This window comes from Streptomyces sp. NPDC107500 (genome assembly GCF_055582785.1).
Genome location: NZ_JBVJPF010000003.1, coordinates 620040 through 848739, shown reverse-complemented (window position 1 = coordinate 848739; position 228700 = coordinate 620040). Strand labels below are relative to the sequence as shown.

212 protein-coding genes, 4 tRNA genes, 1 pseudogene and 2 riboswitches (1 of these 219 running past the window's edge) are annotated in these 228700 nt (G+C 71.7%); of the genes and pseudogenes, 160 read left to right on the top strand and 57 right to left on the bottom strand.

Translation table 11 applies throughout. The annotated features are described in order from the left end of the window. Positions 1 to 139: 139 nt before the first annotated feature. Complete coding sequence (gene fahA / locus ACZ67M_RS15525; RefSeq protein ID WP_392234341.1) at positions 140 to 1366, bottom strand: fumarylacetoacetase; 1227 nt, start codon at positions 1364 to 1366, stop codon at positions 140 to 142. Between the two features lie 496 nt (positions 1367 to 1862). Here fahA and ACZ67M_RS15520 point away from each other — a divergent pair, with 496 nt between their 5' ends. From ACZ67M_RS15520 to ACZ67M_RS15500, 5 genes are all read left to right on the top strand, one after another. After that, positions 1863 to 3047, top strand: coding sequence for a DegT/DnrJ/EryC1/StrS family aminotransferase (locus ACZ67M_RS15520; protein ID WP_469851176.1), 1185 nt, complete (start codon positions 1863 to 1865; stop codon positions 3045 to 3047). Then, the gene (locus ACZ67M_RS15515; RefSeq protein WP_469851174.1) at positions 3040 to 5481 is read left to right on the top strand and encodes a lipopolysaccharide biosynthesis protein; all 2442 of its coding nucleotides are present in this window, start codon (positions 3040 to 3042) and stop codon (positions 5479 to 5481) included. Before ACZ67M_RS15520 ends, ACZ67M_RS15515 begins: the two co-directional genes overlap by 8 nt. A gap of 81 nt (positions 5482 to 5562) precedes the next feature. Further along, the gene (locus ACZ67M_RS15510) at positions 5563 to 7488 is read left to right on the top strand and encodes a glycosyltransferase (protein ID WP_469851172.1); all 1926 of its coding nucleotides are present in this window, start codon (positions 5563 to 5565) and stop codon (positions 7486 to 7488) included. Positions 7489 to 7502: 14 nt separating this feature from the next. Beyond that, positions 7503 to 7955, top strand: a complete 453-nt coding sequence (locus tag ACZ67M_RS15505; RefSeq protein ID WP_469851170.1) for a hypothetical protein — start codon at positions 7503 to 7505, stop codon at positions 7953 to 7955. Beyond that, positions 7952 to 9067 (top strand): glycosyl hydrolase, encoded by a 1116-nt coding sequence (locus ACZ67M_RS15500; RefSeq protein WP_469851168.1) that lies wholly within the window; start codon positions 7952 to 7954, stop codon positions 9065 to 9067. Before ACZ67M_RS15505 ends, ACZ67M_RS15500 begins: the two co-directional genes overlap by 4 nt. A gap of 22 nt (positions 9068 to 9089) precedes the next feature. Here ACZ67M_RS15500 and ACZ67M_RS15495 read toward each other — a convergent pair whose 3' ends face one another. The 3 genes from ACZ67M_RS15495 to ACZ67M_RS15485 all read right to left on the bottom strand — a co-directional run bounded on the left by ACZ67M_RS15495 (position 9090) and on the right by ACZ67M_RS15485 (position 12376). Next, a complete protein-coding gene (locus tag ACZ67M_RS15495) occupies positions 9090 to 9845 on the bottom strand; it encodes a polysaccharide deacetylase family protein (protein WP_392234877.1) in 756 nt (251 codons plus the stop codon). A 92-nt stretch (positions 9846 to 9937) separates the two neighbouring features. Continuing rightward, positions 9938 to 11284, bottom strand: coding sequence for a glycosyltransferase family 2 protein (locus ACZ67M_RS15490; RefSeq protein WP_469851166.1), 1347 nt, complete (start codon positions 11282 to 11284; stop codon positions 9938 to 9940). Positions 11285 to 11311: 27 nt separating this feature from the next. Next, complete coding sequence (locus ACZ67M_RS15485; protein ID WP_469851164.1) at positions 11312 to 12376, bottom strand: GNAT family N-acetyltransferase; 1065 nt, start codon at positions 12374 to 12376, stop codon at positions 11312 to 11314. A gap of 266 nt (positions 12377 to 12642) precedes the next feature. On the opposite strand from ACZ67M_RS15485, the gene ACZ67M_RS15480 reads away from it, so the two are divergent. Beyond that, the gene (locus ACZ67M_RS15480; RefSeq protein WP_125495152.1) at positions 12643 to 13443 is read left to right on the top strand and encodes an HAD family hydrolase; all 801 of its coding nucleotides are present in this window, start codon (positions 12643 to 12645) and stop codon (positions 13441 to 13443) included. 15 nt (positions 13444 to 13458) lie between these two features. Here the strand turns inward: ACZ67M_RS15480 and ACZ67M_RS15475 are convergent, their stop codons facing one another. Further along, positions 13459 to 13950: a transglycosylase SLT domain-containing protein gene (locus tag ACZ67M_RS15475; RefSeq protein WP_122615695.1), complete on the bottom strand. Its 492-nt coding sequence runs from the start codon at positions 13948 to 13950 to the stop codon at positions 13459 to 13461. Positions 13951 to 13953: 3 nt separating this feature from the next. Then, a riboswitch (cyclic di-AMP (ydaO/yuaA leader) is annotated at positions 13954 to 14109 on the bottom strand. Between the two features lie 567 nt (positions 14110 to 14676). On the opposite strand from ACZ67M_RS15475, the gene ACZ67M_RS15470 reads away from it, so the two are divergent. The 4 genes from ACZ67M_RS15470 (at position 14677) to ACZ67M_RS15455 (ending at position 19113) form a co-directional block, all read left to right on the top strand. Next, on the top strand, positions 14677 to 15687 hold the full coding sequence (locus ACZ67M_RS15470) for a polyprenyl synthetase family protein (protein ID WP_469851162.1): 1011 nt from the start codon (positions 14677 to 14679) through the stop codon (positions 15685 to 15687). A gap of 278 nt (positions 15688 to 15965) precedes the next feature. Beyond that, the gene (locus ACZ67M_RS15465) at positions 15966 to 17180 is read left to right on the top strand and encodes a LolA family protein (protein ID WP_469851160.1); all 1215 of its coding nucleotides are present in this window, start codon (positions 15966 to 15968) and stop codon (positions 17178 to 17180) included. A gap of 45 nt (positions 17181 to 17225) precedes the next feature. Next, the gene (locus tag ACZ67M_RS15460) at positions 17226 to 18194 is read left to right on the top strand and encodes an ABC transporter ATP-binding protein (protein ID WP_361353058.1); all 969 of its coding nucleotides are present in this window, start codon (positions 17226 to 17228) and stop codon (positions 18192 to 18194) included. Then, the gene (locus ACZ67M_RS15455) at positions 18181 to 19113 is read left to right on the top strand and encodes an ABC transporter permease (protein WP_385794414.1); all 933 of its coding nucleotides are present in this window, start codon (positions 18181 to 18183) and stop codon (positions 19111 to 19113) included. The genes ACZ67M_RS15460 and ACZ67M_RS15455 overlap by 14 nt, the downstream gene beginning before the upstream one ends. Here ACZ67M_RS15455 and ACZ67M_RS15450 read toward each other — a convergent pair. Together ACZ67M_RS15450 and ACZ67M_RS15445 are read right to left on the bottom strand one after the other, a co-directional pair. Further along, on the bottom strand, positions 19103 to 19711 hold the full coding sequence (locus ACZ67M_RS15450) for a flavodoxin family protein (protein ID WP_361353053.1): 609 nt from the start codon (positions 19709 to 19711) through the stop codon (positions 19103 to 19105). The two genes, ACZ67M_RS15455 and ACZ67M_RS15450, sit on opposite strands and share 11 nt — an antisense overlap. A gap of 117 nt (positions 19712 to 19828) precedes the next feature. Then, positions 19829 to 20344: a hypothetical protein gene (locus tag ACZ67M_RS15445; protein WP_361353050.1), complete on the bottom strand. Its 516-nt coding sequence runs from the start codon at positions 20342 to 20344 to the stop codon at positions 19829 to 19831. A 229-nt stretch (positions 20345 to 20573) separates the two neighbouring features. On the opposite strand from ACZ67M_RS15445, the gene ACZ67M_RS15440 reads away from it, so the two are divergent. Further along, positions 20574 to 22046, top strand: a complete 1473-nt coding sequence (locus tag ACZ67M_RS15440; protein WP_469851157.1) for a tetratricopeptide repeat protein — start codon at positions 20574 to 20576, stop codon at positions 22044 to 22046. 28 nt (positions 22047 to 22074) lie between these two features. Here ACZ67M_RS15440 and ACZ67M_RS15435 read toward each other — a convergent pair whose 3' ends face one another. The 9 genes from ACZ67M_RS15435 to ACZ67M_RS15395 form a co-directional block, all read right to left on the bottom strand. Continuing rightward, the gene (locus tag ACZ67M_RS15435; protein WP_469851155.1) at positions 22075 to 23049 is read right to left on the bottom strand and encodes a M28 family metallopeptidase; all 975 of its coding nucleotides are present in this window, start codon (positions 23047 to 23049) and stop codon (positions 22075 to 22077) included. A gap of 193 nt (positions 23050 to 23242) precedes the next feature. Further along, the gene (locus tag ACZ67M_RS15430) at positions 23243 to 23713 is read right to left on the bottom strand and encodes a VOC family protein (protein WP_385794424.1); all 471 of its coding nucleotides are present in this window, start codon (positions 23711 to 23713) and stop codon (positions 23243 to 23245) included. Positions 23714 to 23729: 16 nt separating this feature from the next. Further along, entirely contained in the window at positions 23730 to 24731 is a 1002-nt protein-coding gene (gene rarD / locus ACZ67M_RS15425; RefSeq protein ID WP_469851153.1) for an EamA family transporter RarD, read from the bottom strand. A gap of 184 nt (positions 24732 to 24915) precedes the next feature. Beyond that, entirely contained in the window at positions 24916 to 25770 is an 855-nt protein-coding gene (locus tag ACZ67M_RS15420; protein WP_361353036.1) for an SDR family oxidoreductase, read from the bottom strand. A 169-nt stretch (positions 25771 to 25939) separates the two neighbouring features. Then, complete coding sequence (locus tag ACZ67M_RS15415) at positions 25940 to 26998, bottom strand: 2-oxoacid:ferredoxin oxidoreductase subunit beta (protein ID WP_361353033.1); 1059 nt, start codon at positions 26996 to 26998, stop codon at positions 25940 to 25942. Then, positions 26991 to 28928, bottom strand: a complete 1938-nt coding sequence (locus ACZ67M_RS15410) for a 2-oxoacid:acceptor oxidoreductase subunit alpha (RefSeq protein ID WP_361353030.1) — start codon at positions 28926 to 28928, stop codon at positions 26991 to 26993. Before ACZ67M_RS15410 ends, ACZ67M_RS15415 begins: the two co-directional genes overlap by 8 nt. Before the next feature lie 282 nt (positions 28929 to 29210). Continuing rightward, positions 29211 to 29870, bottom strand: a complete 660-nt coding sequence (locus ACZ67M_RS15405; protein WP_277343293.1) for a response regulator transcription factor — start codon at positions 29868 to 29870, stop codon at positions 29211 to 29213. A 300-nt stretch (positions 29871 to 30170) separates the two neighbouring features. Continuing rightward, positions 30171 to 31538, bottom strand: a complete 1368-nt coding sequence (locus ACZ67M_RS15400; protein ID WP_392234368.1) for a sensor histidine kinase — start codon at positions 31536 to 31538, stop codon at positions 30171 to 30173. Between the two features lie 200 nt (positions 31539 to 31738). After that, the gene (locus ACZ67M_RS15395) at positions 31739 to 32995 is read right to left on the bottom strand and encodes a sensor histidine kinase (RefSeq protein WP_392099062.1); all 1257 of its coding nucleotides are present in this window, start codon (positions 32993 to 32995) and stop codon (positions 31739 to 31741) included. Between the two features lie 197 nt (positions 32996 to 33192). Here ACZ67M_RS15395 and ACZ67M_RS15390 point away from each other — a divergent pair, with 197 nt between their 5' ends. From ACZ67M_RS15390 to ACZ67M_RS15330, 13 genes are all read left to right on the top strand, one after another. Next, a complete protein-coding gene (locus ACZ67M_RS15390; protein ID WP_206328601.1) occupies positions 33193 to 33588 on the top strand; it encodes an NADH-quinone oxidoreductase subunit A in 396 nt (131 codons plus the stop codon). Next, a complete protein-coding gene (locus ACZ67M_RS15385) occupies positions 33579 to 34208 on the top strand; it encodes an NADH-quinone oxidoreductase subunit B (RefSeq protein ID WP_361353021.1) in 630 nt (209 codons plus the stop codon). Before ACZ67M_RS15390 ends, ACZ67M_RS15385 begins: the two co-directional genes overlap by 10 nt. Further along, complete coding sequence (locus tag ACZ67M_RS15380; RefSeq protein ID WP_469851151.1) at positions 34205 to 35389, top strand: NADH-quinone oxidoreductase subunit C; 1185 nt, start codon at positions 34205 to 34207, stop codon at positions 35387 to 35389. Before ACZ67M_RS15385 ends, ACZ67M_RS15380 begins: the two co-directional genes overlap by 4 nt. Continuing rightward, a complete protein-coding gene (locus tag ACZ67M_RS15375) occupies positions 35386 to 36354 on the top strand; it encodes a complex I subunit 1/NuoH family protein (protein ID WP_361353015.1) in 969 nt (322 codons plus the stop codon). The genes ACZ67M_RS15380 and ACZ67M_RS15375 overlap by 4 nt, the downstream gene beginning before the upstream one ends. 2 nt (positions 36355 to 36356) lie before the next feature. Continuing rightward, a complete protein-coding gene (locus tag ACZ67M_RS15370; protein ID WP_361353012.1) occupies positions 36357 to 36980 on the top strand; it encodes a NuoI/complex I 23 kDa subunit family protein in 624 nt (207 codons plus the stop codon). Next, positions 36977 to 37708: an NADH-quinone oxidoreductase subunit J family protein gene (locus ACZ67M_RS15365; RefSeq protein ID WP_469851149.1), complete on the top strand. Its 732-nt coding sequence runs from the start codon at positions 36977 to 36979 to the stop codon at positions 37706 to 37708. The genes ACZ67M_RS15370 and ACZ67M_RS15365 overlap by 4 nt, the downstream gene beginning before the upstream one ends. Next, positions 37708 to 38100, top strand: a complete 393-nt coding sequence (gene nuoK / locus ACZ67M_RS15360) for an NADH-quinone oxidoreductase subunit NuoK (protein ID WP_392234378.1) — start codon at positions 37708 to 37710, stop codon at positions 38098 to 38100. Before ACZ67M_RS15365 ends, nuoK begins: the two co-directional genes overlap by 1 nt. Then, positions 38097 to 40091, top strand: coding sequence for an NADH-quinone oxidoreductase subunit 5 family protein (locus ACZ67M_RS15355; protein WP_469851147.1), 1995 nt, complete (start codon positions 38097 to 38099; stop codon positions 40089 to 40091). Before nuoK ends, ACZ67M_RS15355 begins: the two co-directional genes overlap by 4 nt. Positions 40092 to 40097: 6 nt before the next feature. After that, entirely contained in the window at positions 40098 to 41699 is a 1602-nt protein-coding gene (locus ACZ67M_RS15350) for a complex I subunit 4 family protein (RefSeq protein ID WP_385794446.1), read from the top strand. Beyond that, a complete protein-coding gene (locus tag ACZ67M_RS15345) occupies positions 41696 to 43243 on the top strand; it encodes an NADH-quinone oxidoreductase subunit N (RefSeq protein ID WP_469851146.1) in 1548 nt (515 codons plus the stop codon). The genes ACZ67M_RS15350 and ACZ67M_RS15345 overlap by 4 nt, the downstream gene beginning before the upstream one ends. Positions 43244 to 43503: 260 nt before the next feature. Beyond that, positions 43504 to 44367: a zinc metalloprotease HtpX gene (gene htpX, locus ACZ67M_RS15340; protein WP_361352996.1), complete on the top strand. Its 864-nt coding sequence runs from the start codon at positions 43504 to 43506 to the stop codon at positions 44365 to 44367. Continuing rightward, positions 44364 to 44780 (top strand): YccF domain-containing protein, encoded by a 417-nt coding sequence (locus tag ACZ67M_RS15335; protein ID WP_392099075.1) that lies wholly within the window; start codon positions 44364 to 44366, stop codon positions 44778 to 44780. Before htpX ends, ACZ67M_RS15335 begins: the two co-directional genes overlap by 4 nt. Before the next feature lie 86 nt (positions 44781 to 44866). Further along, positions 44867 to 45457, top strand: a complete 591-nt coding sequence (locus ACZ67M_RS15330) for an SMI1/KNR4 family protein (protein WP_469851144.1) — start codon at positions 44867 to 44869, stop codon at positions 45455 to 45457. Between the two features lie 64 nt (positions 45458 to 45521). Here the strand turns inward: ACZ67M_RS15330 and ACZ67M_RS15325 are convergent. Continuing rightward, a pseudogene (locus ACZ67M_RS15325) lies at positions 45522 to 46765 on the bottom strand (APC family permease). 145 nt (positions 46766 to 46910) lie between these two features. Between ACZ67M_RS15325 and ACZ67M_RS15320 the strand changes: the two are divergent. After that, entirely contained in the window at positions 46911 to 47177 is a 267-nt protein-coding gene (locus ACZ67M_RS15320; RefSeq protein ID WP_125495721.1) for a GlsB/YeaQ/YmgE family stress response membrane protein, read from the top strand. 77 nt (positions 47178 to 47254) lie between these two features. On the opposite strand, the gene ACZ67M_RS15315 is transcribed toward ACZ67M_RS15320, so the two are convergent. Continuing rightward, on the bottom strand, positions 47255 to 47743 hold the full coding sequence (locus ACZ67M_RS15315) for a YajQ family cyclic di-GMP-binding protein (RefSeq protein ID WP_125495720.1): 489 nt from the start codon (positions 47741 to 47743) through the stop codon (positions 47255 to 47257). Positions 47744 to 47978: 235 nt separating this feature from the next. Here ACZ67M_RS15315 and ACZ67M_RS15310 point away from each other — a divergent pair. Together ACZ67M_RS15310 and ACZ67M_RS15305 are read left to right on the top strand one after the other, a co-directional pair. Then, positions 47979 to 48060 (top strand) — tRNA-Tyr (locus ACZ67M_RS15310). A gap of 120 nt (positions 48061 to 48180) precedes the next feature. Beyond that, positions 48181 to 48399 carry a hypothetical protein gene (locus ACZ67M_RS15305; protein ID WP_411092961.1) on the top strand — a complete coding sequence of 73 codons (219 nt, stop codon included), beginning with the start codon at positions 48181 to 48183 and terminating at the stop codon, positions 48397 to 48399. A 74-nt stretch (positions 48400 to 48473) separates the two neighbouring features. Here the strand turns inward: ACZ67M_RS15305 and ACZ67M_RS15300 are convergent, their stop codons facing one another. Together ACZ67M_RS15300 and ACZ67M_RS15295 are read right to left on the bottom strand one after the other, a co-directional pair. Continuing rightward, entirely contained in the window at positions 48474 to 49130 is a 657-nt protein-coding gene (locus tag ACZ67M_RS15300; protein ID WP_125495717.1) for an SDR family oxidoreductase, read from the bottom strand. Positions 49131 to 49299: 169 nt separating this feature from the next. Then, positions 49300 to 50574, bottom strand: a complete 1275-nt coding sequence (locus ACZ67M_RS15295) for an amidohydrolase family protein (protein ID WP_392234424.1) — start codon at positions 50572 to 50574, stop codon at positions 49300 to 49302. Positions 50575 to 50786: 212 nt separating this feature from the next. Here ACZ67M_RS15295 and ACZ67M_RS15290 point away from each other — a divergent pair. The 9 genes from ACZ67M_RS15290 (at position 50787) to ACZ67M_RS15250 (ending at position 56106) form a co-directional block, all read left to right on the top strand. Further along, positions 50787 to 50859, top strand: a tRNA-Thr gene (locus ACZ67M_RS15290). Positions 50860 to 50905: 46 nt separating this feature from the next. Continuing rightward, positions 50906 to 50978, top strand: a tRNA-Met gene (locus ACZ67M_RS15285). Between the two features lie 89 nt (positions 50979 to 51067). Then, positions 51068 to 51232: a 50S ribosomal protein L33 gene (gene rpmG / locus ACZ67M_RS15280; protein WP_003948671.1), complete on the top strand. Its 165-nt coding sequence runs from the start codon at positions 51068 to 51070 to the stop codon at positions 51230 to 51232. Between the two features lie 124 nt (positions 51233 to 51356). Next, positions 51357 to 51809 (top strand): MaoC family dehydratase N-terminal domain-containing protein, encoded by a 453-nt coding sequence (locus tag ACZ67M_RS15275; RefSeq protein ID WP_122615726.1) that lies wholly within the window; start codon positions 51357 to 51359, stop codon positions 51807 to 51809. A gap of 20 nt (positions 51810 to 51829) precedes the next feature. Continuing rightward, positions 51830 to 52276 (top strand): MaoC family dehydratase, encoded by a 447-nt coding sequence (locus tag ACZ67M_RS15270; protein WP_361353637.1) that lies wholly within the window; start codon positions 51830 to 51832, stop codon positions 52274 to 52276. A 93-nt stretch (positions 52277 to 52369) separates the two neighbouring features. Next, positions 52370 to 52942: a TetR/AcrR family transcriptional regulator gene (locus tag ACZ67M_RS15265; protein WP_469851142.1), complete on the top strand. Its 573-nt coding sequence runs from the start codon at positions 52370 to 52372 to the stop codon at positions 52940 to 52942. A gap of 114 nt (positions 52943 to 53056) precedes the next feature. Next, positions 53057 to 54541 (top strand): MFS transporter, encoded by a 1485-nt coding sequence (locus ACZ67M_RS15260; protein WP_469851140.1) that lies wholly within the window; start codon positions 53057 to 53059, stop codon positions 54539 to 54541. A 33-nt stretch (positions 54542 to 54574) separates the two neighbouring features. Further along, positions 54575 to 54955, top strand: coding sequence for a DUF3291 domain-containing protein (locus ACZ67M_RS15255; RefSeq protein ID WP_382811728.1), 381 nt, complete (start codon positions 54575 to 54577; stop codon positions 54953 to 54955). Between the two features lie 95 nt (positions 54956 to 55050). Then, positions 55051 to 56106, top strand: a complete 1056-nt coding sequence (locus tag ACZ67M_RS15250) for a UDP-N-acetylmuramate dehydrogenase (protein ID WP_385794475.1) — start codon at positions 55051 to 55053, stop codon at positions 56104 to 56106. A 45-nt stretch (positions 56107 to 56151) separates the two neighbouring features. Here the strand turns inward: ACZ67M_RS15250 and ACZ67M_RS15245 are convergent, their stop codons facing one another. Beyond that, positions 56152 to 57183 carry an adenosine deaminase gene (locus tag ACZ67M_RS15245; RefSeq protein ID WP_385794478.1) on the bottom strand — a complete coding sequence of 344 codons (1032 nt, stop codon included), beginning with the start codon at positions 57181 to 57183 and terminating at the stop codon, positions 56152 to 56154. Positions 57184 to 57304: 121 nt separating this feature from the next. After that, positions 57305 to 58531: a pyridoxal phosphate-dependent aminotransferase gene (locus tag ACZ67M_RS15240; protein ID WP_122615731.1), complete on the bottom strand. Its 1227-nt coding sequence runs from the start codon at positions 58529 to 58531 to the stop codon at positions 57305 to 57307. A 271-nt stretch (positions 58532 to 58802) separates the two neighbouring features. Here ACZ67M_RS15240 and ACZ67M_RS15235 point away from each other — a divergent pair. From ACZ67M_RS15235 to ACZ67M_RS15185, 11 genes are all read left to right on the top strand, one after another. Continuing rightward, positions 58803 to 58875: transfer RNA gene (locus ACZ67M_RS15235), tRNA-Trp, on the top strand. 108 nt (positions 58876 to 58983) lie between these two features. Beyond that, a complete protein-coding gene (gene secE / locus ACZ67M_RS15230; RefSeq protein WP_064729324.1) occupies positions 58984 to 59265 on the top strand; it encodes a preprotein translocase subunit SecE in 282 nt (93 codons plus the stop codon). Between the two features lie 80 nt (positions 59266 to 59345). Continuing rightward, positions 59346 to 60200 carry a transcription termination/antitermination protein NusG gene (gene nusG, locus ACZ67M_RS15225; protein ID WP_361352966.1) on the top strand — a complete coding sequence of 285 codons (855 nt, stop codon included), beginning with the start codon at positions 59346 to 59348 and terminating at the stop codon, positions 60198 to 60200. A gap of 179 nt (positions 60201 to 60379) precedes the next feature. Beyond that, positions 60380 to 60814, top strand: a complete 435-nt coding sequence (rplK, locus tag ACZ67M_RS15220) for a 50S ribosomal protein L11 (RefSeq protein ID WP_003974315.1) — start codon at positions 60380 to 60382, stop codon at positions 60812 to 60814. A gap of 84 nt (positions 60815 to 60898) precedes the next feature. Then, positions 60899 to 61624: a 50S ribosomal protein L1 gene (rplA, locus tag ACZ67M_RS15215; protein ID WP_064729326.1), complete on the top strand. Its 726-nt coding sequence runs from the start codon at positions 60899 to 60901 to the stop codon at positions 61622 to 61624. 145 nt (positions 61625 to 61769) lie between these two features. Continuing rightward, positions 61770 to 62606 carry an SCO4651 family lipoprotein gene (locus ACZ67M_RS15210; protein WP_469851138.1) on the top strand — a complete coding sequence of 279 codons (837 nt, stop codon included), beginning with the start codon at positions 61770 to 61772 and terminating at the stop codon, positions 62604 to 62606. Positions 62607 to 62734: 128 nt separating this feature from the next. Further along, entirely contained in the window at positions 62735 to 63577 is an 843-nt protein-coding gene (locus ACZ67M_RS15205) for an SCO4651 family lipoprotein (RefSeq protein ID WP_469851137.1), read from the top strand. Between the two features lie 309 nt (positions 63578 to 63886). After that, positions 63887 to 64417, top strand: coding sequence for a 50S ribosomal protein L10 (gene rplJ, locus ACZ67M_RS15200; protein ID WP_064729329.1), 531 nt, complete (start codon positions 63887 to 63889; stop codon positions 64415 to 64417). A gap of 117 nt (positions 64418 to 64534) precedes the next feature. Further along, positions 64535 to 64924, top strand: a complete 390-nt coding sequence (rplL, locus tag ACZ67M_RS15195) for a 50S ribosomal protein L7/L12 (RefSeq protein WP_064729330.1) — start codon at positions 64535 to 64537, stop codon at positions 64922 to 64924. Positions 64925 to 65512: 588 nt separating this feature from the next. Beyond that, positions 65513 to 68998 carry a DNA-directed RNA polymerase subunit beta gene (rpoB, locus tag ACZ67M_RS15190; protein ID WP_122615735.1) on the top strand — a complete coding sequence of 1162 codons (3486 nt, stop codon included), beginning with the start codon at positions 65513 to 65515 and terminating at the stop codon, positions 68996 to 68998. A 97-nt stretch (positions 68999 to 69095) separates the two neighbouring features. Beyond that, positions 69096 to 72995, top strand: coding sequence for a DNA-directed RNA polymerase subunit beta' (locus ACZ67M_RS15185; RefSeq protein WP_064729332.1), 3900 nt, complete (start codon positions 69096 to 69098; stop codon positions 72993 to 72995). 76 nt (positions 72996 to 73071) lie between these two features. On the opposite strand, the gene ACZ67M_RS15180 is transcribed toward ACZ67M_RS15185, so the two are convergent. Next, on the bottom strand, positions 73072 to 74364 hold the full coding sequence (locus tag ACZ67M_RS15180) for a hypothetical protein (protein ID WP_392009854.1): 1293 nt from the start codon (positions 74362 to 74364) through the stop codon (positions 73072 to 73074). Between the two features lie 101 nt (positions 74365 to 74465). On the opposite strand from ACZ67M_RS15180, the gene ACZ67M_RS15175 reads away from it, so the two are divergent. From ACZ67M_RS15175 to tuf, 5 genes are all read left to right on the top strand, one after another. Further along, positions 74466 to 75524: a glycosyltransferase family 2 protein gene (locus ACZ67M_RS15175; RefSeq protein WP_469851134.1), complete on the top strand. Its 1059-nt coding sequence runs from the start codon at positions 74466 to 74468 to the stop codon at positions 75522 to 75524. Positions 75525 to 75742: 218 nt separating this feature from the next. Continuing rightward, a complete protein-coding gene (gene rpsL / locus ACZ67M_RS15170) occupies positions 75743 to 76114 on the top strand; it encodes a 30S ribosomal protein S12 (RefSeq protein ID WP_003948652.1) in 372 nt (123 codons plus the stop codon). Positions 76115 to 76116: 2 nt separating this feature from the next. Continuing rightward, positions 76117 to 76587, top strand: coding sequence for a 30S ribosomal protein S7 (gene rpsG / locus ACZ67M_RS15165; protein ID WP_003974303.1), 471 nt, complete (start codon positions 76117 to 76119; stop codon positions 76585 to 76587). Between the two features lie 39 nt (positions 76588 to 76626). Beyond that, positions 76627 to 78753, top strand: coding sequence for an elongation factor G (gene fusA, locus ACZ67M_RS15160; RefSeq protein ID WP_064729335.1), 2127 nt, complete (start codon positions 76627 to 76629; stop codon positions 78751 to 78753). A 168-nt stretch (positions 78754 to 78921) separates the two neighbouring features. Further along, positions 78922 to 80115, top strand: coding sequence for an elongation factor Tu (tuf, locus tag ACZ67M_RS15155; RefSeq protein WP_064729336.1), 1194 nt, complete (start codon positions 78922 to 78924; stop codon positions 80113 to 80115). A gap of 106 nt (positions 80116 to 80221) precedes the next feature. Here the strand turns inward: tuf and ACZ67M_RS15150 are convergent, their stop codons facing one another. The 3 genes from ACZ67M_RS15150 to ACZ67M_RS15140 all read right to left on the bottom strand — a co-directional run bounded on the left by ACZ67M_RS15150 (position 80222) and on the right by ACZ67M_RS15140 (position 83611). After that, the gene (locus ACZ67M_RS15150) at positions 80222 to 82681 is read right to left on the bottom strand and encodes an FtsX-like permease family protein (protein ID WP_469851133.1); all 2460 of its coding nucleotides are present in this window, start codon (positions 82679 to 82681) and stop codon (positions 80222 to 80224) included. Then, a complete protein-coding gene (locus ACZ67M_RS15145) occupies positions 82675 to 82797 on the bottom strand; it encodes a hypothetical protein (protein WP_467319826.1) in 123 nt (40 codons plus the stop codon). Before ACZ67M_RS15145 ends, ACZ67M_RS15150 begins: the two co-directional genes overlap by 7 nt. A 67-nt stretch (positions 82798 to 82864) precedes the next feature. Beyond that, complete coding sequence (locus tag ACZ67M_RS15140) at positions 82865 to 83611, bottom strand: ABC transporter ATP-binding protein (RefSeq protein ID WP_469851131.1); 747 nt, start codon at positions 83609 to 83611, stop codon at positions 82865 to 82867. Positions 83612 to 83782: 171 nt separating this feature from the next. Here ACZ67M_RS15140 and ACZ67M_RS15135 point away from each other — a divergent pair, with 171 nt between their 5' ends. The 3 genes from ACZ67M_RS15135 to ACZ67M_RS15125 all read left to right on the top strand — a co-directional run bounded on the left by ACZ67M_RS15135 (position 83783) and on the right by ACZ67M_RS15125 (position 87013). Then, on the top strand, positions 83783 to 85072 hold the full coding sequence (locus ACZ67M_RS15135) for a sensor histidine kinase (protein WP_392009867.1): 1290 nt from the start codon (positions 83783 to 83785) through the stop codon (positions 85070 to 85072). After that, entirely contained in the window at positions 85072 to 85704 is a 633-nt protein-coding gene (locus ACZ67M_RS15130; RefSeq protein ID WP_361352941.1) for a response regulator transcription factor, read from the top strand. Before ACZ67M_RS15135 ends, ACZ67M_RS15130 begins: the two co-directional genes overlap by 1 nt. 139 nt (positions 85705 to 85843) lie before the next feature. Then, positions 85844 to 87013: a hypothetical protein gene (locus ACZ67M_RS15125; protein ID WP_361352938.1), complete on the top strand. Its 1170-nt coding sequence runs from the start codon at positions 85844 to 85846 to the stop codon at positions 87011 to 87013. Positions 87014 to 87095: 82 nt separating this feature from the next. On the opposite strand, the gene ACZ67M_RS15120 is transcribed toward ACZ67M_RS15125, so the two are convergent. The 4 genes from ACZ67M_RS15120 to ACZ67M_RS15105 all read right to left on the bottom strand — a co-directional run bounded on the left by ACZ67M_RS15120 (position 87096) and on the right by ACZ67M_RS15105 (position 91854). Beyond that, positions 87096 to 88469, bottom strand: coding sequence for a carbohydrate-binding protein (locus ACZ67M_RS15120; RefSeq protein WP_469851129.1), 1374 nt, complete (start codon positions 88467 to 88469; stop codon positions 87096 to 87098). A 145-nt stretch (positions 88470 to 88614) separates the two neighbouring features. Further along, positions 88615 to 89562, bottom strand: a complete 948-nt coding sequence (locus tag ACZ67M_RS15115; protein ID WP_361352933.1) for a LysR family transcriptional regulator — start codon at positions 89560 to 89562, stop codon at positions 88615 to 88617. A 90-nt stretch (positions 89563 to 89652) separates the two neighbouring features. Further along, positions 89653 to 91407: an NlpC/P60 family protein gene (locus ACZ67M_RS15110; protein WP_469851127.1), complete on the bottom strand. Its 1755-nt coding sequence runs from the start codon at positions 91405 to 91407 to the stop codon at positions 89653 to 89655. Between the two features lie 15 nt (positions 91408 to 91422). Further along, on the bottom strand, positions 91423 to 91854 hold the full coding sequence (locus ACZ67M_RS15105) for an ATP-binding protein (protein WP_469851126.1): 432 nt from the start codon (positions 91852 to 91854) through the stop codon (positions 91423 to 91425). A 158-nt stretch (positions 91855 to 92012) separates the two neighbouring features. Here ACZ67M_RS15105 and ACZ67M_RS15100 point away from each other — a divergent pair, with 158 nt between their 5' ends. The 7 genes from ACZ67M_RS15100 (at position 92013) to ACZ67M_RS15070 (ending at position 98769) form a co-directional block, all read left to right on the top strand. Continuing rightward, a complete protein-coding gene (locus ACZ67M_RS15100; protein WP_361352927.1) occupies positions 92013 to 92870 on the top strand; it encodes a helix-turn-helix domain-containing protein in 858 nt (285 codons plus the stop codon). Beyond that, positions 92867 to 93058 (top strand): DUF397 domain-containing protein, encoded by a 192-nt coding sequence (locus tag ACZ67M_RS15095; protein ID WP_385860935.1) that lies wholly within the window; start codon positions 92867 to 92869, stop codon positions 93056 to 93058. Before ACZ67M_RS15100 ends, ACZ67M_RS15095 begins: the two co-directional genes overlap by 4 nt. A gap of 80 nt (positions 93059 to 93138) precedes the next feature. After that, positions 93139 to 93849 carry a Crp/Fnr family transcriptional regulator gene (locus tag ACZ67M_RS15090; RefSeq protein WP_469851123.1) on the top strand — a complete coding sequence of 237 codons (711 nt, stop codon included), beginning with the start codon at positions 93139 to 93141 and terminating at the stop codon, positions 93847 to 93849. Positions 93850 to 93991: 142 nt separating this feature from the next. After that, positions 93992 to 94756 (top strand): hypothetical protein, encoded by a 765-nt coding sequence (locus ACZ67M_RS15085; protein ID WP_392009887.1) that lies wholly within the window; start codon positions 93992 to 93994, stop codon positions 94754 to 94756. Continuing rightward, entirely contained in the window at positions 94753 to 96990 is a 2238-nt protein-coding gene (locus ACZ67M_RS15080) for a hypothetical protein (protein ID WP_469851122.1), read from the top strand. Before ACZ67M_RS15085 ends, ACZ67M_RS15080 begins: the two co-directional genes overlap by 4 nt. Next, positions 96987 to 98267 (top strand): hypothetical protein, encoded by a 1281-nt coding sequence (locus ACZ67M_RS15075; RefSeq protein ID WP_469851120.1) that lies wholly within the window; start codon positions 96987 to 96989, stop codon positions 98265 to 98267. The genes ACZ67M_RS15080 and ACZ67M_RS15075 overlap by 4 nt, the downstream gene beginning before the upstream one ends. Further along, complete coding sequence (locus ACZ67M_RS15070; RefSeq protein ID WP_392009894.1) at positions 98260 to 98769, top strand: Pycsar system effector family protein; 510 nt, start codon at positions 98260 to 98262, stop codon at positions 98767 to 98769. Before ACZ67M_RS15075 ends, ACZ67M_RS15070 begins: the two co-directional genes overlap by 8 nt. A gap of 4 nt (positions 98770 to 98773) precedes the next feature. Here ACZ67M_RS15070 and ACZ67M_RS15065 read toward each other — a convergent pair whose 3' ends face one another. Next, positions 98774 to 99646: a helix-turn-helix transcriptional regulator gene (locus ACZ67M_RS15065; RefSeq protein WP_469851356.1), complete on the bottom strand. Its 873-nt coding sequence runs from the start codon at positions 99644 to 99646 to the stop codon at positions 98774 to 98776. A gap of 77 nt (positions 99647 to 99723) precedes the next feature. On the opposite strand from ACZ67M_RS15065, the gene ACZ67M_RS15060 reads away from it, so the two are divergent. From ACZ67M_RS15060 to gdhA, 3 genes are all read left to right on the top strand, one after another. Continuing rightward, positions 99724 to 100506: an SDR family oxidoreductase gene (locus tag ACZ67M_RS15060; RefSeq protein ID WP_469851118.1), complete on the top strand. Its 783-nt coding sequence runs from the start codon at positions 99724 to 99726 to the stop codon at positions 100504 to 100506. A gap of 1 nt (position 100507) precedes the next feature. Further along, positions 100508 to 100741 (top strand): 4-oxalocrotonate tautomerase family protein, encoded by a 234-nt coding sequence (locus ACZ67M_RS15055; protein WP_385794517.1) that lies wholly within the window; start codon positions 100508 to 100510, stop codon positions 100739 to 100741. A 106-nt stretch (positions 100742 to 100847) separates the two neighbouring features. Further along, positions 100848 to 102209, top strand: a complete 1362-nt coding sequence (gene gdhA, locus ACZ67M_RS15050) for an NADP-specific glutamate dehydrogenase (RefSeq protein WP_469851116.1) — start codon at positions 100848 to 100850, stop codon at positions 102207 to 102209. A gap of 30 nt (positions 102210 to 102239) precedes the next feature. Here the strand turns inward: gdhA and ACZ67M_RS15045 are convergent, their stop codons facing one another. After that, positions 102240 to 102599, bottom strand: coding sequence for a hypothetical protein (locus ACZ67M_RS15045; RefSeq protein WP_064731926.1), 360 nt, complete (start codon positions 102597 to 102599; stop codon positions 102240 to 102242). Between the two features lie 50 nt (positions 102600 to 102649). Continuing rightward, positions 102650 to 103006, bottom strand: coding sequence for a MerR family transcriptional regulator (locus ACZ67M_RS15040; protein WP_361352912.1), 357 nt, complete (start codon positions 103004 to 103006; stop codon positions 102650 to 102652). Between the two features lie 464 nt (positions 103007 to 103470). Between ACZ67M_RS15040 and ACZ67M_RS15035 the strand changes: the two genes are divergently transcribed. The 36 genes from ACZ67M_RS15035 (at position 103471) to truA (ending at position 128835) form a co-directional block, all read left to right on the top strand. Beyond that, on the top strand, positions 103471 to 104118 hold the full coding sequence (locus ACZ67M_RS15035) for a hypothetical protein (protein ID WP_469851114.1): 648 nt from the start codon (positions 103471 to 103473) through the stop codon (positions 104116 to 104118). An 11-nt stretch (positions 104119 to 104129) separates the two neighbouring features. Beyond that, positions 104130 to 105095 carry an SUKH-3 domain-containing protein gene (locus ACZ67M_RS15030; RefSeq protein ID WP_469851113.1) on the top strand — a complete coding sequence of 322 codons (966 nt, stop codon included), beginning with the start codon at positions 104130 to 104132 and terminating at the stop codon, positions 105093 to 105095. A 16-nt stretch (positions 105096 to 105111) separates the two neighbouring features. Further along, positions 105112 to 105591, top strand: coding sequence for a hypothetical protein (locus ACZ67M_RS15025; protein WP_469851111.1), 480 nt, complete (start codon positions 105112 to 105114; stop codon positions 105589 to 105591). A gap of 91 nt (positions 105592 to 105682) precedes the next feature. Next, positions 105683 to 110290 carry an RHS repeat-associated core domain-containing protein gene (locus ACZ67M_RS15020; protein WP_469851355.1) on the top strand — a complete coding sequence of 1536 codons (4608 nt, stop codon included), beginning with the start codon at positions 105683 to 105685 and terminating at the stop codon, positions 110288 to 110290. Positions 110291 to 110303: 13 nt separating this feature from the next. Further along, the gene (locus tag ACZ67M_RS15015) at positions 110304 to 110849 is read left to right on the top strand and encodes a hypothetical protein (RefSeq protein ID WP_469851110.1); all 546 of its coding nucleotides are present in this window, start codon (positions 110304 to 110306) and stop codon (positions 110847 to 110849) included. Positions 110850 to 111440: 591 nt separating this feature from the next. Continuing rightward, positions 111441 to 111749 (top strand): 30S ribosomal protein S10, encoded by a 309-nt coding sequence (gene rpsJ / locus ACZ67M_RS15010; protein WP_003948644.1) that lies wholly within the window; start codon positions 111441 to 111443, stop codon positions 111747 to 111749. Between the two features lie 16 nt (positions 111750 to 111765). After that, a complete protein-coding gene (gene rplC, locus ACZ67M_RS15005; protein ID WP_064729355.1) occupies positions 111766 to 112410 on the top strand; it encodes a 50S ribosomal protein L3 in 645 nt (214 codons plus the stop codon). Positions 112411 to 112418: 8 nt separating this feature from the next. Beyond that, positions 112419 to 113075 (top strand): 50S ribosomal protein L4, encoded by a 657-nt coding sequence (gene rplD, locus ACZ67M_RS15000; RefSeq protein ID WP_122615757.1) that lies wholly within the window; start codon positions 112419 to 112421, stop codon positions 113073 to 113075. After that, positions 113075 to 113494 (top strand): 50S ribosomal protein L23, encoded by a 420-nt coding sequence (gene rplW, locus ACZ67M_RS14995; protein WP_122615758.1) that lies wholly within the window; start codon positions 113075 to 113077, stop codon positions 113492 to 113494. The genes rplD and rplW overlap by 1 nt, the downstream gene beginning before the upstream one ends. A gap of 38 nt (positions 113495 to 113532) precedes the next feature. Beyond that, positions 113533 to 114369, top strand: coding sequence for a 50S ribosomal protein L2 (rplB, locus tag ACZ67M_RS14990; protein ID WP_019329639.1), 837 nt, complete (start codon positions 113533 to 113535; stop codon positions 114367 to 114369). Positions 114370 to 114381: 12 nt separating this feature from the next. Next, positions 114382 to 114663, top strand: coding sequence for a 30S ribosomal protein S19 (gene rpsS / locus ACZ67M_RS14985; RefSeq protein WP_055418366.1), 282 nt, complete (start codon positions 114382 to 114384; stop codon positions 114661 to 114663). 42 nt (positions 114664 to 114705) lie between these two features. Continuing rightward, positions 114706 to 115053: a 50S ribosomal protein L22 gene (gene rplV, locus ACZ67M_RS14980; RefSeq protein WP_003974262.1), complete on the top strand. Its 348-nt coding sequence runs from the start codon at positions 114706 to 114708 to the stop codon at positions 115051 to 115053. Further along, positions 115053 to 115883, top strand: coding sequence for a 30S ribosomal protein S3 (gene rpsC / locus ACZ67M_RS14975; RefSeq protein WP_122615759.1), 831 nt, complete (start codon positions 115053 to 115055; stop codon positions 115881 to 115883). Before rplV ends, rpsC begins: the two co-directional genes overlap by 1 nt. 5 nt (positions 115884 to 115888) lie before the next feature. Then, positions 115889 to 116308, top strand: a complete 420-nt coding sequence (gene rplP / locus ACZ67M_RS14970; RefSeq protein WP_003974260.1) for a 50S ribosomal protein L16 — start codon at positions 115889 to 115891, stop codon at positions 116306 to 116308. Beyond that, positions 116308 to 116532 carry a 50S ribosomal protein L29 gene (gene rpmC, locus ACZ67M_RS14965; protein ID WP_003974259.1) on the top strand — a complete coding sequence of 75 codons (225 nt, stop codon included), beginning with the start codon at positions 116308 to 116310 and terminating at the stop codon, positions 116530 to 116532. The genes rplP and rpmC overlap by 1 nt, the downstream gene beginning before the upstream one ends. Next, complete coding sequence (rpsQ, locus tag ACZ67M_RS14960) at positions 116532 to 116819, top strand: 30S ribosomal protein S17 (RefSeq protein ID WP_122615760.1); 288 nt, start codon at positions 116532 to 116534, stop codon at positions 116817 to 116819. The genes rpmC and rpsQ overlap by 1 nt, the downstream gene beginning before the upstream one ends. Before the next feature lie 106 nt (positions 116820 to 116925). Beyond that, positions 116926 to 117294 (top strand): 50S ribosomal protein L14, encoded by a 369-nt coding sequence (gene rplN / locus ACZ67M_RS14955; RefSeq protein ID WP_003992364.1) that lies wholly within the window; start codon positions 116926 to 116928, stop codon positions 117292 to 117294. A 2-nt stretch (positions 117295 to 117296) separates the two neighbouring features. Further along, on the top strand, positions 117297 to 117620 hold the full coding sequence (gene rplX / locus ACZ67M_RS14950; protein WP_122615761.1) for a 50S ribosomal protein L24: 324 nt from the start codon (positions 117297 to 117299) through the stop codon (positions 117618 to 117620). Next, positions 117620 to 118177, top strand: coding sequence for a 50S ribosomal protein L5 (gene rplE, locus ACZ67M_RS14945; RefSeq protein WP_122615762.1), 558 nt, complete (start codon positions 117620 to 117622; stop codon positions 118175 to 118177). The genes rplX and rplE overlap by 1 nt, the downstream gene beginning before the upstream one ends. A gap of 5 nt (positions 118178 to 118182) precedes the next feature. Further along, complete coding sequence (locus ACZ67M_RS14940; protein WP_003948630.1) at positions 118183 to 118368, top strand: type Z 30S ribosomal protein S14; 186 nt, start codon at positions 118183 to 118185, stop codon at positions 118366 to 118368. A gap of 211 nt (positions 118369 to 118579) precedes the next feature. Then, entirely contained in the window at positions 118580 to 118978 is a 399-nt protein-coding gene (gene rpsH / locus ACZ67M_RS14935) for a 30S ribosomal protein S8 (protein ID WP_064729359.1), read from the top strand. Positions 118979 to 119002: 24 nt separating this feature from the next. After that, entirely contained in the window at positions 119003 to 119542 is a 540-nt protein-coding gene (rplF, locus tag ACZ67M_RS14930) for a 50S ribosomal protein L6 (RefSeq protein WP_055418362.1), read from the top strand. 3 nt (positions 119543 to 119545) lie between these two features. After that, entirely contained in the window at positions 119546 to 119929 is a 384-nt protein-coding gene (gene rplR, locus ACZ67M_RS14925; RefSeq protein ID WP_064729360.1) for a 50S ribosomal protein L18, read from the top strand. Positions 119930 to 119972: 43 nt separating this feature from the next. After that, positions 119973 to 120578 carry a 30S ribosomal protein S5 gene (rpsE, locus tag ACZ67M_RS14920; RefSeq protein WP_004927232.1) on the top strand — a complete coding sequence of 202 codons (606 nt, stop codon included), beginning with the start codon at positions 119973 to 119975 and terminating at the stop codon, positions 120576 to 120578. Positions 120579 to 120580: 2 nt separating this feature from the next. Continuing rightward, entirely contained in the window at positions 120581 to 120763 is a 183-nt protein-coding gene (gene rpmD, locus ACZ67M_RS14915; protein ID WP_006140898.1) for a 50S ribosomal protein L30, read from the top strand. A gap of 2 nt (positions 120764 to 120765) precedes the next feature. Further along, positions 120766 to 121221 (top strand): 50S ribosomal protein L15, encoded by a 456-nt coding sequence (gene rplO, locus ACZ67M_RS14910; RefSeq protein ID WP_023547373.1) that lies wholly within the window; start codon positions 120766 to 120768, stop codon positions 121219 to 121221. 240 nt (positions 121222 to 121461) lie between these two features. Further along, positions 121462 to 122775, top strand: coding sequence for a preprotein translocase subunit SecY (gene secY / locus ACZ67M_RS14905; RefSeq protein WP_122615763.1), 1314 nt, complete (start codon positions 121462 to 121464; stop codon positions 122773 to 122775). Further along, positions 122775 to 123428 carry an adenylate kinase gene (locus ACZ67M_RS14900; RefSeq protein ID WP_125492624.1) on the top strand — a complete coding sequence of 218 codons (654 nt, stop codon included), beginning with the start codon at positions 122775 to 122777 and terminating at the stop codon, positions 123426 to 123428. The genes secY and ACZ67M_RS14900 overlap by 1 nt, the downstream gene beginning before the upstream one ends. Before the next feature lie 134 nt (positions 123429 to 123562). Then, positions 123563 to 124399: a type I methionyl aminopeptidase gene (gene map / locus ACZ67M_RS14895; protein ID WP_392009929.1), complete on the top strand. Its 837-nt coding sequence runs from the start codon at positions 123563 to 123565 to the stop codon at positions 124397 to 124399. A gap of 151 nt (positions 124400 to 124550) precedes the next feature. Next, on the top strand, positions 124551 to 124772 hold the full coding sequence (gene infA / locus ACZ67M_RS14890) for a translation initiation factor IF-1 (protein WP_003948620.1): 222 nt from the start codon (positions 124551 to 124553) through the stop codon (positions 124770 to 124772). Positions 124773 to 124840: 68 nt separating this feature from the next. Then, positions 124841 to 124954, top strand: a complete 114-nt coding sequence (gene rpmJ, locus ACZ67M_RS14885; protein WP_003974245.1) for a 50S ribosomal protein L36 — start codon at positions 124841 to 124843, stop codon at positions 124952 to 124954. A 187-nt stretch (positions 124955 to 125141) separates the two neighbouring features. After that, positions 125142 to 125522: a 30S ribosomal protein S13 gene (rpsM, locus tag ACZ67M_RS14880; RefSeq protein WP_003974244.1), complete on the top strand. Its 381-nt coding sequence runs from the start codon at positions 125142 to 125144 to the stop codon at positions 125520 to 125522. Positions 125523 to 125589: 67 nt separating this feature from the next. Further along, the gene (gene rpsK / locus ACZ67M_RS14875; RefSeq protein ID WP_007443997.1) at positions 125590 to 125994 is read left to right on the top strand and encodes a 30S ribosomal protein S11; all 405 of its coding nucleotides are present in this window, start codon (positions 125590 to 125592) and stop codon (positions 125992 to 125994) included. 139 nt (positions 125995 to 126133) lie between these two features. Next, positions 126134 to 127156 carry a DNA-directed RNA polymerase subunit alpha gene (locus ACZ67M_RS14870; protein WP_003966937.1) on the top strand — a complete coding sequence of 341 codons (1023 nt, stop codon included), beginning with the start codon at positions 126134 to 126136 and terminating at the stop codon, positions 127154 to 127156. A gap of 183 nt (positions 127157 to 127339) precedes the next feature. Further along, positions 127340 to 127840: a 50S ribosomal protein L17 gene (rplQ, locus tag ACZ67M_RS14865; protein WP_161327693.1), complete on the top strand. Its 501-nt coding sequence runs from the start codon at positions 127340 to 127342 to the stop codon at positions 127838 to 127840. Between the two features lie 140 nt (positions 127841 to 127980). Then, a complete protein-coding gene (gene truA, locus ACZ67M_RS14860) occupies positions 127981 to 128835 on the top strand; it encodes a tRNA pseudouridine(38-40) synthase TruA (protein ID WP_392009935.1) in 855 nt (284 codons plus the stop codon). Here truA and ACZ67M_RS14855 read toward each other — a convergent pair whose 3' ends face one another. Next, positions 128836 to 129729 carry a hypothetical protein gene (locus ACZ67M_RS14855; protein WP_392099140.1) on the bottom strand — a complete coding sequence of 298 codons (894 nt, stop codon included), beginning with the start codon at positions 129727 to 129729 and terminating at the stop codon, positions 128836 to 128838. Positions 129730 to 129803: 74 nt separating this feature from the next. Here ACZ67M_RS14855 and ACZ67M_RS14850 point away from each other — a divergent pair, with 74 nt between their 5' ends. The 4 genes from ACZ67M_RS14850 to glmM all read left to right on the top strand — a co-directional run bounded on the left by ACZ67M_RS14850 (position 129804) and on the right by glmM (position 133731). Then, positions 129804 to 131009: a glycosyltransferase 87 family protein gene (locus ACZ67M_RS14850; protein WP_469851106.1), complete on the top strand. Its 1206-nt coding sequence runs from the start codon at positions 129804 to 129806 to the stop codon at positions 131007 to 131009. Between the two features lie 207 nt (positions 131010 to 131216). After that, positions 131217 to 131660, top strand: a complete 444-nt coding sequence (rplM, locus tag ACZ67M_RS14845) for a 50S ribosomal protein L13 (protein ID WP_064729367.1) — start codon at positions 131217 to 131219, stop codon at positions 131658 to 131660. Between the two features lie 42 nt (positions 131661 to 131702). Then, positions 131703 to 132215, top strand: coding sequence for a 30S ribosomal protein S9 (gene rpsI / locus ACZ67M_RS14840; RefSeq protein ID WP_043380984.1), 513 nt, complete (start codon positions 131703 to 131705; stop codon positions 132213 to 132215). Between the two features lie 157 nt (positions 132216 to 132372). After that, on the top strand, positions 132373 to 133731 hold the full coding sequence (gene glmM, locus ACZ67M_RS14835; RefSeq protein WP_361352878.1) for a phosphoglucosamine mutase: 1359 nt from the start codon (positions 132373 to 132375) through the stop codon (positions 133729 to 133731). 84 nt (positions 133732 to 133815) lie between these two features. Here the strand turns inward: glmM and ACZ67M_RS14830 are convergent, their stop codons facing one another. After that, positions 133816 to 134757 (bottom strand): DUF389 domain-containing protein, encoded by a 942-nt coding sequence (locus ACZ67M_RS14830; protein WP_392099143.1) that lies wholly within the window; start codon positions 134755 to 134757, stop codon positions 133816 to 133818. A gap of 31 nt (positions 134758 to 134788) precedes the next feature. Then, entirely contained in the window at positions 134789 to 135778 is a 990-nt protein-coding gene (coaA, locus tag ACZ67M_RS14825) for a type I pantothenate kinase (RefSeq protein ID WP_122615773.1), read from the bottom strand. Between the two features lie 228 nt (positions 135779 to 136006). Between coaA and ACZ67M_RS14820 the strand changes: the two genes are divergently transcribed. Both ACZ67M_RS14820 and glmS read left to right on the top strand, forming a co-directional pair. Continuing rightward, complete coding sequence (locus ACZ67M_RS14820; RefSeq protein ID WP_392099145.1) at positions 136007 to 136798, top strand: hypothetical protein; 792 nt, start codon at positions 136007 to 136009, stop codon at positions 136796 to 136798. Between the two features lie 96 nt (positions 136799 to 136894). Further along, positions 136895 to 138742, top strand: coding sequence for a glutamine--fructose-6-phosphate transaminase (isomerizing) (gene glmS / locus ACZ67M_RS14815; RefSeq protein WP_125495600.1), 1848 nt, complete (start codon positions 136895 to 136897; stop codon positions 138740 to 138742). A 12-nt stretch (positions 138743 to 138754) separates the two neighbouring features. Here the strand turns inward: glmS and ACZ67M_RS14810 are convergent, their stop codons facing one another. Together ACZ67M_RS14810 and ACZ67M_RS14805 are read right to left on the bottom strand one after the other, a co-directional pair. Then, complete coding sequence (locus ACZ67M_RS14810) at positions 138755 to 139216, bottom strand: ASCH domain-containing protein (protein ID WP_469851102.1); 462 nt, start codon at positions 139214 to 139216, stop codon at positions 138755 to 138757. A gap of 79 nt (positions 139217 to 139295) precedes the next feature. Then, on the bottom strand, positions 139296 to 140753 hold the full coding sequence (locus ACZ67M_RS14805; protein ID WP_385794555.1) for an NAD(P)H-hydrate dehydratase: 1458 nt from the start codon (positions 140751 to 140753) through the stop codon (positions 139296 to 139298). Positions 140754 to 140825: 72 nt separating this feature from the next. Between ACZ67M_RS14805 and ACZ67M_RS14800 the strand changes: the two genes are divergently transcribed. After that, complete coding sequence (locus ACZ67M_RS14800; RefSeq protein ID WP_469851101.1) at positions 140826 to 141443, top strand: helix-turn-helix domain-containing protein; 618 nt, start codon at positions 140826 to 140828, stop codon at positions 141441 to 141443. Positions 141444 to 141471: 28 nt separating this feature from the next. Here ACZ67M_RS14800 and ACZ67M_RS14795 read toward each other — a convergent pair whose 3' ends face one another. Continuing rightward, complete coding sequence (locus ACZ67M_RS14795) at positions 141472 to 141843, bottom strand: holo-ACP synthase (protein ID WP_161327681.1); 372 nt, start codon at positions 141841 to 141843, stop codon at positions 141472 to 141474. Between the two features lie 89 nt (positions 141844 to 141932). Here ACZ67M_RS14795 and alr point away from each other — a divergent pair, with 89 nt between their 5' ends. The 4 genes from alr (at position 141933) to ACZ67M_RS14775 (ending at position 145275) form a co-directional block, all read left to right on the top strand. Continuing rightward, the gene (alr, locus tag ACZ67M_RS14790) at positions 141933 to 143099 is read left to right on the top strand and encodes an alanine racemase (protein ID WP_385794558.1); all 1167 of its coding nucleotides are present in this window, start codon (positions 141933 to 141935) and stop codon (positions 143097 to 143099) included. 97 nt (positions 143100 to 143196) lie between these two features. Beyond that, entirely contained in the window at positions 143197 to 144456 is a 1260-nt protein-coding gene (locus tag ACZ67M_RS14785; protein WP_361352857.1) for an alpha/beta fold hydrolase, read from the top strand. Further along, positions 144422 to 144955 (top strand): tRNA (adenosine(37)-N6)-threonylcarbamoyltransferase complex ATPase subunit type 1 TsaE, encoded by a 534-nt coding sequence (tsaE, locus tag ACZ67M_RS14780; RefSeq protein WP_382810343.1) that lies wholly within the window; start codon positions 144422 to 144424, stop codon positions 144953 to 144955. The genes ACZ67M_RS14785 and tsaE overlap by 35 nt, the downstream gene beginning before the upstream one ends. 146 nt (positions 144956 to 145101) lie before the next feature. Next, the gene (locus ACZ67M_RS14775; protein ID WP_392009965.1) at positions 145102 to 145275 is read left to right on the top strand and encodes a hypothetical protein; all 174 of its coding nucleotides are present in this window, start codon (positions 145102 to 145104) and stop codon (positions 145273 to 145275) included. 19 nt (positions 145276 to 145294) lie between these two features. On the opposite strand, the gene ACZ67M_RS14770 is transcribed toward ACZ67M_RS14775, so the two are convergent. Further along, positions 145295 to 145849: a hypothetical protein gene (locus tag ACZ67M_RS14770; RefSeq protein ID WP_469851099.1), complete on the bottom strand. Its 555-nt coding sequence runs from the start codon at positions 145847 to 145849 to the stop codon at positions 145295 to 145297. 151 nt (positions 145850 to 146000) lie between these two features. On the opposite strand from ACZ67M_RS14770, the gene tsaB reads away from it, so the two are divergent. From tsaB to ACZ67M_RS14710, 12 genes are all read left to right on the top strand, one after another. Then, positions 146001 to 146654, top strand: a complete 654-nt coding sequence (gene tsaB, locus ACZ67M_RS14765) for a tRNA (adenosine(37)-N6)-threonylcarbamoyltransferase complex dimerization subunit type 1 TsaB (protein ID WP_361352848.1) — start codon at positions 146001 to 146003, stop codon at positions 146652 to 146654. Positions 146655 to 146704: 50 nt separating this feature from the next. Next, positions 146705 to 147190 (top strand): ribosomal protein S18-alanine N-acetyltransferase, encoded by a 486-nt coding sequence (gene rimI / locus ACZ67M_RS14760; protein ID WP_125492856.1) that lies wholly within the window; start codon positions 146705 to 146707, stop codon positions 147188 to 147190. Further along, positions 147183 to 148295: a tRNA (adenosine(37)-N6)-threonylcarbamoyltransferase complex transferase subunit TsaD gene (gene tsaD / locus ACZ67M_RS14755; RefSeq protein ID WP_469851097.1), complete on the top strand. Its 1113-nt coding sequence runs from the start codon at positions 147183 to 147185 to the stop codon at positions 148293 to 148295. Before rimI ends, tsaD begins: the two co-directional genes overlap by 8 nt. Further along, positions 148292 to 148546: a hypothetical protein gene (locus tag ACZ67M_RS14750; protein WP_161327674.1), complete on the top strand. Its 255-nt coding sequence runs from the start codon at positions 148292 to 148294 to the stop codon at positions 148544 to 148546. Before tsaD ends, ACZ67M_RS14750 begins: the two co-directional genes overlap by 4 nt. A gap of 81 nt (positions 148547 to 148627) precedes the next feature. Further along, positions 148628 to 149023: a CU044_2847 family protein gene (locus ACZ67M_RS14745; RefSeq protein ID WP_361352842.1), complete on the top strand. Its 396-nt coding sequence runs from the start codon at positions 148628 to 148630 to the stop codon at positions 149021 to 149023. Between the two features lie 3 nt (positions 149024 to 149026). Continuing rightward, entirely contained in the window at positions 149027 to 151171 is a 2145-nt protein-coding gene (locus ACZ67M_RS14740; RefSeq protein WP_469851095.1) for a VMAP-C domain-containing protein, read from the top strand. Further along, entirely contained in the window at positions 151168 to 152118 is a 951-nt protein-coding gene (locus ACZ67M_RS14735) for an AAA family ATPase (RefSeq protein ID WP_122615788.1), read from the top strand. Before ACZ67M_RS14740 ends, ACZ67M_RS14735 begins: the two co-directional genes overlap by 4 nt. Continuing rightward, positions 152115 to 155453 carry an SAV_2336 N-terminal domain-related protein gene (locus tag ACZ67M_RS14730; RefSeq protein WP_469851094.1) on the top strand — a complete coding sequence of 1113 codons (3339 nt, stop codon included), beginning with the start codon at positions 152115 to 152117 and terminating at the stop codon, positions 155451 to 155453. Before ACZ67M_RS14735 ends, ACZ67M_RS14730 begins: the two co-directional genes overlap by 4 nt. Positions 155454 to 155589: 136 nt before the next feature. Then, on the top strand, positions 155590 to 156678 hold the full coding sequence (locus ACZ67M_RS14725) for a LacI family DNA-binding transcriptional regulator (protein ID WP_469851092.1): 1089 nt from the start codon (positions 155590 to 155592) through the stop codon (positions 156676 to 156678). Between the two features lie 179 nt (positions 156679 to 156857). After that, on the top strand, positions 156858 to 157895 hold the full coding sequence (locus ACZ67M_RS14720) for an LCP family protein (RefSeq protein WP_467319765.1): 1038 nt from the start codon (positions 156858 to 156860) through the stop codon (positions 157893 to 157895). Between the two features lie 141 nt (positions 157896 to 158036). Continuing rightward, a complete protein-coding gene (locus ACZ67M_RS14715; RefSeq protein ID WP_359899476.1) occupies positions 158037 to 158393 on the top strand; it encodes a YciI family protein in 357 nt (118 codons plus the stop codon). 58 nt (positions 158394 to 158451) lie between these two features. Continuing rightward, a complete protein-coding gene (locus tag ACZ67M_RS14710; RefSeq protein WP_469851090.1) occupies positions 158452 to 159702 on the top strand; it encodes an RNA polymerase sigma factor in 1251 nt (416 codons plus the stop codon). Positions 159703 to 159723: 21 nt separating this feature from the next. Here ACZ67M_RS14710 and ACZ67M_RS14705 read toward each other — a convergent pair whose 3' ends face one another. Continuing rightward, positions 159724 to 160905, bottom strand: a complete 1182-nt coding sequence (locus tag ACZ67M_RS14705; RefSeq protein WP_453436757.1) for a class I SAM-dependent methyltransferase — start codon at positions 160903 to 160905, stop codon at positions 159724 to 159726. 90 nt (positions 160906 to 160995) lie between these two features. On the opposite strand from ACZ67M_RS14705, the gene ACZ67M_RS14700 reads away from it, so the two are divergent. The 7 genes from ACZ67M_RS14700 (at position 160996) to ACZ67M_RS14670 (ending at position 168607) form a co-directional block, all read left to right on the top strand. Beyond that, positions 160996 to 161961, top strand: a complete 966-nt coding sequence (locus tag ACZ67M_RS14700) for a polysaccharide deacetylase family protein (protein ID WP_469851088.1) — start codon at positions 160996 to 160998, stop codon at positions 161959 to 161961. After that, entirely contained in the window at positions 161958 to 162686 is a 729-nt protein-coding gene (locus ACZ67M_RS14695; RefSeq protein ID WP_392009991.1) for a polysaccharide deacetylase family protein, read from the top strand. Before ACZ67M_RS14700 ends, ACZ67M_RS14695 begins: the two co-directional genes overlap by 4 nt. A 297-nt stretch (positions 162687 to 162983) precedes the next feature. Beyond that, positions 162984 to 163292 (top strand): co-chaperone GroES, encoded by a 309-nt coding sequence (gene groES / locus ACZ67M_RS14690; RefSeq protein ID WP_003974211.1) that lies wholly within the window; start codon positions 162984 to 162986, stop codon positions 163290 to 163292. 132 nt (positions 163293 to 163424) lie between these two features. Continuing rightward, positions 163425 to 165047: a chaperonin GroEL gene (gene groL / locus ACZ67M_RS14685; RefSeq protein ID WP_385794579.1), complete on the top strand. Its 1623-nt coding sequence runs from the start codon at positions 163425 to 163427 to the stop codon at positions 165045 to 165047. Positions 165048 to 165428: 381 nt separating this feature from the next. Continuing rightward, on the top strand, positions 165429 to 165569 hold the full coding sequence (locus ACZ67M_RS14680) for a hypothetical protein (RefSeq protein ID WP_469851086.1): 141 nt from the start codon (positions 165429 to 165431) through the stop codon (positions 165567 to 165569). A 362-nt stretch (positions 165570 to 165931) separates the two neighbouring features. Then, on the top strand, positions 165932 to 167929 hold the full coding sequence (locus tag ACZ67M_RS14675) for an RNase A-like domain-containing protein (RefSeq protein WP_469851084.1): 1998 nt from the start codon (positions 165932 to 165934) through the stop codon (positions 167927 to 167929). Positions 167930 to 167950: 21 nt separating this feature from the next. Then, on the top strand, positions 167951 to 168607 hold the full coding sequence (locus ACZ67M_RS14670; RefSeq protein WP_469851082.1) for a contact-dependent growth inhibition system immunity protein: 657 nt from the start codon (positions 167951 to 167953) through the stop codon (positions 168605 to 168607). A gap of 391 nt (positions 168608 to 168998) precedes the next feature. Here ACZ67M_RS14670 and ACZ67M_RS14665 read toward each other — a convergent pair whose 3' ends face one another. Next, on the bottom strand, positions 168999 to 169772 hold the full coding sequence (locus ACZ67M_RS14665; RefSeq protein ID WP_361352799.1) for an SDR family NAD(P)-dependent oxidoreductase: 774 nt from the start codon (positions 169770 to 169772) through the stop codon (positions 168999 to 169001). Positions 169773 to 169867: 95 nt separating this feature from the next. Further along, complete coding sequence (locus tag ACZ67M_RS14660) at positions 169868 to 170536, bottom strand: MOSC domain-containing protein (RefSeq protein ID WP_469851080.1); 669 nt, start codon at positions 170534 to 170536, stop codon at positions 169868 to 169870. 81 nt (positions 170537 to 170617) lie between these two features. On the opposite strand from ACZ67M_RS14660, the gene ACZ67M_RS14655 reads away from it, so the two are divergent. Next, positions 170618 to 171553, top strand: coding sequence for a LysR family transcriptional regulator (locus tag ACZ67M_RS14655; RefSeq protein ID WP_469851079.1), 936 nt, complete (start codon positions 170618 to 170620; stop codon positions 171551 to 171553). A gap of 70 nt (positions 171554 to 171623) precedes the next feature. On the opposite strand, the gene ACZ67M_RS14650 is transcribed toward ACZ67M_RS14655, so the two are convergent. After that, positions 171624 to 171962, bottom strand: coding sequence for a WhiB family transcriptional regulator (locus tag ACZ67M_RS14650; RefSeq protein WP_361352790.1), 339 nt, complete (start codon positions 171960 to 171962; stop codon positions 171624 to 171626). A gap of 422 nt (positions 171963 to 172384) precedes the next feature. Here ACZ67M_RS14650 and ACZ67M_RS14645 point away from each other — a divergent pair, with 422 nt between their 5' ends. The 4 genes from ACZ67M_RS14645 (at position 172385) to ACZ67M_RS14630 (ending at position 176962) form a co-directional block, all read left to right on the top strand. After that, a complete protein-coding gene (locus ACZ67M_RS14645) occupies positions 172385 to 172996 on the top strand; it encodes a response regulator transcription factor (RefSeq protein ID WP_003948568.1) in 612 nt (203 codons plus the stop codon). Positions 172997 to 173479: 483 nt separating this feature from the next. After that, positions 173480 to 174067, top strand: coding sequence for a sigma-70 family RNA polymerase sigma factor (locus ACZ67M_RS14640; RefSeq protein WP_114530047.1), 588 nt, complete (start codon positions 173480 to 173482; stop codon positions 174065 to 174067). A 149-nt stretch (positions 174068 to 174216) separates the two neighbouring features. Continuing rightward, positions 174217 to 175722 carry an IMP dehydrogenase gene (gene guaB / locus ACZ67M_RS14635; protein WP_352152674.1) on the top strand — a complete coding sequence of 502 codons (1506 nt, stop codon included), beginning with the start codon at positions 174217 to 174219 and terminating at the stop codon, positions 175720 to 175722. A 115-nt stretch (positions 175723 to 175837) separates the two neighbouring features. Then, positions 175838 to 176962, top strand: a complete 1125-nt coding sequence (locus ACZ67M_RS14630) for a GuaB3 family IMP dehydrogenase-related protein (RefSeq protein ID WP_125492853.1) — start codon at positions 175838 to 175840, stop codon at positions 176960 to 176962. A 70-nt stretch (positions 176963 to 177032) separates the two neighbouring features. Here ACZ67M_RS14630 and ACZ67M_RS14625 read toward each other — a convergent pair whose 3' ends face one another. Next, positions 177033 to 178241 (bottom strand): nucleotide sugar dehydrogenase, encoded by a 1209-nt coding sequence (locus ACZ67M_RS14625; RefSeq protein ID WP_361352786.1) that lies wholly within the window; start codon positions 178239 to 178241, stop codon positions 177033 to 177035. A 285-nt stretch (positions 178242 to 178526) separates the two neighbouring features. Between ACZ67M_RS14625 and ACZ67M_RS14620 the strand changes: the two genes are divergently transcribed. The 8 genes from ACZ67M_RS14620 (at position 178527) to ACZ67M_RS14585 (ending at position 193896) form a co-directional block, all read left to right on the top strand. Further along, entirely contained in the window at positions 178527 to 180233 is a 1707-nt protein-coding gene (locus tag ACZ67M_RS14620) for a glycerol-3-phosphate dehydrogenase/oxidase (protein WP_361352784.1), read from the top strand. A 147-nt stretch (positions 180234 to 180380) separates the two neighbouring features. Next, positions 180381 to 182426 carry a serine/threonine-protein kinase gene (locus tag ACZ67M_RS14615; RefSeq protein WP_469851352.1) on the top strand — a complete coding sequence of 682 codons (2046 nt, stop codon included), beginning with the start codon at positions 180381 to 180383 and terminating at the stop codon, positions 182424 to 182426. Positions 182427 to 182578: 152 nt separating this feature from the next. Next, a complete protein-coding gene (locus tag ACZ67M_RS14610; protein WP_469851076.1) occupies positions 182579 to 185401 on the top strand; it encodes a protein kinase in 2823 nt (940 codons plus the stop codon). 145 nt (positions 185402 to 185546) lie between these two features. Further along, positions 185547 to 187262: a serine/threonine-protein kinase gene (locus ACZ67M_RS14605; RefSeq protein ID WP_392099180.1), complete on the top strand. Its 1716-nt coding sequence runs from the start codon at positions 185547 to 185549 to the stop codon at positions 187260 to 187262. Positions 187263 to 187390: 128 nt separating this feature from the next. Then, entirely contained in the window at positions 187391 to 188479 is a 1089-nt protein-coding gene (locus ACZ67M_RS14600; protein WP_392010012.1) for a serine/threonine-protein kinase, read from the top strand. Between the two features lie 81 nt (positions 188480 to 188560). Beyond that, positions 188561 to 190285, top strand: a complete 1725-nt coding sequence (locus tag ACZ67M_RS14595; protein ID WP_469851074.1) for a serine/threonine-protein kinase — start codon at positions 188561 to 188563, stop codon at positions 190283 to 190285. 103 nt (positions 190286 to 190388) lie between these two features. Then, positions 190389 to 192002, top strand: coding sequence for a succinic semialdehyde dehydrogenase (locus ACZ67M_RS14590; RefSeq protein WP_469851073.1), 1614 nt, complete (start codon positions 190389 to 190391; stop codon positions 192000 to 192002). A 100-nt stretch (positions 192003 to 192102) separates the two neighbouring features. Beyond that, positions 192103 to 193896 carry a GMC oxidoreductase gene (locus tag ACZ67M_RS14585; protein ID WP_469851071.1) on the top strand — a complete coding sequence of 598 codons (1794 nt, stop codon included), beginning with the start codon at positions 192103 to 192105 and terminating at the stop codon, positions 193894 to 193896. 575 nt (positions 193897 to 194471) lie between these two features. Here the strand turns inward: ACZ67M_RS14585 and ACZ67M_RS14580 are convergent. Beyond that, positions 194472 to 194780, bottom strand: a complete 309-nt coding sequence (locus ACZ67M_RS14580) for a chorismate mutase (RefSeq protein ID WP_361352760.1) — start codon at positions 194778 to 194780, stop codon at positions 194472 to 194474. A gap of 325 nt (positions 194781 to 195105) precedes the next feature. On the opposite strand from ACZ67M_RS14580, the gene guaA reads away from it, so the two are divergent. Continuing rightward, positions 195106 to 196686 (top strand): glutamine-hydrolyzing GMP synthase, encoded by a 1581-nt coding sequence (guaA, locus tag ACZ67M_RS14575; RefSeq protein WP_122615810.1) that lies wholly within the window; start codon positions 195106 to 195108, stop codon positions 196684 to 196686. 15 nt (positions 196687 to 196701) lie between these two features. Here guaA and ACZ67M_RS14570 read toward each other — a convergent pair whose 3' ends face one another. Continuing rightward, positions 196702 to 197211, bottom strand: a complete 510-nt coding sequence (locus ACZ67M_RS14570; protein WP_385794598.1) for a pyridoxamine 5'-phosphate oxidase family protein — start codon at positions 197209 to 197211, stop codon at positions 196702 to 196704. 126 nt (positions 197212 to 197337) lie between these two features. On the opposite strand from ACZ67M_RS14570, the gene ACZ67M_RS14565 reads away from it, so the two are divergent. From ACZ67M_RS14565 to ACZ67M_RS14555, 3 genes are all read left to right on the top strand, one after another. Continuing rightward, the gene (locus ACZ67M_RS14565) at positions 197338 to 198141 is read left to right on the top strand and encodes a class II aldolase/adducin family protein (protein ID WP_361352757.1); all 804 of its coding nucleotides are present in this window, start codon (positions 197338 to 197340) and stop codon (positions 198139 to 198141) included. Positions 198142 to 198342: 201 nt separating this feature from the next. Next, positions 198343 to 199638 (top strand): hypothetical protein, encoded by a 1296-nt coding sequence (locus ACZ67M_RS14560; protein WP_469851351.1) that lies wholly within the window; start codon positions 198343 to 198345, stop codon positions 199636 to 199638. A 174-nt stretch (positions 199639 to 199812) separates the two neighbouring features. After that, entirely contained in the window at positions 199813 to 200343 is a 531-nt protein-coding gene (locus ACZ67M_RS14555; protein WP_361353625.1) for a DoxX family protein, read from the top strand. A 58-nt stretch (positions 200344 to 200401) separates the two neighbouring features. Here the strand turns inward: ACZ67M_RS14555 and ACZ67M_RS14550 are convergent, their stop codons facing one another. Then, positions 200402 to 200617, bottom strand: coding sequence for a hypothetical protein (locus ACZ67M_RS14550; protein ID WP_361352754.1), 216 nt, complete (start codon positions 200615 to 200617; stop codon positions 200402 to 200404). Continuing rightward, positions 200604 to 202025 carry a PspC domain-containing protein gene (locus ACZ67M_RS14545; protein WP_469851069.1) on the bottom strand — a complete coding sequence of 474 codons (1422 nt, stop codon included), beginning with the start codon at positions 202023 to 202025 and terminating at the stop codon, positions 200604 to 200606. Before ACZ67M_RS14545 ends, ACZ67M_RS14550 begins: the two co-directional genes overlap by 14 nt. Before the next feature lie 180 nt (positions 202026 to 202205). Between ACZ67M_RS14545 and ACZ67M_RS14540 the strand changes: the two genes are divergently transcribed. Together ACZ67M_RS14540 and ACZ67M_RS14535 are read left to right on the top strand one after the other, a co-directional pair. Then, the gene (locus tag ACZ67M_RS14540) at positions 202206 to 203498 is read left to right on the top strand and encodes a PspC domain-containing protein (protein WP_361352748.1); all 1293 of its coding nucleotides are present in this window, start codon (positions 202206 to 202208) and stop codon (positions 203496 to 203498) included. Beyond that, entirely contained in the window at positions 203495 to 204241 is a 747-nt protein-coding gene (locus ACZ67M_RS14535) for a LuxR C-terminal-related transcriptional regulator (protein WP_122615817.1), read from the top strand. Before ACZ67M_RS14540 ends, ACZ67M_RS14535 begins: the two co-directional genes overlap by 4 nt. A gap of 69 nt (positions 204242 to 204310) precedes the next feature. On the opposite strand, the gene ACZ67M_RS14530 is transcribed toward ACZ67M_RS14535, so the two are convergent. Further along, positions 204311 to 205366 (bottom strand): C40 family peptidase, encoded by a 1056-nt coding sequence (locus tag ACZ67M_RS14530; RefSeq protein ID WP_469851068.1) that lies wholly within the window; start codon positions 205364 to 205366, stop codon positions 204311 to 204313. 344 nt (positions 205367 to 205710) lie between these two features. Here ACZ67M_RS14530 and ACZ67M_RS14525 point away from each other — a divergent pair, with 344 nt between their 5' ends. Then, a complete protein-coding gene (locus ACZ67M_RS14525; RefSeq protein WP_361352741.1) occupies positions 205711 to 206064 on the top strand; it encodes a hypothetical protein in 354 nt (117 codons plus the stop codon). Here ACZ67M_RS14525 and ACZ67M_RS14520 read toward each other — a convergent pair. Together ACZ67M_RS14520 and ACZ67M_RS14515 are read right to left on the bottom strand one after the other, a co-directional pair. Beyond that, positions 206042 to 207067, bottom strand: coding sequence for a tellurite resistance/C4-dicarboxylate transporter family protein (locus ACZ67M_RS14520; RefSeq protein WP_361352738.1), 1026 nt, complete (start codon positions 207065 to 207067; stop codon positions 206042 to 206044). The genes ACZ67M_RS14525 and ACZ67M_RS14520 overlap by 23 nt on opposite strands. Before the next feature lie 27 nt (positions 207068 to 207094). Continuing rightward, positions 207095 to 208282: a C40 family peptidase gene (locus tag ACZ67M_RS14515; protein ID WP_361352735.1), complete on the bottom strand. Its 1188-nt coding sequence runs from the start codon at positions 208280 to 208282 to the stop codon at positions 207095 to 207097. An 8-nt stretch (positions 208283 to 208290) separates the two neighbouring features. Next, positions 208291 to 208465: riboswitch (cyclic di-AMP (ydaO/yuaA leader) on the bottom strand. Positions 208466 to 208696: 231 nt separating this feature from the next. Here ACZ67M_RS14515 and pcrA point away from each other — a divergent pair. Then, positions 208697 to 211183, top strand: a complete 2487-nt coding sequence (gene pcrA / locus ACZ67M_RS14510) for a DNA helicase PcrA (RefSeq protein ID WP_392010036.1) — start codon at positions 208697 to 208699, stop codon at positions 211181 to 211183. 98 nt (positions 211184 to 211281) lie between these two features. On the opposite strand, the gene ACZ67M_RS14505 is transcribed toward pcrA, so the two are convergent. Beyond that, positions 211282 to 212967 carry a M23 family metallopeptidase gene (locus tag ACZ67M_RS14505; RefSeq protein ID WP_469851066.1) on the bottom strand — a complete coding sequence of 562 codons (1686 nt, stop codon included), beginning with the start codon at positions 212965 to 212967 and terminating at the stop codon, positions 211282 to 211284. A 196-nt stretch (positions 212968 to 213163) separates the two neighbouring features. Beyond that, entirely contained in the window at positions 213164 to 214147 is a 984-nt protein-coding gene (locus tag ACZ67M_RS14500; protein WP_467319730.1) for an esterase/lipase family protein, read from the bottom strand. Positions 214148 to 214691: 544 nt separating this feature from the next. Here ACZ67M_RS14500 and ACZ67M_RS14495 point away from each other — a divergent pair. Then, positions 214692 to 215108 carry a cobalamin B12-binding domain-containing protein gene (locus tag ACZ67M_RS14495; RefSeq protein ID WP_125492772.1) on the top strand — a complete coding sequence of 139 codons (417 nt, stop codon included), beginning with the start codon at positions 214692 to 214694 and terminating at the stop codon, positions 215106 to 215108. 56 nt (positions 215109 to 215164) lie between these two features. On the opposite strand, the gene ACZ67M_RS14490 is transcribed toward ACZ67M_RS14495, so the two are convergent. Beyond that, positions 215165 to 216793, bottom strand: a complete 1629-nt coding sequence (locus ACZ67M_RS14490; RefSeq protein ID WP_469851064.1) for a DUF5691 domain-containing protein — start codon at positions 216791 to 216793, stop codon at positions 215165 to 215167. A gap of 188 nt (positions 216794 to 216981) precedes the next feature. After that, entirely contained in the window at positions 216982 to 218349 is a 1368-nt protein-coding gene (locus ACZ67M_RS14485; RefSeq protein ID WP_469851062.1) for an SWIM zinc finger family protein, read from the bottom strand. Between the two features lie 131 nt (positions 218350 to 218480). On the opposite strand from ACZ67M_RS14485, the gene ACZ67M_RS14480 reads away from it, so the two are divergent. The 6 genes from ACZ67M_RS14480 to sucD all read left to right on the top strand — a co-directional run bounded on the left by ACZ67M_RS14480 (position 218481) and on the right by sucD (position 227135). After that, entirely contained in the window at positions 218481 to 219590 is a 1110-nt protein-coding gene (locus ACZ67M_RS14480) for an ATP-binding protein (protein ID WP_469851061.1), read from the top strand. 138 nt (positions 219591 to 219728) lie between these two features. Further along, on the top strand, positions 219729 to 222176 hold the full coding sequence (locus ACZ67M_RS14475; protein WP_469851059.1) for a DUF5682 family protein: 2448 nt from the start codon (positions 219729 to 219731) through the stop codon (positions 222174 to 222176). After that, positions 222173 to 223342: a VWA domain-containing protein gene (locus ACZ67M_RS14470; RefSeq protein ID WP_392099200.1), complete on the top strand. Its 1170-nt coding sequence runs from the start codon at positions 222173 to 222175 to the stop codon at positions 223340 to 223342. The genes ACZ67M_RS14475 and ACZ67M_RS14470 overlap by 4 nt, the downstream gene beginning before the upstream one ends. A 171-nt stretch (positions 223343 to 223513) precedes the next feature. After that, positions 223514 to 224452 carry a hypothetical protein gene (locus ACZ67M_RS14465; RefSeq protein WP_469851057.1) on the top strand — a complete coding sequence of 313 codons (939 nt, stop codon included), beginning with the start codon at positions 223514 to 223516 and terminating at the stop codon, positions 224450 to 224452. 589 nt (positions 224453 to 225041) lie between these two features. Further along, positions 225042 to 226223, top strand: a complete 1182-nt coding sequence (gene sucC / locus ACZ67M_RS14460) for an ADP-forming succinate--CoA ligase subunit beta (RefSeq protein ID WP_122615830.1) — start codon at positions 225042 to 225044, stop codon at positions 226221 to 226223. A gap of 27 nt (positions 226224 to 226250) precedes the next feature. Continuing rightward, positions 226251 to 227135: a succinate--CoA ligase subunit alpha gene (gene sucD, locus ACZ67M_RS14455; RefSeq protein ID WP_361352709.1), complete on the top strand. Its 885-nt coding sequence runs from the start codon at positions 226251 to 226253 to the stop codon at positions 227133 to 227135. Between the two features lie 69 nt (positions 227136 to 227204). On the opposite strand, the gene ACZ67M_RS14450 is transcribed toward sucD, so the two are convergent. Beyond that, entirely contained in the window at positions 227205 to 228383 is a 1179-nt protein-coding gene (locus tag ACZ67M_RS14450) for a helix-turn-helix domain-containing protein (protein WP_392010061.1), read from the bottom strand. A gap of 96 nt (positions 228384 to 228479) precedes the next feature. Here ACZ67M_RS14450 and ACZ67M_RS14445 point away from each other — a divergent pair, with 96 nt between their 5' ends. After that, positions 228480 to 228700, top strand: the beginning of a protein-coding gene (locus ACZ67M_RS14445) for a cell division protein PerM (protein ID WP_469851054.1). The gene runs 1426 nt beyond the window's last position; 221 of the gene's 1647 nt are visible here — the first part of the coding sequence; its start codon is at positions 228480 to 228482; the stop codon falls past the right edge of the window.

Below are 228700 nucleotides of genomic sequence, written 5' to 3'. Positions count from 1 at the left end.
TCGAGAGGACGGGCGGCTCTGGCAGTGCGGACGGAGTGCCCGCGCACACCGTCCGACGCCAGTATGCCGCCGTCGGACGGTGTGGGTCAGGTGCCGGCGGGCACCGGTTCCGAAAGCTCCGCCGCCGCCCGGTCCCGCCTCATTCCCCCCGTCCGGTCACCCGCCCCGTCACCTCGCCCAGACCCACCCGGATCCCGTCCGGACCCGGTGCCCACGCCGACAGGGTCACCACGTCCCCGTCCTCCAGGAACGTCCGCTTGCCGTCGGGGAGTTCCAGCGCGTCGCGGCCGTTCCAGGTCAGCTCCAGCAGTGACCCGCGTTCCCGCTCGCCGGGTCCGCTCACCGTGCCTGAGCCGTAGAGGTCGCCGGTGCGCAGTGAGGCGCCGTTGACGGTCATGTGGGCCAACTGCTGGGCGGCCGTCCAGTACATGGTGGAGAACGGCGGCTCGGAGATGACGTGACCGTTGACCGTGACGGTGATCCGCAGGTCGTAGCCGCCGGGCTCGGCGTGGTCGTCCGCCGTGTCGTCCAGGTAGGGCAGCAGCTCGTGCGTGCGCGCGGGGGGCGCCACCCGCGCCTCCTCCAGGGCGTCCAGCGGCGTGATCCACGCCGACACCGAGGTGGCGAAGGACTTGCCGAGGAACGGGCCGAGGGGGACGTACTCCCAGGCCTGGACGTCCCGCGCGGACCAGTCGTTGAGCAGGCAGAGCCCGAAGACGTGCTCGCGGAAGTCGCCGAGCGCGACCGTGCTGCCCGGTTCGGACGGCACCCCCACCACGAACCCGACCTCGGCCTCGATGTCGAGGCGGACGGACGGGCCGAAGACGGGCGCGGCGTCGGCCGGTGCCTTGCGCTGCCCGGACGGGCGCACGACGTCCGTGCCCGAGACGAACACCGTGCCGGAGCGGCCGTGGTAGCCGATCGGGAGGTGCTTCCAGTTCGGGGTGAGGGAGTCGGCGGCGTCGGGGCGGAAGATCTGGCCGACGTTGCGGGCGTGGTTCTCGGACGCGTAGAAGTCGACGTAGTCCGCGACCTCGAACGGCAGGTGCAGGGTCACCGACGACAGCGGGTGGAAGAGGGGTTCCAGCGTCTCGCGGTGGGAGGGCACCGTCACCCACGCCGTCAGCGCGCGCCGCACGTCGGACCAGGCCGTGCGGCCGGCGGCCAGCAGCGGGTTGAGGGTGGGCCGCGCGAGCAGGGAGGCGTACGGCGATCCGAGCGCGTGGGCCGCCGCGCCGGCGTCGAGGACGTGGTCGCCGAGGCGGACGCCCACCGTCCGCTCCCGCGTGCCGGGGATCGAGAACACGCCGTACGGAAGGTTGTGCGGGCCGAAGGGGTCGCCCTCGGGGACATCGAAGGGGGGCATCGGGTGCTGCCTCGCTTTCGTGCTCGCCATGTGCGCCGTGCGCGCCGTGTGCGCCACGTGGCCGGTGTGCGCCGCGTGGTGCGTGGACTGGCCACACGTTACGGGTGACACGGCCGTCTTGGGCAGTGCGGCGGGAGGTGGCTCCATGTGGGGGAAGAGGGCGTGCGCAGGCGGGCCGACGTGCGCGGACCCGTCCGCGCGCCGGTGCCCGAGAGGCAGGAAGTGACCGTGGGACGGGAGCTCCGCCGACGGCGCACGCCCGCGCGCACGGTTGTGGATGTGGCGCTCCGCGTCCGTTCGTGTGCGGGAAGTTGTCCACAGGCCGACACGCAATCTTGACGGAGCGGTGCGAACAGGGAGACTCTGGGCGGGTGCCGGGAGGTCTCGGGGAGGGGGCCTCCGACGGCACATCTGGGGGGAACGGATGGCCATTGGGGAGGCCGGTCCGGGTTCGGAGCGGGATGGTTCACGGCCGGGCAGACGGCTGGAAGAGACCATGCGCGGCCGGCTCGACCGGGAATGCGTGTATGTACCGTCATGCCGATTCGGGCTGTACGCGGCACTGCGTCACTGGTGCCCGCCCGGCGGCCGGGTCCTGATGTCGCCGGTCAACGACGACGTCATCTTCTTCGTCGTGCTCGCGGCCGGTCTGCGCCCCGTTCAGGCGCCGCTGGACCCGTCGGACGCGTCCATCGACGTCGACGCCGTGCCCGACGGCGTCTGGGGCTCGCTGTCCGCCGTACTGACGACCAACCTGTACGGCAACCCGGACCAGGCGCCCCGGCTGCGCGCCCGCTGCGACGCCCTGGGCATCCCGCTGTTCGAGGACGCGGCGCACGCCATCGGCAGCGAGGTGGGCGGCCGGCCGGTCGGCGCCTGGGGCGACGCCTCCGTCTTCAGCCTGTCCAAGCACGTCGGCGCCAAGGCCGGGGGGATCCTCGCGGTCGCCGACCCGGGACTGCGGGAGACGCTGGCGAAGACCTGCGAAGACCTGCTGCTGCCGCGCCGTACGCGGGCCGAAGTCGCCTACGCCGCACGGCCGTACGCGGAGGCCGCCGTGCGCGGGCTGGGGCTGCGCCGGGCCGCCTGGGCCACGCTGCGGATGCTGGGGCGGATGGAGCGCGAGGAGATCCGGATGCCGCTGCGTCCGCAGGAGCTGGCCCGCGCCGCCGCCTCGGCACCCGGCCTCGACGCCCACGACCCCTGGGTCCGCGTCGACATGCACGACTACCGGCTGCGCGGCGGCCGGTTCCGGCTCGGCCGGATCGGGCGCGGGCTCGACCGGCTGGACCGGGTCCTGGCGGACTGCCGGGCGGGGACGGAACTGCTGCTGTCGACGCCCTGGGCGGGACCTGCCGGGTGGGAGGGAACGCGCAGCCGGACTCCCGGCAGCACCCAGCCCCTGTTCCGCGTGCCGCTGCTCGTGGCCGACCGGGACGCGGCGGTCCGGGCGCTGGCCCGGCGCGGCATCATCGTCGGCTACCTGTACGACCCGCCGCTCGACGACTACGCGGGCGCCGCCTTCACCGACCCGTCGCCCGCGCCCGAGGGGGCCCGCTGGTTCGCGCGGCACGCGCTGCCCGTCGAACCGCTGCGGGCCCGCGCCGTGATCGCGGCGCTGGAGGAGTCCGGCGTACGACCGGCCAAGGCACCGGAGGGGTTGATTCCGTCCGGTGGCTGAGACCCGGGTGCACGAGACGGCCGTCGAACCGGCGGACGGCGGCACCGCGCTGCCCGAGAGCGGGCACGGGGGCGACTCGCTCTTCAAGAACGCCTACTTCCTGATGCTCAGCACCGGCGTCTCGGCCGTGCTCGGCCTGGGCTTCTGGCTCGTGGCCGCCCGCTACTACTCGGAGGAGGCCGTCGGACAGGGCTCCGCCGCCATCGCCGCCATGCGGCTGCTCGCCAGCATCACGGCGACGACGATGATCGGCGCCGTGGTCCGCTTCGTGCCGCGCGCCGGCCGCGCCACCGGACCGCTGGTGTGGCGTGCGTACGCGGCGAGTTCGGTGGTCGTCGCCGTGGCCGCCGTGGTCTTCCTGCTCACCCTCGACCTGTGGGGTGCCTCGTACGCCCCGCTGGGCACCGCCGCGATGGGGACCCTGTTCGTCCTGGCGTGCGTGGCGTGGGCGCTGCTCACCCTCCAGGACGGCGTGCTGACCGGCTTGCGCAAGGCGGAGTGGGTGCCCGCGGGGAACGCGGTGTTCTCGGTCGGGAAGCTGGTCCTGCTCGCCGTCTTCGCCGCCTCGCTGCCGGTGCTCGGCATCTTCGTGTCCTGGGCCGTGGCCATCGCCTTCTCCACCGTGCCGCTTGGCTGGCTGATCTTCCGCAGGCTGATCCCGCGCCAGGCCGAGGCCGACCGCGACGTGGAGCCGCCGGAGCCCCGCGAGATGGGCCGCTTCCTGGCCGGGGACTCGCTGGGGGCGCTGTTCAGCCTGGCGATGATCAACCTGCTGCCGGTGATGGTCGCGGTCAACTTCAGCGCCGCGCAGAACGGCTACTTCTACGTGGCCTACACCGTCGGCGGCACGATGGAGTTCATGGCCATCAACATGGCCTCCTCGCTCACCGCGCACGCCTCGCACGACCCGCGCCGCCTCGCCGACGGCATCCGGGGAGCGCTGCGCCGCATGACGGTGCTGCTGGTGCCGGTGGTGCTCTTCCTGGTCGTCTTCGCCCCGCAGATCCTCGCCCCCTTCGACGAGGACTACGCCGAGCACGGCTCCACGGTGCTGCGGCTGCTCGCCCTCGGTGCGCTGCCGAGGATCGTGGTCGAGCTGTACATCGGCGTACTCCGCGTCCAGGGGCGCACCGGTGTGCTCGCCGCGGTGCAGGGCGCCATGTGCGTCCTCGTCCTGGGCAGCGCGGCGATGCTGTTCACGCCGGCCGGGATCTCCGGTGCCGGCTGGGCCGTGTTGGTGAGCATGACGGTCGTCGCCCTGGGCTGCGCACCCGGCCTGCGCTCCGCCCTGCGGGGCATCGACGGGGCCGGTCGTTCCGGCGACCCGGGTGCCACCGTGGACACCGGCCCGCTCCGGCCGAGGCCACGGCCCGGGACCTCCCACGGCCACGGCCCGGCCCGGCTGAACCCCACCGCCGGGTACGGCACGACCTGGGCCCGGCGGGCGGCGTCCGAGGGCGGACGGTCCGAGGACGCGTCCGGGGAGGACACCGTCGCCCTGTTCATAGGGCGCCCCGGGTACGAACGGGAGGCCCTGGAGGCGGACACCCTCGCGGTGATCCGCCGGCCACGCCAACCCGACCCGGACGCCCAGGTCCCCGACCCGGACCCGCACGTCCACGACCCAAACCCACGCGTCCCCGACCCGGACCCGCACGTCCACGAACCGGACGCCCGCGCCCACGCCGCGAATGCCGGCGCCCCCGGCCCCCACGACGCCGACCCGGGCCCGATCCCGGAGCGCTACCTCAGGCCCGCCCTGTGGCTGCTGTGCGCCGCCGCCGCCGTCGTCTTCTGGGTGGCGTCGCGCGGACTGCCCTGGCTGGACGGCACGCCCGGGACCGGCGCCGAACTCACCGGCCGCGAGCTGCTGCGCGGGCTGCCCCTCCCGGCGCTGCTCGCGGGCGCCGTGCTGCTCGTGGTGTTCGTCGCGGCGGTGACCCTGTCCGTACGCCCCGACCCGTGGCTCCCCGGCGCCGCGCTGGGCTCCGCCGTACTCGCGCTGCACGCGGCGCCCGTCGCCCTCGGCCGGGAACCGGAGGCGGTGGACGGGGAGTTGTACGCGAGGGCCGCCGCATTCCTCGCGGAGGCGCTGGGCCTCGACGGACCGGACCCGGTGCTGCGCTGGGCACCGCTCGCCCTCCAGCTGCTGTGCCTCGTACCGCTGTGGACGCTGCTCACCAAGGCGGGCGGCCGGCTGCCCTGGCAGGGGCGCTGGGGTGTCCTCTACCTCGCCGCGGTCGGGAGCTGGCTCTGGCGGCAGGAACTCGCGCCGGTGGCGCCGCCGCTCCTCCTGCTGCTCGTCCTCGCGGCCCTGCTCCTGTCGGTGCGCCGCCCGGCCGAGACACCGCACCACACAAGACACACCGAACACACCACCAGCCACATCAGCCACACCAGCCACACCAGACCGACAGACACGTTCCGGGACTGATCAAGCACAGAGCCGATTCGCCAGGGGGGAACCGTCGTGCGTCCGCCAGCAACTCCACGGGAGAGATCCGCACCAGAGCCCGTGCCCGAGACCGGGGAGACCCCCGCACACCCGGAGCAGCCAGAGCACGACTCCCGCACCTCGCAGGAGGCGGCCACCACGCGTTCGCACGAGGCCTCCGCCCGGCCGGGCCCGTCCGCTCCCACCCCCGCCGTCCGGCGGGCGCGCGTGGCGGCCGCCTGGCCCGCCGTGCCGCTGCTCGCCGCGCTCGCGCTGTGGGTCTACGCGGTGCGGCACACCGACGTGTCCGCCCTGGACGACTACGGCCTCGTCAGCGCGCTGCACCCCACCTTCTGGGCCGGCCTCGCCGTGCTCACCGCGGGCTTCTGGTTCACGGTCCGCGACCCGCGCCGCCGGGCCGGCTGGCCGGCGGCCTACGTCCTCGGCCTGCTGGTGATCGAGCGGGCCACCCAGGCCGTGCTCTACCCGACCCCGCTGTACGCGTGGGCGTGGAAGCACGACGCGGTCATCGACCACCTGCTGACGTCCGGCGGACTCCAGAGCGCGGACCGGCTCGGCGACATGGCGGTGTACGACCAGTGGCCCGGCTTCTTCGCGGCGCAGGCAGCGCTGGTGCGGCTCCTCGGCGTGGACAACGCGGCGATGTACATGGCGTGGTGGCCGCTGGTCTCCAGCGTGCTGCTGCTCCTGCCGCTGCTGCTGATCTACCGGACCTTCACCGAGGACCGGCGCCTGATCTGGACCGCCATGTGGCTGTTCTGCGTCGGCAACTGGGTGGGCCAGGACTACTTCTCGCCGCAGTCCGTCGCCTTCGCCCTGCACCTGGGCGTCCTCGCGGTCGTCCTGCGCCGCTACGGCCGTCCCGGCGGCCGGCAGCGGCAGGCGGTGTGGACCGTGCTGCTCAGCGTGCTGGTCATCGCCATCGTCGTCTCGCACCAGCTGACGCCCGGCATGCTCGTCGTCACGCTCCTCGCGCTGGCTTTCACCCGGCGCCATCGCGACTGGGTCCCGCTGGTCACCACGGTCGTGATCTTCCTGGCCTGGTGCCTCACCGCCGCGCTGCCCTTCCTGTCCGCGGCCATGCCGGACATGATCCGTTCCGTCGGCGACATCGGGGCCAACGTCGAGACCGGGTACGGGTCCACCCCCACCGGCACCGGCGCGGTCGCCACCTCCTGGGCGGCCCGGCTGCTCTCGGGTTCCGTACTGCTGCTGGCGCTGGCAGGCGTACTGCGCCAAAGGGCCCTGCGGCAGCGGGCGCTGCCGCTGCTGCTGGTCGCGGCGGCCCCGCTGCCGATGTTCGTGGCGTCCAGTTACGGCAGCGAGATGATCTTCCGGGTGCTGATGTTCATGCTGCCCGGCGCGGCCTTCTTCGCCGCCGCCGCGCTGCTGCCCAGGGTCCCCGCGCCGATCACCGACGCGCGGGAGACGGAGCGCGGGAAACCGCCCGCCCCCGCCGGCGCCCAACGCCGCCGGTCCCCCCTGCCCTCGCTGCCGCCCCTGCGGTACGCGGCCTGGCTCTCACCGCTCGTGCTGCTCGCCGGGACCCTCGCCTTCGTACCGAGCTACTCGGGCAAGGACCGCGTCAACTACTTCCCGCCCGGCGAGGTGGCGCTCGTGCGGCAGCTCTTCGACCAGGCACCCGACGACTCCCTCGTCGTCGCCGCCAACCGCAACTACCCGCTCGCCTACGAGCAGTACTGGCGGGTCGACCACTACTGGTTCCTCGAGGACACCCGGGCCCACGTCGACGACATCGTGCGCGACCCCGCGGCCGTCCTCGCCCGCGACATGGCCGGCGTGGAAGCACCGGCCCGCGCCTACTTCCTGCTCACCCAGGGGCAGGTGGCCAACTCCGAGATGAACGGCCAGCTGAACACGGCCCAGTTGAGACGCGTGAGGGAGTCCGTCGCGGACTCGCCGCGCTTCGAGCGCGTGGCGCGGAACAGCGCGGGCGTGCTCTACGTCCTGAAACCGGCGAGCTGAGGAGGGCACCCGCCATGACACCGCAGGACCTCGTGATCCGCATGCTGCCCCCCTTCGCGGGCTGGCTGGCGCTCGCCGCGCTCGCCCTGCCCGGCGGCTCCCCGCTGCGCGGCGCGGCCGTCGCCGTCTTCCTGGCCGTCGGTCCCGGCGCCGCCCTGGTCAGAATCTGCGGGCCCGCGCTCCGGGTCCGCCGTGCCGAGGCCCCGGCCGAGCACCGCGACGACGCCTTCGAGCGCCACTCCGACCTGCTGGAACAGCTGGTGCTGGCCGTCCTGCTGAGCGTCAGCGCCGCGATCCTCGTCGCCACGGCGCTGATCGCCACGCACACCCTCAGCGGCGACCGCGTCCTGCTGGCGCTCACCCTGCTGACCACCCTCGCCGCCTTCTGCCCGAGCCTGCGTGCCCTGCCGGCGCCCAGGACGGCGCCGGGCGCCGCACCACCGACACGGAAGGGTTCCACTCTGTGAGGTTCGCCCGTCCCGCTCGCCGCACCACCGCGGACTCGACGACCGGACAGCACCACCGACCAACGCACCCCGCGCGCCCCGGCAGGCGCCGCCTGCTGATCACCTCCGTCACCGCCACCTGCGCGGTCCTGGTCGCGGTGCTCGCCCTGCGCGACGCCTCGGGACCCGCCGACCCGGGATGCCGCCCCACCGCCCTCCTCGAACCGCCCTGCGGCGCCTGGTTCGGCGCGTTCGTGCCGCACGACAAGTCCGACCTGGCCGCGAAGGTACGGGAGTACGAGAAGAACGTCGGCCGTGGGCTCGACATCGTGTACACGTACCACGACATGTCCGCGGTCACGGATACCCGGCTGGAGGGCCAGCTCCTCACCGAGCAGGAACAGCGCGTCGGCGAGGACCGCATGCTGCTGCTGTCCTGGGAGAGCAAGTGGTGGGGTGGCACCAAGGACCAGCAGCCCACCTGGAAGCAGATCGCCGCCGGCGACCTGGACGAGTCCGTGATCGACGTACAGGCGCGGCGCGTCAAGGAGTACGGGCAGCGCACGGGCAAGAAGGTGTTCCTCTCCTTCGACCTGGAGATGGACACCCGCACACCGGACAACGGCACCCCCGCCGACTACGTCCGCGCCTACCGCCACATCCACGACCGCTTCCGCGAACTGGGCGTCGACAACGTGGTGTGGACCTGGATCATCACCGGATACCTGAACCACGGCGACCTGTTCGAGCGGATGTACCCCGGCGACGACTACGTCGACTGGATCGGCTACAACCAGTACAACTACTACCTCTGCCACAAGACCGGCTGGCTCAGTTTCGCGCAGACGCAGTACGCCACCCACGACTGGATCCGCGCCCACATCTCCGACGACAAGCCCCTGATGCTCTCGGAGTTCGGCAGCGCCTCCGACCCGAAGCGCCCGGACCGGCAGGCGGAGTGGTACGCGCAGGTGCCCCGGGTGCTCAAGGACCTGGAGGGCGTCAAGGCTGCCCTCCAGTGGAACTACCGCGACCCGGGACCGCACTGCGACCTGGCCGTGGCGAACGACCAGGCGTGGGACAGCCTGCGGGAGGTGGCCGCCGACCCGCACCTCAACCAGCCGCACGGCTGACCGCCGCCCCGCCGGACGGGCCCTACCCCGCGAACTCGGGGCCCCGCACCATCGCCCGCCCCCGCCGGTACCAGCGCCACGCGACGGTCTTCGGGCCGTCGCGGTAGGGGGCGACGCGGGCGCCGCCGCCCGCCAGCCAGGACTCGACATCGGCGACCGTGTGGCTCCGCCGCACGATCAGCCGGGCGATGCGGTACCGCTCGTCGCGGTCCGAGCTGAGCGCGTGCCGCACGGCCGTCGCCGTCTCGTACCCGGCCCGGGCCGACGACGCCCGCACCTTCGCGCTGTTGTAGCCGTGCGGGTAGGCGAGGTGGCGGACCGGATGCCCGAGGGCGTCCTCAAGGACCGCCTTGGACTCGCGGAGTTCGTGCGCCAGGGCCGTGCCCGACAGGGTGTCGAGCTGCGCGTGCGTGACGGTGTGGCTGCCGATCTCCATGCCGGAACGTTCCAGCCCGGCCACCGCGTCCAGCGTCATCATCGGGGCGGGCGGCAGCAGACTGCGGCCGCCCGGCACGATGGCCCCGGTGGTCAGGTACGCGGTGGCGGGCAGCGCCCGCTGGGCCAGCGCCTCGGCGGTGGGTCCGGGCAGGTCGGCGAAGCCGTCGTCGAAGGTCAGCAGCACCGGCCGGGGCGGCAGGGGCGCCCGCCCGGCGAGATGGTCGGCGAGCGCACTGATCGTGACGGGCGTCCTGCCGCTGTCGACGACGGCGTCCAGCTGTGCGGCGAACTCCTTCGGCGTGACGGTGAACTCGGCGATCCACGACGGCGGGTCCTCCATCACCGCGTGGTACAGGAACACGGGTATGTGCCCGCCGCCCGCTGCCCGGACGCCCTCGCGCGCCCCGTCCGCTCCCGGTGCCCCGGCCCCGCTCACCGCGCCTCGACCCCCGTCGCACGCAGCGCGCGCCGGGCGCGCAGATAGCCGACGGGGCCGTACAGCATGCCCCGGCGCTGCAACCGCGCCAGGCGCCGCGGCCAGGGATGCGTACGGGAGTCGTGCCCGCCCGGCGCCCCCACCGCCTCCGCGCCCTCGCCGGTGGCGCGTACGGCGGTCAGGCGCCGGGCGTGCGCGAGTCCGCCCGGCACCCGGGCGAGGAGGGCCGGCAGCAGCGCCGGCCGGTTCACCAGGATCGCCGTGAGGTACGCGGTGAGGCCGGCGCCGTAGCCGTACGCCTGGGTCTCCAGGTCGTGCCAGGTCTCCCGGTGGTGGTGCCAGACCAGTGCCCGGGGCGTGTAGCGCAGCCGCTGCCCCTGGGCGAGGACGCGGACGAACCCGTAGAGGTCGTCGCCGCCCCGCGCGCGGGTGCCCGCGCCGGTCGCCGGGTCGAAGCCGCCGACCGTCCGCAGCACCGCCGTACGGAAGGCCATGCTGGCGCCCGAGCCGAACCGGCCCGCGGTGAACGGGAACAGCGGCTCGTCGGCGGGCGGGTGCTCCGGGTCGTACGTGCGCGGGACGAAGCCCTTCGCGAAGCCGCCGTGGCTCTCCAAGAGCACCTGGGCGGGGGTGCGCAGCCGCGCGGGCAGGATCAGGCCGGTGGTACAGCCCAGGCGCGGGTCGGCGGCGAACGGCGCGGTCAGTTCGGTGAGCCAGCGCGGGTCGGCGACCACGTCGTCGTCGGTGAAGGCGACCACCTCGCCCCGGACCACCGCGAGGCCCCGGTTGTGCGCGACGGCGAGTCCGGGGACCGGCTCGCACACGTACCGCACCCGCTCGCCGTACTTCCGCTCGACCAGCTCCCGGGTCTCACCGGTCACGGGCGCGTTGTCGACCACGACGATCTCGAAGTCCGGGTGGTCCTGGGCGAGCAGCGAGTCGAGGGCGCGGGCCAGCTGGTCCGCGCGTTCCCGGGTGGCGACCACGACACTGGCGGGCGGCGGCGCGGGCCACGGCTCGGGCGGCGCGCCCCGGGGCAGCTCCCGCGCGAGCCCCGCCAGCACCCGTGTGGGGTCCGCGCCCTCGGGGACCTGCCCGAGCAGCGTGCCCACGGGCACGCCCGCCCGTCTGACCAGCACGAACACCGCGCCGGACGTCACCGGCGGGCTCCCCGGGCCCGGCCGCAGTACCGCCGCCTCCGCCTCCGTCTCCTTCTCCGCCGCGCCGTTGCCGTCGCCGAGATCCAGCTCGGCGACCTGCACCGCCCCGATGCGCAGGAAGTCGTCGATCTCCCGCCGTGTCTCCCGCAATGTCTCCTGCCGCGCACGCCGCACACCGGCCATGCGCCCACCCCCTCGTGGTTGACCTCGTCAGGACCTGCGCAGCCGGGCCGCGCCCCTCAACGTCCGTACCGCGAGCGACGCCAGCCGCGGCCGGTCGCGCACGAAGCCGTGCGCGCGGCGGGCCGGTTCGCGGCCGAGCCAGTGCAGGGCGGTGCCCGCCCCCGGGCGCGTCGCCGCCCCCTCGTACACCGGCAGTTCCCCGGTCTTCAGCGAGTCCTTGTACTCCGCCGGGCCCCGCCCCATGTCCAGCAGTCCGATGCCCTCGGCGGCCGCGGCCTCCGCCATCCGCAGGTGCAGGACGAGACCGGGCGAGTACTTGGCGAAGTCCGGGTCGTACGCCGGGAACCAGCACGCCAGGACCGTCGCCGAACGCAGCCCGAAGTGGGCGGCGACCGGCCGGCCGCCCGCGTAGAGCACGGACAGGGTGCCCGTGCACTCCGGCGCGCGCGTCCGGGCGAGCCTGCCGACGAGCCGGCTGATCCACTCCTGCGCGAACCGGTCCCGGCGTCCCGTCCTGCGGTACTGCGCCGACTTCCACTCCATGAGCGTGCGCAGCGCGGCCGGCTCGCGCTCGTCGAAGACGAAGCGCACGTCGCCGGCCTGGCGGCCCAGCCTGCGCTCCTTGGCGAGCGTGGTCTTCAGGAACTTCGGCGCCTGGGCGCGCAGGACGTTCTCGTACGCCTCGTAGCCCTTCTCCACGTCGATGACGTAGGTGGTGTGCTCCTCGGCGGCGTACCGCACGAACAGCCCCTGCTCGGCCTCCAGGTTGTCGAAGGCGAGGCTCGACAGGGAGCAGGCCCGCAGCAGTCCGCGGGGGTCCGGGGCGAGGCCCTGGCGCAGCACCGCGCCCTGGCAGTCCGACACCCCCAGCCCGATCGCCCGGCCCTGGCCCAGCGGGCCGCGTTCGTGCGGCAGGAATCCGGCCGCCTCGCCGCCGTCGTACAGCACCGCCACCCGCGCCCGCGGCCGGACCCGGCCCACGGCTTCGGTGAACTCCGGTTCCATGAACGGGTTGCGCGGCGCCGTCGACTTGGCGCGTATGTCCCGCCAGTGCTGCCGTTCCCCCTCGCCCAGCTCCTGTGGCCTGAGCACGCGTACGCGTCCGCTGTTCAACCCGACCCCCCGATCAAGTCCCCCCTGGACAACAGGAAGGTACCCCGGGGGCCGACCCGGGGGGTAGGTAGCAGACCATGTTGTTGCCAACCGGTGCACAGGCCTTTAACCGGCTTTAGCCGATGATGTGCCAGGTTTCGGACATGTTCGTGCGTCGTCGTGCGCGTTCGAACGTACTCGCCGCGTCCTCGTTCGGAACCGGTCGCGGGTGAGTCGGACGGGTGTCGCGTCCGTATTCTCTGATCATGGACCGCACCGCATACTCACTCGTCGCCACCGATCTCGACGGCACGCTGCTCCGCGGCGACGACACCGTCTCCGAACGGTCGCTGGCCGCGCTGGCGCGGGTGGCCCGGGCGGGTGCGCGGCACCTGGTGGTGACGGGGCGCCCGGCACCCCGGGTGCGGCCCCTGCTCGACCGCCTCGGGTGCACGGGGCTCGCGGTGTGCGGGCAGGGCGCGCAGGTGTACGACGCCGGCGCGCACCGGATGCTGTGGTCGGTCACCCTGGACCGGGAGCTGGCGGAGACCGCGCTCGGCAAGATCGAGGCCGAGGTGGGCCAGGTGTACGCCGCGGTCGACCAGGACGGCGTCGACGGCCTGACCCTCATCGAGCCCGGGTACCTGATGCCCCACCCCACGCTGCCCGCGGTGCGGGTGGAGCGGCGCGACCAGCTGTGGCGCACCCCGATCAGCAAGGTGCTGCTGCGCCACCCCGACCTGAGCGACGACGAGTTGGCGTCGACCGCGCGGGCGGTGGTCGGCTCCCTCGCGACGGTCACCATGTCGGGGCCCGGCACGGTGGAGCTGCAACCGTGCGGCATCACCAAGGCGACCGGCCTGGCGCTGGCCGCCGAGCACCTGGGGGTGGGCCGGCGGCACACGATCGCCTTCGGCGACATGCCCAACGACATCCCCATGTTCGACTGGGCGGCGCACGGCGTCGCCATGGCCGGTGCCCACCCCGAACTCAAGGCGGTGGCCGACGAGGTCACGACGACGAACGAGGACGACGGCGTGGCCGTCGTCCTCGAACGGGTCTTCTGAACGTCCCGGTGCGGCTCAGTAGGCGCCGAAGACGTTGTCCATCGAGCCGTACCGGTCGGCCGCGTAGTTGCAGGCGGCGGTGATGTTGGCGACCGGGTCGTACGGGTCCCAGGAAGTGCCCTCGACGTGGTACGCCTGGAAGGTCGGGTCGATCACCTGGAGCAGACCCTTGGACGGGGTGCCGTTGATGGCGTTGATGTCCCAGTTGTTGATGGCGAGCGGGTTGCCGGACGACTCCCGCATGATGTTGCGGTGAATGCCCTCGTACGAGCCGGGGATGCCGTGCTGCGCCATGACGTCGAGCGACTCGCGGATCCAGCCGTCGAGGTTGTCCGGGTACGTGGTCGCCGCCGTGGCGGCCGTCTTGGTGGCGGCCGGGGTGGCCGCGGACGCGCCGGTGGCGCCGATGAGCGGCAGGGCGAGCACCGCGACACCGGTGCCGGCCACGGCGAGCCTGCGGGCGATGCGGGTGGTCCGGGCGTGACGGTTCTGACCGTTGGCAGACATCTGTGTCCCTCTCCTGACGCCTGCGAGGTGAGCTGTCGGGTTCGGGCGGGGAGGTGCCCGGCCGCGCCCTGACGGGTACGGCTTCACCCCGAGCCGCTCCGGTGGTGACCGGTGCGGCGACTTACCTGGGTCCCCCGCTCCTGCCGGCGAGTGAGTTGAGTGGATGACTGTGTGTGCGGGCGATGGCAGGATTCGGCGTCCGCCCGACAGGCCGGGAACGTATGCGAGAGCACATGTCCGAAACAAGTGCAGGAATCACCCAACGTCCTGTTGACCTTGGTCTGAGGCGTTTGGGGCTCTTGATCCTTTGCGGTTGCCAAGCCTCAACTGGCTTGCGGCGCAAAGGGAGGGCACAGGTTGCGGCGAGGTTGCCCGAGGGGGCTCCCAAGTGAGCCAACTCACGGGCCTCAACAAGCGCGGCAAAACGGGCATTAGTCCCAACTATGTCCCAACCGGCCCTCGATGCGGTGCGCTTCGCCCGTCCGGTGTTTTCGGCTGCCGGGCGGGCATCCGTTCGGGGCCGGGGAGGCGATATTGGTATCGGGCAATATGTGGTCATATCGACCGATCAAAAACATACCGCTCATGATCCGATACCGCCCGGCCTGTAACGGTGGGCGCTAGCGGTGATCGAAAGGTGACCGGATACGCTGACTCGAGTGGTGGCAGCGACCTATCGACAAACCAGGTAATCGCCAGTGGGCACCAGCAGACAGGAGACCCCTCGTGACCGTCGTCGGGCCGTTCGGGCTGAGCGTGCGGGACCAGGCTCTGGAAGCCGATGTCCAGGCCGGATTGGTCGCGGTCGAGGAAGGGTTGCTTGAGGCAACCAAAAGCGAGGTGCCCTTCATCACGGAGGCCGCCCAGCACCTGGTACGGGCCGGCGGCAAGCGGTTCCGCCCGCTCCTCGTGATGCTCTCGGCCCAGTTCGGCGACCCCTATGCCCCCGGGATCGTGCCCTCGGCCGTGGTGGTGGAGCTGACCCACCTGGCCACGCTGTACCACGACGACGTGATGGACGAGGCCGCCGTGCGGCGCGGGGTCGCCAGCGCCAATGTCCGCTGGGACAACTCGGTCGCGGTCCTGACCGGCGACTTCCTGTTCGCCCGCGCCTCCCAGATCCTCGCCGACCTCGGGCCCGAGGCGGTCCGCGTGCAGGCCCTCGCGTTCGAGCGGCTGGTCACCGGCCAGATCCTGGAGACGGCCGGCCCGCAGGACGGCCGGGACCCCGTCGACCACTACCTCGACGTGCTGGGCGGCAAGACCGGCTCGCTGGTGGCCGTCTCCTGCCGGTTCGGCGCGATGATGTCCGGCGCCGACGAGACGGTGGTGGACGTACTGACCCAGTACGGCGAGCGGCTCGGCGTCGCCTTCCAGCTCGCGGACGACGTCCTGGACATCGCCTCCGACTCCCACGAGTCGGGCAAGACGCCCGGCACGGACCTGCGCGAGGGCATTCCCACCCTGCCGGTGCTCCGGCTGCGCGAGCGCGCGGCCAGGCTGGGCCTCGCCGAGGACGTCGCGCTGAGCGAGCTGCTCGACTCCGACCTGAGCGACGACGCCCGGCACGCCGAGGCGCTGCGCCTGCTGCGCGCCCACCCCGCGCTGGAGCACGCCCGGCGGGACACCGTCTGCTACGCCAGGGAAGCCCGCGCGGCCCTGGCTCCGCTGCGGGAGTGCGAGGCGAAGGCCGCGCTGGTGGAACTGTGCGACGCCGTGGTGCACCGGGCCGGCTGAACCCCGCCCCGCCCGTGCGCGGCGCCACGGGCGGGTGCCCTCCGCCGGCGGGCGGCGTACCCGTCCCCTACGGGGCGGGGGAGGAACCGCCCGTTGGTGTCATCCCGCAGGAGTACGTGGAGTTGAGCCCGCGGTCTGACGATTGCGCTCCGGTGATTTGGTCAGATGGACACCACGGAAACACCAATCCTCACCGATTCGGGTGAGAATGGCGGCTCACGGGTGAACGAGTGCGAGGTCGCGAGACAGCCGCCGCCGACGACGGAGGTAGGGCACAGATGGCACCGATCGATTCCGACGACAACACGACCCCCGGGGCGGGCGAGGAGCTGAGCACCCGACGGCGCAAGGCCGCGCGGTACGTCGTCCCGGTCGCGGTGGTGGGAGTGGCGGCCGCGACGATCGGGCTGGTCCCCGCTCTCGCCGACTCCGGGGACCCCGACCTGCCGAAGGTCACGGCGGAGGAGCTCGTCCAGAAGATCGCCGAGTCGGACGTCCAGCAGCTCTCCGGCACCGTCCGGATCAGCACCGACCTGGGCCTGCCGGACCTCGGCGGCCTGGAGAGCGGCCTGATGTCCGGAATGTCCGGCGATCCGGGCGGGGACGGCAAGGACGGCGGCTCGTCCGCCGACCCCTCGGCCAAGCTCACCCAGCTGGTCTCCGGCTCCCACACCCTGCGCGTCGCGGCCGACGGCCCCGACCGGCAGAAGGTGTCCCTGCTGGAGGACGCCGCCGAGTACAGCCTCATCCACGACGGCAAGGACGTCTGGGGCTACGACAGCAAGTCCAACGAGGTCTACCACTCCACGTCCGACGGCGCGGAGCGGCCGGAGAAGGACGTGCCGGCCACCCCGAAGGACTTCGCCGACCAGGCGCTCAAGGCGATCGACGACACCACGTCCGTGAAGGTCGGCGGCACCGCCCAGGTGGCCGGCCGCGACGCGTACCGGCTCGTCGTCGAGCCCAGGCAGAAGGGTTCCACGGTCGGTGCGATCACCGTCGCCGTGGACGCCGAGACCGGTACCCCGCTGAAGTTCACGCTGACCCCGGCGAGCGGCGGCGCCGCCGTCGTGGACGCGGGCTTCACCAAGGTCAGCTTCGCGAAGCCGGACGCGTCGACGTTCGACTTCACCCCGCCCAGGGGCGCGAAGGTGACCGAGGCCGACGAGAAGGCCGCCAAGGCCCCGGAGCACGGGCGCAAGGCCGAGGGCGACCTCGCCAAGGAGCTGGACGGCCTGAAGGTCATCGGCGAGGGCTGGAACTCGATCGCCGCGTTCGACACCGGCGGCCAGGGCCTGCCCACGGGCGCCGCGGGCGGCGGCGACCTCGGCGGCTTCCTAGGCTCCCTCGGCGACCAGGTCAAGGGCGACTTCGGCTCGGGCACGGTCTTCAAGACCCGCCTGGTCAACGCCCTGATCACCGAGGACGGCAAGGTCTACGCCGGTGCGGTCACCAAGGACGCGCTGGTGAAGGCCGCCGACGCCGCGAAGTAACGGAGCGGCCTTTCCGTACGACAAGAGGCACAGGAGAGGAAGCCGATGGCCGAACCGTCCGTCACGGAGCCGGAGCGGGCGGACGACGCCGTCATCTCCACCCGCGGGCTCACCAAGCGCTACCGCGGCGGACAGCTCGCCGTCGACGGTCTCGACCTGACCGTCCCGGCGGGCAGCGTCTTCGGCTTCCTCGGCCCCAACGGTTCCGGCAAGACCACCACCATCCGCATGCTGATGGGCCTGATCGAACCGACCTCGGGCAGCGCCCGGGTCCTCGGCCGGCCCATGCCGCGCGCGGCCCGCACCGTACTGCCCAGGGTCGGCGCCCTCATCGAGGGCCCGGCCCTGTACGGCTTCCTCTCCGGCCGCGACAACCTCCTGCGCTACGACGCCGCCGACCCGACCGCCGACCCCCGCACCCGGCGCGAGCGCGTCGCGGCGGCGCTGGACCGGGTGGGCCTCGCGGCCGCGTCCGGCAAGAAGGCGAAGGCGTACTCGCTCGGCATGAAGCAGCGGCTCGGCCTCGCCGCCGCACTGCTCCAGCCGCGCCGCCTGCTGGTCCTGGACGAGCCGACCAACGGGCTCGACCCCCAGGGCATGCGCGAGATCCGCGCGCTGGTCCGCGAACTCGCCTCCGACGGCACCACCGTCTTCCTCTCCTCCCACCTGCTGGACGAGATCGAGCAGGTCTGCACGCACGCCGCCGTGATGGCCCAGGGACGCCTGATCACCCAGGGCGCGGTGGCCGACCTGTCGGCCGGGGCGCGCGGCCGGCTGGTGGTGACCACGCCGGACGCGGGCGACGCGGCCCGGGTGCTGAAGGAGCAGGGCGCCGGGGACGTGGTCGTCGCCGAGGACCGGGTGACGGCCGAGCCCCCGGACCGCGACCTGGCCGAGGTCAACGCGGCCCTGGTCGCGGCCCACGTCCGGGTCCGCGGCTTCGCACTGGAACGGGCCTCCCTGGAGGACGCGTTCGTGGCCCTGACCGGAGAGGGATTCGATGTCGCGGGCTGAGACGGGGAACGTGCCGGCGGCGCGGGCGGAGACGCCGGGCGCGGGCGTGGGCGCGGTGCGCACCCCGAATCCGCTGTGGTCCCTCGGACTGCTGCGCAGCGAACTGCTGATCACCTTCCGGCGCTGGCGCACCCTCGCCCTGCTGGGCGTGCTGGCCGCCGTGCCGGTCCTGGTGGGCATCGCGGTGAAGATCGAGACGAGCGACGGGTCGTCGTCGCTCGGTGGCGGCGGAGGGGGTGGCGGCGAGGGCCCGGCCTTCATCTCGCAGATCAGCAACAACGGCCTGTTCCTGGTCTTCACCGCGCTCGCCGCGACCCTGCCGTTCTTCCTGCCGATGGCCGTCGGCGTCGTCGCGGGCGACGCGATCGCCGGCGAGAGCAGTGCGGGCACGCTGCGCTACCTCCTGGTCGCCCCGGCCGGGCGCACCCGGCTGCTGCTCACCAAGTACGCGACGGTGATCGCCTTCTGCCTCGCCGCCACCCTGGTGGTCGCGGTCTCGGCGCTCGCGGTCGGAGCGCTGCTCTTCCCGCTGGGCGACCTGGTCACCATCTCCGGCACCAGGATCGGCTACGCCGAGGGCCTGGGGCGCGCCCTGCTGATCGCCCTGGTGGTGGCCGCCTCACTGGTCGGCGTCGCGGCCCTCGGCCTGTTCGTCTCGACGCTGACGGGCAGTGGCATCGCGGCGATGGCGACCACCGTCGGGCTGCTGATCACGGTCCAGATCCTCGACCAGATCCCCCAGCTGCACGCGCTCCAGCCGTACTTCTTCTCGCACTACTGGCTGTCCTTCGCCGACCTGATGCGCGAACCGGTCTACTGGGACGACCTGGTGAAGAACCTGGGCCTCCAGGCCCTCTACGCGGCGGTCTTCGGGTCGGCGGCGTGGGCGCGGTTCACGTCGAAGGACATCACGGCGTAGGCGCGGGCACGGCCACCTGCTCCTCGTACGGGAACCGGGCGAGCGGCGCCTGGCGCGCGAAGAACGTCTTGGCGCGGGACAGCGCGTCCGTGTCCCGCAGCACGTCACCGGGCCGGCTGCCGTTGCCGAGCAGTACTCCGCCGAAGCGCATGCCCATGTAGGCCGCGGAGTTGCCGAGGGTGCCGACCAGCGGGTCGGCCACCTCCTGCTCCTGGTGCGCCAGCGCGGTGACCCCCCACAGGGTGCGCCCGGCCAGCGTCGCCTTGAAGTCGAGGCCGGGCGTGCGCAGCCAGCCCGACCAGTGGTCGAGGTAGCGCTTGACCGGCGTGGACACCGAGTACCAGTACAGCGGCGACGCGATCACGAGGTCGGTCGCGGCGAGCGTGGCGTCGAGCAGCAGACCGGCGTTGCCCTCGGTGGGGCGCGTGTGGTCGCTGTCGTGCCGCAGGTCCTCGAACTCGGGCAACGGGTGCCGGGCCAGGTCGATCCAGCGCTGCTCGACGTCCGCGGGGAGCTGTTCGGCGGCCCGGCGGGCGAGCAGCTCGGTGTTGCCCTCGGGGCGGCTGCTGCCCAGCAGGAAGAGAAAGCGGCGCGTCATGGCGTCCCCTGGAGTGATCGGCGATGAGTGGATACCAGCACATGCATTATATGCGTACGCATTCACTTGTCCATGCGTGCGCATCTATTTATCGGTATCCAGGGGTGCCGACCGGGTTCAGCGCACCCGCCGCGTGCGGCGGACCAGCGACTCCGTTCCGCGGGGCGGGCCCTCGTGCGTCCCGTCCAGGCGCCAGGCGGGGACCCACGGGACGCGGTGGACGTCCACGGCCGACTCGAGCAGCCGCACCCGCTGGGCGAGCGGCCGGGGAAGCCGCCCGGGCGCGTCCGCGACGAGGACGACGGAGTCGAGCCCGACCCCCGCCGGCACCCGTCCGAGCCGGAACTCCTCCACGGCCCGGCCGACGGCCGTGAGTCCGGCCGCGTGCGTGCGCGCCACCAGCAGCACCGACGACGGGTCGCCGGGGCCGGGCCACCCCCGTCCGCAGTCGTGCCCGCCGAACACCCCGGCGAGCGTCGTCACCCCGGCACCGCCGTGGACGCCGGTCCAGGAGAAGCCCGGCGCTTCGGCGGGTGCGGGGCCGCGCGGCGTTTCGGGGGCGGCCGGCCCCCGGTCGGGCGGCTCGGGCGCCGCCACCGGTCCGCGGATCCATATCTCCGGTCCCTGTCGCATGCCTGACCGCCTGCCCGCTCTCCCCTCGGCTCACGCACCCCGCCCACCGGCCCCGCGCCGACCCGCCGATACACGCGTGACCTCCTGGAACGAGCCTGTGACACCCCGGTGACGTGAGAATCGCGAGCGAGCGGAGAGACTCGACAGCAGGTGCAGGACTGGCATGACAGGCTCTGGACGGCAGGGAACACGGGACCGCCGACGGAAGCCGCCGATGAGTGGGGGAACGATGTCTCGACTCGGTCGCGACAAGCAGCGGGAACACGAGCGCGCCGAGCGCCCGCCGAACCCCGCGGCGACGCCGATCGACGTGTGCGTGCCGGAGGCCGGTTCCGGCACGCCGACCGCCACGATCGACGGTTCGACGGTCGTCGCGGCGCCCGGCGAGGAGATCCAGAACGCCGTCCTGAACCGCCTCCACCGCCTCGCCATCGCCATCGGCCACCCCGTCCTCGCCACGATCCACGACCGGCGCATCGGCTACTCCGTCCCGCTCCGGGTCGACCCGGACGGCTCCAGCCACCTCGCCGCCGACCCGGTGCCGACGGCTCCCGAGGAGGAGGCGGCGACCGGCTGGGACCGGCCCACACACGTCCTCCGGTCGCTGGAGGCCGTACGGGACAGCGCCCCGACGTTCCCGCTCCCGGCGGTGCCCGACGCCGAGCCGACGTCGTCCGGCGACTCCCCGGGCGCCCTGCCCGGGGCGTTCGGCGGTACGGCGCCGGGCACGGTGGCGCCGCCGACGGGGGAGTTCGGACCGCCGCCGCGGATGGAGGGTGCCGGGGGTGCGACGGGGACGGCTCCGTCGGAGGCCGCGGGGCCGTTCGCCGGCGCCGGGTACGCGTCAGGGGGCGCGCCGTCGGGGGCCGCGCCGGTGCCCGGGGCCGCGTCGGAGGCCGAGGCGCCCGTGAGCGGGGTGCCCGTGAGCGAGCCGGACGTGTCCGAGCCGGACGTGTCCGAGCCCGGGGCCCGCCCCGCCGGCGGCCCCCGCCCGTTCGCCGGGCACGAGCCGGTCGCCGACGCGCAGCCGCTCGCCGTGGCCGCGCCGATCGCCGACGCCAAGTCCCTCGCCGAAGCCAAGCCGATCGCCGACGCCAAGCCGATCGCCGATGCCAAGCCGTTCGCCGACCCGGGCTCGTTCTTCGACCCCGACCCCAAGCCGACCCCGGCCCGCGGATTCGACGCCGTGGCCGAGGCCGTGCTCGGGGACGGACCGCTCACCGCGCCCGGCGACTCGACCGTCCCCGCGCTGCTCGCGCAGCCGACCGCGCGGGTCAACGAGGCCGTCAAGGAGGGGCGTACGCAGGAGGCGGCGCTGCTGGCGGAGCAGGCCGTGGCGGAGGCCTCGCAGACGCTGGGGCCGGAGCACCCCGAGGTGCTCCGGCTCCGTGAACTCACCGCATACATCGCCTACTTGTCCGGCGACCCCGACCGTGCCCTCCGCCTCTCCCTGGACCTGGCCCGGATACACCGCCGCGCGGGCGACGCCGAGGCCGCGTACGGCAACGTCCAGAGCGCGGCCACCGCCTGGCGTGCCGTACGCGACCCCGAACGGGGCATGGAGCTGGGGCAGGACCTGGTCGCCCTGTGGGGCGAACTCGCCGCCGAGGGGGGCCCGGCCGCCGAGGACGCCGAGCAACTGGAGTCCGCCCGCACCCGCATGGGCCGCCTCGCCGATCGCGCCCGGGCCCAGGCGGGCTGACTGGGCGGCCCCGCCTCGGAGGGCTGTCCTACTGCGACAGTTCCCAGATCGCGTACGCGATGGCGTCGCCGTTGCGGTTCAGGGCCGTGTCGTTGATGTTGGCGGTCGTGTCGCAGGACGAGTGGTAGCAGCGGTCGAAGGGCTGGCCCGCGGTGCCGCCCCACTTGGCCGCCTGGGCGGACGTCTTGCGGTAGTCGGCGCCGCTGAAGAGGCCGCCGACGGGGACGCCCACGTTCTTGAAGGGCGCGTGGTCGGAGCGGCCGTCGCCCTCGGTCTCGATCTCGGTGGAGACGCCGATCCCCGCGAAGTAGTCCTTGAAGGTCTTCTCGATGGTGGGGTCGTCGTCGTAGACGAAGTAGCCGGGGTTGGGCGAGCCGATCATGTCGAAGTTCAGGTAGCCGCTGATCTTCGCGCGGTCGGCGGAGGAGAGGCGGTTGACGTAGTAGCGGGACCCGACCAGCCCCAGCTCCTCCGCTCCCCACCAGGCGAAGCGCAGGTGCTTGGTGGGCTGGTAGCCGGACCGGGCCACGGTGAGCGCGGTCTCCAGGACGGCCGCGGAGCCGGAGGCGTTGTCGTTGATGCCGGGACCCGAGGTGACGCTGTCCAAGTGTGACCCGGCCATGACAACCTGATTGGCGTCACCGCCGGGCCAGTCGGCTATCAGGTTGTAGCCGGTGCGGCCGGAGGAGGTGAACTGCTGGATGCTGGTGGTGAATCCGGCGGCGTCCAGCTTGGCCTTCACGTAGTCGAGCGAGGCCTTGTAGCCGGGGCGGCCGTGGGCGCGGTTGCCGCCGTTCGCCGTGGCTATCGACTGGAGCTGGGTGAGGTGGGCCTTGACGTTGGCTATCGGCAGGTCGGGCGCGGCGGCGACGGCCGCCGATCCAGAGGCGGGGCCGGACCGCTCGGCGGCGGAGGCCGCGCCGGCCACGGTACCGCCGGCCGCCAGTGTGACGACGGCGACGGCACCGGCCGTCAGCGCACGCCCGGAGAAGGGGAGCTTCATGTGGGGGGCTCCGAATTCCTAGGGAGTCCCTGGGGAGGGAACTCCACAGTGGATGGGGTGCCTGGATGGTGTGGCCGGGACTGACCGCCCGTCAAGACCGCTATTCGGCCATGGCGTCGCGGATATCGGAAGTTCCACCCCCGCCGGTACGCGGCCCCTCGTCCATCCGGGCGGCGCGCACTCGGACAGGCCCCTAGTGAACGCAGAACTCGTTCCCCTCGGGGTCCGCCATCACCACCCACTCCCCGCCCTGCTCCCTCACCCGCCGCAGCACGCTCGCCCCCAGCGCCTCCAGCCGGCCGGTCTCCGCCTCGCGTTCCCCTTCCCGGGAGTGCACGTCGAGGTGGACGCGGTTCTTGCCGGTCTTGGCCTCCGGCACGCGCTGGAACAGCAGCCGCCGCCCCAGTCCCGTCCCGCTCTCCTCGTCGTAGGGGTCGTCGGGGTGCCGTACGGCCACCAGGTCCCGCCAGGCGCGGCGCCCGTGGGATTCCAGGGTCAGCTCCTCCGGTACGGCCCCGAGGCCCAGCAGTTTCCCGATGAGCGCGCTGTTGTCCTCCACCTCGTAGTGCAGGGCGGCGGCCCAGAAGTCCGCCTGCGCGTGCGGGGCGGCGGCGTCGATGACGATCTTGAAATGCAGGGGGGCGGGTCGTGGTGTCGAGGTCATGGACCAGTCATATGGGTTACGTGACCGAGCGGGCAACGGAATCGCCGGAGTCCCGCGCCGCTTCGCTCTCCTTGACCGGCGGTACGCCCGCGCCCGTCCGGGCCAGCTGCTCCCTGAGTGCCCGCGCGGTCCGGCGGGCCGTGCGCAGCGCGTCCCAGGTGAGCAGCGTCAGGGCCAGCCAGACCAGGGCGAAACCGGCCCAGCGTTCGGGCGGCATGGCCTCGTGGAAGTAGAGGACCCCGAGGGCGAACTGGAAGACCGGCGCCAGGTACTGCAACAGCCCAAGCGTGGACAGCGGCACGCGGATCGCGGCCGCGCCGAAGCAGACCAGCGGGATCGCGGTGACCAGGCCGGTCGCGGCCAGCAGCGCCGAGTGCCCGAAGCCCTCGGTGGTGAAGGTCGACTCGCCCTGCGCCGACAGCCACACCACGTAGCCGAGCGCGGGCAGGAACTGGATCGCCGTCTCGGCGGCCAGCGACTCCACGCCCCCGAGGTTGACCTTCTTCTTCACCAGGCCGTACGTGGCGAAGGAGAGGGCGAGGCAGAGGGAGATCCACGGCGGCTGTCCGTAGCCGACGGCGAGGACCAGGACGGCGGCGAAGCCGGTGCCGACCGCCGCCCACTGCGCGGGCCGCAGCCGCTCCTTGAGCAGCAGCACGCCCATCGCGATGGTGACCAGCGGGTTGATGAAGTACCCGAGCGAGGCCTCGACGACATGGCCGCTGTTCACGGCCCAGATGTAGACGCCCCAGTTGACGGTGATGACCGCGGCGGCCACGGTGACCAGGCCGAGCCTGCGCGGCTGCCGCAGCAGCTCACCGGCCCAGGCCCAGCGCCGTACGAAGAACAGTGCGACGGCGACGAAGACGAGGGACCACACCATGCGGTGGGCGAGGATCTCCCCGGCCCCGGCGGGCTTGAGCAACGGCCAGAACAGCGGGACGAGCCCCCACAGCCCGTAAGCCGCGAAGCCGTTCAGCAGACCTATGCGCTGCTCACTCCTGGACGACTCGGCCACGGGCACCTCCTTCTCGCAATCGGCATGCCGGGACGGATGCATGCCACGACGAAAGGTAGCGCCGCACCCGGCCGCCTGTCATGCCCGTATCGCCATACGGTCATGACAGGCGGGGTGTGTGCCGTGGAGGAGGCGGCGGGGGCGGGCCCGCGCGGGCTTCAGCGGGGGAGGGCTCGCGAGGGCGTCAGCTCTTGACCGCGGCGGCGACCGCCTCGGCGAGCGGGGTGGTGGGCCGGCCGGCGAGCCGGGACAGGTCGCCGCTGGTGACGACCAGCTCACCCTTCTCGATGGAGTCCTCCACGCCCGCGAGGATGGCGGCCAGCGGCGCGGGCAGCCCGGCGCCGGTCAGGATGCCGGTGTAGGCCTCGGCGGAGACGGGGGTGTAGGCGATCTCCTTCCCGGTCTGCCGGCTCAGCTCGGCGGCGTACTCGGCGTAGCCCCACGCCTCGTCGCCGCCCAGCTCGTACGCCTTGTTCTCGTGGCCCTCGCCGGTCAGTACGGCGACGGCGGCGGCCGCGTAGTCGGCGCGGGAGGCGGAGGAGATCCGGCCCTCGCCGGCCGCCTGCACGACGGCGCCGTGCTCCAGGACCGGGGCGAGCTGCTCGGTGTAGTTCTCGTGGTACCAGCCGTTGCGCAGCAGCACGTAGGGCACGCCCGAGCCGACGAGGACGTCCTCGGTGGCGCGGTGGTCGTCCGCGAGCGCGGCCTTGAGGCTGCTGGGCGCGCTGGTGTAGGCGAGCAGGGCGACGCCGGCCTTCTTCGCCGCGTCGATCACCACCGTGTGCTGCTGGACGCGGCCCTTGTCGAACTCGTTGCCGGAGATCAGCAGCACCCGGTCGCCGGCCGCGAAGAGGCCGTCGAAGGTCTCGGGCGCGTTGTAGTCGGCGACCGCGAGCCGTACGCCGTCGGCGGCGAGGTCGGCGGCCTTGTCGCGGTCCCGGACGACGGCGGTGACCTGGTCGGCCGGCACCTTCTCCAGTAGCTGCCGCACGACGTGGCGGCCGAGGTGTCCGGTGGCTCCGGTGACGACGATGCTCATGGGTTCAGTACTCCTTGTGGGGTGCGATGTCACCAACCATAGGAGCTGCGCTAACTTCTGGACAGTGCCCACTTCAAAGTAAGGTACTTACGTTCAGGTAAGCGCAGGGGGCCCGGGCGTTCCCCGCCCGGGCCCCTCGGTTCTCGTCGGTCCTCGCCAGTGGTCGCTCTCAGCCGACGACCGTCCAGGTGTCGTTGCCCGCGAGCAGCGCGGCGAGGTCGCCCTTGCCGTCCCGCGTGACGGCGGCGTCGAGCTGGTCGGACATGAGCGTGTCGTAGACCGGCCGCTCCACCGAGCGCAGCACACCGATGGGCGTGTGGTGCAGGGTGTCCGGGTCGGCCAGCCGGGAGAGGGCGAAGGCCGTGGTCGGCGAGGTGGCGTGGGCGTCGTGGACCAGGACGTCCGCCTCGTTGTCCGCGGTGACGGTGACGACCTCCAGGTCGCCGGTCCGCGGATCGCGCACCACGCCCTTGGCGCCCCCGGCGCCGAACCTGATCGGCTGCCCGTGCTCCAGCCGGATCACCGCCTCCTCGGCCCGCTCCCGGTCCTTGAGCACCTCGAAGGCGCCGTCGTTGAAGATGTTGCAGTTCTGGTAGATCTCGACCAGCGCCGTGCCCGGGTGATCGGCGGCCTGGCGCAGCACCTCGGTGAGGTGCTTGCGGTCCGAGTCGACGGTCCGGGCGACGAAGGACGCCTCCGCGCCGATGGCCAGCGAGACCGGGTTGAAGGGCGCGTCCAGCGAACCCATCGGGGTCGACTTGGTGATCTTCCCGACTTCGGAGGTGGGGGAGTACTGGCCCTTGGTCAGCCCGTAGATCCGGTTGTTGAACAGCAGGATCTTGAGATTGACGTTGCGCCGCAGCGCGTGGATGAGGTGGTTGCCGCCGATGGAGAGCGCGTCGCCGTCACCGGTGACGACCCAGACGGACAGGTCGCGGCGGGAGGCGGCGAGCCCGGTCGCGATGGCGGGGGCACGGCCGTGGATGGAGTGCATCCCGTACGTGTTCATGTAGTACGGGAACCGGGAGGAGCAGCCGATGCCGGAGACGAAGACGATGTTCTCCTTCGCCAGACCGAGCTGGGGCATGAAGCCCTGCACGGCGGCGAGGATGGCGTAGTCGCCGCAGCCGGGGCACCAGCGCACTTCCTGGTCGGACTTGAAGTCCTTCATGGACTGCTTGCCCTCGGCCTTGGGCACGAGCTGGAGCAGCGCGTTGGCGTCAGTCATCGATGGCCTCCTTCAGCACCGCGGCGAGCTGCTCCGCCTTGAACGGCATGCCGTTGACCTGGTTGTACGACTGGGCGTCGACCAGGTACTTCGCCCGGATGAGGGCGGCGAGCTGACCGAGGTTCATCTCGGGGACCACCACCTTGTCGTACCGCTTCAGCACCTCGCCCAGGTTGGGCGGGAAGGGGTTGAGGTGGCGGAGGTGGGCCTGCGCGACCGGCACCCCGGCCGTGCGCAGCCGGCGCACGGCGGCGGTGATGGGGCCGTACGTCGAGCCCCAGCCCAGCACCAGGGTCCGCGCCCCGCCCGGGTCGTCGACCGCCAGTTCGGGGACGTCGACGCCGTCGATCTTGGCCTGCCGGGTGCGGACCATGAAGTCGTGGTTGGCCGGGTCGTACGAGATGTTCCCGGAACCGTCCTGCTTCTCGATGCCGCCGATCCGGTGCTCCAACCCCGGGGTACCGGGCACCGCCCAGGGCCGGGCCAGGGTCTGCGGATCCCGCTTGTACGGCCAGAAGACCTCGGTGCCGTCGTCCAGCGTGTGGTTGGGACCCTGTGCGAACTGCACCGCCAGGTCCGGCAGTTCGTCCGGATCAGGGACCCGCCAGGGCTCGCTGCCGTTGGCCAGGTAGCCGTCGGACAGCAGGAAGACCGGGGTGCGGTACGCCAATGCGATCCGCGCCGCCTCCAGCGCCGCGTTGAAACAGTCCGCCGGGGTGCGCGGTGCGACGATCGGGACCGGCGCCTCGCCGTTGCGCCCGTACATCGCCTGCAACAGGTCGGCCTGCTCCGTCTTGGTCGGCAGACCGGTGGACGGCCCGCCGCGCTGGATGTCCACGACCAGCAGCGGCAGTTCGAGGGAGACGGCGAGTCCGATCGTCTCGCTCTTCAGCGCCACGCCGGGCCCGGAGGTGGTGGTCACCGCCAGCGAGCCGCCGAACGCGGCGCCGAGCGCCGCGCCGATGCCCGCGATCTCGTCCTCGGCCTGGAAGGTCCGCACTCCGAAGTTCTTGTGCCGGCTCAGCTCGTGCAGGATGTCCGAGGCCGGGGTGATCGGGTACGAGCCCAGGAAGAGCGGCAGGTCCGCCTGGCGGGAGGCCGCGATCAGACCGTAGGACAGGGCCAGGTTCCCCGAGATGTTGCGGTACACCCCCGGCGGGAACGCCGTCGCCGCCGGCGCCACCTCGTAGGAGACCGCGAAGTCCTCCGTGGTCTCCCCGAAGTTCCAGCCCGCGCGGTACGCCGCGATGTTGGCCGCGGCGATGTCCGGCTTCTTCGCGAACTTCGTGTTGAGGAACTTCTCCGTGCCCTCGGTGGGCCGGTGGTACATCCAGCTCAGCAGCCCGAGCGCGAACATGTTCTTGCTGCGCTCGGCCTCCTTGCGGCTGAGGTCGAACTCCTTGAGGGCCTCGACGGTCAGCGTGGTGAGCGGCACCGGATGCAGGTGGTACCCGTCGAGGGAACCGTCCTCCAGCGGCGACGTGTCGTACCCGACCTTCTGCATCGCCCGCCGGGTGAACTCGTCCGTGTTGACGATGATCTCCGCGCCCCGCGGCAGGTCGCCGACGTTCGCCTTCAGCGCGGCCGGGTTCATCGCGACCAGCACGTTGGGGGCGTCGCCCGGGGTGAGGATGTCGTGGTCGGCGAAGTGCAGCTGGAAGGACGAGACGCCGGGCAGGGTGCCGGCGGGCGCCCGGATCTCGGCCGGGAAGTTCGGCAGCGTCGACAGGTCGTTCCCGAACGACGCGGTCTCCGATGTGAAGCGGTCGCCGGTGAGCTGCATCCCGTCGCCCGAGTCGCCGGCGAACCTGATGATCACCCGGTCCAGCCGGCGGACATCCTTCGTCCCCACCGGTTTGCGCTGCGCTCCTACGACGGTCTCGTCGGTTCCGTCGGCCTGCTCCGCTGGGCTGCTGACCTGGCTGGTCACTGAACTGGACCTCCCTCGAGGCGGCTGTCCGAGGACAGGTCTCCCGCGACCGTCCCAGGATCAACACTACGTCCGCGGATGCTGACTTCCGGTGGAGAATCGCATGATGGACACGACTTCGAGATGGCCCACAGCCCAGTAATCCCGGGATTTTCCCGCCCCTCGACACCGATGAGGACGTCCCCCGCCCACGCTCCGGTTTCCCGTTCGTCCGGATGAGCCGGACGAGTGGGAGGGCCGCCGGACCCCGGTGTGTGGCCCCTGGGGGTCAGGAGCCGGGAGTCACGAATTGAGGTACGTGAGCACGGCCAGCACCCGCCGGTGATCACCGTCGCTCGGGGACAGACCCAGCTTCATGAAGATGTTGCTGACGTGCTTCTCGACCGCCCCGTCGCTCACCACGAGCTGCCGGGCGATCGCCGAGTTCGTCCGGCCCTCGGCCATCAGCCCCAGCACCTCCCGCTCCCGCGGGGTCAGCCCCGCCAGCACGTCCTGCTTGCGGCTGCGCCCGAGCAACTGCGCGACCACCTCCGGATCCAGCGCGGTCCCCCCGTCCGCCACACGCACCACGGCGTCCACGAACTCCCGCACCTCGGCCACCCGGTCCTTGAGCAGATAGCCGACGCCACGGCTGGAACCGGCCAGCAGCTCCGTGGCATACCGCTCCTCCACGTACTGCGACAGCACCAGCACCCCGAGCCCGGGATGCGCCTTGCGCAGCCGCACCGACGCGCGCACTCCCTCGTCCGTGTGCGTCGGGGGCATCCGCACGTCCGCGACCACGACGTCCGGCAGCTCGCCCTGGGCGTCCAGCTCGGTGATGGTCTTGATCAGTGCCTCACCGTCGCCGACACCGGCCACGACCTCGTGCCCGCGGTCGGTCAGCAACCGGGTCAGCCCCTCCCGGAGCAGCACTGAATCCTCGGCGATGACCACCCGCACCCTGTCCTCCACGATTTTTCGGCCCCCCACAGCCCGTCCGCCTCACGGCCCCCGCGGCCCACACCGCGTCCACAAACCGTTCGTGCGACAGGTCCAGCATTCCAGCATCGGAGGCCGGATGCCCCGGGGCAACGGGAAGAGGACGGCAAGTCCCGGCCGTACGGTCCGGCTTCGGCTCCACGACGGCCGGATTTCGCCCCGGGGCGAACGGGTCGCCCGGGCCGCCCACGCCGCCGCTCCGGGGCCATCGGGCGGCCCGGAGCGGCGTGGGGGAGAGCGGGGTGGGCGCGCCGCCGCGCCTCAGCCTGATATCGGCTCGTTCCGCCAGGGCAGCTCGGCCGTCACCCGCGTCGGCCCCCCGGCCGGAGAGTCCACCACCAGGATCCCGTCCACCGCGTCGAGCCGCTCCGCCAGTCCGGCGAGTCCCGAGCCGGCCGTCACGTCCGCCCCGCCGACGCCGTTGTCCACGACCTGGAGGAGCAGCCGGTTCTCCACCCGCCACACCTCCACGGCGGCCGCCGTGGCCCGCGCGTGCTTGCTGATGTTCTGCAGCAGCTCCGACACCGTGAAGTACGCGATGCCCTCGATCGCCGATGCGGGCCGCTCGGTGAGGTCGACCTCCACCCGCACCGGCACGGTGCAGCGGGAGGCGACCGAGGAGAGCGCCGCGTCCAGACCGCGGTCGGTGAGTACCGCGGGGTGGATGCCCCGGGCCAGGTCACGCAGTTCCTGGAGGGCCGTCTTCACCTCGCCGTGCGCCTCCTCCACCATGATCGCCGCCGCCCGCGGATCCTCGTGCAGCTTCTCCTTCGCCAGGCCGAGATCCATGGCCAGGTTGACCAGGCGGGCCTGTGCCCCGTCGTGCAGGTCGCGCTCGATGCGCCGCAGGTCGGCCGCGGCCGTGTCCACCACGACCCCGCGGTCCGACTCCAGCTCCACGACCCGCGTCGCCAGCCGCGACGGTCCGAGCAGCCCGTGCACCATCACCCGGTCCACCGTCGTCAGCGCCCGCACGATCCACGGCGTCGCCAGCGTGAACAGCAGCCCGACCAGTGCGGTCACGGCGATCTCGAACGGATTGTCCAGGTAGATCCGGTGGGTCTCGTCGCCGTAGAGCTGGAGCCCGTCCTGGCCCGCGTACATCGGGAACACCCAGAACCAGAGCGGGTACGTCAGCATCGCCCACCCGACCGCCCAGAAGTTCACGGCGACCACGAACGAGAACACCGCCCACGGGAACTGCAGAAACGCGTACAGCAGGCTCCGCCAGGAGGCGCCGCTCTTGAGTACGGCCCCCATCCAGCCCATCGCACCGCGCTTCCGCACCCGCAGCGGCTCCGGGTCGGCCACGTCGAGCCCCAGCAGCGCCCGGGCCCGCGCCCGCTCCATCACCCCGAAGCCCCGGCACCCGGCGAGCGCCGCCGCCAGCACCGGCACACCCAGGAACGTCACCAGCAGGCCCGCTCCCAGCGACACCATCGTGACCGCGTAGGTGAAGAGCAGGATGCTGATCGGCAGCCCCACCAGCACGTAGCCGAACTCCCGCCAGCTGCGTGCCTCGAACGGCGCCCGCAGCCCGGCCGGCAGCCGGTGGCGACGCGCCCCGGTGTCCCCGGGGAAGCCGGGCCCGCTCCCGAACCCGTAACCCTGTCCGTATTCCGTGGCCATCGGTGCCGTCCTTCTCCTCGTCCTACGGCTCTGCTGTCGTAACTCCAGCCTCCTCGCACGCGCCTCCACGGGCCATGGAGCCCGTCGGCGTCTGGAGAGGGGGGTTTTCCCTACCTCGGGGCCCGAGACCTCGGGCCGCGAGACCTCGGGCGGTGAGGTGCGCGCGCCCGGGTGCCTCGCGTGCGGGGCCGGGCCGTCCGTCACCGCGTCCCGGAGGTCCGCCGCGTGTGGCCGGCGCCGGGCGTGCCGGGAGCCGCGTCCGCGGCGGTGCGGTCGCGCCACGGCAGCTCGGCCGTGATCGCCGTCGGTCCGCCCTCCGGCGAGTCGACGACGAAGAGGCCGTCGACCGCGGAGAGCCGGTCGGCGAGGCCCTTCATCCCCGTACCGGCGTCGAGGCGTGCGCCGCCCCGGCCGTCGTCCCCCACCTGTATGAGCAGCCGGTCGGACGACCGCCACACCTCCACGGAGGCGGAACGCGCCCCACTGTGCTTGCTGACGTTCTGCAACAGCTCCGAGACGGTGAAGTAGGCGATGCCCTCGATGGCCGGTGCAGGACGCTCCGTCAGGTCGACGGTCACCCTGACCGGCACGGTGCAGCGGGAGGCGACCGAGGAGAGCGCCGCGTCCAGACCGCGGTCGGTCAGGACGGCCGGGTGGATGCCCCGCGCCAGGTCCCGCAGCTCCTGAAGGGCCAGCTTCACCTCGCCGTGCGCCTCGTCGACCATCGCCGCCGCCGCGTCGGGATCCTCCAGCAGCTTCTCCTTGGCCAGACCCAGCCCCATGGCCAGGTTGACCAGGCGGGCCTGCGCTCCGTCGTGCAGGTCGCGCTCGATGCGCCGCAAATCCGCCGCGGCCGTGTCCACCACGATCCCCCGGTCCGACTCCAGCTCGGCGATCCGCCGTTCCAGCTCGTCGGACGGGGACAGCAGCGCGCGCACCATCGCCCGGTCGGCGTTGGCCAGGCCCCGCGCGATGAACGGCAGCACCGGCCATAGCACGAACAACGACGTCAGCGTGATGACGAAGGTGACCACGCCCCAGGGGAGCCGGATGAAGTCGTACAGGACCGCCCGCCAGCCCACCGGGTCCTTCAGCGCCATCCACAGCCGGGGAAAGAAGCCGCCCCCGCCGTGCAACGGCAGCGGAGTGGGCTCCTCCACCCGCACTCCGAGCAGCACCCGGGCTCTCGCCCGCTCCAGCTTGCCCAGCTGACGCGCGCCGAGCAGTCCGGCCGCCAGCAGTGGCAACCCGATCACCGTGACCGTCAACCCGACCCCGACGGACAGCACCGTCGAGACATAGACGAAGCCGAGCAGCGACGCCGGGAGGTTCGCCAGCAGGTGGGCGATCTCCTTCCAGGTGTGCCAGTCGAAGGCGAGACGGGCCGGCGGCAGGCGGTCGCCGTCCGCCCCACCGGCGGTCCCGGCGGGGGTCGAAGTCGCGAGGTGTTCGGTCATACGGATCAGCGTGCCGTGCGGCACCGCCCCGCGCCATGAGGTGGACCGCCGGGATGTACTGAGGAAAACCCCACCCCGGCCCCGGTCCGCGTCTCAACGTACGACGGGCTGCTTACCGTCTCTTTATCAGGCCCTAGACTCCCGTGCGTACAGATCGTCGATCAGCAGGCGTTGAGGACAGGATCGAGGGGGCGCACGTGCCGGAACCGACCGTCGGGCTCGCCGCGGACTACTTCCAGTCCTACTCGGTCGTCGCACTGCTCGCCGCGGTGGGCGTGCTCTTCGTCGCCGTGGCCTTCGGAGCCGGGCGGCTGCTGCGGCCCGTTGTCCCGACGCCCGAGAAGCTGCTGACGTACGAGTGCGGCGTGGACCCCGTCGGCGAGGGCTGGGCACACACCCAGGTCCGCTACTACGTGTACGCGTTCCTCTACGTCATTTTCGCGGTCGACTCGATCTTCCTCTTCCCCTGGGCGACGGTCTTCGCCGATCCTGGTTACGGAGCGACGACCCTCGTGGAGATGTTCATCTTCCTGGGCTTCCTGGCCGTGGGCCTGCTCTACGCATACAAGAAGGGCGTCCTGTCGTGGACGTGAACCCCTCCGGACCCGTACCGCTCCCGGAGCCCGTACCGCTTCCCGAGCCGAAGCGGCTGGGCACCCTCGCGCGCCTGGCCCCCGAGCCGATGAAGGTCGTCCTGAACTGGGGCCGCCGGTACTCCCTCTGGGTCTTCAACTTCGGCCTCGCCTGCTGCGCGATCGAGTTCATCGCCGCGTCGATGGCCCGCCACGACTTCATCCGGCTCGGTGTCATCCCCTTCGCGCCGGGCCCCCGCCAGGCCGACCTGATGGTCGTCTCGGGCACGGTGACCGACAAGATGGCACCCGCCGTCAAGCGCCTGTACGAGCAGATGCCCGAGCCCAAGTACGTCATCTCCTTCGGCGCCTGCTCCAACTGCGGCGGCCCGTACTGGGACTCCTACTCCGTGACGAAGGGCGTCGACCAGATCATCCCCGTCGACGTCTACGTCCCGGGCTGCCCGCCGCGCCCCGAGGCGCTGCTCCAGGGGATCCTCAAGCTCCAGGAGAAGATCGCACGGGAGTCGCTTGGGGAGCGGTACGGCACGTCGGGCCGGCCGTCGACGGCCGCGCTGCAGAGCGGACTGGTGCGACCGCCGGGATCGGAATCGGGATCCGGCTCAGGGGGTGCGCGATGACGGCGGTCGGCTGGCTGCCCGCCGGCACCGAGGAACTCTTCGGCCCTGAAGCCACGGCCGAGGAGTCGTACGACGTCCTGACCGTCGACGTACCGCCGGCCTCCTGGATCTCCGCCCTGGAGACCGCGCGAGACCGGCTCGGCTGCACGTACTTCGACTGGCTGAGCGCGGTCGACGAGCCGGGCACGGGGTTCCGCGTCGCCGCACACGTCGTGGCCCTCGGACCCGTGCGCCGGCTGCTGCTGCGCACGACGGTCCCGCACGAGTCCCCGGCGCTGCCCACCGCCGTCGCGGTGTACGCGGGCGCGGCCTGGCACGAGCGCGAGACCCACGAGATGTTCGGCGTCGAGTTCGCGGACCATCCCGCGCTGGACCACCTGCTCCTGCCGGAGGGCTTCGAGGGCCACCCGCTGCGGAAGGACTTCGTCCTCGCCGCCCGCGTGGCCAAGGCCTGGCCCGGCGCCAAGGAACCGGGCGAGTCCGACCACGGCGGCCCCCGTCGCCGCCAGATGCTGCCGCCGGGCGTCCCCGACCCCAACGAGTGGGGCCCGCAGAAGGGCCAGCTGCCGCCCGCCCCGGCCCGCCCGGCACGCGGCGCGGGACGTGCGGCCGGAGAGCGCCCGGCTCGCGCGGCCGGTGACCGGCCGGTCCGCCGGACCCGTACGGCGGGCGAGGGCTCCGCCAGTCAGGCATCGCCGTCCAGCACCGGCAGCGGCACCGACACCGCCCCCGGCATCGAAGCGCCGTCCACTCCGCGTCGCTCCCGTACGGCGGCGGAGGGCTCGGCGAGCCAGACGCCCACCGCCGATCAGACGTCCCCGGCCGACGAGTCCTCAGCGGCTCCGGCGCCCCGACGCAGCCGCAGCGCGTCGCAGGGCTCCGCGAGCCAGCGGGCCGCCACCGACGCGGGACAGCCGGAGAAGACCGGGTCGTCCGGCGAGGCCCCGGCGCCCGCCCCTGCCCCAGCCTCCGCACCCCGCAGCCCGGACGCTCCGTGGCATCACGACCGCCCGGCGTTCGACGAGCCGGCGGGCAAGCGCGCCGAAGGCGACTCCTCCAGGGAGCCGCAGACGCCCGACGAGCCGGGCGAGCCCGACGAGCGCCAGGAGTCGGACCGGACGAACCCCGGGAACCCCGAGAACCCCGGCAACCCCGAGAACCCCCCAGGAGGCCCGCGGTGAACGACGCCCTCGACGTCACCCTGCGCCTCCTGATCGTGTTCGTCGTCTTTCTCACGTTCCCCTTGATCGTCGGCCAGACCGAGCACAAGGTGATGGCCCACATGCAGGGCCGCCTCGGCCCGATGTACGCCGGCGGCTTCCACGGCTGGGCCCAGCTCGTCGCGGACGGCGTGAAGTTCGCGCAGAAGGAGGACGTGGTCCCGGCCGACGCGGACCGCCGTATCTTCCAGCTCGCCCCCGCGGTCGCCCTGCTGCCGTACCTCCTGGTGCTCCTGGCCATCCCCATCGGCCCCGGCGAGGGCGCGGTCGGCCAGGTCGTCGACGCGGGCATCTTCTTCGTGCTCGCCGTGATGGGCGTCGGCGTCCTCGGCTCGCTCATGGCCGGGTGGTCCTCCGCCAACAAGTTCTCCCTCCTCGGCGGCCTGCGCACCGCCGCCCAGCTCCTCGCGTACGAACTCCCGATGCTGCTCACCGCCGCCTCGGTGGCCATGGCGGCCGGCACGGTCTCACTCGTCGGCATCCTGAACGCCTTCGAGTGGTGGTGGCTGCCCTGGCAGATCGTCGGCGCGATCGTCTTCTTCGTCGCCGGGCTGGCCGAGCTGCAACGCCCCCCGTTCGACATGCCGGTCGCCGATTCGGAGATCATCTTCGGCGCCTACACCGAGTACACCGGCCTGCGCTTCGCCCTGTTCCTCCTCGCCGAGTACGCCGGGATCGTCGTCCTGTGCGGCCTGACCACGGTCCTCTTCCTGGGCGGCTGGCACGGGCCCTGGGGCGCGGACGGCCTGGGCTGGGTGTGGACCCTGCTGAAGACGGCCGTCCTCGCCTTCGTCGTGATCTGGCTGCGCGTGACCTACCCGCGACTGCGGGAGGACCAGCTCCAGAAGCTCTCCTGGACCCTCCTCGTCCCCCTCTCCCTCGCCCAGATCGCCCTCACCGGCATCGTCAAGGTGGTGATCCAGTAACCATGGCCCCCATCCCCGGCTCGGGCCTGGCCAAGGGCCTGGCCGTCACCCTCCGCACGATGACGAAGAAAACCGTCACCGAGCAGTACCCGGACGCCCAGCCCGAACTGCCGCCCCGCACCCGCGGTGTGATCGGTCTGTTCGAGGAGAACTGCACGGTCTGCATGCTGTGCGCCCGCGAGTGCCCCGACTGGTGCATCTACATCGACTCCCACAAGGAGACGGTCCCGGCGGCCACCCCCGGCGGGCGCGACCGCAGCCGCAACGTCCTCGACCGATTCGCCATCGACTTCTCCCTCTGCATGTACTGCGGTATCTGCATCGAGGTCTGTCCCTTCGACGCCCTGTTCTGGTCCCCGGAGTTCGAGTACGCCGAGACCGACATCCGTGACCTCACCCACGAGCGCGACAGGCTCCGCGACTGGATGTGGACCGTCCCGGCCCCGCCGGCCCTCGACCCCGGCGCCGAGGAACCGAAGGAACTCGCCGCCGCCCGCAAGACCGCCGACAAACTGGCGGCCCAGGAGGAGTCGGCCCGGCAGGAGTCGGCACAGCAGGCGTCGGCCCAGCAGGAGTCCACCGCCGCCGCCGAGCAGCCGAAGCCGGAACAGGAGGGCCGGGAATGACCCTCGCCGCGACCGTCCGCCACCTGGCCGCGGACCCCACGACCACGGCCGCCGAAGCACACGGCTTCCTCTCGCCGACCGGCGTCGAGATCGCCTTCCTCCTCGTCGGCCTGGTCACCTTCGGCGCCGCCGTCCTCACCGTCACCACCCGGCAGTTGGTCCACGCCGCCCTGTGGCTGGTGGTGGCCCTCGGCGGCCTGGCCGTCGAGTACCTCTTGCTCACCGCCGAGTTCATCGCCTGGGTACAGGTCCTCATCTACGTCGGGGCGGTCGTCGTCCTCATCCTGTTCGGCCTGATGCTCACCAGGGCGCCCATCGGCCGGTCCCCGGACGCCGACTCCGGCAACCGCTGGGCGGCCCTCACCGTGGCCGTGGCCTCCGCGGCGGCCCTGGTGTGGGTCGTCGTCGACGCCTTCCGCGCCACCTGGATCGACCTGGACGGCCCGGCGGCCGGCTCGACCGCCGTCACCGGAGCGAGTCTCTTCCAGAACTGGGTCCTCCCCTTCGAAGCCCTCTCCGTCCTCCTCCTCGCCGCGCTGGTCGGCGCGATCGTCCTGTCCCGCAAGGCCAAGGCGGACAGCGCGAGCGACGTGCCCAAGGCCGACCGCCCCAAGGTCGACGCGCCCAGGACCGACGGCCCCAAGACGCACGCTCCCGAAGCCGACGCGCCGAACGCCGCCGCCAAGGCCGACGCCCCGAACGCCGCCGCCAAGGGCGGTGACCGCTGATGCACCTCGCCTATCCCGCCGTCCTCTCCGCCCTCCTGTTCTGCACCGGCCTCTACGGCGTCCTGGCCCGCCGCAACGCGATCCTGGTCCTGATGTCGGTCGAGCTGATGCTCAACGCCGTCAACCTCAACCTGGTCGCCTTCGACGTCTGGCTCAGCAAGGCCGCCGAGGAGACCCTGCACTCCGGCCAGGCCCTGACCCTGTTCACGATCGCCATCGCGGCCGCCGAGATCGGCATCGGCCTGGCGATCGTGCTCGCCGTCCACCGCAACCGCGGCACCGCCGACATCGACAAGCTGCGCGACACCGCCGAGGGCCACGAACCGGACGGCCCCGACACCGACACCCACGCGACCGGGACGGCCGCCGAGAAGGCTGAGGCCACCGCGTGACCACGACCACCCTCGCCGTACTCGTCCCCCTCCTGCCCTTCCTCGGAGCCGCCGCCGGCCTCCTCCTGGGCCGCACGGCGCCCGGCTTCGTCCGCCCGCTGGCCGTCCTGCCGACCCTGGCCGCCCTCGTGCTCGCCGTCCTGGTCGCCTCCCGCCAGGGCGGTGGCCGGGCCGTGGACGCCGCCACGGAGCTGACGCCCACCGGTTCGGTCCCCGTCGAACTCGCCCTGCACGTCGACGGCTTCGCCGCCCTCGTCGCCGTCCTGGTCGGCACCGTCGCCACCTGCGTGCAGATCTACTCGACGGGCTACCTGCGCGACGACCCGCGCTACCCCTCGTACGCCGCGCTCGTCTCCCTGTTCACCTCCGCCATGTTCCTCGTCGTCTACTCCGGCGACCTGATGGTGCTGCTGGTCGGCTGGGAGATCATGGGCATCTGCTCGTACTTCCTGGTCGGCCACTACTGGGAGACCCCGGAGGCGCGCGCCGCCTCCCTCAAGGCCTTCCTGGTGACCAAGCTCGGTGACGTCCCCTTCCTGATCGGGCTGTTCGCACTGGCCACCGAGGCCGGTTCGTTCCGCATCACCAAGATCCTCGGCGCGGTCGCGAACGGCTCCCTCGACCATCCGACGCTGATCGCCCTGCTGCTCCTGGCCGGTGTGGCGGGCAAGTCGGCGCAGTTCCCGCTGCACACCTGGCTCCCCGACGCGATGGCGGGCCCGACGCCCGTCTCCGCGCTGATCCACGCCGCGACCATGGTCGCCGCCGGTGTCTACTTCGTGGCCAGGCTCCTTCCGGTCTTCGAGGCCTCACGGGCCGCGATGGTCGTCCTCGCCGTCATGGCCGCCGTCACGATGGTCGGTTCGGCGCTCGCCGCGCTCGCCCAGGACGACATCAAGCGCGTGCTCGCCTACTCGACGATCGGGCAGCTCGGCTACATGACCGGTGCCCTCGCCGCCGGCGACCGCGGTGCCGCCGTCTTCCACCTCCTCACGCACGGCGCCTTCAAGGCGCTGCTCTTCCTCGCCGCCGGTGTGATCATCCACGCCGCCGGCACCAACTCGCTGGCCGCCATGTCCCGCATGCGCAACCTGCGAGACCGGGTCCCGGACGCCTACTGGACGATGAGCGTGGCGCTGCTCGCCCTCGCAGCGATCCCTCCCTTCAGCGGCTTCTTCTCGAAGGAGTCCGTCCTCGGCGTCGCGGAGCACGTCGCGACCGGCCACACCGAGCACGCACCCGGCGCCGCGGGCTGGACGGTCCTCGTATCCGGGCTGATCACGGCCCTGCTCACCGCCGCGTACGCGACGCGCCTGTGGCTGCTGGCCTTCCGCGGGCGGGGCGCCGAGGCTCCCGACCACGGCCGGCAGCCGGTGGTCATGAACGCCGTGCTCTGGGTGCTCGCCATCCCCTCACTCGCTCTCGGCGGGCTCGCCTTCCGTCTGCTGCCCGACTGGTTCGACGGCCAGGACCTCACCCCGACCCTCACCACCTCCGTGCTCGGCACCGGTGTGGCCCTGATCGGCGGCATCGTGACCTACGCGGCCTGGCGGCACACCACCTCGCTCGCGGCCCGAGTCCCGCTCGGCGCGGTCGCGGCCCACCCGGAGGGCGACGCCGCACTGGTGGAGGCCGAGGCCATCGCCAGTCACGAGCCCGCCTACGGAAACGTCGCCTCCGCCCCCGACCCGTCGGATCCCGGACGGCTCCTGCTGGGCCCGCTGCACCGGCACGCGGCCGCCGGCTTCCACCTGGACGCGGTGTACACGACCCTCTTCGTGCGGCCCGTCCAGGCCGGCGCGAGCCTCGTGCGGTTCCTCGACCGCGAGGTCGTCGACACCTACGTACGCGGGGCGGGCGCCCTGCCCCGCTGGCTGGGGGCCGCCGTACGACGGGCCCAGACCGGCAATGTGCAGACCTATGTGAGCGCGCTGCTCGCCGGCACCGTCGTCCTCGCGGTCGCCGCCGTCCTCGTCGCCACGGGAGCGTGAGCAGGCGTGATCGATATCAACGAGTCCGTGATGCAGTTCCTTCTGGCGTTCGTCGTCGTCGGCCCGCTCCTGGGGGCCGTCGCCGCTCTGCTGCCCGCCCCGCCCGGGCTGAAGGGGAAATCGCCCGAGCAGGCCGTCCTGCGGCACGGCGTCACCGTCACCGGCGCCGTCCTCGTCGCCGCGATCGTCCTCGTGCTCGGCTTCGACCACGACCATCCGTCGAAGATGCAGGCCGGCACGGACATCAGCTGGATTCCCGCACTCGACGTGCGCATCCACCTCGGCATCGACGGCATCTCCCTCCCCCTTCTGGTCCTGACCGCGCTGCTGACCTTCCTGTGCGCGCTCTACTCGTACTTCAAGCAGCGGCAGGAGCCGCCGACGGAGGTCCGGGCCGCGGGCCACGGCCCGAAGGGCTTCGTCGCGCTGCTGCTCGTCCTTGAGTCCGGCACCCTCGCGACCTTCGCCGCCCTCGACCTGATCCTGTTCTTCCTGGCCTTCGAGATGGTCCTCATCCCGATGTACTTCCTCATCGCCCGCTGGGGCGGCGAGGGACGGGCCGGGGCCGCCTGGAAGTTCATCCTCTTCACGCTCCTCGGCTCCGTCGTCATGCTGCTCGGCCTGCTCCTGATCGGAATCACGGCGGGCACATTCGACATGGTGGCACTCGCCACTGACAACGGCCGGTCGCTGACCACATCCGTGCAGGTCATCGCGGTTCTGGCGATCGGGATCGGGCTGGCGGTGAAGACCCCGATGTGGCCGCTGCACAGCTGGCTGCCGGACGCCCACACCGCGGCGCCGACCGTCGGCTCGGTGCTGCTGGCGGGTGTTCTGCTCAAGATGGGTACGTACGGGTTCGTCCGGATCCTGCTGCCGGTCGCGCCGGACGGGTTCCGCACCTTCGCGCCCTACCTCGCCGCCTTCGCCGTGGTCGGCATCATCTACGGCTCCCTGGCCTGCCTGGCCCTGGCCAAGAGGGGTGCGAAGGGCGACCTCAAGCGCCTCATCGCCTACTCCTCCGTCGGACACATGGGCTTCGTCCTGCTCGGCATCGCGACCATGACCCCGACCGGCGTGAACGGCGCCCTGTTCGCCAACATCGCCCACGGCCTCATCACCGGCCTGCTCTTCTTCGTCGTCGGCGCCCTCAAGGACCGCACCGGCACCACCGACCTCGACACCCTCGCCGAGGAGACCGGCGCCGCCCTGTACGGCAAGGCACCCCGCCTCGGCGGCCTGCTCGCCTTCGCCGCGGTCGCCTCGCTCGGCCTGCCGGGCCTGGCCGGGTTCTGGGGCGAGATGCTGGCCCTGTTCGGCGCCTTCGACCCCCACGACGGCCTCAGCCGCCCCGCCTTCCTCACCTTCATGGTGATCGCCGCGTTCGGCACCCTGCTGACGGCCGCGTACATGCTGATCGTGGTCCGCCGCGTCTGCATGGGCGCCCTGCCGCGCGAAGCCCCGAGGCTCGCCGACGTACGCACGTACGAGTTCGCCGCGTGGACCCCGCTCGTCGTCCTCACCGTCGTCGCCGGGCTGTGGCCCAGGACCCTCCTCGGCCTGACCGACCCGGCCGTGCAGCAGCTCCTCTCAGGAGGCACCCGATGAGCTTCCAGGCCCACCCCCTCGCCGGGACCGCCTCACAGCCGCTGGCCCAGAACCTCGTCCAGTCGGTCGACTGGCTCGCCATCGCGCCGCCCACCATCGCGGCCGTCGTCGGACTCGTCGTCCTCGTCACCGACCTCTTCGTCAAGGACGCCCGCAAGTCGCTGCTCGGCTGGATGTCGGTCGCCGGACTCGCCGCCTCCGCCCTCATGCTGCTGCCCCTGGTGAACGGCGACCGCTCGACGTTCTGCCAGACCGGCGACGCCGACGTCTGCAGCTATACCGCGGACACCTTCACCCTCGCCATCCAGTTCCTGGTCCTGGGCGGGGCCCTCCTGACCGCGCTGCTCTCCGTCACCGCGGTCAAGGACGCCGACCGGGGACTGCCCGAGGGCGAGTTCTGGTTCCTGCTGCTCTCCTCGGCGGCCGGCGCCGCGCTGCTGCCCGCCTCCCGCGACCTCGCGACCCTGATCGTCGCCCTGGAGGTCGCCTCCCTCCCCGCCTTCGCCCTGGTGGGCCTGCGACAGGGCGACCGCCGGTCCTCCGAAGCCGCCCTCAAGTTCTTCCTGTCCTCGGTCACCGCGACCGCGGTCAGCCTCATGGGCATCAGCTTCGTGTACGCCACCACCGGCACCCTCTACCTCACCCAGGTGGCCGACCGCATCCAGAGCGTCGACGGGCAGCTCACCACGCTCGCCCAGGCCGGCGTCGTCCTCACCCTCGTCGGCTTCGCCTTCAAGACGGCCGCCGTGCCCTTCCACTTCTGGGTGCCCGACACCTACGTGGGCGCGCCCCTGCCGATCGCGGCCTACCTGTCCGTGATCGGCAAGGCGGTCGGCTTCTCCGGCCTGATCCTCGTCACGGTCATGGCCCTCCCGTCCTACGCCGACGTCTGGGGGCCGGCCCTCGCGGCGCTGGCCGCGCTCACCATGACCGTCGGCAACGTCGGAGCCCTCCGGCAACAGGCCACGCGCGCGTACAGCGCGGTACGCCTGCTCGCCTGGTCGTCCGTCGGCCAGGCCGGCTACCTCCTGGTGCCGATCGCCGCCGCCGCGTACTCCGACGACCCCGAGCGGTCCATCGGCTCCACCGTCGCCTACGCGCTCATGTACGCCGCCGTGAACCTCGGCGCCTTCGCGGTGGCCGCCCTGGTGGGCCGTACGAGGTCCCTGAACCGCGTCGCCGACTACCGCGGCCTGTACGCGTCCAATCCCCTGACCGCCCTGCTCCTGGCGTTCTTCCTGCTCTGCCTCGCGGGACTGCCGCCCGGCATCATCGGCCTCTTCGCCAAGGTCACGGTCTTCTCCGCGGCCGTCGACGCCGGGCTCGGCTGGCTGGCCGTCGTCATGGCGGTCAACGTCGTGATCGCGCTGTTCTACTACCTCCAATGGACGGCCCAGCTGTTCCGGGCGCCCGAGGAGCCGGCCGTCGGCCACCACGTGCCCGTCCCCCTCACGGCGGCGATCACCGTGACCGCGGTCCTCGCCCTCGCCCTCTCCGGAGCACCCCAGCTGATCCTCCGCTTCACCGACACCGGACTCTTCTGAGCACAGCCGCTCCGGCACCCGCGCGTGCCGCACCGGGCTGCCACGCGCGCGTGCCGTCACCGGGGCCGTCACCCGTACGGACCACGCGCCCCGCCGTGAGCGCCGGGGAACTGGTGGCCCTCGCCTGGCGTTGACCAGTACGGAAGGGTCCACTGGACGTGATGCCACGGCACCAGTGGCACCGGAGACCAGGAAGCAACCACAGCGAGCGAGACCAGCAAGCGAAGGGTTCCCCTGCCGCACCACTTGGAGGGCGTACCGTGCACCGCCGGCACAACGGGCTCAGGACCGCAGTACTCCTCGGGGGACTGTCGGCGCTCATCATCGTCATCGGCAGCTTCTTCGGCCGAGCGGGCCTTGTCGTCGCCGTCCTCGTCGCCCTGGGTACCAACGCGTACGCGTACTGGAACAGCGACAAGCTGGCCCTGCGCGCGATGCGGGCCCGCCCGGTCAGCGAGTTCGAGGCCCCGGCGCTGTACCGCATGGTCCGGGACCTCTCCACGCAGGCCCGCCAGCCCATGCCGCGCCTCTACATCTCACCGACCGAGGCACCCAACGCCTTCGCGACCGGACGCAACCCGCGCAACGCGGCCGTGTGCTGCACCGAAGGCATCCTGCGCCTGCTCGACGAGCGTGAACTGCGCGGCGTCATCGGACACGAGCTCAGCCACGTCTACAACCGGGACATCCTGATCTCGTCCGTCGCGGGCGCCCTCGCCTCCGTGATCATGTTCCTGGTCAACTTCGCCTGGCTGATCCCCGTCGGACGCTCCAACGACGATGACGGGCCCGGTCTGCTGGGCATGCTCCTCATCATGCTTCTCGGTCCGCTCGCGGCCACCGTCATCCAGCTGGCGATCAGCCGCTCCAGGGAGTACGAGGCCGACGCCTCCGGCGCGCAGCTCACCGGCGATCCCCTCGCCCTCGCCAGCGCCCTGCGCAAACTCGAAACGGGTACGAAGCAGCTGCCGCTGCCCCCGGAGCCCCGGATCGAGACCGCCAGTCACATGATGATCGCCAACCCGTTCCGACCAGGACAGGGGCTGTCGAAGATGTTCTCCACCCACCCGCCGATGGCGGAGCGAATCGCCCGGCTCGAAAAGATGGCAGGTCGTCAGCAGTGAAGACCATCCTCAACGTCATTTGGCTCGTGCTCAGCGGCTTCTGGCTGTTCCTCGCCTACCTGCTCGCGGGCGCGCTGCTCTGCATCACGATCATCGGCATCCCGTTCGGGATCGCGGCCTTCCGTATCGGTGTCTACGCCCTGTGGCCCTTCGGCTACACGGCGGTCGAACGCCGGGACGCCGGAGCCCCCTCCTGCGTCGGCAACGTGCTGTGGCTGGTCCTGGCCGGCTGGTGGCTGGCCCTCGGCCACATCGTCACCGGCATCGCGCTCTGCGTCACGATCATCGGCATCCCGCTGGGCATCGCCAACTTCAAGCTGATCCCCGTCTCGCTCCTCCCGATGGGACGCGAGATCGTACGGACGGACCAGCCGTTCACGGCCACCGCGGGCGGCCAGCGGACGGGTTGGTAGGAGGAGCCTGGAGCGCTCGTTGTCCACAACTTCCGGGTTGTCCACAGGCCCGCTCGATTGTCGGTGGCGGCCTGCATGATGAATGCATGAGCGAGAACGAGCAGTTGCTGGCCCGGGTGGCCGACAAGGCACGCAACACCCGCCCCTGGGGCTGGGATTCCCTGCCCGCGCCCGTCGACGGGGCGACCCCGTCCCGGGCCGAGGCAGCGCTGGGCTTCTCCCTCCCTCCGCTGCTCGCCGAGCTGTATACGCGGATAGGGGACGGCGGGTTCGGCCCGGAGTACGGCCTGCTGCCCCTGCTCGACAACCCGCCCTCCGGCGAGCCGGCCGCTGTCACCCAGTACCTCGCCAACCGCGAGAGCGGCCTGAAGGACCCCGACTGGCCCTGGCCCGAGGGCGTCCTCCCGATATCCCACTGGGGCTGCGCGATGTACGCCTGCGTGGACTGCCGCTCCCCACAGGCCACCGTCCTCCTCTTCGAGCCCAACGCCGACGACGCCGACCACGCCTGGTACGTCGACGCCGCGAGCCTCACGGGCTGGCTGCACACCTGGCTCGATGGCACGGGCTGGTACGAGGAGGCCAACGAGGGCCCGGAACCGCTCCCGTGGACCGACTTCCCCCTGCGCACGGGAAGAGGACCCACGGCGGCCGCACCCCCCGCCCAGGCGTCCTGACGAGTCCGAGGCGCGACCGCCTCGCGGCCCGACCGCCCGACGGCCCTCCCGCGCCCACGGCCACCTACCGCGAGACCTGCTGCCCCCGAACGCCGTACGCGACGACACCCACCGCCAGCACACCCACACCCACGACGACCGACACCGCCGGAAGCGAGAAGGCGAGCACCACGCACCCGATCAGACCCAGCGCCGGTACCACCCGCGACGCCCTCGACCGGTCGAGCGTCCAGGCCGACGCGTTGGCCACCGCGTAATACACGAGCACACCGAAGGAGGAGAAGCCGATCGCGTCCCGCACGTCCACCGTGGCAGCCAGGACGGCGACCACCGCGCCCACGGCCAGCTCGGCCCGGTGCGGCACGTGAAAACGCGGATGCACCGCGGCCAGCGCTTCGGGCAGATGACGGTCCCGGGCCATGGCGAGCGTCGTCCGTGAGACGCCGAGGATCAACGCCAGCAGCGAGCCCAGCGCCGCCACCGCCGCGCCCACTCGCACGACCGGTACGAGCCCCGGTACACCGGCCGCCCGCACCGCGTCCGCCAGCGGCGCCGGCGCCTGCCCCAGACCCGCCGGGCCCAGCACCGAGAGGACGGCCACCGCGACACACACGTACACCGCCAGCGTGATCCCCAGGGCCACCGGGATCGCGCGGGGAATGGTGCGCCGAGGATCCCGCACCTCCTCACCGAGGGTCGCGATCCGGGCGTACCCCGCGAACGCGAAGAACAGCAGCCCCGCCGCCTCCAGCACCCCGCCGGCGCCCTCCGACACCCCGATGTCCAGCCGCCCGGCATCGGATCGCCCGACCCCAGGCACACCACCACCACGGAAGCGAGGACGGCCAGGACGAAAGCCACGATCACCCGCGTCAGCCAGGCGGACTTCTGAATGCCGCCGTAGTTCACCGCGGTCAGCGCCACCACGGCCGCGACCGCCACCACATGCGCCCACTCCGGCCAGACGTACGCGCCCACGGTGAGCGCCATGGCAGCACAGGAGGCCGTCTTCCCGACGATGAACGACCAGCCCGCGAGGTACCCCCAGAACTCCCCGAGCCGCTCGCGCCCGTAGACGTACGTGCCGCCCGAGACCGGATGGCGGGCGGCCAGCCACGCCGAGGACATGGCGTTGCAGTACGCCACCACGGCCGCCAGCGCGAGGCCGATCAGCAACCCCGACCCGCCCGCGCGCGCCGCCGGGGCCAGGGCGGCGAAGATCCCGGCGCCGATCATCGAGCCGAGCCCGACGACGACGGCGTCGCCCACCCCCAGCGTGCGACGCAGCTCAGAACCCCCAGGTGTCATGGGTCGCACCATACTGATCAGCGCAACCACCGGACGCGCTCGCAACGTCCTCCCCGACAAGAGGACATGAACACCGCGACCGCGAAGGAAAGAGCCCACAGCACTGGGACAGTGCGGGCACAGCGAGAAAGGGCAGGGTCACGGCATGACCGTCATCAGCTGGATCATCCTGGGACTGTTGGCCGGAGCCATCGCCAAGTTCCTGCTGCCGGGACGGGACCCCGGAGGGCTGATCGGCACGACCGTGATCGGCATCGCGGGGGCGTTCATCGGCGGCTGGATATCGGCCCGCTGGCTGGACCACCCGATCAGCAAGGACTTCTACGACGGCGCCACGTGGGCGGCGGCCATCGGCGGCGCACTGGTGCTCCTGATCGCCTACCGGCTTCTCTTCGGCAACTCACGCGACTGAACGCGACCGCACGCGCGTGAACCGCGGACGGGAGGGGTGGACGCCGCCGGGCGTCCACCCCTCCCGTCCGCAGCAACTCACCGGTAGTTGACGAATTGCAGCGCGAAGTCGAAGTCCTGGCCCTTCAGCAGGGTGATGACGGTCTGCAGGTCGTCACGGCTCTTCGACGAGACCCGCAGCTCCTCACCCTGCACCTGGGCCTTCACGCCCTTCGGGCCCTCGTCGCGGATGAGCTTGGCCACCTTCTTCGCGTTCTCCTGGGAGATGCCCTCCTCGATCGACGCGAAGATCTTGTACTCCTTGCCGGAGAGCTGCGGCTCGCCCGCGTCCAGAGCCTTCAGCGAGATGCCGCGCTTGATCAGCTTGGACTGGAAGACGTCGAGGACGGCGCTCACCCGGTCCTCGGAGTTGGCCTCCATGAGGATCTTCTCGCCGGACCACGAGATCGAGGCGCCCACGCCCTTGAAGTCGTAGCGCTGCGAGATCTCCTTGGCGGCCTGGTTGAGGGCGTTGTCGACCTCCTGCCGCTCGACCTTCGAGACGATGTCGAAACTGGAGTCGGCCATGTCCTGTGGCTCCTTGTATCTGGGTGCGTGTCGGCCCCGTATCGGGCCCGTACCGGCATGTGTCGGCGGCCACCGAGCCCGCCAGGGTCCCTCGGCCGCATCCGGAACAGCCTAGTCACCCGCCGCCCCCCGAGCGGCGATCAATCGGGTGGCGAAGCACCCCGCCACATCAGGTATTGTTTACGTCGTTGCCACGGAGCGCCGCCGAAAAGCGGTTCGACAGGCAGCAAACCCCGGCGGTGTGCCCGAGCGGCCAAAGGGAGCAGACTGTAAATCTGCCGGCTCAGCCTTCCCAGGTTCGAATCCTGGCGCCGCCACACGGGAACGAAGGGCCCCGTGACCTGCGAATCAGCAGGTCACGGGGCCCTTCGTCATGGTTTCGCCCGGGACGTGCGTGCCCGTGGCCGCCCGGCGGGCGTTGCGGGCAGACTGGGGCCATGGCCTCGTCCTCCCGTCGCAGAATGTGCCCCGAGTGCCGTCGCGAGATCGCCGTCGTCGCGGGGCGGTACGCGCGTCATGACCCGCCCGGAGCACGGGGCGGCGGTGAGCTGGTGTCCTGTCCCGGATCGCGGCGGACGGCACAACTCGGGGCGGCGCAGCCGTCCTTGGACGGGTATGCCGTCCCCGACTTCCCCGGACAGCTGCCCCTGTTCTGACCGCGTCCCGCGTCCGCCCGGCGCCTGCTGCCGCCCCCAGGCCCCGTTCGCCCCGCCCGGCCGCAGAGCCCGCCTCAGTTCCCGGCCACCGACTTCACCGCGACCGACACCGGCGTCGAACCGCTGATCAGCTCCAGGGTCAGGCCGTGCGTCGCCGGGGTGTCGACCAGTTCGGCCAGGGCCGCGGCCACGTCGTCGCGCGGGACGGGTCCGCGGCCGGTGTGGGCCTCCAGCCGTACGAGGCCGGTGCCCGCGTCGTCCGTCAGCATGCCGGGGCGCAGGATCGTCCAGTCCAGCTCGTCCAGTGAGCGCACGTGCGCGTCGGCCTCGCCCTTGGCGCGCAGGTAGACGTCGAAGATCTCGTCGCCCTGATGCGTGGGATCGGCGCCCATGGAGGACACGACCACGAAGCGCCGTACGCCCGCCCGGACCGCCGCGTCCGCGAAGAGGACCGCCGCCGACTTGTCCACCGTGTCCTTGCGGGCCACCCCGCTTCCGGGGCCCGCACCCGCCGCGAAGACCGCCGCGTCGGCGCCCCGCAGGCACTCCGCGACCTCCTCCAGCGAGGCCGACTCCAGATCGAGCACGACCGGTTCGGCACCGGCCGCGCGGAGATCATCGGCCTGTTCGGCCTTGCGGATGATGCCCGCCACCTCGTCGCCGCGCGCGGCGAGCAACCGCTCCAGCCGCAGCGCGATCTGACCATGACCACCAGCGATGACAATGCGCATGTCTTCGACCGTACGCCCCGACAGCCGCCCCCGCCGCACGACTTCGGCCCCGCCGCACGACTTCGCCCTCGCTCCCCGGGGCGGCCACCGGACGGCGGTGCGTCCACGGGACAGGAGATGCGGGATCCGGGATACGGGAACGTGTCTTGCCACTCCTCGGCCCGGTCGCTCAGCTCGGCGGGCCCCCGCGCTCCCCCCGCCCCTGCCGAGGCAGCCCCAGGTCCGCTGCGCCGGCGTCCTGGTCGCCGTACTCCCGTACCGCGCTGGTCCGTGACACCACGCGCCCCCGGTGCACCACGACGCGGCTGTACGCCAGGGACAGCGCCCCCGCCAGCCGGTCGCCGCGTACCGCGAGGAGCTCCGCCGGGAAACCGGCCTCCACCCGTACCTCGGGCAGGCCGAGCGCCGCCCGCGCCCCCGTGCTCACCGCCTCGTACGCCTCCTCCGGGCGCAGTCCGTGGCGTGAGGCGAGCAGGTACGCGGCCTCCAGCGGGTCACCGCGCCCGACCGGGTTGGAGACGTCCCGGAGCGCGCCGCTCCCGGCGGCGACCCGTACGCCGGCCGCCCGCAGCAGCCGCACCGGAGCCGTGCCGTCGGGGTGGTCGGCCGCGCCGCACGCGCCCTGCGGCAGGCAGACCACCGTCACCCCGGCCGCCGCGAGCTGTTCCGCGGCCCGGGAGGCGACCTCGGCCGGCAGCAGGCCGAGGCCCTCGCAGGGACCGAGGGCCACCCCGGGGCGCAGCCCGCCCGCCATGGCCGCCAGCCGGGCCAGCCGCGCCGGATCGGCCGCGTCCGTGTGCAGGTCGACCGGGCAGCCGTGCTCGGCCGCGACCTCCAGGACCGCCTCCACGTACCCCGCCGGGTCGGGGTCCAGGTCGGGGCACCCGCCCACCACGTCCGCGCCCATCTTGACCGCGTCCCGCAGCATCGCCAGACCGTCGGCCCCGGCGACACCGGTCAGCACCCTCGGCATCGCCACCGTCGTCAGCTCGGCCAGACCACGCAGCGAACGCCGCGCGCGCAGTACAGCCGTCAGCGCGCCCAGCCCCGTGACGTCGCCCACGCGCACGTGCGCCCGCAGCGCGGTCGCCCCGTGTCCGAGCTGGAGCAGGGCGGCCTCGGTGGCCCGGCGCTGGACGTCCTCGGGTTCGTAGGAGACGGGGCCCGGGACGTCGGCGGTCAGGGCCGTGTCGGGGTGGACGTGGGGGTCGGCGGGGGCGGGGAGCAGCAGATAGCCGCCGAGGTCGACGCGGGTGCCGGGGCCCGGGGTGCGGGCCGGGGTCAGGCTGCCGGCGGTGCCGACGGCCTCGATGCGCCCGCAGTGGAGCCGCACGTCCACGGTCCGGCCGTCGGTGAGCCGGGCCCCGGAGAGCAGGAGCGAACCGCGGTCGGGGGAGCCCGAGGGGGAGGGCGAACGGGGCGGCTGCGGCTGGCTGTCGGGCATCGCGCTCCTCTGGGCTCGGGACTGCGCAGTGGGGGACGCAAGATCACGCAGAGTGAGTCGAGCCTAGGACGGTGATCAGCCCGTGGCGCGGAGGAGCGCAATAGTCGTACCGGCGCGGTCCGGCCCTCCGGAGTGGTGGGTACGGGACGGGTCAGGGGCGACGAAACGGATTTGGGCGAACGGCGGGCGACCGTGTAATGTCTTCATCGCTCGCCCCAATAGCTCAGTCGGCAGAGCGTCTCCATGGTAAGGAGAAGGTCAACGGTTCGATTCCGTTTTGGGGCTCTGGTGTGAGAGGTTCCCGTCGCGAGGCGGGACCCGATCGCATCACAGCGGTGTAGCTCAGTCGGTAGAGCAAGCGGCTCATAATCGCTGTGTCACCGGTTCAAGTCCGGTCACCGCTACTGACAGTAGCCGATTGCGGGGTCGGTCCTTCAGTCGGCTACTCTTTCCTGCGTTAATATCATCAATCCGTCCGTCAAGGAGCACTCACGTGGCTGCCACCGACGTCCGCCCGAAGATCACGCTGGCCTGCGTGGAGTGCAAGGAGCGGAACTACATCACCAAGAAGAACCGGCGTAACAACCCGGACCGACTGGAGATGAAGAAGCACTGCCCGCGTTGCAACGCGCACACCGCGCACCGCGAAACGCGATAAAAAGGCTCGTACACGAGGCCGTCCCCGATACCTGGGGGCGGCCTCGCGTCGTTTGGGTCAGTGGTGCCCGTCGCGGCACCCACCGCACAGCAGAGCAGAGCAAAACAGCAGGAGGTGCGAGCCCATGGCGCTCGACCAGTCGTTCGTGGGGCGGACCTATCCGCCGACCGCGCCCTACGAGGTGGGCCGGGAGAAGATCCGCGAGTTCGCGGAGGCCGTGGGGGACGCCAACCCGGCGTACACGGACACGGAGGCCGCGAAGTCGCTCGGCCACCCGGACGTGATCGCCCCGCCGACCTTCGTGTTCTCGATCACGTTCAAGGCGGCCAGGCAGGTCGTCGAGGACCCGCAGCTGGGCCTCGACTACAGCCGGGTGGTGCACGGCGACCAGAAGTTCGCCTACGTCCGCCCGGTGCGGGCCGGTGACCGGCTCACCGTCACCTCGACCATCGAGGCGATCAAGTCGCTGGCCGGCAACGACGTCCTGGACATCCGGGGCGAGGTCCACGACGAGCTCGGCGAGCACGTCGTCACCGCCTGGACGAAGCTCGTGGCCCGCGCGGCCGAGGAGGCGTGAGCACCGTGACGGACCCCACCATGACGCCTCCGGCCTCTCCCGGCGCCAGGATCGCGTACGGCGACGTCGAGGTCGGCACCGAACTGCCCGCGCAGTCCTTCCCGGTGGACCGCGCGGGGCTCGTCCAGTACGCGGGCGCCTCCGGCGACTTCAACCCGATCCACTGGAACGAGAAGTTCGCCAAGGAAGTCGGCCTTCCGGACGTCATCGCGCACGGCATGTTCACCATGGCCGAGGCGATCCGCGTGGTCACCGACTGGGTCGGCGACCCGGGCGCGATCGTGGAGTACGGCGTCCGCTTCACCCGGCCCGTCGTCGTCCCGAACGACGACCAGGGTGCCGTGATCGAGGTCAGCGGCAAGGTCGCGGCCAAGCTCGACGACAACACCGTCCGGGTCGACCTCTTGGCCACCAGCGGCGGCCAGAAGGTCCTGGGCATGTCCCGGGCGGTCGTCCGCCTGGGCTGAGGAGTGGGGTAAGGGGCGTTCTCCATGGAGGGCGTCCCTAACTTCTGTAACCCCCCTTGACGTAGTTAGTGATTGAGTACTAACTTTCTATCCATGGTCAGGATGAGCGCAGAGGAGCGACGCGAGAGCGTCATCCGCGCGGCGACGACCGAGTTCGCCCGAGGTGGCTACTACGGCACCTCCACGGAGGCCATCGCCAAGCGGGTGGGGGTCTCCCAGCCGTACCTCTTCCGGCTCTTCCCGGGAAAGAAGGCGATCTTCCTCGCGGTGGCGGAACGCTGCCTCCAGGACACGCGCGAGGTGTTCGAGACGGCGTCCGAGGGTCTGCACGGCGAAGAGGCCCTGCACTCCATGGCCGAGGCCTACACGCAGCTGATCGCCGATCACCCCGAGAAGCTTCAGATGCAGTTGCAGGTCTACGTCACGGTCGCCGCGGCCGAGGCGTCCGGGGACCACGAGTTCGGCGAGATGGTGCGCAGGGGCTGGCTGGAACTCTGGGACACCGTCCACGTGCCCCTGGGGGGCAACGTGGACGAAACGACGACCTTCATGGCGTACGGCATGCTCGTCAACACCCTGGCGGGAATGGGTTTTCCGCCGGGACACCGGATCTGGGACGGCCTCTACATCTCGGCGCGGGCCAAACAGGGCCAGGACGGCGCGTAGGGGTGCGCGGGTCGGCGGTGTGTGCTCTCGCACGCCACTCGTATGGCCAGGAAAGTTAGTCATCAATTACTAACCACACCAAACCGCAAGCGGTGCACACCCTCTGGGGGAGAGATGTCACAGCACAGCACAGGTCGGAGCACACGCGGCGGGGGAGCCGTCTGGGCCCTCGTCATCACCAGCGTCGCCGGATTCATGGCCGCCCTCGACAACCTCGTCGTCACCACCGCCCTGCCCTCCATCCGCGAGGACCTGGGCGGGGCGCTGCACGACCTGGAGTGGACCGTCAGCGCGTACACGCTCACGTTCGCCGTCCTCCTGATGTTCGGCGCGGCACTGGGCGACCGCTTCGGCCGCCGCAAGCTCTTCATCGTCGGCCTGACCGTCTTCACCGTCGCCTCCGCCGCCGCGGCCATGGCACCCGGCATCGACTCGCTCATCGCCGCCCGCGCGGTCCAGGGCGTCGGCGCGGCGATCATGATGCCGCTCACCCTGACCCTGCTGACGGCCGCCGTCCCCGCCGAACGCCGCGGGATGGCGTACGGCATCTGGGGCGCCGTCAACGGGCTGGCCGTGGCCTCGGGTCCGCTGGTCGGCGGCAGCCTCACCGAACACATCTCCTGGCAGTGGATCTTCTGGCTGAACGTTCCGCTGGGGCTGGCCCTGCTGCCGCTCGCCCGCGTCCGCCTCGCCGAGTCGTACGGCGCCGGCGCCCCGCTCGACCTCCCCGGCACCCTGCTCGCCAGCGGCGGACTCTTCGGCGTCGTCTACGGCCTGGTCCGCGGTCCCGTCGACGGCTGGACCGGCTCCGTGGTGCTCATGGCCCTGTTCGCGGGGGCGGCGCTGCTCGCCGGCTTCGTCCTCTACAGCACCCGCGCCAGGAACCCCATGCTCCCCATGCGCCTCTTCCGCTCCCGCGCCTTCGCCGGGATCAACGCGGCGAGCCTGCTGATGTTCCTCGGGATGTTCGGCTCGATCTTCCTGCTCAGCCAGTACATGCAGGGCGTGCTCGGCTACTCGCCCACCGAGGCGGGGCTGCGCATGCTGCCCTGGACCGGCATGCCGATGCTGGTCGCGCCCATCGCCGGCATCCTCTCGGACCGCGTCGGAGGGCGCCCGGTCGTCGCCGCGGGACTCTTCCTCCAGGCGGCCGGCCTCGGCTACCTCGCCTGGGTCATCACGGCCGACGCCTCCTACGGGATCCAGCTGCCCGGTCTGATCATCAGCGGAATCGGTATGGCCCTGTACTTCGCTCCCGCGTCCGCCCTGGTGATGTCCAGCGTCAGGAACAAGGAGCAGGGCATCGCCTCCGGCGCCAACAACGCCCTGCGCGAGGTGGGCGGGGCGCTCGGCATCGCGGTCATGTCCTCGATCTTCGCGGCGCAGGGCGGCTACGAGTCCCCGCAGATCTTCGTCGACGGACTGCGGCCCGCGGTCGCGGTCGGCGCGGTGGTGGTGGCCCTCGGAGGCATGGCGGCCCTGCTGATCCCGGGCGGCCGCCCGGCCGGCCGGACCTCCAAGGAGACGCCCGGAACGAACCCGAACCCCACCCCGGAGCCGGCGGAGACCGCATCAGCCGCCCCCGCGGCCACCAGCTGACCGCACCCGCGCAGGACGAGAGGAGAGCCCGACATGCCCACCCTTCCCTGGACCGTGCCGAACCAGCCGCCGCAGGCCACGGAGGTACACGTCTTCGCCTCCCGTTTCGAGACCCGCACGCTGTGGGGAGCGCTGAAGTTCCTGGCGCGCACGCCGGGCGTGTGGCGGCAGGTGAGGGGCGCGCGAGGGGCGTACGGCGCGTCCCTGAAGGCGGAGCCCTTCAAGCGGACGTTCTGGACGCTGTCCGCCTGGGAGTCGCCCGAGGCGCTCAAGGACTTCGCCCGCTCCGGCACCCACGCCCCGGCCTCCCGCGGGCTCTCCGCGCAGATGCGGGACGCGAAGTTCGCCTCCTGGCCGGCGTCGAGCGACGAGCTGCCGGTCAGCTGGGCCGAGGTACGGCAGCGCCTGCGGTGAAGGACGCCCCCGGTGAAGGAGGGAACGCCCCGGCCGGACGGTCGGGGCGTTCCCGCTGCCCGGGGCTGTCGGTGCCGTCTCGTAGTCTTGAGCGCGTGCAGGAAATCCAGGATGCCCCCCTCGCCCCGCTGACCACCTTCCGACTCGGAGGACCGGCGACCCGGCTGATCACGGCCACGACCGACGCCGAGGTGATCGCCGCCGTCCGCGACGCCGACGACACCGGCACGCCCCTGCTGCTCATCGGCGGCGGATCCAACCTGGTCATCGGCGACAAGGGCTTCGACGGCACCGCCCTGCACATCGCCACCCGCGGCCTCACCCTCGACGGCACGACACTGGAGCTGGCGGCCGGCGAGATCTGGTCCGACGCCGTCGCCCGCACCGTCGAGGCCGGACTGGCCGGCGTCGAGTGCCTGGCCGGCATCCCCGGCTCGGCGGGCGCGACGCCCATCCAGAACGTCGGCGCGTACGGCCAGGAGGTCAGCTCCACGATCACCGAGGTGACGGCGTACGACCGCAGGAACCGGGAGACGGTCACCCTCTCCAACGCGGCCTGCGACTTCTCCTACCGCAACAGCCGCTTCAAGGCCGAACCCGAGCGGTACGTCGTGCTGCGCGTCCGTTTCCGGCTGGAGGACGCGCGCGGATTCTCCGCGCCCATCCGCTACGCGGAGACGGCCCGCGAGCTGGGCGTCGAGGCGGGTGACCGGGTCCGGCTGACCGCCGCCCGCGACACCGTGCTGAAGCTGCGCGCGGGGAAGGGCATGGTGCTGAACCCCGACGACCACGACACCTGGTCGGCCGGGTCGTTCTTCACCAACCCGATCCTCACGGACGAGGAGTTCTCCCGGTTCCGCTCGCGGGTGGCGGAGCGGCTCGGGGACTCGGCGGAGCCGCCCGCCTTCCCGGCGGGGGACGGCCTCATCAAGACCTCCGCGGCCTGGCTGATCGACAAGGCCGGCTTCACCAAGGGCTACGGCACCGGCCCGGCCCGCATCTCCACCAAGCACACGCTGGCGCTGACCAACCGCGGCGAGGCCACCACGGAGGACCTGCTGGCGCTGGCCCGCGAGGTCGTCGCCGGGGTCCACGACGCGTTCGGCGTCACGCTGGTCAACGAGCCGGTGACGGTGGGCGTGCGGCTCTAGGTCCAGCGGGCCCGGCCCGGTGCCCGGCGCGGGTACCCGGCCCGGCTACCCGGCCAGCCAGCCGTCCACCCCGGCCAGCAGTTTCTCCTTCACGCCCTCCGGCGCCGCCGACCCCCGCACCGACTGGCGCGCCAGTTCCGCCAGTTCCGGGTCCGTGAACCCGTGGTGCTCCCGGGCGAACTCGTACTGGGCCGCCAGCCGCGCCCCGAACAGCAGCGGGTCGTCCGCGCCCAGCGCCATCGGCACCCCGGCCTCGAACAGCTTCCGCAGCGGCACGTCCTCCGGCTTCTCGTACACGCCCAGGGCGACGTTCGACGCCGGGCACACCTCGCACGTCACCTGCCGGTCGGCGAGCCGCTTCAGCAGCCGCGGATCCTCCGCCGCGCGCACCCCGTGCCCGATCCGGTCCGCCTCCAGGTCGTCCAGGCAGTCCCGCACCGACGCCGGGCCGGTCAGCTCGCCCCCGTGCGGCGCCGACAGCAGCCCGCCCTCGCGCGCGATCGCGAAAGCCCGGTCGAAGTCCCGGGCCATGCCCCGCCGTTCGTCGTTGGACAGGCCGAACCCGACCACGCCCTTGTCCGCGTACCGCACCGCCAGCCGGGCCAGCGTCCGCGCGTCCAGCGGGTGCTTCATCCGGTTCGCGGCCACCAGCACCCGCATCCCGATCCCCGTGTCCCGCACGGTCGTCTCCACCGCGTCCAGGATGATCTCCAGCGCCGGGATCAGCCCGCCCAGCCGCGGGGCGTACGACGTCGGGTCCACCTGGATCTCCAGCCACCCCGACCCGTCCCGCACGTCCTCCTCGGCGGCCTCCCGCACCAGCCGCTGGATGTCCTCCGGCTCCTGCAGACACGACCGCGCCGCGTCGTACAGCCGCTGGAAGCGGAACCAGCCCCGCTCGTCCGTCGCCCGCAGCCTGGGCGACTCCCCGCGGCCCAGCGCCTCGGTCAGCGTCTCGGGCAGTCGTACACCGTGCTTGTCGGCCAGTTCCAGCAGGGTTGCGGGCCGCATCGACCCGGTGAAGTGCAGGTGGAGATGGGCCTTCGGCAGTTCAGAGACATCACGTACACGCTCCATTCCGCGATCCTGCCGCACGACACGCCCGACCCGACAGCACTTTCCCCGTACGTGGTCTTGCTCGCACAAACAAACAGGGCACCCCGGAACGTTCCGGGGTGCCCTGCGGTGCGGAGCGCGGTCAGTCCCGCGCCTCCGCCAGCAGCTTCTGGATCCGGCTGACGCCCTCGACGAGGTCCTCGTCACCGAGCGCGTACGACAGCCGCAGGTACCCGGGCGTACCGAACGCCTCACCCGGCACCACCGCGACCTCGGCCTCCTCCAGGATCAGCGCGGCCAGCTCGACCGTGTCCTGCGGACGCTTGCCGCGGATCTCCTTGCCGACCAGCGCCTTCACCGACGGGTAGGCGTAGAACGCGCCCTTGGGCTCCGGGCACACCACGCCGTCGATCTCGTTGAGCATCCGCACGATGGTCTGGCGGCGCCGGTCGAAGGCCTCCCGCATCTTCGCCACGGCGTCCAGGTCGCCGGAGACGGCCGCGATCGCCGCCGCCTGGGCCACGTTGGACACGTTGGACGTGGCGTGCGACTGGAGGTTCGTCGCGGCCTTGACGACGTCCTTCGGGCCGATGACCCACCCGACCCGCCAGCCGGTCATCGCGTACGTCTTCGCGACACCGTTGACCACGATGCACTTGTCGCGCAGCTCGGGCAGCAGCGCCGGCATGGACACCGAGAAGGCGTCGCCGTAGACGAGGTGCTCGTAGATCTCGTCGGTCAGCACCCACAGGCCGTGCTCGACGGCCCACTGGCCGATCGCCTCGGTCTCGGCCTCGCTGTACACGGCCCCCGTCGGGTTCGACGGCGAGACGAAGAGGACGACCTTCGTCTTCTCGGTGCGCGCGGCCTCCAGCTGCTCCACGCTCACCCGGTAGCCGGTGGTCTCGTCGGCGACGACCTCGACGGGCACGCCGCCGGCCAGCCGGATCGACTCGGGGTACGTCGTCCAGTACGGCGCCGGGACGATGACCTCGTCGCCCGGGTCGAGGATCGCGGCGAAAGCCTCGTAGATGGCCTGCTTGCCGCCGTTGGTGACGAGGATCTGCGACGGGTCGACCTCGTAGCCGGAGTCGCGCAGCGTCTTCGCGGCGATGGCGGCCTTCAGCTCGGGCAGCCCGCCGGCCGGCGTGTAGCGGTGGTACTTCGGGTTCTTGCACGCCTCGACGGCGGCCTCGACGATGTAGTCCGGCGTCGGGAAGTCGGGCTCACCGGCGCCGAAGCCGATCACCGGACGCCCGGCGGCCTTCAGGGCCTTGGCCTTGGCGTCCACGGCGAGGGTCGCGGACTCGGAGATCGCGCCGACTCGGGCGGAGACCCGGCGCTCGGTGGGAGGGGTTGCAGCGCTCATGGCCCCATCGTTCCAGACCGGAAACAGCACCGGCACACGGGTTTCACGGACTGAACAGGACGGGGCACGGTCCAGAACAACAGTCCGGAACCCCGCGCCCGCCTGGGCGATCTTCGGCCAAGGCCCCCTGGCGGGGCGCCTCGCCGCCCCATTCTGTTCGACGCCCGGCCCGTGAGCACGTACACTCTCACCTCGTTGGCCTTCACCAGCCCGCGATCATTCGGTGCACACCAAGCATCCGAGTGGATGCGGTACGTTGGGGGACACACAAAGGGTCGTAGCTCAATTGGTAGAGCACTGGTCTCCAAAACCAGCGGTTGGGGGTTCAAGTCCCTCCGGCCCTGCTACACACACCATCGCCAGGATGTGTGCGCATGTACGTACAGCAATGCACCGCCGTGCGGCTCCAACCGGGCGCGGCACGGCCACGACCCGGAATCAGGTGAGGACGAGTGACGGACGCCGTGGGCTCCATCGACATGCCTGATGCCCAGGACGAGGCGCCGGACAAGAAGTCCCGCAAGGGCGGCAAGCGCGGCAAGAAGGGCCCCCTCAAGCGGCTCGCCCTCTTCTACCGCCAGATCGTCGCGGAACTCCGCAAGGTTGTCTGGCCGACCCGGAATCAGCTGACGACGTACACCACCGTGGTGATCATCTTCGTGGTCATCATGATCGGCCTGGTGACTCTGATTGACTATGGCTTCTCTCACGCCGCCAAGTACGTCTTCGGCTGAGTCGAGAGCGAAGGGCGCCGAGGTACCCGGCGCCCCTTTCGCGTGTTCCACCCCTATGTATCCAGGAAGAAGCAGCCACCGTGTCTGACCCGAACGTGAACGACGCCTTCGAGCCGGTCGAGTCCGTCGAGGACGAGCCCGGCACCGTCGAGGGCGCCGGCAACGAGGACACCCAGGCCTCCGCCGAGGCCGAGGCTGCCGACGACGCCGTCGTCGAAGCGGACGAGACCGCAGAGGCCGAGGACGACGAGACCGCGGAAGCCGCGGACGACGACACCGCCGAGCAGGCGGACGAGGCCGCGGAGGCCGAGCCCGAGCTGGACCCGATCGAGGCGCTCCGCCGCGAACTGCGCGTCCTCCCCGGCGAGTGGTACGTGATCCACACCTACGCCGGTTACGAGAACCGCGTGAAGACCAACCTCGAACAGCGCGCCGTCTCGCTGAACGTCGAGGACTACATCTTCCAGGCCGAGGTGCCGCAGGAAGAGGTCGTCCAGATCAAGAACGGCGACCGCAAGACGATCCGCCAGAACAAGCTCCCCGGCTACGTGCTGGTCCGCATGGACCTGACCAACGAGTCCTGGGGCGTCGTCCGCAACACCCCCGGTGTCACCGGCTTCGTGGGCAACGCCTACGACCCGTACCCGCTGACGCTGGACGAGATCGTCAAGATGCTCGCCCCGGAGGCCGAGGAGAAGGCCGCCCGCGAGGCCGCCGAGGCCGAGGGCAAGCCGGCGCCGCAGCGCAAGGTCGAGGTCCAGGTCCTGGACTTCGAGGTCGGCGACTCGGTCACCGTCACCGACGGCCCCTTCGCCACGCTCCAGGCCACGATCAACGAGATCAACCCGGACTCGAAGAAGGTCAAGGGCCTCGTCGAGATCTTCGGCCGCGAGACCCCGGTCGAGCTGAGCTTCGACCAGATCCAGAAGAACTAGTTCGTCACAGGTTCGGCTGGAGCCACAGCGTCCGAGCAGGTCAGGCCCTCGTGCGAGCGGGCGCCTGACCTGCTCGGTTTTTGGCCGCGCATCTATACCCGCTATCGTTGTGCGGTATGCCTGTGTCCGGGTAGCTCCCGAACGCGGGCAGGACCCGAATCGAAAGGACCCGGAGAGCTATGCCTCCCAAGAAGAAGAAGGTCACGGGGCTCATCAAGCTCCAGATCCAGGCCGGTGCCGCCAACCCGGCTCCGCCGGTCGGCCCCGCGCTGGGTCAGCACGGCGTGAACATCATGGAGTTCTGCAAGGCCTACAACGCCGCGACCGAGTCGCAGCGTGGCTGGGTCATCCCGGTGGAGATCACGGTCTACGAGGACCGTTCCTTCACCTTCATCACCAAGACCCCGCCGGCCGCGAAGATGATCCTCAAGGCCGCGGGTGTGGAGAAGGGCTCCGGCGAGCCGCACAAGACCAAGGTCGCGAAGATCACGCGTGACCAGGTCCGTGAGATCGCCACCACCAAGATGCCCGACCTCAACGCCAACGACCTGGACCAGGCGGAGAAGATCATCGCCGGTACCGCTCGTTCCATGGGCGTCACGGTCGAGGGCTGACCTCCACCCCCGTAAGCAAGCAGCAGTAGTGGCAGGGCCGGCTCGGCCCGCACCACGACTCCTCAGAAGCCAACAGGAGCAGTAGTGAGCAAGCGCAGCAAGTCTCTCCGCGCTGCGGACGCCAAGATCGACCGGGACAAGCTCTACGCCCCGCTCGAGGCCGTCCGTCTCGCCAAGGAGACCTCCACGAGCAAGTTCGACGGCACCGTCGAGGTCGCCTTCCGCCTGGGTGTCGACCCGCGCAAGGCCGACCAGATGGTCCGTGGCACCGTGAACCTCCCGCACGGCACCGGCAAGACCGCCCGGGTCCTGGTCTTCGCGACCGGCGACCGTGCCGAGGCCGCGCGTGCCGCGGGCGCCGACATCGTCGGCGCCGACGAACTGATCGACGAGGTGTCGAAGGGCCGTCTGGACTTCGACGCCGTCGTCGCCACCCCGGACCTCATGGGCAAGGTCGGCCGCCTCGGCCGTGTGCTCGGTCCCCGTGGTCTCATGCCGAACCCCAAGACCGGCACCGTGACCCCGGACGTCGCCAAGGCTGTCAACGACATCAAGGGCGGCAAGATCGAGTTCCGCGTCGACAAGCACTCGAACCTGCACTTCATCATCGGCAAGACGTCGTTCGACGACACCAAGCTGGTGGAGAACTACGGCGCGGCGCTGGAGGAGATCCTCCGTCTCAAGCCGTCCGCCGCGAAGGGCCGGTACATCAAGAAGGCCGCGATCAGCACCACGATCGGCCCCGGCATCCCGGTCGACTCCAACCGCACCCGCAACCTCCTCACCGAGGAGGACCCGGCGGCGGTCTGAGCCAACGGCTCGCCCAACCGGTTCACGGGCCCCGCACCTTCCGAGGTGCGGGGCCCGTCCCTTTTCCCGCGCCCCTGGGCTAGCGTGCGGGCAGGGGACCCCCGCACGAGGCGCAGGGGGCGCACGGGGCACAGGGGGTGGGCGGATGAGGGGCACGACGGTACGCCGTACGGTCGTCTCGGTCGCGGTGTCGGTCATGCTGGCGGGCGTCACCGCCTGCACGTCCTCCGGGGACCCCGCCGCCCCGGCCTCCTCCGCTCCGCCGTCGTCGACGTCGGCGCCCTCCGGTCCTCCGGCCCTCACCGGCCCCGCGGCCGACGCCCTGCGCGCCGTCGAGCGGGCGACCGGCCGGGCGGGGTCTGCACGGGTGGAGTCCACGACCGTGATGGGCGGCGAGCTGTCCCTGGAGGCCACCGGCGCCCTCGGCTGGCACGACGGCCTCACCGGCACCCTCATGATCACGTACACCGGTGGCACCACCGCCGAGACGATGCGCCGGCTGGGCACCACCGCGATGGAGGCCCGGTACCTGGCCGACGCCTACTACGCCCGCATGGGCGACGAGTTCGCCGCCCGGGTCGGCGGCCGGCACTGGATCAAGTACGTCTACGCCGACCTGGAGGACCTCGGCGGCGGCGCGGGCGCCGGGTTCGCGGACCAGATGCGCAACACCACGCCCCACCAGGCGGTGAAGCAGCTGCTGACCGCCGAGGACGTACGCAAGGTGGGCGAGGAGAAGACGCGCGGCCGACGCGCCACCCACTGGTCCGGCACGGTCGGCGGGCCCACCGCCCAGACCGTCGACATCTGGGTCGACGACCGGAACCTGCTGGTCAAGAAGGTCGAGCGGGGGCGGACGAAGACCGGAGAGCTGACCCAGACCGCGTACTACAGCGACTACGGCGTCGAGGTCTCCGCCGAACGCCCTCCGGCCGCGGACACGGCCGACTTCAAGGAACTGCTGGCGGCACAGGACCGCTAGCGGGAAATCACAAGATCATTCGAACCATCTCGGTTACGCTCGCGTCCTTGATGTGGAGATCCGATGTGCACCGTCTGTGCGTCTGCTGCGCGTCACCTGTGATCCTTGAATCCTGTGGGGGGATACCGATGAAGTCTTCCGTACGTGTGCCCGTGGGCGCCTCCGTGGCCGCGCTGCTCCTCGCCGCCGGAGCCGTGGGCTGTTCCGGCGGGACCGACGAGTCCCCGAAGATGACGCCCGCGGCGGCCGTCGCCAAGGCGGCGAAGAACACCGAGGAGATCGACTCCATCCGCTACCGGATGACCGGCCGGACGCCCGAGGAGGGCCGCGTCAAGGCCGAGGCGCAGATGCGGATCAAGCCCACGCTCGCGATGAGCATGAAGATGACGGCGCTGGACCAGGGCGCCGGCGCGAGCGCGGAGATCCGGCTCGTCGACAAGGCGATGTACATCGGCGGCGGCGCCGAGGCCGCCAAGGAGATGGACGGCAAGAGCTGGATGAAGTTCGACCTGTCCGCGCTGGGGGCCGGCGAGGAGCTGGACCAGCTGGGCAGCGCCTCCCAGGCGGACAAGAACCCGGCGACCGAGTCCACCTTCCTCACCGGGGCGAAGGACGTCGAGAAGGTCGGCACCGAGACCGTCGACGGCGTCGAGACCACCCACTACAAGGGCACGGTCACCGTCGCCGAGCTGGAGAAGACCCTCGCCGGCGAGGACCAGGCCACCCGGGAGAAGCGCCAGAAGAGCCTCGAGCAGTACGAGAAGCTGGGCGTCGACACGCTCAACATGGATCTGTGGATCGACGGCGATGACCGGACGAAGCAGTTCCGCATGCGCGGTCAGGCCGACAAGGGTCCGCTGGACATGACCTTCACCTTCCTCGGATTCAACGAACCGGTGAAGGTGGCCGCCCCGCCGGCCAAGGACACCATGGACCTGGCCGAGATGATGAAGGAGTCCCAGCAGGGCTGAGCGGCCCCTCCTCAGGGATGGCGACAGGGGCGGATTTGCTTGACACTGCCCCGGTCCCGTACGCTTCCACAGAAGCCAAAGACCGCTGGTCGTTGCCGTGTGCTCGTTGGAGGACACGGTGGCCGAAGGATCCGCTGAACTGCGGACGACCCGCGCAGGTGACTGTGGATGAGCTCCCGGAGTCCGCGCCTCGTGCGCGTGAGCGACGGTCGAGCCACGCCCCGTGCGCCTGCGCCGGGGCGTTTCGTTTTCCCCAGTCCTCCTTCGGGTCCGCGCGGTCCGAATCACCCGGAAGGAGGCCGAGGCTCTATGGCGACGCCCGACAAGGCTGCCGCGGTTGCCGAGCTGACGGACAAGTTCCGCAGCTCCAACGCCGCCGTGCTGACCGAGTACCGCGGTCTCACCGTGGCGCAGCTCAAGACGCTGCGCCGGTCGCTCGGTGAGAACGCCCAGTACGCCGTGGTGAAGAACACGCTGACCAAGATTGCGGCCAACGAGGCCGGGATCTCGACGCTGGACGACCACTTCAATGGTCCGACGGCTGTCGCCTTCATCACCGGTGACCCGGTGGAGTCGGCGAAGGGTCTGCGCGACTTCGCCAAGGACAACCCCAACCTCGTCATCAAGGGCGGTGTCCTTGACGGCAAGGCGCTGTCCGCCGACGAGATCAAGAAGCTTGCGGACCTCGAGTCCCGCGAGGTTCTGCTCTCCAAGCTGGCCGGTGCCTTCAAGGCGAAGCAGTCCCAGGCTGCCTCCGTCTTCCAGGCGCTGCCCTCGAAGCTCGTCCGTACCGTGGACGCGCTCCGTGCCAAGCAGGACGAGCAGGGCGGTGCCGAGTAACTCGGCTCGCTTTCTGATCCGGGCCGCCTGAGCGCGGCACGGATCGCAGCGGGCCGACGTACGCCCGCCTCACCCCGTACATCCGGCACCTGCCGAATTAGTGGAAGGACCGCCATCATGGCGAAGCTCAGCCAGGACGACCTGCTCGCCCAGTTCGAGGAGATGACCCTCATCGAGCTCTCCGAGTTCGTGAAGGCCTTCGAGGAGAAGTTCGACGTCACCGCCGCCGCTGCCGCGCCGGTCGTCGTCGCCGGTGGTGCCGCTGGTGGCGCCGCTGCCGAGGCCGAGGCCGAGCAGGACGAGTTCGACGTCATCCTCACGGGTGCCGGCGACAAGAAGATCCAGGTCATCAAGGTCGTGCGCGAGCTGACCTCCCTGGGTCTGAAGGAGGCCAAGGACCTCGTGGACGGCGCCCCGAAGCCCGTCCTCGAGAAGGTCGCCAAGGACGCCGCCGAGAAGGCCGCCGAGTCCCTCAAGGGCGCCGGCGCCTCCGTCGAGGTCAAGTAAGACCACGAAGGCACCACGGATCCGTCAGGATCTGTAACGCCGTAGCACCGAAGAGCGATCATCCATCCGGGTGGTCGCTCTTCGGCGTATCGGAGGTCCGGCGGCGGCTGCCTTGCACGCGTGACGGCGGAGAGTATGGTGATCTTCGTTGTGCCGTCGCCGGGGCCCTGAGAGCCCCTGGCGGCAACCGGTTTGGGCAAGGGGGGCCTTGACGAACCGCACGCAGCGCGCAATTCTCAGGGCGTCGTCACAAGGATCCGAATCCGAGGCATGGATCGACGGCGAAGAGGGCAGTATCTGGGTGCGTTGAGGGCGAGGCCTTGCCGCACAGGTGGTGAGAACAACGAGGAGTGAACACGGTCCCCGAGAACCGCACTGGACATCAGTGTGCCAAGTGGCTACACTGACCCTTTGCGCTGCCTGTTAGCTGCCCCCTGCCCGTCACCAGGGGTCTGCCCTCGCCCGAGCACTGACGACCAGAGCATGCCTGACCTGGCTCTTTAGCCACATCTGGCACCCCCTGTCTTAGTGCACGGAAGAGGGACCGGTACGCGCGTAGTGAGTCCGAGCCCTCGGAAGGACCCCCTCTTGGCCGCCTCGCGCAATGCCTCGACCGCGAATACGAACAACGCTGCCAGCACCGCCCCGCTGCGCATCTCCTTTGCAAAGATCAAGGAGCCCCTCGAGGTTCCGAACCTTCTCGCGCTGCAAACCGAGAGCTTCGACTGGCTGCTCGGCAACGACGCGTGGAAGGCTCGCGTCGAGTCGGCTCTGGAGTCCGGTCAGGACGTCCCCACCAAGTCCGGTCTGGAGGAGATCTTCGAGGAGATCTCGCCGATCGAGGACTTCTCCGGGTCGATGTCGCTGACGTTCCGCGACCACCGTTTCGAGCCTCCGAAGAACAGCATCGACGAGTGCAAGGACCGCGACTTCACGTACGCGGCCCCGCTCTTCGTCACCGCCGAGTTCACCAACAACGAGACCGGCGAGATCAAGTCCCAGACGGTCTTCATGGGCGACTTCCCGCTCATGACCAACAAGGGCACCTTCGTCATCAACGGCACCGAGCGTGTCGTGGTCTCGCAGCTGGTCCGTTCGCCCGGCGTCTACTTCGACTCCTCCATCGACAAGACGTCCGACAAGGACATCTTCTCCGCCAAGATCATCCCGTCCCGGGGTGCCTGGCTGGAGATGGAGATCGACAAGCGCGACATGGTCGGTGTCCGCATCGACCGCAAGCGCAAGCAGTCCGTGACCGTCCTGCTCAAGGCGCTCGGTTGGACCACCGAGCAGATCCTCGAGGAGTTCGGCGAGTACGAGTCCATGCGCGCCACCCTGGAGAAGGACCACACCCAGGGCCAGGACGACGCGCTGCTCGACATCTACCGCAAGCTGCGTCCGGGCGAGCCCCCCACCCGTGAGGCCGCGCAGACGCTTCTGGAGAACCTGTACTTCAACCCGAAGCGCTACGACCTCGCCAAGGTCGGCCGCTACAAGGTCAACAAGAAGCTCGGCGCGGACGAGCCGCTGGACGCCGGCGTGCTCACCACCGACGACGTCATCGCCACCATCAAGTACCTGGTGAAGCTGCACGCCGGTGAGACCGAGACGGTCGGCGAGTCGGGCCGGGAGATCGTCGTCGAGACCGACGACATCGACCACTTCGGCAACCGCCGCATCCGCAACGTCGGCGAGCTGATCCAGAACCAGGTCCGTACGGGTCTCGCCCGTATGGAGCGCGTCGTGCGCGAGCGCATGACCACCCAGGACGTCGAGGCGATCACGCCGCAGACCCTGATCAACATCCGGCCGGTCGTCGCCTCCATCAAGGAGTTCTTCGGCACCAGCCAGCTGTCCCAGTTCATGGACCAGAACAACCCGCTGTCGGGGCTGACGCACAAGCGTCGTCTGAACGCCCTCGGCCCGGGTGGTCTCTCCCGTGAGCGGGCCGGCTTCGAGGTCCGTGACGTTCACCCGTCGCACTACGGCCGCATGTGCCCGATCGAGACGCCCGAAGGCCCGAACATCGGTCTGATCGGTTCGCTCGCCTCGTACGGCCGGATCAACCCGTTCGGTTTCATCGAGACGCCGTACCGCAAGGTCGTCGACGGCCAGGTCACCGACGAGGTGGACTACCTGACCGCCGACGAGGAGGACCGCTTCGTCATCGCGCAGGCCAACGCCACGCTCAACGACGACATGCGCTTCTCCGAGGCCCGCGTCCTGGTCCGCCGCCGTGGCGGCGAGGTCGACTACGTCCCCGGTGACGACGTCGACTACATGGACGTCTCGCCGCGCCAGATGGTGTCGGTCGCGACCGCGATGATCCCGTTCCTGGAGCACGACGACGCCAACCGCGCCCTCATGGGCGCGAACATGATGCGCCAGGCCGTGCCGCTCATCAAGAGCGAGTCCCCGCTCGTCGGCACCGGCATGGAGTACCGCTCCGCCGCCGACGCCGGTGACGTGGTCAAGGCCGAGAAGGCGGGTGTGGTCCAGGAGGTCTCCGCGGACTACATCACCACCACCAACGACGACGGCACGTACATCACGTACCGCCTGGCCAAGTTCTCCCGGTCCAACCAGGGAACCTCGGTCAACCAGAAGGTCATCGTCGCCGAGGGCGACCGGGTCATCGAGGGCCAGGTCCTGGCCGACGGCCCGGCCACCGAGAACGGCGAGATGGCGCTCGGCAAGAACCTGCTGGTCGCGTTCATGCCGTGGGAGGGTCACAACTACGAGGACGCGATCATCCTGTCGCAGCGCCTCGTGCAGGACGACGTCCTCTCCTCGATCCACATCGAGGAGCACGAGGTCGACGCCCGTGACACCAAGCTCGGCCCCGAGGAGATCACCCGGGACATCCCGAACGTCTCCGAGGAGGTCCTCGCCGACCTCGACGAGCGCGGCATCATCCGCATCGGTGCCGAGGTCGTCGCCGGCGACATCCTCGTCGGCAAGGTCACGCCCAAGGGTGAGACCGAGCTGACCCCGGAGGAGCGCCTGCTCCGCGCGATCTTCGGTGAGAAGGCGCGCGAGGTGCGCGACACCTCCCTGAAGGTGCCGCACGGCGAGATCGGCAAGGTCATCGGCGTCCGCGTCTTCGACCGCGAGGAGGGCGACGAGCTTCCCCCCGGTGTGAACCAGCTGGTGCGCGTGTACGTGGCGCAGAAGCGCAAGATCACCGACGGTGACAAGCTCGCCGGCCGCCACGGCAACAAGGGCGTCATCTCCAAGATCAACCCGATCGAGGACATGCCGTTCCTGGAGGACGGCACGCCCGTCGACATCATCCTGAACCCGCTGGGTGTCCCGTCCCGAATGAACCCGGGGCAGGTCCTGGAGATCCACCTCGGCTGGCTCGCCAGCCGCGGCTGGGACGTCTCCGGCCTCGCGGAGGAGTGGGCGCAGCGCCTCCAGGCCATCGGCGCCGACAAGGTCGAGCCCGGCACCAACGTCGCCACCCCGGTCTTCGACGGTGCGCGCGAGGACGAGCTGGCCGGCCTGCTCCAGCACACCATCCCGAACCGCGACGGCGAGCGCATGGTGCTCCCGACCGGCAAGGCGCGGCTGTTCGACGGCCGCAGCGGTGAGCCGTTCCCGGACCCGATCTCGGTCGGGTACATGTACATCCTCAAGCTGCACCACCTGGTCGACGACAAGCTGCACGCCCGGTCGACCGGCCCGTACTCGATGATCACCCAGCAGCCGCTGGGTGGTAAGGCCCAGTTCGGTGGCCAGCGCTTCGGTGAGATGGAGGTGTGGGCGCTGGAGGCATACGGCGCCGCGTACGCCCTCCAGGAGCTGCTGACGATCAAGTCCGACGACGTGACCGGCCGCGTGAAGGTCTACGAGGCCATCGTCAAGGGCGAGAACATCCCTGAGCCCGGCATCCCCGAGTCCTTCAAGGTGCTCATCAAGGAGATGCAGTCCCTGTGCCTCAACGTGGAGGTGCTGTCCTCGGACGGCATGTCCATCGAGATGCGTGACACCGACGAGGACGTCTTCCGCGCCGCGGAGGAGCTTGGCATCGACCTGTCCCGGCGCGAGCCGAGCAGCGTCGAAGAGGTCTGACGGGAGTCAGGCGGGGCCTCTTCCACAGAGGCCCCGCCGACCCCGCGACCCCCGTTTCAGACCACAGACTTACAACCCTGAGAGGGATTGACGCATAGTGCTCGACGTCAACTTCTTCGATGAGCTCCGGATCGGTCTGGCCACCGCTGACGACATCCGTCAGTGGAGCCACGGCGAGGTCAAGAAGCCCGAGACCATCAACTACCGCACCCTCAAGCCCGAGAAGGACGGACTCTTCTGCGAGAAGATCTTCGGTCCGACCCGGGACTGGGAGTGCTACTGCGGCAAGTACAAGCGCGTCCGCTTCAAGGGCATCATCTGCGAGCGCTGTGGCGTCGAGGTCACCCGCGCCAAGGTGCGCCGTGAGCGGATGGGCCACATCGAGCTGGCCGCTCCCGTCACCCACATCTGGTACTTCAAGGGCGTCCCGTCGCGCCTGGGCTACCTGCTGGACCTGGCGCCGAAGGACCTCGAGAAGGTCATCTACTTCGCCGCGTACATGATCACGTTTGTGGACGAGGAGCGCCGTACGCGCGACCTGCCGTCGCTGGAGGCCCACGTCTCCGTCGAGCGCCAGCAGATCGAGCAGCGCCGCGACGCCGACCTCGAGGCCCGCGCCAAGAAGCTCGAGACCGACCTGGCCGAGCTGGAGGCCGAGGGCGCCAAGGCCGACGTGCGCCGCAAGGTGCGCGAGGGTGCCGAGCGTGAGATGAAGCAGCTGCGCGACCGTGCGCAGCGCGAGATCGACCGCCTCGACGAGGTGTGGAACCGGTTCAAGAACCTCAAGGTCCAGGACCTCGAGGGCGACGAGCTGCTCTACCGCGAGCTGCGCGACCGCTTCGGCACCTACTTCGACGGCTCGATGGGCGCCGCCGCGCTGCAGAAGCGCCTGGAGTCCTTCGACCTCGACGAGGAGGCCGAGCGCCTCCGCGAGATCATCCGCACCGGCAAGGGCCAGAAGAAGACCCGTGCGCTCAAGCGCCTCAAGGTCGTCTCCGCGTTCCTGCAGACCAGCAACAGCCCCAAGGGCATGGTGCTCGACTGCGTGCCGGTCATCCCGCCGGACCTGCGTCCGATGGTGCAGCTGGACGGTGGCCGCTTCGCGACCTCCGACCTGAACGACCTGTACCGCCGCGTCATCAACCGCAACAACCGCCTGAAGCGGCTTCTCGACCTCGGCGCGCCCGAGATCATCGTGAACAACGAGAAGCGCATGCTCCAGGAGGCCGTCGACGCGCTCTTCGACAACGGCCGTCGCGGCCGCCCGGTGACGGGCCCCGGCAACCGTCCGCTGAAGTCGCTGTCCGACATGCTCAAGGGCAAGCAGGGCCGCTTCCGTCAGAACCTGCTCGGCAAGCGAGTCGACTACTCGGCGCGTTCCGTCATCGTCGTCGGCCCGCAGCTGAAGCTGCACCAGTGCGGTCTGCCCAAGGCCATGGCGCTGGAGCTCTTCAAGCCGTTCGTGATGAAGCGCCTGGTCGACCTGAACCACGCGCAGAACATCAAGAGCGCCAAGCGCATGGTCGAGCGCGGCCGCACGGTCGTGTACGACGTGCTGGAAGAGGTCATCGCGGAGCACCCGGTTCTGCTGAACCGTGCGCCCACCCTGCACCGCCTCGGCATCCAGGCCTTCGAGCCGCAGCTGGTCGAGGGCAAGGCCATCCAGATCCACCCGCTCGTCTGCACCGCGTTCAACGCGGACTTCGACGGTGACCAGATGGCCGTCCACCTGCCGCTCTCCGCGGAGGCGCAGGCCGAGGCCCGCATCCTGATGCTGTCCTCGAACAACATCCTCAAGCCGGCCGACGGCCGTCCGGTGACGATGCCGACCCAGGACATGGTCCTCGGTCTGTTCTTCCTCACCACCGACTCCGAGGGTCGTGGCCCCAAGGGCGAGGGCCGTGCATTCGGCTCCTCCGCCGAGGCGATCATGGCCTTCGACGCCGGGGACCTGACGCTTCAGGCGAAGATCGACATCCGCTTCCCGGTGGGAACCATCCCGCCCCGCGGCTTCGAACCGCCGGCCCGCGAGGAGGGTGAGCCGGAGTGGCAGCAGGGTGACACCTTCACCCTGAAGACCACGCTGGGCCGTGCGCTCTTCAACGAGCTGCTGCCCGAGGACTACCCGTTCGTCGACTACGAGGTCGGCAAGAAGCAGCTCTCCGAGATCGTCAACGACCTCGCCGAGCGCTACCCGAAGGTCATCGTGGCGGCGACGCTCGACAACCTGAAGGCGGCCGGCTTCTTCTGGGCCACCCGTTCCGGTGTCACCGTCGCCATCTCCGACATCGTCGTTCCCGACGCGAAGAAGGAGATCGTCAAGGGCTACGAGGCGCAGGACGAGAAGGTCCAGAAGCAGTACGAGCGCGGTCTGATCACCAAGGAAGAGCGCACGCAGGAGCTCATCGCGATCTGGACCAAGGCGACCAACGAGGTCGCCGAGGCGATGAACGACAACTTCCCGAAGACCAACCCGGTCTCCATGATGGTGAACTCGGGTGCTCGCGGAAACATGATGCAGATGCGTCAGATCGCCGGTATGCGCGGTCTGGTGTCCAACGCCAAGAACGAGACGATCCCGCGTCCCATCAAGGCCTCCTTCCGTGAGGGCCTGTCCGTGCTGGAGTACTTCATCTCCACGCACGGTGCCCGTAAGGGTCTGGCGGACACCGCTCTGCGTACCGCCGACTCGGGTTACCTCACGCGTCGTCTGGTCGACGTCTCCCAGGACGTCATCATTCGCGAGGAGGACTGCGGCACCGAGCGCGGTCTCAAGCTGCCGATCGCCACGCGTGACGCGGACGGGACGCTGCGCAAGGCCGAGGACGTCGAGACCAGCGTCTACGCCCGCATGCTCGCCGAGGACGTCGTCATCGACGGCAAGGTGATCGCGCCGGCCAACGTCGACCTCGGTGACGTCCTGATCGACGCCCTGGTCGCCCACGGCGTCGAGGAGGTCAAGACCCGCTCGATCCTGACCTGCGAGTCCCAGGTCGGCACCTGCGCCATGTGCTACGGCCGCTCGCTGGCCACCGGCAAGCTGGTCGACATCGGTGAGGCGGTCGGCATCATCGCCGCCCAGTCCATCGGTGAGCCCGGCACCCAGCTGACGATGCGTACCTTCCACACCGGTGGTGTGGCCGGTGACGACATCACGCAGGGTCTGCCGCGTGTCGTCGAGCTCTTCGAGGCCCGTACCCCGAAGGGTGTCGCCCCGATCTCCGAGGCCTCCGGCCGGGTCCGGATCGAGGAGACCGAGAAGACGAAGAAGATCGTCGTCACCCCGGACGACGGCAGCGACGAGACGGCGTTCCCGATCTCGAAGCGCGCCCGTCTGCTCGTGGGCGAGGGCGACCACGTCGAGGTGGGCCAGAAGCTCACCGTGGGTGCCACCAACCCGCACGACGTGCTGCGGATCCTCGGTCAGCGCGCGGTCCAGGTCCACCTGGTCGGCGAGGTCCAGAAGGTCTACAACTCGCAGGGTGTGTCGATCCACGACAAGCACATCGAGATCATCATCCGGCAGATGCTGCGCCGCGTGACGATCATCGAGTCGGGCGACGCGGAGCTGCTGCCCGGCGAGCTGGTCGAGCGCACGAAGTTCGAGACCGAGAACCGTCGTGTGGTCCAGGAGGGCGGTCACCCGGCCTCCGGTCGTCCGCAGCTGATGGGTATCACCAAGGCCTCGCTGGCGACGGAGTCCTGGCTGTCGGCCGCCTCCTTCCAGGAGACGACGAGGGTCCTGACGGACGCGGCGATCAACGCCAAGTCCGACAGCCTCATCGGCCTCAAGGAGAACGTCATCATCGGTAAGCTCATCCCGGCCGGTACGGGCCTGTCCCGCTACCGCAACATCCGGGTCGAGCCGACCGAGGAGGCCAAGGCCGCGATGTACTCGGCCGTCGGCTACGACGACATCGACTACTCGCCGTTCGGCACGGGCTCCGGCCAGGCCGTTCCGCTGGAGGACTACGACTACGGTCCGTACAACCAGTAAGCGAGCCGGTTGAACGAACGAAGGGCGGCCACCCCGTGGGGTGGCCGCCCTTCGGCGTTTCTCGCGCGGGGAGTGGCTACGGCACGCCCAGTTCGAAGATCACGTAGTGCGCGTACCAGCCGGAGGCGAGGGCCGTCGTGGTGAAGAAGACGATCAGGCTCGGGAGCTTCAGGCGGCTCAGGGCCGCGGCGGGGGCCAGGAGCAGGGGGAAGGCGGGGAGCAGGTAGCGCATGGTGTTGCCGAACATCTGCTGGGTGCCGAGGACCGTGATGATCGAGGCCAGGGTGTAGGCGACCAGGACCAGCGGGGGCCGCTTGCGCAGCATCAGGGCGATCAGGAAGGGCAGCGCCAGGACCAGCTGGAGGGAGAGCAGGTCCGGGGTGGAGAAGGCGAAGTGGTAGTCGCCCTTGCCCACGGTGAGGTTGCGCAGCACGTCCAGGGTGTAGGCGCCGTAGTCGAAGAAGTGGGCCCAGCCCTCGCGCTGGAGGGTGAAGTACGCGGTGGCCTCGCCCGTGCTCCAGCCGACCCAGGCGATGTAGCCGAGGAGGCCGACCGGGGCGACGAGCATGGCGTACACCGGGCCGCGTATCCCGTGTTCGCGCCGGGACTCGGGGCGGGCCAGCGTCACCAGGGCGGCGAGTCCCACGGCGCCGATGAGCACGGCGGAGGTGGGTCGGTTCAGGCCCGCGGTGAAGGCGAGCAGGCCGGCCGCCACCCAGCGCCGGGTCATCACGGCGTAGCAGGCCCAGGCGGCGATGGCGACGAACAGGGACTCGGAGTAGACGGCCCACTCGACGCCCGCGCCGGGGGCCACGGCGAACAGGCCGGCCGCGATGGTGCCCGCGCGCGCCCCCGCGAGCAGCGAGATCACCGCGTAGATGCCCGCCGCCGCGATGAACGACGAGACGACCGAGACCAGGATCCCGGAGCCGTACAGGCCGAGGCCGGTGGACTCCGAGACCATGCGGATCAGGGCCGGGTAGAGGGGGAAGAACGCCACCGAGTTCTGCTGGACCGTGAACAGGCCGTCGGAGTCGAGCCGGACCAGGGAGGGGTGGTAGCCGTGCTCGGCGACCTGGAGGTACCACCAGCCGTCCCACGTGGCCAGGACGTCCCACCAGTGGGCGCCGCCGCCGAAGCGGGGGTTCTTCTCCCGGAAGTCCCCGGCGTACGTCAGCAGGGTGGCGAAGACGCCGAGGCCGACCAGTTTGGTGACGCCGTACAGGAGGAGCGGGGGCAGGTAGGGGCGGGCGGCTTCCGGCAGGCGCGGAGGCCAGGTCGCCCAGGGGCGTTCCCGTGGTCCGCCGGACCGTGCCGTGCGTGCGCCGTCCGACCCGTCGGTCACCGTGTCGTCGGCAGCCGTGTCCATGGCTGTCATCCCCCTTGGCCCACCCTCAACCGTCAATTGCTGCCATAAGATCGCACAAGAGTCGCACATCTGTGCTCAGTGTCGGGGAGAGGGGAGGCGCGGTGCCCGAGGAACCGGAGGCGGAGCAGCACGAACCCGTCGTGCTGTCGGTCGTCATACCCATGTACAACGAGGAAGAGGTCCTGCCCGCCCTGGTCAGCAGGTTGCGCCCGGTCCTCACGGAGCTGGGCGTGCGGCACGAGGTCGTCGTGGTGGACGACGGCAGCGGCGACCGCACGGCGGAGCTGCTGGCCGCCTTCCGGCTGGGCTGGCCGGAGCTGCGCGTGGTCGCGCTGCGGCGCAACTCCGGACACCAGGCGGCCCTCACCGCGGGCCTGGACCGCGCCGTGGGCTCCTACGTCGTCAGTCTCGACGCCGACCTCCAGGACCCGCCGGAGAAGATCCCGGAGATGCTGGAGCTGGCCCGTACACAGGGCCTGGACATCGTCTACGGCGTGCGGGACGACCGCAGCAGCGACTCCGGGTTCAAGCGGTGGTCGGCGGGGGTCTACTACCGCCTGATGCGGCGCCTGGCGGGCCCGTCCGTGCTCGCGCAGGCCGGGGACTTCCGGCTGCTCAGCCGGGCCGCCGTGGACGCGCTGAAGGCCCTGCCGGACCAGCAGCGGGTCTACCGCCTCCTCGTGCCCTGGCTGGGCTTCCCGAGCGGTTCGGTGACCTACGAGCGGGCGCCGCGCACGGCCGGCCGCACCAAGTACCCGCTGGGCCGGATGATCCGCCTCGCCGTCGACAGCGTGACCGGCTTCTCGGCGGCCCCGCTGCGCATCGCCACCTGGCTGGGCGCCGGCGCCTTCGTGGTCTGCCTGGGGCTGCTGGTCTACACGCTGACCGCCTTCGCGCTGGGCCGCACGGTCCCCGGCTGGACCTCGCTCTTCACCGGCATCGTGTTCATCGGCGGGGTGCAGCTGATCTGTGTCGGTCTGCTCGGTGAGTACGTCGGGCGCATATACACGGCGGTGCAGAACCGGCCGACGTACTTCGTCCGGGACGACACCGCGGCGTCCCCGCCCGTACCGGCACCCGCGCCCGCACCCGGCGACGGAACGATCGGGACGCAGAGGGACGAATCGGGTACGGGTGCCCGCGCCGCCCATTTGTTTTGACCGCAGCGAATGCGGTAGGTACGCTCAGACCTTGTGCCTGGGGTGTGCCCTGGCCCTCGTGCGTGTCTTCAACCGCGGTGAGGGTCGTGACCGCCACCGCAATCCGCGCTCTCTCCCGCCTGGCGGCAGGGGTTCGCGGCTTCGACACACCCGACCGCGTGGGTCGGCGAGTGTTCCGGGTTAGCTTCACCATTCGGCACACAGAAACCGGAGAAGTAGTGCCTACGATCCAGCAGCTGGTCCGGAAGGGCCGGCAGGACAAGGTCGAGAAGAACAAGACGCCCGCACTCGAGGGTTCTCCTCAGCGCCGGGGCGTCTGCACGCGTGTGTTCACGACCACCCCGAAGAAGCCGAACTCGGCCCTGCGTAAGGTCGCGCGTGTGCGTCTGACCAGCGGGATCGAGGTCACCGCTTACATTCCGGGTGAGGGGCACAACCTGCAGGAGCACTCCATCGTGCTCGTGCGCGGCGGCCGTGTGAAGGACCTGCCGGGTGTTCGCTACAAGATCATCCGCGGTTCGCTCGACACCCAGGGTGTCAAGAACCGCAAGCAGGCCCGCAGCCGCTACGGCGCCAAGAAGGAGAAGTAAGAATGCCTCGTAAGGGCCCCGCCCCGAAGCGCCCGGTCATCATCGACCCGGTCTACGGTTCTCCTCTGGTGACCTCCCTGATCAACAAGGTGCTGCTGAACGGCAAGCGCTCCACCGCCGAGCGCATCGTCTACGGCGCCATGGAGGGCCTGCGCGAGAAGACCGGCAACGACCCGGTCATCACGCTGAAGCGCGCTCTCGAGAACATCAAGCCGACCCTCGAGGTCAAGTCCCGCCGCGTCGGTGGTGCGACGTACCAGGTGCCGATCGAGGTCAAGCCCGGTCGCGCCAACACCCTCGCGCTGCGCTGGCTCGTCGGTTACTCCCGCGCCCGTCGCGAGAAGACCATGACCGAGCGTCTGCTCAACGAGCTCCTCGACGCCTCCAACGGCCTCGGTGCCGCTGTGAAGAAGCGCGAGGACACGCACAAGATGGCCGAGTCCAACAAGGCCTTCGCGCACTACCGCTGGTAGTCGCTACCCCCATCGAGACCGAGAGAAGACTGAAGCCTTATGGCTACCACTTCACTTGACCTGGCCAAGGTCCGCAACATCGGGATCATGGCCCACATCGACGCGGGCAAGACGACCACCACCGAGCGGATCCTGTTCTACACCGGCGTCAGCTACAAGATCGGTGAGGTCCACGACGGCGCCGCCACGATGGACTGGATGGAGCAGGAGCAGGAGCGTGGCATCACGATCACGTCTGCTGCGACCACCTGTCACTGGCCGCTCGAGGACAACGACTACACGATCAACATCATCGACACCCCGGGGCACGTCGACTTCACCGTCGAGGTGGAGCGTTCCCTGCGTGTGCTCGACGGTGCCGTGACCGTGTTCGACGGTGTCGCCGGTGTCGAGCCGCAGTCCGAGACGGTGTGGCGTCAGGCCGACCGCTACGGCGTGCCCCGCATCTGCTTCGTGAACAAGCTGGACCGCACCGGCGCCGAGTTCCACCGCTGCGTGGAGATGATCTCGGACCGCCTGGGCGCCCAGCCGCTCGTCATGCAGCTCCCGATCGGTGCCGAGGCCGACTTCAAGGGCGTCGTGGACCTGGTCCGCATGAAGGCGCTCGTGTGGTCCGCCGAGGCCGCCAAGGGTGAGATGTACGACGTCGTCGACATCCCGGCCACGCACACCGAGGCCGCCGAGGAGTGGCGCGGCAAGCTGGTCGAGGGCGTCGCGGAGAATGACGAAGAGATCATGGAGCTGTTCCTGGAGGGCCAGGAGCCCACCGAGGAGCAGCTGTACGCCGCGATCCGTCGCATCACCATCGCCTCCGGCAAGTCCAGCGACACCACGGTCACCCCGGTGTTCTGCGGCACCGCGTTCAAGAACAAGGGCGTCCAGCCCCTGCTCGACGCGGTCGTGCGCTACCTGCCGACCCCGCTCGACGTCGAGGCCATCGAGGGCCACGACGTCAAGGACCCCGAGGTCGTCGTCAAGCGCAAGCCGTCCGAGGAAGAGCCGCTGGCCGCGCTCGCGTTCAAGATCATGAGCGACCCGCACCTCGGCAAGCTCACCTTCGTCCGGGTCTACTCGGGCCGCCTGGTGTCCGGCACTGCCGTGCTGAACCCCGTCAAGGGCAAGAAGGAGCGCATCGGCAAGATCTACCGCATGCACGCCAACAAGCGTGAGGAGATCGAGTCGGTGGGCGCCGGCGACATCGTCGCCGTCATGGGCCTGAAGCAGACCACCACCGGTGAGACGCTGTCCGACGACAAGAACCCGGTCATCCTGGAGTCCATGGACTTCCCGGCGCCGGTCATCCAGGTCGCCATCGAGCCCAAGTCGAAGGGCGACCAGGAGAAGCTCGGCGTCGCGATCCAGCGCCTGGCCGAGGAGGACCCCTCCTTCCAGGTCCACTCGGACGAGGAGACCGGCCAGACCATCATCGGCGGTATGGGCGAGCTGCACCTTGAGGTGCTGGTCGACCGCATGCGCCGTGAGTTCAAGGTCGAGGCCAACGTCGGCAAGCCGCAGGTCGCGTACCGCGAGACGATCCGCAAGGCCGTCGAGCGCGTGGACTACACCCACAAGAAGCAGACCGGTGGTACCGGTCAGTTCGCCAAGGTGCAGATCGCGATCGAGCCGATCGAGGGCGGCGACGCCTCGTACGAGTTCGTGAACAAGGTGACCGGTGGCCGCATCCCGAAGGAGTACATCCCTTCGGTGGACGCCGGTGCTCAGGAGGCCATGCAGTTCGGCATCCTGGCCGGCTACGAGATGACGGGCGTCCGCGTCACGCTCATCGACGGTGGCTACCACGAGGTCGACTCCTCCGAGCTCGCCTTCAAGATCGCCGGTTCGCAGGCCTTCAAGGAGGCCGCGCGCAAGGCTTCGCCCGTGCTCCTCGAGCCGATGATGGCCGTCGAGGTCACCACGCCCGAGGACTACATGGGCGACGTCATCGGTGACATCAACTCCCGCCGTGGCCAGATCCAGGCCATGGAGGAGCGGATGGGTGCCCGCGTCGTGAAGGGCCTCGTGCCGCTGTCGGAGATGTTCGGCTACGTCGGAGACCTCCGCAGCAAGACGTCGGGTCGCGCAAGCTACTCGATGCAGTTCGACTCCTACGCCGAGGTTCCCCGGAACGTCGCCGAGGAGATCATCGCGAAGGCCAAGGGCGAGTAACAGAGTCCGTTTACCGGACCCCGTTCTCACGCTTTAGGCTTGACCCCGGAGCCTGCATGGGGCATTCCGCCACAACCCGGCGGAATGCCCCGGCACCCGGGCTTTCCAGCAAAGATCACCTGGCGCCGATGAGTAAGGCGTACAGAACCACTCCACAGGAGGACCCCAGTGGCGAAGGCGAAGTTCGAGCGGACTAAGCCGCACGTCAACATCGGCACCATCGGTCACATCGACCACGGTAAGACGACCCTCACGGCCGCCATTACCAAGGTGCTGCACGACGCGTACCCCGACCTGAACGAGGCCTCGGCCTTCGACCAGATCGACAAGGCTCCTGAGGAGCGCCAGCGCGGTATCACGATCTCCATCGCGCACGTCGAGTACCAGACGGAGACGCGTCACTACGCGCACGTCGACTGCCCCGGTCACGCGGACTACATCAAGAACATGATCACGGGTGCGGCGCAGATGGACGGCGCCATCCTCGTGGTCGCCGCGACCGACGGCCCGATGCCGCAGACCAAGGAGCACGTGCTCCTGGCCCGCCAGGTCGGCGTTCCGTACATCGTCGTCGCCCTGAACAAGGCCGACATGGTGGACGACGAGGAGATCCTGGAGCTCGTCGAGCTCGAGGTGCGTGAGCTCCTCTCCGAGTACGAGTTCCCGGGCGACGAGCTTCCGGTCGTCAAGGTCTCCGCTCTGAAGGCCCTCGAGGGCGACAAGGAGTGGGGCAACTCGGTCCTCGAGCTCATGAAGGCCGTGGACGAGTCCATCCCGGAGCCCGAGCGCGACGTCGACAAGCCGTTCCTGATGCCGATCGAGGACGTCTTCACGATCACCGGTCGTGGCACCGTCGTCACCGGTCGTATCGAGCGCGGCATCCTCAAGGTCAACGAGACCGTCGACATCATCGGCATCAAGACCGAGAAGACCACCACCACGGTCACCGGTATCGAGATGTTCCGCAAGCTGCTCGACGAGGGCCAGGCCGGTGAGAACGTCGGCCTCCTGCTCCGCGGCATCAAGCGCGAGGACGTCGAGCGCGGCCAGGTCATCATCAAGCCGGGCTCGGTCACCCCGCACACCGAGTTCGAGGCGCAGGCCTACATCCTGTCCAAGGACGAGGGTGGCCGCCACACGCCGTTCTTCAACAACTACCGTCCGCAGTTCTACTTCCGTACGACGGACGTGACCGGCGTCGTGACCCTCCCCGAGGGCACCGAGATGGTCATGCCGGGTGACAACACCGAGATGAAGGTGGAGCTCATCCAGCCCGTCGCCATGGAAGAGGGCCTGAAGTTCGCCATCCGCGAGGGTGGCCGGACCGTGGGCGCCGGCCAGGTCACCAAGATCAACAAGTAAGCTTCGCTTGCTTGTCGGTCCGATGACCTGACATGGGCTGATGCCTGAAAGGGCCCGTACGACTCCGGTCGTACGGGCCCTTCGCATGTCCGGGGGAGGGGCGGGTCTACTCGCGCGTCCCCGCGAGTTCCCCCGCGCGGCGCCGCGTGGCGAGCCCCGCAGGGACCACCGAGGCGGTCACCGCGAGGACGGCGCAGGAGGCCGCGACCCCGCCGAGGGCCGTCCACGGCAGCTTGACGGCGGTGTCCACCGAGAGCAGGCGCAGCGCACCCCACATCCCCGCCAGGTTGAGCCCGGCCACCACCAGCCCGAGCAGCGTGCCGACCGCCACCACCAGCAGCGACTCGGCACCGACCATCCGAAGCACCTGCCGGCGGGTGGCACCGGCCAGCCGCAGCACCGCCAGCTCGCGCCCGCGGTCGGCGGTGGCCATCACCATGGTGTTGACCAGGGAGATCCCGGTGTAGAGCAGGGCGATGCCCAGCACCAGGAAGAGGCCCGCCCGGGTCGTGCCGTTGGTCCCCGGGGAGGCGGCCGCGACCCACTCGTACCGGCTCGACACCCGCCCGCCTGTCGGGCCCACCGCCTCGCGCAGTCCGGCGGCCACCGCCCCGGCGTCGGCGCCGTCCGCGAGGGCGACGTCCACCCGGTCGACCGGGGCGCCGGGGGCGTTGGCCCGCGTGACGTAGACGCCGTTGCCGCCGGTGCCGGTCGCCATCACGGCGGCGATGCGCAGCGTCCTGCGGGTGCCGTCTCCGAGCCAGACCCGCACGCTCTGGCCCACGGAGTGCCGCTCCCACTCCCCGTTGACGATGATCGAGGCGTCGTCGAGGCCGGTCGTCCTGCCCTCCGTGAGCGGCAGCCGGGTGGTGGCGGCGAGGGCCTCGGGGTCGGCGACGGCACGCGCGTCGGACCTGATGAGCGCGGTGCCCTCCTCCAGGACGTACACCGCGCCGGACGCGGTCGGGGAGACCACCGCGCCGGGCACCGAGCGCAGCCGGTCCACGGCGCGGGCGTCCAGGCCCGTGCCGTCCGCCGCCGTGACCACGAAGGCGGCGGCGGTCCGCTCGCGCGTCTGGGCGGCCTCGGCCTCGTCGAGCGTCGCCGTGGCACCGAGCAGCGAGCCCGCGAGGGCGACCGTCACCAGCACGGGCGCCGCGACGGCGGCCGTCCGGCGTACCCCGGCGGCGGCGTTCTCCCGCACCAGCAGGCCCGTCGCGCCCGGCAGCCGGGCCGGCAGGCGGGCCAGGAGCCGCGACAGCGGTCCCACCACGACGGGCGCGAGCATCGCCACCGCGGTGATCAGCAGCATCGGACGGCTCACGTACGTCTTGCGGTGCAGCAGGCCGCCGGGGTCGCCGGCCAGCGCGATGCCGAGCGTCACCAGGGCGGTCAGCAGCAGGCCCCCGCCGAACAGCCACCGGCCCCACGTCATCGCGCCGGTGTCCACGGACGCCTCGCGCAGCGCCTGCGTCGGGGCCGTGCGCCCCGCCCGCCAGGACGCGGCGAGCACGCCGCACAGGGCGACGAGGAGCCCCGTCCAGAAGGCCGTGTGGTACGGCCAGGCGTGGTCGCCGATGGTGAACCAGGCCGGTGCCAGGCCGCTGTCGACCACCCGCGCGGCCAGGTGCGGCGCACCCCACGCGCCGAGCCCGCAGCCTGCCGCGGAGGCGAGCATGCCCACCCCCAGGGCCTCGGCCACCACCAGCGCCCGGAGCTGCCCGGGTGTCGCCCCGGCGGTGCGCAGCAGCCCGAACTCCCGGCGCCGCTGCGCCACGGTGAAGGCGAACGTGGAGGCCACGACGAACACCGACACGAAGGCGGTGACGCCGCCGGCCGTGCCGAACATGGCGTTCATCGCGGTCAGCGCCTCGCGGTCCCGGTCCGGATCGGCGTCGGCCAGCCTGCGGTCGTCCCCGGTGAGGACGCGCACCCCCGGGCTGCCGCGCACCGCGTCCCGCACCGCCGAGGCGTCCGCGTCGACCGTGAGCTGAAGGCTGACGGGGGAGAGCCGCGCGGCCTCGGCGTCGGTGTAGAAGACGGCGTGCTCGAAGCCGCGGTCCGGCACGGTGCCCACGACCCGGACGGTTCCGCGGTCGGTGCGCAGCCGCTCGCCCGGCGCGGCCCAGCCGCCGGTGACGACGACCTCGCCGGCGGTGCGCGGCGCGCGGCCCGTGTCGATGGCGTACGGGGCGAACGCGGCGGTGGACCACGGGTGGCCCACCAGGTCACCGGGTCCGCCCTCGGCGCGTACCGGGAAGGACCGGTCGGCGACGACCCGGCCGAGCCGCTCCAGTTCCGCCACGGTCCCGGCCGGCACGGCACGCGGCCGGGCCAGCTCGTGCGTGCGGTCGCCGACCGGCGTGGGGACCCGCAGGGTGTCCTGGCCGCGCACCACGACCGGCGCCGCGGCGAACCGCTCCGGCTCCCGGTCGGGCGCGTCCAGCGAGGAGGCGAGGGCCAGCCCCGTCACGGTGAGCAGGGCGACGCCCAGCGACAGCGCGACGAAGCTGCCGGCGAAGGTGGCCCAGCGGGTGCGCAGGGTGCGCAGGGCGACACTCAGCACGGGAGGGCCTCCGGCCGGGGTGTGGGGGTGGTGACGGCGTCGGCGGTCGTGGCGGCTGGTTCGCCGTTCACGCGGTCGGTGACGCGGGCGGGTGCGTCGATGGCGAGGTTCAGCACGGGAGGGCCTCCGGCCGGGTCGGGAGCATGGGTAGGGGAAGTTGCCGGACGGTGAGCGGCGCGGCGCTCAGCACGGCGCGGTCTCCAGCCGGGTCATGCGGGACGCGATGGCGTCGGCGCCCGCGCCGGTCAGTTCGCCGTGGACGTGGCCGTCGGTGAGGAAGACCACGCGGTCGGCGTAGGAGGCGGCGACCGGGTCGTGGGTGACCATGACGACGGTCTGGCCCGCGTCGTCGACCATGCCGCGCAGCAGGGTCAGCACCTCGTGGCCGGTCCGCGAGTCCAGGGCCCCGGTCGGCTCGTCGCCGAAGAGCACGTCGGGGCGGGTGATCAGGGCGCGGGCCAGGGCGACGCGCTGCTGCTGTCCGCCGGACAGCTCGCTGGGCCGGTGTCCGGCCCGGTCGGCGAGTCCCACCTGCCGCAGCACCTCGCGCACCTGCGCGCGGCCGGGCCGGCGCCGGGCCAGCCGCAGCGGCAGCGCCACGTTCTGCTCGGCGGTCAGCGACGGCAGCAGGTTGAACGCCTGGAAGACGAAGCCGATGCGCTCGCGGCGCAGCAGCGTCAGCCTGGTCTCGCTCAGCCGGGTCAGCTCGGTGTCCCCGACGACGACCGACCCGGACGTGGGCCGGTCGAGACCGGCGGCGCACTGGAGGAGGGTCGACTTGCCCGAGCCGGAGGGGCCCATGACGGCGGTGAAGCTGCCCCTGGGGAAGGCCAGGGAGACGTCGTCGAGGGCCGTCACGGTGTGGCCGCCCGCCCCGTACCGTCTGCTGACGGACCGCAACCGGACCGCGTGGACCGCGCTGTTGTTCATCTGTCCCCACTCCACCTTCGTCGCCTTCTGCGCTGGTGACTCCACGAAACCGTCCGGGACCCCCGCGGCGCAGTGAGGCGGAGGCGAGACGTGGGGTAGGGCGGGCCATACCCCCGAAGCGCCCCCTGGGCCGATGGTCCGGCCGCGGAGGGGAGTTCTACGGTGATCGGCATGCACCCTCGGAACGTGTGGCAGGCCATGTCCGGCCCCGGCTTCCTGCTGTCGGCGTGGCCCTGGCGCGCGGTCGCCCACCTGCTGACCGGGGCGGTGGCCGGTGCCGTGACCCTGGTGGGGATCACGGCCGCCGCCGCTGTCGCCGGTGTCCTCGCCGTCGTCGTGGTGGGCCTGCCGCTGCTGGTCCTCACCGTCCTCGCGGGCATACCCGTCGCCCACCTGGAGCGGTACCGGCTGCGCATCGTCGACCGCGACCCCGCCCCGGACCGGCACCGGCGGCCGGCCGTGCCGGGGCTGTGGCCCTGGCTGACCACCCGGCTGCGGGAGCGGGCGACCTGGCGGGAGCTGGGCCACGCCCTGCTGTTCGCCGGTCTGCTCTGGCCGGTGGACGCCGTGGTCGTCACCGCCGCCCTGGCCACCCCGCTGTCCATGGTGGCCACCCCGCTGCTGATGGCGACCGTCGGCGGCGGCGCGGAGGCGAAAGTGCTCAAGACGTGGACGGTCACCACCTGGCCGACCGCGTTCGGCGCCGCGCTCCTCGGCCTGCTGCTCCTCGCCCTGGGCGGCTACGCGCTGGGTCTGGCCGCCGGTGCGCGGGCCGAGCTGACCCGGGTCCTGATCGCCCCGCGCGACGGCGACCTGGGCGCCAGGGTCGTCGAACTGACGCGCTCGCGCGTGCGGTTGGTGGACGCGTTCGAGTCGGAGCGGCGCCGTATCGAGCGCGATCTGCACGACGGGGCGCAGCAGCGTCTGGTGGCCCTGACGATGGCCCTCGGCCTGGCCCGGCTGGACGCGCCGCCCGGACCGCTGGCCGATCAGCTCGCCAAGGCGCACGGCGAGGCGGGCAAGGCGCTGGAGGAACTGCGGGAGCTGATCCACGGCATCCACCCCAAGGTCCTCGCCGACTACGGCCTGGAGGCCGCGGTGGCCGACGCCGCCGACCGGTCCGCCGTGCCCGTCGACGTCACCCTGGAGCTGGCCGGGAGGCTGCCCCAGGCGGTGGAGGCCGCCGCCTACTTCGTGGTCCGCGAGGCCCTCGCCAACGTCGGCAGGCACAGCGGCGCCGACCGCGCGGAGGTGACCGGCGGGCACCTCGACGGACGGCTGTTCCTTGAGGTCAGGGACGACGGCCGGGGCGGCGCCGACGCCGGGGCGGGCAGCGGGCTGACCGGTCTCGCCGACCGGGTGTCGGTGCTCGATGGCAGACTCTCCCTGTCCAGCCCGCCGGGCGGACCGACCCTGTTGCGCGTGGAGATTCCTTGCGAGTGGACCGAACGCTTCGCGTAGTGCTGGCCGAGGACAGCGTGTTGCTGCGGGACGGGCTGACCGGCCTGCTCGCCCGCTTCGGCCACCGGGTCGAGGCGGCCGTGGGCGACGCCGACGCCCTCGTCGCGGCCGTGGCGGAGCACGGCCCGGACATCGTCGTCACCGACGTCCGCATGCCGCCCGGCTTCCAGGACGAGGGCTTGCGCGCGGCCGTGGGACTGCGCGAGGAGCGGCCCACCCTGCCGGTTCTCGTCCTCAGCCAGTACGTGCAACGGGCCTACGTCTCCGACCTGCTGGACTCCGGCGACGGCACCGGTGTCGGCTACCTGCTCAAGGACCGCGTAGGCCAGGTCGAGGAGTTCGTCGGGGCGCTGACCGAGGTCGCGGCCGGCGGCACGGTCGTCGACCCGGAGGTGGTACGCCAGTTGCTGCGCCGCCGCCGGGACCCGCTGGAGCGGCTCACCCCGCGTGAGCGGGAGGTGCTCGCGCTGGTCGCGGAGGGCAGGTCCAACGCGGCGGTCGCCCGCCAACTCGTCGTCTCCGAGGCGGCGGTGGGCAAGCACATCGGGAGCATCCTCACCAAGCTCGACCTGCCTCCGGCGACCGACACCCACCGCAGGGTGCTGGCGGTCCTGGCGTATCTGCGGGCGTGAGGCGGCCGTTGGCCTGCCCGCGGAGGGGTTGTGATTGGGTCACGAACCCCTCGTGGCCCTGCACTTCTCCCGCACGGGACGGCACGATTGATCGCCGGAAGTTCCCGCCGGCCGCCGCACCGCACCGGAAAGTGAGCCCGTGAGTACCGTCCCGCCCCCCGACCGTTCCGACGACGACCCGTCGTCCTCCCTGTCCGACGAGCAACTGGAGGCGTTCCTGCGGGAGGCCGCCGAGGGCGGTGGCACCTCCGCGCCCAAGGAGCCCTCCGCGCGCGCCCGGATGGTGGCCCGGCGGTTGCGGGAGGAGGACGAGGCGGCCCGGCGCGCGGACCCTCGTGGCGGACGGAAGGACCAGGGGCCGCCGCCCCCGCCGGGATGGCGTACCGGCCCGGCGCCCTCGGCGGGCGGCGCCCGGAAGCGGCGGGTGGGCGCGGTCGTCGGCGTGCTGGTCCTGGCGGCGCTCGCGGTCGTGGCCGTACGGCCCTCGCTGGTGCTGCCGGACGACGACGGCGGCGGCTCCGGACAGCCGCCGGCGGCCGAGACCGAGCGGCCGGCCGGCGCCCCCGGCGACCCCGCCGGCTCCGGCCGGGCCACGCCCGAGCACCCCTTCCGCGGCTCGCCCGCCGAACAGTGGGCCGAGGGTGCCGACGCCATCGAGGTACCGAAGGCGAAGGCGCTCTCCGGGATGAGCGAGGACGACGTGGCGTTCGCGCTGCGCCGCACCAAGGACCTGCTGGTCGCCGCCAACCTGGACCCCGGCGTCCTGCGCGGCGGGCAGCCGGACAAGGCGCTGGCGGTCCTCGACCCGAAGCAGCCCAAGCTGCTGCCCGACCTGCGCCGCTCGCTGCGGGAACCGGACGAGGAGCACGACCCGCTGCTGCTCTTCACCCGGTTCGACCCGGCCGAGGTCCGCCCGGCCGGCGACGTGGTCAAGGTCCGCGGCCGCATGACGCTCGCCGCCGGGGAGCCCGGGGTGGTGAAGGTCGACGCGGACTACACCTTCGTCTACCCGCTGGTGCGGACCAACGCCCCCGACGGTCCGGTGGCCCGCGTGATCGTCCGGCGCGAACTGACCCTCACGCTCAACGACCCGGCCGCCTGGGACGTGACCGAGGGCAGGCTGCTGCTGGAGAAGTACTACGCCGAGCACAACAACACCGACTGCGGCGTCGACGACGGCTACCTGCACCCCGGGTTCGCGGACGACGCCCCCGACGGCGAGCGACCCACCGGGGCCGCGGTCGACCCGTACGACACCACCGTGCCCCTCACGCCGGACGGGTCCTGCGGCCGGGTCACCCGCACCTGACGTACGAGGACGCGGCCGGGCCCGGGCGCGCTCTCCCTGCGCACACCCGGGCCCGTCCCCCCCGTTCCAGAGGGTCAGCCGCTCACACTCGCTGCCACAACGCCGGTACGTTCGACGGTTCCCAGCCCTGCTGGGCCTGGTGGCCCTGGAGGCAGCGGTAGGTGGCGCCGCCGTACGTCACGGTGTCGCCCGCCTGGTAGACGGTGCCGGCCGCCCAGGTGCCGCCGGGCTCTCCGGGCTCGCCCGGATCCTCGCCGCCACCCCCGGTCGTCTTCAGGGTGAGGCCGTAGTTCTGGAGCAGGGGGTTGATCGGCTGGAAGAACGTCGTACCGCCGCTGCCGCAGTTGCCCGAGCCACCCGAGGTGACCCCCTGCGCCTGGCTGCCGGATATGTACGAGCCGCCGGAGTCGCCGGGCTCGGCGCACACCGTGGTGCGGGTGACGCCGGTGATGGTGCCCTCGGGGTAGGTCACGCTGGTGTCGTGCTGCTGGACGGTGCCGCAGTGCCAGCCGGTGGTGGAACCGGACCGGCACACGGACGCCCCGACCGGCGCCTGCGTCGACCCGGCGACCTGCACGTTCTGACCGCCCGCCCCGTTGACGTAGGGCGTGGCCGTCCACTGGGAGTTGACGGCCACCCAGGCCATGTCGCGGCCGGGGAAGACCGACCCCTGGAAGGTGCCCTGGGCCACCCGGTTGGCGCCGCTCGTGCTCGCGCCCGCCCGGCCGCAGTGACCGGCGGTGGCGAAGCCCTGCTGGGTGCCCTTGGTGACCGGGAAGCCGATCGAGCAGCGCCCGCTGTTGTTGATGTAGTACGCCTCGCCGCCCCGCAGGTCGTACAGCGGGCGGGGCCGCTCGGCCGACTTCTCGACGCGCGCGAGCCCGGCGCCGACACCGGCCGCGTCGAGGAGGGCGCGGGCCGCGGAGGGGCGTACGGCCTGCACGGTGACCGTGTTCGTGCGTACGTCGACGTACCGGACCGGCGCGTCGGTGGTGTCCCGGTGAGCTGCCGCCCGGTCCAGCCGGGACTTGGCCGCGTCCAGGTCGGCGAGCGAGTGCCGGACGACCTCGGCCACCGCGCCCCGCGCCTCGATCAGCGCCACGTCGGCCGCGTCCGTCGTCGCCACGGTCAGCGTGCCCGACTCGGCGCCCCGCACCCAGGCGCCCGCGAAGTCGCCGCCGAGGTCGGCCCGCAGCCGGCCCGCGACGGCACCGGCCTCGGCCTCGTTCGTGAGCCGGCGCTCGGCCTGCTCCCGGTCGAGGCCGAGGTCGCGCTCCATGGCCCGGAGCAGGGCGGGCGGGGCGGCGTCGGCGCGCAGCGCCTCGGCGGCCGTGGGCGCGGCGGGGGAGGGTGCCGTCCCGGCGCTCGCGGAGCCGCTGAGCCCGGCCACGAGCAGGGCGGCCGTCGCGGCGACGGCGGCACCCACGGCTCTGGTCTGTCGGTGTCGGTGGGGCATGGGGGATCTCCTCGGTCTCGGTGGGGAGGTGCCGAAACCGTAGGGAGGGACGACCGGTGTCCATAAGACGTCGGCCGGCCCTCTCCCCGGCGTTATGGAAAGCGCCGTCCGTCGGGGAAGGCGCGGTCCGTCGGGGAAGGCGCCGTCACGGTACGCGGTGCGCCGCCATCCACTCGGTGTAGCTGTCGCTGCCCGCCGCCACGCCCGCGTGCGCCATCCGCGCCTGCGCCAGCACGGTCGCGGCGGTGTCCCGCTGCTGCGTCACCTCGTGCCAGCCCAGCAGGTGCCGCCAGGCCAGTGGGGTGCCGGTGAGCGGGCGGGTGACGATGCCGGGGGTGGTCGGGAAGGTCGCCCGGCACAGGCCGACCGCCCGGCCCACCTGCACCAGGTGGACGAGGGACGCGGTGTCGGTCTCGTACATGCGGTGCGGGGTGAACCCGGCGCGGGCGCACGAGGCGGTGAAGCAGTCGCCGAAGCAGCCGTCGCCGGGTACGCAGGCCCACTCCTCGCCCGCCAGCTCGGTCAGGTCCACCTCCGGCCGGTCGGCGAGCGGGTGGCCGCCGGGCATCATCACGAAGACCGGGTCGACGGCGACCTCCCGCCAGACCAGCCCCTCGGCACCGGGCGGGGCCGCCGATCCGCAGGTCCCGGCGAGCGCGAAGTCCAGCCGGCCGTCGGCCAGCTGCTCGGCCAGCTCCCGCTCCGACCAGGAAGTGCAGGTCGTCATCCGGGCGTCCGGCGCCACGTCGGCGAGCCGGTCCACCAAGGCGCCGAGGAGCGGCCCGTGGGTGCCGCCCAGCCGCAGGTGCCGCGCGGTCCGCGGGGCCCGCGCGAACCGGGCCGCCTCCTGTTGCAGCTCGGTCACCGCGGGCAGCACGATCCGGCTGCGCTCCAGCACCAGCTCCCCGAGCGCGGTGGCCCGCACCCCGTGCCGCCCCCGGACGAACAACGCCCCGCCCAGCGCCCGTTCGATCCGCTTCAGCTGCGCGCTCAACGCGGGCTGCGCGAGCCCGAGCGCCGTCGCCGCCCTGGTGAGGCTGCCGGCGTCGGCGATGGCCCGGACCGTCCTGAGATGCCGCAACTCCAGCTCCATAGGGGGAGCTTGCGGCGGGTGAGGGGCGGGGGCAAGGGTCTGGTACAGACCAGAATGGGTCGCCTCGCCCGCGGAGGGCGGCCGGACGCCTCAGACGCGGTGCACCGTGTGCAGCGTCCGCGCGTACGTGCCGGTGCCGTCCAGCAGCGAGGCGCCCCCGAGGTCGGACATGGTCGGCCCGTTCGCCGTCTTGCGGCTGGAGAGGAAGCGGCGCCCGCCCGCGCCGTCCTCGCCGAGGTAGATGCCGACGTGGTCCGCCGTGGCGGTCTCGGTGTCGTCCCCCGAGTCGGCGTTGAACAGGACCAGGTCGCCGGGCTGGAGCTGCTCGGCCGCCGGCGGCTTCGCACCGTCCGTCCGCGCGACGCGCACCCCGGGCGCGTGGTCGGCCATGTCCCGGGACTTGCGGGGCAGCCGGGTGCCCGAGGTGTCCTGGCCCGCCGCCAGCGGTACGCCCAGTTGGTAGCCGTAGACCATGCGGGTGTACCCCGAGCAGTCCAGGTTCCCGGCCTGCTTGGCGGACGGGCCGGTGTAGGTGCCGTCCGGGAACGTCCAGCCGCTGTGCATGTACTCGTGGAAGTCGGCGCCCTCGTAGCGGTGGCCCCGCGGATCCAGGTAGCCGTAGCCCGCCTCACCCATGACCTGCCTGCCCTCGGCCGGCCCGGCCCCGGCGACCACCGGGGACGCCCCCGCGAGGAACATGGCGGCGTACGCCAGGACGTCCGGCGCCGTCGAGCCGTACCAGCCGCGCACGACCGCCTCCAGCTCCGGTGTCCAGACCCCGTCGAACGGCTCGGGCAGCAACCGCACCCAGGAGGAGTGGGTGACGACGGGCGGCGCCGCCCAGTCCGCGGCCGTCACCTCGTACCGGCTGACGAGCAGGGTCACCGGCAGGTTGGCGCAGCCCCGGTTGGCGAGGGCGCGCAGGCCGACGCGGCCCTTGCCGAAGGTGGCGTCGGTGACGTCGAAGGCCCACCCGGAGGGCTCGGCGCCGGCCGAGGGCCAGGCCTTGGCGCGGATCCCGGTGCCCTCGCGCCGCACCCGTATCGTCCAGTCGGTACCGGCCGGCACACCGGTGGCGAGCGTCACCTCCGCCGCGAGCTGGGTGACCGTGTCGGCGACCTCCTTCTCCACCCGGAACTGCACCGCCCCGGACGTGGTGAAGGAGAGCCGGGCCCGGTAGTTGTTGTGGGTGTCCTGGTACCCGAACGACAGGGCGTACGAGCAGGCGTCACCCGTCGGCACCTTGTCGAAGCGCGCGACGGAGCGCACGTCGACGTCGGTGATCCCGTCGTCCCGCAGGGTGGCGTGACGGCTGGCGTAGTCGGTGCTGAGGGCGATGGTCCCGGCCCCCGGTCTCACCGCGTAGTCGGCGTCCACCGGTCCGAGGGTGGACCAGCTGCCGCCGCCGGGAGAGGTGCCCCAGTACGCCCGGTCGGCGGCGGGCAGCGCCGGGTCGGGCAGCGTCCGGACGAAGTCGTCCACGAACGGCTTCTTGTTCTCGGTGAACGTCCGCCGCGGACCGGGCACCAGGACGCTGCGGGCACCGTGGGTCAGCAGCGCGACGCGTCTGCCGCCGGAGGTGACCTCGGTGCGGGCGGGGGTGCCCGGCAGCACGGTGGCGGTGAGCCGGGACGCCAGGGTGAGGTGCGCGAACCAGTCGGGCCCCAGTGGCGCCGTCGTCACGGAGGAGCGGGCAGCGGTGAGGGCGGCCGGTGCGACCGCCGGGGCGGCCGCGCCCTGCCCGGCGGCTCGCGCGGGTGAGGCGCCGGCCGCGCCGGCGAGGGGGACGGTGGCGGCCGAGGCGGCGAGGAAGGTGAGCACGTTGCGGCGTGAGGTGTTGGTCATGTCGGACATGATCCTTCACGGGGTGTACTCCGTTGCCTGGCAGCTGAGTTCGGCCCACACCGTCTTCCGCGGAAAGCGCCCCTCCACGACCCCCCACCGGTGTGCCAGCGCCTCGACGAGCAGCAGGCCGCGCCCCGACTCCGCGTCCGGGGCGGGCGCCTGCGGGCAGGGGAGCCGCTCGCCCCGGGTGTCGGTGACCTCGATGCGCAGGAAGTCGCCGACGACGTAGAGCGTGAGCCGGAAGTCGCGCCCGGGGACGCGTCCGTGTTCCGCCGCGTTGGCCGCCAGCTCGGCCACGAGCTGGCGTGCGGGGTCCTGGGGCAAGCCCCAGCTCCGGAGCTGCTCGGCCGCGAGCAGACGGGCGAGACGCGCCCCGCGCGGCGTGGGGGAGAGCTGCACGCTGAAGTTGCGTACGGGCGTCGTGAGTTCGGCGGATTTCTGGTTCACGTCACTCAGCGTGGTGGTGTGTGCGTACGGTGAGAAGTGACTCAGCGGGTACGTACAGTCACTGTCCGGTGGTTGTCCACCGCTGTCGGGGCTGTCGGGGCGGGGCGCACGGGTAGGGCGCTGAGGGCAACACGGCCAGTACGACGAAGGGGCGCGGGATGACGGTCGAGACGGGCGAGCCGGACGGCACGGGCTGGGAGGTGGACCCCGACGACGAGTGGGGCGTCGCCGTCATCGCCACGGTGGGGCGCCAGCTGAAGCTCCGCCGTGAGGCGGTGGGGATGCGGGCCGCCGACTTCGGGGAGGCGGTCGGGTACGGGGAGGACCTGGTCTACAAGGTCGAGGGCGGCAAGCGGATTCCCCGGCAGGAGTACCTGGACAGGGCGGACGCGGTGCTGGACGCGGGTGGGTTGATCGCGGCGGCTTGGGAGGACGTGAAGAGGGTCCGGTATCCGAAGAGGGTGCGGGAGCTGGGGAAGTTGGAGGGGAAGGCCGTTGAGATCGGGCTGTACGAGTGCCATGTCATCCCCGGGTTGTTGCAGACCAGGGAGCACGCGCGTGCCGTGATCGGCGCCGCGCAGCCGCCGTACTCGCCCGACGACGTCGAACGCATGGTGGCTGCTCGGCTGGCCCGGCAGTCGGTGTTCGAACGCACACCCGCTCCGGCGCTCAGTTTCGTCCTGGAAGAGGGTCCGCTGCGACGACCGATCGGCGGCACAATGGTCTGGCGTGAGCAGCTCGAACGCCTGCTGGAGGTGGGCCGGTTGCACAATGTCGTGCTCCAGGTGATGCCGACAGGTTGTGACACTCATTCCGGACTGGACGGACGGATCGAGTTGCTGAAGTTCCCCGACGGCACGGCGGTGGGGCGCTCCGACGGCGCCTTCAACAGCCGGGCGCTCACTGAGCCCAGGCACCTGCGCATCCTTGAGCTGCGGTATGGCACCATCCGGGCTCAGGCGCTCTCACCGGGGGAGTCGCTGGCCTTCATCGAGCAACTGCTGGGAGAAACATGATCCGCAAGGCCGAACTGGCGTGGTTCAAGAGCAGCTACAGCGGCGGCAACGACGGCAACTCCTGCGTCGAGATCGCGAAGACCCCCGGCACGATCCACGTCCGTGACTCCAAGCACACCGACGGCCCCCGCCTCACCCTCACCCCCGACGCCTGGTCGACCTTCCTGCCGTACGCGTCGCAGAACTGAACACCCGGCCCCTCCGTTCGGCTGAAAACGAGTGACGCGGGGAATACGCTGTGTGTCGCGCGGAGCCGGTGGGGGGCCACATGGGGCTGTTCGGGGAACACCAGGCGTTCTTGGAGAAGCTGGGCGAAGCCGATCGTCAGGCGCTGTCGGCGCTCGGGCATCGGCGGGTCTACGAGCCGCAGGAGGAACTCCTCGGCGAGGGCGAGTCCGGCACGTTCGTGCTCGTCATCCTGGGCGGCTGGTGCACCGTGTGGCGGGCGACCGAGCGCGGCCGCCTCATACTGGCCCTGCGTCAGGCCGGTGAGCTGGTCGGTGAGATGGCCGCTCTGGACGGCCGCGCCCGCAGCGCCACGGTGAGCGCGTTGGACACCGTGGAGGCGCTCGCCGTCCCCGGCGATCACTTCCGGCACTTCATGGCGGCCCGGCCGTTCGTTTCCGGCCTGGTCATGGCCCAGCTCACCGAACGCCTGCGCAGCGCGGACGACCAGCGCAGTTCCCTGGCCTCGGCCACCGTCCTCGAACGGCTGGCCGCCTGCCTCGTGGAGCTGGCGGACCGCACCGGCCGCAGGGAGCACGGCGGGGTCGTCATCCGCCTTCCCCTGTCCCAGCACGAGATCGCCGCCGCGATCGGCGCGACCCGCGAGGCGGTGGCCAAGGCGCTGCGCCTGCTGCGCGAGCAGGGGCTCGTGCTCACCGGACCGAAGGTCATCACCGTCGCCGACCTGGAACCCCTGCGGCTCCTCGGCAGCGTGCCCGCCTCCACTCGCCGAGGCCGTCGACCGGCGCGGTGAGGGGTGACCCCCGGCCGGGTGTGTAAACGGCTACAGCGCGGCGCGGGGCGCGACGCCAGAGTGACGGCGGAGGGCAGACGGTGAGGGCGGACGGCCGAGGCCGGGCGAGAGGCGGGGAACGATGCCGAAGAGGCGGGAAGCGATGCGGGGCGGAGCACAGTACGGATTCATCATCAGCCTGGACACTCAGAGTTCGGGATCGACCCCGGACCCGGACCGTCCGGCGCTGCGCGAGCGGATCTACCGCGTCGCCGAGGACGCCTTCCTCAAGGCGGGCATCGGCGGCGCCCGGCTGGCCCAGGAGGACCGGGGTGACGGCATCCTCGCCGTGGTCGAGCCGCGCCGCCCCGAGGCGCTGGTGGGGGAGTGGACGGAGTACCTCCACCAGAACCTGCGCCAGGTCAACCGGGAACTGAGCCGGCCGCTGCGGCTGCGAGCCGGGCTCGGCGTGGGGCCGTTCACGCCCGACGACGACGGCTTCTCCGGCGCCGCCGTCGACCTCGCCTGCCGTATCGGCAACTGCGAGGAGGCCAAGGCGGTGCTGGCCGGCCTGTCGGACGCGCCGCTGCTGGTGGCGGTCACCGATCGGCTCCACCACGACGTCGTACGGCACGGCGGCCGGTGGATCGAGCCTGCGCACTACCGCCGGTACCGGCTCCGGCTCAAGGAGGGGGAGCAGCAGGCCTGGTTCACCGTGCCGGGCCGCGGCGCACCGCCGCCGGAACCCGGGGCCGGGGAATCCGCCCAGCCGGCCGGGCGGGACGCGCGGGCCGCCCGGGACGCCGGCTCCGGCTTCCACTTCGGGAACGTCACGGTCAGCGACTCGGCGCAGGCGTTCCAGGGCAGCTTCGGGGACATCACGATCGAACACCGCCGCGGCGGCAGCGGCTCGGGGGAGAAGCCATGACCAGCGTCGACACGGACGCCGAGCCGGCCCAGGACGGGCAGGGGCCGGTACGGGAACCGGAGGCGGAGGGCGGCCGCGCGCGCCCCGGCCGGCCGCAGCGAGCCGACGGCACCCCGCCGGCGGACGGCGAGGACGAGCTGCTGGGCGGCGATTCCGAGGCCGACCCGTCGGCCAAGGGCGGTGGCCGGGCCACCGCGGGGCCGGGCGCAGCCCACATCGCCCGGGAGACCCGGTCGGTCTACCTGCGTGACGCCAGTACCTACGTCGGCGGCACCATCGGCTCGGTCAACTTCCGCTTCGGCGAGACGGGGCGGGCGGCCCTGCTCGCGGGGCCGTTACCGGACGACGAACTGCTGCGGCTGCGCCGGCGGTTCATCCAGCCGCCGGACTACGAGGACTGCAAGCGGCAGTTGCGCGAGGACCGCCTGCTGGTGCTCTGCGGGCAGCCCGGCAGCGGCCGGATGTACACCGCCCTGTCGCTCCTGGACGACCTGGGCCGGGGCAACGTGTCCCGGCTGGACCCCGGCTCGGAACTCACCGCCCTGGACTCCGGCGACGAGGACAGCCCCATCGCCCAGGGCCACGGCTACGCCCTGGAACCCGCCGACGGCCGGCTGCCCGCCGAGTTGCACCTGGACAGACTCCGCCGCCTGCTGACCGACCGCGAGGCCTACGCCGTACTGCTGTCCGTGCCCGACCCGGGCGACCGGGGGGCGGTCCGGACACGTTACGAACGCAGGCACCGGCCGCCCGCCGAGGAAGCCGTGCTCGACGGCCACCTGGCGGCCGAGCTGGACGGCGGCCCGTCCGGAGCCCGGGAGGCGGCCCGGCGGGCGGCGCGCCGCCACGACGTGCGGGAGGCCCTGGGCCTGGAGGCGCTGCTGCCCTCCGAGGCGGCCCGGCTCGCCGGACTGGTCGCCCGGCACGTGACCGGCGGCCTGACCCAGGAGCAACTCCTCGTCGAGTGCCGCGGCTTCGCCGTCGAGCAGGTACGCACCTGGTTCGCGGGCGGCGCCGACGCGGAGACCTCGGCGCGGCTGCGGGACGCGGCTTTCCGGATCTCGCTGGCGGTGCTCGGCGGCGCCTCGGTCAACGTGGTGGCCGAGGCCGCCGAACTGCTCGCCTGGGAACTGGCGGTGACCGTCGACCCCGAGCGGACGCCCGGGCGGTCCGTGCTCGGCGACGGTCTTCAGGCCCGGCTCGCCTCGGCCCGCGCCACGACCGAGACCCGCAGGCAGCCGCTGGTCGCGGGGGCGCTCATCCCCGTGCGAACCATGCGGTTTCGGGGCACCGCGCTGGCGCCCGCCGTCCTGGCCCATCTGTGGGAGCACCACCACAACATGCGCGCACCGGTGCTGCGCTGGCTGGACTCCCTCTGCCAGGACCGACGCGAGGAGGTGGGGATCAGGGCGGCGGTGGCGGCGGGCGAGCTGTGCCGGCTGGACTGCGCCCACACCCTGGGGGAGCTGCTCGTCCCGATGGCCGAGGCCGACCAGGCCCGCCGCGGCCTGTTCGTGGCGACCGCCCTGCAGGGCGTACTGGAGGACGCGAACGTCGGGGCCGCGCTGCGCTCACTCGTCGAGACGTGGAGCCACAGCGACCGGACCAACCTCCGCTGGACCGCCGCGGTCGTGCTCAGCCGGGGTACCGCGGCCCGGACCGTGGGGGAGGCACTCGGCGCGCTCGGCCGGATCGGCACCTGGAAGGACGGCCGGATGCGGTCCGTCGCCGCGGAGAGCGTGGCCCACCTGGCGGGCTTCACCACCGACCGCGAGCCGCTGGTCAGGATCAGGGCGTGGCTCAACGACAGCAGACGGCAGCACCAGAACCTCGGCCTGGCCGGCACGCTGTTCCTGGCCGACCTGACGGTGGACAACGTCTGGAACCCGGCGGAGGAACTCGGCGGCCGCGAGCGGTGGCCGCTGGCCCTGGCGATCTGCGCGACCCGCCCCGAGCTGGCCCCCGAGGTCGCCGGGCTGCTGTGGACGGCGCTCAACACCAGCCGCTCGTACCGGCCCGCGCTCGACATCCTGACCAGGTGGCTGCGCACCTGCCGCGGCACGGAGTGGGAGCGCGAGGTCCTGCGCTTCCTGCCGCTGCTCACGCTCAAGGAGGACGACCGGCAGCGCACGCTGTCGCTGATCGCGGAGCTGTCCCAGGACCCCGACGAACCATGGGAACAGGACTACGTCCACCGCCTGTCGCAGGCGGTCCAGGCGGGAGGAACCCGATGAGCCAGAACACCAGCCCACAGGGGGCGTCGAACACCCACGGCGCAGCCGACGCGGCGCTCCCGGACGATCTGCGCGGCCCCTTCCTGGACGAGATCTTCCCCGAAGGCCCGTACAAGCACCGCGGACAGCAGCGTGCCGCCGTCGTGTACTACCGCAACGGCGGCCACAGCGTCGTCACCGCGCAGGGCGCGCTCCACGTCGACCGGCCGCGGCTCAGCCGGCAGCCCACGTCGGTCTGCCTGATCGCCCGGGGGCAGTACCAGGCCTCCTTCGAGATGGAACTGCCCAGCTACGACAACCGGGGCGACTTCCGGTGCGCGGTGGACGTCCACTGGGAGGTCGCGGACTTCGCCCTCGCGGCCGAGAAGCGGGTGCGGGACGTCGAGAAGATGCTGTGCGCCCCGCTCCTGGCGAGACTGCGGGTGCTCACCCGGCGCTACGGGCTCGAAGCCGCCCAGGCGGCCGACGAGGCGATCCAGGCCGAGCTGGCGGGCGGGGCCTGGGAGTCCTTCGGGGCCGAACTCGGCCTGAGCACCGTGGTCTACGTGCGCATCGACCTGGGCCAGGCCGCCCGGGACCACCGAAAGAGGCTGCTGGACGTGGAGCACACCTCGGGGGTGCGGTCGGCGCAGGACGACGCGGACGCGGCCCGGGTCCGGGCCAACCTGTCCACGGCGCGCGAGCTGATCGAAGCCGGGAAGACCGATCAGTACGCCCTCCTGCTCGCGCGCGACCCGTCGCAGGCCCCGAAGATCCTGCGCGAACTCCAGGAGGAGGTGCGGCAGGAGCGGGAGGGTGCGCTGGCCTTCCTGTCCCGGCTGATCGAGCACGACATGGTGCAGCGGCACCAGATCGAGGGGCCCGTGGTGCAGCAGCTCCTCGACTTCGCCAGGATGAACGGAGGCGGCGCGCTGTTCGACCAGGGTCTGCCGCAGCCCCCGGCCCAGCTGCCGGCGCAGTCCGCGCCCGCGCTTCCGGCGCCGCCCGCCCCGGTCGTACAGCCGCCCACGGTGCAGTGGACGGCCGCCACGGCCCGGAACCCTGTGGCGTCCCCCGCACCGCCGCAACCGCCCACGCCTACTCTGCCGAACGGCCTGTCCGTCCCGCCCGTACCGCCGGCACCGCCCGCGGCGCCCCAGCCGCCGCCTTCACCCACCCAGCCGCCGCCTTCACCCACCCAGCCCGCGACCGCCGACGGGAAGATCAACTACGTTCGACAGGGGCGGCGCCGCCCCAAGCCGCGACCGGGTGGCCCGGGTGGCGGCCACGATGCCTGACCCGGCCGCGGCCACGCGGGAACCGGCCGACCTCTACGTGGCCGAACGGCTGCTCGCCCACGCCCGTGAGGATCTCGCCCGCGCCGACAGTAAGGCCGCGGTGCTGCTGTCGGGAGCCGCCTTCGCGCTCCCGGCGCTGCTGCTCGGCGGGGCGTGGCAGCCCGCCCCGCCGGTCACCGGGGCTCCCTGGGCCCTACTGGTCTCCGGCGGTCTGCTGTGGGCCGTCGGCACGGCACTGCTGGTCCGTGTCGTCCTGCCGCGCACCGGAACGTCCCGTACCGGCCCCGGCATGACCTTCTTCGCCGACGCCCTCGCACCGCCCGACGTCGGCGGGATCGTTCAGGCTGTCCGCGCCGCGGCCGAAGACCGGGTGTCGTGGCTGGCGGTGCAACTGGTCGACATCAGCCGCATCCTCGTCGCGAAGTACCGCTGCCTGCGGGTGGGCACCTGCTGCCTGGTGACGGGCCTGGCCCTGGGCGGCACCGGGGCGCTGCTCCGCTGAGGGCTCAGCCGGGCATCGTCTCGACGATCGCCTGCGTGCCCACCACCGCCAGCAGCTCCAGCAGCCCCGCGCTCTCCGTCCCCACCGCCGGGGTGAACCAGAGCAGCCGCTGACGCCCGTCCTCGCTGAACAGGTTGAGGCAGTTGACCTCGATCAGGCCCAGCGTGGCGTGGTGGAGCCGTTTGCGGTCGTCGCGCCGGAAGGCGACGTCGTGGTCGGCCCACAGCGCGGCGAACTCGGGTGAGACGCCGAGCAGCGTACGGATCATGGAGCCGGCCTCCGGATCCCGCGCGTCCCTGCGCGCGGCGGCGGCCCGCAGGTCGGCGACGAAGGCGCGGGACTGGCTCTCGTGGTCGGCCTCGGGATACAGCTCCCGCGCCGCCGGCTCGGTGAACCAGCGGTGCACGAAGCTGGCCCTCGGCCCCCGCAGCCCCGACTGGTCCCCGAGCAGCGCCACGGCCAGCGGATTCTGTACGAGGGTGACGTGCAGGTCGGTGATCACCTGGGCCGGGGTCGAGGTCATCCGGCCGAGCAGGTCGAGCATGCCGGGGTGGACGTGCGAGGCGGCCCCGCCCTGCACGGGCACCGGCCGGTCGGCGAGCCGGTAGAGGTAGTCCCGCTCGTCGGCGGAGAGCCGCAGCGCCCGCGCCAGCGCGGCGATCATCTGCTCCGACGGCTGCGACCCGGCACCCCGCTCCAGCTCGTTGTAGTAGTCCACCGACGCCCCGGCGAGCTGGGCGACCTCCTCGCGGCGCAGTCCGGGGACCCGTCGGCGCGGCCCCGAGGGCAGCCCCACGTCGGCCGGCCGGATGCGCTCACGCCGGGAGCGGAGGAAGGCTCCCAGCTCGGTGTACTTCACAGCGCCCATGCACCCCATTCTGCGCCCGGCCGGGTCGGCCACCCAGGGGATGACATCCCCTGGTTGCGTGGGCCGGGGCGGCGCAGGGTGAAGACATGACCGACATGACACCGAGCACACAGCCCGCCCAGCACGACCCCGCCGCCCCCGGCCCCCGGGTCGCCGTCGTCACCGGCGGCTCGCGCGGCATCGGCCGGGCCGTCTCCCGGAAGCTCGCCCGGGACGGCCTGGCGGTCGTCGTGAACTACGCGCGTGACGCGGCGTCCGCCGAGGAGACGGTCGCGGCGATCACCGGGGCCGGCGGCCGGGCGGTCGCCGTACAGGCCGACGTGGCGGACGAGAAGGAGGTCGCCGCGCTGTTCGACCGGGCGGAGCGGGAGTACGGCGGGGTGGACGTGGTGGTGAACGCCGCCGGGCGGATGACCCTGTCGACCGTCGCCGACCTGGACCTGGCGGCCCTCGACGCCATGCACCGCACCAACATCCGCGGCACCTTCGTCGTCGCCCAGCAGGCCGCCCGGCGGCTGCGCGCGGGCGGCTCGCTGGTGACCTTCTCGACCTCCGTGGTCGGCACGCGGTTCCCCGAGTACGGGGCGTACGTGGCGAGCAAGGCGGCGGTGGAGGGGATGACGCTGATCCTGGCGCGGGAGCTGCGCGGCCGGGACGTCACCGTGAACACGGTCGCGCCCGGCCCGACGGCGACCGACCTCTTCCTGGACGGCAAGACCCCCGAGCAGATCGACCGCCTCGCGAAGGTCCCCCCGCTGGAGCGGCTGGGCAGCCCCGAGGACATCGCCGAGGTGGTCGCCTTCCTGGGCAGCCCGGCGGGCCACTGGGTGAACGGCCAGGTCCTGCGCGCCAACGGAGGGCTGGTCTGAGATGCCCTTCGCCGAGTTCAAGGTCCCCGCGGGCACCCTCACCGCGGCCGACAAGAAGAAGCTGATCGAGCGCACCACGGACCTCTACGCGGAGATATACGGGGAACGCGCCCGCCCCACCACCGTCGTCCTCGTCGAGGAGGTCCCGGACGGCGGCTGGGGCGTCGCCGGGAACGTCCTCACGGCGGCGATGCTGGGCACGCGCACGGACGATGGGGGCGGCGGCGGGGCGTGAGGGCCGGGGAGGGCTTCGTCTCATACCGTGGCCGGGTGCTGGTCAGGACGTTTACCTGCACGTAACACTGACCCGGAACGGTGCCACCGATACCAGAGAGGTCCACGTGACGACGACGCGACCCGACACGAAGACCACGCTTGCCCGTCTCCTCACCGAGATCGAGCACCGCAACCCGGCTCAGCCCGAGTTCCACCAGGCGGCCCGCGAGGTGCTGGAGACACTCGCGCCGGTACTCGAGGCACGCCCCGAGTACGCCGAGCCGGGCCTGGTGGAGCGGCTGGTGGAGCCGGAGCGGCAGGTCGTCTTCCGGGTCCCGTGGCAGGACGACAGGGGCCGGGTGCACGTGAACCGGGGCTTCCGCGTCGAGTTCAACAGCGCGCTGGGCCCGTACAAGGGCGGCCTGCGCTTCCACCCCTCGGTGAACCTGGGCGTCATCAAGTTCCTGGGCTTCGAGCAGATCTTCAAGAACGCCCTGACCGGCCTGGGCATCGGCGGTGGCAAGGGCGGCAGCGACTTCGACCCGCGCGGGCGCAGCGACGCGGAGGTCATGCGCTTCTGCCAGTCGTTCATGACCGAGCTGTACCGGCACATCGGCGAGCACACCGACGTGCCGGCGGGTGACATCGGCGTGGGCGGCCGCGAGATCGGCTACCTCTTCGGCCAGTACCGCCGCATCACCAACCGCTGGGAGGCCGGCGTCCTCACCGGCAAGGGCGCGGGCTGGGGCGGCTCCCTGATCCGCCCGGAGGCGACCGGCTACGGCAACGTCCTCTTCGCGGCGGCGATGCTGCGCGAGCGCGGCGAGGACCTGGAGGGCCAGACGACCGTGGTGTCCGGCTCGGGCAACGTCGCGATCTACACCATCGAGAAGCTGACCGCCCTGGGCGCGAACCCGGTCACCTGCTCGGACTCCTCCGGCTACGTGGTCGACGAGAAGGGCATCGACGTGGACCTGCTCAAGCAGGTCAAGGAGGTCGAACGCGGCCGCGTCGACACGTACGCCGCACGCCGCGGCGCCTCCGCCCGCTTCGTCCCCGGCGGCAGTGTCTGGGAGGTCCCGGCGGACGTCGCCCTCCCGTCGGCCACGCAGAACGAACTCGACGCCGAGGCCGCGACGGCTCTGATCCGCAACGGCGTGAAGGCGGTCTCCGAGGGCGCCAACATGCCGACCACCCCCGACGCCGTCCACCTCCTTCAGCAGGCCGGCGTCGCCTTCGGCCCCGGCAAGGCGGCCAACGCGGGCGGCGTCGCGGTCAGCGCCCTGGAGATGGCCCAGAACCACGCCCGCACGTCGTGGCCGGCGGCCCGCGTCGAGGACGAACTCGCGGCCATCATGACCAACATCCACACCACCTGCCACGAAACCGCCGCCCGCTACGGAACCCCGGGCGACTACGTCGCGGGCGCCAACATCGCGGGCTTCGAGAGGGTGGCGGACGCGATGCTGGCGCAGGGCGTCGTCTGAGGGGGTCACCCCCCGCCGGGCGCGGGGGGTTCAGTGGTCGGAGTAGCTGAAGTCACCCACGGTCCAGGCGCTGACGTCCTCGATCGCCACGCGGTACATACCGCCCGTCTCCGGGATTCCCATGGTGCCCTGGAGGATCCGGGCGACATGGAAGTGCAGGTGCGTGGGTGGCCCGGCCTTCTCCGCGTGACCGTCGAAGACGGCGGAGAAGTCGCCCAGGTCGGCTGAGTCCGTCAGTACTTCCGACACCCGCCGCCTCCAGACCCTCTCGGGGGCCAGGCGACCGGTGATGACAGCGCCGTGGGTGACCACGGTCAGGGACATCCGGCTGCTCTGCCCGGACTCCACCAGGGCGGCGACGTCCATGAGCAGCTCGTCAGGCTTCGGCATGAGCACGGATTTTATCCATGGGACCGCCGGGGGCGCACCGCTCGGTGGGATTACCGGGCGGTACGGGCACTTCCCGCCGAGTTCCCGGAGGTCTCGGCGCCGCCCCGCCGCAGCTCGGCGTTGATGCGCTGGGCCTCTTCGAGCTGGTCCTCCAGGATGATGATGCGGCAGGCCGCCTCGATGGCGGTTCCCTGGTCGACCATCTCGCGGGCGCGGGCGGCGATACGCAGCTGGTAGCGGGAGTAGCGGCGATGGCCGCCCTCGGAGCGCAGGGGCGTGATCAGCCTCGCCTCGCCGAGGGCCCGCAGGAAGGCGGGCGTGGTGCCGAGCATCTCGGCCGCGCGGCCCATGGTGTACGCGGGGTAGTCGTCGTCGTCGATGGGGTCGAGCGATCTGTCTGCGGTCATCTGCACCTCTGCTGACGGTTCGGGGGCCTGCGTAAACGGTCGAGGGGCCCTGGTGCCGTACGGCACCAGGGCCCCGAGGGATTTGTAACACCACCTGCCGGCTGGCTACTTCACTGCCGGCCTTCTGCTTCCGTCCCGGGCCCCGTCGAGGGGCGGGCGGATGAGGGATCGCGGATGCGTGACCGTGGGACCACCTTCCGTTCCGGGGCCTGCGGTACCCGGTGAGAACGTTCTCGGCCGGGCGATCCTGATGGCGTCCTCCTCCTTCTCTCCCTGACTTCTTGGCTACAGCAGAAGATTAACCACGGAAGCCGCCGAATGTCTACAGCGGCCACGATAGATTTTCCCCCAAACGGGTGAGCGATTATCTGCCGCAAGCGCCCCCACGGCCCTGTCGGCCGCTCGAACGGTGGGACGATGACGGCACGGATCATCGAACGACGCACGGGGAGGCCGGTCACGTCATGGCCCGTTACACGGAGGCACTGACCGTCGAGCGAGGCGGGTTCCGGATCAAGGTGCCGGAGTCCTGGTGGGAGTTCGACGTCCGCCCGGAGTCCCGGGACGACTCGATCCGCCACATGGTCGACGACCGCGTCCGGCAGTACCCGGAGCTGGCCCCGTCCCGCTCCGCGTACATCACCTTCCTCCAGAAGGCGGCCTCGGACGCGTGGAAGTCGGGCGCCCTGTACTGCGGCTGCATGGCGGAGAGCTTCGGCGGCGACACCCCGATCACGGGCTCGGTGACGGTGTCGCTGATCGGCGGCCGCACGTCCTCCGGCGACCCCCTCCCCAACGACCCGGCCGCCATAGCGGGCCAGTTGGCGGTCAAGGAGCCCAGGAAGCCCGGCGACTCCTGGCGCAAGGTCACCACGGTCGACATCCCCGGCGTCGGCCCCGCCGCCCGCACCCAGGGCATCGAGGACATCCCGGTCCCGGACGACGCCCTGAACCGCACGGTCCGCGCCGTCCTGATGCAGACCTACATCCCGGTCCCGGGCCAGGAGGGCAAGGTCGCCCTGGTCGCGGGCAGCAGCCAGGTCCTCGACCTGGCGGACTCCTTCTTCGACATCTTCGACGCGATCACTTCTTCGTTCCGGTTCACGGCCTGACCCCTCACCCCATGAGACGGCGATGGTCGACGCGCACGGAGACCGTGCTGCGCAGAGCGGGCTGGCGACCGGACCGCGCGGTCCCGACGGCCACGTGGGAGTCGATCCTGAGCGAGCGGGGCGGGTTCGCACCCCACGAAGCCGCGCGCCGGTTCCTCGCCGAGTTCGGCGGCCTGGTGACGCACGGCTGGCCGGCCGACACGATCGCCACCTCGTCGGCCATCCGCTTCGACCCTTTGACAGCCGAGTGGCAGGACGAACGTTTCGCGAGGGCGAGCCGCGAAGCGGGCGCGGACCTCTACCCCGTGGGCACAGCGGACGAAGGCGCCACACTCCTGGGCCTCGGCCAGGACGGGTCACTCCACCTGCTGCGCGACCAGGCGGAGTTCCTCTCCATGACCCCGGACCAGGCTCTGGACCGCCTGGTGGACATGCAGGCCACCGCGTCCGCGCTCTGGAAACCGAACGGAGGAGCAGCGGACGACCACGCCTTCTGGCGGCGCGTGGACACGGTGGACCCCGCCCCGGACACCACATCGCCCCGCTGGCCGGCGGAGACGGACCGGGTGCTGCGGGCGGCCGGCTGGTCTCCCGGCAGAGCCGTCCCCACGGACACCTGGGAGAGCATCCTGCTGGAGATCGGCGGCTTCGAACTCCACGACGCCGCCCGCCGCTTCCTGGCGGAATTCGGCGCACTGCGAGTCCCGCACCGCGAGCCATGGGCCGAGATGCCGTGGAGGGAGTTCTCCCTGGACCCCTTGCTGGCCTTCTGGGACACGGAGATCATCGAGGACCTGTCCGACCGGGCGGGTGTGGCCCTCTACCCCATCGGCATGCGCGCCCGCCGCAACTCGCACCTGACCATGGCGGAGGACGGCACGGTGTACGAGGGCATGGACGACGTCTGGCTGCTGGCCTCCACCCCGGACAAGGCAATGGAGCAGATCACCAAGAGAATTCGCTCTGGGCCCCGCTGAAAGGACGCGGACGGTTGTGACAGCCGAACTGAACTGGGACTCTGGCGAGGGCCTACTCGGTATCGACGACCCCGCTGCTTGGGACGCGGCCTACGAACGTGGAGAGCGCCACCTGGGAACCGCTGTGATCGGGTTGGCCTTCAACTGTCCGCTGGAGGAGGCGTCGCCTCGGATCGTCCGGGCGATGCGTTTGCCGGACGCTGCCCAGCGCGGCTTCGCCTACACGGCAGCGGGCACCGCGGCCCGCCTCAACGGCGAGTTGACGCCAGAGTTGTACGCCGCTCTGCGGGCGGCGGGCCCTGGCCGAAGAAGTATCGCCGTGAACGCCGTCGCCGACACCATGACCTTTGTGCCGTTCCGGCAACTGCCATTGTGGCTGAAGGGTTGGACGATCGTGTCACGCGTACTGGACAAGCTGGAGACCTGGCGGCTGGAGGCGTCGTACGCGCTCATCGACGCACGTGAAGTCCTGCGCCGACGCCGGTCCAGGCGCTGAAGGCAGCACTTTCGTCGAACGCAAGTGCCTTGTAAGTTCACTTGTGCATACGGGTTGTTGCTGTTGTGCGTGCGTCGACGGGGGTTGCGTGATGGTGGGTCACAGGCCGAGTGACTGGCATGTCCTGGACCTGGACAAGGACCCGACCCCGGGCGACCCGCAACGCGTACGCACGCTCGCGAAGACGCTGCACGACTTCGCCGATGACGTGTCCGAGGCGCTGCGTCTGGTCAAGGGCATGGCGGGGGAGACCACGCTCGCGGAGTGGGCGGGCAAGTCCGCGACGGTCTTCAAGGAGGAGTTCTCCGGCGTCCCGAAGAACCTGAAGAAACTCGAGAAGTCGTACGGCATGTGCGGCGACGCCCTCGCGGACTTCTGGCCGAAGCTGGAGCGCGCCCAGGCCCTGGCCGACCGGGCCCTCGTCAAAGCCCGTGAAGCCCGTCAGGACCTGACCTCGGCCCAGTCGAAGCTGTCCTCAGCGGACTCGTGGGTGACGCGGGCGTCGAAGGAGGCGGACAAGTACAAGGACGATCCGACGGGCAGCAAGTCGGACGCGGACAAGCCGGACGAGGCGAAGGTCCGCGCCGCCACCCGTGACGCGCAGCACGCGAAGACGGCCCTGACCAACGCGCAGTCGGCGGTGGACTCGGCGCAGAGCGCGCTGGACGCGGCGAAGAAGATGGCCGAGGACGCGCGCAAGATGCGTGAGGACGCGGCCCGGGACGCGAAGAACAAGATCGACGAGGCGTCGGACGCGGGCATCCAGAACCGGTCGTGGTGGGAGGACGTCGGCGACTGGTTCTCCGACAACTGGGACACGATCGTCATGGTCTGCAAGGTCGTCGTCGCGGTCGTCGGCATCGTCGCGATGATCATCGGCGGCCCGATCCTGGGCGCGATCGTCCTGGTCGCGGCCTTGGTCGTGCTCGCGGACACGCTCTACAAGTACAGCAAGGGGCAAGCATCCCTGTGGGACGTGGGGCTAGCCGCGCTGGACTGCATACCCGGCATGAAGGGCCTGACCACCCTCGGCGGCCTCGCCAAAGGACTCAAAGCCGCCGGCAAAGTCGGCCTCAAGGGCATGGCGACCGGCCTCAAGGGGCTCGGCAGGAGCGCTCGCGGCATGCTTGCGAACGGTACGAGAGGTGCCTACAACCGGGTCAGAAGCGTCGTCCGTTCGAAAGGCAGTGACCCCGTTGACATGGCGACCGGCGCCATGTACATGCCGCAGATTGACGTCGAGCTTCCCGGCGACCTACCACTCGTCTTCACCCGCCGTGTCGCGTCGGACTACCGATGCGGCTGGTGGTTCGGCCCTACCTGGTCCTCCACCATCGACCAGCGTCTCGAGTTTGACGACATGGGCATCGTCCACGTCACGGACGACGGTCTGCTACTCGCCTATCCACACCCCGAAAGGGAGGCTACGCCCGTACTACCCGAGGTGGGCCCACGTCATCCGTTGGTTCGACTCGACGACGACAGCTACCAGGTCAAAGACACCGTAACCGGTCATCTGCGCCACTTCTCTCGGCCCAATCGTGACGGTATCTCGGTAATCACCCGCATAACCGACCGCAACCGGCGGGCGATCGTCTTCGACTACGACGACGACGGAACTCCCCTGGGGATTCGCCACTCCGCCGGCTACCACCTCAAACTTCTCACTGAGAACGGTCGCGTCGTCGCCCTGAGTCTGGCCGGTGCTGCCGAGGACGGCTCGGACGTCCTCATCAAGCGATATGGCTACATCGACGGCAATCTCACCGAGGCTCGCAATTCGTCCGGTCTCCCCCTTCGGTTCACCTATGACGAGCGGTTGCGCGTCACGTCGTGGACGGACACCAACAACAGTCGCTACTCCTATGCCTATGACGAGCACGACCGCTGTGTGGCCGAAGGCGGTGAGGCCGGACATATAGCCGTCACGCTCCACTACGACGGCTCTGATCCCGCCTGGCCGGATTGCCGCATCACTGCACTCACCACGGCGGAGGGTGCCACCACGCGTTTCGTCGTCAACGAGAACATGCAGGTTGTCGCCGAAATCGACCCACTCGGCGGCGTGGTGCGAACCATGTACGACGACCACCATCACGTCGTGTCCACTGCGGACGAACTCGGTCGTCGTACGGTGCTCAGTCGCGATGAGGCCGGGCGGCCGATTGAAGCGGTCCGACCAGACGGAGCGGTCTTCCGCTTCGAATACGGCGTGGAGGGGTTGCTCACGTTCATCCGCCGGCCCGATGGTGCCTGCTGGAGTCGAACGTACGACGCGCGCGGCAATTGTTCCGGGATGACCGATCCAACCGGAGCAACCACCCGGTTCACCTATGACGCGGCGGGATCCGTGACCCAGGTGACCGATGCCCTTGGCGGCACCAGAACCGTGCAATGCGATGCCGCCGGACTCCCGGTGGCCACGACGGACGCTCTCGGCGCCACCACTACCTGGAAACGGGACGCCTTCGGCCGGATCGTCGAGTACGTCGACCCCCACGGTAAGAGCACTCACCTGTTCTGGACGGTCGAGGGACAACTGACCCGGCTCATCACCGCGGATGGGGCTACCGAATCCTGGGCGTACGACGGGGAGGGCAACTGTGTCAGCCACACCACTCCCGTGGGCGCAGTCACACGCTTCGAGTACACCCACTTCGACCTGCCCTCGGCGCGCACCGGACCAGACGGCGCGCGTTACGAGTTCGCGCACGACCACAACCTGCGTCTCGCGCAGGTGCGCAACCCCCAGGGACTGACGTGGACCTACGAGCACGATGCCGCGGGACGCCTCGTGTCGGAGACCGACTTCGACGGACGCACCCTCCGGTACAGCCATGACGCTGCCGGGCGCCTCAGCTCACGCGCAGACATGCTCGAGAACGTCATCCACTACGGGTACGACGCCGCCGACAACCTGGTGCGGAAGCGCTGCGGTGCGCACATCACACGATTCGCTTACGACCTGAACAGGCAATTGATCTCCGCAACAGGACCCGATGCGGAGCTGCTGCTCACTCGTGACGCGAACGGACGCGTAACGAGTGAGACGGTCAACGGTCAGCGGTTGACGTATGAGTACGACCGGCTGGGCCGTGTCTCCCGTCGCACGACTCCCACCGGAGCCACGAGCGACTGGGCGTACGACGGGACGGGGAATCGGCTGAGGCTGAACGCCTCGGGCCGGGAGATGCGATTCCAGCACGACTACTCCGGCCTGGAAACCGCCCGGTGGCTGGGGGACGGCATCGTCTTCACTCAGACTCACGACAGTCTGGGGCGGCTGACGGCGCAGGATCTCGCCCGCGATGACGTCGGACTCTTGCACCGTGAGTACGAGTACGCCGAGGACGGAAACCTCACCGCGATACTTGATGCTCGCTCCGGACATCGTCGGTTCGTCCTCGGCGCCGCACATCGTGTCACCGAGGTGAGGGCACATAACTGGTCCGAGCGTTATGCCTACGATGAGGCCGGCAATCTCACGGACGCATCATGGCCGTCCTGGCATCCCGGCTCGGATGCGACCGGAGCTCGCGTCCATGCCGGGACGGAGCTCAATCGTGCAGGGCGTACTCGATTCACCTACGACGCCTTGGGACGCGTAATAGCGCGTCAGAAGAGACAGCTCTCCGGACGGCGTGACACCTGGCGATACACCTGGGACCCGGAGAGTCGACTGACTTCCGTCCGTACACCCGACGGGACCTCCTGGCGATACCTCTACGATCCGCTGGGTCGACGTATCGCCAAACAGAGGCTGTCCCATGATGAATCGAGCGTGGCGGAGCAGACCGCCTTCACCTGGGACGGTGTGATTCTGTGCGAACAGACAACCGCGACAGGTTCTGCGGCACCCCGCGTGGCGACGACCTGGGACCACGACGGCTTCCATCCCATCGCGCAGACGGAGCGGATCATCGCTTCGGATGGGGGTCAGGAGGAAATCGACTCCCGGTTCTTCTCCATAGTCACCGATCTGGTCGGAACACCGACAGAGCTCGTGGACGAAGGAGGGCAGATCGCATGGCGCACACGGGTCACGCTATGGGGTGTCGCGGCCTGGAACTCCGATGCATCCGCCTATACGCCTCTCCGCTTCCCTGGTCAATACTTCGATCCGGAAACCGGGCTGCACTACAACTACTTTCGACACTATGACCCCGAAACGGCTCGGTATCTCACCCCGGACCCGCTCGGGCTCGCACCGGCGCCCAATCCGGTCACATACGTGGAAAACCCTCATACCGGCGTCGACCTTCTCGGATTGAGCCCGTACTACAGTGAAATAGCAGCCAATGGTCAGCGAGGGCCGGCCTACGCTGTCGTCACTCCTCAGACGCTGGACGACGCGGCCGCAGGTCTCATCGGTAGCTCGCCGGGGCGCGGCGCTCGGCACGCTCCTCCCGGGTTCGGAGGTCAGGCAGCTGGGCATTCGCGTGGTCATTTGATCGGTCAGCAGTTCGGGGGAGACGGAAGAGACATGCGGAACATCGTCACCCAGAGAGACACACTGAACAATGGGCCGATTTCGACGGCGGAGAATGAAATCGCCGCGCATGTGAGGCAGACGGGCAACACTGTCACCATGAGTGTCACGCCTGAGTACACGAATGGGGGAAATGTGCCAAGCCATGTCCTCATCGAGGCTGTCGATGACTTCGGCTGGTCATTCAACAGGCGACTCCCCAATATGTGAGAGGAAACGGGACGTGGCAGACGTGAACTTCGAGGAGGCGATGAGTCGCCTGACTGTGCTGTGCCCTCCTCCGCCTCACTCCGGCCTCGCGAGAGATCCAGGATTCGAGTCTGACGTTGCTTCTGTACCGGCCAGTCACAGGAAGCTGATCGCAACTTACGGCACCGGATGCTTCGACGAGTTCTTGTGGGTTTTCGCGGAGGGAGCGCCGAACGGTCAACTTGACATCATCGAGCGTACGCGCCTGTTGCGTGCGAATTTTCGGAACAAAGGACTGCACGAGCTGAATCAAGTTCTGCGTGAATACCGTGCTGCTCCGGATGACCTCGTACAGTGGGGTGGAACCGATAATGCCGACATATTGGCGTGGATCACCAAAGGGGAACCTGAGGGTTGGCCAACCGTGATCATCCAGGCGGGGCAACTCAGGGCCGTCGTCTGTTCCGCGAGCTCGACCGCGACGATTCTCGCCTTGTTGGACGGATCGCTGAGAGTCCCCTTCTTCCCCTCGGACTTCCCTGACACGCGGCCTGAATTCTCGACCAACCCGTACGCGTGAACGTAACGGCGGCCGCCGCATCTCCGCGCGTGGCCTGCGTGCTGTTGGGGGGCGGCCCGGAGAGGGAGCGTCCGTCGCTGCTGCGCGGCGTCGGCGGCCAGGTCGAATCCCGGCCATACGGTGGGATTCCGTGTCCGTCGCGGTGGCCCGTTCCGAAGCCAGCCGTGCTGAAGCGGCTGCCTGGTTTGATCCCCCTCGCCCCCGGGGTACAGTCATCCGCTTCGATTGGCCAGCCCCCCGCCCCGTATGGCAGACTAGCGGGGTTGCTCGGTCGAGTGCCGATGCTGCGCGCCTCCCGCCGGGAGGACCGGAAGCGAGTCCCACAGTACTCGTCGTCCCTGTTCAGGGGCGGACGTACGGGAATCTTCCGGGAAGTGTCAGCGGGGTACCGGCCAGGCACCCGGTGGGCTTCTCGCCCCCGGTCCGCGGTTCCGGAAGGGCCCGCACCTCCCAGAGCAGGGATGTTCGAACAAGGGACATCTGTGTCAGCGAGAGTGCGACACGCCCGACCGCGTGGGTCGGAGGCGGGGCGTGGAGACACAAGGGCCGCCGGGTCCAGAGCGTTACGAGAGACAGGACTACTGAGTAGCCATGGCGGGACAGAAGATCCGCATCCGGCTCAAGGCCTACGACCACGAGGTCATCGACTCCTCGGCGAAGAAGATCGTCGAGACGGTGACCCGCACTGGTGCGTCGGTCGCGGGCCCGGTGCCGCTGCCCACTGAGAAGAACGTGTACTGCGTCATCAAGTCGCCGCACAAGTACAAGGACTCGCGCGAGCACTTCGAGATGCGCACGCACAAGCGCCTCATCGACATCCTCGACCCGACCCCCAAGACCGTTGACTCTCTGATGCGACTCGACCTCCCGGCCGGTGTCGACATCGAGATCAAGCTCTGAGGGCGGTGATCTGAAGATGACCAAGCAGATCAAGGGCATCCTGGGCGAGAAGCTCGGCATGACGCAGGTGTGGGACGAGAACAACCGCGTTGTTCCGGTCACCGTCGTCAAGGCCGGCCCCAACGTCGTCACCCAGGTCCGTACGAACGACGTCGACGGCTACGAGTCGGTCCAGATCGCCTTCGGCGAGATCGACCCGCGCAAGGTGAACAAGCCCCTCAAGGGCCACTTCGCCAAGGCCGACGTCACCCCCCGTCGCCACCTCGTCGAGATCCGTACCGCTGGTGCCAGCGACTACACCCTCGGCCAGGAGATCACCGCTGAGGCCTTCGAGTCCGGCGTGAAGGTCGACGTCACCGCGAAGAGCAAGGGCAAGGGCTTCGCCGGCGTCATGAAGCGCCACAACTTCAAGGGTGGCAAGGCGTCGCACGGTGCCCACCGTGTGCACCGCATGCCCGGATCCATCGGTGGCTGTGCCACCCCCGGCCGTGTCTTCAAGGGCATGCGCATGGCGGGCCGCATGGGCAACGAGCGGGTCACCACCCAGAACCTGACCGTCCACGCCGTTGACGCGGAGAAGGGTCTGCTGCTCATCAAGGGCGCCATTCCCGGTCCGAACGGCGGCCTCGTCCTGGTCCGCACCGCGGCCAAGGGGGCCTGAGGTAACCGATGAGCACTGTTGACATCCTTTCGCCTGCCGGCGAGAAGACCGGAAGCGTCGAGCTCCCCGCGGAGATCTTCGGCGTGGAGAAGATCAGCATCCCGCTGATCCACCAGGTCGTCGTCGCGCAGAACGCCGCCGCCCGCCAGGGCACGCACAAGACCAAGCGTCGCGGCGAGGTCCGTGGTGGCGGCAAGAAGCCGTACCGCCAGAAGGGCACCGGCCGCGCCCGCCAGGGTTCGACCCGTGCGCCGCAGTTCGCCGGCGGTGGCGTCGTCCACGGCCCGCAGCCGCGTGACTACTCGCAGCGGACCCCGAAGAAGATGAAGGCCGCGGCCCTGCGCCACGCCCTCACCGACCGGGCCCGCCACAACCGCATCCACGTCGTCACCGGCGTCATCGAGGGCGACAACCCGTCCACGAAGGCCGCCCGGACGCTGTTCGGCAAGATCTCGGAGCGCAAGAACCTGCTCCTGGTCGTCGACCGCGCCGACGAGGCCGCGTGGCTGTCCGCCCGCAACCTGCCCCAGATCCACATCCTGGAGCCGGGCCAGCTGAACACGTACGACGTTCTCGTCTCGGACGACGTGGTCTTCACCCAGGCCGCCTTCGAGTCCTTCGTGTCCGGCCCCAAGGCTGCTGACACCGAAGGGAGCGAAGCCTGATGGCTACGCGTCACCCGAGCATCGCCCCCAAGGCGGCCAAGGCCGCCAAGGCCGCGCGCGTCGCCAAGGCGCGTCGCCACGAGGCCGAGGGCAAGAACACCGTCGTGACCCCCGCCAGCAAGGCGTTCACGGACCCCCGTGACGTGCTGCTGAAGCCGGTCGTGTCGGAGAAGAGCTACGCGCTCCTCGACGAGAACAAGTACACGTTCATCGTCGCGCCGGGCTCCAACAAGACCCAGATCAAGGAGGCCGTCCAGGCGGTCTTCTCGGTCAAGGTCACCGGGGTCAACACGATCAACCGCCAGGGCAAGCGCAAGCGCACCCGCACGGGCTTCGGCAAGCGTGCCGACAGCAAGCGCGCGATCGTGACCCTTGCCGAGGGCGACCGTATCGACATCTTCGGCGGTCCGACCGCGTAAGCGGGTCGGATCGTCCGATATCGGACGAGGACTGAGAAATGGGAATCCGCAAGTACAAGCCGACTACGCCGGGCCGCCGTGGCTCCAGCGTCGCCGACTTCGTCGAGGTCACGCGGTCCACGCCGGAGAAGTCGCTGGTCCGCCCGCTGCACAGCAAGGGCGGCCGTAACAACGCCGGTCGTGTGACCGTTCGCCACCAGGGTGGCGGACACAAGCGCGCCTACCGAGTGATCGACTTCCGTCGGCACGACAAGGACGGCGTGCCGGCGAAGGTCGCGCACATCGAGTACGACCCCAACCGCACCGCGCGCATCGCGCTGCTGCACTACGCGGACGGCGAGAAGCGCTACATCCTCGCCCCGCGCAACCTGCAGCAGGGTGACCGCGTCGAGAACGGTCCCGGGGCCGACATCAAGCCGGGCAACAACCTGGCGCTCCGCAACATCCCGGTCGGTACCACGATCCACGCGATCGAGCTCCGTCCCGGTGGCGGCGCCAAGTTCGCCCGTTCCGCCGGTGCCTCCGTGCAGCTGCTCGCGAAGGAGGGCCAGATGGCCCACCTGCGCATGCCGTCCGGAGAGATCCGCCTGGTCGACGTGCGCTGCCGCGCCACCGTCGGCGAGGTCGGCAACGCCGAGCAGAGCAACATCAACTGGGGCAAGGCGGGCCGTAAGCGCTGGCTGGGCGTTCGCCCGACCGTGCGTGGTGTGGTCATGAACCCGGTGGACCACCCGCACGGTGGTGGCGAAGGCCGTACCTCGGGTGGTCGCCACCCGGTGTCCCCCTGGGGCAAGAAGGAAGGCCGTACTCGTTCGCCCAAGAAGGCGTCGAACAAGTACATCGTCCGCCGCCGCAAGACGAACAAGAAGCGCTAAGGACGGGTTGAGATGCCTCGTAGCTTGAAGAAGGGACCCTTCGTCGACGACCACCTGATCAAGAAGGTGGACACGCAGAACGAAGCCGGTTCCAAGAACGTCATCAAGACCTGGTCCCGTCGCTCGATGATCGTCCCGGCGATGCTCGGCCACACGATCGCGGTGCACAACGGCAAGACCCACATCCCGGTGTTTGTCACCGAGTCCATGGTCGGCCACAAGCTCGGCGAGTTCTCGCCGACGCGCACCTTCCGGGGTCACGTCAAGGACGACCGGAAGTCGAAGCGCCGCTAGTAGCGGGGTGGAATGACCATGACAAACACTGAAGGGACAACCATGGAAGCCAGGGCCCAGGCGCGGTACATCCGCGTCACGCCCATGAAGGCCCGCCGCGTGGTGGACCTCATCCGTGGCATGGATGCCACGGAGGCTCAGGCGGTCCTGCGTTTCGCCCCGCAGGCCGCGAGCGTGCCGGTCGGCAAGGTGCTGGACAGCGCCATCGCCAACGCCGCGCACAACTACGACCACACCGACGCCGACAGCCTCTTCATCTCCGAGGCCTACGTCGACGAGGGCCCGACCCTGAAGCGGTTCCGGCCGCGCGCCCAGGGTCGCGCCTACCGGATCCGCAAGCGGACCAGCCACATCACCGTGGTCGTCAGCAGCAAGGAAGGAACCCGGTAATGGGCCAGAAGGTAAACCCGCACGGGTTCCGGCTCGGTGTCACGACCGACTTCAAGTCGCGTTGGTACGCCGACAAGCTGTACAAGGACTACGTCAAGGAAGACGTCGCCATCCGTCGGATGATGACGTCCGGCATGGAGCGCGCCGGCATCTCGAAGGTGGAGATCGAGCGCACCCGTGACCGCGTGCGTGTGGACATCCACACCGCCCGTCCCGGCATCGTCATCGGCCGCCGCGGCGCCGAGGCCGACCGCATCCGCGGTGACCTGGAGAAGCTGACCGGCAAGCAGGTCCAGCTGAACATCCTCGAGGTCAAGAGCCCCGAGACGGACGCTCAGCTGGTGGCCCAGGCCGTCGCCGAGCAGCTGTCCTCCCGCGTCTCCTTCCGTCGCGCCATGCGCAAGAGCATGCAGGGCACGATGAAGGCCGGCGCCAAGGGCATCAAGATCCAGTGCGGTGGCCGCCTCGGTGGCGCCGAGATGTCCCGCTCGGAGTTCTACCGCGAGGGCCGTGTGCCCCTGCACACGCTCCGCGCGAACGTGGACTACGGCTTCTTCGAGGCCAAGACGACCTTCGGCCGCATCGGTGTGAAGGTCTGGATCTACAAGGGCGACGTCAAGAACATCGCCGAGGTCCGCGCCGAGAACGCGGCCGCCCGTGCCGGCAACCGTCCGGCCCGTGGCGGCAGCGACCGCCCGGCCCGCGGTGGCCGCGGTGGCGAGCGTCGTGGGCGCAAGCCGCAGCAGCAGTCGGCTCCGGCCGCCGAGGCTCCCAAGGCCGACGCGCCCGCCGCTGCCGCTCCGGCTGAGAGCACCGGAACGGAGGCCTGACCGAAATGCTGATCCCCCGTAGGGTCAAGCACCGCAAGCAGCACCACCCGAAGCGCCGCGGCATGGCCAAGGGCGGTACGCAGGTTGCGTTCGGCGAGTACGGCATCCAGGCCCTCACGCCCGCGTACGTGACCAACCGCCAGATCGAGGCGGCCCGTATCGCGATGACCCGCCACATCAAGCGTGGCGGCAAGGTCTGGATCAACATCTACCCGGACCGCCCGCTCACGAAGAAGCCGGCCGAGACCCGCATGGGTTCCGGTAAGGGTTCCCCGGAGTGGTGGATCGCGAACGTGCACCCGGGCCGGGTCATGTTCGAGCTGTCCTACCCCAACGAGAAGATCGCCCGTGAGGCGCTGACCCGTGCGGCCCACAAGCTGCCGATGAAGTGCCGGATCGTCAAGCGCGAGGCAGGTGAAGCGTGATGTCGGCCGGTACCAAGGCGTCCGAGCTGCGCGAGCTGGGCAACGAGGAGCTTCTGGCGAAGCTCCGCGAGGCCAAGGAAGAGCTGTTCAACCTCCGCTTCCAGGCGGCGACGGGCCAGCTCGAGAACCACGGCCGGCTCAAGGCCGTCCGTAAGGACATCGCGCGGATCTACACCCTGATGCGTGAGCGCGAGCTGGGCATCGAGACGGTGGAGAGCGCCTGATGAGCGAGAGCAACGTGACTGAAGAGACGAAGGCCGCCCGCGGCTTCCGCAAGACCCGTCAGGGTCTGGTCGTCAGCGACAAGATGGACAAGACCGTCGTCGTCGCCGTCGAGGACCGCGTGACCCACGCGCTGTACGGCAAGGTCATCCGTCGTACCAGCAAGCTCAAGGCTCACGACGAGCAGAACGCCGCGGGTGTCGGCGACCGCGTCCTCCTCATGGAGACCCGGCCGCTGTCCGCGACGAAGCGCTGGCGCGTCGTCGAGGTCCTCGAGAAGGCCAAGTAATTCCTGCGGGCAAACCCGCAGGTCAGTTCCGCCAGGCTCGGCAGGGGCTCCACCTCCTTGGTGAGGGGGCCCCTGCCGGGAACCGGCAGACAATCAGGAGATAGACGTGATCCAGCAGGAGTCGCGACTGCGCGTCGCCGACAACACTGGTGCGAAGGAAATCCTTTGCATCCGTGTACTCGGTGGCTCCGGTCGCCGCTACGCGGGCATCGGTGACGTCATCGTCGCCACCGTCAAGGACGCGATCCCCGGCGGCAACGTGAAGAAGGGTGACGTCATCAAGGCCGTCATCGTTCGCACCGTCAAGGAGCGCCGCCGTCCGGACGGCTCGTACATCCGCTTCGACGAGAACGCCGCCGTCATTCTGAAGAACGACGGCGACCCTCGCGGCACCCGTATCTTCGGCCCGGTGGGCCGTGAGCTGCGCGAGAAGAAGTTCATGAAGATCATCTCCCTCGCGCCGGAGGTGCTGTGAGCATGAAGATCAAGAAGGGCGACCTGGTCCAGGTCATCACCGGTAAGGACAAGGGCAAGCAGGGCAAGGTCATCGCGGCCTTCCCCCGCGAGGACCGCGTCCTGGTCGAGGGTGTCAACCGGGTCAAGAAGCACACCAAGGCCGGGCCGACCGCTCGCGGTTCGCAGGCCGGCGGCATCGTGACCACCGAGGCCCCGATCCACATCTCCAACGTCCAGCTGGTCGTGGAGAAGGACGGCAACAAGGTCGTCACGCGCGTCGGTTACCGCTTCGACGACGAGGGCAACAAGATCCGCGTTGCCAAGCGGACGGGTGAGGACATCTGATGGCTACCACCACCACTCCGCGTCTGAAGACGAAGTACCGCGAGGAGATCTCGGGCAAGCTGCGTGAGGAGTTCTCCTACGAGAACGTCATGCAGGTCCCCGGCCTCGTCAAGATCGTGGTCAACATGGGTGTGGGCGACGCCGCCCGCGACTCCAAGCTGATCGAGGGTGCCATCAAGGACCTCACCACGATCACCGGTCAGAAGCCGGCCGTCACCAAGGCCCGCAAGTCCATCGCGCAGTTCAAGCTGCGTGAGGGCCAGCCGATCGGTGCCCACGTCACGCTCCGTGGCGACCGCATGTGGGAGTTCCTGGACCGCACCCTGTCGCTCGCGCTGCCGCGCATCCGCGACTTCCGTGGTCTGTCCCCCAAGCAGTTCGACGGCCGTGGCAACTACACCTTCGGTCTCACGGAGCAGGTCATGTTCCACGAGATCGACCAGGACAAGATCGACCGCGTCCGGGGTATGGACATCACCGTGGTGACCACGGCGACCAACGACGCTGAGGGCCGCGCGCTCCTTCGTCACCTCGGCTTCCCCTTCAAGGAGGCGTGAGCGAGATGGCGAAGAAGGCTCTCATCGCGAAGGCTGCTCGCAAGCCCAAGTTCGGCGTGCGTGGCTACACGCGCTGCCAGCGCTGCGGCCGTCCCCACTCCGTGTACCGCAAGTTCGGCCTGTGCCGCGTGTGCCTTCGTGAGATGGCTCACCGTGGCGAGCTGCCGGGCGTGACCAAGAGCTCCTGGTAGTCCGGTAATCCCGGGTTACTCAGGCTCTCGGTAAGCATCTGGGTCGGCAGAGGCCCAGCCCTCCATGCCTTAGGCTTGTGGGGTTGGGCGTCTGTCACGCCCGTACGACTTACTACGCCGTAGGTCCACCGCGCCGCACCCGTCCCGTCTCGGATCGGGGAGAGGGATGGCGCACCAGGAAACCCCGGCGAGAGAGGCCGAAGGCCAATTCATGACCATGACTGATCCGATCGCAGACATGCTTACGCGTCTGCGGAACGCGAACTCGGCGTACCACGACTCCGTGTCGATGCCGGCGTCCAAGATCAAGTCTCACATCGCGGAGATCCTCCAGCAGGAGGGCTTCATCACGGGCTGGAAGACCGAGGACGCCGAGGTCGGCAAGAACCTCGTCCTCGAGCTGAAGTTCGGCCCGAACCGTGAGCGCTCCATCGCGGGCATCAAGCGGATCTCCAAGCCCGGTCTCCGGGTGTACGCGAAGTCCACCAACCTGCCGAAGGTGCTGGGCGGCCTCGGCGTGGCGATCATCTCCACGTCGCACGGGCTCCTCACCGACAAGCAGGCCGGCAAGAAGGGCGTGGGTGGGGAAGTCCTCGCCTACGTCTGGTAGCGGAAGGGAACGGAGGAAACAGCTATGTCGCGCATCGGCAAGCTCCCCATCGCGGTTCCCGCCGGCGTGGACGTCACCATCGACGGCCGTACGGTCTCGGTCAAGGGCCCCAAGGGTTCGCTGACTCACACCGTCGTGGCACCGATCGACATCGCCAAGGGTGAGGACGGCGTTCTGAACGTCACCCGCCCCAACGAAGAGCGTCAGAGCAAGGCCCTGCACGGCCTGTCCCGCACGCTGGTGGCGAACATGATCACCGGCGTGACCCAGGGTTACGTGAAGAAGCTCGAGATCAGCGGTGTCGGTTACCGCGTGCTCGCCAAGGGTTCGAACCTGGAGTTCTCCCTCGGCTACAGCCACCCGATCCTGGTCGAGGCCCCCGAGGGCATCACCTTCAAGGTGGAGTCCCCGACCCGTTTCTCGGTCGAGGGCATCGACAAGCAGAAGGTCGGCGAGGTTGCGGCCAACATCCGCAAGCTGCGCAAGCCCGACCCGTACAAGGCCAAGGGCGTCAAGTACGAGGGCGAAGTCATCCGCCGCAAGGTCGGAAAGGCGGGTAAGTAAGCCATGGCATACGGGCAGAAGATCCTCAAGGGCGACGCCTACAAGCGCGCCGCGATCAAGCGCCGTCACATCCGGATTCGCAAGAATCTCTCGGGTACGGCGGAGCGTCCGCGTCTGGTCGTTACTCGCTCCAACCGCCACATCGTGGCCCAGGTCATCGACGACATCAAGGGCCACACCGTGGCCTCGGCGTCGACCCTGGACACCTCGATCCGTGGTGGCGAGGCCGACAAGTCCGCGCAGGCCAAGCAGGTCGGCGCCCTGGTTGCCGAGCGCGCCAAGGCCGCGGGTGTCGAGGCCGTCGTGTTCGACCGTGGTGGTAACCAGTACGCCGGGCGCATCGCCGCTCTGGCCGACGCCGCCCGCGAAGCCGGACTGAAGTTCTGAGCCGGTTCCGTATCGCTAGCGGAAACAGAGAGAGGTAATTCCAATGGCTGGACCCCAGCGCCGCGGTGGCGGTGCCGGTGGCGGCGAGCGGCGGGACCGGAAGGGCCGTGACGGCGGCGCAGCTGCCGCCGAGAAGACCGCTTACGTTGAGCGCGTCGTCGCGATCAACCGTGTCGCCAAGGTTGTGAAGGGTGGTCGTCGCTTCAGCTTCACCGCGCTGGTCGTGGTGGGCGACGGTGACGGCACCGTGGGTGTCGGATACGGCAAGGCCAAGGAGGTGCCGGCCGCCATCGCCAAGGGCGTTGAGGAGGCCAAGAAGCACTTCTTCAAGGTCCCCCGCATCCAGGGCACCATCCCGCACCCCATCCAGGGTGAGAAGGCTGCCGGCGTCGTGCTGCTCAAGCCCGCGTCCCCGGGTACCGGTGTTATCGCCGGTGGTCCGGTGCGCGCCGTGCTCGAGTGCGCCGGTATCCACGACGTGCTGTCGAAGTCGCTCGGCTCCGACAACCAGATCAACATCGTGCACGCGACCGTGGAGGCCCTGAAGGGTCTCCAGCGCCCCGAGGAGATCGCGGCCCGCCGCGGTCTGCCGCTCGAGGACGTAGCCCCCGCGGCTCTTCTCCGTGCGCGTGCCGGGGCGGGTGCGTAATCATGGCGCAGCTCAAGATTACGCAGGTCAAGTCCTACATCGGCAGCAAGCAGAACCACCGTGACACCCTGCGTTCCCTTGGTCTCAAGGGGATCAACACGCAGGTCGTCAAGGAGGACCGCCCCGAGTTCCGCGGCATGGTGCACACCGTCCGCCACCTCGTGTCGGTCGAGGAGGTCGACTGATCATGGCGGAGCAGAACCCGCTCAAGATCCACAACCTCCGTCCTGCCCCGGGCGCCAAGACCGCCAAGACCCGTGTGGGTCGTGGTGAGGCGTCGAAGGGTAAGACGGCTGGTCGTGGTACCAAGGGCACGAAGGCCCGTTACCAGGTTCCGGAGCGCTTCGAGGGTGGCCAGATGCCCCTCCACATGCGTCTCCCGAAGCTGAAGGGCTTCAAGAACCCGTTCAAGACCGAGTTCCAGGTCGTGAACCTCGACAAGCTGGCCGCGCTCTACCCCGAGGGTGGCGAGGTCACCGTCGAGGGTCTGGTGGCCAAGGGTGCCGTTCGCAAGAACAGCCTCGTCAAGGTCCTCGGCCAGGGCGAGATCTCCGTGGCGCTGCAGGTGACGGTCGACGCCGTCTCCGGCTCCGCCAAGGAGAAGATCACCGCCGCCGGCGGCACCGTCACCGAGCTCGTCTGAACCCTTCAGGCGTCTCGATGACTTGAGCGATCCCACCGGGGATACCCCACAAAAGGGGTATCCCCGGTTGGTCGTTCCAAGGGAAGTGCTCCCGCCGGTAAGGTGGCCTGCGCTGCCCTCTTTCACGGGTGCGTCACATGGGGCACCCTGAGCGGCAGTTGACCGTTACTCACTAAGTCGTCAGTCGAACCTCAAGACCGTCACCCTTGACGCAGTAGCGCGGGGGTCGCAGGAGGCACCGTGCTCACCGCGTTCGCCCGGGCGTTCAAGACGCCCGACCTGCGCAAGAAGCTGCTCTTCACGCTCGGCATCATCGTGGTCTACCGGCTCGGTACCCACATTCCCATTCCAGGCGTCGACTACAAGAACGTCCAGGAGTGCGTGGACCAGGCGTCCGGCAGCCAGGGCATCTTCGGCCTGGTCAACATGTTCAGCGGTGGCGCCCTGCTGCAGATCACGGTCTTCGCGCTCGGCATCATGCCGTACATCACGGCGAGCATCATTCTGCAGCTGCTGACCGTGGTGATCCCGCGCCTGGAAGCCCTCAAGAAGGAGGGCCAGGCCGGTACGGCGAAGATCACGCAGTACACCCGTTACCTGACCATCGCGCTCGCCATCCTTCAGGGCACCGGCCTGGTGGCCACCGCCCGCAGCGGCGCCCTCTTCTCCGGCTGCACCGTCGCCGGTCAGATCGTCCCCGACCAGGCGATCTTCACCACGGTCGTCATGGTGATCTGCATGACCGCCGGTACGGCCGTCGTCATGTGGCTCGGCGAGCTGATCACCGACCGCGGCATCGGCAACGGCATGTCGATCCTGATGTTCATCTCGATCGCCGCCACCTTCCCGTCCGCCCTGTGGGCCATCAAGAAGCAGGGCGACCTGGCCGACGGCTGGATCGAGTTCGGCACCGTCGTCGCGGTCGGCCTGGTCATGATCGGCCTCGTGGTCTTCGTGGAGCAGGCCCAGCGCCGCATCCCGGTGCAGTACGCGAAGCGCATGATCGGCCGCCGTTCCTACGGCGGTACGTCGACGTACATCCCGCTCAAGGTGAACCAGGCGGGCATCATCCCCGTCATCTTCGCCTCGTCGCTGCTGTACATCCCGGCGCTGATCGTTCAGTTCTCCGGCTCCACGGCCGGCTGGGCCACCTGGATCCAGAAGAACCTCGCCGATCCCGCCGCGGTGCCGCACATCGTCCTGTACTTCTTCCTGATCGTCTTCTTCGCCTTCTTCTACGTGGCCATCTCGTTCAACCCCGAGGAAGTCGCGGACAACATGAAGAAGTATGGTGGCTTCATCCCGGGCATCCGGGCTGGCCGACCGACCGCTGAGTATCTGAGCTACGTACTCAACCGGATCACCTGGCCGGGTTCGCTGTACTTGGGCCTGATCGCTCTCGTCCCGACAATGGCGTTGGCTGGTTTCGGGGCAAGCCAGAACTTCCCGTTCGGCGGTACCAGCATCCTGATCATCGTGGGTGTCGGTCTCGAGACGGTGAAGCAGATCGAGAGCCAGCTCCAGCAGCGCAATTACGAAGGGTTCCTCCGCTGATGCGAATCGTCCTCGTCGGGCCTCCTGGCGCCGGAAAGGGTACGCAGGCAACCCGCCTTGCCGAGACGCTGCACATCCCGCACATCTCCACGGGCGACCTGTTCCGCGCGAACATCAGCCAGCAGACCGAACTGGGCAAGCTCGCCAAGTCGTACATGGACGCCGGCAATCTCGTGCCGGACGAGGTCACCATCGCCATGGCGAAGGACCGCATGGAGCAGCCGGACGCCGAGGGCGGCTTCCTGCTGGACGGCTTCCCGCGCAACGTCTCTCAGGCCGAGGCGCTGGACGAGCTGCTCGAGACCGAGGACATGAAGCTCGACGCCGTGCTCGACCTGGAGGCCCCCGAGGCCGAGGTCGTGAAGCGGATCGCCGGCCGGCGGGTCTGCCGGAACAACTCGGCGCACGTCTTCCACGTGACGTACACGCCGCCGAAGAAGGAAGGCGTCTGCGACGTCTGCGGCGGCGAGCTGTACCAGCGGGACGACGACTCCGAGGAGACGGTCCGCAAGCGGCTGGAGGTCTACCACACGCAGACCGAGCCGATCATCGACTACTACAAGGCGCAGGGCCTGGTCGTCACCATCGCGGCGACCGGCCCCGTGGACGAGGTCACCGGCCGTGCGCTGGAGGCGCTCAAGCGCGACCAGTAGTTCTCAGCCTCGGCTCAGCCGCGGTCCCCAGCCCTGGGGGCCGCGGCTGAGCTGTGAGGTGGGGTGGGGCCGGTCCACCCCCGTATCGTTGGAAGCGTCCCGTTCCCCTCCGGTCCAGAAAGGCCGCAGTCCCCATGGTGCAGATCAAGAGCCCCGAGCAGATCGCCAAGATGCGTGAGGCGGGGCTGGTCGTAGCCGCCATCCACGCGGCCACCCGCGAGGCCGCCGTGCCCGGCGCCACGACCAAGGACCTGGACCAGGTCGCCCGCAAGGTGCTCGCGGAGCACGACGCCAAGCCGAACTTCCTCGGGTACGGCGGCTTCCCCGCGACCATCTGCACGTCCGTGAACGAGGTCGTCGTCCACGGCATCCCCTCCGACGACGTGGTCCTCAAGGACGGCGACGTCATCTCCATCGACTGCGGCGCGATCATCGACGGCTGGCACGGCGACGCGGCCTACACGGCCTTCGTCGGCTCCGGTCACTCCCCGGAGCTGGTCGAGCTGTCCCGGGTGACCGAGGAGTCGATGTGGGCGGGCATCGCGGCCATGAAGCAGGGCAACCGGCTCGTGGACGTCTCCCGGGCCATCGAGACGTACATCCGCCGCCAGCCGAAGCCCGGTGGCGGCAAGTACGGGATCATCGAGGACTACGGCGGCCACGGCATCGGCACCGAGATGCACATGGACCCGCACCTGCTGAACTACGTCGACCGCCGGCGCGGCAAGGGCCCGAAACTGGTCCCCGGCTTCTGCCTCGCCATCGAGCCGATGGTCTCCCTCGGCACCCCCCGCACGGAGGTCCTGTCGGACGACTGGACGGTCATCACGACGGACGGCACCTGGTCCTCCCACTGGGAGCACTCGGTCGCCCTCACGGACCAGGGGCCCTTGGTCCTGACATCTCCCGATGGCGGCAGGGCGAAGCTGGCGGAGCTGGGCGTCACGGCCGCGCCGGACCCCCTTGCATAACGATCTCGCATCCGGGGCAGACTTCCCCGTTTCGCCTTTCCGGGGCTGCTGACGTAGACTGACTCGTCGGCTCTCGTGCACCCGCATGTCTGCATGCGCTCGTATTCGGTGCGCAGGAGTCGATCAAGGTAGTCGATTCGAAGGGCGAAGCGTGGCCAAGAAGCAAGGTGCCATCGAGATCGAGGGCACTGTCGTCGAGTCTCTTCCGAACGCCATGTTCAAGGTCGAGCTCCAGAACGGCCACCAGGTCCTGGCACACATCAGCGGCAAGATGCGCATGCACTACATCCGCATCCTCCCTGACGACCGGGTCGTGGTGGAGCTGTCTCCGTACGACCTGACGCGTGGCCGGATCGTCTACCGGTACAAGTAGATCTTGCCCACGTCCCAGGCCGTCAGGCCCAGGGACCGCCGGCAACTGACCCGGAGAACCTCACACCCATGAAGGTCAAGCCGAGCGTCAAGAAGATCTGCGACAAGTGCAGGGTGATCCGCCGTCACGGTCGGGTCATGGTCATCTGCGACAACCCGCGCCACAAGCAGCGCCAGGGCTGACGCACGACCGTCCCTCCGCGATTCGCAGGACTTCGCGCGACGCGAGCTGAACATGTTCATACGCAGAACCCGGGCGCCCAGGCGTCCGACACCCCCGGTTCGGAGGCCGGGGACCCGATTCGTACCTCATACGGCGGCCGGGGACCGGTTCTGTGGAAGACCTCCGACAATCAACTGGAGCCATTGAATGGCACGCGTTTCCGGTGTTGACATCCCGCGCGAAAAGCGCGTCGAGATCGCCCTCACCTACGTGTTCGGCATTGGCCGGACCCTCTCGCAGCAGACGCTCGCCGCCACCGGCGTGGACCCGAACACCCGTGTTCGGGACCTCTCCGAGGAGCAGCTCGTCGCGATCCGCGAGTACGTCGACAACAACATCAAGACCGAGGGTGACCTCCGCCGCGAGGTCCAGGCCGACATCCGCCGCAAGGTCGAGATCGGTACCTACCAGGGTCTGCGTCACCGTCGTGGCCTGCCCGTCCGCGGTCAGCGCACCAGCACGAACGCCCGCACCCGCAAGGGCCCGCGTCGCGCCATCGCCGGCAAGAAGAAGCCGGGCAAGAAGTAGTCCGCAGCGGACTTCGCCGTCCAGCGGTCTTCGCTGTAGGACCGACCACCTCCCGTAGGAGAACGACATGCCCCCCAAGGGACGTCAGGGCGCGACCAAGAAGGTGCGCCGCAAGGAAAAGAAGAACGTCGCTCACGGCCACGCGCACATCAAGAGCACGTTCAACAACACGATCGTGTCCATCACGGACCCGACCGGCAACGTGATCTCCTGGGCCTCCGCCGGCCACGTCGGCTTCAAGGGCTCCCGGAAGTCCACGCCGTTCGCCGCGCAGATGGCCGCCGAGTCGGCTGCCCGCCGCGCCCAGGAGCACGGCATGCGCAAGGTCGACGTGTTCGTCAAGGGCCCGGGTTCCGGTCGTGAGACCGCCATCCGCTCCCTCCAGGCGACCGGCCTCGAGGTCGGCTCGATCCAGGACGTCACGCCCACCCCGCACAACGGCTGCCGTCCCCCGAAGCGCCGTCGCGTCTGATCTCGCTTCACCGCGACGTCGCTTCACCCGCTTCACCAGGGTTTCCGGGCGGTACGGCTCCTTCGGGTCGTATCGCCCGTACCCTTGCAGTACTGGTCGGGCGTCAAATAGCGGGCGCCCCTGACTGAAGGATCACCACATGCTGATCGCTCAGCGTCCCTCGTTGACCGAAGAGGTCGTCGACGAGTTCCGCTCCCGGTTCGTCATCGAGCCGCTGGAGCCGGGCTTCGGCTACACCCTCGGCAACTCCCTGCGTCGTACGCTCCTCTCCTCGATCCCCGGCGCTGCTGTCACCAGCATCCGGATCGACGGTGTCCTGCACGAGTTCACCACCGTGCCGGGCGTCAAGGAGGACGTCACCGACCTGATCCTCAACATCAAGCAGCTGGTCGTGTCGTCCGAGCACGACGAGCCCGTCGTGATGTACCTGCGCAAGCAGGGCCCGGGTCTGGTCACCGCCGCCGACATCGCGCCCCCGGCCGGTGTCGAGGTGCACAACCCCGACCTCGTCCTCGCCACGCTCAACGGCAAGGGCAAGCTGGAGATGGAGCTGACCGTCGAGCGCGGTCGCGGCTACGTCTCCGCCGTGCAGAACAAGCAGGTCGGTCAGGAGATCGGGCGCATCCCGGTCGACTCGATCTACTCGCCGGTTCTCAAGGTCACGTACAAGGTCGAGGCCACGCGTGTCGAGCAGCGGACCGACTTCGACAAGCTGATCGTCGACGTCGAGACCAAGCAGGCCATGCGTCCGCGCGACGCCATGGCGTCGGCCGGCAAGACCCTGGTCGAGCTGTTCGGTCTCGCCCGCGAGCTGAACATCGACGCCGAGGGCATCGACATGGGTCCGTCCCCGACGGACGCCGCGCTCGCCGCCGATCTGGCGCTGCCGATCGAGGAGCTGGAGCTCACCGTTCGGTCGTACAACTGCCTCAAGCGCGAGGGCATCCACTCCGTGGGTGAGCTCGTCGCCCGCTCCGAGGCCGACCTGCTGGACATCCGCAACTTCGGTGCGAAGTCCATCGACGAGGTCAAGGCCAAGCTCGCGGGTATGGGGCTTGCGCTGAAGGACTCGCCTCCCGGATTCGACCCGACCGCCGCCGCGGACGCCTTCGGCGCCGACGACGACGCGGACGCCGGGTTCGTGGAGACCGAGCAGTACTAAGAGCTCGGGCCTTCCGGTTCGTACTCGGGTGCGGGTGCGCTGTGCTTGATCGCGCAGTTCCCCGCGCCCCTTCCGGGCACGGTCCCGTCGGGACCTATGCCCGGATCTCCGACAGGCGACCGCCTGCTCGGATACTGACCTCGGTACCTGATACGGCCGGGGCAGACACCTAGGAGAAACACCATGCCGAAGCCCGCCAAGGGTGCCCGTCTGGGCGGCAGCGCCGCGCACGAGAAGCTGCTCCTCGCGAACCTCGCGAAGTCGCTCTTCGAGCACGGCAAGATCACGACCACCGAGGCGAAGGCCCGCCGCCTGCGCCCGTACGCCGAGCGTCTGGTCACCAAGGCGAAGAAGGGCGACCTTCACAACCGCCGTCAGGTGCTCCAGGTGATCACGGACAAGAGCGTCGTCCACACGCTCTTCACCGAGATCGGCCCGCGCTACGAGAACCGCCCCGGTGGTTACACGCGCATCACCAAGATCGGTAACCGCCGTGGCGACAACGCGCCCATGGCCGTCATCGAGCTGGTCGAGGCGCTGACCGTGGCGCAGCAGGCGACCGGTGAGGCCGAGGCCGCCACCAAGCGTGCCGCCAAGGACGCCGACGTTGCCGAGACCAAGGTCGACACGACCAAGGGCGACGAGGCTGCCGAGGCTCCCGCCGAGGAGTCGAAGGACGCCTAAGCGTCTGCCGGGGGCTGTGCGATTTCGGCTGCGGGTTCGTCGTGGCTTGTCGCGCAGTTCCCCGCGCCCCTTGAGGGCGTTGCGGGTCCGTCCCTTGTAAGGGGCGGACCCGCTTTTTGCGTACTTGAGAGGATCCTGGAGTGAGTGATGAAGTGGAGCCCGGGTTCGTCCGGGTGCGGTTGGATCTCTCCTATGACGGGAGCGAGTTCTCCGGGTGGGCCAAGCAGGCCGGGGGGCGGCGGACCGTGCAGGGCGAGATCGAGGACGCGCTGCGGACGGTCACGCGGTCGCCCAGGACGTACGAGCTGACCGTGGCGGGACGCACCGACGCCGGGGTGCACGCCCGGGGCCAGGTCGCCCACGTCGACCTGCCGCGCGAGGTGTGGGCCGAGCACCACGAGAAGCTGCTCAAGCGGCTCGCGGGGCGGCTGCCGAGGGACGTGCGGGTCTGGGCCCTGCGAGAGGCGCCCAGTGGGTTCAACGCCCGGTTCTCCGCGGTCTGGCGGCGCTACGCCTACCGGGTCACCGACAATCCGGGCGGCGTCGACCCGCTGCTGCGCGGTCACGTCCTGTGGCACGACTGGCCGCTCGACGTGGACGCCATGAACGAGGCCGCCCGCGGACTGCTCGGCGAGCACGACTTCGCCGCCTACTGCAAGAAGCGGGAGGGGGCCACCACCATCCGGACGCTTCAGGAGCTGAGCCTGGTGCGCGGGGAGGACGGGATCGTCACCGCCACCGTGCGGGCCGATGCCTTCTGCCACAACATGGTGCGCTCCCTCATCGGGGCGCTGCTGTTCGTCGGCGACGGCCACCGGGCGCCCGACTGGCCGGCGAAGGTGCTGGCCGCCGGGGTCCGCGACTCGGCGGTGCACGTCGTACGGCCGCACGGGCTGACGCTGGAGGAGGTCGGTTACCCGGCGGACGAGCTGCTCGCCGCCCGGAACAAGGAGGCCCGCAACAAGCGGTCCCTGCCCGGCGCCGGCTGCTGCTGATCAGCCCTCCGCCGCCGCCGACGCCTGGGCCTCGCCGCGCCCGCGGATCTGCCGGAAGGCGAACTCGGCGAGGTCGTCGCCGGCCCGGAAGACCTCCGTGGACTTCTCCGTGACGTCCTTGCCGCCGGTGGAGCCCGCGACGGTGAAGTAGGCGTAGCGGCCGTAGGAGTTGGTGGTGGAGCGGCAGACCGCGCCGGTGCAGAAGGACTTGACCCCGCCGCCGGACAGCGAGCGCACGATGCTCTTCTTGTCGGCCTGCTTCTTGGCCTTGGCGGCCTGCGCCTCGGTGTCGAAGACGGCCACGCCGACGGTCACGGCGGTGTCGCCCTGGGTGTACGTGACGCGGATCAGCCGGGTGCAGTCGTTGTCGTTCAGGACCTTCGGCAGCGAGCCCTGGACGGCGGAGCCGCAGGTGCGGGTGTCGGCCGTGGGGCCCTTCTTGTAGACCGTCTCGCCCATGGTCAGCTGCGTGCCGGGGAAGAGCAGGTCCGGGCTGAGCGGGGCCTTGTCCTTCTTGGCGCTGGCGACGAAGTCCTTCGGGTCCAGCGGCGGCGGGGCGCTGGTCGGCGCGAAGGAGGGGGCGGTGGCCGTCGCGCTCGGGATGTCGGCCGTCCCGGGCAGCTGCGAGGACGGACTGTCGGAGGCCTGGCCGGAGCCGTTCGCCGAGACCACGGCCACGGCGACGGCACCGGCTATCGCCACGGTGGCCAGCGCGCCCCCGCCGATGAGGAACAGCCTGCGGCGCTTGGCACGGGCCTCGGAGGCCTCGGCGAGGGCCGCCCAGTCCGGGGTGTTGTCGCTTTCACCACTGTTCCAGGGCTGCTGTTGCTGCTGCTGCGACTGCGGTGTCCAGGGATCCCACTGTGACTGAGGTCCCCCCTGCCCAAAGCTCATGGGGCGCATCTTAGACGGGCCGAGCGGCGTGCTGGTGCGCGTCCCCGGGGCCCGCAGCGCCTAGCGTTCCGTGCATGCGGACGGGCAAAAGCGACATCTCCGGGTGGTTGGTGCGGCCTGCGGGAGGGCACCTGTGGGCGGTTCTCGTGACCGTGCTGGCGGCCTGCGCGGCACACGCGGCACGGGTGACCTCGGACGGTGGCATGGACAACGCGATCGTCGTGCGGGCCGCCCGCACCTGGCTGGCCGGCGGCTCCCCGTACGACGATCCGCACTTCCTCTATTTTCCGAGCGCGGTCCTCGCCGCCGTCCCGCAGGCGCTGCTGCCCGGGGCCGTGCTGCGGGTGCTGGTCCCGTGCGCGGTGACGGCCCTGCTGGCGCTGGCCTGGGCGTGTGCGCTGCGGCTGCACCGCGTGCCGCTCGGCAGCCGGCTCGCGGTCCTCGGGCTGACCGGGCTCGCGGTGGGCTTCGCGCCGTTCGGGCACCTGGTGCGGCTCGGCAACTGGACGGTCACGGCGACCGTGGCGCTCCCGCTGTCCCTGCTGCTGGCGAGCCGGGGCCGGTGGACCGCGGCGGGCGCGGTGGTCGGCGCGGCGGTCGCGCTCAAGCCGCTGCTCGCGCCCGTCCTGCTGCTCTTCCTGTTCGCCGGGCGGTGGCGGGCCCTGGCGGCGGCCGTCCTGGTGCCCACGCTGGCCTCCGGCGCGGCGGCGCTGGCGATGCCCGACCCGGCCGGCTTCTTCACCCGCACCCTGCCTTTCCTGCTGCACGGCGACGACGGCTTCGTACGGCTCTACGAGGCCTCCCCGGCGGCCGTGCTGCCCCGGCTGGGGGTGCCGCAGGGGCTCGCGCAGGGGCTCGCGGTGGCGGCGGCCTGCGCCGGGGTGCTCTGCGCGTACCGGCGCTGGCGCCGCGGGGACCCCGGTCCGCTGCGGCTCGCGGAGACCGGCGCCGGACTGATGCTCTCGGCGTTCCTCGTCTCCCGGCCCTCCTACGACCACTACCTCCTGGTCGCCCTGCCGCTGCTGCTCGCCGGGCTGCCGTACGGTGGATCGGTGGCCCGCGGGGTGTGGTTCTGGATCTCCCTGGTGCCTCAGGTACCGGGGCTGACCTGGCCCTGGCTGGATTCGGAGCGGCGCCGGGCCTTCCGGGACGCGTTCACCCTGTGCGTGCTCGCGGTGACGGTGGCGCGGCAGGGCCGGTCCGGTGTGCCGGACGCCGGCGGCCGGGTTCCGTCCGGGCGGTCGCCGGAGCCCGCGCGGGCCCCGGCGACCCCGTTTTGACCCGGCCGTGGGCGCCCGGGTATTCTGCACAGTCGTATGTGTATTGGCTTGCTCATTCTCACGTGAGGGGCCCTTACACCGGTCCACCGGGACCGATGACCAGCGACCAGCACGCGGTATGCGTCACCGCGGTGCGGTCAGGGCTGTCGTGATCGTCTTCGGTGACCATGTCAGGACCACTCACTGAAGAAGCGAAGGCTACGAACCGTGCGTACGTACAGCCCCAAGCCCGGCGATGTGACGCGCCAGTGGCACGTCATCGACGCTCAGGACGTCGTCCTGGGTCGTCTGGCCACCACTGCGGCCTCCATCCTGCGCGGCAAGCACAAGCCGATCTACGCGCCCCACGTCGACACCGGTGACTTCGTCATCATCATCAACGCCGACAAGGTGCACCTCTCCGGCAACAAGCGGACCCAGAAGATGGCGTACCGCCACTCCGGCTACCCGGGCGGTCTGCGCTCCGTCCGCTACGACGAGCTCCTGGACAAGAACCCCGAGAAGGCCATCGAGAAGGCCGTCAAGGGCATGCTTCCCAAGAACTCGCTGGGCCGTCAGATGCTCTCGAAGCTGAAGGTCTACAAGGGTGACCAGCACCCGCACGGCGCGCAGCAGCCGCAGCCGTTCGAGATCACCCAGGTCGCGCAGTAGTTCCGGCCACCCCCTAAGACTGAAGAGAATCTGAGGAGCATCGTGGCCGAGACCACTGCCGAGCAGCCGCTCGAAGAGATCGACATCGACAGCTACACCACCGAGTCCGAGGTCCCCGTCGAGGGTGAGTACACCTCGGAGTCCATGGCCTCCGCCTTCGGCGAGCCCCAGCCGGCCGCCGGCCTGGGCCGTCGCAAGAACGCCATCGCCCGCGTCCGGATCGTCCCGGGCACCGGCAAGTGGAAGATCAACGGCCGCACCCTTGAGGACTACTTCCCCAACAAGGTGCACCAGCAGGAGGTCAACGAGCCCTTCAAGGTGCTCGAGCTGGACGACCGTTACGACGTCATCGCCCGCATCGCCGGTGGCGGTGTCTCCGGCCAGGCCGGCGCGCTCCGTCTCGGTGTCGCCCGCGCCCTGAACGAGGCCGACGTCGACAACAACCGCGGTCCGCTCAAGAAGGCCGGCTTCCTCAAGCGCGACGACCGTGCGGTCGAGCGCAAGAAGGCCGGTCTGAAGAAGGCCCGCAAGGCTCCGCAGTACAGCAAGCGCTAAGTCGCACCGGCTGTACTCCGAACGCCCCGGCGGCACGCCACTGTGCTGCCGGGGCGTTCGTTTATCCCCGTCGTTGGGCGTATAACGGCACAAGACGTTCAAGCGTTCAGAAGCTGAAATGCTTGTGTTCGGAATTGACGTTTCCTCAGGAGGACAAGTGGGACGACTCTTCGGCACGGACGGCGTGCGCGGCGTCGCCAACGCGGATCTGACGGCCGAGCTGGCGCTCGGACTCTCCGTGGCCGCGGCGCACGTACTGGCCGAGGCGGGCACCTTCGCCGGACACCGGGCGACCGCGGTGGTGGGCCGGGATCCGCGCGCCTCCGGCGAGTTCCTGGAAGCCGCCGTCGTCGCGGGTCTGGCCAGCGCCGGCGTGGACGTGCTTCGGGTCGGCGTGCTGCCGACGCCCGCGGTCGCCCACCTCACCGGCGCGCTCGGCGCCGACCTCGGCGTGATGCTCTCCGCCAGCCACAACGCCATGCCCGACAACGGCATCAAGTTCTTCGCCCGCGGCGGCCACAAGCTCGCCGACGAGCTGGAGGACCGGATCGAGTCCGTCTACGCGGAGCACCGCACCGGCGCCCCCTGGGACCGCCCGACCGGCGCCGGCGTGGGCCGGGTGCGGGACTACGACGAAGGGCTCGACCAGTACGTCGCCCACCTCGTCGGCGTGCTGCCGAACCGGCTCGACGGACTGAAGATCGTCCTCGACGAGGCGCACGGCGCGGCCTCCCGGGTCTCGCCCGAGGCGTTCGCGCGGGCCGGTGCCGAGCTGGTCACCATCGGCGCGGTGCCCGACGGCCTCAACATCAACGACGGCTGCGGCTCCACCCACCTCGACCTGCTCAAGGCCGCCGTCGTCGAGCACGGCGCCGACCTGGGCATCGCCCACGACGGCGACGCCGACCGCTGCCTCGCCGTGGACCACACCGGCGCGGAGGTGGACGGCGACCAGATCCTCGCCGTGCTCGCGCTGGCCATGCGGGAGCGGGAGGCGCTGCGTTCGGACACGGTCGTCGCGACGGTCATGTCCAACCTGGGCTTCAAGCTCGCCATGGAGCGCGAGGGCATCCGGTTCGTGCAGACCGGCGTCGGCGACCGGTACGTCCTGGAGGAGATGAAGGAGCACGGCTACGCCCTCGGCGGCGAGCAGTCCGGGCACGTCATCATCCTCGACCACGCCACCACCGGTGACGGCACGCTGACCGGGCTGATGCTGGCGGCGCGGGTCGCGCAGACCGGCCGCTCGCTGCGCGAGCTGGCGGGGGTCATGGAGCGGCTGCCGCAGGTGCTGATCAATGTGCCGGACGTGGACAAGTCGCGGGTGACGACCTCTGCCGAGTTGGCGACGGCGGTCTCCGAGGCGGAGCGGGAGCTGGGCAGTACCGGGCGGGTGTTGTTGCGGTCGTCCGGGACCGAGCCGCTGGTGCGGGTCATGGTCGAGGCGGCGGACATCGAGCAGGCTCGGTCTGTTGCCGGGCGGCTGGCGGATTCCGTCAAGTCGGCGCTGGGGTAGTTCGCGGGGCCGGGTTCGGGGTGGGGGTTCTGTTCGTCGCGGGCTGCGGGTTCGTCGTGGCTTGTCGCGCAGTTCCCCGCGCCCCTAGGTGGGCTTCCCTGTCCGGCGTCGTTGGGTTGCCCACAGGGCCTTCTGGGCGAGCAGGGTCAGGGTGCCGGCCAGGATGATGGCGACCAGGTTGAGCACGAGCTGCTCGCTCGAGCGCAACGCCTGGTGGGTGTCGTCGTAGAAGAGGGCCACGGCCGCGTTCGCGGCCGCCGGGACGGTCGTCACCGAGATGGCGACGCCGACCAGCGCACCCGACTTGGCGGACGTCAGGGACAGCGTCCCCGCGGCCCCGGCCAGGACCGCCACCACGAACGAGAACCAGTCGGGGGCGTAGACGAACCCGGTGTTGGGGCGGTCGCCCTCCAGCCTGGCCTCGCTGAACAGGTTGAACGCGTCCATCATCCAGCTGAAGCCCACCGTCACCGCCATCGCCACCGCGAAGCCCACCAGCAGGGCGGTCAGTGAGCGCAGGGCCAGCCGCGGGGCCCGTTGGACGATCGCGGTGCAGACGCCGGCCAGGGGGCCGAACTCCGGGCCGACCGCCATCGCGCCCACGATCAGGATCGCGTTGTCCAGCACCACACCGCAGGCCGCGATCATCGTGGCCAGCGTGATGAAGGCGACGTACGTGACGGAGAGGGTCGACTCCTCGTGCGTCGCCTCCTCCAACTGCTCCCACAGCACCGCGTCGGCGGGCTCGCCCGGGGCGTCCTTCTCCGCCTTGTCGGCGCGCTCGGAGAGGGAGAGGTCGATGTTCTCCGCGGTGATGGCGCCGCAGCTGTCGATGCCCAACGACCGCAGGCCGCCGATGAGTTCGTCGCCCGCCTCGCGGGCCACGTCGCACATGACGACGTCCCCCTCGGGTTCGCGGGCGACGCCAGGCAGGACGACGAGATGAGTGGTGCCGACGGTACGGTCGATCAGTCGGACCACCTCGTCGGTCCGGTCGGCCGGGGTGATCAGGCGCAGATGCAGCATCCGGTATTTCTACCGTCGACCGGGCCCCGCGTCACAGCTTGCGCAGACTGAGGCGCTGCACCTTGTGGTCGGGGCCCTTGCGCAGGACGAGGGTGGCCCGGCCCCGGGTGGGGGCCACGTTCTCCACCAGGTTGGGCTTGTTGATGGTGCGCCAGGTGGTGCGGGCGTAGTCGAGGGCCTCCTCCTCCGACACCTGGGTGTACTTGCGGAAGTACGAGGACGGGTTCTGGAAGGCGGTCTCGCGCAGCTTCCGGAAGCGGCTGAGGTACCAGTGCTCGATGTCCTCGGTGCGGGCGTCGACGTACACGCTGAAGTCGAAGTAGTCGGCGAGCCCGACCCTGGTGCGGCCGTCCTTGCCGGGCAGCGCGGGCTGGAGCACGTTGAGGCCCTCGACGATCAGGATGTCGGGGCGGCGGACGACGAGCTTCTGGTCCGGGACGATGTCGTAGATGAGGTGGGAGTACACGGGTGCCGTGACCTCCGCCTTGCCCGCCTTGATGTCGGCGACGAAGCGGGTCAGGGCCCGGCGGTCGTAGGACTCGGGGAAGCCCTTGCGGGACATCAGGCCGCGTTGCTCCAGCTCCCGCGTCGGCAGCAGGAAGCCGTCGGTCGTGACCAGTTCGACGCGCGGGTGCTCGGGCCAGCGGGACAGCAGCGCCTGGAGCAGGCGGGCGACGGTGGACTTGCCGACCGCGACCGAGCCGGCGACCCCTATGACGAACGGGGTGCCGGACTGGGAGCCCTGCGCGCCGAGGAAGGTGTTCAGGGCGCCGCGCAGGCCGTCGGTGGCGCCGACGTAGAGGTTGAGGAGCCGGGACAGCGGGAGGTAGATGTCCCGCACCTCGTCGAGGTCGATGACGTCGCCGAGGCCGCGCAGCTTCTCGACCTCCTCGGCGGTCAGCGGCAGCGGCGTCTTCTCGCGCAGCGCGCTCCACTCGGTGCGGGTGAGGTCGACGTAGGGAGTCGCCTCCGGCCGGTGCCGGTGGGCGCTCCGCGGTATCGAGGGGACCGGAGAGATCACAGTCCATTGTTAACGGAGTTTGAACGGGGCGGCAGGTGGGCTGTGTCACGCCCGCTCCGGCCCTCCCGGCGGAGATCACGTGGGCGTCACGGTCGGGTATCGGGTGGCGCAGTCCTGATCACCTGTCAGTCAGCTGTGTCTACAGTCATCGCACGTTTGTGCGGATGCGTGTCCTGACGCCTGTGTGGACCTTCGAGGACATCCGCCATCTTGAAGAAAGAGCCCGACGTGAGACTGACCGTCATCCGCCGTACCGCGCTCGCGGCCTCCGCCGCCGCCCTGGCCCTGCTCGTCACCGCCTGCGGGTCCTCCGACGACGGTGGCGACGGCAGCGGCGGCAAGGCGTCCGGCGACGGCAAGGACGCGGGCGGCGCGGCCGCTTCCGCGGCTCCGGCGCTCACCGCGGCCGAGCTGGAGAAGGCGGCCCTGACGCAGGCGGACGTCAAGAACGGCAAGGTCACCAAGGTGTCGGCGGCGGACGACGTGGCCAAGGACAAGGTGAAGGGCGACAAGGCGGAGTGCGAGCCGCTCGCCTTCGCCGAGACCGGCGTCCCCCTGGGCGAGCCCGCGGCGGCCGTCAAGCGGAGCTGGACCGAGGGTCCGAAGAAGCCGTCCGGTGACGCGGGCACCGAGGAGGCCATCGGCGCCGCGTTCGACCTGGACAAGGCGCTGGTGACGCTGGCGACCTACGACGACGGCGGTGCCGAGGCGGTGCTGAAGGACGTGAAGGAGGCGGCCGGCGCTTGCGCCGGCGGCTTCACCTTCACCGCAATGGGTGAACCGGCCAAGATCGCCAAGGTGGCGCAGGGAGAGGCGGCCGGCGGGGCGGACGAGTCCGTCGCCATGACGATGACGATGGTCGGGGAGGACGGTGACGAGTTCCCGGTGAAGGTGTCCGTCACCCGCAAGGGCTCCACCGTCGCCACCTTCACCGTCCTCAATCTGGCCGCCGCCGGCACCGGCAAGGACTTCCCGTTCCCCACGGAGATCAGCGACGCGCAGCTCGCCAAGCTGGGCTGAATCCGGCCGCCGGGGTCTTCGTACCCCGGCGGGAATTTCCGATTTCGGGCACGACAAGCCCGGTTCGGGATCGAATCTGATCGTAGGCTGCCGGTCATGTGCGGAATCGTGGGATACGTGGGGTCGCAGTCGGCGCTCGATGTCGTGATGGCCGGACTGAAGCGGCTCGAGTACCGGGGATACGACTCGGCGGGCGTGGCCGTGCTCGCGGACGGCGGCCTCGCCACCGCGAAGCGGGCCGGCAAGCTCGTCAACCTCGACAAGGAACTGTCCGAACACCCGCTGCCGTCCGCCGCGACCGGCATCGGCCACACCCGCTGGGCCACCCACGGCGGCCCCACCGACACCAACGCCCACCCGCACCTCGACAACGCGGGACGGGTGGCCGTGGTGCACAACGGCATCATCGAGAACTTCGCGCCTCTGCGGGCCGAGCTGGCCGAGCGCGGCCACGAACTGCCCTCCGAGACCGACACCGAGGTCGTCGCCCACCTGCTCGCCGAGGAGTTCTCCGCCTGCGCCGACCTCGCCGAGGCGATGCGGCTGGTGTGCCGTCGGCTGGAGGGCGCCTTCACCCTGGTCGCGGTGCACGCGGACGCGCCGGACGTGGTCGTCGGCGCCCGCCGCAACTCGCCGCTGGTGGTGGGCGTGGGGGAGGGCGAGTCCTTCCTCGCCTCGGACGTGGCGGCCTTCATCGCGCACACCCGGGACGCCCTGGAGCTGGGCCAGGACCAGGTCGTCGAACTGCGCCGGGACGGTGTGACGGTCACCGGCTTCGACGGCAGCCCCGCCGAGGTCCGCTCGTACCACGTCGACTGGGACGCCTCGGCCGCCGAGAAGGCCGGCTACGACTACTTCATGCTCAAGGAGATCGCCGAGCAGCCCAAGGCGGTCGCCGACACCCTGCTGGGCCGCATCGACGGGTCCGGCACGCTGAGCCTGGACGAGGTGCGCATCCCGCCGGGGGTGCTGCGCGAGGTCGACAAGGTCGTCATCGTCGCCTGCGGTACGGCCTTCCACGCCGGGCTGATCGCCAAGTACGCCATCGAGCACTGGACGCGGGTCCCCTGCGAGGTGGAGCTGGCCAGCGAGTTCCGCTACCGCGACCCGATCCTCGACCAGCAGACGCTGGTCGTCGCGATCTCCCAGTCCGGCGAGACCATGGACACCCTCATGGCCCTGCGCCACGCCCGCGAGCAGGGCGCCAAGGTGCTGGCCATCTGCAACACCAACGGCTCCACCATCCCGCGCGAATCCGACGCGGTGCTCTACACGCACGCGGGACCCGAGGTCGCCGTCGCCTCCACCAAGGCGTTCCTCACCCAGCTGGTCGCCTGCTACCTGGTCGCCCTCTACCTCGGGCAGGTGCGGGGGACCAAGTACGGCGACGAGATCCGCGACGTCGTCCGCGACCTCTCGCGGATCTCCGGCGCGGTCGAGCGGGTGCTGGAGACCATGGAGCCCGTGCGCGAGCTGGCGCGCTCCCTCGCCCACAAGAACACGGTGCTGTTCCTGGGCCGGCACGTCGGGCACCCGGTCGCCCTCGAAGGCGCGCTGAAGCTCAAGGAGTTGGCGTACATGCACGCCGAGGGCTTCGCCGCGGGCGAGCTGAAGCACGGGCCGATCGCGCTGATCGAGGAGGACCTGCCGGTCGTCGTGGTCGTGCCGTCGCCGCGCGGGCGCTCCGTTCTGCACGACAAGATCGTGTCCAACATCCAGGAGATCAGGGCCCGGGGCGCCCGCACCATCGTGATCGCCGAGGAGGGCGACGAGGCGGTCGTCCCGTACGCCGACCACCTGGTCCGCATCCCGGCCACGCCGACCCTGCTCCAGCCGCTGGTGGCGACGGTGCCGTTGCAGGTCTTCGCGTGCGAGCTGGCGACGGCCCGGGGCAACGAGGTGGACCAGCCGCGGAACCTGGCGAAGTCCGTGACGGTGGAGTGATTCAGCGGCGCCTCAGCGGGCGGGGGCGGGCAGCACGGTGACGACCCGGAAGCGTTCCAGCACCGCCGGCGTCGTGTCGTCCACGGTGAACTCCGGGTCGTCCAGGGCCGCGCGCATCTCCTCGCCGTGCCAGAACCCCTCGTGGCCCGCCCGCCACTCGGCCACGCTGGTGTATCCCTCGCCCTCGTCCACCGCGTGGGCGAGATCCACCTCGCCGAGCGGGACCACGCGTACGTCGGTCACCTCGACGACGGCCACCGGGCGCTCGTGCGAGTCGACGAGCACCCCGCGGTCGCCGGCCCGCGGCAGCGGCTCGTCCTCGTGCTCGTAGTCGAGGAGCAGGCCGGTCGTGGAGGTCTTCGACCCGTCGAGCACCGCCGCGACGAGCCGGTCGCGCAGGGGCCCGGGGAAGCCGAACTCGACCTTGGGCAGCGAGCCGGGGTCCACGGGCACGGGGTCCTGACCGGGGATCATGCGGCCACCCTACTCAGGGCGGGGCGCCGGGTGGGGCGCTCGGCCTTCTGGGCCGCCTTCCGGGAGTACGCCCCCCCGCTCAGCCCTCCTGCACGTCCCGCCACGCCCGTGGGATCGCCGCCGCCACGTCGTGCGCCCCCACCGGTGCCCCCCGAGCCGCGAAGCGGCCCGCCAGGCCGTGCAGGTACGCCGCCGTGCTCCCCGCGTCCAGGGCCGACAGCCCCGCTGCCAGCAGGGAGCCCGCGAGCCCGGAGAGCACGTCCCCGCTCCCGGCCGTCGCGAGCCACGACGTGCCCGTCGGGTTGACCCGGACCGGCCCGCCGTCCGCCCCCGCCACCACCGTCGTCGAGCCCTTCAGCAGCACCGTCGCCCCGTACCGCGCCGCCAGTTCCCGCGCCGAGGCCAGCCGCGCCCCCTCGACCTCCTCCCGGCCCACCCCGAGCAGCGCGGCCGCCTCCCCGGCGTGCGGCGTCATCAACGTCGCCGCCGTGCGTGCCCGCACCGCGTCCGCGTCGGCCAGCCGCAGCCCGTCCGCGTCGATCAGCACCGGCACCTCGGCCGCCAGCACCTCGGCCACCGCCCCCGCGTCGTCACCGGCGCCCGGTCCGACCACCCACGCCTGGACCCGCCCCGCCCGCTTCGGGCCCCCTTCGGATACGAGCGTCTCCGGGAAGCGGGCGATCACCGCGTCCCCCGCCGGACCCACGTACCGCACCGCCCCGGCCCCGCCCCGCAGCGCACCGGCGACGGCGAGCACCGCCGCGCCCGGATAACGGGCCGACCCGGCGGCGACCCCCACGACCCCCCGCCGGTACTTGTCGCTCTCCGCGCCCGGCACCGGCAGCAGCCGGGCCACGTCCGCGTGCTGGAGCGCCTCCAGCTCGGCCGCCTCACCCGGCAGCGGCAGCCCGATGTCGACCAGCCGCACCGAACCGGCGTACTCACGGGCCGGATCGACCAGCAGGCCCGGCTTGTGCGCCCCGAAGGTGACCGTCAGATCGGCGCGGACCGCGGCCCCCCGCACCTCCCCGGTGTCCGCGTCGACCCCGCTCGGCAGGTCGACGGCGACGACGGCGGCCCGGGACCGCGCGGCCGCGTCCGCGAGCGGCACCGCCTCCTCCCGCAACCCGCCCTTGCCGCCGATCCCGACGATCCCGTCGACGACCAGGTCGGCCCGCGTGACCAGCTCCACGGCCGACCCGGCACCGGTCCCCGCCACCGTCCGGCCACCCGCCCGGCGCAACGCGGCCAGCCCCGGTCCGTGCGCGCGGTCCGGCGCCAGCAGCACCGCCGTCACCCCCGCCCCCCGCCGGGCCAGCCGCGCCCCGGCGTACAGGGCGTCACCGCCGTTGTCCCCGCTGCCGACCAGCAGCACCACCCGGCTGCCGTAGACCCGGCCCGCCACCCGTCCGAGCACCTCGGCGCAGGCGGCGGCCAGCCCGGCGGCGGCCCGTTGCATCAACGCCCCCTCCGGCAGCCGTGCCATCTCCTGGCGTTCCGCCGTCCTGACCGTCTCCACGCTGTACGCAGTCCGCATGCCGTCGAGTCTTCCCCGTACACCCGGAACACGCACGAGCCCGGCGCCCGCGATGTGCGGGACAGTTGTCCCATGGGCGACGAGGAGACGGCACAGGTCATGACCTCGCTGGGGACCCGCCTGCGAGCGATCCGGCAGGCCCGCGGGCTCACCCTGGCGCAGCTCGCCACGGCCACCGGCGTCTCCGTGAGCACGCTGTCCCGGCTGGAGTCGGGGCACCGGGAGCCCGGACTGCGGCACCTGCTGCCGCTGGCCAGGGCCCACCGCCTGCCCCTGGACGAACTGGTCGGCTCCAGCACCGGCGACCCCCGCGTCCATCCCCGGCCCTTCACCCGGCACGGCCAGACCTGGGTCCCGCTCACCCGGAACCCGAACGACGGGCTGCACGCCTACAAGCAGATCCTCCCCGCCCCGGCCGTCCCGCGGACCCCGGGGAGCCCGCGCCCCGAACAGGGGGCCCACGAGGGCCACGAGTGGCTCTACGTCCTCTCCGGCCGGCTGCTCCTCGCCCTCGGCGACCACGACCTCGTCCTGACGGCCGGCGAGACCGCGGAGTTCGACACCCGCGTCCCGCACGGCATCGCCAACGCGGGGGACCGGCCGGTCGAGTGGATCGCCCTGTACGGCGCCCAGGGCGAGCGCATGCACATCCGGGTCCGGCCGACCGGGGCCGGGCCCAGGAACCCCTGACGGCACCTGGAGATCCGTGGAGGAGGCGCTAGCCCTCCGCGATCACCACCGCCGAGGCCACCCCCGCGTCATGGCTCAGGGACACGTGCCACGACGCCACCCCCAGTTCCGCCGCCCGCGCCGCCACCGTCCCCGTCACCCGCAGCCGCGGCCGGCCGCTGTCCTCGACGTACACCTCGGCGTCCGTCCAGAGCAGGCCGGCCGGCGCGCCCAGCGCCTTGGCCAGCGCCTCCTTCGCCGCGAAGCGGGCGGCGAGCGAGGCGACGCCCCGGCGCTCCCCGCTCGGCAGCCGCAACTCGCTCTCCAGGAAGAGCCGCTCCGCCAGGGCCGGTGTGCGCTCCAGCGACGCCCCGAACCGCTCGATCTCGGCCACGTCGATCCCGACCCCGATGATGCTCATGCCGGGCACCCTAACCACTGCCGGCCGCCGCCCGGCGGTGACGCCGGGCACACGGCGACGGCCGGGGGCTCTGAGAGACTGTGGGCACGATGAGTGAGACAGCTGCTCGGCGGGACGCGGTACTGCGGGCCCGGGCCGAGATCGACCTGGCCGCCCTGCGGGCCAACGTCCGCGCCCTGCGCGAACGGGCCCCCGGGGCGGCTCTCATGGCCGTCGTCAAGGCCGACGGATACGGCCACGGCGCGGCACCCTGCGCCCGCGCGGCCGTCGAGGCGGGCGCGACCTGGCTGGGCACGGCCACTCCACAGGAGGCGCTCGCCCTGCGCGCGGAGGCCGGACTGCCGGACGACGTACGGATCATGTGCTGGCTGTGGACGCCGGGCGGCCCCTGGCGGGAGGCCGTCGAGGCCGGTCTCGACGTCTCCGTCAGCGCCCTGTGGGCCCTGACCGAGGTCACCGCGGCGGCACGGCTCGCCGGGCGCCCCGCGCTCGTGCAGCTCAAGGCCGACACCGGGCTCGGCCGGGGCGGCTGCCAGCCGGGCGCGGACTGGGCGGAACTGGTCCGTGAGGCCCTGCGCGCCGAGGCCGAGGGCCTGCTCCGGGTCACCGGGCTCTGGTCGCACTTCGCCTGCGCCGACGAGCCCGGGCACCCCTCCATCGCCGCCCAGCTCACCCTCTTCCAGGAGATGACCGCGTACGCCGAGCGGCAGGGCGTACGCCCCGACGTGCGGCACATCGCCAACTCGCCCGCCACGCTCACCCTCCCCGAGGCCCACTTCGACCTGGTGCGGCCCGGCATCGCGATGTACGGCGTCTCGCCCAGCCCCGAGATCGGCACCCCCGCCGACCTCGGACTGCGGCCCGTGATGACGCTGACCGCCGCGCTGGCCCTGATCAAGCAGGTCCCGGGCGGCCACGGCGTCAGCTACGGGCACCACTACACGACCCCCGGCGACACCACCCTCGGTCTCGTCCCCCTCGGCTACGCGGACGGCATCCCGCGCCACGCCTCCTCCACCGGCCCCGTCCTGGTCGACGGCAAGTGGCGCACCGTCGCGGGGCGGATCGCGATGGACCAGTTCGTCGTCGACCTCGGTGGCGACCGGCCCGAACCGGGCGCCGAAGCGGTGCTGTTCGGGCCCGGCGACCGCGGCGAACCCACCGCCGAGGACTGGGCGCAGGCGGCGGGAACCATCGGGTACGAGATCGTCACCCGGATCGGATCCCGCGTCCCGCGCGTCTATGTGAACGAGTGACGCGTCGGTCCACCCGGTGGCGCGCGTGACGCGCGTTCAGGTGAATCGGCAACCAGTGGGTATCCGCACAGCGGCCCGGCGAAGAGGAGCGGTGTACGTGAGCGAGAGCAACGCGGAGGCCGTCGCGTCGGCCGTCGCCTCCGCCACGGAAGCGGCCACCGAGGCCGCCGCCGGCGGCTGGCGCAGGGCGACCGGCATCGCCGGCGTCGCCATAGGCGTGGTCGCGGCGGGCGCGGCGGCCGGTGTGGCGATAGAGCGGCTGACGGTCGGCCGCGGGATGCGCCAGAAGGCCCGGCTCGCCCTGGACTCGGCGGGACCGTACGGCGGACTGCGCGGCAACCCCGGCAAGGCGTACGCCGACGACGGCACCGAGCTGTACTACGAGGTCGACGACGTCGAACCGGCCGCGGAGTCCGCGCTCACCCGGCGCAGACGGCGCCTGTTCGGCCGCAAGGAGCCCGCGGAGGTGACCGTCGTCTTCAGCCACGGCTACTGCCTCAACCAGGACTCCTGGCACTTCCAGCGGGCCGCCCTGAGGGGCGTCGTGCGCACCGTGCACTGGGACCAGCGCAGCCACGGCCGGTCCGCGCGGGGCGTGGCCCAGGGGCGGGACGGCCGCCCGGTCACCATCGAGGAGCTGGGCCGGGACCTGAAGGCGGTCATCGACGCGGCCGTGCCCGAGGGGCCGATCGTGCTGGTCGGGCACTCCATGGGCGGCATGACCGTGATGGCCCTGGCCGACGCGTTCCCCGACCTGGTCCGCGAGCGGGTCGTCGGCGTCGCCCTGGTAGGCACCTCCTCCGGCCGGCTCGGCGAGGTCAACTTCGGGCTGCCGGTGGCCGGTGTCAACGCGGTCCGGCGGGTGCTGCCGGGCGTGCTGAAGGCGCTGGGGCAGCGCGCCGAGCTGGTGGAGAAGGGGCGGCGGGCGACGGCGGACCTGTTCGCCGGGATCATCAAGCGGTACTCCTTCGCCACCCGGGACGTCGACCCGGCCGTGGCCCGTTTCGCCGAGCGGATGATCGAGTCGACGCCGATCGACGTGGTCGCCGAGTACTACCCGGCCTTCAACGACCACGACAAGACCGAGGCCCTCGCCCACTTCGCCGGCCTGCCGGTCCTGGTGCTGGCGGGGGTGCGGGACCTGGTGACGCCCAGCGAGCACAGCGAGGCGATCGCGGGCCTGCTGCCGGACGCGGAGCTGGTGCTGGTCCCCGACGCGGGGCACCTGGTGATGCTGGAGCACCCGGAGCTGGTCACGGACCGTCTGGCCGACCTGCTCGCCCGCGCGGGCGCGGTGCCGGCAGCGGCTACCGTGGATGGCTATGGAAGCACCAGCAGCAGCGCGGGGCCCGGCTGAGCCCGACCGGCCCGCCTCCGAGACCGAGATCACCGTCACCTCCCCCGAGCAGATGCGGGAACTGGGCCGCAGGCTCGCCAAGCTGCTGCGCGCCGGTGACCTGGTGATGCTCAGCGGGGAGCTGGGCGCGGGCAAGACGACGCTGACCCGGGGGCTCGGTGAGGGCCTGGGGGTGCGCGGCGCCGTCACCTCCCCGACCTTCGTGATCGCCCGCGTACACCCCTCGCTGGGTGACGGCCCGCCGCTCGTCCACGTGGACGCCTACCGGCTGTCCGGCGGTCTGGACGACATGGAGGACCTCGACCTGGACGTCTCGCTGCCCGACTCGGTGATCGTCGTGGAGTGGGGCGAGGGCAAGGTCGAGGAGCTGACCGACGACCGGTTGCAGCTGTGGATCCACCGCGCCGTCGGCGACACCACGGACGAGGTGCGGCACGTGACGGTGACCGGCGTCGGCGCGCGCTGGGCCGAGGCCGACACGAGCGTGCTCGCGGGCTGAGCGCGGCCCCGGCGGAAGCCACCGGGGATGTTCCGACAAAGCGTCGGCAAAATATTGCGTTCCGGGTCTTGCGCGTGGTCACATGGTACCCAGCTCGTGGTTAGGCATGCCTAACCACGCCCGCCCCCGACCTTCAGGAGGCGTCCATGTCCCAGACCGAGCCGCAGGCCCGCCGCCGGCCGCAGTCGTCCGCGCTCAGCGGGGTGCCCATGAGTGAACTGCTGGCGTCCTGCGCCGCCGCCGCGGCGGTCTCGACGCCGCCGCGCGCACCCGAACCCGAGGCCCGCGGGCCCCTCCGGGAGCACCGCGAGGCCGCCTGACCCGCCAAGGGCCCGCGCCTCAGGGAACGACGACGACCGGCTGCCCGATCGTCGCGAACCGCCACATCGCGTCGCCGTCCGCACGCGACTCCCGGATGCCGCCGGTGCGCTCGCCCGGATCGGGCTTCGCCGTCGAGCCGTCGAGCGCCGCGCTGAACCCGATCACCACGCCCGCGGTGCTGGTGAAGCGCACGACGTGCTCGACCGGGACGCCGTCGGACCCGGTGACCCGGTTGGACCTGGAGGTGACCGCGTAGGTGCCCGGCGCCGGGTCGACCGAGCTGGGTGTGACCCGGAAGGTGCGCGCCACCTTGCCGCCCGCGCCGACCAGCCACACCCGGTCGTCGTCCACCGAGTACACCACCCGTTCACCCTGCCCGGACCCGGTCGGCAGTGCCTCCGGGTGCCTGCGGTCGCGCGGTGCCTTGGAGGCGCCCGGGGCGGGTGTGCCGCCGACCTGGGTCCGGCCGAGGTCGGGCGGGATGTCGGCGGAGGCCTGGTGGGCGAGGTAGCCGATCGTCGCGAGGGCGGCCGCGGTGAGGCCGGTGACGAAACCGGCGCTGCTGCTTGCCACGGGCGACCACCTCGTCGTCGTACGTCGTGCCTGCGTTCCCGGGCGACGGTAGCAGTCCGTGACGAGGTGGCCGCGTTGTGCGACACGGGTGTGGGCGGGGGCCGCCCACCGGGCGTCCGCCGAGGGGCGCGCGGCGCCGTAGGCTGTTTGCGTGCTCTTGCTCGCTCTGGATACCGCCACGCCCGCCGTGACCGTCGCGCTGCACGACGGTACGGACGTCATCGCCTCGTCGAGCCAGGTGGACGCACGCCGGCACGGTGAGCTGCTGCTGCCCGCCGTCGACCGGGTGCTCGCCGAGGCCGGACTGCGGCTCGACGCCGTCACCGGGGTCGTCGCCGGCATCGGCCCGGGCCCGTACACGGGCCTGCGCGTCGGCCTGATGACCGCGGACACCTTCGGGCTCGCGCTCGGGGTGCCGGTGCACGGCGTGTGCACGCTGGACGGCCTCGCCTACGCCGCCGACCTGGAGGGACCCTTCGTGGTGGCGACCGACGCCCGCCGCAAGGAGGTCTACTGGGCGCGCTACGCCGACTCCCGCACCCGGCTCACCGACCCGGCCGTCGACCGCCCCGCCGACATCGCCGGGCAGGTCGCGGGGCTTCCGGCCGTCGGCGCGGGCGCGCTGCTGTACCCGGACACCTTCCCCAAGGCGCACGAGCCCGAGCACGTCTCCGCCGCCGCCCTCGCGTGCCTGGCCGCCGAGAAGCTCGCCGCGGGCGAGCAGCTGCCCGAGCCCCGGCCGCTGTACCTGCGCAGGCCCGACGCCCAGGTCCCCAAGAACTACAAGGTGGTCACCCCCAAGTGACCGGAGCGCCCGAACCCGTGACCCCGGCCGTGGACGCCGGGCTGCGCGAGATGCGCTGGTGGGACATCGACCCCGTGCTCCGCCTGGAGCGCGAGCTGTTCCCGGAGGACGCCTGGTCGCGGGGCATGTTCTGGTCCGAGCTGGCCCACGCGCGCGGCCCCGGGGCGACCCGGCGGTACCTGGTCGCCGAGGAGGACGGCCGCCTCGTCGGCTACGCCGGCCTCGTCACCTCCGGGGAGCAGGGCGACGTGCAGACCATCGCCGTCGCCCGCGACCACTGGGGGACCGGCCTCGGCGCGCGGCTGCTGACCGAGCTGCTGCGGGCCGCGACCGCCTTCGAATGCACCGAGGTGCTGCTGGAGTGCCGGGTGGACAACACCCGCGCCCAGCGGCTGTACGAGCGGTTCGGCTTCGAGCCCATCGGCTTCCGGCGCGGCTACTACCAGCCGGGCAACGTGGACGCCCTGGTGATGCGCCTGACCGACCCTTCCACCTCCGTACCGGGAACCGAACGAGGAACCGACAACCATGGCTGACTCACGCGACGAGCCGCTCGTCCTCGGGATCGAGACCTCCTGCGACGAGACCGGCGTCGGTGTCGTGCGCGGCACCACCCTGCTGGCCGACGCCATCGCGTCCAGCGTCGACGAGCATGCCCGCTTCGGCGGCGTCGTCCCCGAGGTGGCGAGCCGCGCCCACCTGGAGGCGATGGTCCCCACCATCGACCGCGCCCTCAAGGAGGCCGGGGTCAGCGCCCGCGACCTCGACGGCATCGCCGTCACCGCCGGTCCCGGCCTGGCCGGCGCCCTGCTGGTCGGCGTCTCGGCGGCCAAGGCGTACGCCTACGCCCTCGGCAAGCCCCTGTACGGCGTCAACCACCTCGCCTCGCACATCTGCGTCGACCAGCTGGAGCACGGCGCGCTGCCCGAGCCGACGATGGCGCTGCTGGTCTCCGGCGGCCACTCCTCGCTGCTGCTCTCGACGGACATCACCTCCGACGTCCGCCCGATGGGCGCCACCATCGACGACGCGGCCGGCGAGGCCTTCGACAAGATCGCCCGGGTGCTGAACCTGGGCTTCCCCGGCGGCCCGGTCATCGACCGGTACGCGCGCGAGGGCGACCCGAACGCGATCGCCTTCCCGCGCGGACTGACCGGTCCGCGCGATCCGGCCTACGACTTCTCCTTCTCCGGGCTGAAGACGGCCGTGGCCCGCTGGATCGAGGCGAAGCGGGCGGCGGGGGAGGAGGTGCCGGTGCGGGACGTGTCGGCGTCCTTCCAGGAGGCGGTCGTGGACGTGCTGACCCGCAAGGCGGTGCGCGCCTGCAAGGACGAGGGCGTCGACCACCTGATGATCGGCGGCGGCGTCGCCGCCAACTCCCGGCTGCGCGCGCTGGCCCAGGAGCGCTGCGAGGCGGCCGGCATCCGGCTGCGGGTGCCGCGCCCCAAGCTCTGCACGGACAACGGCGCCATGGTGGCCGCCCTCGGCGCCGAGATGGTCGCCCGGGGCCGGGCCGCCTCCGACTGGGACCTGTCCGCGGACTCCTCGCTGCCGGTGACCGACCCGCACGTGCCGGGGACCGGCCACGGCCACTCGCACGACCACGTCCACGAGGTCAGCAAGGAGAACCTGTACTCGTGACCGTCGCCCTGATGTGGGAGGCGCGGGCCGTGCCCGGCCGGGGCGCGGACCTGCTGGCGTGGACCCGTGCCCAGCCGCTCGCCGGCACCCCGCTCCGCCGCGAGACGCTGCGCGCCCCGCAGGACCGGGTGCTGGTCATCACCTGGTGGGACGCGCCCTACGACGCGGAACTGCCGGAACTGCCCGAACCCGACGGAGATCTGGTCACGAGGGCGGTGCACCGGTGGCGGTTCGAGTCGGTCGGTGACTGATCCGGTGCGCAATGCATCGATCGGGTAACCGAGTTGGCCGAGGGAGCCGCCCAACCGGGCCCCGCCGAAGAGAATACGAGGGTGTCCACTTCAGCTGACCTCGAACTCGACGACGGTACGCCGGTCCGGTTCCTGCTGGCGCCCGCGGACGGCACGGTGCCGGTCCCGGACGACGACGACCTGCCGGACGGCATGGGCCGGGCGGTGCCGGTGGCCCGGAAGAGGGGCTCCGTCGCCCAGTTCGCGAGCGGGGCGCTGCGCGGCGCGCTGAGCCCGCTCGGGCCGCTCATCCAGGAGGTCCACGACGCGGCCACGGACGTCCCCGATCCGCCCACCGAACTGAGCGTCACCTTCGGCGTCCAGGTGGGGCAGGACCTCAAGCTCGGGATCGTGGGCGGCACGGGCACGGCCCACCTCACCGTCACCGCGAGCTGGAGACCCGCACCCGACCCCGGCACGACGACCGCCGGGGAGTGAGGCGTGGGGTGGTTCGGAACCGCGGGGGACGGTGCCGGCGATCCCTCCCGGTACGTCGTGTCGATACGGCGGGCCGAGGGCGGCAGGACCGTGGGGGCGGGCTTCGTACTCGGCGGCGACACCGTGCTGACCTGCGCACACGTGGTCAACGCCGCCTTGGACAGACCGATGCTGGAGCCGCGCGCACCCGGCTCGGACGAGATCACCGTCGAGATTCGTGACGGGGACGCCGCGCTGAGGTACCCCGCCCGGGTGGCCCACTGGATCGCCCCGCGCGCCTCGGCGGGCGGGGCGGTGCCGCCGCAGGACGACGAGTGGCTCGGCGACCTCGCCGTACTCCGCGTCGACGGCCCGCCGGGCGGCCTGCCCGCCGGGCCCCGGCTGACGGCCATGGCGGCCGGCCAGCAGGTGGACGCCTGGCACGGCACCGGCGAGGCGGCCACCTACGCCCGTCTCACCGTGCACGCGCCCGGCCGCTCCCGCGCCTACCTGGACGGGGCGCCCACCGGCATGGCGGTCGGCCCCGGCTACAGCGGCGGCCCGCTGTGGTGCGCGAGCGAGCGGGCCGTGGTCGGCCTGGTCGTCGCCCACTTCATGCCGCCCCGGAACCCCGGCACCGGCGCCCCCCTCCCGTACAGCCCCCAGCACCTGGTGCGGCGCAGCTGGGGCGTGCCCTGGCAGCGCGTCGAGGACGAACTGCGCCCGCTGGGCCTGCTGGAGGGCGCGGCGTCCGAGCAGCTCGACCCGGACGACCCCGCCTTCCTGCTGCTGGTGGAGGCGATCGAGGACACCTTCCCCTCGGCGAGCAGCCGGGTCGCCGGTGCCCAGCGGCTGGCCCGGGCCTGCGGGGTCGCGGCCGGCAGCGACGTCACCCCGCCCACGCCCGAGGAGTTCGCCGCGTTCCTGCTCACCCACCCGCGGGCCCTCGCGGCGCTGGCCGGGAACCTGCGGCGCGGCGCCCCGCAGGACGCCGACCGGGTGCTGGCCGCGGGCGGCCTGGCCCGCACCCCCAGGCTGCTGTCCCCGCAGGAGCACACCGCCCTGCGGGGGCACCTGCGCACGATGGAGCCGGAGGTGCTCGCCCGGTTCCCCGAGGCGGTCCGCGCCGCCCTTCCGCACCTGGCGGCCATGCCCGGCGGCGACGGCGCGGAGGCCCTCCTCGACCAGTTGGAGGCGCTGCCCGGCGACGGCCGTGCGGGCAGCGGGGAGCGCAGGGTGCCCGCACTGCTGCGGGTGATGGAGTACGTCGGCGCGCTGTGCCCCGGTGCCCGACGGGCCGAGCTGCGGCTGTGGGCGGACGGGGTGGCGACCCGGCTCGGCATCGAACGGGCGGCGCTCGGCGAACGCCGCGCCGACGCCCAGGAGTGGGTGCGCTCCCTGCGCGCCCGCGCCGCCCGCGTCCGCGTCCTGGTCCAGGTGACACCGGCCGGTCAGGGCCGTCACCGGCTGCGGATCTGGTGCGACGAGGGCGCCGGACCGCGCCAGGTCTCCACCGGCAGCGTGCGCTCGTACTCCGCGCCCGAGGCGGCCGGCGAGGTGCTGCGCGTGCTCGACTCCCTCACCCCGCCCGCCCGGGACGAACGGCCGCCCCTCGTGGAGGTCCTGGTCGACCGGGCGGGCCTCAACCTGCCCGTGGACGAGTGGACGGTACGGGACCCGGAAGCGCTGGTTCCGGGCGTCCTCGGCGTGGAGTTCCCGCTGGTGGTGCACTGCCCCGAACTGCTGCGCAGGCACGGGCGGTTCATGGGCCACTGGCGCAGCCGCTGGGACCGGCTCGACTCGGGCAAGACCTTCGTCGTCTCCGAGGCGATGGACCGGGACACCATCTACTCCCGGCTCGTCAACCAGCTCGACACCGTACGCGTCTGTGTGGACGTACCGCCCGGCCCGCGGGACGGCATCGTGCAGACCTGCCTCGCCCTGGGCATACCGGTGGTGGTGTGGGACCGCGGCCGCGACGGGGCCGCCCACACCGCCCGCCACATGGCGCGGGTCGCCACCCGTGAGATGCCCGACGGAGTACGCGACTACCGCGCGGGAGCCAAGGCCAGCCCGCCCGACTACCCCGGCCGCCCGGTACTCGCCTGGGCGGACGCCGACCGCACCGTGCCCCGCCTGCACCTGACCGAACCCCAGGAGAGCACATGACATCCGCTGCCGACGCCGAATGGCGCCTCTTCCGCGGCGACGGCGTCCCCCGGTCCGTCTCCCTGCCCTCGGCCCCGCCGTGGCGCCGCTTCGTCCCCACCCGGTCCATGCGCCCGGAACTGCCCTACGTGATCGCGCCTCAGCACGCCGACGTGGTCAACGCGGCCCTGCACCTGCGCCGTCCGCTGCTGGTCACCGGACCGGCCGGCACCGGCAAGTCCTCCCTCGCCCGGGCCGTCGCCCACGAGCTGCGCCTGGGCGAACTGCTGCGCTGGCCGGTCAACAGCCGCTCCACCGTCAAGGACGCCCTCTACCAGTACGACGCCATCGGCAGGCTGCGGGAGACGACCCTCAGCCGGGACCGCGGCGAACGCGAGCCGCCCGTCGGCACGTTCATCCGGCTCGGCCCGCTCGGCACCGCGCTGGTGCCCTCAGCCAGCCCGCGCTGCCTGCTCGTCGACGAGATGGACAAGGGCGACGTCGACCTGCCGAACGACCTGCTCACCGTCTTCGAGGAGGGCTTCTTCGACATCCCGGAACTGACCCGGCTGCCGGAGGACATGGCCGACGTCGAGGTGCAGACCCACGACCACCGGGGCACCGTCCGGGTGCACCAGGGGCTCGTGCAGTGCGCCGAGTTCCCCGTCGTCGTCATCACCAGCAACGGCGAGCGCGACTTCCCGCCGGCGTTCCTGCGCCGCTGTCTGCGGCTCGACCTGCCGCTGCCCGACGAGGAGCGGCTGCGCACCATCGTCGCCGCGCACCTCGGCCCGGAGGCGATGCGGGAGGCGGACGACCTGATCGAGGCGTTCCTGCGCCGCCGCGCCCTCGGTGAACTCGCCACCGACCAGCTGCTCAACGCGGTGTTCCTGCGCACCGGCGGCGTCGACCTGGACGCGGAGGGGCTGCTGGACGCCGTCCTGCACCAGCTCACCGGGGCGATGTGACCAGGCCGGCCGGGGGAGAGCGGCTCGCCGAGGCGCTGCGGCTGCTCGGCGTCTGCCGGGTGGACCTGGACGCCGACCAGGTCCTCGACGTGCTGTGGCTGGCCCGGCGGCTCCCCGCGGGCGCCGAGGCACCCCTCCACCGGCAGGCACCCGCCCGCCCCCAGCCGCCCGAACCCCCCGACGCCCCGGAGCCGGCGGACCGTCCCGCCCCGCCGCAGCGGACCTCCGAGCCGGGCGACCCGGAACTGCCGGACCTCACCAGCCCCAGCACCCTGCACGCGGGCGTCCGCAACACCCCCGAGCCCCCGCCCCGGTTCGCGACCACCGGCCAGGAACCCCGGCGGGCCCTGCCGGTGCGCGTCCCGGAGGAGAAGGCGCTCGGCGACGAACTGGCGCTCGGACGGTCGCTCAGGCCGCTGCGCCGCCGCCACGACAGCCGCCACCGCACGGAGATCGACGAGGACCGCACGGCCGCCGCACTCGCCGAGACCAACCTGCCCGACGTGGTCGTACGGCCGGTGCGCGAACGCTGGCTCAACCTCGTACTGCTCGTCGACGACGGCCTGTCGATGCTGCTGTGGCACCGCCTCGGCACCGAACTGCGCACCCTCCTGGAACGCCTCGGCGCCTTCGCGGTCACCCGCGTCCTCGGCCTCGACACCCGCACCCCGGGCCGGCCGCGCCTGCACGCCCGGCCGTTCCGCCCCGGCAGCACCGAACTGCCGCTGAGCACCGTCAACGACCCCTCCGGCCGCACCCTGCTGCTGGTCGTCAGCGACGGCATGGGCCCCGCCTGGCGGTCCGGCGCGATGCACGCGCTGCTCGCCGAGCGGGCGGCCCGCGGCCCCGTCGCGCTCCTGCACACCCTGCCGCCGGACATGTGGGAGGCCTCCGGCATCTCCGCCGAACGCTGGCAGGCCACCACCCGGCGCGTCGGCGGCGCCAACACCTCCTGGCAGGTCGCCGACCCGGTGCTGCCGCCCGAGCTGAGCCGGTTCGACGACATCCCGGTCCCCGTCCTCGAACCCACGGCGGGCTCCCTCGGCGTCTGGTCCCGCCTGCTCGCCTCGCCGGGCACCACCGTGGAGCTGCCCCTGCTGGTCCGCCCCGACCGGTACGCCGCCGTCGCCCCCGCGCGGGACCTGAGCAGCGCCCAGCACTTCCGCGACGCCGCCACCCCGGAGGCGTACCGGCTGGCCGCCCACCTCGCGGCGGTCGCCCCGCTGTCGGTGCCCGTGATGCGGCTGGTGCAGACGGCGGTGCCCTGGCCGGCCACCACCTCCCACCTGGCGGAGGTGTTCCTCGGCGGCCTGGTCCGCCCGCACCCGGCGCCCGTGTCGGGGCCGCTGCCCGCCAAGCACCGGGTCTTCGACTTCACCGACACCTCCAAGGCGGTCCTGCTCGACGCGGTCCCGCAGGCCGAACTCCTGCGCACCGGCCGCCGGATCGGGCGCCGCCTGGAGGAACTGGCCGGGAACTCGCCGGACTTCCCGGCCTGGCTGCTCCATCCCGACGGCTCCGACGTCCTGCCCGGCTCCCAGCAGCCGTTCACCAGCGTCGAGCGCAGGCTGCTCGCCCGGTTCGGGGTGTCGGTCGGCGGCGAGCGCCCCGCCCCCGGTCCCGGCTCGCCGGGGTCCGGCACCGGCCGCGACGACTGGGAGCCGCTCACCGAGGACGACCCGCGCCGCATCGGCCCGTACGAGCTGCGCGGCCGTCGGCGCGGGCGGCGCACGATCGTCTACCGGGGCGTCGACCGGCGGGGCCGGGAGGCCGTACTGCGGATACCGCGCCCCGACCTGCCCGCCGTCAACGCCGGACTCGTCACGGTGGAGGCCGAGGCGCTGTCCCGGCTGGACGGCCAGTACGCGCCCGTGCTGCTCGCCAGCGGGCTCCGGGACGCTCCGCCCTGGCTGGCCATGACCCCGATCGCGGACGCCTCCGCGCCCGACGCCCCGCCGCTGCGGCTCTCGGAGATCTTCACCCGGGCACTGACCGACGGCACCGCCCCCTTCGACATCCTCCAGGGCCTGCTCGTCTCCTGCTACCTCGCCAACGCCGTCGCCCTCTGCCACCTCAACGGCCTCGTGCCCGCCACCCTCGACGCCGACAGCGTGTACGTGCTGCGCCGCACCGTCGTCCTGGGCGACCTGTCGGACTGCGCCGTCGACGGCGCGTACCTGGGCTCGGGCGCCGCACCCACCCGCGAGGACAACGTGCGGGCCCTCGGGGAACTGCTCCAGGTCATCAGCACCAAGGCCGGCTGGGACCTGCCGGGACTGCCCGAGGGCATGCACCTGTGGCAGGGCGACACCTGGGAGCAGCTGCGCCGCCTCGTACTGCGCTGCATGGACCCGGACCCGGCCGTGCGGCCCGGGGCGGGCGAGGTCGCCGAGGTCCTCGCCCGCTACGTCGCCCGCACCCGCCTCCAGCTCGGCGAGGCCGTTTCGCGCGGTGCCCAGGGCGGCCCGGCCGCGCGCGTGCCGCTCACCCCGCCCGCCACCGCCGTCCCCGCACCACGCTCGACGCTGCGGCTGCCGCGCTTCGGTACCGGCCGCCGGGAGGCGCAGAACCGTATGGAGCGGGTGCGGAGCGCGCCCCTGCCGCACAGCAGGCGCCTCACCCTGATCGGCGCCTACCACTACAGCGGACGCGCCACGACCACCATGGTGCTCGGCTCCGTCCTCGCCGCGGCGCGCGGCGAGCCCGTCCTGGCCCTCGACGGATCCGCCTCCGAGGGATCGCTGGACGCCTTCCTCACCGACCGCAACCCCGCCGTCGTACGCGACCTGGCGGCCCTGCCGCCCGCGCCGGCCTACGAGGAGATCCGCGCCCGCACGACCCGGCTGCCGTCCGGCCTCGAAGTGGTCGCCCACCGCAGTGGCCACTTCAGCCCCAACCCGGCCCACCAGCAGGAGTACGCCCACGTGCTGGCGCAGACGGCGCACTACTACCCCTTCGTCCTCACCGACTGGTCCCCGCTGCGGCTCGACCGCTCGGCCGACGTGGTCCTCGACCACACCGACCGGCTGATCCTCTGCTGCGGGACCGCGGACTGGTTCCTGGACGCGGCCGTCCGCGCCCTCGCCATCGTCCGCGGCGCCGGCCGGGAGGAGCAGGCGCGGCGGGCCGTCGTCGTCGCCACCGACCTCGGCGGCCCCACGGGACGGCCGCTGCCGTCGGCGTTCGCCCGGCGGTTGCGCGTCGATCCCCGGCAGGTGCTGAACGTGCCCTTCGACCCCGCCCTTCAGTCGCCCGACTGGCAGCTGCACCGGCTGCGACCGGCCACGACGGAGGCGTTCCTCCGACTGGCCGAACTGGTGACGGAGGAGGACTGAACCGGCGGGCCCGAGCAGCGGCGTCGAATGTTTTGGTGTATGGATCGAATGTTTTTGTGCCGACCCGGTGTGACCATCCGCTCCCCGGCCCACTGAGGGCTTCGTCAAGCGGGCCCGCAGGGTTACGATCGCCGCCATGACATCCCCGCAGCCCGCTGAAACCCGGACGCAAAAGCGGTCCCCGCAGACCGCGACCCTCGCCGAGATCGCGCGTGCGGCCGGTGTGTCGGCGCCGACTGTTTCGAAGGTGCTCAACGGCCGCGCAGACGTCGCGCCCTCGACCCGGGCCCGCGTGGAGGAGCTGCTGCGCACCCACGGCTACCGGCGCCGGCGGGCCGAGTCGACCCGTTCGCCGCTGATCGACCTGGTCTTCCACGAGCTGGAGAGCGCCTGGGCGATGGAGGTCATCCGGGGCGTGGAGAACGTGGCCCGGGACACCGGTCTCAGCGTGGTGCTCTCCGAGAGCGCGGGGCGCCTCACGCCCGGCCGGACCTGGGCCGACCAGGTCGCCGCCCGCCGTCCGCACGGCGTGATCCTGGTCCTGTCCGGCCTCGACGAGTCCCAGCGGGCGCTGCTGACCAGCCGCTCCATCCCGTTCGTGGTGATGGACCCGGCGGGCGACCCCGGCGCCGACGTGCCGTCCATCGGCGCCACCAACTGGCAGGGCGGACTCGCCGCCACCCGGCACCTGATCGACCTCGGTCACACCCGCATCGGGGCGATCAGCGGTCCCACCCGGATGATGTGCAGCCGCGCCCGCGTCGACGGCTACCGGGCCGCCCTGGAGACCGCCGGGCTGCCGGTCGAACCCGACCTGATCGTGACCGGCGACTTCCACCACGAGGCCGGTTACCGGCGGGGCCTGGAGCTGCTGCGCCGCCCCGACCGGCCGACCGCCGTCTTCGCGGGCAACGACCTCCAGGCGCTGGGCCTGTACGAGGCCGCGCGCGAACTGGGGCTGCGCATCCCGCAGGACCTCAGCGTGGTCGGCTTCGACGACCTGCCGGTGGCCCGCTGGGTGGGGCCGCCGCTGACGACCGTACGGCAGCCGCTGATGGAGATGGCCGAGGCGGCGGCGCGGCTGGTCCTGGACCTCGGGCGGGACGACGGCTCCGCGTCGGCGACCCGGGTGGAGCTGGCCACCAGCCTGGAGGTGCGCAGCAGCACGGCGGCGCCCGGCAGCACGGCGGCGCCCGGCAGCACGGCGGCGCCCGGCACCGGCTGAGCCGCGCCGCGACCCGGGCCCCGCCGCGGCCCGAGCCGCGCCGCGCCGCGCCGAAGTCTGAGAATTTACGCAGAATCCCGACCCGCACGTTCCTGATTCAACAATTCCGACTTATGTTCCCTCCGACGGGGCACTCGCGTGGGGACGCGAACGGGACCGGCTGGGGCGGGGGCGGACGCATGGCTGCGCGGGACGCGCGGGACGGGCGCGGTGGGCGCTCGAAGGGGTTCAAGGTGGCCGGCCTGGCGCTGGCCGGTGCGCTGCTGCTCGGGTTCGCCGCGGTGGGCTGGACGTACTGGCACCTGAACGGCAACATCAACAGCGTCGACATCGAGGGCGCGCTCGGCGACGACCGCCCCGCCCGCCCGGCCACGGTCCCCTCCGCCTCGCCCTCCGCCTCCCCGGTGCCCACCGGCGCCCTGAACATCCTCGTCCTCGGCTCGGACTCGCGCAGCGGCGAGGAGAACCGGGAACTCGGCGGCGGCGACAGCGGGGGCGCCCGCTCCGACACGGCGATGGTCGTCCACCTCGACGCGGGCCGCACCGCCGCCACCGTCGTCAGCATCCCGCGCGACACGCTCGTCGACCGTCCCTCCTGCCCGCTGGAGTCCGGCGACTCGACCCGGGAGGCGGGCAACGCGATGTTCAACACCGCCTACGAACTGGGCGGTCCGGTCTGCGCGGTCAAGACCGTCGAGTCCTTCACCGGCGTCCGCATGGACCACTACATCGAGATCGACTTCTCCGGCTTCGCCAAGCTGGTCGACGCGTTGGGCGGGGTCACCGTCACCACGGACGTGGACATCGACGACGACAAGAGCCACCTGCACCTGGACGCCGGCACCCACCACCTCGACGGCACCGAGGCGCTCGGCCTGGCCCGCACCCGCTACGGGCTGGCGGGCGGCAGCGACCTGGCCCGGATAGAGCTCCAGCAGAACCTGGTCAAGGCGCTCCTGGAACAGATCGCGACCACCGACCTGCTCACCGACCCCCCGCGCCTCTACCAGGTCGCGGACGCGGTCACCGGCAGCCTCACCACCGACACCGGACTGGACTCGCTGGGCGAGCTGACCGGCCTCGGCCGCAGCCTCGGGGGCCTCGCGGCGGACGACGTACGCACCGTGACCATGCCGGTGGACCCGGCGCCCTGGGACCCCAACCGGGTGGTGGCCCGCGAGCCGGAAGCCCGTGACCTGTGGGAATCGCTGCGCTAGCGGTTCCGAAGTGGTTCCGTGGCGGCCACCGGAAATTTCTCGGAGAAATCCGGCGGCGGATGTCGATCCACGCCGCGCCCGTTCGACGCACTGGGTGAGAGGCCGGGGAGCGACCCCGGCCGCCGAACCCGAGGAGTCACCGTGCCCCGCTACCTGTCACTGATCCGCATCGAGGAGACCGACGCCCTCTCCGGCGGCCCCAGCCCCGAGCTGGTGCAGCGCATGGAGAAGCTGATGGAGGAGATGACGAAGGCCGGCGTCCTGCTCGACACGGCCGGCCTCACCCCGACCGCCGACGGCACCCGCGTCCACTACGAGGGCGGACAGCTGTCCGTCACCGACGGGCCCTTCACCGAGTCCAAGGAGGTCGTCGGCGGCTACGCCCTGCTCCAGGCCAAGGACAAGGCCGAGGCCGTCGAATGGACCAAGCGCTTCCTGAAGGTGCACGAGGAGCACTGGACGGTCACCTGCGAGGTGCGCCAGTTGATGGAAGGCTGACCGTCAAGGGCTGAGCACCGTTTTGCCCGGCCGCCCCGAGGGTGTTGCATGGTGGGCTGTGGAACCGCAGCCCACCGAGGCCCTGGAGACCGTCTTCCGACTGGAGACCCCGCGCGTCGTCGCCGGCGTCGCCCGGCTCGTGCGGGACGTCGGCATCGCCGAGGAACTCACGCAGGACGCCCTGGTCGCCGCCCTGGAGCAGTGGCCGGGGGACGGCGTGCCCGACAACCCCGGCGCCTGGCTCATGGCCACCGCCCGCCGCCGCGCCGTCGACCTGATCCGGCGCCGGGAGACCTACGCCCGCAAGCTCGCGGAGATCGGCCGCGAGCTGCCCGCCGAGACGCCGCCGGTGGAGCCCGCCGACCCGGACGACATCGACGACGACCTGCTGCGGCTGGTCTTCACCGCCTGCCACCCGGTGCTCTCCGCCGAGGCCCGCATCGCCCTGACCCTGCGGCTGCTCGGCGGCCTGACCACGCCCGAGATCGCCCGTGCCTTCCTCGTCCCGGAGCCGACGGTCGCGCAGCGCATCGTGCGCGCCAAACGCACCCTGGCCACGAAGAACGTCGCCTTCGAGGTGCCGTACGGCCCGGACCGGGCGGCCCGCCTCGGCTCCGTCCTGGAGGTCATCTACCTGATCTTCAACGAGGGGTACGCGGCCACCGCGGGCGACGACTGGCTCCGCCCGGCCCTGTGCGAGGACGCCCTGCGCCTGGCCCGCGTCCTCTCCGCCCTGATGCCGAAGGAACCCGAGGTGCACGGTCTGACGGCGCTGCTGGAGTTCCAGGCATCCCGTACCGCCGCCCGCACCGGCCCCGACGGCGAGCCGGTCCTCCTGCGCGACCAGAACCGCCGCCGCTGGAGCCGACTGCTCATCGCCCGCGGCATCACCGCCCTCGACCACGCCCACGCCACGGCCGGCTCCTGCGCCCCGGGTCCGTACGTCCTCCAGGCCGCGATCGCCGCCTGCCACGCGACGGCACACCGCTACGAGGAGACCGACTGGCCGCGCATCGCCGCGCTCTACGGCCTGCTCGCCGCCCGCGCCCCGTCCCCGGTCGTCGAACTCAACCGCGCGGTCGCCGTGTCGATGGCCGAGGGCCCGGCCCCCGCGCTGGCCGTCGTCGACGCCCTGGCCGCCGAACCGGCCCTGCGCGACTACCACCTGCTCCCCAGCGTCCGCGGCGACCTCCTGCTCCGCCTGGACCGCCCGGCCGAGGCGCGCGCGGAGTTCGAGCGGGCCGCGTCCCTGACCCGCAACGAACGCGAGCGCGAACTGCTGGTCCGCCGGGCGGAGGAGTGCGGCTAGGGCCTGTCCGCCGGAAAGCTCCTACGGCTTCCGCACCGGCTGACCGACCAGCATCGTCGGCGCTCCCGCGACCCGGGTCATGAACACGGTCGCCGCGTTCGGCCCCTGCGGCTTGACCTTCCGCCGCAGCTCCTCCGGCTCGACCGCGGACCCCCGCTTCTTCACGGTCAGCGTGCCGACGCGGCGCTCCCGCAGCAGTGCCTTCAGCTTCTTCACGTTGAACGGCATGAGGTCGGTGATCTCGTACGCCGTGGCGTACGGCGTCGGCAGCAGTTCGTCCGCGGTGACGTAGGCGATGGTCGCGTCGAGCAGCCCGCCGCCGACCTGTTCGGCGACCTCGGCGACCAGATGCGCGCGGATCACGGCGCCGTCCGGCTCGTACAGGTACCGGCCGGGTGCGCGGACCTCCGGGTCGGGCAGGCCGGTGCCGGGCAGGGTGCGGGGTCCGGGCAGCAGCGTGGCCCGCACCGCCCCCGCCGCGCCGCCGAACCACAGCACCGCCTCCTTCACGTCCCCGCCGTCGGAGATCCACTCGGCCTCGGCGTCCTCCGGCACCGCCTCGTGCGGGATGCCGGGCGCCACCTTCAGCGCGGCGGCGCGGGAGGCCGTACGGGCCGCGCCGACGGCCCAGGACAGCGGCGGCGAGTACGCCTCGGGGTCGAAGATCCTCCCCCTGCCGCCGCGCCGGGCCGGATCGACGAAGACCGCGTCGTACCCGCTGGTGTCCACCGCCTCGACGTCCGCCTCGCGCACCTCGATCAGCTCGGCCAGCCCCAGCGCCTCGGCGTTGGCGCGCGCCGCGGCAGCGGTCGCCGGGTCGCGGTCCACCGCCAGCACCCGGATGCCGGCCCGGGCCAGCGCGATCGCGTCGCCCCCGATCCCGCAGCACAGGTCGGCCACGGAGGTGACGCCCAGAGCCGCGAACCGCTCCGCCCGGTACGCCGCCACGCTCGCCCGCGTGGACTGCTCGACGCCGTTGGCCGTGAAGAACATCCGCCCCGCGTCCCCGGCCCCGAACTTCGCCGCCGCCCGCTGCCGCAGCCGCGCCTGCCCGAGCGCGGCCGACACGAGCGCGGCCGGGTGCTCGCGGCGCAGCCGGGTGGCGACGGCCAACTCCCGCGCGGGGTCGGTGTCGCGCACCTCGTCGAGGAGGGCGCGGCCTTCGGGGGTGAGCAGGGAGAGCAGGGCGTCGAGGTCGTTCACCGCCTCATTGTGGGCCAGTCGGTGGACGGTGTGCCTCCGGCGCGGTGTCGGACGGGGTCCGGCGGTCCGGGACTGCGAGGATCCGGCACCATGCGAGCAGTCGTACAAAATGACAAAAGCCGGGCGTCGCGGGTGCTGCGAGCGGCGACTGCCCCCGGACCGCGCGGACGCGCCGTCACCGTCACCGCCGCCACCGCCGTCCTCGCCGTGGCCGCCCTCGCCGCCGGCTGTGCGCAGGACACCTCGGACGTCCGGGGCGCCCACGGCCAGGAGCCCCTCCAGGCACCCCCGGCCCGCGCGCTCGACGCGTACGCGTCGAGACTGGGCGCGGCCCAGGCCGCCCGGGTCGCCGCCGCCAAGCGCTGGGACCTCAGAAGGGTCCCGCTGGCCGCCCCCGCGCCCCCCGCGAAGAAGCCGGAGATCAAGGCGCGCGACGGCTTCGAGGTCGAGGGCCAGGAGGAGGACGGCCTCCCGCCGGTCTTCACCACGATCCCCACCAAGGAGAAGATCGTCTTCCTCACCATCGACGACGGCGCCGAGAAGGACCGGGCGTTCCTGAGGATGATGAGTGAGCTGAAGATCCCGTACACCGTCTTCCTCACCGACGAGGAGATCAAGGACGACTACGGCTACTTCAAGAAGATGCAGGCCCGCGGGGTCACCCTCAACAACCACACCCTGAGCCACCCCTACCTCCCCGGCCTCTCCTACGCGGAGCAGAAGCGGGAGATCTGCGGCATGCAGGAGGTCATGGAGAAGCGCTACGGCAAGCGCCCCGTCCTCTTCCGCCCGCCCTTCGGCAACTACAACCGCGACACCTTGCGCGCCGCGAAGACCTGCGGCATCGAGTACGCGCCCATCTGGAGCGAGGAGGTGTTCGTCGACCACTGGGAGTACCGCGAGTGGGACCGGGAGCTGCACCCCGGGGACATCGTCCTCACCCACTTCCGGGGCCGCGAGGACTGGGACGGCACGATGACCGACATGGCCCGGCGCTTCCTGAACCGGATCACCGCCGAGGGCTACGCGGTGGCCCGCCTGGAGGACTACCTGTGAGGCGAGGGCGGTTCCGGCCGGCCGGGGCCGCCCTGGCCGCCGTACTGCTCACCGGCTGCGCCCAGTTCGCCGGCCCCGCCGGACACCCGGCCGCCGGGGAACCGGCCCGGGGCGGCGACCGGAGCGGCGACCAGAACCGGAACCTCCCGCCCGTCGTGGACCACGTCCGCACCACCGACCGGGTCGTCTTCCTCACCTACGACGACGGCGCCGAGCGCGACCCCCGCTTCACGGCCCTGGTCCGCGAGCGGCGCCTCCCCGTCACCCTGTTCCTCACCGACAGCGTGGCCGGACCGGCGTACGGCCACTTCGCCGGGCTGCGCTCGGTGGGCGCGAGCCTGCAGAACCACACCCTCGACCACCGCTCCCTGCGGGGCCTGCCCTACGCCGGCCAGCGCGCCGAGATCTGCGGCCAGCAGACCAAGCTCAGATCCCGCTTCGGCGTCCGCCCCCACCTCTTCCGCCCGCCGTACGGCACGTACGACACGACGACCCTGCGCGCCGCCGCCGACTGCGGCGTCACGGCCGTGGTCATGTGGCGGGCGTCCCTGAACGCCGACGGCCACCTCACCTACACCCGTGGCGAGCACCGCCTGCACCCCGGCGACATCGTGACCGTGGACCTGGCGGACCATACGGAGCGTTTGCTGGAGACGATCGAGGAGCAGGGGCTGAAGGTGGGCAACTTGAACGACTACCTCACTTCCAGCCCGTCCGGCGTTTGAGGACGAGGCCGTCCAGGCCGAAACGGGGGTCTGGGGGCGCAGCCCCCAGCGAGGCCCACACCCACGCCGGGCGCGCTCCTCAGACCGGCGTTCACGCAAAAACCCGGCCGACGCGCCGCAGGCATTGGCACTCCGCTTGACCGAGTGCTAATCGCAGTCATAGTCTCGGCTCTGGCACTCCCCACTGGAGAGTGCCAACTACGCGACGGGCAGGTCCGGCACCCGCGACGACGGATCCACCTGGTCGCCACCTCAGACAGTTAACCCCGTGAGATCTCCGAAGGGGGAGGTCGGATCGTGACGACCACCAGCTCCAAGGTTGCCATCAAGCCGCTCGAGGACCGCATCGTGGTCCAGCCGCTCGACGCCGAGCAGACCACGGCTTCGGGCCTGGTCATTCCGGACACCGCCAAGGAGAAGCCCCAGGAGGGCGTCGTCCTGGCCGTCGGCCCGGGCCGCTTCGAGGACGGCAACCGCCTTCCGCTCGACGTCAGCGTCGGCGACGTCGTGCTGTACAGCAAGTACGGCGGCACCGAGGTGAAGTACAACGGCGAGGAGTACCTCGTCCTCTCGGCCCGCGACGTGCTCGCGATCGTCGAGAAGTAGAAGTAGCTCTTACTTCACCGAAGCACCTTGCTTTCCAGCTGCGCCCCTGGCTCCCGCGACCATAAAAAGCCGGGACGTCAGGGGCGCAGTGCCGTATAACCCCAAGATTTCCGGAAGAGGGCTCACGCTCCCATGGCGAAGATCCTGAAGTTCGACGAGGACGCCCGTCGCGCCCTCGAGCGCGGCGTCAACAAGCTCGCCGACACCGTGAAGGTGACGATCGGCCCCAAGGGCCGCAACGTCGTCATCGACAAGAAGTTCGGCGCCCCCACCATCACCAACGACGGCGTCACCATCGCCCGCGAGGTCGAGGTCGAGGACCCGTACGAGAACCTCGGCGCCCAGCTGGTGAAGGAGGTGGCGACCAAGACCAACGACATCGCGGGTGACGGCACCACCACCGCCACCGTGCTCGCCCAGGCGCTGGTCCGCGAGGGCCTGAAGAACGTCGCCGCCGGCGCCTCCCCGGCGCTGCTGAAGAAGGGCATCGACGCGGCCGTCGCCGCCGTGTCCGAGGACCTCCTCGCCACGGCCCGGCCGATCGACGAGAAGTCCGACATCGCCGCCGTCGCCGCACTGTCCGCCCAGGACCAGCAGGTCGGCGAGCTGATCGCCGAGGCGATGGACAAGGTCGGCAAGGACGGTGTCATCACCGTCGAGGAGTCCAACACCTTCGGTCTGGAGCTGGACTTCACCGAGGGCATGGCCTTCGACAAGGGCTACCTGTCGCCGTACTTCGTGACGGACCAGGAGCGCATGGAGGCCGTCCTCGAGGACCCGTACATCCTGATCAACCAGGGCAAGATCTCCTCCATCGCGGACCTGCTGCCGCTGCTGGAGAAGGTCATCCAGTCCAACGCCTCCAAGCCGCTGCTGATCATCGCCGAGGACCTGGAGGGCGAGGCGCTCTCCACCCTCGTCGTCAACAAGATCCGCGGCACCTTCAACGCCGTCGCGGTGAAGGCCCCGGGCTTCGGCGACCGCCGCAAGGCGATGCTCCAGGACATGGCGGTCCTCACCGGCGCCACGGTCATCTCCGAGGAGGTCGGCCTCAAGCTCGACCAGGTCGGCCTGGACGTGCTCGGCACCGCCCGCCGCATCACCGTCACCAAGGACGACACCACGATCGTCGACGGTGCCGGCAAGCGCGACGAGGTCGAGGGCCGCATCAACCAGATCAAGGCCGAGATCGAGTCCACGGACTCCGACTGGGACCGCGAGAAGCTCCAGGAGCGCCTCGCGAAGCTGGCCGGCGGCGTGTGCGTGATCAAGGTCGGCGCCGCCACCGAGGTGGAGCTGAAGGAGCGCAAGCACCGTCTGGAGGACGCCATCTCCGCGACCCGCGCCGCGGTCGAGGAGGGCATCGTCTCCGGTGGTGGCTCCGCGCTGGTCCACGCCGTCAAGGTGCTGGACGGCAACCTCGGCAAGACCGGCGACGAGGCCACCGGTGTCGCGGTCGTCCGCCGCGCCGCCGTCGAGCCGCTGCGCTGGATCGCCGAGAACGCCGGCCTGGAGGGCTACGTCATCACCTCCAAGGTCGCCGAGCTGGACAAGGGCCAGGGCTTCAACGCCGCCACCGGCGAGTACGGCGACCTGGTCAAGGCCGGCGTCATCGACCCGGTGAAGGTCACCCGCTCCGCCCTGGAGAACGCGGCCTCCATCGCCTCCCTCCTCCTGACGACCGAGACCCTGGTCGTCGAGAAGAAGGAAGAGGAGCCGGCCGAGACGGGCCACGGCCACGGCCACGCCCACTAGGCGCTGCGCTGAGCTGAACGGTGCCCAGTGCCCCTACGGGGGTGCTGGGCACCGTGCGTTGACCTGCTACCGGGTTCGCGTCTGCCCCGGCGGGTTCGGTGCCGGGTGCGGCACCGTCGTGGTTGCTCCCGCAGTTCCCCGCGCCCCTTACGGGGCGATCCCCTTGACGAACCTCACCGACTCCGTGAGAACTGCTCGGGCCCCCGCCCGTCCGTCAGACGGGCCGGCTTCAGCACCCGCTCCTGCTCCCACTGGTCCCGCTTGCGCAGCCCGCTGTTCTTGTAGCGGAGGGAGGCGTCACGCTTGCCGAGGTAAATAACAGTGAGCGGACGCGGCACGGTGTACCCGTCCAGCTCCTCAAACCACAGCTCCCCCCGCTCAGTGGCATCCAGCAGCCAACTCCGCCTCGTCGTCGGTCCGCGCCCGCGGGTCGTCCTCCAGCAGGCGGGCCGGCGTCTGGAGATCCTTCAGCAGCCGTACGCGGTCCAGCGAGGCCCCGACCCCACCCCCGGCGTCCCCTAAACAGTCACTCCCGGCTCACTCCTTCACCACTTGCGCACCGGGCCCCACGGTCCGTATCCCATCCTGCCAGCCGGTCCCGGTGACTCTCGGAGAGATCACCGCATCGGCGGCCTGTTGCTCCCAAGGCCGAGGCGGACGCAATGTGTACCAAGTCGCTTGCTGTGGCGGTAGTTGAGTCCATAGCATCAGGTTCACATTCGCGAATCAATGGTTGTTCCGGCGGGGGGCCTGGTGTGACGTTGATGATGGCGGTGGCGGCTGTATGGGGCGCGTTACAGCTGTACGTCGTTTCGTGGCCGACCCGGTCGGTGCGGCTGCCGACCGTACTGCTCGCCTTTGCGGTGGGGGCATACGCGTGTGGAGTGATCACAGCGCTGGTGCAGCTTGCCTACACCCGTCTCTACGCGGACCAGTCGGGGCAGTCGCTGATCACGGTGGTGAACACCACCAGCTACACGGTGGCGCCGTGGGTGGAGGAACTGATCAAGGTGGCCCCGCTGCTGCTGGCGGGGTGCAGCCTCCGGATTCGCCGTCAGTGGGGGTTGACAGACTTCACGGTTCTGGGTGGGGCGCTGGGGGCCGGATTCGGGCTGCTGGAGGCGGTCCTCCGATTCGGCCTGGACGCGGACCGGGCGATGGCGCGCGGCGAGGGCTGGATCATCCCCGACAGCCTGTCGCCACCCTACGTTCCGGGCCTTGGTCAGGTGCTCACGTCCTGGCTGCCCGCACCGTTCAGCCAACTGGCCACGGCCGGTCCCCCGGTCACGGAGACCTTCCAGCACCTGGTGCTGTCGACCCTGGCGGGGTTCGGGGTGGGACTGCTCTGGCGTGCACGCGGCTGGGCACGCCTGCTGTCGGTGGTCCCCGTCGCCGCGGCCGCCTTCCACCACACGGTGAACAACTACGCCGCGCGGGAACCGGGCAGCCAGGCCGGACAGTGGCTCGACGACCTGGACGCGAAGGCGTGGGCGGCACCACTGGTGTGCCTGGCCATCGCCCTGGTCGTCGACCTGCGCCGGCTCCACCGGGGCAAGAGAGCGGTGCCCGGCGTACTGCTCTCCTCCGAACACGCCGATGGAGACAGCGTCGCGGCTTTGCTGCGCTACACGTCCTGGCGTCCGCCATGGAGCCTGCTGGTCGGGCTGCGCTACGTCAGGCTCCGGCGTTCCCTGCTGTACGCCGCCACCTCGGCTCCTGCCGACGACACCGAAGATCTCCGACGTGTGGTCGCCGGGATCACCGCTCGGATGGACGCGTCCGACAACCAGCGAGCCTGGCGAGAGGTCAACCTCCGGACGTGGTGGGAAGCGGCCCGAAGAGCCCGTCGTCCCCGGGACCGGTGGCTCCTGCTCATCCCGTGCGTACTCGTGGTGCCCTCACTGCTGTACCTGGGCGTCGGCACGTTCAAGGCCACGGCCGGCCTCCAGGAGTTCTTCACCACCGGCCCGGGACCGAAGATCCTGATGGGCTTCGGCATCGCCGCCCTCGCCTGGATCGCCTACCAGCTCACCGTCCTGCTCCGCACCTGGCGGGCCGTGACGGCGCAACCCGTGGCGGAACTGCTGGCCGCGCACCGCTTCCGCCTCGGAACCGCACTGGGAGCGGCGGCCCTGGGAACCTTTCTGCTGTGGCACGGGCTCGGCGAGGCGGGCCCCGAAGGCAGGTCGATCCGGACGCTGCACCTGCTCGACGCGCTGGACACCCTCCTGACCCATCTCGGCTTCGCGCTCCTCCTGCTCTCCTTGCTGGCGCTGTTTCCGCCCGGCGCGCTCGCGCTCGCAGGAGGCGGAGTGGCCGGCGCCCTGACCACCGAGGCCGCCCTCGCCGCCGGTGTCCTGGGCTCGTCCGGGCTCCTCCTCATGGGGCTGGGCGCTACGAACGGCGCCGGCGGTGACTACAACGCGTGGCCCCGGAGTAAGAGGAAGGGGCGCACGAAGCCCGAGCACCGTGCGGATGTCCCCGGTGACGAGGGCAAGAGCCTCGGCGGCAGGAGCAGAGCCCACACCATCGACAAGCACGTCGACAAGACCATCGCCGGTATGCGAAAGCGCCTGCGGGAAGACGCCGGCCTGACCGCTGACTCACGCTACGTCGACGTCAAAACGGCACAATATTTCACTGACAAGACTCTCACCACGGCAGAAAATCAGCGGAAGATATCGGCCTGGCTGGCCAAGGGCGCCAAAGGGCCACTACGGCTGGAAGGGAAGTTCAACGAGAACACGGGCCTGCATCTCACCCGCTACGACTTCACTCACGGGCAGCCCACACAATGGGTGAAGGGAGTCCGGGTGATCCTCAAGGCCGACCCGTCGGCACCGTCCGGCTACCGCGTCCTCACCTCGTTCCCCCAGCCGTAGAACGCATCCTTGGAGCAGTTGATGAGTCAGGCACTTCCGCCAGGGCAACGATTCTACGAACTCAGCGACCTGCTGGCGGCATACGCCCACGTGGATTTCACGTTCTCCGACACCGCGGAAGCTCCGGGACCCGCCCTGTCCGCCTACCTCAGGATGGCCGCACGTGACCCCGGGCGCGCCGCGACGGCGGTTCGGCAGATCGACGACCTGCTCTCCGTCGGTCTGTTCTCCGAGGAGATCGCGGACGAGGTGGAACACCTCCCGCACATCCGTCCTCCGATGGGTACGAGCGTCGAGGACTGTCTTCGTGTGGTGAAGGACCACCTTCACCACTTCCTGCGCGACCCCTCACGCACCCCGCAGGCGAACCCGCAGAGCTCCTGGGAATGGAACGAGCGCTTCCCGTCCTTGGGGCAGCTGCTCGGCGCCTACTTCCACCGGGACTTCTCCTACATCTACGAGTCCCGCGAAGAGGCCCTCGACGAGTACGTCGGCGAAGCCGATCCGCAGGACCGCGAACAGGCGGCCCAGGAAATCGGTGAGCTTCTGGAAATGGTGTCGTCGGAACAGGAACTCCGCACCGCGACGACGGCCTTGGGGCTCGACATCCTGCCGCCGCGCGGCATGTCCCTGCGAAAGTGGCTCGAGTCGATTCGCCGCAGGATCACCGCAGCGTAGTCGCCCTCGTCGCCCAGCCTCGTCCCGTATCCGGCCACCGGGGACCGAGCGCTGCCTCGGGCGCGTGCATCCCCCTGACCTTCCCGCCGAGGAGCCTTTCACCGACGTTCATCGGACGTCAGTCGTTCCACGACTCGGGAGGCGGGCCGAAGCGCGCCGACCGGCCCTCACCGCCAGGGTGGCGTTGGCGCCGCCACCGATCACGGCGCCGATACCGAACGGCGCCACTCGACCGAGGACGATGAACGTGGCCCAGGCCCGGAAGGGCTCGGTCCTCGGCACCAGCGCCCGAAGGTGATCGAGCCCTTCCTGCTCCCAGCGGAATCCGGATTTTCGCGGCTGGAACCAGCGTTCCCGGCTGCAGCGAAGGGACGTCGCTCGTCCCCTCCTCTTACTGCGGCCCGTACTTCCGCCCCGTCCGTGAGCTGATCCCGCCCAGCATTCCCCGTGGTACCAGCTTCGCCGCGCCCATCAGGGTCTTGTAGCGGGGGTCCGGGATGGAGAGGGACTTGCCTCGGGAGAGGTCGTCCAGGGCGGCCGCGACGACCTTGTCCGCGTCGAGCCACATCCAGTTCGGGATGTTGTCCGTGCCCATGCCGGCCCGCTCGTGGAACTCCGTGCGGACGAAGCCGGGGGCCAGGGCCATCAGGCGTAGGCCGCTGCCGGCCAGGTCCTTCGCCACGCCCTGGGTGAACTGCACGACCCACGCCTTGGACGCGCCGTAGGTGCCGCGCGGCACGAAGGCGGCGACCGAGGCCACGTTGACGACGCCGCCGCGGCCGCGCTCCCGCATCGCCTCCACCGCCGCCGAGGTCAGCCGCAGCACCGCCTCGCAGTGCACCTTGAGCATGGTCAGCTCGTCGGCCATGGAGACGTCGAGGAACTTGCCCTTGTTGCCGAAGCCGGCGTTGTTGATCAGCAGGTCGACGGGGTGCCTGCGCTCGCCCAGCCGGGTGGCCACCGCCTCGATGCCGGCGTCCGTGGACAGGTCGGCCGTCAGCACCTCCGCCTCGATGCCGTGCCGGTCGTGCAGCTCGGTGGCCTGTTCGTGCAGCCGCTTGGTGTCGCGGGCCACCAGCACCAGGTTGTGTCCGTCGGCCGCCAGCCGGCGGGCGAACGCGGCGCCGATGCCCGCCGTCGATCCCGTAATCAATGCCGTTGTCATGGCGCAAGGTTAGGCGGCGAAGGGGACAGGTCCACTTCGCTCACCGGTCCCGCCACCGGTGAAGGGCCCGTGAAGAAAGTACTGGTGAGGAGCGGTCAGCCGCCGTACCTCGCCATGTACTTCCGTGCCTGCGCCAGCGCCTCCGGGTGCAGCGCCCCGCCCGCCGCGAGCAGCCGCGGCAGCAGCTCCCGCTGGGTGGTGACGGCCCGGAACTGGAGGGCCACCGTCACCTCGTGGTCGGGCCGGTGCACGATGCGGACCGGGTCGCCCGCCCGTATCTCGCCGGGCTCCACCACCCGGAAGTACGCGCCCGGCACGGCCTTCTCCGTGAAGCGCTTCACCCAGCGCTGCTCACCCATGTGGCCCTGGAAGGTGCGGCAGGGGATGCGTCCGGAGGTCACTTCGAGGAGCAGGTCCGGACCGACCCGCCAGCGCTCGCCGATCAGGGCCCCGGAGACGTCCAGTCCCGTGGTGGTGAGGTTCTCGCCGAACGAGCCGCTGGGCAGCACACGGCCCAGTTCGCGTTCCCAGTCGTCCAGGTCTTCTCGGGCCACCGCGTAGACCGCCTGGTCCTCGCCGCCGTGGTGACGCGTGTCGCACACCGTGTCGCCGGCCAGCCCGCTCGCCCCGACGCCCTTCGGCCCGGGCGCCGCCACCCGCACGGGGCCGTCGGCCGGCCGCTTGTCGATGCCGGTGACGCCCTCCGGGTGGTCCGTGTACGGCACGGTCTTCGCGCGGCCGAGGTTGACAGACAGAAGCTTCATGGGCGAACGGTAGGACAATCCTCATCAAAGTGTCGACGCGATATTCGTCGTTCGGTCAAAGGGTCACTTATCCTCGGGGGTGTGATCGAGGCTCGTCATCTCCGTGTGCTGCGCGCCGTGGCATCGACCGGTTCCTTCTCCGCCGCCGGGCGCGAGCTGGGCTGCACCCAGCCCGCCGTCAGCCAGCAGATGAAGGCCCTGGAGTCCTCCGTCGGCACCCCCCTGCTCGTCCGCACCGGGCGCGAGATGCGCCTCACCCAGGCCGGTGAGGCGCTGGTGAGGCACGCCGCCGGGATCATCGCGGGGCTCACGGCCGCCGAGGAGGAGGTCGCCGCCATCGCCGGGCTGCGCGCCGGCCGGGTCCGGCTGGTCTCCTTCCCCAGCGGCAGTTCCGCCCTCGTCCCCAACGCCCTGGCCGCCCTGCGCGCCGCGCACCCCGGCACCCGGGTCTCCCTGGAGGAGGCCGAGCCGCCGAACTCCGTCGAGCTGCTGCGCGAGGGCGACTGCGACGTGGCGCTCGCCTTCCGCTACGAGGGTGCGGCGGGCGCGGAGGAGTGGGACGACCTCGTCGTACGGCCGCTGCTGACCGACCGCCTCGTGGCGCTGGTCCCCGACGGGCACCGGCTGGCCCGTGCGGAGTCCGCCGGATCCGTGGCCATCGGGGAGCTGGCCCGGGAGTCCTGGATCGCGGGCTGTCCCCGCTGCCGGGGCCAGCTGGTCGAGGTCTGCGAGGGGGCCGGCTTCACCCCCCGCATCGACTTCGCGACCGACGACTACCCGGCCGTCGTCGGCCTGGTCGGCGCCGGTCTGGGGGTGGCCGTCCTGCCCCAGCTCGCCGTCGAGTCCGTACGGCCCCGCGGTGTGCGCACGGTGACGCTGGAACCGGCGGTGCGGCGGGAGATCGTCGCGCTCAGCCTGCCCGACCTGGCCCAGGTGCCCGCGGTGGCGGCGACGCTGGACGAGCTGGCCCGCGCGGCCGCGCGCCTGTCGGCGGCACATCGGCCGAACCCCCTCTGAGAATCCTCCGCGCTGAGACCCCCGCTCTGAGAACCCCCTGATCTGAGAACCCCCGCAAAGAAACGTTCCTTCAGTGGTGGGCGGACGAGTCCCCGCCGGCCGGTCCGGACGCCGACGCCGACACCAGGCGGTGGCGTGCCCGTCCCATGAGCTCCTCGCGCTCGTCCTCGGTCAGCCCGCCCCACACTCCGTACGGCTCACGCACCGCCAGCGCGTGCGCCGCGCACTCGGCGCGGACCGGGCACCTCATGCAGACCTCCTTGGCCGAGTTCTCACGTGCACTCCGTGCCGCACCGCGTTCGCCCTCCGGATGGAAGAAGAGCGAGCTGTCCACCCCGCGGCACGCGGCCAGGAGCTGCCAGTCCCACAGGTCCGCGTTCGGTCCTGGAAGGCGGGAGAAATCTGCCATTGCGTGACCCCTTGTTGCCGATATGGGTGAATCCCGACGTTGCGGCGATGCGGCGATGCGGCGATGCGGCGACCCAGCATGCACGACCGTACAACTACGATCTAAGGAGATGAAAATATGACTCATTGCGAATCTAGCCTCAGACACCGCCGAAGTGGAAGAAAAGCGGCTAAATGGGGCACTGGTTGTGATGAAACGGCGCGGGTCCGACGCGCATGTCTGCTGCGTGGCCGCCCCCTCACGTAGAGTGCCGAAGACGACACACAGCCCCGTAACTCTTTCGAGTGACCATCGTTGAGAGTGCGGAGGCGGTTGAAGGAACAAGTGCTCGGGCGGGCGTCCGGGACGGTCGACCGCACAGGTGACGATTTCGTACCAGCCTGGAGGCTCAACGTGACGCGCAAGAGCTGCGGAGGACGGCCATGACTTCCGTCCTCGTCTGCGACGACTCCCCGCTTGCCCGAGAGGCGCTGCGCCGCGCGGTGGCGACCGTGCCCGGCGTCGAGCGCGTGACGACGGCCGCCAACGGCGAGGAAGTCCTCCGCCGCTGGGGTGCCGACCGCTCGGACCTGATCCTGATGGACGTGCGCATGCCCGGCCTGGGCGGCGTCGAGACCGTCCGGCGGCTGCTGTCCGCCGACCCCGGGGCGCGCATCATCATGCTCACCGTCGCCGAGGACCTGGACGGCGTGGCCCTCGCGGTCGCCGCCGGTGCCCGCGGCTATCTGCACAAGGACGCCTCGCGCGCCGAGCTGCGCGCCACCGTCACCCAGGCCCTCGCCGACCCGACCTGGCGGCTTGCCCCGCGCCGGCTGCGCTCGGCCGAGATGGGCGCCGCGCCCACGCTCACCGCGCGTGAGATCCAGGTCCTGGAGGGCATGAGCCACGGCCGGTCCAACGCGGAGATCGGCCGCGAGCTGTTCCTCTCCGAGGACACCGTCAAGACCCACGCCCGGCGGCTCTTCAAGAAGCTCGGCGCCTCGGACCGCGCGCACGCCGTGGCGCTCGGCTTCCGGTGGGGCCTGGTCCGCTAGGGCCTGCTGCGAAAGTCCCGCCCGCGGGGCGACGCCAGGCACGCACTCTCGCCGCACCGGGTCTCGCGCCAAGTACATCCGGTACGGGGCCCGAGGCCCGGCACGCCGAGAGCACGCACCTGACGCCGCCCGGCCCGCCCCTCGGGCGGACGGCGGGACTGTCGCAGCAGGCCCTAGGGCCACCCGCGCGGTGGAGGCCCGGTGGGGCACCCATGCGGTGGACGCGGAGAGGCCCCCTCGGGGGCGTGCCGTTCCCCGCTTATCGCGAGGTGAGCGGGGGTGACAAGGCGACCCGCCGGGTGCCCGCTGCCTGTTTCGCCGACGATGACGCATCCTTGAGGTGTGGAGTTCCTCGGGGACGAGTCGGTCAAGCGGAAGGGGAGGGCGCAGGGGATGAGTTCCGGCGCACCTGCTCATAACGCTTCGGTGCACAACAGCGGGCACGGAGCCACGGATCGGACGGCCGCAAGGCACGATGGACCGATGCGTGACGACGAGGCGCCCCGCGACCAGGGGACGGTCGGTGGGCTCGTCCACCGCGCCGTCGACGGGGACGAGCAGGCCACGCACGACCTGCTCGCCCATGTCCACCCCCTGGCGCTGCGGTACTGCCGTACCCGTCTGTCGCGCCTGCCCGGCGACGCCCGGCACTTCGTCGAGGACCTCGCCCAGGAGGTCTGCGTCGCGGTGCTGCTCGCGCTGCCCCGCTACAAGGACACCGGCCGGCCCTTCGAGGCGTTCGTGTTCGCCATCGCCGCCCACAAGGTCGCCGACCTCCAGCGCGCGGCGATGCGCCACCCCGGTTCGACCGTCGTCCCGTCCGACGAGATGCCCGAGCGGCCGGACGACTCCCTGGGCCCGGAGGAGCGCGCGCTGCTCAACAGCGACGCCGCCTGGGCCAAGAAACTGCTCGCCAACCTGCCCCAGAACCAGCGCGAGCTGCTCCTGCTGCGCATCGCGGTCGGGCTCACGGCCGAGGAGACCGGCCAGATGTTGGGAATGTCACCCGGTGCCGTGCGGGTCGCCCAGCACCGGGCGCTGAGCCGACTGCGGGCGCTGGCAGAGCAGTAATCACCGCCGATCGCCGCCGTGAACGGACGGCGGCACCTGTCCGTACAAAACTACGAAGATCGCAGGCCTTCCTGATCGTGGAATGAGCCACGTCCGGTTCCCGTTAGCATGGACATCCGCACCGATCAAGGCCATTTGGGGAAGGTGTCATGACTGCCAACGTCGACGGAGTGCCCGGAAAATTCGCGACACTCGGGCTGACCTACGACGACGTGCTGCTGCTGCCGGGCGCCTCCGCGGTGCTCCCGAACGCGGTCGACACCTCGTCCCGCATCTCCCGCAACGTGCGGGTCAACATCCCGCTGCTCTCGGCGGCGATGGACAAGGTGACCGAATCCCGCATGGCGATCTCCATGGCCCGCCAGGGCGGTGTCGGCGTCCTGCACCGGAACCTGTCCATCGAGGACCAGGCCAACCAGGTCGACCTGGTCAAGCGCTCCGAGTCCGGCATGGTGGCCAACCCCATCACCATCCACCCGGACGCCACCCTCGCCGAGGCCGACGCGCTGTGTGCCAAGTTCCGCATCAGCGGCGTACCAGTCACCGACGACGCGGGCCGGCTGCTCGGCATCGTCACCAACCGCGACATGGCCTTCGAGAGCGAGCGCTCCCGGGGGGTGCGCGAGGTCATGACGCCGATGCCGCTGGTCACCGGCGAGGTCGGCATCTCCGGCGTCGAGGCCATGGAGCTGCTGCGCCGCCACAAGATCGAGAAGCTTCCGCTGGTCGACGGCGACGGTGTCCTGAAGGGCCTGATCACGGTCAAGGACTTCGTGAAGGCCGAGCAGTACCCGCACGCCGCGAAGGACGCGGAGGGCCGCCTGATCGTCGGCGCCGCCGTGGGTGCCAGCCCCGAGGCGCTCGACCGTGCCCAGGCGCTCGCCGAGGCCGGGGTGGACTTCCTGGTCGTCGACACCTCGCACGGCCACAACAGCAACGCCCTGAGCTGGATGTCGAAGATCAAGTCGAGTGTCGGCATCGACGTCGTCGGCGGCAACGTCGCCACGCGTGACGGCGCCCAGGCGCTGATCGACGCCGGTGTCGACGGCATCAAGGTGGGCGTGGGCCCCGGCTCCATCTGCACCACCCGCGTCGTCGCCGGCATCGGTGTCCCGCAGGTCACGGCGATCTACGAGGCGTCCCTCGCCGCCCGGCCCGCCGGAGTCCCGCTGATCGGCGACGGTGGCCTCCAGTACTCCGGCGACATCGGCAAGGCGCTGGCCGCCGGTGCCGACACGGTGATGCTGGGCAGCCTGCTCGCGGGCTGCGAGGAGTCGCCGGGCGAGCTTCAGTTCATCAACGGCAAGCAGTTCAAGTCGTACCGCGGCATGGGCTCGCTGGGCGCCATGCAGTCCCGCGGCCAGGGCAAGTCGTTCTCGAAGGACCGCTACTTCCAGGCCGAGGTGGCCTCCGACGACAAGCTCGTGCCCGAGGGCATCGAGGGCCAGGTGCCCTACCGCGGCCCGCTGGGCAACGTGCTGCACCAGCTCGTCGGCGGTCTGCGCCAGACCATGGGCTACGTGGGCGCCGGCACCATCGAGGAGATGGAGTCCAAGGGCCGGTTCGTGCGGATCACCTCCGCCGGCCTCAAGGAGAGCCACCCGCACGACATCCAGATGACGGTCGAAGCACCGAACTACAGCCGCAGCAAGTAGGCAGCAGCCTTCAGAGGGCGGCCCCGGACCATCCGGGGCCGCCCTCTGCGGTGCCCCGCGGGGCCCGTCGGGGATACTGGAAGGCGCTGCAACGCATCAGGGAAAGGCCACAGACGTGACTGAGATCGAGATCGGGCGCGGCAAGCGCGGCCGCCGGGCGTACGCCTTCGACGACATCGCCGTCGTCCCCAGCCGCCGTACGCGGGACCCGAAGGAGGTCTCGATCGCCTGGCAGATCGACGCCTACCGCTTCGAGCTGCCGTTCCTGGCCGCTCCCATGGACTCGGTCGTCTCCCCGGCCACCGCCATCCGCATCGGCGAGCTGGGCGGCCTCGGCGTGCTCAACCTCGAAGGGCTCTGGACCCGGCACGAGGACCCGCAGCCGCTGCTCGACGAGATCGTCGGTCTCGACGCGGAGACCGCGACCCGCCGCCTCCAGGAGATCTACGCGGCTCCCATCAAGGAGGAGCTGATCGGGCAGCGCATCAAGGAGGTGCGCGACTCGGGCGTGGTCACCGCCGCCGCGCTCTCCCCGCAGCGCACCGCCCAGTTCTCCAAGGCCGTCGTGGACGCGGGCGTGGACATCTTCGTCATCCGCGGTACGACGGTCTCGGCGGAGCACGTGTCCGGCTCGCACGAGCCGCTGAACCTCAAGCAGTTCATCTACGAGCTGGACGTTCCGGTCATCGTCGGCGGCTGCGCCACCTACACCGCCGCCCTGCACCTGATGCGCACCGGCGCGGCGGGCGTGCTCGTCGGCTTCGGCGGCGGCGCCGCCCACACCACGCGCAACGTGCTGGGCATCCAGGTGCCCATGGCGACGGCGGTGGCGGACGTGGCGGCGGCCCGCCGCGACTACATGGACGAGTCCGGCGGCCGGTACGTGCACGTCATCGCCGACGGCGGCGTCGGCTGGTCCGGCGACCTGCCCAAGGCGATCGCCTGCGGCGCCGACTCCGTGATGATGGGCTCCCCGCTGGCCCGCGCCACCGACGCGCCGGGCAAGGGCAACCACTGGGGCATGGAGGCCGTCAACGAGGAGCTGCCCCGCGGCAAGAAGGTCGACCTCGGCACGGTCGGCACCATAGAGGAGATCCTCACCGGCCCGTCCCACACCCCGGACGGCTCGATGAACTTCTTCGGGGCGCTGCGCCGCGCGATGGCGACGACCGGCTACAGCGAGCTGAAGGAGTTCCAGCGGGTCGAGGTCACGGTCGCCGACTCGCAGCACCGGCGGTAGTCACCCGGACGGCGTAGCGAAGGGGCCCGGAGCAGTCGCTCCGGGCCCCTTCTCGCCTGTCCGGCCCCGCTCAGAGCCGGTGCGCAGCCCCCGTGGGCGTCGCCCCGCGCGTGTCCAGCAGGAGCTGGGCCTTCACCGACAGGCCCTGGAGGTCGTACGTGCGGTGCTGCTGGAGGAGGATCGTGAGGTCGGCGTCGGCGGCGGCCTCGTAGAGGGAGTCCGCGCGGGGGACGGGGCGCTCCGCGACGTTCCAGGACGGGATGTGCGGGTCGTGGTAGCTGACGGCGGCGCCGAGCCCCATCAGGCGGGTCGCGATCTCCTCGGCCGGGGTGGCCTGCTGGTCGGCGAGGTCGGCCTTGTAGGTGACGCCGAGGAGCAGGACGCGGGCGCCGCGCGCCGACTTGCCGTGCTCGTTGAGGAGGGCGGCGGCGCGCTGGACGACGTAGCGGGGCATCTGCGCGTTGACCCGCTGGGCGACCTCCACCATGCGCAGGCTGTGGGGGGCCTGGCCGGTCAGGTCCTGGGGGACGGAGTGGCCGCCGACGCCGGGGCCGGGGCGGAAGGCGTGGAAGCCGAAGGGCTTGGTCTCGGCGCAGCGCAGGACGTCCCACAGGTCGACGCCGAGGTCGTCGCAGAGGACGGCCATCTCGTTGACGAGGGCGATGTTGACGTGGCGGAAGTTGGTCTCCAGGAGCTGCACCGTCTCCGCCTCGCGGGGGCCGCGCGCGCGGACCACCTTGTCGGTGAGGCGGCCGTAGAAGGCGGCGGCCGACTCGGTGCAGGCGGGGGTGAGGCCGCCGATGACCTTCGGGGTGTTGGCGGGCGTGAAGTCGCGGTTGCCGGGGTCGACGCGGCTGGGGGAGTAGGCGAGGTGGAAGTCGCGGCCCGCGCGCAGCCCGGAGCCCTGCTCCAGGATCGGGCGCAGGAACTCCTCCGTGGTCCCCGGGCGCACCGGCGACTCCAGGATCACCGTGGTGTGCGGGCGCATGTGGGCGGCGAGCGTGCGGGCCGCGGCCTCGACCTGGGTGAGGTCCAGGCCGCCGTCCGGCGCCGGCGGGGTGGGCGCGCAGATGACCGCGGTGCGCACCCGGCCCACCTCGGCCGGTCCCGCGGCGGTGCGGAAGCCCGCCGCGAGCATCCGGCGCAGCTCGGCGGGGGAGAGGGGACCGGCTTCGGGGCCGGTCTTGTAGCCGAGGGTGGGGATGCCGGCGGCGACGGCGGCCTGGGCCAGGGGCAGGCCGTACGGGCCGAGTCCGATGACGGCGAGATCTGCGGGCATGGCGTGGGCCGTCCTTCCCAGTAGCCGAAGCGGGACAGGTGCGCAAGCCCGGTGGACAGGATGGGCGAGCACAACGTCAGACTAGGAGTAAATATGACCGATTTGTGGGATTGATTCGCCTCGTTTCGGGTGAGTCTCGACGGTGACCTGCGGGAAGTTGTCCACAGGCTGAGGGCGTGCGGCGGCCGATGTCGGGCAGGCCGGACAGAATCTGGGCATGGTGGGTACCAGGAGACGGGCTTCGCCCGACGGGTGCGGCCGACGCGACCACAGCGGGAGGCAGCAGTGAGGACAGCGACACTGGGGCCGGCGCAGCGCGCCGAGTCGCTCGCGGCCATGGCCGAGCGCGAACTGGACGTACTGGTGGTGGGCGCCGGCGTGGTCGGCGCGGGCACCGCGCTGGACGCCGTGACGCGCGGCCTGTCGACCGGCCTGGTCGAGGCGCGGGACTGGGCCTCGGGCACCTCCAGCCGGTCCAGCAAGCTGATCCACGGCGGCCTGCGCTATCTGGAGATGCTCGACTTCGCGCTCGTCCGGGAGGCGCTGAAGGAGCGCGGCCTGCTGCTCGAACGGCTGGCGCCGCACCTGGTGAAGCCGGTGCCGTTCCTCTACCCCTTGCAGCACAAGGGCTGGGAGCGGCTGTACGCGGGCTCCGGCGTCGCGCTCTACGACGCCATGTCCATGGCCCGCGGCCACGGCCGGGGCCTGCCGATGCACCGTCACCTGAGCCGCTCTCACGCCCTGCGGGTGGCGCCCGCGTTGAAGAAGGACGCGCTGGTCGGCGCGCTCCAGTACTACGACGCGCAGATGGACGACGCCCGCTTCGTCGCCACCCTGGTGCGCACGGCCGCGGCCTATGGCGCCCAGGTCGCCAACCGCGCGCGCGTCACCTCCTTCATTCGCGAGGGCGAACGCGTGGTCGGCGCCCGCGTCCAGGACGTCGAGGCGGGCGGCGAGTACGACATCCGCGCCAAGCAGATCGTGAACGCGACCGGGGTGTGGACCGACGACACCCAGTCGATGGTGGGCGAGCGCGGCCAGTTCCACGTCCGGGCGTCCAAGGGCATCCACCTCGTCGTGCCCAAGGACCGCATCCACTCCACCACCGGGCTCATCCTGCGCACCGAGAAGTCCGTGCTGTTCGTCATCCCCTGGGGGCGGCACTGGATCATCGGCACCACGGACACCGACTGGGACCTCGACAAGGCCCACCCGGCCGCCTCCAGCGCGGACATCGACTACCTCCTGGAGCACGTCAACTCGGTGCTGTCGGTGCCCCTCACCCGCGACGACGTCGAGGGGGTCTTCGCCGGGCTGCGCCCGCTGCTGGCCGGCGAGTCCGACGCCACCAGCAAGCTCTCGCGCGAGCACACCGTCGCGCACCCGGTGCCCGGGCTGGTCGTCGTGGCGGGCGGCAAGTACACGACGTACCGGGTGATGGCCAAGGACGCCGTGGACGAGGCGGTGCACGGGCTCGACCTCCGGGTCGCCGACAGCGTCACCGAGGAGACCCCGCTGCTCGGCGCCGAGGGCTACCACGCGCTGTGGAACGCGCGGGCGCGGATCGCCGAGCGCACCGGCCTGCACGTGGTGCGCGTGGAGCACCTGCTGAACCGGTACGGGTCGCTGGCCGAGGAGGTGCTGGAACTCGTCGCCGCCGACCCCTCGCTGGGCGAACCGCTGCACGCCGCCGACGACTACCTGCGCGCCGAGGTCGTCTACGCCGCCTCGCACGAGGGCGCTCGCCACCTGGACGACGTCCTCACCCGGCGCACCCGCATCTCCATCGAGACCTTCGACCGGGGGACGCGTAGCGCCCGTGAGGCCGCCGAGCTGATGGCACCGGTGCTGGGCTGGGACAAGGACCAGATCGAACGCGAGGTCCGGCACTACGAGAAGCGGGTCGAGGCGGAGCGGGAGTCGCAGCGCCAGCCGGACGACCTGACGGCCGACGCGGCCCGGCTGGGGGCGCCGGACATCGTGCCCAAGTAGCAGCCGCGGCGGCGGGCCGGGCGCCTCGGGCCCGCCGCACGGCCCGTCCCCCGCGGCCCTGGGGCCCCCGTGGCACCCTGGGCGTCGAGCACTTGTCGCGTGAGGGACAATGAAGGCTCTGTCAGGGCGGGTTGCATGAGGGGACGCATGTCGGACGCGGAGCGGGCGGGGACACCCCGTACGGACAAGAGCGCACGTCTCCTCGCCGGGCGTTACCGGCTGGGGGACGTGCTCGGCCGCGGCGGCATGGGGACGGTGTGGCGGGCCCAGGACGAGACCCTGGGACGCACGGTCGCCGTCAAGGAGCTGCGGTTCCCGGGCAACATCGACGAGGAGGAGAAGCGGCGCCTGATCACGCGCACGCTGCGCGAGGCCAAGGCGATCGCGCGGATCCGCAACAACGGCGCCGTCACCGTCTACGACGTGGTCGAGGAGGACGACCGGCCCTGGATCGTGATGGAACTCGTCGAGGGCAAGTCGCTCGCCGAGGCCATCCGTGAGGACGGTCTGCTGGAGCCCAAGCGCGCCGCGGAGGTCGGCCTCGCCGTCCTGGACGTGCTGCGCTCGGCGCACCGCGAGGGCATCCTGCACCGCGACGTGAAGCCGTCCAACGTGCTGATCGCCGAGGACGGCCGGGTCGTGCTCACCGACTTCGGCATCGCGCAGGTCGAGGGCGACCCGTCCATCACCTCCACCGGCATGCTCGTCGGCGCCCCCTCCTACATCTCCCCGGAGCGCGCCCGCGGCCACAAGCCCGGACCGGCCGCCGACCTCTGGTCGCTCGGCGGGCTGCTGTACGCCGCCGTCGAGGGCACCCCGCCCTACGACAAGGGCTCCGCGATCGCGACCCTCACCGCGGTGATGACGGAGAACCTGGAGGAGCCGAAGAACGCCGGCCCGCTGCGGGACGTCATCTACGGGCTGCTCAACAAGGACCCCGCCCACCGGCTCGACGACGCCGGCGCCCGCGCCATGCTGCTCAAGGTCATCCACGCGCCCGCCCCCGAGGAGATCGATCCGGTCGACGCCACCAAGGTCGTACCGATCCCGCCCCAGCCGGACGAGCGGACGCGCCGGGGCGGCGCCGGCGGCAAGCGGGCCGAGGAGGCCGGGGAGCGGCTGCGCGGGGCGCTGCGCTCGGTGCGCAAGGCCGCCGTCGGGGCGGGTGCGGCCGGTGCGGCCGCCGCCTCGCGGAGCAGGCAGGGCGGTGCGGGCTCCGGGTCCGGCGCGGACTCCGGCCCCACGGGGGCGGGCGCGTCCGGTACCGCCGTGTCCGGTACCGCCGGAACGGCCGCCGCGACGGGATCGGCGCAGGGCCCGGGCGCCGGCGCGCAGGGCGCGAACGCTCCCGGCGGTAAGCGGAGTTCCGGCTGGCCCGTCGTGCCGCCGCCGGACCTGCCGGCCAGGCCCGTGCCCCGGGCGCCGCTCACCGACGTGGTGCCGCGCCGGACGCTGATCGTCATCGCGGTGATCGTGGCGCTCGCCGTGCTCGGCACCGTGCTGGCGCTCACCCTCGGCGGCGACGACGACAAGGGGGCCGAGGGCGGAAACGGCGGCAAGCCCGTAGCCTCCGCGGGACCGAGCGGCGAGACCAAGCAGGACGACGAGGGCGGCACCGGCACCGACGGCGCCGCCTCCGACCCGGCGGCGGACGGTGACGCGAGCGGCGCGCCGGAAGGCGGCGCGAGCGCGTCCGGCGACGGGGACGGCGGGTCCCCGGACGCCGGGAAGTCCGAGGGCCAGGAGTCCGAGGACCAGGAGGACGTGGCCGCCACCCACAAGGGCGGCCAGGGTTACCGCCTCGGGCTGCCCGAGGGCTGGAGGTTCGCCTCCACGGGCGCCTCGGGCGACCGGTTCACCGGCCCCGGCGGGCAGAAGCTGCTGGTGGCCTGGACCTCCACGCCCAAGGGCGACCCAGTCGCCGACTGGAAGGACCAGGAGCGGTACATGGTCCGCTCGCAGTACAAGAAGATCCGCATAGAGAAGGTGGACTACCGGGGCTGGAACACGGCCGACTGGGAGTTCACCTACTCCGACGGCGGCACCAAGTACCGCACCGTGGACCGGGGGTTCGTCGTCAACGACCACCAGGGCTACGCGCTCATGTACACCGCGAAGGCCGACGACTGGGACGGCGACCTGCGCCGGGACACCTGGCGGACCCTGACGAAGTCCTTCGAACCCAAGTCCTGAGCGGACGGCTCCGGGTTTGAGCGGCGCGATATCTGGCATCAGCTCTTTGTGGGTTGCCTCCGGCACGTATCGTGAGTGCTTGCGGACCGTACGCAGCCGGAACGGCCCGCCGGGCGAACGGAATTGACCGACGGGCTGCCGGGGGTGGCGACGTGGACGACTATGCGGGACGGGTGCTCGCCGACCGCTACCGCCTGCCCCTGCCGCCGTCCGACGAGTACGAACTCACCGAGACCCGGGCCTTCGACACGTACAGCGGTCAGGAAGTCCTGGTCCGGCAGGTCCCGTTGCCGGAGGTCGTCGAGGCCGAGGTGCTCGACGCCGACGGTCTGCCCGACGGCTTCACGGCGCGTGACGGCGGTGTCCGGCACACCGGCAGGCGGACCTCAGGCGGGAGCACCGGCATCCGGCGGCCGGCCGACCCCGTGGTACGGCGGGCCGTCGAGGCCGCGCAGGCCGCCGCCGCCGTTCCCGACCACCCGCGCCTCGACCAGGTCTTCGACGTGTTCGCCGAGGGCGGGTCGCTGTGGATCGTCAGCGAGCTGGTCGCCGCCAGGCCGCTGGCCGCGCTCCTCGCCGAGCAGACGCTGACGCCGTACCGCGCGGCGGAGGTGGCCTCCGACATCCTGCTCGCGCTGCGGGTGCTGCACACGTACGGCTGGGTGCACCGCAACATCACCGCGCGCACCGTGCTGGTCTGCGACGACGGGCGGGTGATGCTGACCGGCCTGGCGGTCGGGGCCGCCGAGGAGGCGCTGTGCGGGTACGACCCCGTCCCGCCGCCCGACGAGGACCCCGCCCCCGGCCCGCTCGACCCCAACGGAACCTTCGGCCCCGGCGGCGGTGTGCCCGGCCCGGGCGGCGCCGGGCCCGGGATGCCGGGGCCGGTCGGAGCGCGGGCCGGGATCCTGGGCTCCGGTGACTCCGGAATCCTCGGCCCCGGTGACGCCGATCCGGAGGCCGCCCGGCGGGCCGCCATCGAGGCCCGGGGCGTCGGCGGGCTGCCGGTTCCCGGGGCCGCGGGCCCGGGAACACCCGCGGGACTCGCGCCCGCACAGCTCGACACCAGCGGCGACATCCGCGCCGCTCGCGCCGGAGCGATCGCCGCGTACCGCGCCGGGGCCCGAGCCGCCGCCCGCGTCCAGGAGGCGCAGAACGGCCGCGCCGCCCTCCCGGGAGCCCGCCCCGCCCCCGACGACACGACGGGGCGACCCGGCCAGGGCGCCGACACCGGCCGGCCCGGCGGCTACCCCGCCTCCGGCGCCGAGGCGGGCCGGCCGCCCCATGGGGACGCCGGTCCCGGATCCGCCCACGGCGCCGAGCGAGCCGGCCTGCCCGCCGAGGACGCCGGGCACGGCGCCGCCGTACCGCCCGGGCAGATCGCCGACCCCTACGGCGTACGCACGACCTCCTGGCACGGTGCCACGCCCCGCACCGGAGGCGACCCGGCAGCCGCCCCGCCCCGGTTCGGCGGTGAGCCTTCAACCGCCCCGCCCCGGTTCGGCGGTGACCCCGCGGCCCCCGCACCCCGTCTCGGCGGTGACCCGGCATCCCAGGCCCCCCGCCTCCCCGGCGATCCGGCCGCGTCCGGCCGCGCCCTGCCCCCCGCCCCCCGGCAGGGGGACACCGCCGGGTACGCCGTCCCGGCGCAGGAGGGTGGGCCGGCGACCTCCGGGCGCTGGGACGACCTCGTCGCCCGTACCGCCCCGCCGCGCGGGCCCGCCACCGCGCTCGCCGCCGAGCGGGCCCGGCAGACGCGGATGGCCGTGGTCGGGCCGGTGACGGAGCGGTGGGCGCCCGAGCAGGCCGGGCCGGTGCACGAGAACTGGCAGCTGGCCGCGCCCATCGGCCCCGCCACCGACCTGTGGGCGCTGGGCGCGCTGCTCTACCGCGCCGTACAGGGGCACGCGCCCTACCCGGAGGAGTCCACCGCCGAGCTGGTGCAGATCGTGTGCGCGGAGCCCCCGGCGTTCGCCGAGGAGTGCGGCCCGCTGCGGCCGGTCGTGGAGTCGCTGCTGCGTCAGGACCCCACCGAGCGCATCGACTTCGAGGAGCTGAGCGGCTGGCTGCGCTCCCTCGTACGCTCCGCGCCCGAGCCCGAGGCCGGCCTGCACGTCGTCTCGGCCCCGCCCGCCGAGACCGCGCACAGCAGGCTGCCCATCGTGCGCCGCCGGGGCGAACTGGTGCGCCGGCGCCGGGCCGGGCTGCCCGTGCACCACGGCCGCCACAAGCGGGGCCGCGCGGAAGCCGACCGCTCGCCGCGCAGCCTCGGCCGGACCCTGCTCCTGCTGATACTGCTCGCCCTCGCCGGAGCCGTCGCGTACGCCATGTTCTTCCTGCCGAAGAACGACACGCGCGACTCCGGCGCCGCCGACCGCACCGGCACCGCCGGTGACGCGAGTCAGGCGCCGCCCGCCGGGTCGCCGGACGTCAGCAGCGAGCCCCGGCCCGAGCAGACGTCCCCGGAGTCCACCCCCGGCGGCTCGGAGACCGACGGCGGTTCCACCGAGACGCAGTCGAACGTCGCCGACGGGTTCACCCTGCGCAAGGACCCGGAGGGCTTCCGCGTCGCCGTCGCCGAGGGCTGGGACCGCACCCCCCGCAACGGCAGTGGCCAGGTCGTCTACAGCAAGGGCGACTTCGAGCTGCTCGTCGTGCCGGGCCGCGACCGCACCGCCGAGTTCGGCGACGACCCGATGGTCTACCAGCGCGACAGCGAGCCCGAGTTGGCCCCCTACCGCGCCTCCAGCTGGGCCACCTCCAGCGGGCTGAAGACCATCGAGGTCGGCGGACGGACGATGGCGGAGGGCCAGTTCACCTGGACCGGCGCGGGCGGCGAGCTGTTCGTGCGCAACGTCGCCATCCTGATCGACGGCCGCTACCACGTGGTGCAGGTGCGGGGTCCGGAGGCCGACCGGGACGAGGTGAGCCGGCTGTTCGAACAGGCATCGGCGAGCTACCAGTACACGCGCTGACCGCAGTTCGCCCCGATGGTTGCCTCCCGTCACGGAAAGCGACAACCGTCACAGAGCGGTTTCCATGCGACCCCACCCGTTCCCCGAAGGGGGGCCGGTCCCTAGTCTGGCCCTGACAAGACCATTGCGGGGCAACGTGAATCAGATGCAGGGCCGGCTCGTCGCGGGCCGTTACCGGCTCGGGGACACCATCGGCAGCGGCGGCATGGGCCGGGTGTGGCGCGCACACGACGAGGTGCTGAACCGGACCGTCGCCATCAAGGAGTTGACCGCCGCGCTCTACGTCTCCGAGAGCGACCAGGCGATCCTCCTGGCACGCACCAGGGGCGAGGCGCGCGCGGCGGCGCGGATCAACCACTCGGCCGTCGTCACCGTGCACGACGTCCTCGAACACGACGGCCGGCCCTGGATCGTGATGGAGCTGGTCGAGGGCCGCTCGCTGGCCGACGCGGTCAAGGAGGAGGAGCGGGTCGAGCCGCGCGAGGCGGCCCGCATCGGCCTGTGGGTGCTGCGCGCCCTGCGCGCCGCGCACACCGCCGGCGTCCTGCACCGCGACGTCAAACCGGGCAACGTCCTGCTCGCCGACGACGGCCGCGTCCTGCTCACCGACTTCGGCATCGCGCAGATCGAGGGCGACTCCACCATCACCCGCACCGGCGAGGTCGTCGGCTCCGTCGACTACCTCGCGCCCGAGCGGGTGCGCGGCCACGACCCCGGCCCCGCCTCCGACCTGTGGGCGCTCGGCGCGACGCTGTACACGGCGGTGGAGGGCAGATCGCCGTTCCGCCGCACCTCACCGCTGACCACCATGCAGGCCGTGGTCGAGGAGGAGGCCGGCGAGACCCGGTACGCCGGTCCGCTCGCGCCGGTCATCGGCGCCCTGCTCCGCAAGGACCCGGAGACGCGGCCCGACGCGACCGAGGCCGAGTACCTGCTCGCCCACGCGGCCGAGGGACGGCGGCCGGACGCGGCCCAGGCGTACGTGCCGACCACCCGGCACACGGGCCCGGTACGGCAGGGCGACACCCTGCACCACGGGACGCCGGGCACGCCCACCGCGACGCCGTACCCGCCGGTGACCGGGCCCACCGCGGCCGTCGGCCACCCCGCGACGGGCCACACGGCACAGGCGTACGGGACGGGCACCGTCCCGCCGGGCCACCCGCACGCCGCGCCCTCCGGAGCCCCCGGCCCCCGGCGCCGTCGGCAGGGGCGGCTGCGCACGGTCGCCCTGGTCGTCGCCGTTGCCGCCCTCATCGGCGCGGGCACCGCCGTCCTGCTCCAACAGCGCGACGACGGAGGCACCGAGGCCGGCCCGGAGCCCACCGCGTCCACGTCCTCCTCGCCGTCCGGGTCGCCCACCAACGACAACGGCACCGGCGGATCCGTCCCGGACAACTGGAAACGCCGCGACGACCCGTTGGGTTTCAGCCTCTACCTGCCCAGGAACTGGCAGCGGGAGGCCTTCGACGACGAGGGCGAACTCAAGCAGGCCGACTACAGCCCCGACGGCGGCAAGCACCTCCTGCGCGTATCCGTCGACACCGCCCCCGACTACAACGACCCGCACGCGCACCAGCTCGATCTGGAGGTCCAGCTCCAGCGGCTGGTCGACTACCGGCGCGTCACCCTGGAGCGCGGCACCTACCGCGACCGCGACAGCGCAAGGTGGGAGTACACCTGGACCGCGCTGGCCAAGGACACCCCCTTCCCCGGCCCGCGCCGCGCCGTCGCGCACACGTACATCTCCCGGGCCGGCGTCGAGTACGCCCTCAACATGTCGGGGCCCGCGGGCGACTGGCCCGCCACCGAGCGGCAGTTCAGGTCGGTGCTTCAGAGCTGGCAGGAGCGGACGGGCTGAGACCCGCGCCGCGCGGCGCCGGACACCGGCGGGAGCCGCCCCAACGGCGCCCGCGCACCCGTCGGTTGTCGGCCACCCGGGTGGCCGCGACGCGGAGGCGCCGCGTCCGGTGGGGCATCATGGGGCGCATGGTGACCGAGGGGGCCGGCGGGCGTGTCATCGCGGGCCGATACCGGCTCCATGAGCGGCTCGGCAGCGGCGGCATGGGCATCGTGTGGCGGGCCACCGACCAACTGCTCGTCCGCGAGGTGGCCGTGAAGGCGCTGCCGCTAGACGAGGCCCTGTCCGCCGCCGAGGCCCGGCGGCGCCGCGAGCGCACCCTGCGCGAGGCCCGCGCCGTCGCGCAGCTGCGGCATCCGCACGTCATCGTCGTGCACGACGTCGTCGAGGACGACGCCCGCGCCTACATGGTCATGGAACTCGTCGACGGCGGCTCGCTCGCGGACCGCGTCGTCGCCCGCGGCCCCGTCGGCCCCCGCGAGGCCGCCCGGATCGGCATCGCCCTGCTCGACGCCCTGCGCACCGCGCACGCGGCCGGCGTCCTGCACCGGGACGTCAAGCCGTCCAACGTGCTGATCGCCGAGGACGGCCGGGTCGTCCTCACCGACTTCGGCGTCGCCCAGGTCGCGGGCTCCACCACCCTCACCGAGAGCGGCTCCTTCGTCGGCTCGCCCGAGTACACCGCGCCGGAGCGGATGTCCGGCGCCGGGACCGGACCGGAGTCCGACCTGTGGTCCCTGGGCGTCCTGCTCTGCGCGATCCTCAGCGGCGCCTCCCCCTTCCACCGCGACTCGCTCGGTGGCGTCCTGCACGCCGTGGTCACCGAGGAGATCCATCCGCCCGCGCAGACCGGACCGCTCCTCCCCGTCGTCCGGGGCCTCCTCGAACGCGATCCGCGACGGCGGCTGGACGCGGCGGAGGCGGACCGGATGCTGCGCCTCTACCTCAGTACCGGCCGCACCCCCGCGACGGCGGCGGCCCGCGCCTCCCGGCGGATGAAGCGGAGCGTGCTCATGGCGGTGCTGCTGGTCGTCGCGGCGGCCTGCGCGGGCATCTCGGCGGCGGTGCTGCTGGTGGACGGCGACGACGGCGGGGGCGGCGCCCCGACCAGCTCGGCGCCCGCGACACCGACGACGGACCCCGCGTCCCCCTCGGTGTCCCCGTCCGGCGCTCCGTCCGCCCACGAGTCCCCCGCATCACACCTAAAGGGGAGATAAGCGGCAGCGCGCGTCACGGGTCTGTGACCACCGTGCACGCGCGGTGGATATGGACGCGTGCGGCGCGATATGGATGAACCCATGAGCAGCAACGGGGGACCCCGCAGGGGATCGGACGAGCCGACGAGTTTTGGCCTGCAACCACCGAACCAGCCCGTCGCCGTGCCGCATCCCGGCAACCCGTACGCGGCACCCACCCAGGTCGTACCGCCGCAGCCGGTGTCGCCTTCCGGCCAGACCCCGCCCGCGCAGTCCCCGTCCGCGCAGACGCCGCCCGCCCAGGCCCCGTCCGCGCAGGACCCGGGCGCCGGGCGCCTGATCGCGGGCCGCTACCGGCTGCTGGCCAAGCTGGGGCACGGCGGCATGGGCACGGTGTGGCGGGCGAAGGACGAGACCGTGGACCGCGAGGTGGCCGTCAAGGAGCCCCGCGTACCCGACCACCTTCCCGAGCGCGAACGGGACAACGCCTTCGAACGGATGCGCCGCGAGGCCCGCGCCGCCGCCCGGCTCGACCACCCCGGCGTGGTCAACGTGCACGACGTGGCCGTCGTCGACGGCCGGCCGTGGATCGTGATGGAGCTGGTGCGGGGCCGCTCGCTGGGCGACGCGTTGCAGGAGGGCACGCTGGGCGCCCGCGAGGCCGCCCGGATCGGCCTGGAGGTGCTCGGCGCGCTGGAGGCCGCGCACGCGGCCGGCATCCTGCACCGGGACGTGAAACCGGACAACGTGCTGCTCGGCCGGCACGACCGGGTCGTCCTCACCGACTTCGGCATCGCCCAGATCGAGGGCGAGACCAACCTGACCGACACCGGCGGCTTCGTCGGCTCGCCCGAGTACATCGCCCCGGAGCGGGTGCTGGGCCAGCGCCCCGGCCCGGCGAGCGACCTGTGGTCGCTGGGCGTGGTGCTGTACGCGGCGACGGAGGGCGTCTCGCCGTTCCGCCGCAGCAACACCCCCGCCACGCTCCAGTCGGTGCTCAACGCCACCCCCGCGCCGCCCGCCGCCGCGCAGGGCCCGCTGGCCGAGGTGATCACGGCCCTGCTGGACAAGGACCCGGCGCGCCGCCCGGACGCCGCCCGGGTGCGCGGCCTGCTGGACGCCGCCGCCAACCCGCCCGCGCCACCGCCCACGCAGGTCGTGCGCGTCGCCGCGGACGGACCGGTGGGGCCGGGGTCCCGGTGGAGCGTCCGGCTGGGCCGCAACGCCTGGATCACCCTGGGTGCCGCGGTCGTCGCGGCGGCGGTGGCGTCGTACCTGGTGGTCGCGGACCCCTTCGCGGGGCCGCTGCCCGAGGGCTGGAAGGAGCGGCGGCTCGACGCCAAGATCGGGATGAGCGTCGGCCTGCCCGCCGAGTTCGTGAAGCAGAAGCACCCCGACGGCTGGGACGGCACCAACGAGACGTTCACCGACCCGAGCGGAGCGGTCAGCGTCCTGGTCGACCGCGACATCAAGGACGACGACAAGACGGGCGAGATCCCCGAGACCGCGATGGCGGGTGCCTGGGCGGACTGGGACACCTTCAAGGACGGCGAGTACTCCTACGGCTTCGCCGACGACCCCGCACCCAAGGGCGAGCCGAGCGAGACCGAGTCCCAGGGCGGCAAGGCCGCCCAGAACACCATCGAGTACGTGACCACGGACTCGCAGAACCCCCGGCCGCGCGAGTTCCACATCCTGTACTACCGGGCGGGCAACGGCGACATGTACAAGGTGTCGATCGACTACCCGCGCGAGGGCTACTTCGCCGACGAGGGAAAGGAGATCGCCCGCACGGTCGTCGCCAACTGGACGGTCGCAAAGCCCTGATCAGCGGGTTTGTGCCAGCGATCACTGGCGTCATGTGAGTACTCGGTGAATCCCCGTTACCGACGGGTACACAAAGGCCCCGCGGCGTCATACCCTGCGGCTCATGACGGACGCGCAGGCCCCGGAACTCACCGGCACGAATCCCCTCGCCCCCTCCCCGGAGGGCGCCCGCACCGCTGCCGACGTGGTCACGCCCGAGCTGGTCGCCCAGCTCACCAAGGGCGTGGCCGGCTCCGGCCGCACCGCCAACCACACCCCGTTCACCGGCGAGAAGCTCGCCGACCTGCCCGAGTCCACGCCCGAGGACGTGGCCGGCGCCTTCGAGGAGGCCCGCGCCGCCCAGGCCGTGTGGGCGCGCGTTCCGGTCCGGCAGCGCGCCGCGGTCCTGCTCCGCTTCCACGACCTGGTCCTGGAGCGCCAGGCCGAGGTCCTCGACCTCATCCAGCTGGAGACCGGCAAGGCCCGCCTGCACGCCCACGAGGAGGTCCAGGCCGTCGCCGTCGCCGCCCGGCACTACGGCCGCAAGGCGCCCGCCTACCTGCGGCCCAAGCGGCACACCGGCGCCGTGCCGACCCTGACGAAGGTCACCGAACTGCGCCACCCGCGCGGCGTCGTCGGCCAGATCGCCCCCTGGAACTACCCGCTGGAGCTGTCCGTCGGCGACGCGCTCCCCGCGTTCGTCGCGGGCAACGCGGTCGTCATGAAGCCCGACACCGAGACCTGCCTGACCGCGCTGTGGGCCCGTGACCTGCTCATCGAGGCCGGCCTGCCCGCCGAGGTCTTCCAGGTCGTCCTCGGCGACGGCCCCGTCGTCGGCCCCGAGGTCGTCAGGCACGCCGACTACGTCTCCTTCACCGGCTCCACCCGCACCGGCCGCGAGGTCGCCCAGGGTGCCGCCGCCCGCCTGGTCGGCGTCTCCCTCGAACTCGGCGGCAAGAACGCCATGCTGGTCCTGGAGGACGCCGACATCGAGAAGGCCGCGGCGGGCGCCGTCCGCGCCTGCTTCTCCTCCGCCGGCCAGCTGTGCATCTCCATCGAGCGGCTGTACGTCCAGGAGTCGGTCGCCGACGCCTTCCTGGAGCGCTTCGCCGCCCGCACCAAGGCCATGCGGCTCGGCACCTCCCTCTCCTACGGCGCCGACATGGGCTCACTGGTGGGGGAGCGGCAGCTGGAGACCGTGGAGCGGCACGTGGCGGACGCCGTCGAGCGGGGCGCGAAGCTCGTCGCCGGCGGCGTCGCCCGCCCGGACATCGGCCCATACTTCTACGAGCCGACCATCCTCGACGGCGTCACGGCACCCATGTCGGTGTGCGCCGAGGAGACCTTCGGCCCGGTCGTGTCCGTCTACCGCTTCAAGACCGAGGACGAGGCGGTCGAGCACGCCAACTCCACGCCGTACGGCCTGAACTCCTCGGTCTGGACGAAGGACGCCCGGCGCGGCCGCGACGTCGCCGCCCGCCTGCGCACCGGCACCGTCAACATCAACGAGGGGTACGCCTCCGCCTACGGCAGCGTCCAGTCCCCGATGGGCGGCATGGGGGACTCGGGCCTCGGCCGCCGGCACGGCTCGGAGGGCATCCTCAAGTACACCGAGGCCCAGACGGTCGCCCACCAGCGCCTGCTGCCGATGGCCCCCTCGCTGGGCATGGACGACGAGAAGTACGCCCAGTTCATGAGCCGCAGTCTCCGGCTCATGAAGGCATTCCGGTTCAGGTAATCCACGTAGGGCGCGCGGGGCCGTACCGATATGCGGCTCCGCCGCCCGGGCGCGACCAGCCACGAATCAGCCGCACGTGAAACTCGACGAGGAGACCCCCGTGCCTCAAGACGCCTACGACTACGACGTCCTGATAGTCGGCTCCGGCTTCGGCGGATCCGTCTCCGCCCTCCGCCTCACGGAGAAGGGCTACCGCGTCGGCGTCCTGGAAGCCGGCCGCCGCTTCACCCGCACCACCCTCCCCAAGAACTCCTGGGACCTGAAGAACTACCTCTGGGCGCCGAAGCTCGGCATGTTCGGCATCCAGCGCATCCACCTGCTCGGCAATGTCATGGTCCTGGCAGGCGCCGGCGTCGGCGGCGGTTCCCTCAACTACGCCAACACCCTCTACGTGCCGCCGAAGCCGTTCTTCGAGGACCCCCAGTGGCGTGACATCACGGACTGGCACGAGGAGCTGACGCCGTACTACGACCAGGCCCGCCGCATGCTCGGGGTCCGGCTGAACCCGACGATGACCCCGTCCGACGTGCACCTGAAGGCCGCCGCCGAGCGGATGGGCGTCAAAGACAGCTTCCACATGGCGCCGGTCGGCGTGTTTTTCGGCGACGGCGAGGACGCGGACGGCAAGGCGAAGGCGGAGCCGGGCGGGACGGTGCCCGACCCCTACTTCGGCGGCGCGGGCCCCGACCGCAAGGCCTGCAACGAGTGCGGCGAGTGCATGACGGGCTGCCGGCACGGCGCGAAGAACACCCTCAACGAGAACTACCTGTACCTCGCCGAGAAGGCGGGCGCGGTCGTGCACCCGATGACGACGGCCGTCTCGGTCACCGAGGACTCGCGCGGCGGCTTCGCGATCGCCACCCTCCCCACCGACCGGCAGAAGAAGGGCGCGGGCCGCACCTTCACGGCCCGCCGGGTCGTCCTGGCCGCCGGCACCTACGGCACCCAGACCCTCCTGCACCGCATGAAGGCGGGCGGCCAGCTCTCCCACATATCCGGCAAGCTCGGCGAGCTGACCCGCACCAACTCCGAGGCGCTGGTCGGCGCCCAGACCGACGACCGCCGCTACCGCAAGGCCACCGGCGAGTCCCGTGCCGACTTCACGCGCGGCGTCGCCATCACGTCCTCGATCCACCCGGACGCCAACACCCACATCGAGCCGGTCCGCTACGGCAAGGGCTCCAACTCGATGGGCGGCCTGTCGATCCTCCAGGTCCCCTACGCCGGGCACACCGCCTCGGGCGCCTCCCGCGTCCTGGGCTTCCTCGGCCACGCGGCCAAGCACCCGCTGCTGGTCCTGCGCTCCCTCTCCAACCGCAAGTGGTCGGAGCGGACCATCATCGGCCTGGTCATGCAGTCGCTGGACAACTCCCTGACCACGCACCTGAAACCGACGGGCGTCGGCAAGGGCCTGCTCACCGCGCGCCAGGGCCACGGCTCGCCCAACCCCAAGCAGATCAAGGCCGCCACCGAGGGCGCCTCCGCGCTCGCCGCCGAGATCAACGGCTTCGCCGGCTCCAACGTCGGGGAGCTGATGGGCACCCCGCTCACCGCCCACTTCCTCGGCGGCTGCCCGATCGGCGACTCCCGCGAGACCGGCGTCATAGACCCGTACCACCGGCTCTACGGCCACCCCGGCATCTCGGTCGTCGACGGCGCCGCGGTCTCCGCCAACCTGGGCGTCAATCCGTCCCTGACCATCACGGCGCAGGCCGAGCGGGCGATGTCGTACTGGCCGAACAAGGGCGAGAGCGACCCGCGCCCGGCCCAGGGGACCGCGTACGAGCGGCTGGCGCCGGTCGAGCCCAAGTCGCCGGCGGTCCCGGCGGAGGCGTTCGGCGCGCTGCGTCTGCCCTTCCTGGGCATACCGGCGGTGCCGCCGAAGAAGAGCTGAGGAAGAGGTGAGAGGGACCCGCACCCCCCTCCGAGCGCGGGTCCCTCTCCCACAGGCGGGCTGAGCCGCTGCCCGTGGGATGCCTCGGCCTGTTGGATCGGTGAATCCTGTGAATGGTTGTCTCGATCTCACAGAAGTCTTATGTGGGCTGCGTCACGTCCGCCGTCCACCGGGTCGCGCTCCGCGGAGCCGCGCGCACGGCGAAGGGCCCCGCGGACTACGGCCGCGGGGCCCTTCCTCAGCCAGCACCGGCGTCAGGGCAGCGCCGGTGCCTCGGAGCGGCGCCGGGGGGTAGCGCCGCTGGTCTTGAAGGCTGTTCCGTCGGCCGGCCCCGGGCGTCCCCGGGGCCGGCCGTTCTCTTGGGTGACCGGGCTGCTGTCCCCTGCCGTCCGGTCACTTGTCTGGAGCGAGGTCCCACGACGTACGGCACGATCCGCACGTCTCATCGCTCCAGCGAGCCACGCGTGGTTCTCTCGGGCCCGCCCCTGGCTGACACGGACACCGGGACAACGAAGCCGCTCGCGCCACGGTCACGCGCCGTACGGGTGAGACGGTGCCCGAACTCAGATGCGACCTCAGACCCGCCCGCGGCACAGCTCCAGCATCGTCATCGCCAGCGCCGTGCCCGGCTTGCCCAGCGCCGACCTGTAGTGGTCGAGGACCTCCATCTCGCGGGAGAGGTTCACGCGCCGGCCGCCGGAGGTGATCCGCGCCTCCTGGATGACGGCGGAGACCGCCATCCGTTCCTGGATCAGGCCGATGATCCGGTCGTCCAGGGCGTCGATGCGGTCCCGGGCGCCGGTGATCACCCCGGCGGCCTCGGTGGTGCGCGCGCCGGTCTTGTCCGCGGCGGTGACGGACTCGGCTGCTGTGGTGACGGTCATGTCGGTGGCTCCTCGCCGATGGGTGGCGGTGCCCCGGACCGGCAGGGTCCGCAAACGCCAGGCGCCCCGGACCTTGTCGGCCCGGGGCGCCTGGGAAGTCGCTTGTCAGTTGCTCAAGCAGCACGACCATGGCAGCCGGTGGGCCGGTTGCCATAGGTAAACAGGAAGACCTGGTGCGTGAGCATGGCGCCAGTATGCCCGCGAGGGCCGACGGTGTCCAAGCCGGGGCACACACCGGGCGGTGCACCGGGCCGGGACGGGCCACCCGCCCGCCTCGGTAGAATCGGCAGCACAAGACCCCCGCCCGACCGCCGGAAGGCACCCCGTGTCATCAGCGACTCCCGCTGCCGCCGCCCCCGACACCGTCCTGGTCGTCGACTTCGGTGCGCAGTACGCCCAGCTCATCGCCCGTCGTGTCCGCGAGGCGCGGGTCTACAGCGAGATCGTGCCCAGCTCCATGCCGGTCGCGGAGATGCTCGCCAAGAACCCGGCGGCCATCATCCTGTCCGGCGGTCCCTCGTCGGTGTACGAGCCGGGCGCCCCGACCGTCGACCGCTCCCTGTTCGAGGCCGGCGTCCCCGTCTTCGGCATGTGCTACGGCTTCCAGCTGATGGCGCAGACCCTCGGCGGCACCGTCGACAACTCCGGCGCCCGCGAGTACGGCCGTACCGAGCTGTCGGTCTCCAGGCCGTCCTCCACCCTCTTCGAGGGCACCCCGGCCGAGCAGGCCGTCTGGATGTCGCACGGCGACGCCTGCTCCGCCGCCCCCGAGGGCTTCACCGTCACCGGCTCCACGGACGTCGTCCCGGTCGCCGCCTTCGAGAACGACGAGAAGCAGCTCTACGGCGTCCAGTACCACCCCGAGGTCATGCACTCCACGCACGGGCAGCAGGTGCTGGAGCACTTCCTGTACCGCGGCGCGGGCCTCACCCCCGACTGGACCATGGGCAACGTGATCGAGGAGCAGGTCGCGATCATCCGCGAGCAGGTCGGCGACCGGCGCGCCATCTGCGGCCTCTCCGGCGGCGTGGACTCCGCCGTCGCCGCCGCCCTCGTCCAGAAGGCCATCGGCACCCAGCTGACCTGCGTCTACGTCGACCACGGCCTGATGCGCAAGGGCGAGACCGAGCAGGTCGAGAAGGACTTCGTCGCCGCGACCGGCGTGCAGCTGAAGGTCGTGGACGCCGAGGAGCGCTTCCTGAAGGCGCTGGCCGGGGTCTCCGACCCCGAGGAGAAGCGGAAGATCATCGGCCGCGAGTTCATCCGGGTCTTCGAGCAGGCGCAGCTGGAGATCATGCAGGAGGACGGCCCCGAGGTCGCCTTCCTCGTGCAGGGCACGCTCTACCCGGACGTGGTCGAGTCCGGCGGAGGCACCGGCACCGCCAACATCAAGTCCCACCACAACGTGGGCGGGCTCCCGGACGACATCGAGTTCCAGCTCGTCGAGCCCCTGCGCAAGCTGTTCAAGGACGAGGTCCGGATGGTCGGCCAGGAGCTGGGCCTGCCGGAGGAGATCGTCCAGCGCCAGCCCTTCCCCGGCCCCGGCCTCGGCATCCGCATCGTCGGCGAGGTCACCAAGGAGCGGCTCGACCTGCTCCGCGAGGCCGACGCCATCGCCCGCGAGGAGCTGACGGCGGCCGGCCTCGACCGCGAGATCTGGCAGTGCCCCGTGGTCCTGCTCGCCGACGTCCGCTCCGTCGGCGTACAGGGCGACGGCCGCACCTACGGCCACCCGATCGTGCTGCGGCCCGTCTCGTCCGAGGACGCGATGACCGCCGACTGGTCCCGGCTGCCGTACGACGTGCTCTCCAAGATCTCGACCCGGATCACCAACGAGGTCAAGGACGTCAACCGCGTCGTCCTCGACGTGACGTCGAAGCCGCCGGGCACCATCGAGTGGGAGTGAGCGCCGCGGCAGGCGCTACGTGCGCCTGACCGTGCGCACGGGCCCACCGGGCTGCCAGATCTCGACGACGAGGTACTTGTCGTCCTCGACGTGGGTCCGCACGACCTCCGTCAGCTCGGTACGGAAGAGGTGGAACGGCTCCGGCGGTTCCGCCTCTTCCACGTACCGGGCCCGGGTCGCGGCGTCCTCGACCGCCACCGCCCGGCCGCCGATCCGGACGTCCCCGCCGCCCATGCCGGTGCCGTCCCCCGGGTTCGCCTGCAACGCGAACCGCTGGTCGCGGCGCAGGTCGAGCGCCTTCACCGACCCCGGCATCATGCCGAGCCACAGCTCACCGTCGAGGAACCGCACCTCCAGGCCGGTGGTGCGCGGCGAGCCGTCCTTGCGGAGGGTGGCGAGGACATGGTGCGTGTAGGCGGCGAAACGCGCCTCGACGGTGGCTGCCAGAGCGGGTTCGGCGGTGACGAAACCCGCCCAGTTCGTCGGGGTGGCCGAGGGCGCACCCGATGACATGCTTGAGGTCATACACCGAGTGTGCGGCCGAAACCCGACACCCTCTGTCGAGTATCCCGCCCGGACCTGTCGCACCGGCCGCACCCCCGGTAACTTCCGCCACGTAAGGCAATTCCAGTGCCGGAGGACAGAGGACACATGCACGGGACGCCCGGGGCCACTCCGCCCCCGCCGCTGCCCACCGACAAGCTGCGGTTCGCGATGCCGCCGATGCACGACTCGGTCGAGGACGAACGCCGGCACCGCAAGGAACGGCTCGCGGGCGCGCTGCGCCTCTTCGGGCGGTACGGCTTCGAGGACGGCGTCTCCGGACACATCACCGCCCGCGATCCCGAGTACACCGACTGCTTCTGGGTCAATCCGTTCGGCATGCCCTTCGCCCACATCACCGTGAGCGACCTCGTGCTGGCCAACTCCGACGGGCAGGTGGTGCAGGGCGGCCACCACGTCAACCAGGCCGCGTTCACCGTGCACTCCCAGGTCCACGCCGCCCGCCCGGACGTGGTCGCGGTCGCCCACTGCCACTCGGTGCACGGGCGCGCGCTGTCGGCCCTCGGCGACCTGCTCGACCCGATCACCCAGGAGAGCTGCGCCTTCTACGAGGACCACGCCCTGTACGACACCTACTCGGGCGTCGCCGTCGACGCCGAGGAGGGACGGCGCATCGCCCGCGTGCTCGGCTCCGGCAAGGCGCTCGTGCTGCGCAACCACGGACTGCTGACGGTGGGCGACTCGGTGGACGCGGCGGCCTGGTGGTTCCTGTCGCTGGAGCGGTCCTGCCAGGTGCAGCTGACGGCCCGGGCGGCGGGACGGCCGGTGCTGATCGACCACCGCCAGGCGGTGGCCACCCGGGAGCAGCTCGGCGGCGACCTGGTGGCGTGGATCAACTACCAGCCCCTGTGGCAGCAGATCAGCCGGAGCGAGCCGGACCTCTTCGACTGACCCCTTCCCGCGACCGCGTCAAGGCGGTGGACCGAGAGTCACCCCCGCTGAGCACGAGGGACCGGGGCCGCCCGGCGCGCGGGGGGTGGTGTACGGCACAATTCGCTTTCGTCCCAAGGGACTTACGGACCCAGGGACTCTTTCACGGATGTTCTTTCACGGATGTTCCTGCGCAGGGGCGCGGGAAGGCGGGCGGCGGGCGTGGCGGTGCAGGAGGCGAGACGCGGGAGCGGCTCGGACAAGGGCGCGATCGACGCGGCCCACGGCGGCGGCTGCACGTGCGGGGACTGCCCGCACGGCGCCCGCGAGGGGCACCGCCGGGCGGTCGCCGCGTTCCTGCGGCGGCGCGACGAGTTCGCGGCCGGACAGGGGCTGCCGGCCGCCGTGGCCCACTCGGCCTCCGCCTCCCGCCAGTGGGTCTCCGAGGAACTCACCCAGTCCGCCGAACTCGTCGCCCAACGCGGCCGCGCCGAGGGAGACGCCTGGCTCGCCGGTCTGGGCCGGCGCACCGTGGCGGCCGTGTGGGCGGGGGTCGTCCTGCTGCTGCTCGGTCAGTCCCTCACCGCGATCGGCTCCGGCTGGACGGCGGCGCGCACGGCCGGACTCGCCGCCGCGCTGGTGGTGGCGGGGGCGCTGACGGCGGCCTCGTGGTTCCACCGGACGCGGGGCGGAGCGCTGGCCCCGGTCATCGGGGAGGACAACCGCCTCTCCACCTCCCGGGCCGTGGCGGCCGCCTGGGTCCTCCTCGTCGCCTACGCCGTGCTGGTGCTGGCCGGAGAACTGGCCCTCGCCTCGGGCCACGACCGGCGGGACGCGCTGATCTCCGGCCTCGAACTCGGCCGCGCCACCGGCGCGGTGACCGTGCTCGCGGTGGTGTGCGGCATCGCCGTCCTGGTGCGCCGCGTGGTGGGGCTGCGGGTACTGGGCCAGCGCCTCCAGAAGGTACGGGCGGACCGGCCGCGCGCCTCCGACCTGCTGACGGACGACGCGGGCCGCGGGACCTTCGCCGACATCCAGTACGTCGTGATCAGCGCCGTCGCCCTGGTCTTCGCGGCGGTCCGGCTGGCCCGGCGCCCGGAACACCTCCCCGACCTGCCGTGGGGGCTCGCGGTGGTGGTGCTGGTGTCGGCGGCGACCTACGTGGCCGGCAAGTACGCCGAGGGCGGCAGGCCGGTGATCCTCTCCGTGGTCAGGGCACGCGAGGCCGGTGACCTGGACGGCCCGATCCGCACGGGCGACGACATCGAGATCCGCGGCGCCGGATTCGTACCCCCGGGCGCCCAGCGCGCGGACCGCCTGTCCCGCATGGTCGTCCGCATCGGCGCGGTCAACGTCCACGTCCCCCTCATCCCCGTGACGGGCGGCTTCAGCAACCCCACGGACGACGCGCTGACCGTCCCCGTACCGGCCGACGTGGAACCGGGCCGGGTCGACGTCCAGGTGGTCACCGGCGCCGGAGTCGAGACCAACCGCTACGCGATCGACGTCACGGACTGATCCCACGGACCGATCCCCTGGGCCGACTCCCACGGACTGACTCCCCCGGCGGACGCCAACCTGTCGAAACCGACAGCAAGAAACCGGTTGCGGAAGGGTTGAGCGGGGCCTGGGTGTCGTACGTATGGTCTGGTGGAGGGGCTCGGCATGCGCGGCGAGAGGCGGCTGGCAGTGATGACGCACGGTATGCGGGGCGATGTGTACTCCTCCCGGCAGAACGGCGGTGACTGGCGGGACAACGCCGCCCGGTACGCCCTCCTGCCCCTGCGGATCTTTCTCGGCGTCACCTTCGTCTACGCGGGCCTCGACAAGCTCACCGACAGCGCCTTCATGAAGGACTCGGGCGCCGGTTCCATCGGCGACATGATGCGGACCGTGCGGGACTCCTCGGCCATCCCCGCGCTGGTCGACATGGCCCTGAAGAGCCCGTCCGGCTTCGGCTACGCCATCGCCCTGGGCGAACTGGCCGTCGGCATCGGCACCCTGCTCGGCCTGCTGACCCGCCTGGCCGCACTCGGCGGCGCCCTGATCTCGCTCAGCCTGTGGCTGACCGTCAGCTGGGCCTCCGATCCCTACTACTACGGCAACGATCTCGCCTACCTCATGGCCTGGCTCCCCCTCGTCCTCGCGGGCGCGCCACTCCTCTCCGTCGACGCCGCCCTGCGCTCCCGGCGCCGGAACCGGTCGGAGGGCGGGTACCGGTAGAGGCCGTCGCGGCCGGCCGTGCGCCGCACGGCGCGGGCCGGTGTCCCTCCGGCCGTCGTCAGCCGGGCAGGTCCGCCCGGGTGTCGTCCCGGCGCGCGGACCGGGCCACGACCCCGACCGCTCCCGCGAGGCAGAGCCCGCCCACGACGAGCGGGATGATCACGAACCACGGTGTCTCCCACAGCCCGCCCGCGTCACCGGCGAAGACGACGCCCGCCAGCATCAGGAAGAAACCCGCCACCAGCCGTCCGGGCTGGAACCTATGACGCAGCACGGGTCACCTCCGCCTGTCCGAGCCCGACCTGGAGGTCGAGGTCCAGCGTCCCGCTGTCCTCGTCGCTCACGGTGGGAGCCAGGGTGACCTCCTTGTGCTTGCCCGGCGCCACGTCCACGTCCTTCTCCTTCTCCCCGGGCAGCTGGATGTCACCGACGCCCACCTCGACGCTGAGCCGCACGGTCACGTCCCGCGGCACGACGACCTTTATTCGGCCCACGCCCACGTCGGCGCGGGTGGTCACCGTCTGCCCGTCGGCCACGTTCAGCCGGGAGAGGTCGAGCGTGCCGTCACCCGCCCCGATCTCGTACTGCTCGCGCACGTCGGTCACCGCCGTCGGCCTCCACGTGGTCCGGGTCCACTCGGTGCCGACGTCCTTCGGGACGGCCGCCGACCCGGCGAGCAGGGCCGCCGTGATGATCGCGAGGAAGATCGACCCGGCTCCCGTGCGCCCCAGGAAGGCGCTGACCGCGATACCGAGACCGAAGACGGCGAGCGCGCAGGCCAGTCCGGTTTGGAGGCTGGTGCCGAGCGGCTGGTCGTCCCAGGTCAGCCGGGTGCCGAGGAAGCCGGCGAGCAGGGCGAGGAGGAACACCCAGCCGCCGATGCCGCGCGGGCCGCGCGTCCGGGGGCGCCGCTCACCCGGCGGGGTGTGGCGGCCCCGGTGCGGGGTGCCGCGGCCGATGCTGACGGCCGCGGCGATGTCGCGCTCGTCGGAGCCGGGCGGACCCCACAGGTAGCCCGTACCGCCGTCATGGGTGCCGTCCTTGACTATGGGATCCCGCCACCAGGAGGGCCAGGTGAACATGATCGGGGGCGCCTGCGCCTCCGGCGGGGCGTCCGCGACGGCCTGCGCGGCCATCGGGTCGGGGTCGGGGGTCCGCCGCTGCCGCGACCAGTACCCGGCGCCCGCGAGGAGGAGGGAGAGGACGACCGCGAAGGTGAGCACCCCGCCGTTGTGCAGCATGGTCAGGAAGACACCGCAGCCGACCAGGGCGAAGAGCACCGCGGCCAGGGCCTGACCGTCGACCCGGCCGGTCAGCAGCTTGCGCGCCTCGTTCTCCTCCTCCTCGTCGGCGGGGACGAAGAGCCAGGCGAAGCCGTAGAAGATGAGGCCGATGCCGCCGGTCGCGGAGAGCACCGCGAGCGTGATGCGGAAGATCACCGGATCCAGGTCGCACTGCCGGCCGAGGCCGGCGCAGACCCCGGCGATCGTCCGGTGCCGCCGATCGCGCCGGAACTCGTGCGGCGGCCCGGGAACGCCGGTGCCGACGCCGCCCGCCTCCGGACCGGTCGCGGCACCGGTGGCATCCGCGGCGGGCGCGGCATCCTGCGGCCCGGCACCCCGTGGAGGGCGCGGGCCGGAGCCGGGTCCCGGACCCGTCGCGGCGTGCTCGTGATCTGTCATGAGTCCATGGTGACGGGCGCGGCGTCCGGACGGGAGTCGGTTCGACCCTGGTCGGACCCTGATATCGGCCCTGACGCGGGGCCGGGGGAGCGTTCGAGGCCGCGGCGGGGCGAAGATCAGGGGAGTCTCGGGGGCCGACCCTGATGCTCCGCCTCCCGCACCCGTGTGACCATCAGTGTCATGCCGGAAGCCGCAGCAGCACCCCTCGTCGAACCGCGGCCGCCGCGCAAGCTCTACCGCAGCAGTGACGGACGCTGGCTCGGTGGCGTGGCGCGGGGGCTGGCCGGTCATCTCGGCCTGCCCGTCATCTGGGTGCGGTTCGCCTTCGTCGGTCTGTTCATGGCCGACGGGCTGGGCGCGCTGCTGTACGCGGCCTTCTGGTTCTTCGTGCCGTTGGGCGTCGGCGGCGTCGACGCGCAGAAGCCGCCGTCCCTCGTCACGGCCGAGACCTCGCCGGACGGCCGCCGCAGACTCGTCGCCCGCAAGCCGGACAAGGGCCAGATCGTCGCCCTGCTCCTCATGGTCGTCGTCGCCCTGGTCTTCGTGGGCAACGTCGACCTCGGCGGCGGTGCCCGTGTCTACCTCTGGCCGACCGTGCTCGTGGGCGCCGGCGTCGCCCTCGTCTGGCGCCAGGCGGACAACGCGCGCCGGGCCCGCTGGGCCGAGGTGGGCCGCCAAAGACGCACCGTCACGCTGCTGCGCTCGGTGGGCGGCGTCCTGCTGGTGACGGCGGGTGTCACCGGCATCTTCGTCCTCCAGGGCTCCGCCGCCCATCTCGGTTCCGTCCTCCAGGCCGCGCTCGCCGTCCTGGTCGGCATCACGCTCCTCGCCGGTCCCTACCTGGTGCGGATGACGCAGGACCTCTCCGAGGAGCGGCTGATGCGCATCCGCGCGCAGGAGCGAGCCGAGGTCGCCGCCCATGTCCACGACTCGGTGCTGCACACCCTGACCCTGATCCAGCGCAACGCGGAGAACGCGGGGGAGGTGCGCCGTCTCGCCCGCGCCCAGGAGCGCGACCTGCGCTCCTGGCTCTACAAGCCGGAGGGCAACGGGAAGGACGAGGACGACGAGCCCACCACCCTCGCCGAGGCCGTGAAGCGCAATGCCGCGGAGGTCGAGGACAAGCACGGAGTCCCCATCGAGGTCGTGGTCGTGGGCGACTGCCCGCTCGACGACAGAATCGGCGCACAGATGCAGGCCGCGCGCGAGGCGATGGTGAACGCGGCCAAGTACGGTGGCGAGGGCGGCGCCGTACAGGTCTTCGCCGAAGTCGAGGGCAGGACGGTCTTCGTGTCCGTCCGCGACCGCGGCCCCGGCTTCGACCTCGACTCGATACCCGCCGACCGCATGGGCGTCAGAGAATCGATCATCGGCCGCATGGAGCGCAACGGCGGCACGGCGCGACTGCGCGCGGTGCCGGACGGCGGCACGGAGGTCGAACTGGAAATGGAGAGGGCGGAGAAGACGTCATGAGCGACCCGACCGAGGCGAACGGTACGGCGGGAGCGGACGAGGCGGCCGAGCCCGCGCAGCCGGCCGGCGGCACCGCCGGGGAGCGGCGCGTGCGCGTGGTGCTCGTCGACGACCACCGCATGTTCCGCACCGGCGTCCAGGCCGAGATCGGCCAGACCGCGCAGACCGGTGTCGAGGTCGTCGGGGAGGCCGCCGACGTCGACCAGGCCGTCACGGTGATCACCGCGACCCGCCCCGAGGTCGTGCTGCTCGACGTCCACCTCCCGGGCGGTGGTGGCGTCGAGGTCCTGCGCCGCTGCGCCCCCCTGATGAGCGACACCGAGCGCCCCGTCCGCTTCCTCGCCCTCTCCGTCTCGGACGCGGCCGAGGACGTGATCGGCGTGATCCGCGGCGGCGCCCGCGGCTACGTGACCAAGACGATCACCGGCACCGACCTGGTGAACTCGGTCTTCCGCGTCCAGGAGGGCGATGCCGTCTTCTCCCCGCGCCTGGCCGGGTTCGTCCTGGACGCGTTCGCCTCGACCGACGCCCCGCCGGTCGACGAGGACCTGGACCGCCTCACCCAGCGCGAGCGGGAGGTGCTCCGCCTGATCGCGCGGGGCTACGCGTACAAGGAGATCGCCAAGCAGCTGTACATCTCGGTGAAGACGGTCGAGTCCCACGTCTCGGCGGTCCTCCGCAAGCTCCAGCTGTCCAATCGCCACGAGCTGACGCGGTGGGCGACGGCGCGGCGGCTGGTGTGACTCCGTGAGCGGGGCGCCCAGCGGTCGCCGCCGGGGCTTTCTGCACGCGTCCCGGTGACGGACGGGCCGTCACACCACCCGCGCCGCTCCCGCGAACGGCATCTGGTCGACGGGTGCCACCCGGACCGGGGCCGACGGGTTCGGGGCGTGGATCATCTGGCCCTTGCCGACGTAGATGCCGACGTGGCTGATGCCGGAGTAGAAGAAGACGAGGTCACCGGGGAGCAGTTCGGACCGGGCGACGCGGCGGCCGGCGTCGATCTGGGCGTAGGTGGTGCGGGGGAGGGAGACGCCCGCGGCGCGGTAGGCGGCCTGGGTGAGGCCGGAGCAGTCGAAGGCGCTCGGACCGGTCGCGCCCCACACGTAGGGGCTGCCCAGCTTCCGGTAGGCGTAGGCGACGGCCGCCGCGGCACGGGAGTTGGGGGCCTGGGCGGACGGGGCGGACAGTGGCTGCCGGTCGTCCGCGGACGAGCGGGACGCGCGGTCACCCGTGCCCTGGCCCAACCGGTCGCGTTCCTCCGCCGTCAGCCGGGACAGCAGGCGGCGGGCCGTCTCCAGTTTGCCGGTGACGGTCTCGCGGTGGCGTTTCAGTTCGGCCCGGCGTGACGTCAGCGAGGTCAGCTCGACGCGGGCGGCGCCGCGCAGTCGCTCGATGTCCCGCAGCTCCTTGCGCACCCGGCCCACGGCGGCCGTCTGCCGGCTGCCCGCGCGTTCGACGAAGGCGGCGCCGTCGAGGTACCGGTCGGGGTCGGCGGAGAGCATGAGCTGCACGGCCGGGTCGAGGCCGCCGCTTCGGTACTGAGCCGCGGCGACCGACCCCAGCGCCTCCCGGGCCGAGTTCAGCCGGTCCTCCTTGCGGGCGGCCTGGTCCCGCAGCTTCTCCAGGCGCTGTTCGGCGGCGTCCGCCTTCTCCTTGGAGCCGTTGTACCTCTCGGTCGCGACCTCCGCCTGCTGGTACAGCGTGTCCACCTTGGCCCTGACCTGGGCCGCCGTCGGCTGCGGGTCGGCGTGACCGGTCCCGCCCAGGCCCGTCGCGGTGGCCGCGCCCGCGAGGGTGATGGTGGCCGCCGTACGGGCTCTGCCGCCGCCCGTCACACGCTGTCGCGGCCTGCGGTGCGTTCCCACCTGCGATCCACGTCCTTCCGTACGACTCGACTCCGGCCCGTGCCGGGTCGGCTCCGGTACGCTCCGGCTGCCTGGGGGAGGACGCTAGGCGCGTCGGTAACGGCCCGGTGACGGGATGCGCGGAAGTGGCGGTACCGGATCGGCCCGCGTACGCATCTGACCGCGTGCCCGTCCGGCGGCCGTCGTCTTCACGCGGGGTGATGACCGAGCTGCCCGATCGGGGGCGGGTGAGGCACCTGAGCTGTTATGGGACGCATATATGCGCCGCTCTCCGCACCGGGGCGGCTCAGGCACGGTCGGGCCGGTGTCGGCCGGCCTCCGGCCGCTCATTAGGCTCCGGCCTCATGGACGTACTCATCCACCTCTTCGTCGGTCTGCACATCATCGGCATCGCCGCGCTCCTCGGCGGCTTCCTGACTCAGATGAAGGCGATGGGCAGCGGCACGGCCCGCTTCATCCCCGCGATGCTGCACGGCGCGCTGACGATGCTGGTCACCGGTGTCGCCCTGGTCGGCCTCAACCAGGCCGACGACCAGTCCGTGGACAACGTCAAGATCGGGGTGAAGCTCGCCCTGCTGATCGTGATCCTCGGCCTGGTCTACGTGAAGCGCGACGACGAGAAGGTCGACAAGCCGCTGTTCGGCCTCGTGGGCCTGCTGACCGTCGCGAACATCTTCATCGCGGTGCTGTGGACGTGACGGCGGAGGCCCCCGTGCCCGCGGACCGCACCCCGGCCCGGGCCTGGACGACCGCTCCCGCCGCGACCGCCAGCCATCCGGCCACCGCGATCCACAGCAGGACCTGGCCGGGTGCGTCCAGCCACGCGACGTCGATCGCGGCGGCCACGGAGAGCGTCGCCGCCGCCGTCATGCCGAGCGGGAAGACCGTCGACCAGCGCCGCACGTCGTAGCGGACCCGCGGCCAGACGAACTCGGCGACCAGCAGGACGACGTACCAGGCGAGGTCGAGGGTGAGCAGGAAGACGGTCACGTCGTGCAGCACGGCGCTGTCGTCGGAGTTCCACAGGTACATGCCGGTCCCGGCCGCGGCGATCAGTTTGGCGCCGGCGAGGGCCGAGATGGCGAGCGCACCGCCCGCCACCCAGTGGTCACCGGAACCCAGGGCCACCTGCCGCAGATCGAAGCGGAACAGTGCGATCAGGTAGAGCACGATCCCCAGCCAGAACGGCACCAGCGCCGCGTGGGCCAGCCAGGGCGTCGAGGTGGCCGCGGACAGCGTGGCGCCGAGCACCGCCAGCCCCTCCGTGGCCACGCACCCCAGGAACACCGCCCCCGGCATCCTGCGCCCCCAGTGCCGCACGACCAGGAGGATCAGCACCGGCCACAGGAGCGCCGCCAGCGCCAGCAGCGCCGCGGCCAGGGTCGTCCAGCCGAGCAGCGCGAACCGGGTGCCGAGCACGGTGGTCGCGGCGACCGCGGTGAGCGCGCCCGGTGTCCCCGCCCGGGTCAGCCACTGCGGGCGCTCGGCCAGCAGCAGGTAGACGAAGTTCGCCGCCAGGGTCAGCCAGGCGGCGCAGGCCAGGAACAGGGCGACGCGGGACAGGACCTCGTGTCCCGTCAGGTGCAGGGCGACCGACAGGATGCCGGTCGCCATGACCGCGGCCCCGGCCGCCGGTGGACGCTGCGCCCACCAGGCGCGCAGGGGGGAGGGGAGAGTGCCTGACGAAGTGCCTGACGACATGCCCCCGATGCTAGAGAGCCGCGCCGGTCAGGCCGGGCGCACCACGCTGTGGATCGACGACTCGCCGTCGTAGTAGATCGACTCCTCGCGCACGTACGCACCCGGCTTCGGGGCGTGGATCATCATGCCGTTGCCGATGTAGAGGCCGACGTGGCTGAGGTCGTCGTAGAAGAAGACCAGGTCACCGGGTTGCGCCTGGGAGACGGGGACGGTCGTTCCGGCGTTGACCTGGTCGTACGTGACGCGCGGCAGCGTCACCCCCGCGGCCTTCCAGGCGGCCTGGGTGAGGCCGGAGCAGTCGTAGGAGCCGGGGCCGGTGGCGCCCCAGACGTACGGCTTGCCGATCTGGGCGCGGGCGAAGCCGAGCGCCTTCTCGGCCTTGGTGCCGTACGACGAGTCCGGCGTCGAGGAGCCGCTGCCGCCGGACTCCGAGGAACCGGTGGAGGAGCCACCGCCGCTCTCCTGCTGTGCGGCCTCCTCCCGCCGCTCGCGCTCCTCGGCCTGCTGCCGGGCCTGCTGCTCGGCCAGCTCCGCGGCCTTGCGGGCGGCCTCCTCCTGCTTCTTCTTCTCGATCGCCGCGAGCCGGGCCTTCTCCTCGGCGGTCAGCTTCGAGAGCAGTTCACGCGCGGTGGCGAGCTTCTTCTGGACGGTCGACTTGGCCGTCTTCAGGTCCTGCTGCGAGCCGGTGAGCGTCTCCAGGCTCTCGGCGGCCTCCCGGCGCTTCTTCATCGTCTCGGACTGCTGCGTGACGTAGTCGTCGACCGCCGTCTTCTGACGGCCGGTGAGCCGGCCCATCAGCTGGTTCTGGTCGAAGTACTCCTGCGGCGAGTCCGCGAGCAGGAAGGTCGCCGTCTCCGGGACCGCCGTGCCCGTGCGGTACTGCGCGGAGGCGAAGGAACCCAGCTCCTCGCGCGCGTCGTTGAGCTTCTGGGTGCGCTGGGCGACGTCGTCGAGGAGCGTGTCGACCTTCTTGCGCTGCTTGGCGGTCTTCTCCTTGGCCGCGTTGTACTTCTCGGTGGCCGACCCCGCCTGGCGGTAGAGGTCGTCGACCTTCTTCTCGACCTCTTCGAGGCTCGGCCTGTCGTCGTCCGACGGGGTGGCGTTCGCCGTCTGGGACAGCAGGGCGACGGAGGTGAGGGCCGCTGTGGCGAGGGCCGGGGTCCGTATGCCCGCGACGCGTGATCCGGTGGGGCGCGACTTGCGGTGCGACGCCAAGGAGGCGCTCCTTCCAAGTGCTCCGCCTACCGGGTTAGCTGTCGGGTTCGGGCGGCACGGAAGGGTTGCCCTACGGCGGACCGTCCTCATGGAGGGCGGTACGGCCGATTCACCCCAAGTTCTCGGTTGGGTCCCCGGCTCCGGGCGCCGTGGCGGGCACGCCGGACTCGGCGGAGGCCGCGCGGCCCGGCGAGGTTCGCCGGAGGGGGTCGTTCGGCCTGCCCGCACCGTAGCCAACTCGTGTGGCCGCTGTGAAGGTTGGTGGGTGATATGCCCGATACATTTTCGTGACCTTGGCGGCGGGCGTCACTCTTCGTGTCCCGGCAGGTCGCAGGGTGTACCGGTGTGAGGTGTCCCGGACATTTTCCGGGGTGGCGCCGGGTTGTCGGTGGGGCGCCCTAGACTCGGAGAGCGATGAGCAGCCTCTTTGACGACAGCTTCCTGGCGAGCCTCCAGACCCCCCGGGGTCACGAGGAGGAACCCCCGCCGCCGCCCGAGGACGGTCACGGACCGGAGCCGGTCCCGCACGATCTGTTCGGCGGGAAGTTCGACGCGCCCCCGGAGCGCGACCGGTACTACCGGGACGGCGCCCCGCGCCCCGCCCTGGACCCGGCCGCCCTCCTGGACGGGCTGAACGACAACCAGCGCGCCGCCGTGGTGCACTCCGGCTCCCCCCTGCTCATCGTGGCCGGCGCCGGCTCCGGCAAGACCCGCGTGCTCACCCACCGCATCGCCCACCTGCTGGCCGAGCGCGGCGTCCACCCGGGCCAGATCCTCGCGATCACCTTCACCAACAAGGCCGCCGGGGAGATGAAGGAGCGCGTCGAGCAGCTCGTCGGCCCGCGCGCCAACGCGATGTGGGTGATGACCTTCCACAGCGCCTGCGTCCGCATCCTGCGCCGCGAGTCGAAGCGGCTCGGCTTCACGTCGTCCTTCTCGATCTACGACGCCGCCGACTCCAAGCGGCTCATGGCGCTGGTCTGCCGCGACCTCGACCTGGACCCCAAGCGCTTCCCGCCCAAGTCCTTCAGCGCCAAGATCAGCAACCTGAAGAACGAGCTGATCGACGAGGAGGACTTCGCCGCGCAGGCCACCGACGGCTTCGAGAAGACGCTCGCCCAGGCGTACGCCATGTACCAGTCGCGGCTGCGTGAGGCCAACGCCCTCGACTTCGACGACCTGATCATGACGACGGTCAACCTGCTCCGCGCCTTCCCGGACGTCGCCGAGCACTACCGCCGCCGCTTCCGGCACGTCATGGTCGACGAGTACCAGGACACCAACCACGCCCAGTACGCCCTGGTGCGCGAACTGGTCGGCACCTCCGAGCACCCGGTCGACGTGCCGCCCGAGGCCGAGGTCCCGCCCGCCGAGCTGTGCGTGGTGGGCGACGCCGACCAGTCGATCTACGCCTTCCGCGGCGCCACCATCCGCAACATCCTCCAGTTCGAGGAGGACTACCCGAACGCGACGACGATCCTCCTGGAGCAGAACTACCGCTCCACCCAGACCATCCTCACCGCCGCCAACGCGGTCATCGAGCGCAATGAGTCCCGCCGGCCCAAGAACCTGTGGACCAACCAAGGCGCCGGCGCGCAGATCACCGGGTACGTCGCCGACACCGAGCACGACGAGGCCCAGTTCGTCGCCGACGAGATAGACCGTCTCACGGACGCGGGCGAGGCCAAGGCGGGCGACGTCGCCGTCTTCTACCGCACCAACGCGCAGTCCCGTGTCTTCGAAGAGGTCTTCATCCGCACCGGCCTGCCCTACAAGGTCGTCGGCGGCGTCCGCTTCTACGAGCGCAAGGAGGTCCGGGACGTCCTGGCCTACCTGCGGGTGCTGGCCAACCCGGAGGACTCGGTGCCGCTGCGCCGGATCCTCAACGTCCCCAAGCGCGGCATCGGCGACCGGGCCGAGGCGATGATCGACGCGCTGTCGCAGCGCGAGAAGATCAGCTTCCCGCAGGCGCTCAAGCGCGTCGACGAGGCGTACGGCATGGCGGCGCGTTCCGCCAACGCCGTCAAGCGGTTCAACACGCTCATGGAGGACCTGCGCACCATCGTCGAGTCCGGCGCCGGACCCGCGACCGTCCTGGAGGCGATCCTCGAACGCACCGGCTACCTCGCCGAGTTGCAGGCATCCACCGACCCGCAGGACGAGACCCGCATCGAGAACCTCCAGGAACTCGCGGCCGTCGCCCTGGAGTTCGAGCAGGAGCGTGCCGAGGGCGAGGAGGCCGGCACCCTCGCCGACTTCCTGGAGAAGGTCGCCCTGGTCGCCGACTCCGACCAGATCCCGGACGAGGAGGACGGCGACGGCGTCGTTACCCTGATGACCCTGCACACCGCCAAGGGCCTGGAGTTCCCGGTCGTCTTCCTCACCGGCATGGAGGACGGCGTCTTCCCGCACATGCGCGCCCTCGGCCAGGCCAAGGAGCTGGAGGAGGAACGGCGGCTGGCGTACGTCGGCATCACCCGCGCCCGCGAGCGGCTCTACCTGACCCGGTCCACCCTGCGCAGCGCCTGGGGCCAGCCCTCCTACAACCCGCCCTCGCGCTTCCTGGAGGAGATCCCGGCCCCCCACCTGGAGTGGAAGCGCACCGGTGCGAACGGACCGGCTCCCTCCGCGCCGGTCTCGGGAGTGGCGGCCTCGCTGTCGTCGTCCCGTTCCCGTTCCTCGGCGTCGGGCGCGTCCGGCTTCGCCACCCGCCGGTCCGCCGGAGCGGAGCAGCCCACGGTGTCCCTGGCGGTCGGCGACCGCGTCACGCACGACCAGTTCGGGCTCGGGACGGTCGTCGGGGTCAAGGGCACCGGGTCCAACGCCGAGGCGACCATCGACTTCGGCGACACCAAGCCGAAGCGGCTGCTGCTGCGGTACGCGCCGGTGGAGAAGCTCTGACGGTGCCGGACCGGCCGCGCGGGCCCGGGCTGCGGCTCGGGTCCGCGGCCGGGCGGCGCACACACCGGGGGCGGGCCGACGGCTGAGCCGCTACGGCGTCACTGAGGGTTGAGTCCGTGGCTGCGCAGCCACGACAGCGGGTCGATCGCCGAGCCGCCCGAGGGGCGCACCTCGAAGTGCAGGTGCGGGCCGGTCGAGTTGCCCGAGTTGCCGGAGAATGCGATGGCGTCACCGGCTTTGACGCTCGTACCCGAGGGAACCTGGTAACTGGAGAGGTGGCAGTACCACGTCTCCGTGCCGTCCTTCGCCGTCACGATCATCATGTTGCCGTACGCGCTGTTGTACTGCGTCCGGACGGTGCCGTCGGTCGCGGCCATCACCGTCGTCCCGTACGACACGGGGAAGTCGATGCCGCTGTGCACGGACATCCAGTTGATGCCGGCCTGCCCGTAGTACGCGCTGAGGCCGTGCTGCGCCACCGGGAGGGCGAACTTGGGGCGCAGCCGCTCCTTGCGGGCCGCCTCCTCCGCCGCGCGCTTCTTCTCGGCGGCCTGCTCGGCCTTGAGGTCGATGCGCTCCTGCGTCCGGCTGGCCCGGTCGGCGAAGTCGTCGGCTCCGGCGGCGAGGCTGGTGAGCTGGGTGTCCAGCTTGTTGTTGGCCGTGGACGGCTTCACCGGCGCCGCCTGCTGATCGCCCGGGTCCGCGGCCGCCGCCGTGGTCTCCGTGCCCTCGTCGCCGGTCAGGCTGCCGACGGAGGCGGCCGCGATACCGGCGACGCTCATCACGCAGGCCGACGGCACGGCGATGGTCAGCAGCGCGGAGCGCTTGGCGGGCTGGCGGCGGCGGGAACGCGCCCCGGCCCGGGAGGCGCCGCGCGCGGCCGGGATGCGGGTGGCCGGGGTGATCTCCTCCTGGCCGTCCAGGAGGACGGTCGCGGTGGGGAGTTCGCCGGTGGCGGTCAACTCGTCTTCGTGCGGGGCCGGTTCGTCCCCGGCGGACAGGATGTCCGAGGTGGCGTCCTGCGCTGCCGCGGGCTCCGCCGGGTGCGCGGTGGTGCCATGGGGGTTCCACTGGGTGGCGTCGTAGGCCCCGGTGTCGAACGTGCCGGTGGCGAAGGCGTTGGCCTCGAAGGTGGCCGTCTCGAAAGCCGTGGCCTCGAAGGTGGCCGTCTCGAAGGCGGCGGTCTCGTCGAAGGCGACCGTCTGGAAAGCGCCGGTGTCCAGGGTGCCGGTGGCGAAGGCACCGGTCTCGAAGCTGCCGGTCTCGAAGGTCTGCGTGCCCCAGTCCCACTGCTGGGTCGCGTCGGCCGGGCTGCCGGACGGGTCCGGCTGGGTCCAGGCGCCGGTGTCCCACTGCCCGGTGGCCTCGGCGCCCGTGGCCTGCGGCTGCACACCGGCGGGATCCTGGTAACCGGCCGTCCACGCGGTCGCGTCGTAGGGCCCGGAGTCGTAGCCGGAGTGGTGCTGGGCGGCGTACGCGTCGTGGTGCTGCTGCCCGCCGCCGTCGGACCACTGGGTGGTGTCGTAGGTGCCCGTGGTGCCGTACGAGCCCGTCGTGTCGTAGGTGCCGGTGGTGTGGCCCGGCAGGCTGCCGAAGAGGGGGTCCGCGTCGAAGGCCGCGGGGGCGGGGCCGTTGGTCGGAAAACCAGTGGTGTCGTAGCCGCCGTACGTGGTGAGGTCGCCGTACTGGGCCTCCCCTGTGCCGTACGACGCGTAATGCGCCGACGCGGCGTCGGAAGCCGAAGCCGGGGTGGTCATGGTCCCCGACGGGTGACGGTCGTTCACCAACTTCTCTTTCGCCTCGACAACAGGGGCTGCCAGAGCAGTGCGGCGACTGTACCCGGCGGTATACGGGCACGACAATCTTCGTCAGGTTTCGCTGGCGCAGGAAACGGGCAATCGGCCGTGTTTTGGGGGACGGCGGGCACGAGTTTGGCTTTTTGTTCGAGTGGTGTTCGATGCTGAACGGGTTGTTTCGGAGTCAGGCGACCGTCAGACCACCGGCTCGTCCGCCCGGGCCCGCTCGCCCACCGGATCCCGCTCGTCCATCCGTCTCCGCCTCGCTCTCCGCCTCGATGGCGTCCAGTGCCTGCCGGATCCCCGTGGCCACGGCCGGGTGCACCGGCAGCGCGAGGTGGCCGACGCCGCTCACCCGTACGTTCTGCACGGTCAGGTCGGGATGGTCGAGACAAGCCGTCTCCAGCGGGTCCATCACCCGGTCCAGGTCGCTCCAGAAGCTGACGAACTGCGTACGGCAGCCGGGCGTGGGCCGGGACAGCTCCTCGATCACCGCCGACCCGGGGCGCATCTGGCGCACGATCGGGTGCGCGTTGGCCAGCGGGACCACGCGGGTGCCGGAGTGCGGGGTACCGAGCGTCACCAGCGTCCGGACCCGCAGGTCACCGCCGAGCCGCTGCACGTAGTACCGCGCGATCAGCCCGCCGAGGCTGTGCCCGACGACGTCCACGCGCTCGCTGCCGGTGCGCTCGCAGATCTCCTCGATGTGCCGGCCGAGCAATTCGGCCGCCGTGCGGATGTCGCAGGTCAGGGGGGAGTAGTTCAGCGAATCGACCTGGTGCCTGCCGTGCTGGGCCAGGCTGCGGCGCAGCAGCAGGAAGACGGAGCGGTTGTCGATGAAGCCGTGCAGCAGGACGACCGGCGTGCTCGCGGGGGCCGGGAGCCGGGGGGTGGGCGGGGAGGGCTCCGGGTCCCGTGAGCCGGCGGACGGGAGGGGCAGGGAGGGGCGGCGCTCCTGGACGATCCCCGAGGGGTAGAGGAGCAGATGCCCGGCGAGGATCGCGACCTCCAGGGCGCTCGCCTTCAGGAAGGTCAGGGAGAGCCCGGTCAGCCGTCCGGGCAGCCTCGCCAGTTCCGGTAGTCCCGGGATCCCGGGCAGGCCGGGCAAGCCCGGGAGGAGACGCTGAAAAAGCGGAAGAAGGGGCAGTGCTGCCGTGGTGACCTTCATGGGGCCGACCTCCGTCCGGCACGCGCAGGGACGCGTCTGTCCCCCGTGTGCCCTCGTTGGAGTGCCGTGACACCAGTGATTGGCGATGTCCGCGAGGTTTACCCGGATGGGTGTGTCGACGTGCGGTATCCGAGCCAAGGGTGTCCCACGGGTCTGGTCTGACCTGTGGGATTCGTCTGGCCCGTGGTGTCTCGTGGTGTCGGTGATACGGCGGCGGGGCCCGCTGCTTTCCCGTCCCGCCCTCGCTGCGGCTCTCCGTGCGCGTGATGTCGCCGCGCCCTGGTGCGGTGCGCGGCGAACGTGTCCCACCGTGTGATTTCCCCCTCTGTATCCACCGCGAAACTGCCGGTTGCGGGATGCTGGAGATAACGTTCGTTCACTTCCCGCACGCCGTGGTGCGGGGCATGCGTGCCGCGAAGGCGCGCGCTGTGCGGACTTCGTGCACGACGGTGCGGTTCCGAGTGCCGCGCTGCTGTGTACGGCGTCGGCGAAGTGTGCGGTACTTGTCGGTACGGATGGATGTAGTCGCTTCATGGAGGCAGTGATGGGTGTGGCAGCCGGTCCGATCCGCGTGGTGGTGGCCAAGCCGGGGCTCGACGGCCACGATCGCGGGGCCAAGGTGATCGCGCGGGCCCTGCGTGACGCCGGTATGGAGGTCATCTACACCGGGCTTCACCAGACACCCGAGCAGATCGTGGACACCGCGATCCAGGAGGACGCCGACGCGATCGGGCTGTCCATCCTCTCCGGTGCGCACAACACGCTCTTCGCCGCCGTGATCGCGCTGCTGCGGGAACGGGACGCGGCGGACATCCTCGTCTTCGGCGGCGGGATCATCCCCGAGGCGGACATCGCTCCGCTGAAGGAGAAGGGCGTCGCCGAGATCTTCACGCCGGGTGCCACGACGGCGTCGATCGTGAACTGGGTCCGCGCGAACGTGCGGGAACACGCGGAGGCGTAACCGCCCCCCTCTCGGGCGGTCGCGGGTGCCGGCGGCTCCCACGCGTGCGCCACGCCCTATCCCGCTGCCAGCTCCTCCGCCATCGCCGCCCGCAACCGCAGTGTCGTGACGAGCCGTTGGAAGGCCTCCGCCCAGTAGCCACCGGCGCCCGGCGACGCGTCCTCCGACTCGTCCGGTATCGCCAGCAGGCCGTTGAGGCGGCCCGCCTCCGCGGGGTCGAGGCAGCGTTCGGCCAGCCCCATCACGCCGCTGAAGCTCCACGGATAACTCCCGGCGTCCCGGGCGATGTCGAGCGCGTCCACCACGGCACGTCCGAGCGACGGGGCCCACGGCACCCCGCACATGCCGAGCAGCTGGAACGCCTCGGACAGCCCGTGGGTGGCGATGAAACCCGCCACCCAATCGGCCCGTTCACCCGCCCTCAGCGTGCCGAGCAGCTTGGCCCGCTCGGCCAGGGACACCGCGCCGGGACCACCGGCCTCGGGCGCCGTGGGGGCTCCCAGCAACGCCCGCGCCCACGCCCCGTCGCGTTGTCGCACCGCCGCCCGGCACCATGCCGCGTGCAGTTCGCCCCGCCAGCCGTCCGCCACCGGCAGGGCGACGATCTCCTCGGGGCCGCGTCCGCCGAGCCGAGCCGGCCAGGTCGCCAGCGGGGCCGCCTCGACCAACTGACCGAGCCACCAGGACCGTTCGCCCCGCCCGCCGGGCGGCTTGGCCACCACGCCGTCCCGCTCCATGCCCGCGTCGCACTCGTGCGGCGCCTCGACGGCGATCGCCGTACGGTCCGGGGCGCGGTCGAGGGACACGCAGGTCACGGCCCGGGCCGCCATCCGCGCGGCCAGCGCCGAGCCCGGCAGGGCCGACAGCAGCTCCGCCGCCGTCGCCCGGACATTGCGGCTGCGGTCGGCCAGCGCCTGCTCCAGGAAGGGCTCGTCCGCCGGTGCGAGTCCGGTCCGCAGCGAGTCGAGGAACATCAGCCGGTCCTCGGCCCGCTCCGTCGCCCAGGTCGAGGCCAGCAGCCCGCGCGCGCCGGCCGGGTCGCGGGCGCGCAGGGAGGCCAGCAGGGCGACCCGTTCGGCGAACAGGCCCTCGTCCCAGAGCCGCCGGACCCGGTCCGCGGCGTCGGGACCGGGCAGCGCGGTCCCGCCGCCCGGCGTGGCACGCAGGGCGAACCGCCAGTCCGGATTCAGCCGGGCCAGCCACAGGGCACGGGGCCCCGCGAACCGCAGCGCCGCCGGCCGCAGGTCCGTGCGCCCGCGTGCCGCGTCCAGCAGTGCCGGAAGCGCCGCGGGCGGCGCCGCGAAACCGCGCGTGTTGGCCGTCGCCAGCCACTGGGGCAGCAGCTCCATCAGATCGGGCGCGGCCCCCCGGCGCCCGCCGGTCGCGGCGCCGGGCCGGTCGGCGAGCAGCATCGTGAGGCGCCGGGCGGCCGCGGCGGGCAGGGGCGGGCGCGGATCCGCGGGGGCCGGGTCGGGGCGCCGCGCCGCACGGGCCGGCCGCAGCCCGGCACGGCGACGGACGGTCTCCGCGGCCGCCGCGTCGAGCAGCGCGGCCGGCGCACCCGGTCCGGGCTCGCTGCCCGGCGGCGTACGCCGGTCCGTGCCGAGCAGGGCGGCGGTGACGAGTTCCTCCCAGGAGGCCGTCGTCGGCGATGGCGTGCTCGGGGGAGTGGGTGTGCTGGTCATGCGGTTCCCCTCTGGTTCCCTCTGGTGTCCATGGCCTGGGGCGGGTCGGTGCGGGTGTGGGGCGTGGCGCGGGGTGGGGGCGCGGGCGTGCGGGGTGTGGGCGTTGAACCGGCAGGTGCGGGCGTGCGGGGTGTGGCTGGACCCGCCAGGTGCGGGCGTGGGACGCGCCCGTTCCGGCGCCGGGCGGGTCAGTACAGCGGCACCGCCGGGCCGGGGCCGGCCGGCCAGGCCGTCAGCGGAGTGAGACCCCGGTGGCCGCACTCGCCGAAGACCGTGACGGGCGCGCCGCCCGACAGTGCGGCCAGCCGCCAGATGCCCGCCCGGTTTCCGGCGCCCGGTACGAGCGGCAGCGCGGTGTCGTCGTCGGCGTCCGCCAGCTGCCACGCGTCGCCGTCCGGCACCGGGACGACGCGCCCCAGCGTCACCGGCACCGAGTCCAGCCACGGGTCGTCGCGGAGGGCCTCGCCGAACCGGGCGGCGGCTCTGGACGTGGTCACTCCTCTCGGGCGGGTCTCCGTGGGCGCGGCCTGTCCGAACCGCCGCCCCAGAGCCGCCCGCTGCTGTCCGGCGCCCGGATACGCCGACACCTCGGCCTCCAGCGTCAGACCCGCCGGAAGCGCCAACTCCGGTGCCCTGCCCGCGGCACCGTAGGAGAGGAGCAGCGCCGTCCGGTCCGTCTCCGTGCCGTACAGCCAGATGCGACGGGTCGTCAGCCGCGCGTCCGCGGTGTCGTACTGGGCGAGGACCAGCCAGTGGTCCCGCACCGGCGGACCGCCCGCGGAGGCCGGCAGACCCACGCGCGAACGGACGGTCGCCGCCAGCCCGTCGGGCAGGCCCTCGCGCCGCAGCCAGCCCTGGTCGAGCAAGTGGAGGAGGGCGCACTCCTCCAGCAGCCGGACCGGCCAGCCGGCGCCCGACGACGGTATGGAGCCCAGCTCCCGCACGCGTGCGGCCAGACCCGGGGCCTGGGCGTCGACCATGCGGGCCGCCGTCTCCTCCCACAGCCCGTAGCCCGCCTGCCCGGCGCCGGCCAGGCCGCCGCGCAGCAGGTCCGTCAGCCGCTGCTCCAGCTCCGTCGCGCCCGCGGTGATCCGCCCGGCCCGCCGCAGGGCCCGGCGCCGCGCCGCCTCCGGATCAGCGGTCCCGGCCCCCTGCCCGGGCGGCGAGTCCGCCGGGCTCGCTCCCTCTCTCCCTTCCGCGCGCTCACGTCGTCCGGCGAGCCAACGCTCCGCCCATTCGGGCGCTGCCGCCCCCGGCGCCGCGACGCCCCCGCCCGACCAGAGCAGCAGCAGCCCCAGCGCGTGCTTGCACGGGACCTTGGGGCTCGGGCACGCGCACCGGTACGCGGGCCCGGACCCGTCCGCGACGTCGACGACCGTGCGGTACGGCTCGCTGCCGCTGCCCTTGCACAGCCCCCACACCGCCCCCTCGTCGGAACTCCCCACCTCGGACCACGGACCGGCCGCCCCCAACCTGCCGCCCGCCGAACGTGACGCGGCGTCAGGTGCCAGTGCCAGCACCTGTTCCACGGTCCAGCGCTCCCCCTGCTGAGTCATGACATCGAAGGTAGATCCTCCCACTGACAACGCCCCCGGCGAGAGCGTTTTCGCAGCTCAGAGCGATTGTCAGTGGCGTGGTGCACCGTGGATGACAGATCGAACCGGCCGAGCTGGAGGGGGAATCAGCCATGCCTGTGTCCGTGGAAGCGATGTCCGGGGTGGAGAGGCTGCGGCCCCACGCCGAGCAGGCCTTCGGGGCCGAACTGGCCGCGCTGGCCGCGCAGGACGACCGTCCGCGCCCGGCGCGGTGGAAGCTGTCGCCCTGGGCCGTCGCGACCTATCTGCTCGGCGGCACCCTGCCCGACGGCACCGTGATCACCCCGAAGTACGTGGGCTCGCGCCGCATCGTCGAGGTCGCCGTCAGCACGCTCGCCACCGACCGCGCCCTGCTCCTGCTCGGCGTGCCCGGCACCGCGAAGACCTGGGTGTCCGAGCACCTCGCGGCGGCCGTCAGCGGCGACTCCACCCTGCTGGTGCAGGGCACCGCCGGCACCCCGGAGGAGGCGATCCGCTACGGCTGGAACTACGCGAGACTCCTCGCCCACGGCCCGAGCCGCGACGCCCTCGTGCCCAGTCCGGTCATGCGGGCCATGACGGACGGCGCGACGGTGCGGGTGGAGGAGCTGACCCGCATCCCCGCCGACGTGCAGGACAGCCTGATCACCATCCTGTCGGAGAAGACCCTGCCGATACCGGAGCTGGGCCAGGAGGTGCAGGCCGTCCGCGGCTTCAACCTGATCGCCACCGCCAACGACCGCGACCGCGGGGTCAACGACCTGTCCAGCGCCCTGCGCCGCCGCTTCAACACGGTGGTGCTGCCGCTGCCCGAGAGCGCCGAGGCCGAGGTCGAGATCGTCACGCGCCGCGTCGACCAGATCGGCCGCTCCCTGGACCTGCCCCCGGCCCCCGACGGCATCGAGGAGATCCGCCGCGTCGTCACCGTCTTCCGTGAACTGCGCGACGGACTGACGGGCGACGGGCGCACGAAGGTGAAGTCGCCCAGCGGCACCCTGTCCACGGCCGAGGCGATCTCCGTGGTCACCGGCGGTCTCGCGCTCTCCGCCCACTTCGGTGACGGGGTGCTGCGGCCCGGCGACGTCGCCGCGGGCATCCTCGGCGCCGTCGTCCGCGATCCCGCCCACGACCGGGTCATCTGGCAGGAGTACCTGGAGACGGTCGTCCGGGAGCGCGACGGCTGGCAGGACTTCTACCGCGCCTGCCGCGGGGTGAGCGTGTGAACGGCGAGCCGGCGTGGACGAGGACGCGGCACGGAGCGGAGACGCGGGTGGCCGGAGCCACGGAGGACGACGAGGACTCGACGTGGGCACGCAGGCTGCGGACTCGGGGGCGGCGGCCCGGTGGGCGAGGGGGACGGTGTGACGGGCACTGACCGCGGAAGGGGCGGCGGCGCGCCCGGACCGCTGCTGCTGGGTGTGCGTCACCACGGCCCGGGGTCCGCGCGGGCGGTGCGGGCGGCGCTGGAGGCGGCCCGGCCGGGGATCGTGCTGATCGAGGGGCCGCCCGAGGCCGACGCCCTGATCCCGCTGGCCGCCGACGAGGACATGCGGCCGCCGGTTGCGCTGCTCGCGCACGCCGTGGACGAGCCCGGCCGCTCGGCCTTCTGGCCGCTGGCCGAGTTCTCCCCGGAGTGGGTGGCCCTCCGCTGGGCCCTGGAACACGACGTGCCGGCCCGCTTCATCGACCTCCCGGCGGCGCACTCACTGGCCTGGCGGTCGGAGGAGGACACGCAGGTGGAGGACACGGAGGAGGAGGACACGGAGGGGGAGGACGCGGAGACGGCGGGCGAGGAGCCGGGGGCGGGCCCGGGGGACCCCTCCTGCGCGTCGGCCCCCGAGGTCCGGGTCGATCCGCTCGCCGCCCTCGCCGGGGCCGCCGGTCACGACGACCCCGAGCGCTGGTGGGAGGACGTCGTCGAGCACCAGGGCCACGGGGGCGGCGACGGCGACGCGCTCGCGCCGTTCACCGCGCTGGAAGAGGCCATGGGTGCCCTGCGGGAGACCGAGGAGGGCGGCGGACACGACGGGCGGGACCTGGTGCGGGAGGCGTACATGCGGCTCCAGGTGCGGGCGGCACAGCGGGATGCCGCCGGGAGCGTCGCCGTGGTGTGTGGGGCGTGGCACGTGCCCGCGCTCCGGCGCAAGGTCACCGCCACCGCCGACCGCGCCCTGCTGAAGGGGCTGCCGAGGACCAAGGTGGACCTGACGTGGGTGCCCTGGACCTACCGACGGCTGTCCCGGTCGGGTGGGTACGGGGCGGGCATCGAGTCGCCCGGCTGGTACGCGCACCTGTTCGGCGCGGCGGACCGGCCGGTCGAGCGCTGGCTGACCAAGGTGGCCGGGCTGCTGCGGGACGAGGGCCGGAACGTCTCCTCGGCGCACGTCATCGAGGCGGTGCGGCTGGCCGGGACGCTCGCGGTGCTGCGCGGGCGCCCGCTGGCCGGACTGGGCGAGACGACGGACGCCGTGCGGGCGGTGATGTGCGACGGCTCGGACGTGCCCCTGGCGCTGGTCCGGGACCGGCTGGTGGTGGGGGACGTGCTGGGGGAGGTCCCCGCGGGGGCGCCCGCCGTGCCCCTGCAGCGCGACCTGGCCCGCGTCCAGCGCCGGCTGCGGCTCAAACCGGAGGCACGGCTGAGGGAGTTGGAACTCGACCTGCGCAAGGACACCGACGCGAGCCGCAGCAGACTGCTGCACCGGCTGCGGCTGCTCGGCGTCGGCTGGGGCGAGCCGGCCGCGTCCCGGGGCAGTACGGGGACGTTCCGCGAGACGTGGCGGCTGCGCTGGGAGCCGGAGCTGTCGGTGCGGGTCGCCGAGGCCGGAGTCTGGGGCACGACCGTGCTCGCCGCCGCGACCGCCAAGGCGGAGGCGGACGCCGTCACCGCGCGCGACCTCGCCGAGGTCACCGCGCTCGCCGAACGCTGCCTGTCGGCCGGGCTGCCGGACGCGCTCACGCCGGTGATGCGGATACTCGCCGACCGCGCGGCGCTCGACACAGACGTCGGCCACCTCGCGCGGGCCCTGCCGGCCCTGGTCCGCTCGTTGCGCTACGGCGACGTGCGCGGCACCGACACGGGTGCGCTGGCGGAGGTCGCCGCGGGGCTCGCCGAGCGCGTCTTCGTCGGTCTGCCCGCGGCCTGCGCCGCCCTGGACGCCGACGCGGCCGACGAGATGCGCGGCCATGTGGACGCCGTGCACGGAGCGGTGGGCCTGCTCGGCGACACCTCCGCGCCGGGCCAGGGCGGCCTGCGGTCCCGCTGGCAGCGGGTGCTGCGGACCCTCTCGACGCGGGACATCGTGCCCGGTGTCGTCCGGGGGCGCGCGGTGCGGCTCCTGCTGGACGACGGTGTGCTGGCGGCGGACGAGGCCGCGCGGTTCATGGGCCTGGCGCTGTCCCGGGGGACGCCGCCGGCGGACGCGGCGGCGTGGATCGAGGGCTTCGTCGGAGGCGGCTCGGGTGGCGGCCTGCTCCTCCTGCACGACGAACGGCTGCTCGCCCTGGTCGACGCCTGGCTGACGGGCGTGGCGGCGGAGGCGTTCACGGAGGTGCTGCCGCTGCTGCGGCGCACCTTCGCGGCCTACGAGCCGGGTGTGCGCCGCAGCCTCGGTGAGCTGGTCCGGCGCGGACCGCAGACGCGGGGGAGGGTGACCACGGCCGGCCCCGGGATACCGGGCTTCGCGGCCGACCTCGACACCGAGCGCGCCGACGCGGTGCTCCCGGTGGTCCGGCTGCTGCTGGGCCCGGCGGGCGACGCCCCGGCGCGAACCGGCCTTGACGGAAACGACCTGGTGGGGGTGGGCGCATGACGACCGAACCGGTGGGGGCCGACGCCGCGCAGGAGCGGCTGCGGCGGTGGCGGCTCGTGCTGGGCGGCAACCCGGCCGACGGCACCGGCCGCACGCTCTCCGGGCAGGACGCCGCGATGGACGGGGCGCTCACCGCGCTCTACGGGAAGGAGGCCGGGGCACGGGGCGGACGGGACCGTGCGGCGGGGCTCGGCGGCTCCGCACCGGCCGTCGCGCGCTGGCTCGGTGACATCCGCACGTACTTCCCCTCCTCCGTCGTACAGGTCATGCAGCGGGACGCGATCGACCGGCTCGGTCTCGCCACGCTGCTGCTGGAGCCGGAGATGCTGGAGGCGGTGGAGGCCGACGTGCACCTGGTCGGCACCCTGCTCTCGCTCAACCAGGCGATGCCGGAGACGACGAAGGAGACGGCGCGGACCGTCGTGCGCAAGGTCGTCGAGGACCTGGAGAAGCGGCTGGCCTCCCGCACCCGGGCCACCCTCACCGGCGCCCTGGACCGCAGCGCCCGCGCCACCCGTCCCCGGCACCACGACATCGACTGGAACCGCACGATCTCGGCCAACCTCAAGCACTACCTGCCCGAGTACGGGACGGTCGTGCCGGAGCGGCTCGTCGGCTACGCGCGGGCGTCCCGGTCGGTGAGGAAGGAAGTGGTCCTCTGCGTCGACCAGTCGGGGTCGATGGCGGCATCGGTCGTGTACGCGTCGGTGTTCGGGGCGGTGCTGGCGTCCATGCCGTCGTTGGAGACCCGGCTCGTCCTCTTCGACACGGCGGTCGTCGACCTGACCGACCAACTGGACGACCCGGTCGACGTGCTCTTCGGCACGCGACTCGGCGGCGGTACGGACATCAACCGGGCGCTGGCGTACTGCCAGTCGCGGATCACCCGGCCCGCGGAGACCGTGGTCGTGCTGATCAGCGACCTCTACGAGGGAGGCATCCGGGACGAGATGCTCAGGCGGGTCGCGGCGATGCAGGCGGCGGGGGTGCGGTTCGTGACGCTGCTGGCCCTGTCCGACGAGGGGACCCCCGCCTACGACAGGGAGCACGCGGCTGCGCTCGCCGCGCTGGGGGCACCCGCGTTCGCCTGCACGCCCGACCACTTCCCGGAGGTGATGGCGGCGGCGATCGAGCGGCGGCCCCTGCCGATACCGGACGCCGGGTGACGATTCGTCCATCCGGGGTGGCCCAATTCCCGCCGCTGAAACGGACATCGCTACCCATCGGTAATGAGGGGCTTGCGCACACCGCGGAGTCCCGTGCGAGGATCGCGCGTCATCGGCGCGTTGCTCGACGCGCGAGCCGTTCCACCGCCGCACGGGAGGAATCTCCCCCTCTTGATCTGGTCAGCCGTCCTGCCCGGTGCCGCTCTGCGCGTGATGCGCACGGCGGCCGGGCGGCGTGCCCTGCACGTGGCGCTGCTGGTGGGCGGGTTGTTCGTGCTCGGCGTGGTCTGCGGGGAGCGGGCCCAGGCGGCCGACGGGGCGCCGTCCCTGCGGGACACCGTGCGGCAGGTCGTCGACGTGCCGGTGGGGCGTCCGGCGACGGAGGCGCGTGAGCCGGCCCCCCTCCCGCCGAAGGACGTGCTCGCCGCCGTCGGGGACGTGGTGGAGCGGACGACCGAGCGGCTGCCCCTGCTCTCCGCCGCATCCGGCGCGGACCCGGGCCTCTCCGTCCCCGGCTTCACGGACCGCGGCTCCTCCGATCCCCCGGCCCCCGCGTGGCCGTCGCTGCCTCCGCTGTCGGAGCTTCCGGACCCCTCCGGGGCCGGCGGTTCGGACGGTTGGGCCGACCCGTCCCTGCCGGACGGCCGCCAGTCGGATCCGGCCGGGGCCGACGACTCCGCGCGCCCTTCCGACGGAGCCGACACCTCCGACGCCGCCGACCCCGACAAGGCCACCGAACCCCGCACCGCAACCGTCACCACCGACACCGACACCGGCCCCGACGCCACCGACCACGCCACGCACATCGGCCCTGCCCCCGGCGCGGTCGAGACCGGCGCGCAACCCCCGGTGACGCACTCCGGCACCCCCGGCCGAGCCACCCCGGCCCCCACCGACCACGCCCCCACCCGGCACGCCCCCACCGGCGCCCCCGACGGATCGCTGGGTACCGCGACCGGTGCCGACCAGGGGATGCCCCGTCACGGTGACGCGCACGCGGTGACCCCGCAGCACCGGATCCCGTTCCGGCTTGTCCCCGTGGCGCTCGAGCGTGCCCACACGGGCGAGACCCGGGATCCGTTCCGGGACATCCCCGTCTCTCCCGCCTAGCCGGCGGAACCTCCCTGTCGCGAGCGCGCGTCTGAGGCCCCTGGGGCGGATGCGCCCGACGGGCGTCCACCGACGCGCCCGCGCCCTCGCACTCCCGTACCTCCGCCGTACCCCCGTCCCACCCACCGACTCCGCGAAGCGGCAGCCCGAGACGGTCGAAAGCCGTCGGCCTCCCTCGGGCCGAAACTCCGCGGATGGGCCGGACGGTCCCCATTGGGGTGGGGACCGTCCGACCCGCACACCGGGGACCCGCACCCCTGCGGGCCTCCCGGCCGACGGGCCTCACCGGGCTAACCCCAGCCCGGTGAGGCTCCCCGCGCCCCGCTCGAATGCGCCCGGCACCCCACCGCGGCCGCTCACATCCGGCACCGCGTGCCAGTGAGCGCGGCATCATGTGACAGGCATCACCGCTCAGGTGTGACCCACGATTTAGGGACCCCCGGCATGCGGCGATAACCTGCGAGACGGACATGCCGCGCGCTCGGTCACCGTGTGCGCTCCCCTTGTGACACAGCGGACGTCACGTTGCCCTTCGCGGCACGCCCACGCATCCAACGAACCGCGAGATCACTGATAGGGACGGAAGCGCGTGGACCTGTTCGAGTACCAGGCGAGGGACCTCTTCGCCAAGCACGATGTACCGGTGCTGGCCGGTGAAGTCATCGACACGCCTGAGGCGGCGCGCGCGATCACCGAGGGTCTGGGCGGCAAGTCCGTCGTCAAGGCTCAGGTGAAGGTCGGTGGCCGCGGCAAGGCCGGCGGCGTGAAGCTCGCCGCCTCCGCGGACGAGGCCGTCGCCCGCGCGACGGACATCCTCGGCATGGACATCAAGGGCCACACGGTCCACAAGGTGATGATCGCCGAGACCGCTCCGGAGATCGTCGAGGAGTACTACGTCTCCTTCCTCCTCGACCGTGCCAACCGCACCTTCCTCTCCATCGCCTCCGTCGAGGGCGGCATGGAGATCGAGGAGGTGGCGGCCACCCGTCCGGAGGCCGTCGCCAAGACGCCGATCGACGCGATCGACGGCGTGACGCCCGAGAAGGCGCGCGAGATCGTCGAGGCCGCGAAGTTCCCGGCCGAGGTCGCCGACAAGGTCGCCGACATCCTGGTCAAGCTGTGGGACACCTTCATCAAGGAGGACGCCCTCCTGGTCGAGGTCAACCCGCTGGCCAAGGTCGCGGGCGGCGACGTCATCGCCCTCGACGGCAAGGTGTCGCTGGACGACAACGCCGAGTTCCGTCACCCCGACTTCGAGGCCCTCCACGACAAGGCCGCGGCCAACCCGCTCGAGGCCGCCGCCAAGGAGAAGAACCTCAACTACGTCAAGCTCGACGGCGAGGTCGGCATCATCGGCAACGGCGCGGGTCTCGTCATGAGCACCCTGGACGTCGTCGCGTACGCCGGTGAGAAGCACGGCAACGTGAAGCCCGCCAACTTCCTGGACATCGGTGGCGGCGCCTCCGCCCAGGTGATGGCGAACGGCCTGGAGATCATCCTCGGCGACCCGGACGTCCGCTCCGTGTTCGTCAACGTCTTCGGCGGCATCACCGCCTGCGACGAGGTCGCCAACGGCATCGTCCAGGCGCTGAAGCTCCTGGAGGACCGCGGCGAGAAGGTAGAGAAGCCGCTCGTCGTCCGCCTCGACGGCAACAACGCCGAGCTGGGCCGCAAGATCCTCACCGACGCCAACCACCCGCTGGTCCAGCGCGTCGACACCATGGACGGCGCGGCCGACAAGGCCGCCGAGCTGGCCCACGCCGCCAAGTAAGCACTCAGGACGAGGACAGAACACACCATGGCTATCTGGCTCAACAAGGACAGCAAGGTCATCGTCCAGGGCATGACCGGCGCCACCGGCATGAAGCACACCAAGCTCATGCTCGGTGACGGCACCGAGGTCGTGGGCGGCGTGAACCCGCGCAAGGCGGGCACCTCCGTGGACTTCGACGGCACCGAGGTACCGGTCTTCGGCACCGTCAAGGAGGCCATCGAGAAGACCGGCGCCAACGTCTCCGTCATCTTCGTGCCGGAGAAGTTCACCAAGGACGCCGTCGTCGAGGCCATCGACGCCGAGATCCCCCTGGCCGTCGTGATCACCGAGGGCATCGCCGTGCACGACTCGGCCGCCTTCTGGTCGTACGCCGGCAAGAAGGGCAACAAGACCCGGATCATCGGCCCGAACTGCCCCGGCATCATCACCCCGGGCCAGTCCAACGTCGGCATCATCCCGGGCGACATCACCAAGCCGGGCCGCATCGGCCTGGTCTCGAAGTCCGGCACGCTGACGTACCAGATGATGTACGAGCTGCGTGACATCGGCTTCTCGACCGCCGTCGGCATCGGTGGCGACCCGATCATCGGCACCACGCACATCGACGCGCTCGCCGCGTTCGAGGCCGACGCCGAGACCGACCTGATCGTCATGATCGGCGAGATCGGCGGCGACGCCGAGGAGCGTGCGGCCGAGTTCATCGCGAAGAACGTGACCAAGCCGGTCGTCGGCTACGTCGCGGGCTTCACCGCGCCCGAGGGCAAGACCATGGGCCACGCCGGCGCCATCGTCTCCGGTTCGTCCGGCACCGCCCAGGCGAAGAAGGAGGCCCTGGAGGCCGCGGGCGTCAAGGTCGGCAAGACCCCGACCGAGACGGCCAAGCTCGCCAGGGAGATCCTGAACGGCTGACCTCGCCTTCCCGTACGGCACCGAGTGGGCCCGTCCTCGCACCGGACGGGCCCCTCGTCGTACCCGCGGTCATTCGAGCCGTGGAGTCAGCCGTTCCGGCCCGTCCTGCATCTGGTCGCGCAGCTTCTGCCGCAGCTCCAGTTCCTCGTCCGACAGCGCGCCCGGTGCCACCTTGGGCGGCACCCCGCGCACAGTCTCGCCGGGGGAGACCGGCGGCTCGTAGTGCGTGGGCGCGGTGCGCAGGGTCAGCGCGGTGGTCCCGATGAGGGCGGCGGTGAAGGCGATCGCCGCCCGGGTCCAGAACCGGGCCCTGCGTTCGCTGCCCACCCGCACCGTCGGCGGCTTGGCCGCCCGCAGCCGCTCGTTCGACGCCACCTCGGCCAGCCGCCGGTGCAGCACCTCGGGGTCGGCCAGTTCGGGCAGCCGGTCGGCCATCGCCCGGCGCGCGTTCAGCAGCCGGTTGGCCGCCGCCGGAGTGCTCGCCTCCGTCTCCGCCGCCGTCTCGGGCAGGTCCAGGCCCACACCGTCGTACAGCAGGAGCGTCCGGCGGTGCCGCGGGGGGAGCCGGAGCAGGGTGTTGAGGAGCGTGCGGTCGCCGGGGTCGGCGGGCGGCGGCTCCGGGTGCCGGTTGCGCGGGCGGAACCGCTGCCAGGGCGAGAGCGCGTACTCGTACGCCACCGCCCGCACCCACCCCACCGGGTCGCGGTCGCGGGCCACTTCCGGCCAGTTCTCCCATGCGGTCTGGAACGCCCGCTCCACCGACTCGCGCGCCAGCTCCCGACGGCCGGTCAGGAGGAAGGTCTGCCGCACGAGGGCGGGGGTGCCGAACTCGTAGAGCGCGTCGAACGCCTGAGCGGGCGTCAGCGCGACCGGTTCCGGCGCCGGTTCCGGTTCGTCTTCCTGCCGCTCTTCCGTGGGCAGCGACTTCGTGGGCAGCGCCTTCGCGGGCAGTACGAGGCTCTCGGTGTCCTCGGCCGGGCTCCCCGGGCCGGTGCGGACGGCCACGACGACGGGCACCGGCGTCGGCTCCGCCGCTGCCGACTCCTCCTCGGCCAGCGTCTTCAGCAGTTCCGCGTACGCCTCCCGTCTCCGGCCGCGTGGTGTCGTGCGACCGCTCTCCCACGTACGGACCGTCGCACGGGTGACGCCCATCCGGTCCGCGAGCTGAGCCTGTGTCAGCGAGGCCGCCTCGCGCAGGCGTCGGCGGGCCTTGGGAGGTGGGAGCGGGGTTCCAGGGCTCCGTGTCACAGGGCGCCCCTTCGTACGAAAAAGTACATAAACATATATTGAGCGACACAACGGTGCTTCGCCTGTTACGCCGGGAAAGCGCGTGTCGTTGGGAGCATGGCGGGCGTGACCCAGACGACCGTCCGCCCGGCCCCGCTGACCCTGCTGCGCACCCGCTGGCGCGACCGGTCGCCCGGCCTGGGCGCCGGTCTCCTGGGGGGTGCGGTCGCGGCGGTGCTGGGACTGGCCTCGTGCGCCGCGCTGGTCACCCTGCTGTGGATCAGCTCGCCCTACCCCGACAGCGGCCCCGAGGGCACCCTGCACGTCGCCGCCTCTCT

Coding starts and splice junctions, on each gene's coding strand:
- ACZ67M_RS15480 (WP_125495152.1), top strand. CDS start 12,643: ATGGACCGCACCGCATACTCACTCGTCGCCACCGATCTCGACGGCACG.
- tsaE (WP_382810343.1), top strand. CDS start 144,422: ATGGAAGCACCAGCAGCAGCGCGGGGCCCGGCTGAGCCCGACCGGCCC.
- rplL (WP_064729330.1), top strand. CDS start 64,535: ATGGCGAAGCTCAGCCAGGACGACCTGCTCGCCCAGTTCGAGGAGATG.
- ACZ67M_RS15400 (WP_392234368.1), bottom strand. CDS start 31,538: ATGGCCACGGAATACGGACAGGGTTACGGGTTCGGGAGCGGGCCCGGC.
- ACZ67M_RS15080 (WP_469851122.1), top strand. CDS start 94,753: ATGACCAGCGTCGACACGGACGCCGAGCCGGCCCAGGACGGGCAGGGG.
- rplC (WP_064729355.1), top strand. CDS start 111,766: ATGACCAAGCAGATCAAGGGCATCCTGGGCGAGAAGCTCGGCATGACG.
- ACZ67M_RS14535 (WP_122615817.1), top strand. CDS start 203,495: ATGAGCGACCCGACCGAGGCGAACGGTACGGCGGGAGCGGACGAGGCG.
- ACZ67M_RS15380 (WP_469851151.1), top strand. CDS start 34,205: ATGACGGCGGTCGGCTGGCTGCCCGCCGGCACCGAGGAACTCTTCGGC.
- rplE (WP_122615762.1), top strand. CDS start 117,620: ATGGCTACCACCACCACTCCGCGTCTGAAGACGAAGTACCGCGAGGAG.
- ACZ67M_RS15090 (WP_469851123.1), top strand. CDS start 93,139: ATGGGGCTGTTCGGGGAACACCAGGCGTTCTTGGAGAAGCTGGGCGAA.
- ACZ67M_RS15135 (WP_392009867.1), top strand. CDS start 83,783: ATGCACCCTCGGAACGTGTGGCAGGCCATGTCCGGCCCCGGCTTCCTG.
- ACZ67M_RS15060 (WP_469851118.1), top strand. CDS start 99,724: ATGACCGACATGACACCGAGCACACAGCCCGCCCAGCACGACCCCGCC.
- ACZ67M_RS14735 (WP_122615788.1), top strand. CDS start 151,168: ATGACATCCGCTGCCGACGCCGAATGGCGCCTCTTCCGCGGCGACGGC.
- ACZ67M_RS15055 (WP_385794517.1), top strand. CDS start 100,508: ATGCCCTTCGCCGAGTTCAAGGTCCCCGCGGGCACCCTCACCGCGGCC.
- ACZ67M_RS15210 (WP_469851138.1), top strand. CDS start 61,770: ATGAGGGGCACGACGGTACGCCGTACGGTCGTCTCGGTCGCGGTGTCG.
- rplR (WP_064729360.1), top strand. CDS start 119,546: ATGGCATACGGGCAGAAGATCCTCAAGGGCGACGCCTACAAGCGCGCC.
- ACZ67M_RS15490 (WP_469851166.1), bottom strand. CDS start 11,284: ATGGCCGGTGTGCGGCGTGCGCGGCAGGAGACATTGCGGGAGACACGG.
- ACZ67M_RS14670 (WP_469851082.1), top strand. CDS start 167,951: ATGAGTCAGGCACTTCCGCCAGGGCAACGATTCTACGAACTCAGCGAC.
- ACZ67M_RS15450 (WP_361353053.1), bottom strand. CDS start 19,711: ATGACGCGCCGCTTTCTCTTCCTGCTGGGCAGCAGCCGCCCCGAGGGC.
- ACZ67M_RS14520 (WP_361352738.1), bottom strand. CDS start 207,067: ATGTCGTCAGGCACTTCGTCAGGCACTCTCCCCTCCCCCCTGCGCGCC.
- ACZ67M_RS14870 (WP_003966937.1), top strand. CDS start 126,134: ATGCTGATCGCTCAGCGTCCCTCGTTGACCGAAGAGGTCGTCGACGAG.
- rplF (WP_055418362.1), top strand. CDS start 119,003: ATGTCGCGCATCGGCAAGCTCCCCATCGCGGTTCCCGCCGGCGTGGAC.
- ACZ67M_RS15065 (WP_469851356.1), bottom strand. CDS start 99,646: ATGGGGTGCATGGGCGCTGTGAAGTACACCGAGCTGGGAGCCTTCCTC.
- ACZ67M_RS14590 (WP_469851073.1), top strand. CDS start 190,389: ATGACGGACGCGCAGGCCCCGGAACTCACCGGCACGAATCCCCTCGCC.
- ACZ67M_RS14525 (WP_361352741.1), top strand. CDS start 205,711: ATGGACGTACTCATCCACCTCTTCGTCGGTCTGCACATCATCGGCATC.
- ACZ67M_RS15275 (WP_122615726.1), top strand. CDS start 51,357: ATGGCGCTCGACCAGTCGTTCGTGGGGCGGACCTATCCGCCGACCGCG.
- ACZ67M_RS15420 (WP_361353036.1), bottom strand. CDS start 25,770: ATGAGCATCGTCGTCACCGGAGCCACCGGACACCTCGGCCGCCACGTC.
- ACZ67M_RS14795 (WP_161327681.1), bottom strand. CDS start 141,843: ATGAGCATCATCGGGGTCGGGATCGACGTGGCCGAGATCGAGCGGTTC.
- ACZ67M_RS15445 (WP_361353050.1), bottom strand. CDS start 20,344: ATGCGACAGGGACCGGAGATATGGATCCGCGGACCGGTGGCGGCGCCC.
- ACZ67M_RS15260 (WP_469851140.1), top strand. CDS start 53,057: ATGTCACAGCACAGCACAGGTCGGAGCACACGCGGCGGGGGAGCCGTC.
- ACZ67M_RS15265 (WP_469851142.1), top strand. CDS start 52,370: ATGGTCAGGATGAGCGCAGAGGAGCGACGCGAGAGCGTCATCCGCGCG.
- ACZ67M_RS14725 (WP_469851092.1), top strand. CDS start 155,590: ATGACATCCCCGCAGCCCGCTGAAACCCGGACGCAAAAGCGGTCCCCG.
- rpmJ (WP_003974245.1), top strand. CDS start 124,841: ATGAAGGTCAAGCCGAGCGTCAAGAAGATCTGCGACAAGTGCAGGGTG.
- ACZ67M_RS14660 (WP_469851080.1), bottom strand. CDS start 170,536: ATGAAGCTTCTGTCTGTCAACCTCGGCCGCGCGAAGACCGTGCCGTAC.
- ACZ67M_RS15075 (WP_469851120.1), top strand. CDS start 96,987: ATGAGCCAGAACACCAGCCCACAGGGGGCGTCGAACACCCACGGCGCA.
- ACZ67M_RS15435 (WP_469851155.1), bottom strand. CDS start 23,049: ATGAAGCTCCCCTTCTCCGGGCGTGCGCTGACGGCCGGTGCCGTCGCC.
- ACZ67M_RS15305 (WP_411092961.1), top strand. CDS start 48,181: ATGGCCTCGTCCTCCCGTCGCAGAATGTGCCCCGAGTGCCGTCGCGAG.
- ACZ67M_RS15455 (WP_385794414.1), top strand. CDS start 18,181: ATGTCGCGGGCTGAGACGGGGAACGTGCCGGCGGCGCGGGCGGAGACG.
- guaB (WP_352152674.1), top strand. CDS start 174,217: ATGACTGCCAACGTCGACGGAGTGCCCGGAAAATTCGCGACACTCGGG.
- tsaD (WP_469851097.1), top strand. CDS start 147,183: ATGGCTGACTCACGCGACGAGCCGCTCGTCCTCGGGATCGAGACCTCC.
- ACZ67M_RS14940 (WP_003948630.1), top strand. CDS start 118,183: ATGGCGAAGAAGGCTCTCATCGCGAAGGCTGCTCGCAAGCCCAAGTTC.
- ACZ67M_RS15035 (WP_469851114.1), top strand. CDS start 103,471: ATGGCCCGTTACACGGAGGCACTGACCGTCGAGCGAGGCGGGTTCCGG.
- rpsS (WP_055418366.1), top strand. CDS start 114,382: ATGCCTCGTAGCTTGAAGAAGGGACCCTTCGTCGACGACCACCTGATC.
- ACZ67M_RS15255 (WP_382811728.1), top strand. CDS start 54,575: ATGCCCACCCTTCCCTGGACCGTGCCGAACCAGCCGCCGCAGGCCACG.
- ACZ67M_RS15270 (WP_361353637.1), top strand. CDS start 51,830: ATGACGCCTCCGGCCTCTCCCGGCGCCAGGATCGCGTACGGCGACGTC.
- ACZ67M_RS14605 (WP_392099180.1), top strand. CDS start 185,547: ATGCAGGGCCGGCTCGTCGCGGGCCGTTACCGGCTCGGGGACACCATC.
- ACZ67M_RS15475 (WP_122615695.1), bottom strand. CDS start 13,950: ATGTCTGCCAACGGTCAGAACCGTCACGCCCGGACCACCCGCATCGCC.
- ACZ67M_RS15140 (WP_469851131.1), bottom strand. CDS start 83,611: ATGAACAACAGCGCGGTCCACGCGGTCCGGTTGCGGTCCGTCAGCAGA.
- ACZ67M_RS14470 (WP_392099200.1), top strand. CDS start 222,173: ATGACGACCGAACCGGTGGGGGCCGACGCCGCGCAGGAGCGGCTGCGG.
- sucD (WP_361352709.1), top strand. CDS start 226,251: ATGGCTATCTGGCTCAACAAGGACAGCAAGGTCATCGTCCAGGGCATG.
- ACZ67M_RS14665 (WP_361352799.1), bottom strand. CDS start 169,772: ATGACAACGGCATTGATTACGGGATCGACGGCGGGCATCGGCGCCGCG.
- rpsM (WP_003974244.1), top strand. CDS start 125,142: ATGGCACGCGTTTCCGGTGTTGACATCCCGCGCGAAAAGCGCGTCGAG.
- ACZ67M_RS14480 (WP_469851061.1), top strand. CDS start 218,481: ATGCCTGTGTCCGTGGAAGCGATGTCCGGGGTGGAGAGGCTGCGGCCC.
- ACZ67M_RS15110 (WP_469851127.1), bottom strand. CDS start 91,407: ATGACCAACACCTCACGCCGCAACGTGCTCACCTTCCTCGCCGCCTCG.
- rplB (WP_019329639.1), top strand. CDS start 113,533: ATGGGAATCCGCAAGTACAAGCCGACTACGCCGGGCCGCCGTGGCTCC.
- rpsJ (WP_003948644.1), top strand. CDS start 111,441: ATGGCGGGACAGAAGATCCGCATCCGGCTCAAGGCCTACGACCACGAG.
- ACZ67M_RS14540 (WP_361352748.1), top strand. CDS start 202,206: ATGCCGGAAGCCGCAGCAGCACCCCTCGTCGAACCGCGGCCGCCGCGC.
- ACZ67M_RS14640 (WP_114530047.1), top strand. CDS start 173,480: ATGCGTGACGACGAGGCGCCCCGCGACCAGGGGACGGTCGGTGGGCTC.
- rplO (WP_023547373.1), top strand. CDS start 120,766: ATGGCGGAGCAGAACCCGCTCAAGATCCACAACCTCCGTCCTGCCCCG.
- ACZ67M_RS15085 (WP_392009887.1), top strand. CDS start 93,992: ATGCGGGGCGGAGCACAGTACGGATTCATCATCAGCCTGGACACTCAG.
- ACZ67M_RS14700 (WP_469851088.1), top strand. CDS start 160,996: ATGCGAGCAGTCGTACAAAATGACAAAAGCCGGGCGTCGCGGGTGCTG.
- rplK (WP_003974315.1), top strand. CDS start 60,380: ATGCCTCCCAAGAAGAAGAAGGTCACGGGGCTCATCAAGCTCCAGATC.
- alr (WP_385794558.1), top strand. CDS start 141,933: ATGAGTGAGACAGCTGCTCGGCGGGACGCGGTACTGCGGGCCCGGGCC.
- rpsH (WP_064729359.1), top strand. CDS start 118,580: ATGACCATGACTGATCCGATCGCAGACATGCTTACGCGTCTGCGGAAC.
- ACZ67M_RS15070 (WP_392009894.1), top strand. CDS start 98,260: ATGCCTGACCCGGCCGCGGCCACGCGGGAACCGGCCGACCTCTACGTG.
- ACZ67M_RS14580 (WP_361352760.1), bottom strand. CDS start 194,780: ATGACCGTCACCACAGCAGCCGAGTCCGTCACCGCCGCGGACAAGACC.
- ACZ67M_RS15415 (WP_361353033.1), bottom strand. CDS start 26,998: ATGACTGACGCCAACGCGCTGCTCCAGCTCGTGCCCAAGGCCGAGGGC.
- ACZ67M_RS15395 (WP_392099062.1), bottom strand. CDS start 32,995: ATGACCGAACACCTCGCGACTTCGACCCCCGCCGGGACCGCCGGTGGG.
- ACZ67M_RS14600 (WP_392010012.1), top strand. CDS start 187,391: ATGGTGACCGAGGGGGCCGGCGGGCGTGTCATCGCGGGCCGATACCGG.
- ACZ67M_RS14645 (WP_003948568.1), top strand. CDS start 172,385: ATGACTTCCGTCCTCGTCTGCGACGACTCCCCGCTTGCCCGAGAGGCG.
- ACZ67M_RS14565 (WP_361352757.1), top strand. CDS start 197,338: ATGCACGGGACGCCCGGGGCCACTCCGCCCCCGCCGCTGCCCACCGAC.
- ACZ67M_RS15180 (WP_392009854.1), bottom strand. CDS start 74,364: ATGGACACGGCTGCCGACGACACGGTGACCGACGGGTCGGACGGCGCA.
- rpsE (WP_004927232.1), top strand. CDS start 119,973: ATGGCTGGACCCCAGCGCCGCGGTGGCGGTGCCGGTGGCGGCGAGCGG.
- rplD (WP_122615757.1), top strand. CDS start 112,419: ATGAGCACTGTTGACATCCTTTCGCCTGCCGGCGAGAAGACCGGAAGC.
- ACZ67M_RS15115 (WP_361352933.1), bottom strand. CDS start 89,562: ATGGAGCTGGAGTTGCGGCATCTCAGGACGGTCCGGGCCATCGCCGAC.
- ACZ67M_RS15030 (WP_469851113.1), top strand. CDS start 104,130: ATGAGACGGCGATGGTCGACGCGCACGGAGACCGTGCTGCGCAGAGCG.
- ACZ67M_RS15365 (WP_469851149.1), top strand. CDS start 36,977: ATGACCCTCGCCGCGACCGTCCGCCACCTGGCCGCGGACCCCACGACC.
- ACZ67M_RS15465 (WP_469851160.1), top strand. CDS start 15,966: ATGGCACCGATCGATTCCGACGACAACACGACCCCCGGGGCGGGCGAG.
- ACZ67M_RS15245 (WP_385794478.1), bottom strand. CDS start 57,183: ATGGAGCGTGTACGTGATGTCTCTGAACTGCCGAAGGCCCATCTCCAC.
- ACZ67M_RS15205 (WP_469851137.1), top strand. CDS start 62,735: ATGAAGTCTTCCGTACGTGTGCCCGTGGGCGCCTCCGTGGCCGCGCTG.
- rimI (WP_125492856.1), top strand. CDS start 146,705: ATGCGCTGGTGGGACATCGACCCCGTGCTCCGCCTGGAGCGCGAGCTG.
- ACZ67M_RS14595 (WP_469851074.1), top strand. CDS start 188,561: ATGAGCAGCAACGGGGGACCCCGCAGGGGATCGGACGAGCCGACGAGT.
- ACZ67M_RS15315 (WP_125495720.1), bottom strand. CDS start 47,743: ATGGCCGACTCCAGTTTCGACATCGTCTCGAAGGTCGAGCGGCAGGAG.
- rpsK (WP_007443997.1), top strand. CDS start 125,590: ATGCCCCCCAAGGGACGTCAGGGCGCGACCAAGAAGGTGCGCCGCAAG.
- ACZ67M_RS15370 (WP_361353012.1), top strand. CDS start 36,357: ATGGCCCCCATCCCCGGCTCGGGCCTGGCCAAGGGCCTGGCCGTCACC.
- pcrA (WP_392010036.1), top strand. CDS start 208,697: ATGAGCAGCCTCTTTGACGACAGCTTCCTGGCGAGCCTCCAGACCCCC.
- map (WP_392009929.1), top strand. CDS start 123,563: ATGGTGCAGATCAAGAGCCCCGAGCAGATCGCCAAGATGCGTGAGGCG.
- ACZ67M_RS14500 (WP_467319730.1), bottom strand. CDS start 214,147: ATGAAGGTCACCACGGCAGCACTGCCCCTTCTTCCGCTTTTTCAGCGT.
- ACZ67M_RS14830 (WP_392099143.1), bottom strand. CDS start 134,757: ATGCTGCATCTGCGCCTGATCACCCCGGCCGACCGGACCGACGAGGTG.
- ACZ67M_RS15440 (WP_469851157.1), top strand. CDS start 20,574: ATGTCTCGACTCGGTCGCGACAAGCAGCGGGAACACGAGCGCGCCGAG.
- rpsQ (WP_122615760.1), top strand. CDS start 116,532: ATGAGCGAGAGCAACGTGACTGAAGAGACGAAGGCCGCCCGCGGCTTC.
- ACZ67M_RS14545 (WP_469851069.1), bottom strand. CDS start 202,025: ATGACAGATCACGAGCACGCCGCGACGGGTCCGGGACCCGGCTCCGGC.
- rplV (WP_003974262.1), top strand. CDS start 114,706: ATGGAAGCCAGGGCCCAGGCGCGGTACATCCGCGTCACGCCCATGAAG.
- ACZ67M_RS15045 (WP_064731926.1), bottom strand. CDS start 102,599: ATGCCGAAGCCTGACGAGCTGCTCATGGACGTCGCCGCCCTGGTGGAG.
- rpmC (WP_003974259.1), top strand. CDS start 116,308: ATGTCGGCCGGTACCAAGGCGTCCGAGCTGCGCGAGCTGGGCAACGAG.
- rpsG (WP_003974303.1), top strand. CDS start 76,117: ATGCCTCGTAAGGGCCCCGCCCCGAAGCGCCCGGTCATCATCGACCCG.
- ACZ67M_RS15505 (WP_469851170.1), top strand. CDS start 7,503: ATGACACCGCAGGACCTCGTGATCCGCATGCTGCCCCCCTTCGCGGGC.
- ACZ67M_RS15345 (WP_469851146.1), top strand. CDS start 41,696: ATGAGCTTCCAGGCCCACCCCCTCGCCGGGACCGCCTCACAGCCGCTG.
- ACZ67M_RS15495 (WP_392234877.1), bottom strand. CDS start 9,845: ATGGAGGACCCGCCGTCGTGGATCGCCGAGTTCACCGTCACGCCGAAG.
- fahA (WP_392234341.1), bottom strand. CDS start 1,366: ATGCCCCCCTTCGATGTCCCCGAGGGCGACCCCTTCGGCCCGCACAAC.
- ACZ67M_RS15040 (WP_361352912.1), bottom strand. CDS start 103,006: ATGACCGCAGACAGATCGCTCGACCCCATCGACGACGACGACTACCCC.
- ACZ67M_RS14485 (WP_469851062.1), bottom strand. CDS start 218,349: ATGACTCAGCAGGGGGAGCGCTGGACCGTGGAACAGGTGCTGGCACTG.
- ACZ67M_RS14570 (WP_385794598.1), bottom strand. CDS start 197,211: ATGACCTCAAGCATGTCATCGGGTGCGCCCTCGGCCACCCCGACGAAC.
- ACZ67M_RS14850 (WP_469851106.1), top strand. CDS start 129,804: ATGCGGACGGGCAAAAGCGACATCTCCGGGTGGTTGGTGCGGCCTGCG.
- ACZ67M_RS15120 (WP_469851129.1), bottom strand. CDS start 88,469: ATGCCCCACCGACACCGACAGACCAGAGCCGTGGGTGCCGCCGTCGCC.
- ACZ67M_RS14855 (WP_392099140.1), bottom strand. CDS start 129,729: ATGAGCTTTGGGCAGGGGGGACCTCAGTCACAGTGGGATCCCTGGACA.
- ACZ67M_RS14555 (WP_361353625.1), top strand. CDS start 199,813: ATGACGCACGGTATGCGGGGCGATGTGTACTCCTCCCGGCAGAACGGC.
- ACZ67M_RS14800 (WP_469851101.1), top strand. CDS start 140,826: ATGGGCGACGAGGAGACGGCACAGGTCATGACCTCGCTGGGGACCCGC.
- rplQ (WP_161327693.1), top strand. CDS start 127,340: ATGCCGAAGCCCGCCAAGGGTGCCCGTCTGGGCGGCAGCGCCGCGCAC.
- glmS (WP_125495600.1), top strand. CDS start 136,895: ATGTGCGGAATCGTGGGATACGTGGGGTCGCAGTCGGCGCTCGATGTC.
- rplX (WP_122615761.1), top strand. CDS start 117,297: ATGAAGATCAAGAAGGGCGACCTGGTCCAGGTCATCACCGGTAAGGAC.
- rplJ (WP_064729329.1), top strand. CDS start 63,887: ATGGCGACGCCCGACAAGGCTGCCGCGGTTGCCGAGCTGACGGACAAG.
- ACZ67M_RS15020 (WP_469851355.1), top strand. CDS start 105,683: ATGGTGGGTCACAGGCCGAGTGACTGGCATGTCCTGGACCTGGACAAG.
- ACZ67M_RS14615 (WP_469851352.1), top strand. CDS start 180,381: ATGTCGGACGCGGAGCGGGCGGGGACACCCCGTACGGACAAGAGCGCA.
- ACZ67M_RS15240 (WP_122615731.1), bottom strand. CDS start 58,531: ATGAGCGCTGCAACCCCTCCCACCGAGCGCCGGGTCTCCGCCCGAGTC.
- rplP (WP_003974260.1), top strand. CDS start 115,889: ATGCTGATCCCCCGTAGGGTCAAGCACCGCAAGCAGCACCACCCGAAG.
- ACZ67M_RS15520 (WP_469851176.1), top strand. CDS start 1,863: ATGCGCGGCCGGCTCGACCGGGAATGCGTGTATGTACCGTCATGCCGA.
- fusA (WP_064729335.1), top strand. CDS start 76,627: ATGGCTACCACTTCACTTGACCTGGCCAAGGTCCGCAACATCGGGATC.
- ACZ67M_RS15320 (WP_125495721.1), top strand. CDS start 46,911: ATGACCGTCATCAGCTGGATCATCCTGGGACTGTTGGCCGGAGCCATC.
- ACZ67M_RS15430 (WP_385794424.1), bottom strand. CDS start 23,713: ATGACCTCGACACCACGACCCGCCCCCCTGCATTTCAAGATCGTCATC.
- ACZ67M_RS14650 (WP_361352790.1), bottom strand. CDS start 171,962: ATGGCAGATTTCTCCCGCCTTCCAGGACCGAACGCGGACCTGTGGGAC.
- ACZ67M_RS15100 (WP_361352927.1), top strand. CDS start 92,013: ATGACGGTCGAGACGGGCGAGCCGGACGGCACGGGCTGGGAGGTGGAC.
- groL (WP_385794579.1), top strand. CDS start 163,425: ATGGCGAAGATCCTGAAGTTCGACGAGGACGCCCGTCGCGCCCTCGAG.
- ACZ67M_RS14490 (WP_469851064.1), bottom strand. CDS start 216,793: ATGACCAGCACACCCACTCCCCCGAGCACGCCATCGCCGACGACGGCC.
- ACZ67M_RS14775 (WP_392009965.1), top strand. CDS start 145,102: ATGTCCCAGACCGAGCCGCAGGCCCGCCGCCGGCCGCAGTCGTCCGCG.
- ACZ67M_RS14625 (WP_361352786.1), bottom strand. CDS start 178,241: ATGCCCGCAGATCTCGCCGTCATCGGACTCGGCCCGTACGGCCTGCCC.
- rpmD (WP_006140898.1), top strand. CDS start 120,581: ATGGCGCAGCTCAAGATTACGCAGGTCAAGTCCTACATCGGCAGCAAG.
- ACZ67M_RS15460 (WP_361353058.1), top strand. CDS start 17,226: ATGGCCGAACCGTCCGTCACGGAGCCGGAGCGGGCGGACGACGCCGTC.
- ACZ67M_RS15295 (WP_392234424.1), bottom strand. CDS start 50,574: ATGCCCGACAGCCAGCCGCAGCCGCCCCGTTCGCCCTCCCCCTCGGGC.
- rplW (WP_122615758.1), top strand. CDS start 113,075: ATGGCTACGCGTCACCCGAGCATCGCCCCCAAGGCGGCCAAGGCCGCC.
- rpsC (WP_122615759.1), top strand. CDS start 115,053: ATGGGCCAGAAGGTAAACCCGCACGGGTTCCGGCTCGGTGTCACGACC.
- ACZ67M_RS14810 (WP_469851102.1), bottom strand. CDS start 139,216: ATGATCCCCGGTCAGGACCCCGTGCCCGTGGACCCCGGCTCGCTGCCC.
- ACZ67M_RS15300 (WP_125495717.1), bottom strand. CDS start 49,130: ATGCGCATTGTCATCGCTGGTGGTCATGGTCAGATCGCGCTGCGGCTG.
- ACZ67M_RS14900 (WP_125492624.1), top strand. CDS start 122,775: ATGCGAATCGTCCTCGTCGGGCCTCCTGGCGCCGGAAAGGGTACGCAG.
- ACZ67M_RS14495 (WP_125492772.1), top strand. CDS start 214,692: ATGGGTGTGGCAGCCGGTCCGATCCGCGTGGTGGTGGCCAAGCCGGGG.
- ACZ67M_RS14720 (WP_467319765.1), top strand. CDS start 156,858: ATGGCTGCGCGGGACGCGCGGGACGGGCGCGGTGGGCGCTCGAAGGGG.
- ACZ67M_RS15095 (WP_385860935.1), top strand. CDS start 92,867: ATGATCCGCAAGGCCGAACTGGCGTGGTTCAAGAGCAGCTACAGCGGC.
- ACZ67M_RS14805 (WP_385794555.1), bottom strand. CDS start 140,753: ATGCGGACTGCGTACAGCGTGGAGACGGTCAGGACGGCGGAACGCCAG.
- ACZ67M_RS15330 (WP_469851144.1), top strand. CDS start 44,867: ATGAGCGAGAACGAGCAGTTGCTGGCCCGGGTGGCCGACAAGGCACGC.
- nuoK (WP_392234378.1), top strand. CDS start 37,708: ATGCACCTCGCCTATCCCGCCGTCCTCTCCGCCCTCCTGTTCTGCACC.